The organism is Gordonia sp. G4, from assembly GCF_057770005.1.
The window spans coordinates 2,411,115-2,639,816 of the sequence record NZ_CM173442.1 but is presented as its reverse complement, the minus strand read 5'-3'; the positions used below and the strand labels follow the sequence as shown (position 1 = coordinate 2,639,816).

Annotated in this window: 207 protein-coding genes and 3 pseudogenes (2 of these 210 running past the window's edge); 97 read left to right on the top strand and 113 right to left on the bottom strand. The window is 68.3% G+C overall.

Going from position 1 to position 228,702, the window contains the following annotated elements; translation table 11 throughout:
• From ccsB to AC3B5T_RS11790, 7 genes are all read right to left on the bottom strand, one after another.
• Positions 1–350, bottom strand: partial view of a c-type cytochrome biogenesis protein CcsB gene (ccsB, locus tag AC3B5T_RS11820; RefSeq protein WP_055475184.1) — the start only. It extends 670 nt beyond the left edge of the window; only the first 350 of its 1,020 coding nucleotides appear in the window; the start codon lies at positions 348–350; its stop codon lies beyond the left edge, outside the window.
• Between the two features lie 20 nt (positions 351–370).
• Positions 371–2,113 carry a cytochrome c biogenesis protein ResB gene (gene resB / locus AC3B5T_RS11815; RefSeq protein ID WP_055475185.1) on the bottom strand — a complete coding sequence of 581 codons (1,743 nt, stop codon included), beginning with the start codon at positions 2,111–2,113 and terminating at the stop codon, positions 371–373.
• Positions 2,114–2,124: 11 nt separating this feature from the next.
• Positions 2,125–2,937: a cytochrome c biogenesis CcdA family protein gene (locus AC3B5T_RS11810; protein ID WP_055475262.1), complete on the bottom strand. Its 813-nt coding sequence runs from the start codon at positions 2,935–2,937 to the stop codon at positions 2,125–2,127.
• Positions 2,937–3,530 carry a TlpA family protein disulfide reductase gene (locus AC3B5T_RS11805; RefSeq protein WP_055475186.1) on the bottom strand — a complete coding sequence of 198 codons (594 nt, stop codon included), beginning with the start codon at positions 3,528–3,530 and terminating at the stop codon, positions 2,937–2,939. Before AC3B5T_RS11805 ends, AC3B5T_RS11810 begins: the two co-directional genes overlap by 1 nt.
• An 18-nt stretch (positions 3,531–3,548) precedes the next feature.
• Complete coding sequence (locus AC3B5T_RS11800) at positions 3,549–4,175, bottom strand: histidine phosphatase family protein (RefSeq protein WP_010842019.1); 627 nt, start codon at positions 4,173–4,175, stop codon at positions 3,549–3,551.
• Complete coding sequence (gene hemL / locus AC3B5T_RS11795) at positions 4,175–5,524, bottom strand: glutamate-1-semialdehyde 2,1-aminomutase (protein WP_055475187.1); 1,350 nt, start codon at positions 5,522–5,524, stop codon at positions 4,175–4,177. The genes AC3B5T_RS11800 and hemL overlap by 1 nt, the downstream gene beginning before the upstream one ends.
• A gap of 83 nt (positions 5,525–5,607) precedes the next feature.
• On the bottom strand, positions 5,608–6,546 hold the full coding sequence (locus AC3B5T_RS11790; protein WP_084817225.1) for an SGNH/GDSL hydrolase family protein: 939 nt from the start codon (positions 6,544–6,546) through the stop codon (positions 5,608–5,610).
• 116 nt (positions 6,547–6,662) lie between these two features.
• On the opposite strand from AC3B5T_RS11790, the gene AC3B5T_RS11785 reads away from it, so the two are divergent.
• Together AC3B5T_RS11785 and AC3B5T_RS11780 are read left to right on the top strand one after the other, a co-directional pair.
• On the top strand, positions 6,663–8,135 hold the full coding sequence (locus AC3B5T_RS11785; RefSeq protein WP_055475189.1) for an NAD-dependent succinate-semialdehyde dehydrogenase: 1,473 nt from the start codon (positions 6,663–6,665) through the stop codon (positions 8,133–8,135).
• 82 nt (positions 8,136–8,217) lie between these two features.
• Complete coding sequence (locus AC3B5T_RS11780) at positions 8,218–8,820, top strand: YdcF family protein (RefSeq protein ID WP_010842023.1); 603 nt, start codon at positions 8,218–8,220, stop codon at positions 8,818–8,820.
• 151 nt (positions 8,821–8,971) lie between these two features.
• On the opposite strand, the gene AC3B5T_RS11775 is transcribed toward AC3B5T_RS11780, so the two are convergent.
• Together AC3B5T_RS11775 and AC3B5T_RS11770 are read right to left on the bottom strand one after the other, a co-directional pair.
• On the bottom strand, positions 8,972–10,135 hold the full coding sequence (locus AC3B5T_RS11775) for an acyl-CoA dehydrogenase (RefSeq protein ID WP_010842024.1): 1,164 nt from the start codon (positions 10,133–10,135) through the stop codon (positions 8,972–8,974).
• Positions 10,136–10,304: 169 nt separating this feature from the next.
• On the bottom strand, positions 10,305–11,000 hold the full coding sequence (locus AC3B5T_RS11770) for a TetR family transcriptional regulator (RefSeq protein ID WP_055475190.1): 696 nt from the start codon (positions 10,998–11,000) through the stop codon (positions 10,305–10,307).
• Positions 11,001–11,158: 158 nt separating this feature from the next.
• Here AC3B5T_RS11770 and AC3B5T_RS11765 point away from each other — a divergent pair, with 158 nt between their 5' ends.
• Both AC3B5T_RS11765 and AC3B5T_RS11760 read left to right on the top strand, forming a co-directional pair.
• Positions 11,159–13,243, top strand: coding sequence for an acyl-CoA dehydrogenase family protein (locus tag AC3B5T_RS11765; RefSeq protein ID WP_055475191.1), 2,085 nt, complete (start codon positions 11,159–11,161; stop codon positions 13,241–13,243).
• 162 nt (positions 13,244–13,405) lie between these two features.
• Positions 13,406–14,110 carry a hypothetical protein gene (locus tag AC3B5T_RS11760; protein ID WP_055475192.1) on the top strand — a complete coding sequence of 235 codons (705 nt, stop codon included), beginning with the start codon at positions 13,406–13,408 and terminating at the stop codon, positions 14,108–14,110.
• Here AC3B5T_RS11760 and AC3B5T_RS11755 read toward each other — a convergent pair.
• The 9 genes from AC3B5T_RS11755 to AC3B5T_RS11715 all read right to left on the bottom strand — a co-directional run bounded on the left by AC3B5T_RS11755 (position 14,092) and on the right by AC3B5T_RS11715 (position 22,387).
• Positions 14,092–14,697 (bottom strand): hypothetical protein, encoded by a 606-nt coding sequence (locus tag AC3B5T_RS11755; protein ID WP_010842028.1) that lies wholly within the window; start codon positions 14,695–14,697, stop codon positions 14,092–14,094. The genes AC3B5T_RS11760 and AC3B5T_RS11755 overlap by 19 nt on opposite strands.
• Positions 14,694–15,128 carry a hypothetical protein gene (locus AC3B5T_RS11750; RefSeq protein ID WP_010842029.1) on the bottom strand — a complete coding sequence of 145 codons (435 nt, stop codon included), beginning with the start codon at positions 15,126–15,128 and terminating at the stop codon, positions 14,694–14,696. Before AC3B5T_RS11750 ends, AC3B5T_RS11755 begins: the two co-directional genes overlap by 4 nt.
• A complete protein-coding gene (locus AC3B5T_RS11745) occupies positions 15,125–15,979 on the bottom strand; it encodes a hypothetical protein (RefSeq protein WP_055475193.1) in 855 nt (284 codons plus the stop codon). Before AC3B5T_RS11745 ends, AC3B5T_RS11750 begins: the two co-directional genes overlap by 4 nt.
• Positions 15,980–16,027: 48 nt before the next feature.
• The gene (gene hemB, locus AC3B5T_RS11740; RefSeq protein ID WP_055475194.1) at positions 16,028–17,005 is read right to left on the bottom strand and encodes a porphobilinogen synthase; all 978 of its coding nucleotides are present in this window, start codon (positions 17,003–17,005) and stop codon (positions 16,028–16,030) included.
• A gap of 112 nt (positions 17,006–17,117) precedes the next feature.
• Entirely contained in the window at positions 17,118–18,809 is a 1,692-nt protein-coding gene (locus AC3B5T_RS11735) for a bifunctional uroporphyrinogen-III C-methyltransferase/uroporphyrinogen-III synthase (RefSeq protein ID WP_068972462.1), read from the bottom strand.
• Between the two features lie 49 nt (positions 18,810–18,858).
• Positions 18,859–19,803: a hydroxymethylbilane synthase gene (gene hemC / locus AC3B5T_RS11730; protein WP_068972463.1), complete on the bottom strand. Its 945-nt coding sequence runs from the start codon at positions 19,801–19,803 to the stop codon at positions 18,859–18,861.
• A complete protein-coding gene (locus tag AC3B5T_RS11725; protein WP_055475197.1) occupies positions 19,800–21,179 on the bottom strand; it encodes a glutamyl-tRNA reductase in 1,380 nt (459 codons plus the stop codon). The genes hemC and AC3B5T_RS11725 overlap by 4 nt, the downstream gene beginning before the upstream one ends.
• A complete protein-coding gene (locus tag AC3B5T_RS11720) occupies positions 21,176–21,982 on the bottom strand; it encodes a redox-sensing transcriptional repressor Rex (protein WP_055475198.1) in 807 nt (268 codons plus the stop codon). Before AC3B5T_RS11720 ends, AC3B5T_RS11725 begins: the two co-directional genes overlap by 4 nt.
• 150 nt (positions 21,983–22,132) lie before the next feature.
• On the bottom strand, positions 22,133–22,387 hold the full coding sequence (locus AC3B5T_RS11715; RefSeq protein ID WP_055475263.1) for a glutaredoxin family protein: 255 nt from the start codon (positions 22,385–22,387) through the stop codon (positions 22,133–22,135).
• Positions 22,388–22,567: 180 nt separating this feature from the next.
• On the opposite strand from AC3B5T_RS11715, the gene AC3B5T_RS11710 reads away from it, so the two are divergent.
• A complete protein-coding gene (locus AC3B5T_RS11710) occupies positions 22,568–23,695 on the top strand; it encodes an HAD family hydrolase (RefSeq protein ID WP_055475199.1) in 1,128 nt (375 codons plus the stop codon).
• 35 nt (positions 23,696–23,730) lie between these two features.
• Here the strand turns inward: AC3B5T_RS11710 and AC3B5T_RS11705 are convergent, their stop codons facing one another.
• The 11 genes from AC3B5T_RS11705 to AC3B5T_RS11655 all read right to left on the bottom strand — a co-directional run bounded on the left by AC3B5T_RS11705 (position 23,731) and on the right by AC3B5T_RS11655 (position 35,926).
• Positions 23,731–25,392 carry an HNH endonuclease signature motif containing protein gene (locus AC3B5T_RS11705; RefSeq protein ID WP_055475200.1) on the bottom strand — a complete coding sequence of 554 codons (1,662 nt, stop codon included), beginning with the start codon at positions 25,390–25,392 and terminating at the stop codon, positions 23,731–23,733.
• A gap of 378 nt (positions 25,393–25,770) precedes the next feature.
• Entirely contained in the window at positions 25,771–26,934 is a 1,164-nt protein-coding gene (locus tag AC3B5T_RS11700; protein WP_488358702.1) for a zinc-binding dehydrogenase, read from the bottom strand.
• Between the two features lie 75 nt (positions 26,935–27,009).
• Positions 27,010–28,182, bottom strand: a complete 1,173-nt coding sequence (locus tag AC3B5T_RS11695) for a lysophospholipid acyltransferase family protein (protein WP_193748571.1) — start codon at positions 28,180–28,182, stop codon at positions 27,010–27,012.
• A 198-nt stretch (positions 28,183–28,380) separates the two neighbouring features.
• Positions 28,381–29,433 (bottom strand): NAD-dependent epimerase/dehydratase family protein, encoded by a 1,053-nt coding sequence (locus AC3B5T_RS11690; protein WP_010842041.1) that lies wholly within the window; start codon positions 29,431–29,433, stop codon positions 28,381–28,383.
• Positions 29,434–29,531: 98 nt separating this feature from the next.
• Complete coding sequence (locus AC3B5T_RS11685; RefSeq protein ID WP_003402602.1) at positions 29,532–29,633, bottom strand: 30S ribosomal protein bS22; 102 nt, start codon at positions 29,631–29,633, stop codon at positions 29,532–29,534.
• A gap of 323 nt (positions 29,634–29,956) precedes the next feature.
• Positions 29,957–30,190: a helix-turn-helix domain-containing protein gene (locus tag AC3B5T_RS11680; RefSeq protein ID WP_004019963.1), complete on the bottom strand. Its 234-nt coding sequence runs from the start codon at positions 30,188–30,190 to the stop codon at positions 29,957–29,959.
• 188 nt (positions 30,191–30,378) lie between these two features.
• Positions 30,379–31,239, bottom strand: a complete 861-nt coding sequence (gene proC / locus AC3B5T_RS11675; RefSeq protein ID WP_010842043.1) for a pyrroline-5-carboxylate reductase — start codon at positions 31,237–31,239, stop codon at positions 30,379–30,381.
• Between the two features lie 6 nt (positions 31,240–31,245).
• Complete coding sequence (locus tag AC3B5T_RS11670; protein WP_010842044.1) at positions 31,246–32,103, bottom strand: thioesterase family protein; 858 nt, start codon at positions 32,101–32,103, stop codon at positions 31,246–31,248.
• Positions 32,104–32,141: 38 nt separating this feature from the next.
• On the bottom strand, positions 32,142–33,059 hold the full coding sequence (locus AC3B5T_RS11665; RefSeq protein ID WP_488358764.1) for a sugar phosphate isomerase/epimerase family protein: 918 nt from the start codon (positions 33,057–33,059) through the stop codon (positions 32,142–32,144).
• Positions 33,060–33,073: 14 nt separating this feature from the next.
• Positions 33,074–34,897 carry a GtrA domain-containing protein gene (locus AC3B5T_RS11660; RefSeq protein ID WP_488358701.1) on the bottom strand — a complete coding sequence of 608 codons (1,824 nt, stop codon included), beginning with the start codon at positions 34,895–34,897 and terminating at the stop codon, positions 33,074–33,076.
• A 51-nt stretch (positions 34,898–34,948) separates the two neighbouring features.
• The gene (locus AC3B5T_RS11655; protein ID WP_488358700.1) at positions 34,949–35,926 is read right to left on the bottom strand and encodes a Ppx/GppA family phosphatase; all 978 of its coding nucleotides are present in this window, start codon (positions 35,924–35,926) and stop codon (positions 34,949–34,951) included.
• A gap of 54 nt (positions 35,927–35,980) precedes the next feature.
• On the opposite strand from AC3B5T_RS11655, the gene AC3B5T_RS11650 reads away from it, so the two are divergent.
• Positions 35,981–36,841 (top strand): DUF3109 family protein, encoded by an 861-nt coding sequence (locus tag AC3B5T_RS11650; RefSeq protein ID WP_010842048.1) that lies wholly within the window; start codon positions 35,981–35,983, stop codon positions 36,839–36,841.
• A gap of 30 nt (positions 36,842–36,871) precedes the next feature.
• Here AC3B5T_RS11650 and AC3B5T_RS11645 read toward each other — a convergent pair whose 3' ends face one another.
• The 4 genes from AC3B5T_RS11645 to AC3B5T_RS11630 all read right to left on the bottom strand — a co-directional run bounded on the left by AC3B5T_RS11645 (position 36,872) and on the right by AC3B5T_RS11630 (position 40,275).
• Positions 36,872–37,558, bottom strand: a complete 687-nt coding sequence (locus AC3B5T_RS11645) for a response regulator transcription factor (RefSeq protein ID WP_010842049.1) — start codon at positions 37,556–37,558, stop codon at positions 36,872–36,874.
• On the bottom strand, positions 37,555–39,009 hold the full coding sequence (locus AC3B5T_RS11640) for a sensor histidine kinase (protein WP_488358699.1): 1,455 nt from the start codon (positions 39,007–39,009) through the stop codon (positions 37,555–37,557). The genes AC3B5T_RS11645 and AC3B5T_RS11640 overlap by 4 nt, the downstream gene beginning before the upstream one ends.
• A gap of 118 nt (positions 39,010–39,127) precedes the next feature.
• Positions 39,128–39,448 (bottom strand): GNAT family N-acetyltransferase, encoded by a 321-nt coding sequence (locus AC3B5T_RS11635; RefSeq protein ID WP_010842051.1) that lies wholly within the window; start codon positions 39,446–39,448, stop codon positions 39,128–39,130.
• 80 nt (positions 39,449–39,528) lie between these two features.
• On the bottom strand, positions 39,529–40,275 hold the full coding sequence (locus AC3B5T_RS11630; RefSeq protein ID WP_010842052.1) for a phosphoglyceromutase: 747 nt from the start codon (positions 40,273–40,275) through the stop codon (positions 39,529–39,531).
• 150 nt (positions 40,276–40,425) lie between these two features.
• On the opposite strand from AC3B5T_RS11630, the gene AC3B5T_RS11625 reads away from it, so the two are divergent.
• Complete coding sequence (locus AC3B5T_RS11625) at positions 40,426–41,874, top strand: APC family permease (protein ID WP_055475208.1); 1,449 nt, start codon at positions 40,426–40,428, stop codon at positions 41,872–41,874.
• A 76-nt stretch (positions 41,875–41,950) separates the two neighbouring features.
• Here AC3B5T_RS11625 and AC3B5T_RS11620 read toward each other — a convergent pair whose 3' ends face one another.
• From AC3B5T_RS11620 to mshA, 3 genes are all read right to left on the bottom strand, one after another.
• Positions 41,951–43,558 (bottom strand): AMP-binding protein, encoded by a 1,608-nt coding sequence (locus AC3B5T_RS11620; RefSeq protein ID WP_488358698.1) that lies wholly within the window; start codon positions 43,556–43,558, stop codon positions 41,951–41,953.
• Positions 43,559–43,639: 81 nt separating this feature from the next.
• Positions 43,640–44,254, bottom strand: coding sequence for a type III secretion system chaperone family protein (locus AC3B5T_RS11615; RefSeq protein WP_010842055.1), 615 nt, complete (start codon positions 44,252–44,254; stop codon positions 43,640–43,642).
• Between the two features lie 66 nt (positions 44,255–44,320).
• On the bottom strand, positions 44,321–45,676 hold the full coding sequence (mshA, locus tag AC3B5T_RS11610) for a D-inositol-3-phosphate glycosyltransferase (RefSeq protein WP_055475264.1): 1,356 nt from the start codon (positions 45,674–45,676) through the stop codon (positions 44,321–44,323).
• 127 nt (positions 45,677–45,803) lie between these two features.
• Here mshA and AC3B5T_RS11605 point away from each other — a divergent pair, with 127 nt between their 5' ends.
• The 3 genes from AC3B5T_RS11605 to AC3B5T_RS11595 are packed head-to-tail and all read left to right on the top strand — an operon-like array spanning position 45,804 to position 48,480.
• On the top strand, positions 45,804–46,775 hold the full coding sequence (locus AC3B5T_RS11605; protein WP_488358697.1) for a metal ABC transporter solute-binding protein, Zn/Mn family: 972 nt from the start codon (positions 45,804–45,806) through the stop codon (positions 46,773–46,775).
• Positions 46,772–47,614 carry a metal ABC transporter ATP-binding protein gene (locus AC3B5T_RS11600; RefSeq protein WP_488358696.1) on the top strand — a complete coding sequence of 281 codons (843 nt, stop codon included), beginning with the start codon at positions 46,772–46,774 and terminating at the stop codon, positions 47,612–47,614. The genes AC3B5T_RS11605 and AC3B5T_RS11600 overlap by 4 nt, the downstream gene beginning before the upstream one ends.
• Positions 47,611–48,480, top strand: coding sequence for a metal ABC transporter permease (locus tag AC3B5T_RS11595; RefSeq protein ID WP_014925527.1), 870 nt, complete (start codon positions 47,611–47,613; stop codon positions 48,478–48,480). The genes AC3B5T_RS11600 and AC3B5T_RS11595 overlap by 4 nt, the downstream gene beginning before the upstream one ends.
• 30 nt (positions 48,481–48,510) lie before the next feature.
• On the opposite strand, the gene AC3B5T_RS11590 is transcribed toward AC3B5T_RS11595, so the two are convergent.
• Positions 48,511–49,041 carry a DUF2599 domain-containing protein gene (locus tag AC3B5T_RS11590; RefSeq protein ID WP_488358695.1) on the bottom strand — a complete coding sequence of 177 codons (531 nt, stop codon included), beginning with the start codon at positions 49,039–49,041 and terminating at the stop codon, positions 48,511–48,513.
• A 33-nt stretch (positions 49,042–49,074) separates the two neighbouring features.
• Between AC3B5T_RS11590 and AC3B5T_RS11585 the strand changes: the two genes are divergently transcribed.
• The gene (locus AC3B5T_RS11585; RefSeq protein WP_488358694.1) at positions 49,075–50,202 is read left to right on the top strand and encodes a beta-mannosidase; all 1,128 of its coding nucleotides are present in this window, start codon (positions 49,075–49,077) and stop codon (positions 50,200–50,202) included.
• Positions 50,203–50,230: 28 nt separating this feature from the next.
• Here the strand turns inward: AC3B5T_RS11585 and AC3B5T_RS11580 are convergent, their stop codons facing one another.
• From AC3B5T_RS11580 to AC3B5T_RS11565, 4 genes are read right to left on the bottom strand one after another with little or no spacing between them, the layout of a single operon-like run.
• Positions 50,231–51,883, bottom strand: coding sequence for a glycosyltransferase family 39 protein (locus AC3B5T_RS11580; protein WP_488358763.1), 1,653 nt, complete (start codon positions 51,881–51,883; stop codon positions 50,231–50,233).
• Positions 51,883–53,487 carry a glycosyltransferase gene (locus AC3B5T_RS11575; RefSeq protein ID WP_488358693.1) on the bottom strand — a complete coding sequence of 535 codons (1,605 nt, stop codon included), beginning with the start codon at positions 53,485–53,487 and terminating at the stop codon, positions 51,883–51,885. Before AC3B5T_RS11575 ends, AC3B5T_RS11580 begins: the two co-directional genes overlap by 1 nt.
• Positions 53,487–55,040 (bottom strand): hypothetical protein, encoded by a 1,554-nt coding sequence (locus AC3B5T_RS11570; RefSeq protein ID WP_055475213.1) that lies wholly within the window; start codon positions 55,038–55,040, stop codon positions 53,487–53,489. Before AC3B5T_RS11570 ends, AC3B5T_RS11575 begins: the two co-directional genes overlap by 1 nt.
• 6 nt (positions 55,041–55,046) lie before the next feature.
• Complete coding sequence (locus AC3B5T_RS11565; protein WP_055475214.1) at positions 55,047–57,002, bottom strand: hypothetical protein; 1,956 nt, start codon at positions 57,000–57,002, stop codon at positions 55,047–55,049.
• 218 nt (positions 57,003–57,220) lie between these two features.
• On the opposite strand from AC3B5T_RS11565, the gene AC3B5T_RS11560 reads away from it, so the two are divergent.
• Positions 57,221–58,024, top strand: a complete 804-nt coding sequence (locus tag AC3B5T_RS11560; protein ID WP_055475215.1) for an alpha/beta fold hydrolase — start codon at positions 57,221–57,223, stop codon at positions 58,022–58,024.
• Positions 58,025–58,028: 4 nt separating this feature from the next.
• On the opposite strand, the gene AC3B5T_RS11555 is transcribed toward AC3B5T_RS11560, so the two are convergent.
• Positions 58,029–59,594: a carboxylesterase/lipase family protein gene (locus tag AC3B5T_RS11555; RefSeq protein ID WP_488358692.1), complete on the bottom strand. Its 1,566-nt coding sequence runs from the start codon at positions 59,592–59,594 to the stop codon at positions 58,029–58,031.
• Positions 59,595–59,693: 99 nt separating this feature from the next.
• On the opposite strand from AC3B5T_RS11555, the gene AC3B5T_RS11550 reads away from it, so the two are divergent.
• Entirely contained in the window at positions 59,694–60,452 is a 759-nt protein-coding gene (locus AC3B5T_RS11550; protein WP_055475217.1) for a LamB/YcsF family protein, read from the top strand.
• Positions 60,453–60,472: 20 nt separating this feature from the next.
• On the opposite strand, the gene rlmB is transcribed toward AC3B5T_RS11550, so the two are convergent.
• The 5 genes from rlmB to AC3B5T_RS11525 form a co-directional block, all read right to left on the bottom strand.
• Positions 60,473–61,423, bottom strand: a complete 951-nt coding sequence (gene rlmB, locus AC3B5T_RS11545) for a 23S rRNA (guanosine(2251)-2'-O)-methyltransferase RlmB (protein ID WP_055475218.1) — start codon at positions 61,421–61,423, stop codon at positions 60,473–60,475.
• Positions 61,423–62,814, bottom strand: a complete 1,392-nt coding sequence (cysS, locus tag AC3B5T_RS11540) for a cysteine--tRNA ligase (protein WP_055475219.1) — start codon at positions 62,812–62,814, stop codon at positions 61,423–61,425. Before cysS ends, rlmB begins: the two co-directional genes overlap by 1 nt.
• Before the next feature lie 63 nt (positions 62,815–62,877).
• Positions 62,878–64,224: a condensation domain-containing protein gene (locus AC3B5T_RS11535; protein ID WP_055475220.1), complete on the bottom strand. Its 1,347-nt coding sequence runs from the start codon at positions 64,222–64,224 to the stop codon at positions 62,878–62,880.
• The gene (locus AC3B5T_RS11530; RefSeq protein ID WP_259936034.1) at positions 64,221–65,672 is read right to left on the bottom strand and encodes an acyltransferase; all 1,452 of its coding nucleotides are present in this window, start codon (positions 65,670–65,672) and stop codon (positions 64,221–64,223) included. Before AC3B5T_RS11530 ends, AC3B5T_RS11535 begins: the two co-directional genes overlap by 4 nt.
• The gene (locus tag AC3B5T_RS11525) at positions 65,672–67,180 is read right to left on the bottom strand and encodes a condensation domain-containing protein (protein WP_055475266.1); all 1,509 of its coding nucleotides are present in this window, start codon (positions 67,178–67,180) and stop codon (positions 65,672–65,674) included. Before AC3B5T_RS11525 ends, AC3B5T_RS11530 begins: the two co-directional genes overlap by 1 nt.
• A 497-nt stretch (positions 67,181–67,677) precedes the next feature.
• Here AC3B5T_RS11525 and AC3B5T_RS11520 point away from each other — a divergent pair, with 497 nt between their 5' ends.
• Positions 67,678–69,036, top strand: coding sequence for a non-ribosomal peptide synthetase (locus AC3B5T_RS11520; protein ID WP_055475223.1), 1,359 nt, complete (start codon positions 67,678–67,680; stop codon positions 69,034–69,036).
• A pseudogene (locus AC3B5T_RS11515) lies at positions 69,033–70,255 on the top strand (nucleotide disphospho-sugar-binding domain-containing protein); the annotation flags it as partial. The gene AC3B5T_RS11520 and the pseudogene AC3B5T_RS11515, both read left to right, overlap by 4 nt.
• 4 nt (positions 70,256–70,259) lie before the next feature.
• On the opposite strand, the gene ispF reads toward AC3B5T_RS11515, so the two are convergent.
• The 3 genes from ispF to AC3B5T_RS11500 are packed head-to-tail and all read right to left on the bottom strand — an operon-like array spanning position 70,260 to position 71,935.
• Positions 70,260–70,727 (bottom strand): 2-C-methyl-D-erythritol 2,4-cyclodiphosphate synthase, encoded by a 468-nt coding sequence (gene ispF / locus AC3B5T_RS11510; RefSeq protein ID WP_055475225.1) that lies wholly within the window; start codon positions 70,725–70,727, stop codon positions 70,260–70,262.
• Positions 70,724–71,416 (bottom strand): 2-C-methyl-D-erythritol 4-phosphate cytidylyltransferase, encoded by a 693-nt coding sequence (gene ispD / locus AC3B5T_RS11505; protein ID WP_055475226.1) that lies wholly within the window; start codon positions 71,414–71,416, stop codon positions 70,724–70,726. Before ispD ends, ispF begins: the two co-directional genes overlap by 4 nt.
• Before the next feature lie 30 nt (positions 71,417–71,446).
• Positions 71,447–71,935 (bottom strand): CarD family transcriptional regulator, encoded by a 489-nt coding sequence (locus tag AC3B5T_RS11500; protein ID WP_004020903.1) that lies wholly within the window; start codon positions 71,933–71,935, stop codon positions 71,447–71,449.
• Positions 71,936–72,381: 446 nt separating this feature from the next.
• On the opposite strand from AC3B5T_RS11500, the pseudogene AC3B5T_RS11495 reads away from it, so the two are divergent.
• Positions 72,382–73,065 (top strand): annotated as a pseudogene (locus AC3B5T_RS11495) (hypothetical protein).
• An 86-nt stretch (positions 73,066–73,151) separates the two neighbouring features.
• Positions 73,152–74,531, top strand: a complete 1,380-nt coding sequence (gene radA, locus AC3B5T_RS11490) for a DNA repair protein RadA (protein ID WP_055475228.1) — start codon at positions 73,152–73,154, stop codon at positions 74,529–74,531.
• A gap of 22 nt (positions 74,532–74,553) precedes the next feature.
• On the opposite strand, the gene AC3B5T_RS11485 is transcribed toward radA, so the two are convergent.
• On the bottom strand, positions 74,554–75,102 hold the full coding sequence (locus AC3B5T_RS11485; RefSeq protein ID WP_055475229.1) for a PaaI family thioesterase: 549 nt from the start codon (positions 75,100–75,102) through the stop codon (positions 74,554–74,556).
• A 106-nt stretch (positions 75,103–75,208) separates the two neighbouring features.
• On the opposite strand from AC3B5T_RS11485, the gene disA reads away from it, so the two are divergent.
• Positions 75,209–76,294, top strand: coding sequence for a DNA integrity scanning diadenylate cyclase DisA (gene disA, locus AC3B5T_RS11480; protein ID WP_055475230.1), 1,086 nt, complete (start codon positions 75,209–75,211; stop codon positions 76,292–76,294).
• A gap of 53 nt (positions 76,295–76,347) precedes the next feature.
• On the opposite strand, the gene AC3B5T_RS11475 is transcribed toward disA, so the two are convergent.
• From AC3B5T_RS11475 to AC3B5T_RS11465, 3 genes and pseudogenes are all read right to left on the bottom strand, one after another.
• A complete protein-coding gene (locus tag AC3B5T_RS11475) occupies positions 76,348–77,331 on the bottom strand; it encodes an alpha/beta hydrolase (protein WP_083229482.1) in 984 nt (327 codons plus the stop codon).
• 283 nt (positions 77,332–77,614) lie between these two features.
• Positions 77,615–78,384 (bottom strand): annotated as a pseudogene (locus tag AC3B5T_RS11470) (hypothetical protein).
• A gap of 133 nt (positions 78,385–78,517) precedes the next feature.
• A complete protein-coding gene (locus AC3B5T_RS11465; RefSeq protein ID WP_055475232.1) occupies positions 78,518–79,168 on the bottom strand; it encodes a carbonic anhydrase in 651 nt (216 codons plus the stop codon).
• On the opposite strand from AC3B5T_RS11465, the gene AC3B5T_RS11460 reads away from it, so the two are divergent.
• Both AC3B5T_RS11460 and AC3B5T_RS11455 read left to right on the top strand, forming a co-directional pair.
• Positions 79,167–80,063: an HhH-GPD family protein gene (locus tag AC3B5T_RS11460; protein ID WP_055475233.1), complete on the top strand. Its 897-nt coding sequence runs from the start codon at positions 79,167–79,169 to the stop codon at positions 80,061–80,063. The genes AC3B5T_RS11465 and AC3B5T_RS11460 overlap by 2 nt on opposite strands.
• Positions 80,064–80,226: 163 nt before the next feature.
• Positions 80,227–81,183, top strand: a complete 957-nt coding sequence (locus AC3B5T_RS11455) for a hypothetical protein (protein WP_055475234.1) — start codon at positions 80,227–80,229, stop codon at positions 81,181–81,183.
• Positions 81,184–81,252: 69 nt separating this feature from the next.
• On the opposite strand, the gene AC3B5T_RS11450 is transcribed toward AC3B5T_RS11455, so the two are convergent.
• Entirely contained in the window at positions 81,253–82,083 is an 831-nt protein-coding gene (locus AC3B5T_RS11450) for an alpha/beta fold hydrolase (protein WP_055475268.1), read from the bottom strand.
• Positions 82,084–82,194: 111 nt separating this feature from the next.
• Between AC3B5T_RS11450 and AC3B5T_RS11445 the strand changes: the two genes are divergently transcribed.
• From AC3B5T_RS11445 to AC3B5T_RS11435, 3 genes are all read left to right on the top strand, one after another.
• Positions 82,195–82,503 carry an antibiotic biosynthesis monooxygenase family protein gene (locus tag AC3B5T_RS11445; protein ID WP_035717146.1) on the top strand — a complete coding sequence of 103 codons (309 nt, stop codon included), beginning with the start codon at positions 82,195–82,197 and terminating at the stop codon, positions 82,501–82,503.
• A 54-nt stretch (positions 82,504–82,557) separates the two neighbouring features.
• The gene (locus AC3B5T_RS11440; protein ID WP_055475235.1) at positions 82,558–83,193 is read left to right on the top strand and encodes an LON peptidase substrate-binding domain-containing protein; all 636 of its coding nucleotides are present in this window, start codon (positions 82,558–82,560) and stop codon (positions 83,191–83,193) included.
• Positions 83,194–83,322: 129 nt separating this feature from the next.
• Entirely contained in the window at positions 83,323–84,822 is a 1,500-nt protein-coding gene (locus AC3B5T_RS11435; RefSeq protein ID WP_055475236.1) for an aldehyde dehydrogenase, read from the top strand.
• A gap of 194 nt (positions 84,823–85,016) precedes the next feature.
• Here the strand turns inward: AC3B5T_RS11435 and cydC are convergent, their stop codons facing one another.
• From cydC to AC3B5T_RS11410, 5 genes are all read right to left on the bottom strand, one after another.
• A complete protein-coding gene (gene cydC / locus AC3B5T_RS11430) occupies positions 85,017–86,729 on the bottom strand; it encodes a thiol reductant ABC exporter subunit CydC (RefSeq protein ID WP_055475237.1) in 1,713 nt (570 codons plus the stop codon).
• The gene (gene cydD, locus AC3B5T_RS11425) at positions 86,719–88,467 is read right to left on the bottom strand and encodes a thiol reductant ABC exporter subunit CydD (RefSeq protein WP_055475238.1); all 1,749 of its coding nucleotides are present in this window, start codon (positions 88,465–88,467) and stop codon (positions 86,719–86,721) included. The genes cydC and cydD overlap by 11 nt, the downstream gene beginning before the upstream one ends.
• Positions 88,464–89,546: a cytochrome d ubiquinol oxidase subunit II gene (gene cydB / locus AC3B5T_RS11420; protein WP_055475269.1), complete on the bottom strand. Its 1,083-nt coding sequence runs from the start codon at positions 89,544–89,546 to the stop codon at positions 88,464–88,466. The genes cydD and cydB overlap by 4 nt, the downstream gene beginning before the upstream one ends.
• Before the next feature lie 12 nt (positions 89,547–89,558).
• A complete protein-coding gene (locus tag AC3B5T_RS11415) occupies positions 89,559–91,142 on the bottom strand; it encodes a cytochrome ubiquinol oxidase subunit I (protein WP_014925497.1) in 1,584 nt (527 codons plus the stop codon).
• Between the two features lie 227 nt (positions 91,143–91,369).
• Positions 91,370–92,239 carry an aminodeoxychorismate lyase gene (locus AC3B5T_RS11410; RefSeq protein ID WP_055475239.1) on the bottom strand — a complete coding sequence of 290 codons (870 nt, stop codon included), beginning with the start codon at positions 92,237–92,239 and terminating at the stop codon, positions 91,370–91,372.
• A gap of 58 nt (positions 92,240–92,297) precedes the next feature.
• Here AC3B5T_RS11410 and ygfZ point away from each other — a divergent pair, with 58 nt between their 5' ends.
• From ygfZ to AC3B5T_RS11395, 3 genes are all read left to right on the top strand, one after another.
• Positions 92,298–93,509, top strand: a complete 1,212-nt coding sequence (gene ygfZ / locus AC3B5T_RS11405) for a CAF17-like 4Fe-4S cluster assembly/insertion protein YgfZ (protein WP_055475240.1) — start codon at positions 92,298–92,300, stop codon at positions 93,507–93,509.
• Positions 93,506–94,183 carry an MOSC domain-containing protein gene (locus tag AC3B5T_RS11400; protein ID WP_231632659.1) on the top strand — a complete coding sequence of 226 codons (678 nt, stop codon included), beginning with the start codon at positions 93,506–93,508 and terminating at the stop codon, positions 94,181–94,183. The genes ygfZ and AC3B5T_RS11400 overlap by 4 nt, the downstream gene beginning before the upstream one ends.
• Before the next feature lie 94 nt (positions 94,184–94,277).
• On the top strand, positions 94,278–94,457 hold the full coding sequence (locus AC3B5T_RS11395) for a DUF3073 domain-containing protein (protein ID WP_010842099.1): 180 nt from the start codon (positions 94,278–94,280) through the stop codon (positions 94,455–94,457).
• Positions 94,458–94,727: 270 nt separating this feature from the next.
• Here the strand turns inward: AC3B5T_RS11395 and purM are convergent, their stop codons facing one another.
• The 3 genes from purM to AC3B5T_RS11380 all read right to left on the bottom strand — a co-directional run bounded on the left by purM (position 94,728) and on the right by AC3B5T_RS11380 (position 98,098).
• Positions 94,728–95,834, bottom strand: coding sequence for a phosphoribosylformylglycinamidine cyclo-ligase (gene purM / locus AC3B5T_RS11390; protein WP_014925493.1), 1,107 nt, complete (start codon positions 95,832–95,834; stop codon positions 94,728–94,730).
• A 96-nt stretch (positions 95,835–95,930) separates the two neighbouring features.
• Entirely contained in the window at positions 95,931–97,538 is a 1,608-nt protein-coding gene (gene purF, locus AC3B5T_RS11385) for an amidophosphoribosyltransferase (protein WP_055475242.1), read from the bottom strand.
• A gap of 143 nt (positions 97,539–97,681) precedes the next feature.
• Complete coding sequence (locus AC3B5T_RS11380) at positions 97,682–98,098, bottom strand: sterol carrier family protein (protein WP_044505926.1); 417 nt, start codon at positions 98,096–98,098, stop codon at positions 97,682–97,684.
• A 55-nt stretch (positions 98,099–98,153) separates the two neighbouring features.
• Here AC3B5T_RS11380 and AC3B5T_RS11375 point away from each other — a divergent pair, with 55 nt between their 5' ends.
• Both AC3B5T_RS11375 and ykgO read left to right on the top strand, forming a co-directional pair.
• Positions 98,154–99,662, top strand: a complete 1,509-nt coding sequence (locus AC3B5T_RS11375) for a glutamate-cysteine ligase family protein (protein WP_488358691.1) — start codon at positions 98,154–98,156, stop codon at positions 99,660–99,662.
• A gap of 66 nt (positions 99,663–99,728) precedes the next feature.
• Positions 99,729–99,851 carry a type B 50S ribosomal protein L36 gene (gene ykgO / locus AC3B5T_RS11370; RefSeq protein ID WP_044505924.1) on the top strand — a complete coding sequence of 41 codons (123 nt, stop codon included), beginning with the start codon at positions 99,729–99,731 and terminating at the stop codon, positions 99,849–99,851.
• Positions 99,852–99,926: 75 nt separating this feature from the next.
• Here ykgO and AC3B5T_RS11365 read toward each other — a convergent pair whose 3' ends face one another.
• Positions 99,927–101,006, bottom strand: a complete 1,080-nt coding sequence (locus AC3B5T_RS11365) for an NAD(P)H-dependent amine dehydrogenase family protein (protein ID WP_488358690.1) — start codon at positions 101,004–101,006, stop codon at positions 99,927–99,929.
• 83 nt (positions 101,007–101,089) lie between these two features.
• Between AC3B5T_RS11365 and AC3B5T_RS11360 the strand changes: the two genes are divergently transcribed.
• Positions 101,090–102,016 (top strand): glycerophosphodiester phosphodiesterase, encoded by a 927-nt coding sequence (locus tag AC3B5T_RS11360; RefSeq protein ID WP_488358762.1) that lies wholly within the window; start codon positions 101,090–101,092, stop codon positions 102,014–102,016.
• Here AC3B5T_RS11360 and AC3B5T_RS11355 read toward each other — a convergent pair.
• The 3 genes from AC3B5T_RS11355 to purL form a co-directional block, all read right to left on the bottom strand.
• On the bottom strand, positions 102,002–102,358 hold the full coding sequence (locus AC3B5T_RS11355) for a DUF2752 domain-containing protein (protein ID WP_055475245.1): 357 nt from the start codon (positions 102,356–102,358) through the stop codon (positions 102,002–102,004). The genes AC3B5T_RS11360 and AC3B5T_RS11355 overlap by 15 nt on opposite strands.
• 88 nt (positions 102,359–102,446) lie before the next feature.
• Entirely contained in the window at positions 102,447–102,818 is a 372-nt protein-coding gene (locus tag AC3B5T_RS11350) for a CD225/dispanin family protein (RefSeq protein WP_010842108.1), read from the bottom strand.
• Positions 102,819–102,965: 147 nt separating this feature from the next.
• Positions 102,966–105,260: a phosphoribosylformylglycinamidine synthase subunit PurL gene (purL, locus tag AC3B5T_RS11345; RefSeq protein ID WP_197282755.1), complete on the bottom strand. Its 2,295-nt coding sequence runs from the start codon at positions 105,258–105,260 to the stop codon at positions 102,966–102,968.
• Positions 105,261–105,464: 204 nt separating this feature from the next.
• On the opposite strand from purL, the gene eccA reads away from it, so the two are divergent.
• Genes eccA through AC3B5T_RS11330 form a run of 3 tightly spaced genes read left to right on the top strand, consistent with a single transcriptional unit; the run spans position 105,465 to position 108,327 of the window.
• On the top strand, positions 105,465–107,246 hold the full coding sequence (gene eccA / locus AC3B5T_RS11340) for a type VII secretion AAA-ATPase EccA (RefSeq protein WP_055475246.1): 1,782 nt from the start codon (positions 105,465–105,467) through the stop codon (positions 107,244–107,246).
• 59 nt (positions 107,247–107,305) lie between these two features.
• Positions 107,306–107,773, top strand: coding sequence for a hypothetical protein (locus tag AC3B5T_RS11335; protein ID WP_055475247.1), 468 nt, complete (start codon positions 107,306–107,308; stop codon positions 107,771–107,773).
• Between the two features lie 14 nt (positions 107,774–107,787).
• Positions 107,788–108,327: a hypothetical protein gene (locus AC3B5T_RS11330; protein WP_010842112.1), complete on the top strand. Its 540-nt coding sequence runs from the start codon at positions 107,788–107,790 to the stop codon at positions 108,325–108,327.
• Positions 108,328–108,342: 15 nt separating this feature from the next.
• Here AC3B5T_RS11330 and AC3B5T_RS11325 read toward each other — a convergent pair whose 3' ends face one another.
• The 3 genes from AC3B5T_RS11325 to cysD are packed head-to-tail and all read right to left on the bottom strand — an operon-like array spanning position 108,343 to position 111,986.
• Positions 108,343–109,122 carry a 3'(2'),5'-bisphosphate nucleotidase CysQ gene (locus AC3B5T_RS11325; RefSeq protein WP_055475248.1) on the bottom strand — a complete coding sequence of 260 codons (780 nt, stop codon included), beginning with the start codon at positions 109,120–109,122 and terminating at the stop codon, positions 108,343–108,345.
• Positions 109,123–109,176: 54 nt separating this feature from the next.
• Entirely contained in the window at positions 109,177–111,039 is a 1,863-nt protein-coding gene (gene cysC / locus AC3B5T_RS11320) for an adenylyl-sulfate kinase (protein WP_055475249.1), read from the bottom strand.
• Positions 111,039–111,986 (bottom strand): sulfate adenylyltransferase subunit CysD, encoded by a 948-nt coding sequence (cysD, locus tag AC3B5T_RS11315; RefSeq protein ID WP_193363253.1) that lies wholly within the window; start codon positions 111,984–111,986, stop codon positions 111,039–111,041. Before cysD ends, cysC begins: the two co-directional genes overlap by 1 nt.
• Positions 111,987–112,072: 86 nt before the next feature.
• Here cysD and AC3B5T_RS11310 point away from each other — a divergent pair, with 86 nt between their 5' ends.
• The 6 genes from AC3B5T_RS11310 to AC3B5T_RS11285 all read left to right on the top strand — a co-directional run bounded on the left by AC3B5T_RS11310 (position 112,073) and on the right by AC3B5T_RS11285 (position 117,857).
• The gene (locus AC3B5T_RS11310; protein WP_055475250.1) at positions 112,073–113,002 is read left to right on the top strand and encodes an IclR family transcriptional regulator; all 930 of its coding nucleotides are present in this window, start codon (positions 112,073–112,075) and stop codon (positions 113,000–113,002) included.
• 120 nt (positions 113,003–113,122) lie between these two features.
• Positions 113,123–113,596, top strand: a complete 474-nt coding sequence (locus AC3B5T_RS11305; RefSeq protein WP_044505915.1) for a hypothetical protein — start codon at positions 113,123–113,125, stop codon at positions 113,594–113,596.
• A gap of 64 nt (positions 113,597–113,660) precedes the next feature.
• Positions 113,661–114,584 carry an enoyl-CoA hydratase gene (locus AC3B5T_RS11300; RefSeq protein WP_055475251.1) on the top strand — a complete coding sequence of 308 codons (924 nt, stop codon included), beginning with the start codon at positions 113,661–113,663 and terminating at the stop codon, positions 114,582–114,584.
• Between the two features lie 2 nt (positions 114,585–114,586).
• Entirely contained in the window at positions 114,587–115,753 is a 1,167-nt protein-coding gene (locus AC3B5T_RS11295) for an acyl-CoA dehydrogenase family protein (RefSeq protein WP_055475252.1), read from the top strand.
• A gap of 5 nt (positions 115,754–115,758) precedes the next feature.
• On the top strand, positions 115,759–116,727 hold the full coding sequence (locus AC3B5T_RS11290) for an acyl-CoA dehydrogenase family protein (RefSeq protein ID WP_014928747.1): 969 nt from the start codon (positions 115,759–115,761) through the stop codon (positions 116,725–116,727).
• Positions 116,724–117,857: an acyl-CoA dehydrogenase family protein gene (locus AC3B5T_RS11285; RefSeq protein ID WP_055475253.1), complete on the top strand. Its 1,134-nt coding sequence runs from the start codon at positions 116,724–116,726 to the stop codon at positions 117,855–117,857. Before AC3B5T_RS11290 ends, AC3B5T_RS11285 begins: the two co-directional genes overlap by 4 nt.
• Before the next feature lie 6 nt (positions 117,858–117,863).
• Here AC3B5T_RS11285 and AC3B5T_RS11280 read toward each other — a convergent pair whose 3' ends face one another.
• Positions 117,864–118,493 (bottom strand): TMEM175 family protein, encoded by a 630-nt coding sequence (locus AC3B5T_RS11280; protein ID WP_055475254.1) that lies wholly within the window; start codon positions 118,491–118,493, stop codon positions 117,864–117,866.
• Between the two features lie 128 nt (positions 118,494–118,621).
• Complete coding sequence (locus AC3B5T_RS11275; protein WP_488358761.1) at positions 118,622–120,166, bottom strand: AIPR family protein; 1,545 nt, start codon at positions 120,164–120,166, stop codon at positions 118,622–118,624.
• A gap of 267 nt (positions 120,167–120,433) precedes the next feature.
• On the opposite strand from AC3B5T_RS11275, the gene istA reads away from it, so the two are divergent.
• Positions 120,434–121,945 (top strand): IS21 family transposase, encoded by a 1,512-nt coding sequence (gene istA, locus AC3B5T_RS11270; protein WP_488357390.1) that lies wholly within the window; start codon positions 120,434–120,436, stop codon positions 121,943–121,945.
• Positions 121,942–122,730, top strand: a complete 789-nt coding sequence (gene istB, locus AC3B5T_RS11265) for an IS21-like element helper ATPase IstB (RefSeq protein WP_457138401.1) — start codon at positions 121,942–121,944, stop codon at positions 122,728–122,730. The genes istA and istB overlap by 4 nt, the downstream gene beginning before the upstream one ends.
• Positions 122,731–122,938: 208 nt before the next feature.
• On the opposite strand, the gene AC3B5T_RS11260 is transcribed toward istB, so the two are convergent.
• From AC3B5T_RS11260 to hsaA, 6 genes are read right to left on the bottom strand one after another with little or no spacing between them, the layout of a single operon-like run.
• Positions 122,939–124,081, bottom strand: a complete 1,143-nt coding sequence (locus tag AC3B5T_RS11260; protein WP_055476884.1) for a sulfotransferase family protein — start codon at positions 124,079–124,081, stop codon at positions 122,939–122,941.
• Positions 124,074–124,865 carry an SDR family oxidoreductase gene (locus tag AC3B5T_RS11255; protein WP_014925476.1) on the bottom strand — a complete coding sequence of 264 codons (792 nt, stop codon included), beginning with the start codon at positions 124,863–124,865 and terminating at the stop codon, positions 124,074–124,076. Before AC3B5T_RS11255 ends, AC3B5T_RS11260 begins: the two co-directional genes overlap by 8 nt.
• Complete coding sequence (locus tag AC3B5T_RS11250; RefSeq protein ID WP_055476883.1) at positions 124,862–126,109, bottom strand: hypothetical protein; 1,248 nt, start codon at positions 126,107–126,109, stop codon at positions 124,862–124,864. The genes AC3B5T_RS11255 and AC3B5T_RS11250 overlap by 4 nt, the downstream gene beginning before the upstream one ends.
• On the bottom strand, positions 126,106–126,708 hold the full coding sequence (gene hsaB / locus AC3B5T_RS11245) for a 3-hydroxy-9,10-secoandrosta-1,3,5(10)-triene-9,17-dione monooxygenase reductase subunit (RefSeq protein ID WP_055476882.1): 603 nt from the start codon (positions 126,706–126,708) through the stop codon (positions 126,106–126,108). Before hsaB ends, AC3B5T_RS11250 begins: the two co-directional genes overlap by 4 nt.
• 1 nt (position 126,709) lies before the next feature.
• Positions 126,710–127,621 carry an iron-dependent extradiol dioxygenase HsaC gene (gene hsaC / locus AC3B5T_RS11240; protein WP_010842127.1) on the bottom strand — a complete coding sequence of 304 codons (912 nt, stop codon included), beginning with the start codon at positions 127,619–127,621 and terminating at the stop codon, positions 126,710–126,712.
• Between the two features lie 46 nt (positions 127,622–127,667).
• Positions 127,668–128,852, bottom strand: coding sequence for a 3-hydroxy-9,10-secoandrosta-1,3,5(10)-triene-9,17-dione monooxygenase oxygenase subunit (hsaA, locus tag AC3B5T_RS11235; protein ID WP_010842128.1), 1,185 nt, complete (start codon positions 128,850–128,852; stop codon positions 127,668–127,670).
• Between the two features lie 226 nt (positions 128,853–129,078).
• Here hsaA and AC3B5T_RS11230 point away from each other — a divergent pair, with 226 nt between their 5' ends.
• The 3 genes from AC3B5T_RS11230 (at position 129,079) to AC3B5T_RS11220 (ending at position 131,429) form a co-directional block, all read left to right on the top strand.
• Positions 129,079–130,353, top strand: a complete 1,275-nt coding sequence (locus AC3B5T_RS11230; RefSeq protein WP_488358689.1) for a 3-ketosteroid-9-alpha-monooxygenase, oxygenase component — start codon at positions 129,079–129,081, stop codon at positions 130,351–130,353.
• A gap of 2 nt (positions 130,354–130,355) precedes the next feature.
• Positions 130,356–130,778, top strand: a complete 423-nt coding sequence (locus AC3B5T_RS11225) for a hypothetical protein (protein WP_425307020.1) — start codon at positions 130,356–130,358, stop codon at positions 130,776–130,778.
• 123 nt (positions 130,779–130,901) lie between these two features.
• Entirely contained in the window at positions 130,902–131,429 is a 528-nt protein-coding gene (locus AC3B5T_RS11220; RefSeq protein ID WP_055476880.1) for a C40 family peptidase, read from the top strand.
• On the opposite strand, the gene AC3B5T_RS11215 is transcribed toward AC3B5T_RS11220, so the two are convergent.
• Entirely contained in the window at positions 131,404–131,955 is a 552-nt protein-coding gene (locus AC3B5T_RS11215) for a hypothetical protein (RefSeq protein ID WP_055476879.1), read from the bottom strand. The genes AC3B5T_RS11220 and AC3B5T_RS11215 overlap by 26 nt on opposite strands.
• Positions 131,956–132,109: 154 nt before the next feature.
• On the opposite strand from AC3B5T_RS11215, the gene AC3B5T_RS11210 reads away from it, so the two are divergent.
• Together AC3B5T_RS11210 and AC3B5T_RS11205 are read left to right on the top strand one after the other, a co-directional pair.
• Positions 132,110–132,904, top strand: a complete 795-nt coding sequence (locus tag AC3B5T_RS11210; protein ID WP_010842133.1) for a VOC family protein — start codon at positions 132,110–132,112, stop codon at positions 132,902–132,904.
• A 180-nt stretch (positions 132,905–133,084) separates the two neighbouring features.
• Positions 133,085–134,632: an MFS transporter gene (locus AC3B5T_RS11205; RefSeq protein ID WP_055476878.1), complete on the top strand. Its 1,548-nt coding sequence runs from the start codon at positions 133,085–133,087 to the stop codon at positions 134,630–134,632.
• Between the two features lie 113 nt (positions 134,633–134,745).
• Here the strand turns inward: AC3B5T_RS11205 and AC3B5T_RS11200 are convergent, their stop codons facing one another.
• On the bottom strand, positions 134,746–135,891 hold the full coding sequence (locus AC3B5T_RS11200; RefSeq protein WP_488358688.1) for a TDT family transporter: 1,146 nt from the start codon (positions 135,889–135,891) through the stop codon (positions 134,746–134,748).
• A 108-nt stretch (positions 135,892–135,999) separates the two neighbouring features.
• On the opposite strand from AC3B5T_RS11200, the gene AC3B5T_RS11195 reads away from it, so the two are divergent.
• Entirely contained in the window at positions 136,000–136,917 is a 918-nt protein-coding gene (locus tag AC3B5T_RS11195) for a LysR family transcriptional regulator (protein WP_081637198.1), read from the top strand.
• A 36-nt stretch (positions 136,918–136,953) separates the two neighbouring features.
• Here the strand turns inward: AC3B5T_RS11195 and dmpG are convergent, their stop codons facing one another.
• The 3 genes from dmpG to AC3B5T_RS11180 are packed head-to-tail and all read right to left on the bottom strand — an operon-like array spanning position 136,954 to position 139,831.
• Positions 136,954–138,048 carry a 4-hydroxy-2-oxovalerate aldolase gene (gene dmpG / locus AC3B5T_RS11190; protein ID WP_488358687.1) on the bottom strand — a complete coding sequence of 365 codons (1,095 nt, stop codon included), beginning with the start codon at positions 138,046–138,048 and terminating at the stop codon, positions 136,954–136,956.
• Positions 138,049–138,100: 52 nt separating this feature from the next.
• A complete protein-coding gene (locus tag AC3B5T_RS11185; protein WP_055476876.1) occupies positions 138,101–139,006 on the bottom strand; it encodes an acetaldehyde dehydrogenase (acetylating) in 906 nt (301 codons plus the stop codon).
• A 36-nt stretch (positions 139,007–139,042) separates the two neighbouring features.
• Complete coding sequence (locus tag AC3B5T_RS11180) at positions 139,043–139,831, bottom strand: 2-keto-4-pentenoate hydratase (protein WP_055476875.1); 789 nt, start codon at positions 139,829–139,831, stop codon at positions 139,043–139,045.
• A gap of 143 nt (positions 139,832–139,974) precedes the next feature.
• Here AC3B5T_RS11180 and AC3B5T_RS11175 point away from each other — a divergent pair, with 143 nt between their 5' ends.
• The 5 genes from AC3B5T_RS11175 to AC3B5T_RS11155 all read left to right on the top strand — a co-directional run bounded on the left by AC3B5T_RS11175 (position 139,975) and on the right by AC3B5T_RS11155 (position 144,526).
• Entirely contained in the window at positions 139,975–140,790 is an 816-nt protein-coding gene (locus AC3B5T_RS11175) for an enoyl-CoA hydratase-related protein (protein ID WP_055476874.1), read from the top strand.
• Positions 140,787–140,942 carry a hypothetical protein gene (locus AC3B5T_RS11170; protein ID WP_231632804.1) on the top strand — a complete coding sequence of 52 codons (156 nt, stop codon included), beginning with the start codon at positions 140,787–140,789 and terminating at the stop codon, positions 140,940–140,942. The genes AC3B5T_RS11175 and AC3B5T_RS11170 overlap by 4 nt, the downstream gene beginning before the upstream one ends.
• A gap of 422 nt (positions 140,943–141,364) precedes the next feature.
• Positions 141,365–143,104: a 3-oxosteroid 1-dehydrogenase gene (gene kstD, locus AC3B5T_RS11165; protein WP_055476873.1), complete on the top strand. Its 1,740-nt coding sequence runs from the start codon at positions 141,365–141,367 to the stop codon at positions 143,102–143,104.
• Between the two features lie 4 nt (positions 143,105–143,108).
• A complete protein-coding gene (locus AC3B5T_RS11160; RefSeq protein WP_014928740.1) occupies positions 143,109–143,972 on the top strand; it encodes a MaoC/PaaZ C-terminal domain-containing protein in 864 nt (287 codons plus the stop codon).
• 122 nt (positions 143,973–144,094) lie between these two features.
• Entirely contained in the window at positions 144,095–144,526 is a 432-nt protein-coding gene (locus AC3B5T_RS11155; protein ID WP_010842144.1) for a DUF6918 family protein, read from the top strand.
• A 52-nt stretch (positions 144,527–144,578) separates the two neighbouring features.
• Here the strand turns inward: AC3B5T_RS11155 and AC3B5T_RS11150 are convergent, their stop codons facing one another.
• Positions 144,579–144,776 carry a hypothetical protein gene (locus AC3B5T_RS11150; RefSeq protein WP_488358686.1) on the bottom strand — a complete coding sequence of 66 codons (198 nt, stop codon included), beginning with the start codon at positions 144,774–144,776 and terminating at the stop codon, positions 144,579–144,581.
• A gap of 228 nt (positions 144,777–145,004) precedes the next feature.
• On the opposite strand from AC3B5T_RS11150, the gene AC3B5T_RS11145 reads away from it, so the two are divergent.
• The 21 genes from AC3B5T_RS11145 to AC3B5T_RS11045 all read left to right on the top strand — a co-directional run bounded on the left by AC3B5T_RS11145 (position 145,005) and on the right by AC3B5T_RS11045 (position 167,589).
• Positions 145,005–146,660, top strand: coding sequence for an MFS transporter (locus AC3B5T_RS11145; protein ID WP_488358685.1), 1,656 nt, complete (start codon positions 145,005–145,007; stop codon positions 146,658–146,660).
• Between the two features lie 88 nt (positions 146,661–146,748).
• Complete coding sequence (locus AC3B5T_RS11140; protein WP_488358684.1) at positions 146,749–147,405, top strand: TetR/AcrR family transcriptional regulator; 657 nt, start codon at positions 146,749–146,751, stop codon at positions 147,403–147,405.
• A gap of 131 nt (positions 147,406–147,536) precedes the next feature.
• Complete coding sequence (locus AC3B5T_RS11135; protein ID WP_488358683.1) at positions 147,537–148,232, top strand: 3-oxoacid CoA-transferase subunit A; 696 nt, start codon at positions 147,537–147,539, stop codon at positions 148,230–148,232.
• Positions 148,229–148,876 (top strand): 3-oxoacid CoA-transferase subunit B, encoded by a 648-nt coding sequence (locus AC3B5T_RS11130; protein WP_488358682.1) that lies wholly within the window; start codon positions 148,229–148,231, stop codon positions 148,874–148,876. Before AC3B5T_RS11135 ends, AC3B5T_RS11130 begins: the two co-directional genes overlap by 4 nt.
• 23 nt (positions 148,877–148,899) lie before the next feature.
• On the top strand, positions 148,900–149,793 hold the full coding sequence (locus AC3B5T_RS11125; protein ID WP_488358681.1) for an alpha/beta hydrolase: 894 nt from the start codon (positions 148,900–148,902) through the stop codon (positions 149,791–149,793).
• A complete protein-coding gene (locus tag AC3B5T_RS11120) occupies positions 149,793–150,563 on the top strand; it encodes an SDR family NAD(P)-dependent oxidoreductase (RefSeq protein WP_488358680.1) in 771 nt (256 codons plus the stop codon). The genes AC3B5T_RS11125 and AC3B5T_RS11120 overlap by 1 nt, the downstream gene beginning before the upstream one ends.
• Entirely contained in the window at positions 150,560–151,327 is a 768-nt protein-coding gene (locus AC3B5T_RS11115) for an SDR family NAD(P)-dependent oxidoreductase (RefSeq protein ID WP_488358679.1), read from the top strand. Before AC3B5T_RS11120 ends, AC3B5T_RS11115 begins: the two co-directional genes overlap by 4 nt.
• A 22-nt stretch (positions 151,328–151,349) precedes the next feature.
• Positions 151,350–153,341: a 3-hydroxyacyl-CoA dehydrogenase NAD-binding domain-containing protein gene (locus AC3B5T_RS11110; protein WP_488358678.1), complete on the top strand. Its 1,992-nt coding sequence runs from the start codon at positions 151,350–151,352 to the stop codon at positions 153,339–153,341.
• Complete coding sequence (locus tag AC3B5T_RS11105; RefSeq protein WP_488358677.1) at positions 153,341–154,258, top strand: cyclase family protein; 918 nt, start codon at positions 153,341–153,343, stop codon at positions 154,256–154,258. The genes AC3B5T_RS11110 and AC3B5T_RS11105 overlap by 1 nt, the downstream gene beginning before the upstream one ends.
• A gap of 31 nt (positions 154,259–154,289) precedes the next feature.
• Positions 154,290–154,826 (top strand): acetyl-CoA carboxylase biotin carboxyl carrier protein, encoded by a 537-nt coding sequence (locus tag AC3B5T_RS11100; protein ID WP_488358676.1) that lies wholly within the window; start codon positions 154,290–154,292, stop codon positions 154,824–154,826.
• A gap of 2 nt (positions 154,827–154,828) precedes the next feature.
• A complete protein-coding gene (locus AC3B5T_RS11095; protein WP_488358675.1) occupies positions 154,829–156,253 on the top strand; it encodes an acetyl-CoA carboxylase biotin carboxylase subunit in 1,425 nt (474 codons plus the stop codon).
• Positions 156,250–157,716, top strand: a complete 1,467-nt coding sequence (locus AC3B5T_RS11090) for a carboxyltransferase (RefSeq protein WP_488358674.1) — start codon at positions 156,250–156,252, stop codon at positions 157,714–157,716. The genes AC3B5T_RS11095 and AC3B5T_RS11090 overlap by 4 nt, the downstream gene beginning before the upstream one ends.
• The gene (locus AC3B5T_RS11085) at positions 157,713–158,561 is read left to right on the top strand and encodes an enoyl-CoA hydratase-related protein (RefSeq protein ID WP_488358673.1); all 849 of its coding nucleotides are present in this window, start codon (positions 157,713–157,715) and stop codon (positions 158,559–158,561) included. The genes AC3B5T_RS11090 and AC3B5T_RS11085 overlap by 4 nt, the downstream gene beginning before the upstream one ends.
• Positions 158,558–159,478 (top strand): cyclase family protein, encoded by a 921-nt coding sequence (locus tag AC3B5T_RS11080; RefSeq protein ID WP_488358672.1) that lies wholly within the window; start codon positions 158,558–158,560, stop codon positions 159,476–159,478. The genes AC3B5T_RS11085 and AC3B5T_RS11080 overlap by 4 nt, the downstream gene beginning before the upstream one ends.
• A 57-nt stretch (positions 159,479–159,535) precedes the next feature.
• On the top strand, positions 159,536–160,675 hold the full coding sequence (locus AC3B5T_RS11075) for an acyl-CoA dehydrogenase family protein (protein ID WP_488358671.1): 1,140 nt from the start codon (positions 159,536–159,538) through the stop codon (positions 160,673–160,675).
• A gap of 19 nt (positions 160,676–160,694) precedes the next feature.
• Positions 160,695–161,606 carry an acyl-CoA dehydrogenase family protein gene (locus AC3B5T_RS11070; RefSeq protein WP_488358670.1) on the top strand — a complete coding sequence of 304 codons (912 nt, stop codon included), beginning with the start codon at positions 160,695–160,697 and terminating at the stop codon, positions 161,604–161,606.
• 105 nt (positions 161,607–161,711) lie between these two features.
• Complete coding sequence (locus AC3B5T_RS11065) at positions 161,712–163,412, top strand: flavin-containing monooxygenase (RefSeq protein ID WP_488358669.1); 1,701 nt, start codon at positions 161,712–161,714, stop codon at positions 163,410–163,412.
• A 1-nt stretch (position 163,413) separates the two neighbouring features.
• Positions 163,414–164,352 carry a zinc-binding dehydrogenase gene (locus tag AC3B5T_RS11060; RefSeq protein ID WP_488358668.1) on the top strand — a complete coding sequence of 313 codons (939 nt, stop codon included), beginning with the start codon at positions 163,414–163,416 and terminating at the stop codon, positions 164,350–164,352.
• A gap of 22 nt (positions 164,353–164,374) precedes the next feature.
• Positions 164,375–165,346, top strand: coding sequence for an LLM class flavin-dependent oxidoreductase (locus AC3B5T_RS11055; protein ID WP_488358667.1), 972 nt, complete (start codon positions 164,375–164,377; stop codon positions 165,344–165,346).
• A 37-nt stretch (positions 165,347–165,383) separates the two neighbouring features.
• The gene (locus AC3B5T_RS11050; protein ID WP_488358666.1) at positions 165,384–166,223 is read left to right on the top strand and encodes a mycofactocin-coupled SDR family oxidoreductase; all 840 of its coding nucleotides are present in this window, start codon (positions 165,384–165,386) and stop codon (positions 166,221–166,223) included.
• 70 nt (positions 166,224–166,293) lie between these two features.
• Positions 166,294–167,589 (top strand): SLC13 family permease, encoded by a 1,296-nt coding sequence (locus AC3B5T_RS11045; protein WP_488358665.1) that lies wholly within the window; start codon positions 166,294–166,296, stop codon positions 167,587–167,589.
• 24 nt (positions 167,590–167,613) lie between these two features.
• Here the strand turns inward: AC3B5T_RS11045 and AC3B5T_RS11040 are convergent, their stop codons facing one another.
• Positions 167,614–168,852: an MFS transporter gene (locus AC3B5T_RS11040; RefSeq protein WP_488358664.1), complete on the bottom strand. Its 1,239-nt coding sequence runs from the start codon at positions 168,850–168,852 to the stop codon at positions 167,614–167,616.
• A gap of 361 nt (positions 168,853–169,213) precedes the next feature.
• Here AC3B5T_RS11040 and AC3B5T_RS11035 point away from each other — a divergent pair, with 361 nt between their 5' ends.
• Positions 169,214–169,858, top strand: coding sequence for a LysE family translocator (locus AC3B5T_RS11035; RefSeq protein ID WP_488358663.1), 645 nt, complete (start codon positions 169,214–169,216; stop codon positions 169,856–169,858).
• Here AC3B5T_RS11035 and AC3B5T_RS11030 read toward each other — a convergent pair whose 3' ends face one another.
• The 7 genes from AC3B5T_RS11030 to AC3B5T_RS11000 all read right to left on the bottom strand — a co-directional run bounded on the left by AC3B5T_RS11030 (position 169,859) and on the right by AC3B5T_RS11000 (position 178,875).
• Positions 169,859–171,493 carry an acyl-CoA synthetase gene (locus AC3B5T_RS11030; RefSeq protein WP_488358662.1) on the bottom strand — a complete coding sequence of 545 codons (1,635 nt, stop codon included), beginning with the start codon at positions 171,491–171,493 and terminating at the stop codon, positions 169,859–169,861.
• Between the two features lie 64 nt (positions 171,494–171,557).
• Positions 171,558–172,730 (bottom strand): lipid-transfer protein, encoded by a 1,173-nt coding sequence (locus tag AC3B5T_RS11025; RefSeq protein ID WP_014928739.1) that lies wholly within the window; start codon positions 172,728–172,730, stop codon positions 171,558–171,560.
• Positions 172,730–173,170: a MaoC family dehydratase gene (locus AC3B5T_RS11020; RefSeq protein ID WP_488358661.1), complete on the bottom strand. Its 441-nt coding sequence runs from the start codon at positions 173,168–173,170 to the stop codon at positions 172,730–172,732. The genes AC3B5T_RS11025 and AC3B5T_RS11020 overlap by 1 nt, the downstream gene beginning before the upstream one ends.
• Positions 173,167–174,231, bottom strand: coding sequence for a bifunctional MaoC family dehydratase N-terminal/OB-fold nucleic acid binding domain-containing protein (locus AC3B5T_RS11015; protein ID WP_488358660.1), 1,065 nt, complete (start codon positions 174,229–174,231; stop codon positions 173,167–173,169). The genes AC3B5T_RS11020 and AC3B5T_RS11015 overlap by 4 nt, the downstream gene beginning before the upstream one ends.
• A complete protein-coding gene (locus AC3B5T_RS11010) occupies positions 174,228–175,391 on the bottom strand; it encodes an acyl-CoA dehydrogenase family protein (protein WP_488358659.1) in 1,164 nt (387 codons plus the stop codon). The genes AC3B5T_RS11015 and AC3B5T_RS11010 overlap by 4 nt, the downstream gene beginning before the upstream one ends.
• Entirely contained in the window at positions 175,381–176,520 is a 1,140-nt protein-coding gene (locus AC3B5T_RS11005) for an acyl-CoA dehydrogenase family protein (protein ID WP_488358658.1), read from the bottom strand. The genes AC3B5T_RS11010 and AC3B5T_RS11005 overlap by 11 nt, the downstream gene beginning before the upstream one ends.
• 120 nt (positions 176,521–176,640) lie before the next feature.
• Complete coding sequence (locus AC3B5T_RS11000) at positions 176,641–178,875, bottom strand: acyl-CoA dehydrogenase family protein (RefSeq protein WP_488358657.1); 2,235 nt, start codon at positions 178,873–178,875, stop codon at positions 176,641–176,643.
• A gap of 136 nt (positions 178,876–179,011) precedes the next feature.
• Here AC3B5T_RS11000 and kstR point away from each other — a divergent pair, with 136 nt between their 5' ends.
• The 4 genes from kstR to AC3B5T_RS10980 all read left to right on the top strand — a co-directional run bounded on the left by kstR (position 179,012) and on the right by AC3B5T_RS10980 (position 182,673).
• Positions 179,012–179,662 (top strand): cholesterol catabolism transcriptional regulator KstR, encoded by a 651-nt coding sequence (gene kstR / locus AC3B5T_RS10995; protein WP_010842157.1) that lies wholly within the window; start codon positions 179,012–179,014, stop codon positions 179,660–179,662.
• Positions 179,663–179,791: 129 nt separating this feature from the next.
• Positions 179,792–180,802, top strand: a complete 1,011-nt coding sequence (locus tag AC3B5T_RS10990; RefSeq protein ID WP_488358656.1) for an alpha/beta hydrolase — start codon at positions 179,792–179,794, stop codon at positions 180,800–180,802.
• Positions 180,799–181,266 carry a MaoC/PaaZ C-terminal domain-containing protein gene (locus tag AC3B5T_RS10985; protein ID WP_488358655.1) on the top strand — a complete coding sequence of 156 codons (468 nt, stop codon included), beginning with the start codon at positions 180,799–180,801 and terminating at the stop codon, positions 181,264–181,266. Before AC3B5T_RS10990 ends, AC3B5T_RS10985 begins: the two co-directional genes overlap by 4 nt.
• A 120-nt stretch (positions 181,267–181,386) precedes the next feature.
• Positions 181,387–182,673, top strand: coding sequence for an MFS transporter (locus tag AC3B5T_RS10980; protein ID WP_488358654.1), 1,287 nt, complete (start codon positions 181,387–181,389; stop codon positions 182,671–182,673).
• On the opposite strand, the gene AC3B5T_RS10975 is transcribed toward AC3B5T_RS10980, so the two are convergent.
• Together AC3B5T_RS10975 and AC3B5T_RS10970 are read right to left on the bottom strand one after the other, a co-directional pair.
• Positions 182,670–183,536: an oxygenase MpaB family protein gene (locus tag AC3B5T_RS10975; protein ID WP_010842161.1), complete on the bottom strand. Its 867-nt coding sequence runs from the start codon at positions 183,534–183,536 to the stop codon at positions 182,670–182,672. The genes AC3B5T_RS10980 and AC3B5T_RS10975 overlap by 4 nt on opposite strands.
• A 197-nt stretch (positions 183,537–183,733) precedes the next feature.
• Positions 183,734–184,579, bottom strand: a complete 846-nt coding sequence (locus AC3B5T_RS10970) for a 3-hydroxybutyryl-CoA dehydrogenase (RefSeq protein WP_488358653.1) — start codon at positions 184,577–184,579, stop codon at positions 183,734–183,736.
• Positions 184,580–184,749: 170 nt separating this feature from the next.
• Between AC3B5T_RS10970 and AC3B5T_RS10965 the strand changes: the two genes are divergently transcribed.
• The 3 genes from AC3B5T_RS10965 to AC3B5T_RS10955 all read left to right on the top strand — a co-directional run bounded on the left by AC3B5T_RS10965 (position 184,750) and on the right by AC3B5T_RS10955 (position 187,462).
• A complete protein-coding gene (locus AC3B5T_RS10965) occupies positions 184,750–185,076 on the top strand; it encodes a hypothetical protein (protein WP_014925451.1) in 327 nt (108 codons plus the stop codon).
• 131 nt (positions 185,077–185,207) lie between these two features.
• A complete protein-coding gene (locus AC3B5T_RS10960; RefSeq protein ID WP_488358652.1) occupies positions 185,208–186,794 on the top strand; it encodes an LVIVD repeat-containing protein in 1,587 nt (528 codons plus the stop codon).
• The gene (locus AC3B5T_RS10955) at positions 186,791–187,462 is read left to right on the top strand and encodes a DUF305 domain-containing protein (protein WP_488358651.1); all 672 of its coding nucleotides are present in this window, start codon (positions 186,791–186,793) and stop codon (positions 187,460–187,462) included. The genes AC3B5T_RS10960 and AC3B5T_RS10955 overlap by 4 nt, the downstream gene beginning before the upstream one ends.
• A gap of 32 nt (positions 187,463–187,494) precedes the next feature.
• Here the strand turns inward: AC3B5T_RS10955 and AC3B5T_RS10950 are convergent, their stop codons facing one another.
• The 4 genes from AC3B5T_RS10950 to AC3B5T_RS10935 all read right to left on the bottom strand — a co-directional run bounded on the left by AC3B5T_RS10950 (position 187,495) and on the right by AC3B5T_RS10935 (position 192,993).
• Positions 187,495–187,992 (bottom strand): HNH endonuclease, encoded by a 498-nt coding sequence (locus tag AC3B5T_RS10950; RefSeq protein WP_488358650.1) that lies wholly within the window; start codon positions 187,990–187,992, stop codon positions 187,495–187,497.
• A 408-nt stretch (positions 187,993–188,400) separates the two neighbouring features.
• A complete protein-coding gene (locus tag AC3B5T_RS10945) occupies positions 188,401–189,282 on the bottom strand; it encodes an enoyl-CoA hydratase-related protein (RefSeq protein ID WP_488358649.1) in 882 nt (293 codons plus the stop codon).
• Between the two features lie 138 nt (positions 189,283–189,420).
• Complete coding sequence (locus tag AC3B5T_RS10940) at positions 189,421–191,961, bottom strand: ATP-dependent Clp protease ATP-binding subunit (RefSeq protein ID WP_488358648.1); 2,541 nt, start codon at positions 191,959–191,961, stop codon at positions 189,421–189,423.
• A 273-nt stretch (positions 191,962–192,234) separates the two neighbouring features.
• Complete coding sequence (locus AC3B5T_RS10935; protein WP_488358647.1) at positions 192,235–192,993, bottom strand: VOC family protein; 759 nt, start codon at positions 192,991–192,993, stop codon at positions 192,235–192,237.
• 102 nt (positions 192,994–193,095) lie between these two features.
• Here AC3B5T_RS10935 and betT point away from each other — a divergent pair, with 102 nt between their 5' ends.
• From betT to AC3B5T_RS10920, 3 genes are read left to right on the top strand one after another with little or no spacing between them, the layout of a single operon-like run.
• Complete coding sequence (betT, locus tag AC3B5T_RS10930; RefSeq protein WP_488358646.1) at positions 193,096–195,237, top strand: choline BCCT transporter BetT; 2,142 nt, start codon at positions 193,096–193,098, stop codon at positions 195,235–195,237.
• Positions 195,234–196,760 carry an aldehyde dehydrogenase family protein gene (locus AC3B5T_RS10925; protein WP_488358645.1) on the top strand — a complete coding sequence of 509 codons (1,527 nt, stop codon included), beginning with the start codon at positions 195,234–195,236 and terminating at the stop codon, positions 196,758–196,760. The genes betT and AC3B5T_RS10925 overlap by 4 nt, the downstream gene beginning before the upstream one ends.
• Positions 196,757–198,325: a GMC family oxidoreductase gene (locus tag AC3B5T_RS10920; protein WP_488358644.1), complete on the top strand. Its 1,569-nt coding sequence runs from the start codon at positions 196,757–196,759 to the stop codon at positions 198,323–198,325. The genes AC3B5T_RS10925 and AC3B5T_RS10920 overlap by 4 nt, the downstream gene beginning before the upstream one ends.
• Before the next feature lie 13 nt (positions 198,326–198,338).
• Here the strand turns inward: AC3B5T_RS10920 and AC3B5T_RS10915 are convergent, their stop codons facing one another.
• Entirely contained in the window at positions 198,339–198,941 is a 603-nt protein-coding gene (locus AC3B5T_RS10915; RefSeq protein WP_058251213.1) for a TetR/AcrR family transcriptional regulator, read from the bottom strand.
• 69 nt (positions 198,942–199,010) lie between these two features.
• On the opposite strand from AC3B5T_RS10915, the gene AC3B5T_RS10910 reads away from it, so the two are divergent.
• From AC3B5T_RS10910 to AC3B5T_RS10900, 3 genes are all read left to right on the top strand, one after another.
• On the top strand, positions 199,011–199,910 hold the full coding sequence (locus tag AC3B5T_RS10910; RefSeq protein WP_488358643.1) for an alpha/beta fold hydrolase: 900 nt from the start codon (positions 199,011–199,013) through the stop codon (positions 199,908–199,910).
• 115 nt (positions 199,911–200,025) lie between these two features.
• Positions 200,026–200,520, top strand: coding sequence for an RNA polymerase sigma factor (locus tag AC3B5T_RS10905; RefSeq protein WP_014925439.1), 495 nt, complete (start codon positions 200,026–200,028; stop codon positions 200,518–200,520).
• Entirely contained in the window at positions 200,517–201,848 is a 1,332-nt protein-coding gene (locus AC3B5T_RS10900) for a VOC family protein (RefSeq protein ID WP_488358642.1), read from the top strand. The genes AC3B5T_RS10905 and AC3B5T_RS10900 overlap by 4 nt, the downstream gene beginning before the upstream one ends.
• Before the next feature lie 34 nt (positions 201,849–201,882).
• On the opposite strand, the gene AC3B5T_RS10895 is transcribed toward AC3B5T_RS10900, so the two are convergent.
• On the bottom strand, positions 201,883–202,356 hold the full coding sequence (locus AC3B5T_RS10895; RefSeq protein ID WP_014925437.1) for an anthrone oxygenase family protein: 474 nt from the start codon (positions 202,354–202,356) through the stop codon (positions 201,883–201,885).
• Between the two features lie 116 nt (positions 202,357–202,472).
• Between AC3B5T_RS10895 and AC3B5T_RS10890 the strand changes: the two genes are divergently transcribed.
• Both AC3B5T_RS10890 and AC3B5T_RS10885 read left to right on the top strand, forming a co-directional pair.
• Entirely contained in the window at positions 202,473–203,783 is a 1,311-nt protein-coding gene (locus AC3B5T_RS10890; RefSeq protein WP_488358641.1) for a hypothetical protein, read from the top strand.
• Between the two features lie 218 nt (positions 203,784–204,001).
• Positions 204,002–204,775, top strand: a complete 774-nt coding sequence (locus AC3B5T_RS10885) for a lytic transglycosylase domain-containing protein (RefSeq protein ID WP_010844204.1) — start codon at positions 204,002–204,004, stop codon at positions 204,773–204,775.
• A 508-nt stretch (positions 204,776–205,283) separates the two neighbouring features.
• Here the strand turns inward: AC3B5T_RS10885 and AC3B5T_RS10880 are convergent.
• The 4 genes from AC3B5T_RS10880 to AC3B5T_RS10865 all read right to left on the bottom strand — a co-directional run bounded on the left by AC3B5T_RS10880 (position 205,284) and on the right by AC3B5T_RS10865 (position 208,100).
• Entirely contained in the window at positions 205,284–206,576 is a 1,293-nt protein-coding gene (locus tag AC3B5T_RS10880; protein WP_488358640.1) for a M18 family aminopeptidase, read from the bottom strand.
• A 14-nt stretch (positions 206,577–206,590) separates the two neighbouring features.
• On the bottom strand, positions 206,591–207,271 hold the full coding sequence (purQ, locus tag AC3B5T_RS10875) for a phosphoribosylformylglycinamidine synthase subunit PurQ (protein ID WP_488358639.1): 681 nt from the start codon (positions 207,269–207,271) through the stop codon (positions 206,591–206,593).
• A 10-nt stretch (positions 207,272–207,281) separates the two neighbouring features.
• Positions 207,282–207,521: a phosphoribosylformylglycinamidine synthase subunit PurS gene (gene purS / locus AC3B5T_RS10870; RefSeq protein ID WP_010844201.1), complete on the bottom strand. Its 240-nt coding sequence runs from the start codon at positions 207,519–207,521 to the stop codon at positions 207,282–207,284.
• A gap of 96 nt (positions 207,522–207,617) precedes the next feature.
• Positions 207,618–208,100, bottom strand: coding sequence for a glutathione peroxidase (locus tag AC3B5T_RS10865; RefSeq protein ID WP_055476783.1), 483 nt, complete (start codon positions 208,098–208,100; stop codon positions 207,618–207,620).
• A gap of 142 nt (positions 208,101–208,242) precedes the next feature.
• Here AC3B5T_RS10865 and AC3B5T_RS10860 point away from each other — a divergent pair, with 142 nt between their 5' ends.
• A complete protein-coding gene (locus AC3B5T_RS10860) occupies positions 208,243–208,737 on the top strand; it encodes a MarR family winged helix-turn-helix transcriptional regulator (RefSeq protein WP_055476784.1) in 495 nt (164 codons plus the stop codon).
• Between the two features lie 149 nt (positions 208,738–208,886).
• Positions 208,887–210,434, top strand: a complete 1,548-nt coding sequence (locus AC3B5T_RS10855) for a DHA2 family efflux MFS transporter permease subunit (RefSeq protein WP_055476785.1) — start codon at positions 208,887–208,889, stop codon at positions 210,432–210,434.
• A gap of 143 nt (positions 210,435–210,577) precedes the next feature.
• Here the strand turns inward: AC3B5T_RS10855 and AC3B5T_RS10850 are convergent, their stop codons facing one another.
• Both AC3B5T_RS10850 and AC3B5T_RS10845 read right to left on the bottom strand, forming a co-directional pair.
• Positions 210,578–212,743, bottom strand: coding sequence for a S9 family peptidase (locus AC3B5T_RS10850; protein ID WP_055476786.1), 2,166 nt, complete (start codon positions 212,741–212,743; stop codon positions 210,578–210,580).
• A complete protein-coding gene (locus AC3B5T_RS10845; RefSeq protein ID WP_055476787.1) occupies positions 212,740–213,639 on the bottom strand; it encodes a phosphoribosylaminoimidazolesuccinocarboxamide synthase in 900 nt (299 codons plus the stop codon). The genes AC3B5T_RS10850 and AC3B5T_RS10845 overlap by 4 nt, the downstream gene beginning before the upstream one ends.
• Positions 213,640–213,728: 89 nt before the next feature.
• Between AC3B5T_RS10845 and AC3B5T_RS10840 the strand changes: the two genes are divergently transcribed.
• Positions 213,729–214,016: an Rdx family protein gene (locus AC3B5T_RS10840; protein ID WP_055476788.1), complete on the top strand. Its 288-nt coding sequence runs from the start codon at positions 213,729–213,731 to the stop codon at positions 214,014–214,016.
• A 61-nt stretch (positions 214,017–214,077) separates the two neighbouring features.
• Here AC3B5T_RS10840 and purB read toward each other — a convergent pair whose 3' ends face one another.
• The 3 genes from purB to AC3B5T_RS10825 all read right to left on the bottom strand — a co-directional run bounded on the left by purB (position 214,078) and on the right by AC3B5T_RS10825 (position 216,689).
• Complete coding sequence (gene purB, locus AC3B5T_RS10835; protein ID WP_055476789.1) at positions 214,078–215,505, bottom strand: adenylosuccinate lyase; 1,428 nt, start codon at positions 215,503–215,505, stop codon at positions 214,078–214,080.
• A 98-nt stretch (positions 215,506–215,603) separates the two neighbouring features.
• Entirely contained in the window at positions 215,604–216,005 is a 402-nt protein-coding gene (locus AC3B5T_RS10830) for a hypothetical protein (RefSeq protein WP_014925426.1), read from the bottom strand.
• A 90-nt stretch (positions 216,006–216,095) separates the two neighbouring features.
• Complete coding sequence (locus AC3B5T_RS10825) at positions 216,096–216,689, bottom strand: TetR/AcrR family transcriptional regulator (RefSeq protein WP_193363251.1); 594 nt, start codon at positions 216,687–216,689, stop codon at positions 216,096–216,098.
• 252 nt (positions 216,690–216,941) lie between these two features.
• Between AC3B5T_RS10825 and AC3B5T_RS10820 the strand changes: the two genes are divergently transcribed.
• From AC3B5T_RS10820 to AC3B5T_RS10810, 3 genes are all read left to right on the top strand, one after another.
• Complete coding sequence (locus AC3B5T_RS10820; RefSeq protein WP_055476790.1) at positions 216,942–217,697, top strand: DUF6882 domain-containing protein; 756 nt, start codon at positions 216,942–216,944, stop codon at positions 217,695–217,697.
• A gap of 70 nt (positions 217,698–217,767) precedes the next feature.
• Positions 217,768–218,250 carry a nucleoside deaminase gene (locus AC3B5T_RS10815; protein WP_055476803.1) on the top strand — a complete coding sequence of 161 codons (483 nt, stop codon included), beginning with the start codon at positions 217,768–217,770 and terminating at the stop codon, positions 218,248–218,250.
• 132 nt (positions 218,251–218,382) lie between these two features.
• The gene (locus tag AC3B5T_RS10810) at positions 218,383–219,345 is read left to right on the top strand and encodes an alpha/beta hydrolase (protein WP_014925421.1); all 963 of its coding nucleotides are present in this window, start codon (positions 218,383–218,385) and stop codon (positions 219,343–219,345) included.
• A gap of 12 nt (positions 219,346–219,357) precedes the next feature.
• Here the strand turns inward: AC3B5T_RS10810 and purD are convergent, their stop codons facing one another.
• The 3 genes from purD to AC3B5T_RS10795 form a co-directional block, all read right to left on the bottom strand.
• A complete protein-coding gene (gene purD, locus AC3B5T_RS10805) occupies positions 219,358–220,611 on the bottom strand; it encodes a phosphoribosylamine--glycine ligase (protein WP_197282812.1) in 1,254 nt (417 codons plus the stop codon).
• 126 nt (positions 220,612–220,737) lie between these two features.
• Complete coding sequence (locus AC3B5T_RS10800; RefSeq protein ID WP_055476792.1) at positions 220,738–222,795, bottom strand: glycosyltransferase family 39 protein; 2,058 nt, start codon at positions 222,793–222,795, stop codon at positions 220,738–220,740.
• A complete protein-coding gene (locus AC3B5T_RS10795; RefSeq protein ID WP_055476793.1) occupies positions 222,792–224,057 on the bottom strand; it encodes a bifunctional glycosyltransferase family 2/GtrA family protein in 1,266 nt (421 codons plus the stop codon). Before AC3B5T_RS10795 ends, AC3B5T_RS10800 begins: the two co-directional genes overlap by 4 nt.
• Before the next feature lie 127 nt (positions 224,058–224,184).
• On the opposite strand from AC3B5T_RS10795, the gene AC3B5T_RS10790 reads away from it, so the two are divergent.
• Positions 224,185–226,305: a RecQ family ATP-dependent DNA helicase gene (locus AC3B5T_RS10790; protein ID WP_055476794.1), complete on the top strand. Its 2,121-nt coding sequence runs from the start codon at positions 224,185–224,187 to the stop codon at positions 226,303–226,305.
• Between the two features lie 90 nt (positions 226,306–226,395).
• Here the strand turns inward: AC3B5T_RS10790 and AC3B5T_RS10785 are convergent, their stop codons facing one another.
• On the bottom strand, positions 226,396–226,821 hold the full coding sequence (locus tag AC3B5T_RS10785) for an HIT family protein (protein ID WP_055476795.1): 426 nt from the start codon (positions 226,819–226,821) through the stop codon (positions 226,396–226,398).
• Between the two features lie 99 nt (positions 226,822–226,920).
• Between AC3B5T_RS10785 and AC3B5T_RS10780 the strand changes: the two genes are divergently transcribed.
• Positions 226,921–228,021, top strand: a complete 1,101-nt coding sequence (locus AC3B5T_RS10780) for a DNA adenine methylase (RefSeq protein WP_488358638.1) — start codon at positions 226,921–226,923, stop codon at positions 228,019–228,021.
• A 34-nt stretch (positions 228,022–228,055) separates the two neighbouring features.
• Positions 228,056–228,702, top strand: partial view of a hypothetical protein gene (locus AC3B5T_RS10775; RefSeq protein WP_010844182.1) — the 5' portion only. 193 nt of this gene lie beyond the right edge of the window; 647 of the gene's 840 nt are visible here — the first part of the coding sequence; it begins with the start codon at positions 228,056–228,058; the stop codon falls past the right edge of the window.

The following is a 228,702-nucleotide window of genomic DNA, read 5'->3' as shown; positions in this document are numbered from 1 at the left end:
TCGTACATGTTGCCCCAGGGCGCGCGTTCGGTCGCGATCCCGCGGAGCACGATCGAACCGAGGTGGGCGGCGAGTCCGACGACGACGACCGGCAGCGCCATGTTGCCGAGCTTCTCGCCGAGAGTCCGACGCGAGGACTCGTCGACACGACCGGGCACTCGCGCCTCGGTCCCGCCGGCACCGGCGTTGACCAGCTGCTTCTGCTCGAGACGGCGGCCGCGGACGGCCGCGAGCGCACCCAGGAACAGGATGACCGCGACGACATAGACCGTCATGGCGGTGCCATACAGCAGGTCCGAGTACCGCGCGAGTGTCTCGTCGATCGGCATCGCCGGTGCTTCGGTGTTCATGTGCTTCCTTTCGCCGGCTGCTAGAGCCGCCGGGTCGTCCGCCGCGAGGCGGGTGCGCCGGCGTCGTCGGCCACGAGATCGGCCGCCTGCTCGTCGAAGCCCTCACCCCATCCGGCCTGATCGGTGCGTGCCAGGCCGGCAATCTCTACTACAGTACGTCGTTGCCCGTTCTCGTGACCATCAGCGCCCCGGTCACCGCCGTCGGATTGCGCGCTCGCGACCGGCACCGGGACCAGCCGGGCCCAGATGCGCCGGCGGCGGATCAGCAGCGACACCAGCAGACCACCGAGCATCACGATCGCGCTGACCAGCACCCAGACCTGGGCGGGATCGTGCGAGACCTGCACCGACACCCACCGGTCGTAGCCGTCGAAGGTCACCGTCGTGCCGTCGGCCAGGGTGTGGCTCTGGCCGACCCCGAGGTTGACCTGCGACTGGCGCTGGAGGCGGCCCTGTTCGATGAGGTCCTGGTCGAGCGAGTACACGTTCTGCGCCTTGCCGGTGTCGAGACCGGTGTCGCCCTTGAAGATCCGGATGGCGACGAAGGGGTCGTCGGGTTCCGGCGACGCCGAGGTCAACAGCGAGCCGTGGAACGACGCGGTCGGCGCGAACAGGCCCTCCAGGGCGATCTGGTTCTTGCGACGGTCGTCGGCGTCGGGGTAGAGGCCGGCCGGGGTGTCGAAGCGCGCGGCGCCCGACGAGAGCATCGTCTGGAGCTCATCCGGCACGAACAGGGTCGTCTGCGTGCGCTTCTCCCCGTTGGGGAAGGTCACGGTGAACCTCGGCGCGAAGCCGTTGCCGAGGACGTAGACCCGATCGCCGGCGACGCGCAACGGTTCGTTGACCCGGACCGAGGCGGTCTCCCAGCCGGCGGGATCGCCGAGGTTGCCGACGCCGCCGTCGCTGCCCGCGGCGTACCGGATGGTGGCGTCGTACATGTCGGGCTGGCCGCTGGGCAGGAAGGTCGCCGAGAAGTCGTCGACGCGGAAACAGAACGGTGAGAGGTCGGTGCCGTCGACCAGGTTGCCGGCGCGGAACGAGTCGTAGATGGCGGTCGAGGTGTTGCACACGCCCTGCTCGCCGTCGGCGACGAGACTGCGGGTGCCCTCGTAGCCGTACATCTTGCCCACCGCGATCGACACCAGGAGCGCCAGCAGGGCGAAGTGGAAGACCAGGTTGCCGAACTCGCGGAGGTATCCCTTCTCCGCGGAGACCTCGACGCATCCGTCCGGGTACGCCGCACTCGGCTCGCGGACGACGACCTCGCGACGCCAGCCGCGCAACCGCCCCTCGATCCGGCGGGCGATCGTTTCCGGGTCGCCGTCGACGGTGTGCGTGACGTGCCGCGGCAGACGGGACAGGTTGCGGGGTGCGGCAACGGGTTTCGCGCGCAGGCTGTGGAAGTGTTCGACCATCCGCGGCGTCAGACAGCCGACGAGGGAGATGAACAGCAGCACGTAGATCGCGGTGAACCAGGCGCTGGAGAAGACGTCGAACAGCTGCAGCCGGTCCATCCAGACGCCGAGCTGACCGCGGTCGGCGATGTACTCCAGGGTCTTCTGCTCGTTGAGCTCGCGCTGCGGGAGCAGCGCACCGGGGATCGCGGCGAGCGCGAGCAGGAACAGCAGGATCAGCGCGGTCCGCATCGAGGTCAGCGACCGCCACAGGTTGCGGACCGGCCACAGCACCCGGCGACGCGCCCAATGGGGCTTGCGGGCCGGCTCGGGGGTGTGCACCTGCGGGCGGTCGGTGAGATCGGTCATGGGTCCAGCGCTCAGATCGGTAGTTGGGTGTCGGTGACGAAGCGGACCTGGACCCACACGATGAACTGGTCCCACCAGCCGGTCAGCAGGGCCACGCCGACCCCGATCAGCAGGACGCCACCGATCACCTGGATCGTGCGGGCGTTCCGGCGGAGCCAGCCGAGACTGCGCAGGGCCCACGCCGAGGAGAACGCCAGGATCACGAAGGGCAGGCCCAGTCCCAGGCAGTACGCGACGATGAGGGTCACACCCTTGGCCGCCGTCGACCCCTCGGTCCCGCTGACGGTGGCGATCACCGCGGCGAGGGTCGGTCCCAGGCACGGCGTCCACCCGAGCGCGAAGACCGCACCGAGCAGCGGCGCGCCGACGATGTTGGAGACCCGACGCGGTTCGAAGCGGACCTCACGCTGCAACGCGGGGATGAGACCGATGAACACCAGGCCCATCGCGATGGTGACGACCCCGCCGATGCGTTGCAGCAGTTCACGATTCAGCACGAAGGTACTGGTCACGCCGAGGACGGTCGCGGTGGCGGCGACGAAGACGACGGTGAAGCCGAGGACGAACAGGCCGGCGGCGAGCGCGACCCGCGACCGGCCGCTCTTGGCCTGTTCGCCGACCTTCACCGCGGGCGCCTCCGCCCCGACGAGACCGGCCAGATAGGACAGGTAACCCGGGACCAGCGGCACGACGCACGGCGACGCGAACGAGACGAGCCCCGCGAGCAGGCATGCCGCGAAGGCGAGCAGGATCGGTCCGCTGGACACGGTGTCGGCGAACGTGTCGCCGATCGACGAGGCGAGGATCGTGGTCGAGCCGTTCATCACACCGGGCCCGCCGGTTCGGCCGCGACGCGCTGGACGACCTCGTCGAGCTCGGCGTCCGAGACCGCCTTCAGGAACACCGCCGCCGGGCGGTGCTCCCGATCGAGCACGATCGTCGTCGGCACCACCGAGGTGGGCGTCGTCAGCGCGGCGAGCGACATCCCCGGGAAGTCGTAGATCGAGGGATACCCGACCTTGCGGTCGATCATGAAGTCCTTCGCGGACTCCCGGTCGTCGCGCAGGTTGATGCCGAGGAACTCCACGCCGTCGGCACGGTAGCGCTCGTAGACGCGCTCGAGGTCATCGGCCTCGCCACGGCAGGGCCCGCACCACGATCCCCAGACGTTGATGACGAGGGCTTTGCCGGCGAACGGAGGATCGGACAGGGACAGCTCCTGCCCGGTCATCAGATCCTCGCCGGTGACGTCGGCGATCGGCTTGCGATCCTCGGGCGCATAGGTGATGACGGTCTGCCCGCCCGGCGAGACGAACTGGAAGGTGTTCCCCTGCGCGACCGCGTCGTCGCCGGTGCTGCAGCCGGCGATCAGCATGATCAGGGCCGACAACACCGCCGGCAGGAGGAACTTGCGCACTGGGTCAGACCTTCGGTTTCACGCACCGGTGGCCAGCGGGTCGGAGGACCCGGCCGGTTCGGAGTAGATGATGTCGACGAGGGCGTCGTCGTCGTAGATGAGGCTGGTCAGCGAGGCCAGCGAGCACTGGCGACGACGCGGGTCGTGCCAGAGGCGCTGACCTTCGAGGAACCGGCGCAGCGTGTACACGGGCAGCTGATGGCTGACGCAGACGGCTTCGTGACCGCGGGCGGCGTCGCGGGCCTTGTTGGCCGCGGCCAGCATGCGGTGCGCGAGCTGGATGTAGGGCTCGCCCCAGGAGGGGGTGAACGGGTCCCGCAGTTTCGGCCAGTGCCGCGGCTTGCTCAGCGCGCCGTCGCCGACCGAGACCTTGAGGCCCTCGAAGACGTTCTCGGCCTCGATGAGGTCGTCGTTGGTCAGGATCGGGATGCCGTGCGCGGCGGCGATCGGCGTGGCCGTCTCCTGCGCGCGTTGCAGCGGCGAGGCGAACACGGCCCGGACGTCGTGGTCGGCGAGTGTGTCGGCGACCTTGCGCGCCTGCGCCTGGCCGTCGGCGGAGAGCCGGAAACCGGGCAGACGGCCGTAGAGGATGCCGTCGGGGTTGTCGACCTCTCCGTGGCGCATCATGTGGACGATCGTGTGCATCAGGCGTTGTCCCCCGGTGTGGCTGCGGTCGCGGCCGCCTGCGCTGCCGCGGGCAGCGCATCGGCGATCTGCGAGAAAGCATCCTCGTCGAGCGCCGCGGACACAAACCAGGCCTCGTAGGCGCTCGGCGGTGCGTAGACGCCGCGCTCGAGCAGAGCGTGGAAGAACGGCGCAAACCGCCAGGTCTCCGTGGCGGAGACACCGGCGTAATCGACGATCGGCGTCTCCGGATCGGTAGTGAAGAACACACTCAGCAGGCTGCCGGCCTTCTGCACGCGGTGGGCCACCCCGGCCGCGGAGAGGGCCTCGTGCAGCATCGTCGCGAGCCGGTCGGCGTTGGCGTCGAGGGTGCGGTAGACCTCGACGTCGGCGTGCCGCAGGGTCGCGAGTCCGGCGGCGACGGCGACGGGGTTCCCCGACAGCGTGCCCGCCTGGTACACCGGCCCGGTCGGTGCGAGTCGTTCCATGACATCCGCGCGCCCACCGAACGCCGCGGCGGGCAGTCCCCCGCTCATCACCTTGCCGAAGGTGTAGAGGTCGCCGGCCACACCCTCGAGCCCGTACCAACCGCTCGGGCTCACACGGAAGCCGGTCATGACCTCGTCCATGATGAGCAGCGCGCCGTGGCGCCGGGTGAGGTCACGCAGTCCGGCGTTGAAACCCTCCACCGGGGCGACCGCGCCCATGTTCCCGGCCGCCGCCTCGGTGATCACGGCGGCGATGTCGTCGCCGAACTCGGCGAAGGCGTCGGCGACTGCGGTGAGGTCGTTGTAGGGCAGCACGAGGGTGTCGTGCGCCGACGCACCGGTCACACCTGGGCTCGTCGGCAGGCCGAGCGTGGCGACCCCGGAACCGGCCGCGGCCAACAGTGCGTCGACGTGACCGTGGTAGCAGCCGGCGAACTTGATGATCTTGGCGCGACCCGTGTACCCGCGGGCGAGGCGGATCGCCGACATGGTCGCCTCGGTGCCGGAGTTCACCAGCCGGACGCGCTCGACGGGGTCGACGCGGCCGATGATCTCCTCGGCGAGTTCGATCTCGCCCTCGGTGGGCGCACCGAAGGACAGCCCGCCGGTGGCCGCCTCACGAACTGCCTCGACGACGGCCGGGTGTGCGTGCCCCAGGATCATCGGACCCCACGAGCTGACGAGGTCGACGTAGTCGTTGCCATCGGCGTCGGTGAGCCGGCATCCAACCGCGGAGGCGATGAAGCGCGGGGTCCCGCCGACCGCGGAGAACGCGCGCACCGGGGAGTTGACGCCCCCCGGAATGGCCTGCGTCGCGCGGGTGAACAGCGCGGCCGAGGCAGCCGTTCCGGGAGCAGGCGTGGCAGCAGCGGAAGGGGTCACGGCCTACAGTGTTCCAAACGGCACCGGGTGACCCAAATCCCCGCTGGTCAGCGGGGTCGGCACGGCGTCGCAGCGGTGCGGGACTAGCCCGCGAGCGCCTTGCGAACCTGTTCGGCGATCGCCGCCTGCCCCTGCTCGTTGGGGTGCACCGCGCCGGGGCCCGAGGTGGTCATCGGCTCGATCCAGCGCTCGTCGCCGGCACACGCATCGTGCCCCTCGGACACCTGCGACATGTCGACGAATTCCACCCCTTCGTCCTCGGCCGCGCGCCGGCCATAGGTGTTCAGCGCCGTCTGCAGTTCGCGGATCATCGGCACGTCACCTTCGGCGAGCCGCATCTCGGGATAGCAGCTGACGGTCGGCGGGAGCAGCCACGGATAGCCCGCGAGCAGGATGCGGGCGTTCGGCGCCCGGTTTCGCACATCGCGCAGCGCCTGACGGACAGCCGGGTAGATGTCGGCCGCGACCGGGTCGATCAGCGATCGTCCGTAGCGATCGGTGCACGGCGCACCGGCGCGGTCGACGTCGGCGAGTTCGCTGCAGAGCCGGATCGCGCGGCCGTAGGTCTGTTCGTCGTTGCCGCCGATCATCAGCGTCACCACATCGGTGTCCTCGTCGAGGGCGTCGAGCTGAGGCGGCACGCCCTGGTGCTGCGACTCGCGGAAGTCACCGGTGTCGGCGCCCGCGCAGCTGACGTCGGTCAGGTCGAAGTCCTCTTCCTCGGCGACGATGTGCGCGTAGTTCCTCGACGACCGCTGACAGTAGATGGGCGAGTCCTCCTCGAGCGGGCTCACGCCGGTTCCGGCGCTGAAACTGTCGCCGAGGTTCACGTACTCCGTCGATTGGGCGGGTTTTTCCGTCGACTGGGCGGGCATTTCCGTCGACTGGGCGCCCGTTTGCGTCGACTGGGCGGGCGCTTGCGTCGACTGTGCATCCGTTTGCGTCGACTGGGCGCATCCGGCGAGAAGGGCACCGGCCGCAACGAGTCCGGTCAGGGTCCCCAACAGCCTTCGTTTCGCCACGACGCAATAGTCGCCCCCATCCCGACCACTCGCCAACATCGCAGCTCAGCGGGTCGATCGGAGTCCGGGAGTAGGGTTCGAACCGGCAGAACCGACATGTGAGGATGTGGCTTCGGATGAGTGGCGACAAGAACGTTCTCGACCCGCGGGGAGTGCTCGAAGCGGTGCCCACCGGTCTCTGGATCGACGGCCGGTCCACACCGGCGGCCGACGGCACCACCTTCGACGTTTATGACGCGGCCACCGAGGAGTCGCTCGTCTCGGTCGCCGACGCGGGGGTCGCCGACGCCCGTGCTGCGCTGGACTCCGCCGTCGCCGCTTCCGCGGACTGGGCGGCCACCGCACCACGCGAACGCGGCGAGATCCTCCGCCGGACCTTCGAACTGCTCACCGAACGCGCGGACGACATCGCGATGCTGATGACGCTCGAACTCGGCCGGGCCCTTCCCGACAGTCGCGCCGAGACCACCTACGGACTGGAGTTCCTGCGCTGGTTCGCCGAGGAGGCCGTCCGGATCGGGGGCCGGTTCACTCCGGCGCCGGCCGGAAACGGACGCATCCTGGTGGCACATCAGCCCGTCGGACCGTGCCTGGCCATCACGCCGTGGAACTTCCCGCTCGCGATGGGAACGCGCAAGATCGGTCCCGCGCTCGCGGCAGGCAACGTCATCATCGTCAAGCCGGCTCGCGAGACACCGTTGACGATGCTCGCCCTGGCCGAGGCCTTCGCCGAAGCCGGCCTCCCCCCGGGCGTTTTGTCCGTCCTGCCCACCACGTCGAGCGGCGAGGTGTCCTCGACGTTGATCACCGACGACCGGATTCGCAAGATCAGCTTCACCGGTTCGACGCCGGTGGGCCGCAGCCTGCTCGGCCAGGCCGCCGAGCGAGTGCAGCGCACCTCGATGGAACTCGGCGGCAACGCCCCCTTCCTCGTCTTCGACGACGCCGACATCGACGCCGCGGTCGAGGGCGCGTTCGCCGCCAAGATGCGCAACGGCGGTGAGGCGTGCACCGCGGCCAACCGCTTCCTGGTGCAGGCGGGGGTCGTCGAGGAGTTCACCGAGAAGCTCGTCGCGAAGATGTCGGAGGTCCGCATGGGGCCCGGCTACTCCGACGGGGTGACCCTGGGACCGCTGGTGAACGCCGATCAGCGGGACAAGGTCGCCGAGGCGGTCGAGCAGGCCGTCGCCGACGGCGCCCGGGTTCGGCTGGGCGGTGAACGACCGGAGGGACGCGGCTTCTTCTATCCGGCAACGGTTCTCGACAATGTGGACCCGTACGCCCCAGTGACGCGCGAAGAGATCTTCGGACCCGTCGCGGTGATCAGCACCTTCGACGACGAGTCCGCGGGCATCGAGGCCGCGAACTCGACCGAATACGGCCTGGCGTCGTACTTCTACAGCCGCGATCTCGAGCGCTGCATGCGGGTCGCCGAGCGCCTGGACTCGGGCATGGTCGGGGTGAATCGAGGCGTGATCTCCGATGCCGCTGCACCGTTCGGCGGGATCAAACAGTCCGGAATCGGGCGCGAGGGCGGCAGCGAGGGCATCGACGAGTACCTCTCGGTGAAGTACATCGCGCTCACTTGAGGATGTTACGTATGTGACTAGAGATGCAGGTGTTACCACTTTGATACCTGCACGGCCGTACTGATCCCTACACTCGGTCACCATGCGTCGTAGAACCCTCACGACCGCGGCTGCCGCGGCCGCGATCGCCACGGCCGCCTCGGTGGCCGTCGCCGTCGCACCGTCCGAGCCGGTCGCGAACGTCCAGAATGCCGCGATCAGTACCGATTTCGGCAGCGTGGACCTCGGCAGCTCCGAACTCGGCACCCCGAACAGCAACTTCCTCTGGCAGAGTCCGCCGACTCGCTACATCGTCGTCCTGGGTGCCAAGTTCGGTGTTCTCGGCCAGACCCCCGATGTCCTCAAGCGCAGGCTCGACGTCGCGGCCAACCTCGGCAAGAAGCACCCGTTCAACCGCATGATCGTCTCCGGCGGCGACACCCACTGGCTCCCGGTCACCGAAGCCCAGTTCATGAACCTCGGCCTCATCCGACGCGGAATCCCGATGTGGCAGATGGTCAATGAAGGGGCGTCGACCTCCACGGTGCAGAACGCCCAGAACACGGTGCGGATGCTCAAGCACATGGGCGCGAACGGCGCGATCATCGTGACCAACGGCTTCCACATGGAACGCGCGATGAAGAATTTCCGCGACGCGGCCCGGCAGCAGGGCGCCCGCATCGAGTTCCGGTCGGCGTACGCCTAGCACCTCACGGACACCCCTCCCGCGTCGCCAATTCCGTGCCGCTGATTCGATCCCATCAGCGGGACGGAAACGGCACCGCGGGAACGCAGTTCGCCCCGCCGGCCGAAGCCGACGGGGCGAGATCGTGATTCTCAACCAGCGGTGTGGGTGATCAGCGAAGCAGCGCGCGGCTCATGACGACGCGCTGGATCTGGTTGGTGCCCTCGTAGATCTGGGTGATCTTGGCGTCGCGCATCATGCGCTCGACCGGGAAGTCGCGGGTGTAGCCGGCGCCGCCGAACAGCTGGACGGCGTCGGTGGTGACCTCCATCGCGACGTCGGAGGCGAAGCACTTCGACGCCGAGGAGATGAACCCCAGGTTCTTCTCGCCGCGCTCGGCTCGGGCGGCCGAGGTGTAGACCATCAGGCGGGCGGCCTCGACCTTCATCGCCATGTCGGCGATCATGAACTCCACACCCTGGAACGAGCTGATCGGCTTGCCGAACTGCTTGCGGTCCTTGACATATGCGATCGCCTGGTCGAGTGCGCCCTGCGCGATTCCGACGGCCTGCGCGCCGATGGTGGGGCGGGTGTGGTCGAGGGTCTGCAGGGCGGTCTTGAAGCCGGTGCCCTCGTCGCCGATGATGCGGTCGAGCGGGATCGTGCAGTCCTCGAAGTACAGTTCCGCGGTCGGCGAACCCTTGATGCCGAGCTTCTTCTCCAGCGGTCCGACGGTGAAGCCGGGATCGTCCTTGTGGACCATGAACGCGGAGATGCCGTTGGCCTTCTTCTCCGGGTCGGTCACGGCCATGACGGTGTACCAGGACGACTTGCCGCCGTTGGTGATCCAGCACTTCGTGCCGTTCAGCACCCAGTTGTTGCCGTCCTTGCGGGCGCGGGTCTTCATGCCCGCGGCGTCGGAGCCGGCCTCGCGTTCACTCAGGGCATACGACGCCATCGCCTCGCCGGACGCGATGCCGGGCAGCACCTGCTGCTTGAGGTCGTCGGAGCCGTTGAGGATCAGGCCCATGGTGCCGAGCTTGTTGACGGCGGGGATGAGCGAGGACGACGCGTCGACACGGGCGACCTCTTCGATGACGATGCACGCCGCGATCGAGTCGCCGCCCTGACCGCCGAACTCCTCGGGTACGTGGATCGCGTTGAACCCCGATGCGACGAGGGCGTCGAGGGCCTCCTGGGGGAACCGGGAGTTCTCGTCGACGTCGGCGGCGTGGGGCTCGATCTCCTTCTCCGAGAGCGCCCGGATCGCCTCACGCAGGGCGATGTGCTCTTCCGGGAGCTCGAAGACGTTGAAGTCGGGATTTCCGTAACCCATGACAACTCCTCACGGCACCTGGAGTGCCTGTTCGTTCCCGGCACGCGTGTACCGGCAGATGTTGATCCCCAGTGCAGCACGGCACTGAGTGCCATGTCAACCGCGCGGGACCTCTCCCGGCCGATTGTCCCCGAATCCGCGGCGGTTGTCCCGCGACCGTTCGCGGGACTCAGCCCTCCCCCAGCTCCTCGGCCACGCGACGTGCGACTTCCGCCGGCGAGGTCCCCGTCGGATAGGTCACGACGGTGACCTGTCTGCCCGGAGTCGCATGCCGGTTCGACGCCTCTCCGGCCGGTCCGGCACCGAGTGCCACAGCTACCCGTTCGAGCTCCACGCGCAGGCGTTCCGGCGTGGCCTCGGCATCGCCGCGGATCATCTGCCGGAGCAGGAAGTTGTGGGTACCCGTGACCGCGGCGACGTAGGCGACGACGTGAACCGGCGACTCGTCGGGCAGCCGGGTGCGCAGGAACTCCTCGAACGCCCCCTGGTAGCGGTAGGTGGTCACCAGTTCCCGGTCTCGCAGTGCCGGCACCTCCTGCACCACCTGCGCCCGGCGCACCGCGAGTTCCCGATCGCGGACGAAGTGGCCGAAGACCAGTTCCGCGGCGGCACAGACGGCCAGCCACGGGTCATCGCGGTCGGCGGCGAGCCGAGCGCCGACCTGGGCGAGCAACGACTCGTGGTCGGCGAAGATCACGTCTTCCTTGGACCCGAACTGCCGGAAGAACGTGCGGCGGGACATGCCGGCCGCCGCCGCAAGTTGCTCGACGGTCGTCGACTCGTACCCGTGCTCACTGAACAGACGGATCGACTCGGCGACGACCCGCGTGCGGAACGCGGCCGGATCGGAGTCCGCGGCTGACATGGGTCAAGTATCACCACACCGCGGGCGACGTGGCCGTCGGACCGGCCCCGAGGAGGATGTTCGGCGCCGACCCGTCCACCGGATGGTGTTCCTTACTCGTCAGTAGCGAGCGCCACAAAAGCTAGGTCCGACGCCGATCCACTACGTACGGTGGAGCCATGGCAACCCCCACTTCGGCGAGTCCCGACGAACAGGCCCCTGCTGCGAAGACCCCTTCGACGACGGGTCCGACACCCATCGCCACCGAGCCGACCGTCGACGATCCGGTGACGCCGGCGTCGGTGTCCGCCGACGACGAGCTGTCCGCGGACGAGCGGGCCCTGCTGGTCGACAATCTGCGGTTCGTCCTCGACGGCCGCTGGCGCACGACGAGGGAGACGGTGCGCGAGAACTCGAATCGCGCGGACCTGCTGCCGGACCCGTCCCGGACACTCGACGAAGCCCGTGCGCACACCCTCGAGGTGATGCGCGAGCTCGCCTCTCAGGGCTTCGCCGCCGCCGGGTTCGCCGAAGACCACGGCGGCAGCGGTGACATCGGGGCGTCGATCACCGCCATCGAGATGCTCGGCTACGCGGACCTGTCGCTCATGGTGAAGGCGGGCGTGCAGTGGGGCCTCTTCGGTGGCGCCGTCGAGAACCTCGGCACCGCAAGGCATCACGAGAAGTACGTGCCCGGGATCATCGATCTGAGCGTTCTCGGTTGCTTCGCGATGACCGAGACCGGCCACGGCTCGAACGTCCAGGCCATCGAGACCACGGCCACCTACGACCGCGATGCCCGCGAGTTCGTGATCAACTCCCCCACCCCGTCGTCCCGCAAGGACTACATCGGCGGCGCCGCCGCACACGCCCGCTACGCCGCCGTGTTCGCGCAGCTCGTCACCGGCGGACCCGACGAGGAGGCCGAAGGGCGTGGGGTGCACTGCTTCGTGGTGCCCATCCGCGACGAGGACGGCAACGACCTGCCCGGTGTCACCACCAGTGACTGCGGATACAAGGGCGGACTCGCCGGCGTCGACAACGGCCGGATCATGTTCGACAACGTCCGGGTCCCCGCGGAGAACCTGCTGAACCGCTACGCCGACGTCGCCGCGGACGGCAGCTACAGCTCCCCCATCGAGAACACCAACCGCCGGTTCTTCACGATGCTCGGCACCCTGATCCGCGGCCGCGTGAGTGTGGCCGCGACTGCCGGTGCCGCCGGCCGCAAGGCGTTGGCCCTGGCTACCCGCTACGGCCTGATCCGCAAGCAGTTCGAGGCACCCGACGCCACCGACGAGATCACGGTGATGGACTACCTGGGCCATCAACGAAAGCTGCTGCCGCTCATCGCCAAGTCGTATGCGATCGGGTTCGCGCAGAACGAGATCGTCGCCGAACTCCACGAGGTGCAGTCGGTCGCCCCCGACGATTCCGACGCCGGACGTCAGCGCCAGCTCGAGGGACAGGCCGCCGGCCTGAAGGCCTACGCCACCTGGCACGCCTCCCACGCCATCAACGTCAGCCGCGAAGCCTGCGGCGGCGCAGGCTATCTCGACGAGAACCAGCTGTCGATCATGCGTGGCGACATCGACGTCTTCACCACCTTCGAGGGCGACAACACGATCATGACGCAGCTGATCGCCAAGGAGCTGCTGTCGGCGTATTCCGAAGACGTGCAGGGACTCTCGGCCGGCGGCTGGGTGCGTTTCATCGCCGGCATGGCACGTGACGTGGTTGCCGAGAAGACCGCGGTCCGGCAGGTCGTGCAGACCCTGCTCGACGGCTCCGACGAGGACACCGAGAAGTCGGCCCTCACCGACCGCAGCACGCAGATCCGGCTGTTCCGCAATCGCGAGGATCACCTCGTCCGCACGTGTGCGCAACGTCTGCGCCGCGCACTCGACGACGACAACGACGCCTTCGAGGTGTTCAACAACGCGCAGGACCACCTGCTGAAGGTGGGACACGCACACATCGAGCGTGTCGTGCTCGAGGCCTTCGTCGAGGCGATCGAGAACTGCGATTCCCGTTCGGCGGCAGACCTTCTGGGCAAGGTGTGCGACCTGTTCGTCTATTCGGCGCTGGAGGACGACCTGTCCTGGTTCCTGATGCACCGGCACATCTCGGTGGAGCGCGCCAAGGCGATCCGCCGCGGCGTGAACGAGCTCTGCCTGGAGCTGCGCCCGCACGCACGGTCGCTGGTCGACGCGTTCGGCGTCCCCGAGGAGCTGCTGCGCGCACCCATGCTGCAGAACGGCTGACGCCTGCTCCACAGACCATCGCGGCCACCGTCGAGGAGACGGTGGCCGCGTTGCGTTCCGGGGCGGGTTTGAGCGTCAGGAGAGCGGGCATACTGCCGCCGACGCCGCTGCCGAGGCCCCGCTGCGGCGTGTGCCCGCCTCCCGATCCGGAAGGGGACTCATGTGAGTGCTCTGCCCGACCTCGTCACGACCCCGTTCCGCTGGCTCGCCGCCCTGCGGCACGCCCGGGTGTTCCACCCCGACGGTCTCCTCTGCGGGGGGCGAGCCGCACTGTCCGCCGATCACCCACTGCCCTTCCGCAGCGGTCCGGTGTCGGTACGGGTGTCGAAGGGGATCGGCACGCCCGGCGGACTGCCGGACATCGTCGGAGTGGCCATCCGGTTCCCGGCGGCCGACCCCGGCACGGTGGGCGGCGGGGGCGTCTCGTCGACGACCGATGCCACCGGTACCTGGGATCTCCTGCTCGCCGGCCCGGCCCCGCTGGCCGGCCGGGTACCGCTGCCGCTCCCGACGACGCACTGGGCCACCGCGGTGTCGAGCCTGACGCCCTACCGATACGACGGAGAGCTGTACTGGATCCGGGCCCGCATCCTCGAGCCGTCGGACTCCTCCGGGGTGTCGATCGAGGACCTGGCTGCTCGTCTGCGCCGGAACCAGCCGATCGTCATCGTCCTGGAAGCGGGTGCCCGACGGTTCGTGCCCGTGGTCCGGATCGAACTCGACCACGTCCTCACCGGACTCGACGTCGACTTCGACCCGATCCTGCACCGGCCCGAAGGCGTCGAGTTCGCGCCGTCGTGGCTGGGCGATCTACGACGCCGCGCCTACCGCGACAGCCGGGCGGGCCGTCACTCGGTCACGTCCTGATCCCCGGGGTCCCGGCCCGTGGTCGGGGTGCCCCTGGGCGGCAGACCCAGCCGGACCGCCTCGTGCGCCTGCGTGAGTTCGCTGCGCAACCGTTCGACGTCCCGGGCCCATGCCTGGGCGAGTGTCCCCGAGGTCAGCTTCACGCCGATACCCTTGCGGCGCCTGGGTACTCCGTGCAGCTCGCCGAGCGCGGACGAACTCTCCCAGTCCTCCGGGGTGTGACCGTGGTTGGGCGGGAAGATCTTCTCGATGTCGGCGAGCGGGGTCGTGACGGCGCCCTGCCGGAGGGTGGTCTCGGTGAGTTCGACACTGACATGGCGACGCGCCGCGGACACCTGCACGACCGAGAACCCGAGGAGGAGCACGAAGAAGATCGCCAGCACCGGCCAGTGCACCTGACCGGGTCCGGCGATCTCCAGGGCCAGGACAGCACCGACCAGGATCGGACCGATGACGACGACCCACCAACTGCCCCCGGATTCGGCGAACAAGATCTCCCCCGCCGGTTCCACGGGGTCCGCCACATCGGGTTCCGGGGCGTCGGGTTCCGGGGGTTCGGGCTCGGAGGCGGGCGGATCGGAGGTCACGTGTTCTTCTTGCGGGACCGGCGGGCCGGAGCGTCCGGCTCCTTGCCGGTGTACCAGGTCTCGGCGGGCGGCCGGTAGGCGAGCAACGACCCGAACAGACCGACGATCGCAGCGAGCAGGGGAAATGCGAAGAACTGGATTCCCAGGCTCAGGAACAGCAGCATCGCCACGACGACCAGGGTCAGCGCCGCCAGCGACGAGCGCCACCGCACATCGCCGGTGTAGGCCTTGCTGCCCAGCAGGATGTACGCGACACCCACCACGACGACCATCGCACCCAGCACTCCGGAGGTGACGGTCCCGGTGTCGGCGACCGCGGACACGACGATCACCAGCGCGCCGAGCGCTATCAGCAGCGCGCCCGAGGCCAGCCAGCACCGGTAGGCCCAGACGACGAGTTTCGGACGCAGCGCCGGATCGGGACTTGTCACTGGTTCTTCGGTCCTTCGTTCTGGTTCTCGGACCCCGAGTTCTCGGGGCGCAGGTTCTCGGGGCGCGGCTTCTCGAGATGGACGGGCTCCGAGTGGGGCTTCTCGGGATGAGGGCCGACGCGCTCATCCCGATGTTCGCTGTCACCATACGGCGTGTTCTCGCCGTATGGGTTCGGGTCATACGGACTGCGGCCGGACGGGTTCTGGCCATACGGATTCTGTCCGTAGGGGTTCTGTCCGTACGGGTTCTGGCTGTACGGGTTCTGTCCGTACGGGTTCTGGCCATACGGATTCTGGCCGTACGGATACGGCGGCGTCGGGGGGTGGATCGGTTGTGGCTTGCGCGCCTGCGCCATGGCCCGGCAATACGTCTCGGAGTCGCCGCGCATCAGCAGCACTGTCGCGCCGAGCGCCGCGACGCCGCTGATCACCTGCGGGACCATCGCCCACGCCGGCGACGTGTCGCCACCGAACAGCGAGAAGAGCAAGCTGACCACGACGTAGACACCCATCGCCGACAGCACGATGCGCGCCCAGTTGTAGCCCTTGCGGGTGAACCAGACGACCAAGGCCGTGATCGCGGTGAGGAACAGCGACGTCACGACCAGCACACCGACCACGAACCCCGACGAGGTCATGAAGTCGATCTGCTCGGGCGGGACCCCTTCCTGCGGAGCGGAACTCACCTGATCGCGGATCATGTCGACGAAGGTGCCGGTCTGCGCGAACATCGCCACGATCTGCCCGACGATCACCACCACCCACAGCTCGACGGCGATGGAGACGGAGTCGGGGATCTTCGGTCGCGACGGCGCGCCGGGGTCGGACGCGGGGTCGTACGGTGCGGACATGGGACCAGCCTAGTGAACGGGCAGCACGACGAGCCCTACACGCTCAGGTCAGGACAGGCGCTGCGCCACCTCGGCCGCCCAGTAGGTCAGGACGATCGACGCACCGGCCCGTCGGATGGCGGTCAGCGATTCCAGGATCGCGGCATCGCGATCGATCCACCCGCGTTCGGCGGCGGCGGAGATCATCGAGTACTCGCCGCTGATCTGGTAGGCCGCGACCGGCACGTCACTCATGTCGGCGACGTCGCGCACGATGTCGAGGTAACTCATCGCCGGCTTCACCATCACGATGTCGGCGCCCTCCTCGAGGTCGAGCCGGACCTCGCGCAGCGCCTCGACCCGGTTGGCCGCGTCCTGCTGGTACGTGCGCCGGTCGCCCTGCAGCGACGAGCCGACCGCCTCGCGGAACGGGCCGTAGAACGCCGAGGCGTACTTCGCGGCGTAGGCCAGGATCCCGGTGTCGGTGAAGCCCTCGGCGTCGAGGGCGGCCCGGATCGAGGCGACCTGGCCGTCCATCATCCCGCTCGGCCCGAGGAGATGCGCACCCGCCCGCGCCTGCGCCAGGGACATCGACACGTAGCGCTCGAGGGTCTCGTCGTTGTCGACGCGACCCCGACCGTCGACGACGCCACAGTGCCCGTGATCGGTGAACTCGTCGAGGCACGTGTCGGCCATCAGGACCGTGGCATCCCCGAGATCGTCACCGAGGGTGCGCAGAGCCCGGTTGAGGATTCCGTCGTCGGCATCCGCGCCCGACCCGGTGGCGTCCTTGTCCTCGGCGCGCGGCACCCCGAACAGCATGAGCCCGCCGACACCGGCGTCGACGGCCTCGGCCGCGGCGGTCCGCAGCGAATCCATCGTGTGCTGCACGACGCCCGGCATCGACGAGATCGGTACCGGGTCGTCGATGCCGTCGGCGACGAACATCGGCAGCACCAGATGTCGCGGCTCCAGCGAGGTCTCGGCGACCAGCCGGCGCATGGCCGGGGTGGTCCGCAGTCGTCGGGGCCGGATCACGGGTGGCATGGGTCTCCTTCGTCTCACGGGCCCTTCGAGGCTCGTCGACCTCGACGCGCTCCTTCGTCGCTTGCTCGGCCCGGCGGCTATCGCTCCTCGCACCTCAGGGAGCAGGAGCAGCTCAGGAACGCGAGCGGCGAGACTTCTTGCGCGGGGGCGGAAGTGCGCCCTCGGCCCGAAGTCGGGCGGCGTGCTCGGCGAGCGCGTCGACGAGTTCGAGCACCGATGCGTTCTCCGGCTGCACATCCACCCGGAGGCCGAATTCCGTTGCGGTCTCGGCGGTCTTGGGCCCGATGCACGCGACGATGGTGCGCGCGTGCGGCTTTCCGGCGATGCCCACGAGATTGCGCACGGTCGAGCTGGAGGTGAAGCAGACCGCGTCGAAACCACCGGTCTTGATCATCTCGCGGGTCTCGGCGGGCGGCGGTGCGGCGCGCACGGTGCGGTAAGCGGTGACGTCGTCGATCTCCCAGCCGCGGTCGCGCAGTCCCTCGGACAGTGTCTCGGTCGCGATGTCGGCGCGCGGCAACAGGACTCGGTTCACCGGGTCGAAGACGTCGTCGTAGGGCGGGAAGTCCTCGAGGAGACCGAGCGAGCTCTGCTCACCCGACGGCACGAGTTCGGGGTTGATGCCGAAGGAGCGCACCTTCTCGGCGGTGGCCTCACCGACGCAGGCGATCTTGACGCCGGAGAACGCCCGGGCGTCCAGCCCGAACTCGGCGAACTTCTCCCACACCGCGCGCACCGCGTTGGTGGAGGTGAACACCACCCACTGGTACCGCCCGTCGACAAGACCCTTGACGGCGCGTTCCATCTGCGCGGGGCTCCGCGGCGGCTCGACCGCGATGGTCGGCACCTCCTTGGGCATCGCACCGTGGCTGACGAGGCGTTCGCTCATGTCGCCGGCCTGGTCCTTCGTCCGCGGCACCAGGACGGTCCAGCCGTACAGGGCGCGCGACTCCCACCACGACAGCTTGCCGCGCGCACCCACGACCTTGCCGACCGTGACGATCAGCGGACCGGTGAGCGCGTTGCCCTGCTCGTTGAGCGTCGCGAGCGTGGCCTCGATGGTGCGCTGCGCACAGGTGGTGCCGTTGATGGTGATGGCGGCCGGGGTCTGGGGGGCCATGCCGTGCTCGGTGAGCGCGCTGGCGGTCTCGGCCAGGTGGCCCGATGTCGCGTGCAGCACCAGCGGGCCGGGGGCGGCGGCCAGCGCGGCCCAGTCGACCTCGCCGCGCACGTCGGCCTCGGTGTGGGTGGAACCGAGCGGCATGCCGGCGTAGCTCGGGACCACGGATGCGGCGGGCAGGCCCGGCAGCACCTCGAAGGTGACGGTCGTACGGGCGACGGCGTTGACCTCGGCGAGGACCGAATCGGTGGTCAGCGGATCGCCGGCGACCACGCGCACGACGTCGTCGCCGTTGCGGGCCGCGGCCACGAGGGTCTTGGCGACCTCGGCCGGGTCGCCGAGCGCCGGTCGGACCACCGACTCCTCGTCGGCCTGCCCGGCATCGGCCGCGCCGGCCTCGTCACCGACGGCCTGCGAGTCGTCGGCCGATCCGGCGGGCGTCGACGCGGCGTCGTCAGCGGGTTTCTCGGCCTTCTTGGTGGATCGGCGAGTGTCGGCGGCGGGTTCGTCGCGATGCGCACTGCCGATCAGCGACACCACCGGCGCGGGTACATCGGGGTCGATGTAGGCGGTGGTCGCGTTGGTGATCACGGTGCGTGCCCGCACGGTGAGCAGGTCTGGGTCCCCTGGACCCGACCCCACGAACAGGATCCGTCCGGGATTTGCCTTCTTCGTACGGCTCATGGGTTCGCACTCTCCTGCCCTCTCGGCGAGGGCTGCAGTTCGTTCTCTGCTAGGGAGAGTTGACGAGGTCGCCCGCTCCCAGCTCCAGCAGTTCGGCGGCGAGGTCTTTGCCCAGCTGAACGGCACGATCGACCGGACCCACCGCCGAAGCGCGGATCACGTCCGACCCGTCCTCGGCCGCCACCGCCGCACGCAACGACAGTTCGGCGAAGATGCGCCCGTCCTCGTCGATCGACTCGACCACCTCGGCGATCGCACCGACCGGTGCGGTACATCCGGCTTCGAGAGCCGCGAGTACCGCCCGTTCGGCCTCGATGGCCGCGCGGGTGGACTGGTCGTCCAACTCGGCGAGAATTCTCACCAGTTCGGCATCGTCTGAGCGGCACTCCACAGCGAGTGCACCCTGCGCCGGCGCCGGCAGCATGACCACCGGTTCGAGCGCCTCGGAGACCACGTCGGTCCGTCCGATCCGCACGAGTCCGGCGCGGGCGACCACGACTGCGTCGAGTTCGCCGCTGGCGACTTTGCCCAACCGAGAGTCTAGGTTGCCTCGTAGGGGGCGGATTTCCAAACCGAGACCCAGTGCTCTAAGCTGCGCGGCTCGCCGGGGGGCCGAGGTACCGATCACCGAGCCGGGCGGCAGTTCGCCGAGCACCATTCCGTCGCGTGCGACCAGCGCATCCCGGGGATCGACCCGCGGCGGGACGGCCGCGATCGTGAGGTCACTTTCGGGGGCGGTCGGGAGGTCCTTGTACGAGTGCACCGCGACGTCGACCTCGTTGTTCCGCAGCGCGACGCGGATCGCCGTGGTGAACACCCCGACGCCGATCTCGGCGACGGGGGCCGCCGAGGCGTCACCGGCGGTCTTGATGATGACCAGTTCGGCGGGATGTCCGGCGGCGGTCAGGGCGTCGGCGATGGTCTGCGACTGGGTCCGGGCCAGCAGCGAGCCCCGCGTACCGATCCGGATCGGCGCGGTGGAGGGTTCGCTCATCGGTCACCCAGATCGCCGGCCGCGTCGCCCGAAGGCAGGCCACCGAGATGGTCGGGAGCCGAAACCGCCTCGGCAGCACCGGGTTTGAGTTCGAACAGCTCGCGCAGCGCCTCGGCGTAGTGATCCCCGTTGGGGGTCGAGGCGAGCTGCTTGACGCGCACGGTCGGTGCGTGCAGCAGCTTGTCGACGACGCGGCGGACGGTCTTGGCGACCTCGTCGCGCTGCGCGCCCTCAAGGTCGGGCAGGCGGGTCTCGAGGCGCAGGATCTCGGCCTCGACGACGTCGGCCGCGCGCTGGCGCAGGGCCGCGACGGTCGGGGTGACCTCCGCCTGACGCTGGTGCGTGAGGTAGTCGGCGAGCTCGGCGGCGACGATCGATCTGGCGGCGAGGGTGTCGTTCTCGGCGGCCTGGGTCTCGGAGTCGCCGCGCAGTCCCTCGATGTCGACGATGTGCACGCCGGGCAGGCGGGCCGCGGCGGGGTCGACGTTACGCGGGAGCCCGAGGTCGCAGATGACGAGCGGAGCTGCGTCCCCGGTACGGGCCGCGAGTGCCGAGTGCACCGACCCGACGCCGACGACCGCGCCGATCGCGCCCGTGCACGTGACGACGACGTCGGCGGTGGCCATCGCGGCCGGCAGGTCGTCGAGCCCGACGCCGCGGACGCTGATGCCGTGGTTGGCGGCGATGTTGCCCGCGAGGTGGTCGGCCTTGTCGACGGTCCGGTTGACGACGACCATCTCGGTCACGCCCTCACGGGCCAGCTGAGCGGTCGCCAGACCGCCCATGGCGCCGGCACCGACGACCACCGCGCGGCGCAGGCGGTGCGCGCCCGTCGCGGGATCGGTGAGCAGCGACTTGGCACGGTGCAGCGCGACGGAGACCACGGAGGCACCCGCGCGGTCGATCCCGGTCTCGGTGTGCACGCGCTTGCCGACCCGCAGCGCCTGCTGCGCCAGCTCGTGCAGCACTCGTCCGGCGGAGTCGTTGGCGTCGGCGCTGAGGTAGGCGTTGCGGATCTGACCGAGGATCTGCTGCTCGCCGACGACGAGCGAGTCGAGGCCCGCCGCGACGGTGAACAGATGCTCGACGGCGGCCTCGGAGTAACGAACGTAGGCGTGGCGGGTCATCTCGTTGACGGTCATGCCGGAGTGGTCGCCGAGGACCGAGCCGACGGCCTCGAGTGCCGGGTGGAAGGCGTCGACGACGGCATAGATCTCCACGCGGTTGCACGTGGACACGAGCATGGCTTCGGAGATCGCCCGCGAGGAGAGCAGTTCGTCGATCAGTTTGGGGCGGTCGTGGTCGGAGACCGCCAACCGCTCGAGCACCTCGACGGGAGCACTGCGGTGCGATACCCCGAACAACAGAACACTCACGCTGTCACCGTTTCTTCACCCATCACATTTCCCTGGTGTCCGGCACTTCCCCGGTGCCCCCGCGTCGGCTTCGCCTCGCGCGCCTCCTTGACGTCGTCGCGCGGCCCGCGAGAGGCCTGGAAAGCCAACACCTGTAGTTCCAAGGCTAGATCAACTTGTCTGACGACAACATCCGACTCCGCCGGAAGCGACACGGGCGTGACGTTGAGCACCTGCCGGACACCCGCGGCCACGAAGGCGTCGAAGACGCGTCGGGCGTCGTCGTCGGCGGTGGCGATCACCGCGATCTCGACGGCCGGGACCACCTGTGCGCAGACGGCGGCGATGTCGGTCAGCGGGGCGACCCGCGGGCCGCCCGGCTCGAGAACCGCGCCGGTCAGGGCCGGATCGGCGTCGAACATCGCGGCGACCCGGAAGCCGCGTCCGAAGCCGGCGTGCGACAGCAGCGCACGGCCGAGCGAGCCGGCGCCCGCGAGCGCGACGGTGTGGATGCTGTCGGTGTGCAGCGTCATCGAGATCCGGGCGGTCAGCCTGCCCACGTCGTATCCGACGCCGCGCACGCCGTTGGCGCCGACGTAGGAGAGGTCCTTGCGCAGGATGGCCGGGTTGACCCCGGCTGCCGTCGCGAGCTCGCCGCTCGACGCCAGCAGGATGCCCCGACGACTGAACGAGCGCAGTACGTGCAGGTAGGTGGCCAACCGGGCGACCGTGGGACCGGGGATGTCGGTGGCGGGGCCGTCGACCGGAGGGACGGCGGACGCAGGAGGGTCGGCGTCGGCCGACTTCGCACTCTCCGCGCCCACTCGCACTCCCACACATCTGCCGGCGTCACCAGACACCGGGACCCGACTCTTCCCGACCAAGGGAGGATATAACTTCCCTGTGAATCTGTTCACACGGCCCCTCGGGGTCGGCCGAGCTGTGTTAGGCGTCTCGTCGAACGTGGGCGCCGATCACCGCCGCGCCGCGAGATCGTCCCGCAGACGCGGTTCGTCGACTTCCCAGTAGCTGTGCTCGTCACCGTCGAGGAGGACCACCGGGAGCCGGTCGCCGAACTCGGCGCGCACGTCCGGCCGACCCCCTTCGGCCGCCTCGTCGACGTCGACCTCGGTGAACTCCACGCCCATGTCGGCGCAGATCCGGGTCAGTTCGGAGCGGGCCGCCGCGCACGCCGCGCACCCCGCACGGGTCAACAGTTCCACCGTCATGCCGACCATCCTCCCAGCGCAGCGCCCGCGGGATCAGCCGGGTGACCCTCCCCCGCCGACGGTGTGCGGTCCGTCACCGGGCGTGGGGATCGAACGCCGGAGACCAGTCGCCCGGTTCCCAGGCGCACCACTAGGCTGTACCCGGCAAGCAGTGCTGGCGCTACGCGTGGGAGGTGGGCAGTGGGCGAGACCCCGGGCCCGGAAGACCGGCAGGACGACGAGACGCCTGACGACGCCGCACTTCTCCCGCCGAATCCGATGCAGGGCGACGGCCCGACGGGCGACGACTGGGAGGCCCACGCCGCGAGCGTGGAGTTCACCGACGACTTCGACGAGGACGCCGAACTCCACGAACTCGTCGACGACGAGACCAACCGGGTCACCACCTGGATCTCCCAGCGAGCGACCGCCGCGACCGGCCGCTTCCGGCAGACCGCGCACGAACTCCGCCAGACGCTGGCCGGTGAGGCGAGCGCGAAGGCCGCCGTCGACTCGCTGCGTTCGCGCCCGACGGCCGAGATCCCGGGCGAACCCCGCCGCGACCTCACCGCCGCCGCCTTCTTCGACGTCGACAACACCCTGGTCCAGGGCGCGTCGATCGTGCACTTCGCTCGCGGTCTCGCCGCGCGGAAGTACTTCACCTACGGCGACATCATGGATTTCGCGTGGACGCAGGCGAAGTTCCGGATCACCGGCAAGGAGAATGCGCGCGACGTCGCGGAGGGCCGGGAGAAGGCGTTGTCGTTCATCGCGGGCAAGCCGACCGCCGAACTCGTCGAACTCGGCGAGGAGATCTTCGACGACTACATCGCCGACAAGATCTGGCCGGGCACCCGGGCCCTGGCCCAGCGTCACCTCGACGCCGGGCAGCAGGTGTGGCTCGTGACCGCGACACCGGTCGAACTCGCACAGACGATCGCCGACCGACTGGGCCTCACCGGCGCGCTGGGCACCGTCGCCGAGAGCGTCGACGGGGTCTTCACCGGACGGCTCGTCGGTGACATCCTGCACGGGCCCGGTAAGGCCCATGCCGTGCGCGCACTCGCGATCCGGGAGGGGCTCAACCTCAAACGGTGTACGGCGTACTCGGACTCGCACAACGACGTGCCGATGCTGTCACTGGTCGGCCGCGCGGTGGCGATCAACCCCGACACCGACCTGCGCGACGTCGCCAAGGTCCGCGGGTGGGAGATGTACGACTTCCGCACGGCGCGAAAGGCCGCCAAGTACGGGGCCGGGACCGCGATCGTGCTCGGTGCCGCGGGCGGAGGCGCCGCGGCGGCCGCCCGGTTCCTCCGGCAGCGCTGACCTTTCCTCCACGCTGCCGGCCCCGGCTCCCCGGATCAGAAGGGCGGTGGGTCGAGGCGGTCGAGTTCTTCGCGGGCTCGTTTGTTGCGGGCGCGTTCGTGTCGCCGGCGGGCCAGTTTGGCGTCCAGTCGGCTGGGGGCGCGCTCCCGGTTGTCGGCGGAGGCGATGACGTGTGGTGTGGGTGGGGCTTGGGCGGCCTGTTCGAACCGGATTCGCCGAAGGTTGGGGAAGGTGTCCTCGAGGGTTTCGGCATCCCCGGGCAGGGTGACCCCTTCGGGGGTCTCGTACTCGGTGACCAGGCGGTCGTCTTCGTCGCGGTATTGCACGTCGACCCAGTCACCGTGGGTTTTGAGGAGGTGACTGGGGCGGCATTTGGCGTTGAGGTTCTCACTCGACGTCGCCCCACCCCGGGCGGGGTCGGTGTGGTCGTATTCGGTGACGTGGTCGAGATCGCATGCGAATGCCGAACGGGTGCAGCCGGGTTCGGTGCAATACCCGTCCCGGACCCGCACGAAATCAGCGCACGACGCGGTCGGCCGGTACCCGTTGCCAGGATGGGTTGCCGGGTAAACCACTGCTACCGATGCGGTGGTGTCGCCGGGCTCACCGTCCGATCGAGTTGTGGCGCCACCGTTGTCGTCGTCGGCTCGTGTGTCTTCGGCTGGTGTCGGGTGTTGGGCGGTCCGCCGGTGATCGTCGTCGTTGGTGGCGACGTAGGTGGGTTGGGTGCGGGCCGGGGTGACCGGGGACAGCGTGGCGTCCGGGCGGGCGGCGAGGTCACGCACATGCTCGTCGCTGATGATGCCGTGCTCGTCGAGGAACCCCACCCCCGGCGCCCCCGCGAGGGTGGCGGCGTCGGTGACCACATGGATCACTATCTCGGCGCGCACCGCCTCGAGGACACTCTGCGGGTCGGGAATGTCGGCAGTGCAGGGCTCGTCGTCGGCGCACTGGCACTCGAATGCCGTGCGGGTCAACAGCGCGAACATCGCATCGGACTGGCGGTGCCCGCGCTTGCGCCCGTCTCGTTTGCATACCGCATCAGCGAGGACGCTGACAGCTTTGGCTGAGATCCGCACGTTCTCTGCCGACATGACGGCGGTGAGTTCGGCGGTGCCGTCGGGCAGTTCGTGGGTCCACACCCCACGTTGGTCCATCGCGTCTTTGCGGCGTTGGCGTACCGCATCCGGATCGTGGCGGAACACGAGGCGGTCGACCATGTCCCGCAACCGCGCCCGATCCCACACACCGCTGCGGCGGCGCAGAGTATCGGCGATCTCGGCGTCGAGGGCGGGGATGACGGGGTCGTCGGCGGGGATCAGCTCGGTGCGGGAGAGGATCAGCCGGATCTGCCACTGCGACAGGACCCCGTCACGCAAGGTGTCGGCGGTGTCGGGGAGCCGGTCACGCAGGGCGATTGCCTCGTCGATCAAGATTTCGGCCTGCCGTCGTGACACCGCGGCTTGGCGGGCGATCCGGGCGGCGCAGTCGGCGTGGCCGTCCATCACGAAGCCTGAGGCGCTGGTGGTGACGAGCCGGTCGGTCATCGCCGCGATCGTCTGATATCGATGCCAGGCGAGATAGGACTCTCCGCGTCGGGTGGCGTCGAGGCCGGCCATCAACATGACCATGTCGGTCTCGGCCGCGCGGGCAGGATCGACCCCGGCGACGAACTCGCCCGGTAGATCGGTCCACACCCTCACAACGCCCCCGACGCCTGTTTCGCCACCCGCCCCGAGTTGGGTGATGTGTTTCGACCAATGTAAACCCGACCACCGACAAACCCTGATCGGTCTCAGCTGATGACATCGTCGTAGACGAAACGGGTTCTGGGCGTTGCGGTATCCCAGCCGTGTTCGACGATGGCTGAGTTCCTCGGGTCATCAGGTGGTTTCGACACGGCGCCTCGCTCCGCTCGGGGCCGGCTCAACCAGCGGAGGGGGTGCTGGCTCAACCAGCGGAGGGGGTGCTGGCTCAACCAGCGGTCAGGGGCCGCCCAGTCGACGGGATTCGACGCACGGTCAACAATCTATTGCGACAACCGGATTCGGCCACCGCACCGTGTCGCCCCGGTCCTACAGCGTCGCCACCTCGCTCATGGGATCGATGAGGACCTTCGCGTGGTGTTCGGCGCCACCGAGGGCGTCGAACGCCGCCCCGACACCGTCGAGACCGACCGTCGCGGTGATCAGCGGTGCGACGTCGACCTTGCCGTCCGCGATCATGTGCAGGGTGTCGTGGAACTCGGCGGGATCGTAGGCGAACACGAAGCGCAGTTCGTGCTCCTTGTTCAGCGCCATGGCCGGCCGGAACGTGTCGGGTTCCATGCACACCCCGACCACGACGACGCGTGACCGGAAGGGCGCCTCGGTCACCACGTACTCGATCATCCCCGGGGTGCCCACGCACTCGAAGACGACCGGACCCTTCGGCGTCGCCCCCAGACGGTCGGCAATCCGGAACAGAGATGACCACGGCGCCAACGGAATCCGGCGAAGGGTTCGCATCGCGTCGAAGGCCGCGCCGAGCAGGTCCTGGGCCCGGGTGATGTACTGACCGGCCTCGGCGCACCGCTCGAAGGGTGAGGTCACCGCCGGGTCGACGACGATGTCGGCACCCACCCGGTGCGCGAGCGCGCGACGGCCGGCCGACGGGTCGCTCGCGATGACCGTCCGGACCCCGTCCGCCTTCAGCATGGCGACCACCGCGAGCCCGATCGGCCCACATCCGATCACGACCGCGACGTCGCGACGCCCGACCTCCCCTCGCCGGACCGCGTGGTGGGCGACAGCCATCGGTTCGGTGAGGGCGGCATGCTCGGCCGACAGACCGTCCGGGACCTCGAAGGTCATGTCCTCCGACACCAGCACGAACTGGGCGTACCCGCCGGGTGCGGACTCCGACAGACCGGTCAGATGCGCCTGGGAGCCATGTCGGATCATCGGCACGGCCACCACGGGCGTGCCGGGCACCCACCGCTTACGGCATCCGGGCCCATAGGAGACCACCTCGCCGGCGAACTCGTGTCCCATGACCACCGACTGCCCGGACCGCATGAACGCGTCGTAGCCGACCTCCGCGGACACCTCCGCCGAGGCGTCACAGTGGACGCGGGCATGCAGATCCGATCCGCAGATCCCGGCGCGCAGCACCCGCAACAACACCTGCCCGTCACCGGGCTCGGGGGTGGGGATCTCCTGGACCGTCAGCTCGCCGTTCCGGCACACCACTGCACGCATGCATCATGGGTATCAGCTGACGGGCCGGTGCGGGCGCCGAACGCGTGCCGTCCGGTGCCCCGAGGGCGACCGGCGTCAGCCGAAGTAGACACTCCCGCGCCGGCTGAGCATCCGGAACAGGGTCTGCTGGATCTCTTCACGCACGTGGTCGGTGAGGTCGAAGACCACCATCGGGTCGTCGGCGGACGCCTCGTCGTAGGACCCGGTCTCGATGGGCCGGCCGAAGTGGATGTGCCACTTCGACGGCAACGGCACCATGCCCAACGGGCCGAGCCATGGGAACAGCGGTGTGACCGGGAAGTACGGCAGGCCGAGGATCTTGGCGAGCGGCTTGAGGTCGGCGAGCATCGGGTAGATCTCCTCGGAACCGACGATCGACACCGGGATGATCGGCGCGGCGTTGCGCAGCGCGGTGGTCACGAACCCGCCGCGGCCGAACCGCTGGAGCTTGTAGCGGTCCTTGTACAGCTTGCCGATGCCCTTGTAGCCCTCGGGCCAGACCGCGGTCAGCTCGCCGGCACGCAGAAGCCGGTCGGCGTCGGAGTTGCACGCCAGCGTCGCCCCGATCCGCCGGGCCACCTCGCTGATGCCCGGCGTGTCGAAGGCCATGTCGGCGGCCAGCACGCGCAGATACCGGCCCTCGGGGTGGTTGTCGCGCACGGCCAGCGAGGTGATGACCGCGTCGACGGGGATGGTGCCCGCGTGGTTGGCGACCAGGAGTGCCCCGCCCTCGCGCGGCAGGTTCTCGATACCGGTGACCTCGACGCGGAACCACTTCTCGTAGACCTGCCGGATGGCCGGGAACCACACCGACTCGGTGAAGTGGGGGTCGAAGCCGAACTCGTCGACCTCGTACTCCCCCGCCATCCGTTCGCGGATGAACCCGGCGGTCGAGGTGAGGGTGTCGGCGACCGCGCCACGCAGTCCGCCCAGGCTGAACAGCGGACTCGACCTCGTCGGGCCGCGGTGTTCGACACCCAGTGCCTCGTCGGGCAGCGTGATCTCGTCGCTGATCGGGGTGACCTGCGCCGGCGCTCGTCCGAACCCATCGGTGTTGGGATGACCGAGCATCGACTCACGTTGCGCTGCTGCGGTTTTCGACAGTTCGTGACCGACCTGCTGACTCGGGTGGCGTCGGCGACCGGAATCCCGGACACCACGGGCGTCGGGGCCCGACGGCGACGTGTAGAGCTGAATGACTTTCGCGGTACGTGCATCTGTCGCTCCGCCACGTGCCAAAATGCTCACCCCTAGTTGTTTCCTGGGTACGGGATCCGGGCCGGGCCGGGGCCCGGATCTACGTCGATGTCGGCGCTCGAGCCGCCGCGGAGAACGATTCGCCGCACGCGTGCGCCGGATGCGATGTGGGTCTGACGTCCAAGTCTAGAGGTTGCACTCACGTTGCGCATGCTCACGTCGACTTCGTCACGATCGTGACCCGAAATTTCACTGCAGCTGGTGGGCCGCCGCGACGACCCGCTGTTCGAACAGTTTCCACGAATCGGACCCGATCACCGGCGTCACACCGCTGCGCTCGATGAAGTCGTCCAGCGTCTCGAGCGTCGTGTACCGCGGGACGAAGCCGAGTTCGGTCCGCATCCGCGTCGTGTCGAGCACCCGGCCATAGGTGAGGAACTCCGTCTGCGACGACCTCAGCTTCGCCGACCGCAAGTCCTGGAACACGCCCGCGATCGGAGCCAGGAGACTGCTCGGAACTGGCAGTTCGACGTGTCCGACGCGTCGGATCGCCTGCGTCAGGGTGACCACGCCCTCGCCGGAGATGTTGAACGTGCCGACCTTCCCGGCGAGGGTGACATGCTCCATCGCCGCCAGGGCGTCCTCTTCGTGCAGGAACTGCAGCCGCGGCTGGAATCCGATCACCGTCGGCACGACAGGCAGCGAGAGGTAGGAACTCATCCGGGTGGTGATCCGCGGACCCAGCATCGCCTGCGGGCGGAGGATGGTGATGTCGATGTCCTGACGCCGGCGGCCCAACCCCCGCACATAACCCTCGACGTCGAGTAGATCTCGACCGTATCCGCGCTTCGGCTCGCGGGGAGCGCGCGTCTCCTCGGAGAAGTGCGACGGGTCGCGGCTGCTGGCTCCGTAGACCATCGCGGTGGAACGCAGGACGAGTCGCTTGACCGACGGCGTGCGCTGACAGGCCGCGCACACCTGCATCGCCCCGACGAGGTTGAACTCCTTGATCGCCGCCGAGTGCGGGGCGGTGTCGGCGATCGAGGTCGCCGCGTGGACGACCGTGTCCACGTTGTAGGCGGCGAGCGCCTTGGCGATGGTGGGGCGCCGGATGTCGAGACGCAGGAACTCCGCACGTCCCATCCGACGCAGGAGGTCCTTGCGCGGCACCCGCGAATCGACCGCGAGGACCTTCTCGATGTCGGGGTTGGCCGCGAGGCGCGCCACGAGGTAGCCCCCGAGGAATGTCGATGCCCCGGTGACCAGGACCACCCTGGGCGGGGCGGAGGTGGGTTCGGCCATGTCCCGAGGCTATCGCCAGCCGGACGATTCGGCCCGACGAGCCGCCCTCGGAACGACAAAAGGACCCGCCGAAGCGGGTCCCGATGCCGAAGAAAGGCCTATTTGCCGAGTTTGCGACGCTGCACCCGGGTCCTGCGCAGCAGCTTGCGGTGCTTCTTCTTCGACATGCGCTTGCGGCGCTTCTTGATCACTGAACCCATCGGGGCGCTTCCTCACGATTGACACTGATGTACTTGTTCGGCCCTGGTCTGCACTTCAGCCGGGAACGGCGCCGGGAGCGAAGCGACGAGCGGCGGTGACAAAGGGCTCACCGGCGCATCCAGGTACGCGACCACCGAGCCTACCGGGCGGCACACCAGATCGGGAAATCGCGGTCGTCGACGATGCCGTTCGGGGCCGCGGCGACACCCGTTCGCACGCCCGGGACAGCCACCGTCGAAGCAGAAGACCTCCGTGGCCGGCACGGGCCGGTCACGGAGGTCTGTCGGTGAAACTGCTGTTCAGGCGTCCAGTGTGCGCCGGATCAGCCGGCGTCGAAGTACGACGTCTCCAGATAGTCGTGGACCGCTTTCGCGTGCACACGGAACGAGCGTCCGACCCGAACCGCGGGCAGTTCGCCGTTGTGGACGAGACGGTAGACGGTCATCTTCGAAACGCGCATCAACGATGCAACCTCGGCGACGGTGAGAAACTGCGACGCCGAAGCCGCATTGCTCACTGCGCCTGTCCTGTCACCAGGAGTGTCTGCAGGTGCCATGAATCACTCATACCTCCGGTGCACGCGTCGCGGCCGCAGGCTTCCCCTCCTGCGGACATCAGACACGCACGTGCTTAAAGAAGCTTAGCGTGGCAGATGTGAAAAAAGCGACGTGAGAGACCGGTATTTCTGAGATTCCTGTGACTCGACCCCAACATGCTGGGGTTTGTCGGCCCGTCGACCACAATTCATGGGGTGTCGGTGACGGCGTGTCCCTGTGCCAAACCCTCGACTTCCACTCGACGTCCACCGCGGGCGCTCGCCGCCGCGCAGGCACGAGTCGCCTGGTACACGGCGTGCCGCAGGCCGTTGGCCTCGAACTCACGGATGGCCTCGGCGGTGGTGCCGCCCGGCGAGGTGACGGCCGCGCGCAGATCGACCGGGGACAACCCCGAATCGCTGAGCAGGATGCCCGCACCGCGGATGGTCTGCACCGCCATCTCCGAGGCCTGGGGGCGGGTGAGCCCGAGCCCGACGCCGGCATCGATCATCGCCTCGGCGAGCAGGAAGACATAGGCCGGTCCCGAACCGGAGACCGCGGTGACCGCGTCCATCTGCTTCTCCGGAACGACCGTGACGCGGCCGACCGTCTGCAGGATCTTGACCACGGCCTGCAGCTGCTCGTCGCCGACGTACCGACCGGCCGAGACCGCCGACATCGCCTCGTTCACGAGCATCGGCGTGTTGGGCATGACCCGGATGACCGGCGAACCGGCCTGCAGGGCGCTCTCGTATCGCGACAGGGGCAGACCGGCCACGAGCGTGACGGTCACCCGCTCGGATTCCGCGTTGTCCTCCGCCGAGGCCAGAATCCGCAGGATCGAATCGACGTCGTCGGGCTTGATCGCCAGGAACACGTACTGCGCCGACTCGGCCGCGCTCTTGACGTCGGTGACCAGCACGCCGTACTCATCGGCGATCTCGGCGGCGCGGCTCTCCTGCCGCTCGGCGACGACGAGGTCCTTGGTCGGGGTGCCTGCACCGATCAAACCGGCGAGCAGTGCCTCACCGATCTTGCCTCCGCCGATGATGGCGATGCGTTCGGACACGGATGTCTACCTTCCTGAGGGGATGAGGGCGAGCTGGCGGGACTGTGCGACGACTGTCCCGGTCGAGTCCACCACGAGATGGTCCTCCTCGAACATGCCGGGGCCGACCTCCGAACTCGTCGCGGCGAAGCGCAGCCAGCCGGGCGCGGGGTGCCGGCGGACATAGGTCGTCAGCTGCACGGTGGGTGCCCACCCGAACAGCGCCAGATTCATCACGACGGGCGGCGAGATGTCGCCGACCAGGACCGTGAAGTACTCGTCGGGCTCGACGCCCTTCGGCCGGATCCACCCACGGACCAGCGGCTCGCCGGTCTCGCCGCGGACGACGGGGAACGTCTCCGAGTCGAGGACCAGATCGATGGCGGGGCCCAGGTGATTGACCTCGGCGATCGGCGAACCATCGAGTGGGATACCCGTCGGCGACGGCTCCACGGGCAGTGTGTCGAGGACCGTGGGGCCGGAGTGGTGCGGCCGGCCGCTGTCGGGCCGGGCCATCGTCACCGACGAGGACACGACGGTGCGGCCCAGCTGGACAGCGTCGACCGACAGGACCGTGACCGTGCGCCCGCGTTTGCGCACGCCGACCACCAGATCGATGTCCGCGGCGTCGGGGGCGGTGAGGTAGTCACTGGAGATCGCCACCGGGATCATCGCGGCAGCCGACTCGGCGAGCCGATCGCCGTCCGGGGTCAGCGCGCTCAGCGCGGTCCGGGCCGCCTTCGCGACGACCATCTGAAGCGTGCCGCCGTGCACCTTGGGACCGATGGTGAACGTCGCGTCGATGTGCGCCCGCAGGGTGAGCGAGTCCGGACCGCTCCGGTCCACCTCGGTCAGCTCCTGCACCTCGGTGATCTTGCTGGTCATCGTCCCGCCTTCGTCGACCCGGCTCGTCCCCCGAGGAGTCAGCTGCTGAACTGGCCGAGGGGCTCGGGGTGCAGCTCCCGTTTGAGGTGCCGCCGCGCAAAATCTAGCGAACGGGCCAGCAGCGCGCTGCGTTCGGGTTTGGTGCGCGCGCTACCCGTCGTGACCTCGAGCACAACCGCCCCGGCGAAGTCGCTCGCCGCGATCCGTCGGCACACCTCCGCGCAGGGCTGGGCCCCGTCGCCGGGGATGAGGTGCTCGTCGGTGGCCGCCCCGTGCCCGTCGGCCAGATGCAGGTGGTTGAGCCGCGACCCCATCCGGTCGAGAAGCGCGAGGGCGTCGACGCCGGCGGTCGCGGTGTGCGAAAGATCGAGGGTGTAGTTCGCGTAGCCGTCGTCGGTCGGGTCGATGGACTTGCCGAACGCCGACGCCGCCAGACCGGGCCCGCCGCCGCGCTTGGCGAGACGCCGGACCGAGGGCTCGCCCGCCCCGAACAAGCGGTCGGCGCGCATCGGGAACATGTTCTCCACCGCGACCGCGATGCCGCTGTCGGCTTCGAGCTCGTCGACCAGGTCGTCGAAGGCCGCGACGTAGCCCCGCTGCCAACGGAACGGCGGATGCACGACGACGGTCGACGCACCCAGGTCCTCGGCCGCCTCCACCGCACGGGCGAGCTTCACGACCGGGTCACGTCCCCAGACGCGCTGGGTGATGAGCAGACACGGCGCGTGGATGGACAGCACCGGCACCTGGTAGTGCTCCGAGAGATGTTCGACGCGCCGGATGTCCTGGCTGAGGGGGTCCCCCCACACCATGAGTTCCACGCCGTCGAAACCCAGTTCGGCGGCGTAGGCGAAGGCCGCCTCGGTGTTCTGCGGATACACCGAGGCCGTCGAGAGTCCGATCGGGATCTCGGCCGCTGGTGAGGTTCGGCCCGTCTCCGACTCTGACGGGTTCATCGGTTCGGGCCGGCTCACGCGGCCAACAACACCAGCGGCCCGATGGTGACCAGGAGACCCACACCGAGCGCGAGCAGCGTCGTCGGCAGATCCTTGGTGCGTCGGACCACGTGGGAGAGCGTCACGATCCCGAAGATGACGAGGACGGCGAGTACCAGCGCGAAGTACGGATTCCACCGCCAGAGTTCGGTGAAGCCCCAGAACAGGCCGACGCCGACCGCGAGACCCGCGAGCGCCTGCCCGAACAGCACCAGCCATGCCTTCACCGGCGACTGCTCGGCGTCATCCTCTGCCGTATCGGCGGCGTCGGCCTCGCCGGCGGTCGCCGGGCCGGCGGCGGACTGGATGTCCTCGCGTCCGGCCTCGACGCCCGCACCGGTCGGATGGCCGGCTTCGGCGTCGGGCGTCTCGTCGATGTCCGTCGTGTCGTGCAGGGCATCGAGCTCGCCCGGCTCCCCCGGTTCGGCGGCATCCTCGGGTCCGTCGTCCTTCGTGAGGTCGACCCGGTCGGCGTCGTCGGGGTGGGACTCGACCGGCTCGATGGCCTCGGTCGGGTGATCGTCGCTCCGGGAGACGTCGGTCCGGTCGTCGTCCGTCTGGCGGTCGTGGGTCTGGCGATCGTGGGTCCGGTGGGCGTCGGTCAGGTCGTCAGACGTCTGGTGGTCGTCGTCAGCCGGGCGGTCCTCGGTCGGGTGGATCTCGGGGTGCGCGGCGGCGATCGCGGCCGTCGTCCCGCCCGCCGTCGCGGCGGCTGCCGCGGTCGCGGCCCAGCCGGACGTCGTCTCGTCGTCGGCGTGGCCGTCGTGGTCCCGCCCGTCGAACCCGGGCTCGTCGACCGGTCGCTCGTCCTGGGCCCGATCGCGCTTCTTGCCGCCGAAGAGTTTCCGGGCCAGTCCGGCAACGCCCGCTGCCTTGGGCTTCTTCGCCGAACCGGCGGGACGGGCCGCGGTCCCGGACCGGCCTCTGCCGGCTCCGTGTTCCGCGCCTTCCACGTCGGCGAAGTTGCGATAGGCGTCGAAGTCCATGACCTCCGAGAACCCGCCGTCGCCCCGCTCGCGGGGACCGCCGGGGCCCGCATCGACCTCGGTCAGGTCGTAGGTGACCACGTCGTCGGAGTCGACGACGGACAGATCCTGGCCGTTCTCGCCGACGACCGGGATGATGCCGGTGACCGCGTTCGCCGACTCCTGGTCGACGGGGGCGGTGTCGCGCGGCGGGGTCTGGCCGAGGCGACGGGCCACCGCCTCCGAGCTGAAGTCGCGGGTCGACATCGGCGGGACGGACCCCTGGCCGTAGCCGGGCATCCCGCTGGCGGTGCGGCCGCCGGGCCACCCCTGTTGCCGGTCGGCACGCGGGCGGTCGACGACGGGCTGGTCCTCGGCCGGGCGCCGCGGAATCGGGTTCCCCGACCTCGGGAACGGTCCGGCGGTCGTGTCCGGGCGTCCCCGGGAAGCCGTATCCCGCTCCGGAGGCGTCGACTGCTCCGGACGCGCGGTCTCTGCGGACGGCGCCGCCGATTCGGGCCGGGCGGGGGTCTCGGACCGGGCCGGGGTCTCGGACCGGGCCGGGGTCTCGGACCGGGCCGGGGTTTCGGACCGGGCCGGGGTCTCAGCCGGTGCCGGGGTCTCGGCCGGTGCCGCCGAGTCGCCCTCGGCGTCGGAGACCTTCGGGATCTCGCCGGTCAGCTCCGACACCGAGAACGAACCGCTACGTCCGGCGCGCCTACGTCCCCGTCCGTCTCGCGATCGTGCCGGTGCGTCGCCCTCCGAACCCTGTGACCGGGCAAGTAGTTCCGACACCGAGATGGGTCGAGATTCGGGCTCCGAATCCTTCGGCATGAAGTGGTTCTCCGTCCTCGTTCTCGAACGTCATTGGTCCGGGGCTCCGGGTCAGCCGACGCCTTCGTGAACGCCGCGCGCAGGAGTCGGTTCCAGCGAGTCGGCCTGCTCGGCGTCGAGTCGGCGCAGGATCACACCCTCACGAAGAGCCCACGGACAGATTTCCAGTGTATCGACTTGCAACGCGCGCATCGCCGCCTCGGCGACCAGCGCTCCGGCGACGAGCTGCCCGGCCCGGTCGGAACTGACACCCTCGAGTTCCGCGCGATCCGCCTTGGTCATGCGGGAGATGAAGGAGATGAGCTGGCGCAGCCCGCTCGTCGTCAGTTCCCGGCGGACCCGCGGTCCGGCACTCGACGGCGCCGCCCCGGTCAGCCGGGCGAGGCTGCGGAAGGTCTTCGACGTACCGACGCACAGATCGGGCGCACCCGGTGCGAGCAGTTTCGCCGCCGGCGCCCGCAGTTCGGCGTCGAGCCAGTCACGCAGCACCCCGACCCGCCGACGGTCCGGCGGATCGTCGGGCAACCATTCGCGGGTGAGCCGGCCGGCACCCAGCGGCAGCGACAGGGCCACGTCGGGTTCCTCGTCGACGCCGTTGGACATCTCCAGCGAACCCCCGCCGATGTCGAGCGCGAGGATGCGCCCGGCGCTCCAGCCACGCCAGCGGCGCACCGCCAGCGAGGTGAGGCGGGCCTCGTCGCGACCCGACAGCACCAGCACGCGCACCCCGGTCCGGCGCTCGATCTCGTCGAGGAGATCGTCGGAGTTCGTCGCGTCACGCACGGCCGACGTCGCGAAGGCCATCATCTGTTCGCAACCCGACGTCCGGGCGATATGGGTGAATTCGTCGATCGACTCGATGAGCTTGGCGAGGGCACGGTCACTCATCCGCCCGTCGGCGTCGATCTGTTCGGCCAGGCGCAGAACCGCCTTGGTCGAACTCATCGGGGTGGGATGGCCGCCGCGGTGGGCATCGACCACCAGGAGGTGGACTGTGTTGCTGCCCACGTCGAGGACTCCTAAGCGCACGGCTCAACGGTAGTGCAGCCGCCTCGCCCGCCCGATCCCGGCTACCGTATAGAGGTGACCGCCATTTCGCCGTCCGCGCCCCGCATCGACCCCGCGCCGGAGGTCGAACTCGACTTTCCGCGCGAATGGTACGAATTCGCCGATCCCGCCGATCCCGAGCACGTCATCAAGGCCGACCTGACCTGGCTGCTCTCCCATTGGACGTGCGTGTTCGGCACCCCGGCTTGCCAGGGCATCCTCCCCGGCCGGGAGACCGACGGTTGCTGCAGCCACGGCGCCTATCTCTCCGACGACGACGATCGTGAGACCCTGGCCCGCGGAGTCGCCATGCTGACGCCCGCGGACTGGCAGTTCTACAAGAAGGGCTCGGGCAAGGATCCGGTCGGCCCCAAGGGTTATCTCGAGGAGAGCGACCTCGACGACGAGCCCGCACTCAAGACCCGACTTCACAAGGGCGCGTGCATCTTCCTCAATCGCCCCGGGTTCGCCGGTGGCGTCGGCTGCGCACTGCACTCGATGGCGCTGCGCAAGGGACTCGAGCCGCTCACGGTCAAACCGGACGTGTGCTGGCAGCTCCCGGTGCGCCGCGAGCAGGACTGGGTGGAACGTCCCGACGGCACCGAGGTGCTCCAGACGACGATCACCGAGTTCGACCGGCGCGGCTGGGGCGAGGGCGGCCACGATCTGAAGTGGTACTGCTCGGGCTCCCCCGACGCCCACGTCGGCGCCAAGCAGGTGTGGGAATCGTATGCCCCCGAGCTGACCGCGCTGATCGGCGAACCCGCCTACGCGGCGCTCGCGGCCGCCTGCAAACGCCGAAACGGCCTGGGGCTCATCGCCATCCACCCGGCGACGCAGGCCGCAACGCAGCGCCGCGAGACCGACGTCAAGTACGAGCTGCAACCCCCGGAGTAGTCCCGCCGGGGGCTGCCGGCCCGGTGTGGCTCAGGCCTCGAGCTTGTACCCGAGACCGCGAACGGTGATGAGGTGCTTGGGATTCGCCGGATCCGGTTCGATCTTCGAACGCAGCCGCTTGACGTGCACGTCGAGCGTCTTGGTGTCGCCGACGTAGTCGACGCCCCACACCCGGTCGATCAGCTGACCGCGCGTCAGCACCCGGCCGGCGTTGCGCAGCAGGTACTCGAGGAGATCGAACTCCTTGAGCGGCAACGTGATCGGAGTTCCGTTGACCGACACGGTGTGCCGTTCGACGTCCATCCGGACCGGCCCGGCCTCCAGGATCCCGATCTCGAGACCGTCGTCGGGCACGTCGCCACCGCGGCGCAGCACCGCGCGGATACGGGCGATCAGTTCGCGAGCCGAATACGGCTTGGTCACATAGTCGTCCGCGCCGAGTTCGAGACCGACGACCTTGTCGATCTCGCTGTCGCGCGCGGTCACCATGATCACCGGGACATTAGACCGCGTGCGCAGGGCCTTGCAGATCTCGGTTCCGGACATCCCGGGCAGCATGAGATCGAGGAGCACGATGTCGGGACTCACCCGATCGAAGGTCGACAGGGCCTGTGCGCCATCGGTGATGACGCTGGCCTCGAAGCCCTCCTTGCGCAACAGGAATGCCAGCGGATCCGCCAACGATTCCTCGTCCTCGACGATCAGAACGTGGGTCAACTCTTGTTTCCTTCGTTGTCGTGACCGGAAATCGGGTCGTTCGATGATGCTGCGTCAACCCGGGCCGGCGGGGCGTGATGGCCGGCGCCGAGTCCGCGGGGAGGTGAATCCGGATTCGACAGCGCCTGTTCGGCCGCCTCCGGCCAGCCGGTGTCCGACAGGTCCTCCGGGATGCACAGCGTGAACGTGGAGCCGGTACCGGGCTTGCTCCACAGGTTGATGGTGCCGCCGTGGTTGGCGGCCACGTGCTTGACGATGGCCAGTCCGAGTCCGGTGCCGCCGGTCATCCGCGAGCGGGCCTTGTCGACCCGGAAGAAGCGTTCGAAGACGCGCTGCTGATCCTCCGGCTCGATCCCGATCCCGCGGTCGGTGACCGCGATGGCGACCATCGGCCGCCCGTCGATCTTGATGACCCGACGACTGATGGAGACCACGGTGTCCGACGGCGAATACGAGACGGCATTGGAGATCAGGTTGTTCAGCGCGGTGAGCAGCAGTGGCCGGTCGCCGCGGATGGTCACCCCGATCGGATCGTCCGCGCGCAGCTCGATCGCCGCCGCCTCCGCGGCGAGGGTTGCCGAGGCCAGCGCGTCGTCGATGAGCGAGTCGACGTCGATGCAGGTGAACTCCGGGGTGACGCCGTCCTGCAGCCGGGACAGCGCCAGCAGTTCGCTCACCATGTTGCCCATGCGCTTGGTCTCGCCGACCACGCGGCGACTGAAGTGTTGCACCGAGTCGGTGTCGTCGGCCGACTCCAGGAGCGCCTCGGCGAGCAGGCCGATCGCGCCGACCGGTGTCTTGAGTTCGTGCGAGACGTTGGCGACGAAGTCGCGCCGGGTCGCCTCCACACGCTTGTGTTCGGTGTCGTCGAGGCCGTATGCGACGACGTAGCGTTCGTCGCCCTGCGCGACGATCTTGGCGTGACAGCGCACGTGCTCGACGCTGGGCCTCGGAGTACGGCCGGTCGAGACGAAGCCGAGGCTCGACATCGGCGGGCTGAACTCGAAGCGGCGTTCCACCCCGGTGTCGAGCACCTCTTTCACCGCATCCCACACGGGGTCGGCCAGCAGCATCTCGCGCACGAGTCCGAGTTCGACGGCCCGCTGATTGTACAGGACGACGTCGCGGAACTCGTCGACGACGGCGATGGCGGTCTCGGTGTTGCGCACGACCATGCTCAGCAGACCGGCCTTGGTCATCCGCCCGTCGTCGGTGGTCGACTGCACATCCGAGTCGCGGACCTCCGCCCAGGACGGCACCGCACGGGGACCGAGGGTCACCGGGAACACCGGCGCCGCGGTGGCGTCGGCGGGTGCGGAACCACGCGAGAAGCGATCGAAGAACGCGAATCCGCGAGACCGGTCACGGTCCCGGGTGCGTCGACCGATCACGACACCGAGGCAGAGCGCGAGTACGAACGCGATCGTCGCGGCGGAGATAGCGGCGGTCACAGGGGCAGCTTACGACTCGACCAACTCCGAACGCACATCTGACGAAGGTGTTCGGCAGTTGTTCACGCGGAGTTGGCCGGAGGCCCTGCGAGGGCCGAGAGCTCGGCGACGGGGGCGGTCATTGCGGAACCGGCACCGCCATGTCGGCGAACTCGGGGTGGCGTTCGATGAAACGCTGGACATAGGAACAGACCGGCACCACCTGCTTGCCGCTGCTGCGGATGTCCTCGAGGACGAACCGGACCAGGTGCCCCGCATAGCCGTGACCGCTGAACTGCTCCCGGATCACGGTGTGCGTCACGACGACCTGGTACGGCTCGGAGACATAGTCCAGATAGCCCACGACCTCGTCCTCGCCCGTGGACTCGGCGACGAGGATCGCCTCGTACCGCTCCCGAGCAGGTGAATGGTCGATCCGCAGGGCATCCACATCCGCCATGCCGTCTAATGTAGCGCGCGCCACACCGTCGACGCCATGGCGAAACGTGTCACGTCTCGTTGTCCGAACGGACCCTCTGCCTACTTCTGCCCCTGGGCGGCCACCGCAGCGGCACCGGCGGCGGCCGCCTCAGGGTCCAGGTACGTACCACCGGGGTTCAGCGGCTTCAGATCGTCGTCGAGGTCGTAGCGGAGCGGGTTGCCGGTGGGGATGTTCAGGCCCGCGATGTCCTCGTCGGAGATGCCGTCGAGATGCTTGACGAGCGCGCGCAGCGAGTTCCCGTGCGCGGCCAGCAGCACCGTCTTGCCCGCCTTGACGTCGGCGACGATGGTCTCGAGGTAGTACGGGATGAACCGCTCGACGACGTCCTTGAGGCACTCGGTCAGCGGCACCTCGGCGAGGTCGGCGTAGCGCGCGTCGCCGACCTGGCTGTACTCCGCGTCGGGCTCGATCGCCGGCGGCGGGGTGTCATAGCTCCGGCGCCACAGCATGAACTGCTCGTCGCCGAACTTCTCCTTGGTCTCGGCCTTGTTGAGGCCCTGCAGCGCGCCGTAGTGACGCTCGTTGAGTCGCCAGTCGCGGATCACCGGAATCCACAGCCGGTCGGCCCGGTCCAGTGCGATGTGCGCGGTCGTGATGGCGCGGCGCAACAGTGAGGTGTAGACGACGTCGGGCAGCAGGTCGTGTTCGACGAGGAGCTCGCCGCCGCGCTCGGCCTCGGCCTTGCCCTTGTCGGTCAGCGCCACATCGACCCAGCCGGTGAACTGGTTGGACGCATTCCATTCGCTCTCGCCGTGACGCATCAGGATCAAGGTGCCGTTGCTCATGGCGGATAGTTTTCCACAGTCGGTGCGCGCCTTCTCTGCACCGCCGCCGGAATCCCGCGCCGACCCCTGCGCAGGACGCGGGAGGACGAAATGGTAATGAACCCATCGATTCGCCGCGCGAAAGGACCGGGGCAGGTCTAGCGTGATCGCATGACAGCCAGTACAGATGCCGGTTCCACCGGCCAGAATGCGGAAAAGCAGCCCGAGCTCAAACGCGTACTGGGCTGGAAGCTGTTGCTGTTGTTCATCATCGGCGACATCCTCGGCACCGGCGTCTACGCGCTGACCGGGCAGGTCGCCGGCGAGGTCGGCGGCGCGGCATGGCTGCCGTTCCTCATCGCGTTCACGGTCGCGACCCTCACCGCCTTCTCGTATCTCGAGCTGGTGACGAAATACCCGCAGGCCGCCGGCGCAGCGCTCTACGTGCACAAGGCCTTCGGCGTCCACTTCATCACGTTCATCGTGCTGTTCACGGTGATGTGTTCGGGCATCACCTCGGCGACCACCGCGTCGCGGGCCTTCGCGGTCAACATGCTGACCGCGTTCAGCGGCGACTCACCCGACGCCACGAATCCAGCACTGTTCGCCATCGCCATCGGCTTCCTGCTGCTGGTCATGTTCATCAACTTCCGCGGCGTCGCGGAGGGCGTCGGCACCAATGTGGTGCTGACCCTGGTGGAGTTGACGGGTCTGTTGCTCGTCCTGTTCATCGGCTACTGGTTCATCATCGGCGGCAACGCCGAACACTGGGACGCGGTGGTGGCCTTCGAGAGTCCCGACGACAAGAACGTCTTCATCGCGGTGACCGCCGCGACGTCACTGGCCTTCTTCGCCCTCGTCGGCTTCGAGGACTCGGTCAACATGGCCGAAGAGTGCAAGGACCCGGTGCGGATCTTCCCGAAGGTGATGTTGAGCGGCCTCGGGATCACCGCCGTCGTGTACGTCCTGATCGCGATCTGCGCGGTCGCCATCGTGCCCGTCGGCGTGCTGTCGGAGAGCGAGACGCCGCTCGTCGACGTCGTTCAGGCCGCCGCGCCCGATTTCCCGATGTCCGATCTGCTGCCGTGGATCTCGATGTTCGCCGTCGCCAACACCGCGCTCATCAACATGATGATGGCCAGCCGGTTGCTGTACGGCATGGCCAAGCAGGGCGTCCTGCCGAAGTTCCTCGCCTACGTCCACCCCGGGCGTCGCACACCGTTCTCGGCGATCATCTTCACCACGGTCGTCGCGCTGTGCCTGCTGACCTACGTCAGCGCCGACCCCAAGGGTTCCATCGTCGGCCTGCTCGGCGGCACCACCGCGCTGCTGCTGCTCGCGGTGTTCACCGTCGTCAACATCTCGGTCCTGGTGCTGCGCAAGGACAAGGTGGGCCACAAGCACTTCCGCACGTACACGCCGATCGCGGTCATCGGCGCCGTCACCTGCGGATACCTGACACTGCCGTTCACCGGACGTGATCCGGAACAGTATGTCGTCGCCGGCTGGCTGCTGCTCCTGGGCGTGATCCTCTGGGCCCTCACCTACTGGTGGAACAAGCGCACCGGGACCGCACCCACCTCGGCCTACGACGACATCCCGCCGCACGAGATCCCCTGAGTCCGACTCGAATCCGTATGACGTCGTGCCCGGATTCCGGGCACGACGTCATACGGATGTCGATGAGATGCCGAAGTTACTTGCGAAGGTCCTTGCGCAGGATCTTGCCCGAGGCCGACTTGGGGATCGTCTCGATGAACTCGACCGCACGAACCTTCTTGTGCGGGGCCACCTTCGAGGCCACGAACTCGATGACCTCGTCCGCGGTGATCTCCGAACCCGGCTGACGTACCACGAAGGCCTTCGGGATCTCCTCCCCCGACTCCGCCTCGATGACCCCGATGACCGCCGCATCGGCGATCTTGTCGTTGGTCAGCAGCAACGCCTCGAGCTCGGCGGGCGGTACCTGGTAGCCCTTGTACTTGATGAGTTCCTTGAGCCGGTCGACGATGTAGACGCACCCCGTCGGATCGACCTGCGCCATGTCGCCGGTGTGCAGGTAACCGTCGGCGTCGATGGTGTCCGCGGTCGCCTGGTCGTTGTTGAGGTAGCCCAGCATCACGTTGGGGCCCTTCACCCACAACTCACCGGGCTCGGACAGGCCCTCGCTCGGCAGCTCGATCTCCGCACCCGAAGCCGGGTCGACGATCTTGTTCTCCGAGTTGGCCACCGCCCAGCCGGTCGAGGACAGCGGCGGATCCTGCTGACCCAGCAGACCGGCCGTGTCGGCCGGGATCATGTGACTCACCGGCGACAGCTCACTCATCCCGTAGCCCTGCAGCATGTGCAGGTCCAGACGCTTGGCCACCGCCTGACCCAGCTCGTCGTCGAGCGGCGCGGCACCGGACATCATCGTGTGCAGCGACGACAGGTCGTAGTTGTCGATGATCGGGTGCTTGGCCAGCGCCACGGCCACCGGCGGCGCGATGTAGGCCATCGTCACCTTGTGGTTCTGGATGTTCTCCAGGAACTCCACGAGATCGAAACGAGGCATGACGACGAGCGACGCGCGGTTGTAGAGCGCGGCGTTGAGCAGCACGGTCATGCCGTAGATGTGGAAGAAGGGCAGCACCGCGATGACCACGTCGTCGGCACCCATGCCCTGGAGCGGGCGGATCTGGGCGACGTTCGCGACCAGGTTGCGGTGCGAGAGCGCCACTCCCTTCGGATTACCGGTCGTCCCCGACGAATACGGCAGCACCGCGACATGCGTCGACGGATCGAAGGACACCTCCGGCGCCGCCAGTCCCGCGCCCAGCAGATCCGCGGCGTTGGGGTGACCCGAGCTGTCCTGGCCCTCCCCGTCGAGGACGATCAGATCCGCATCCGCCAGCCCGACCTCGTCGGCCGCCGCCTTGGCCTGCTCCAGCATCGGGGAGATCGTCACCAGCATCTTGGCGCCCGAATCCCGCAGCTGCTTGGCGATCTCCGGCCCGGTGAACAACGCGTTGATCGTGGTGGCGGTACCGCCGGCGCGCAGGATGCCGTGGAACACCGTCGCGAACGCCGGGATGTTGGGCGACAGGATGCCGACCACGTCGCCCACACCGATTCCCCGCGCCGCCAGCGCTCCCGCCGCCGCGTCGATCTGCGAGATCAGCTGGGCGTACGTCGTCGTCGCGCCCGACTTCGGGTCCACGAGCGCGGTGCGTGCCTTGTCCTCGTCGGACACCGCGCCGAACAGGAACTCGTACACGCTCACATCGGGGATCTCGACGTCGGGGAACGGACTCTTGAAGCTCATGGCACCTCCATTGGGGAATTTCTCGCCCGCATCGTATCAACGCATGTTGACATGATGTGATGTGGACCTCTCGCGAAGAGTCTACGATTCGTCCGATTCGGCGGTGACGTCACTCGCCTTATCGGCACCGTCGACCACCGATTCACCCGGCACATAGCGGCCTTCGAGCGGCGCACCGGCCTCGGGCAGGGACTCCTTGTCGATGAGGTGCTCGAACGCGAGGAGGTTGCGCAGGGACTCGCCGCGCGAGACCCGCCACGCCCACTCGCGCCGGATCGAGGTGAGGAAGCCGAGCTCGAGCAAGGTGTTGAAGTCGCCGTCCGCTGCCTCGAGAACCTGTCCGAGGATGCGATCGACCTCGCCGGAGCTCAGCGCATCGGCGGATATGCGGCCCACCAGGTAGATGTCACCGGTGTTGTCGATGGTGTAGGCGACCCCGTACAGCCGGCGATTGCGTTTCAGCAGGTGCTTGTACACCCCGGCGTGGTTCTCGTCGGGGCGGCGGCACACGAAGGCCTCCACCCGCACACCGTGCTCACTCGCCGTCAGCAGCACCGTGGTCTTGAGTTTGCGTTCGCCGGGCAACTCGACGACCACGTGGTCGACGTCGGCGCCGCCGCCGCTCTTGCGTGTGAAGGCGATCTCGTTCTCGCCCAGCGTCTTCTCGAGCAGGTCGACGACCTCGGTGCGACTCACGGCGTCCTCTCTTCGATGGAATCGGAATCCCTTGCGCAGCGGGCGGTGTCCGGCTGCGTCAGACCGTCAGACCGTCACCCGGTTGCGCCGGCGACGCCAGCGGCGCCGGAGGCGAGCCGAGGCCGCGGCCGTCACCGTCGCGTCGGGCGATTCCGGGCCCTGGCGCGCGGCGAACGACCGCATGGCTCGGCTGTAGCTCTCCAGGAGCTGATCGACCGTGTGATCCCAGGAGAACTGCTCGGCATGTGCACGGGCGTTGTGGCCGAGTTCGACGAGACGATCGGGTTGCGCCAGGAGTTTCTCGAGCGCGTTGGTCCAGTCGCCGACCGCGTGGCCGTTGACCAGGACACCGGTCCGCCCGTCGTCGACCGCGACCCCGAGACCGCCGACATTCGCGGCGATGACGGGCGTCCCGCACGCCTGGGCCTCGATCGCGACGAGGCCGAAACTCTCCGAATGACTGGGCACCGCAACCAGATCCGACGCCCGGTACACCTGCGCCAGGCGTTGCGCCGGCTGAGGCGGGAGGAAGGTCACCGAGTCCGAGATCCCCAGCTCGGCAACCTGATCCATCAGTGCGGTCGGTCGCTGGAGGCCGGAACCCGACGGTCCGCCGACCACGAGCAGACGCAGTCTGCGTCCGGTCGAGGCGGCTTCGGAGATCAGCGGCGCGGCCGCGGCCACGAGGAGGTCCGGCGCCTTGAGCGGTTGGATTCGGCCGACGAACGTCACGATCGTCTCGTCGGGGTCGAGGCCCAGTGCCGCCCGGGCCTGCGCGGCCGAACCCGGGGTGTAGCAGTCGAGGTCGGCACCCGGGGTCACCACGTCGATGCGGGCAGGATCGGCGTCGTACATCGAGAGCAGCTCTGCCGCCTCGGTTTCGGTGTTCGCGACGAGCCGGTCGGCCTCACCGACGACCTGTTGTTCGCCGATCACCCTCAGTTGCGGTTCGGCGGTGTCGCCCTCGGCGAGTGAGGCGTTCTTGACCGCGGCGAGGGTGTGCGCGGTGTGCACCAGCGGGACACCCCACCGGTCGCGGGCGAGCCAGCCCACCTGGCCGGAGAGCCAGTAGTGGGAATGGATCACGTCGTAGTAACCGGGCGCCTGGGCCGCCTCGGCACGCAACACCCCGGCCGTGAACGCGCACAGCTGGGCGGGCAGGTCGCGCTTGTCGAGGCCCTCGAACGGGCCGGCGACCACATTGCGCACCGTGACCCCCGGCGCGGCGGCGACCGACGGCGCATCGGCCGACGACGTCGCACGGGTGAAGATCTCGACCTCGACTCCTCGGCGGGCCAGCCGGGTCGCCGTCTGCCAGACGTAGACGTTCATCCCGCCGGCGTCGCCGGTGCCCGGTTGCGCCAGCGGCGAGGTGTGCACGGAGATCAGCGCGACACGCCGCGGGGACGGGCTGGAGGTCATGGTCTCCACCATAGAGAAACGCCGCACCGGCCGACGCGTCCCCCGGCGTGCGGACACCCTGCACGCCCGCCGCCGCGATCGCCTAGACTGCTTTCGGTAACGATTGTCATTTGCGTAAAGGTTGTCGATGAGGAAATCCCTGTTGGCCGCGGCCGGCGTGCTGTCCGCCGCCGCCCTGGTGCTGTCCGCCTGCTCGAACGACTCCGGCGGGAGCGACGGACCCCCGACCGTGGTGACCTCCACGAACGTGTGGGGTTCGGTGGCGGCCGCCGTCGCCGGGGACAAGGCCCAGGTCACCGCGCTGTACACCAACGCCGACGGTGACCCGCACGAGTTCGAACCGTCCGCCGCCGACACCGCGACCATCGCCGACGCCGACGTCCTGGTCTTCAACGGCGGCCACTACGACTCCTACATGGAGGAGGCCGCGGCGAACTCCGACGCGACGGCCGTCGACGCCTACTCCCTGCTGGGCGGTGACGAGCATTCCGCCGAGGCGCACGGAGACGACCACGCATCCGGCGGGGACCATTCCGACGGGGCCCACGACCACTCGCAGGGCGATCAGAACGAGCACGTCTTCTACGACCTCCCGGTCGTCGCCCAGGTCGCCGACAAGGTCGCCGACGCGCTGGCCGAGCAGGACCCGGACAACGCGGAGACCTACCGCGCCAACGCCGAGACCTTCACCACCGGCATCGACGGCCTGCGGGCGAAGCTCACCACCATCCGGCAGCAGCACGAGGGCACCGAGGTCGCCCAGACCGAACCGCTCGCGGGCTACCTGCTGACCGAGGCCGGACTCGTCGACATCGCGCCCGCCGGGTTCACCCAGGCCGTCGAAGAAGGCCAGTCACCGGCCGCTGCCGACCGCGCCGCGCTGCAGGACATCCTCGCCGACCGTCGTGCCGCGGTGCTGATCTACAACACCCAGGCCGTGGACCCGGTGACACAGGCGATGCTCGATGTCGCGGGTTCGGCCGGCGTTCCGGTCGTGAAGTTCACCGAGACGCTGCCCGACGGCGTCACCGACTACCTCGTGTGGCAGGGCGCCCAGATCGACGCGCTGTCCGCGGCGCTGGGTTCCGGTTCCAATTGACCGGGACAGGCAGCGACGGGGCAGAAACGGATGCGCGTCCGGTCGTCGCGTTCTCCGGTGCCCGACTCGCGTTCGGCGACCGGATTCTCTGGGACGACCTGAACCTGACCATCGAGCCCGGCGAGTTCATCGCGGTCCTGGGGCCGAACGGTTCGGGCAAGACGTCGTTCCTGCGGGTCCTGCTGCGCCAGTACGCGCTCGACCGCGGCAGCGTCGCCACCATCGACGCGGTCGGTTACATCCCGCAGCAGCACGCCGAGGACGACGCCGACCCGATGGCCATCCGCGGGCGCGACCTCGTCGGTTTCGGTGTCGACGGCGGCCGCTGGGGCGTCGGTCTGCGCGGGCGGGCGCGGCGACGCGAACTGGTCGACCGCGCCCTGAGCGCGGTGGACGCGCTGCCGTACGCCGACGCCCCGCTCGGCGTCCTCTCCGGCGGTGAGCAGCAACGTCTGCGGGTCGCGCAGGCGGTGGTCAGCGATCCCGGCCTGCTGCTCTGCGACGAACCACTCGCCAGCCTCGACCCGACCAACCAGCAGGTGGTCGTCGAACTCATCGACCGCCGCCGACGCGAGGCGGGGACCGCGGTCGTCTTCGTGACCCACGAGATCAACCCGATCCTCCCCTACGTCGACCGCGTGCTCTATCTCGTCGACGGCAGGTTCCGCATCGGTGCGCCGCACGAGGTGATGACGACGGAGACGCTGAGCGAGCTCTACGGAAGTGACGTCGAGGTGCTGCGCGTCAACGGCCGTCTCGTCGTGATCGGCGGCGAGGACGCCCACCACTGTGCCGCGGAGACGGATTCGGGAATCGCACGCTCGGGCGGGCCGGCGTGAGCACCACCTACTCCGCCGTCGACCGCTCGCTGAGCGATCTCTGGGATTTCTCCACGACCATCGACCTGCTCGGTTACGACTTCATGCAGCAGGCGCTCCTCGCGATGGTGCTGCTCGGCCTCCTCGGCGGCCTGTTGGGTCCGCTGATCGTCGCCCGGCAGATGTCGTTCGCGGTACACGGTGCCAGCGAGCTGTCGGTGACCGGCGCCGCGGCGGCCCTGCTGATCGGGTTCAGCGTGAACCTCGGCGGTGTCATCGGTGCGGTCATCGCCGCGGCGGTGTTCGGTTTCCTCGGCAACAAGGCACGGGAACGCGATTCGGTGATCGGCGTCGTGATGGCGTTCGGCCTCGGTATCGGCGTGCTCTTCCTGGCCCTGTACGGCCGGATCGGCACCGGTTTCGCACTGCTGACCGGCCAGGTCGTCAGCGTCGGCATCAACGGGCTCGTCGCGATCGCCATCACCACCGGGATCGTCGTCGTCGTGCTGGCCGTGATCTACCGGCCGCTGCTGTTCGCCTCGACCGACCCCCGCGTGGCGCAGGCACAGGGCGTACCCATCCGGACGCTGTCCGTGGTGTTCGCGATCATCATGGGCCTGGCGGCCGCGCAGGGCGTGCAGATCATCGGCGCGCTGCTGGTGATGTCGCTGATGATCACTCCCGGCGCCGCGGCCGCGCGCGTCACGTCGAATCCGACGCGCACTCTGGTGCTGTCGGTCGTGTTCGCCGAAGTCGCGGCGGTCGGCGGGCTGCTGATGTCCCTCGCGCCGAAACTGCCCGTGTCGGTCTTCGTCACGATCATCTCGTTCGCGATCTACGTCGTGTGCCGGATCATCGGGAACCGCCGCGTGCATCGCACTCGCTGAGTCACGGCGTGCACCGCACGCGCTGACGGGTCATTCCTCGGCGAAGCCGGGGTTGCAGCCGGCGCCGACCATGTCCTCCTCGGCGACGACGGGACGTCCGGGTTCCAGGTTCCAGCTGGGCTTCTCGGGCTCGACCAGACGGGCGAACCGCCAGTGGCAGTCGAACTGGGCCTGCATGCCGGGTGTGTCGGCGGTGGGATCGAGCGCGACGACCTCGGCCCACGCGGACGCCATCGCGCCGGGTTCGGTGGTGTAGCGCCCGGAGCGCGTGGGGAACACCGAGAGACTCGGACCGACGGCGGTGTCGGTCCATTCGGTTCGCTCGATGTAGGGCGGGCGGTAGACGACCGGCGCGGGCGCCGACGACGTCGCCGGGTACGGCATGGCGGTGGTGACCGGCGGGGTCGTCGGTTCGGGTGAGGTGGCACTGCCCGCCGCCGGGGAGTTCGGCGTCGGCTGCCCGCAGGCGGACAGGAGCGCGATCAGCGCGACGACGGCGGCGACGAGCACCACCGCCCGCGGGCTCCCCGCGCACCCCGGCTCGTCCGGCCCCGACGTCATACCGCCACCTTAGGTGACGAGTAACCTGCACCTGTGGTCCCCCGACGCAGCAGGACGCGGACGCTCGCCGTGGTGCTCACCGCGATCGCCGGAGTTCTCCTGTGCCTCACCGGGTGCGCCCGCACGCCGGACCCCGGCCCCCTCCAGCCGACGCCGACGCAGCGGGTCCAGGCCACCCCGGGCGGGCTCGTCCTCGACGGAAAGCCGTGGTGGCCCGCCGGTTTCAACGCCTACCAACTGGGCACCGACTGGGCGGTGAACAGCGGGTGCGGTGCCGAGGTCGACCTCGACGCCTACTTCGCGAAACTGCCCCCGCGGGCACTGACCCGGTTCAATGTGTTCTCGTCCTTCGCCGTTCACAAGCGCAGCGGGCTCCTCGACTTCGCGCCGCTCGACCGGGTCTTCGCCGCCGCGGCCCGGCATCGCCAGCTGGTGCTGCCGGTACTCGCCGGCGGGTCCGGGGACTGCGAGGACGGCCGGTTCAAGGACCGTGAGTTCTACGCCCGGGGCTGGCGCACACCGCCGTCGGTCAACCAGCCGTCCTTCGCGCAGTGGGTCGAGACCGCGGTGACACGGTGGCACGACGAACCGTCGGTCGTCGGCTGGGAGCTCGTCGGCGAGCCGGAGGCGAGCCGGTGCGGTCCGGACTCGTGCGAGTTGGACGCGCGCACCTGTCCCGCCGACGCCACCGCTGTCCTGCGGTCGTTCTTCGACTCGGCGGGCGCGCTGCTGCGCTCCTATGACGCCGACCGGCCGATCTTCGCGGGTCTCGTCGGCGGCGACCAGTGCGGCCTGGCCGGTCCCGGTTATCTCGACGTCGCCCGGTCTCCCGGCATCGACGTACTCGACTTCCACGACTACCGCACCGGACGCGGCCAGACCTCCGGTCCGCTCGGCAGCGACCTGGCGACTCGCGTCCGTCAGGCCCGGAGCGCCGGAAAGCCGTTAATGGTCAACGAGATCGGCATCGACGCCGGCTCCTGCCTGCCCGCGACGACGCGCGCCCGAGCGTTCGAGGACATCATCGCGAACCACCGCGCGCTCGGTGTCGCCGGCGCGCTGCTGTGGGCTTTCGTCCCGGATCCCCGGGAGTCGTCGTGCACCTACGACATCGGACCGTTCGACCCGGCCTGGAGTGTGGTCCGCGCCAACATCCTATGACCCGGCGGTCTACGAAAACCCTCGGGGATCACAGGATTCGGTACATCCGCCAATCCGGTAGATCGGCGCCGTCGTTACGGGCCTCGAGCGCGAGCACCCCGAGCTGGGCCCCGTTCTCGTACATGGTCGGATACCGCTGATTGATCGCGTCGGACAGACCCCGGCCGGCCGAGGGAACGGTGAGGAAGTACTGGACCCCGCCGTTGCGCGGATCGTTGAGCAGTTCGGTGAAGTCACGGTCGGAGGGGATGACGAACTGTCGGGGCCGGGTGGACTGCGCCACCACCGCGAACCCGTAGACGGTGTCGCACAACACCGATCCGTCGGGCAGCCGCAGGTCGTCGAGGTACTCCGCGAGCGCGCGTTCGGTGGAGAACGAGCGCACGATGCGTTCCTCGCCGAGGTACTTGGGAGACACCGAATCCGGTTGCGGACGAACCACCGATCCGAGAGCGAACTCCTGCGGCGCGTACTTGGGTGACGTCATGCCGTAGGTCGTGACCGGGAGCGCCGCCGCGACGACGACGAGCGCCACCGTGACCGCGATCTTGTACCCCCACCGGGAGGCGTACGGACGCACCGGGGCGAGATAGGCGTGTGCGCCCATGCGCCGCACGGGAACCTGATGCCGCAGCGGCACCGACATCAGGGCCACGATCGCGGCCAGCAGGATGACGGTCATGTAGAACCGCAGGAAGCCGAACGTCGATCCGCGTGAGTAACCGAAGATCTGGAACGCGAGTACCGCGACGATCAGCAGTACGGGCAGCAACGGCATCAGGCGGCGCCGGCGCGCGCGCACCGCGATCAGTCCGAGGATCAGGATGGGCAGGAGCGGCGCGAGGATGGTGATCTCGGTGAGCGAGAACCTCACCGCGTCTCCGGTGGTGGCCGAGCCGCTGCCGCCGGACTGGGCGATGATCGCGGCATTGCCGTATTCCGAGGTGAACTGGGCGAAGGCGTCACCGGTGATGAGCCACCCGGCCGCCGCCCAGGCGAGAAAGGCCAACGCGCTGGGCGCGAGGGTGAGCGTCACGTCGAGCAGGACACGAGGCACCCGCTTCGCGGGGTCGTGCCGGGAGTAGGTCACCCAGGCGACCACGAACGCGGCCGCGATCGCCGCGGCACCGCCGTCGTAGCGGGTGAGGTAGGACAGCGCCAGCGCGATCCCCGCGACGACGAGTTCGTGGACGTCGTCGGTGGACACCCATCGGATGAGTCGCCGGGACGCCCAGGCGAGGAAGAAGAGGTAGGGCGCCTCACTCATCCCGTTGGCCGCGTACAGGACGATCATCGGGTTGATCGCGTAGAGGACCGTGAACGTGCCCGCCACGCGCGGGCTGAGTCCCTGATCGCGTGCGATGCCGGAGATCTGCACGATCGATCCGGCCATGAAGGCCGACGACATGATCACCGCCGACACCGCGTGCGTCGTCATCTCCGGGAACCACGGACTCAACGCGACGAGGGGCAGCTGGACGACCGCTGTCAGCGGGGTGAAGACGAAGCCGATCGCCGCCAGGTGCGGGGAGCGGCTGAACAGCACGCTCTGCGCCGACTGCACCCGCGACAGCGCGTCGCCGAACAACAGATGGACCTCGGTGGCAAGGTAGATCCCGATGACGAGGTAGGGGATCCACGCGGCCAGGAAGATGATCACCCCGGCCGGGACGCGGCGCATCACGTCCGGGCTCCCGCTGGTTCCGCGGTGTCGTCCTCGTCGCCGTCCTTCTGGCCGGCCTGATCGCTCTCCGCACTCTGGCTGCTCGTCGACAGACCGTGAAAGGTCTTCTCCCAGTACGACGGATTGACCAGGATCTGCCACATGCCCTTGATGGCGGCGACACTCATCATCAGCCAGTACAGCGGGATCAGCAGCGCCGACAGCAGCAACTCGCTGCGGTCGTCCTCGCGGATCGCGATCAGGTTCATGTAGATCGCGGCGCCATTGCCCAGCAGCATCGAGAGCAGCGCCAGATAGTAGATGGGCCCGGGGAACAACTCCGCGACGAACGCGGGCTGCCCGCCGATCCACATGGCCAGGATGAGCCAGAAGACCATGTTGAGGCAGGCGATCACCGGCGTCCCGGCGATGAGCAGCGTGAACCGCACGAATGCGACCGGCCCGAGGATGTGCCACAACTTGACCGGGTGACGCATGTGGACGAGCCACGTCTGCATGTAGCCCTTGTACCAACGGGAGCGCTGGCGGACCCAGTTGATGGCGTCGACGTTGGCCTCTTCCATCGTGACCGAGTCGAGCACGAGGGTGCGGTATCCGTGGTCGGCGATGCGCACACCGAGGTCGGCGTCCTCGGTCACGTTGAACGGATCCCACGCCCCGATCGTGTCGAGGACGTCGCGCTTGAAGTGATTCGACGTGCCGCCCAACGGGATCGGCGCCCGGCTGACCATCATGCCCGGCAGCAGGAACCCGAACCAGATCCCGTAGTCGGCGGTGAACCACTCGGTCAGCAGGTTGTCGCGCACGTTGTGGAAGCTGAGCTTGCCCTGGACGCACACCACCGACTCGTCGTCGGAGTTGTTCAGCACATGGACGGCGCGGCGCAACTGCAGCGGATCGGGTTTGTCCTCGGCATCGAAGATCGTGACGATGTCGCCGGTGGCGAAGTGCATTCCGTAGTTGCACGCCTTCGGTTTGGTGCGGGGTTGCGCCGGCGGTGTCAGGACAACGGTGACGATGCCGTTCTCCTCGACCCCGCGCGCCGCCTCGATCGTCGGCTCATCGTCCTCTTCGAGGAGCAACAGCACCTGCAGCTTCTCGCGCGGATACTCGATGGTCTCCATCGCCGCCACGAGCTGCCCGACCACCTCGGGCTCACCGTAGGCCGGGACGAAGACGGTGTAGTAGGGCAGCTCGTCGTCGGGGATCGACCGGGCCTGCTCGTCGGACACCCGGATCGCCCCGTTGACCAGTCCGCGGCGGAAGATCACCACCCGGTCGACGAGGGTGACCACATACCCGATGGTGGCGATCGACACGAGCGTCGCGCAGGTTCCGACTGGATAGAAGACCATCGCGACGGCGACGAGGCCGAGGACCGTGAATCCGATGATCTTCTGGATCCGGCTGAACGCCACCGACGCCGACATGTCCGCGTCGGCATCGCGGAGGCGGTTCACCGCGTCGTCGAGTGCCTGCGCCCGGTACGCCGGGTCGGCGAGCAGTTCGGCGACCGGACGCCGGGGCCGGGTGCTCCGCGCGACGCCGGGTGCGTCCGCGTCCCGCATCTCGTGGTCGTCGCTTCCGTCGGCTGCGTTCATCACCGCTCCTCCACCGCCTCGGCGCCGAGCTGTGCGCCGATCAACGCGCCGGCCAGCTGGATGAGCAGGGTGCGGTCCTTGTACTGCGGGTCGCTGTCGCTCAGCACCGAGTTGCCGCGCAGCAAGATGATCATCAGCGAGTTGAGGTTCGCCAGGATGGTGATCCGGGGTTCGGGGAAGTACGCGTCGGGTTCGTGGTTGTCGACCGCCCACAGCATGACCTGCTGCGTGCGGTTCCCGTTGGTCCACCACCACGACAGCACGGTGTAGGTCAGGTATCGCTCGTCGTCGACGACACTCCACAACTTTCCCTCGACCCCGAACGGCAGCGCCAGGTCGAACGGCTCGCTCGACCGATCCCGGGAGAGGTCGTACCGGAAGATGTCCGGATACACCTCGAGCGCCAGGGACCGCCGGCTGTCGACGCTGTCCACGACGACCCGGCGCGGTCGCGCGAACTTGTCGAACGCCCGCGTTCCGCGGCTCTGCACGAGAACCTGCCGGTTGAGCGTCGCACCGGGTCCGTACAGGCGGCTGACCCAGCCGTAGACGCCGACCGATTCCTGTCGCCACCCGACCGGCACCACCAGCGCCGGACCGATGTCGAGCTGGGGGAACCGCGCGCTCTGCCACGTGCTGCCGACGGGCGGGGTGGGGATCATCGCGAGGATGACCGCGGCCAGGAGTACCACCAGGCCCGGCCGTCCCACGAATGCCACCTTCGGCGCCGCGAAGTGTCCGGCGTCCGGTGGCGCCCAGTGCATTCCGCCGCGCCTCCGGTAGTCGAACAGCATGTACGACGACGTGGCGAGCGCGGCGATGAGCGCCGGGTACGGGACGAGGACGTTGCGGGGTGCGTCGAGCAGATAGAAGATCACCAGCGCACCGGTCCCGATGCCCCCGGCGAGCAACGCCGCGAGCGCCTTGCGCCGCCACGTCCGGCCCACCGCGATCGCGGTCGCAGCCACCGCCATCAGCACCAGCGTGAAACCCGCGGCCAGGGATGTGCCTCCGAGCGGCAGCACGACTCCGCGCACCGGCAACGGGAAGATCAGGGCGAACAGCAGCCACGCCCACCGGTATCGCGCGACGGGACGCAGCCCGAACAACAGGATCGATGCCCCGAGCACGAACAGCCACAGCGCGAGCAGGTCCATGTGGGTCGTGAGATACGCACGGGCGTAGCGCGGGTTGACCAGGTACTTCATCGCCAGCGACAGGATGAGCACGACGATCCCGACGATGACGTCGGTCTGCCGGTCGTAGATCGGCAGTTCGTCGAAGCGGCGCCACGAGACACCGACGACCGCGACGAGGCTCAGGACGACGAGTACCGGCACGTACAGGATCAGCGTCTGCGCCATGAGCTCGTCGGCGACGGCCCGGATGGTGTTCCAGAAGCCGAGTGCGGTGCAGGCGAGCAGGAACAGCCATCGCAGGGCGATGGCCCGGTCGGGGTGCTCGACGAACATCCGGACCGGCTGCGCCGGTTTCCGGCGCGTCGCCACCCCGACGACTCTCGAGTCGACGACCCTGGAGACGGTCGATGGCACCGGAGATCAGTCCCCGTCGGTGTGCCGGCGCCGGCGCCGGAGCACCAGTGTCGCCGCGACGGCGGCGATGAGGACGGCGACGGTCGTGACCGCCACCGCGGGCCACAGCGAACCGTCCGACGACTCCGTCTCCGGCCGGCCCTCGTCGGCCAGCACCTCCACCGGTTCCTCCCCGGCCACTTGCAGCAGGGCGTCACCGTTGAGCGACGGCCACCGGTCGGGATCGGCCTCCAGCCAGGTGAGCACGGCGTCGAGGTCCGCGGAATCGTCGGTCGAGCTGGCCACGAGCACGGTCCGGCCGGCATCGCGCGCCACCTGCAGCGAGCCGAATTGCAGTGTCGGGGTGACGACCACCTCCGAGCGCCGGCCGTCGTCGTCGCGGACCGAGATCGTGCCGCCGTCCGCGGTGACAGGCAGGTCCACGTCCGGGACGCCGCGACCGTCGGCGGCGATGATCACGGCCGGACCGTCGGTGGCCATCGCGTCGTCGACGGGCATCACCTCCACCCCGAGGCGCACCGCGGACAGGCGCTGCAGACCCGACATGAGCGACACCGCACGCCGGACGTCGGCGACGTCGCCCGCCGTCCATGCGACCGCGGTGCTCGGCATCAGCGACTGCGGCAGTGACACGAAGCCGGCCGGGGCGGGCGGGTCGGCGGGCTCGGAGCGGACCTCACCGGACGAGTCGAGGCTCAACGAGCTGCGCACCCCCTCCCCGCACTGTTCGCGGACGTCGCCGTGGTTGTAGGTGACCGTCAGCTCGGTGTATCGCGTCAACAGGTCCTGCGGGATGTCCACCCAGTGGTCGTAGCTGCCGGACCCGTCGGCCGGCCAGGACGCGATGACCCGCGGTCCGATCGCCACCGCGATCTGCCCGCCCATCGGCGTATAGGCACCCTTCACCTGGACCCGGACGTTCTTCGACGGCCGCCCCAGGCGCGTCTGGTCGACGCCGAAGGAGATCGACGGCCAGCCGGTGGCGGTCACCTGTTGATCGCCGACACCCAGGTCGGCCAGCGTGTTGACGACCGGGGCGAGCTGGGGCGCGTCGAACGGCGCGCCGGCCACGGCCGCGGAACTGATCGCGATCGACGACAGGTTCGAGGTCAGGAAGCCGACCTGCGACGGCAGCTGGTCGGCGCCACCGCCGATCCGCAGCACGGGCCACCCCGCGGCGCCGGGAGCGAGACTCAGTCCCTGGAGCAGATCGGAGTTGATGACCACCTGCCGTTCGAGCGGCTCGACGGCCTCGGTGGGGGCCGCGGCGCGCCGGGACAGCGAATCGGTCTCGATCTCGACGGCGGCCGAGCCGTAGTTCGCCACGACGGCGGTCGCCAGCGAGACGGCCGCGGCTCCCTCGGCGGGCCGCACGTCGTCCGGGACGTAGATGGTGAGCTTGCGCAGAACCGGAGGGAGGAACTCGGCGACGCTGTTCGGGGCCGCTTCCCGTCCGCCGTAGGACGCGGTCGCGTTCTCGATCCGGAACCCCGAATCCGGATCGAAGAGGCAGGTGCCCGCGGTACGCAGGTAGGTCCGCAGGACGAGGTCGGCGGCGTTGCGATCAACCCGGACACCGCGCAGGGGCAGGACGATGGGCGAGTTGACCGACGGGCTGATGGGCGTGCGCGAGATCAGCCTGCCCTCCTGCAGGACGTCGACGTTGCCACCGGTGACGAACGCCGGATACTGTGCGACGCCGCGGAGTTCGGTCGGCGTGAGATTCGGCGGTACCGCCAGGGCCAGACTGACCTCGCCCTGTTGCCCGGGGAACGAGATGGTCGTCGACGAGCCGAGGTCGCGCAGACTCAGTGGCGGCGGCGGGTCACCGGGGGCCGCGCCGGCGACGGGGACCGTGCCCATCGAACCGGTCGCCGCGAGCAGGAGACCGGCGAGCAGCACGGACGATGTGCGGAGTAGTCGAGAGCGCGATCGACCGCGAGATCCCCAGGACACGTGCATTTCTCACCCTTCGAGTGCTCCCCGTTCCCGACCTGTGCACCGCCCCGCAGAAGAACTTATCGGATGTGAACGATTGGGACACCTTTTCGGGTCCCTGTCGTGTCGCCTGCCTCCGCCGGCATTGCGGGCGTTTCGATTCGCACACGTTCGCCCGAACAGGGGCCGAACTCTGCGACCATGGCGGGGGTCGAGAAGTCCGGCGAACTCGAGGGAGCGCGATGCGACAGGTTCACGCCGGTGAACACGTCGACGGCGGCGTCTACGTCGACATCGCCGACGCGACGATCTGGCACTTCACCGCCGGGGAGGCGCACGGCCCGCCGGTGGTGCTGCTCCACGGGCTGTTCGCCTCGGCGTCCGCGTGGGGAACGCAGATCCCCGCATTTCTCGACGCCGGCCTGCAACTGTTCGTACCCGAACGGTCCGGTCACGGACACAGCCCCGATCTCCCGGGCGACTTCAGCCTCGAACGCATCGTCGCACGCACGATCGTCTATCTCGAGACCGTCGTATGCCGACCGGCCCATCTGGTGGGCTGGGCCGACGGCGCCCCGGTCGCGCTGCTCGTCGCCCGCGAACGTCCGGACCTCGTCCGCCGGCTGGTGTTCGTCGGCGGATACCTCAACAGTGCCGGCCGAACCGCCGACGAGTTCATCGACCAGGTGACGCGGCGCGACCCGGCCACGGTGGACTACCTGCGCATCTACTACGACACCACCTCACCCGACGGACCCGAGCACTTCGACACCGTCTACGACAAGGCGGTCCGGATGCTGACCACCGAACCGGACTGCGAGGTCGCCGCGTTCGCACGAGTCGAGGCGCCGACGCTCGTGGTGGTCGCCGACCGGGGGCTCGTCCGCCTCGAACACGCGCTGGAACTCGCGCGGACCTTGCCGCGCGGACGGCTGGCCGTCATCCCGGGCACCCACATCCTGCCGGTGGAGTCGCCCGAGCTGTTCAATCCGCTCGTCCTGTCGTTCCTCGCCGCCGACCCGCCGTCGGTGTGGGAGTTCGGCTGAGTCCTCAGGCCGGCGAGTGCACCCGGTACCACGCCTGACGACGCAGGGCGTCCGGATCGGCCTCGACGTGGTCGGGGTCGTCGAGGACGAGGACCTTGCGGTCGGCGGTGGTGTAGGCGGGCCAGCCGAAACCGGGGTCGCCGGTGCGGGCGAACCCGCCCCAGCGGGTCTGGACGTTCTTGGTGACCCGGCCGGTGGCGGGCCAGTCGGCGAGGGCGAGACCGGCACCCATCGGGGCCCGGTAGGCACCGAACACGCTGAACAGCTCGGTGGCGTGCGTGGCCCCGAAGCCCGTGGCCTCGAGCACCTTCGTCTGGTAGTCGTAGCGGTACACGTAGGTCGGGGCGACGGCGCTGTGCCCGTCGGCGAAGGCGCTCATCGGTGCCCAGAAGATCGAGTCGCCGGCCAGCCGGATGCGATCCCGGTCCCCGTCCTCGTAGTGCGAGGCGATCTCGCGCCGGACCTCTTCGTCCTCGACGCGCATCAGGGCGCGTTCGGCGTCGGGCAGGACGTTCCAGTCGGGCAGGACGTTCCAGAGTTTGGCGAACAGCTTGCCCTCGTCGCGGTTGCTGCCGATCACGAGCGGCACCGGCTGCGTGAGCCCACCCGCGGCGGCGGCGAGCGGCGACCGCGGCAGCAGATCGCCGTCGACGACGGGCGCGAACGGGATCGCACCGCTGGCGGTCTTGGTGGCGAATCGCATCAGCCGGTTCGCCGCCGCCAGCAGCAACGCCGGGTTGGGCGAGGTGAGCAGACGCTGGGCGTGGACCGTGTCGACGGGCGGCTCGTCCCGTTCGAAGGAGGTCGCCCGACGCTGCGGGTCGCGCAACAGCCGGACGAACTCGTCCGCGTAGATCTTCGCCGCGTCCTGCTCGACGATCAGTTCCGGGGCGGGACTCTGCGCGATGGCCTGGTGATAGAGACCGGTCGTCGACGGGGCGGACAGCAGCGAGAGCACCGACGACCCGCCGGCGCTCTCGCCGAAGATCGTGACGTTCTCCGCGTCCCCGCCGAACGCCTCGATGTTGTCCTGGACCCACTGCAGGGCCGCGATCTGGTCACGCAGGCCGACGTTGGAGTCGAACGGACGGTCCTCGGTGGCGAACTGACCGAGGTCGAGGAAGCCGAACGGACCGAACCGGTACTGGATGGTGACGACGACGACGTCCTGGGCACGCGCGAGGAAGGCGCCGTCGTAGAGCGGGGTGGCGGCCGTGCCGAGGATGAACGCACCGCCGTGGATGAACACCATCACCGGTCGCGGAGTCGACGACGCGACGTCGGGCGAGTAGACGTTCAGCGTGAGGCAGTCCTCGGCCATCGGCGCGAACTTGCCCGGGGCGATGGCCGTGAACCGCTTCTCCTGGATGGCCGCTTTGGCCACCTTGGTGCAGTCGCGGACGCCGGGCCAGTCGTGGGCGGGCTCCGGTGCACGGAACCGGCGATGGGCCACCGGCGGTGCCGCGAACGGGATGCCTCGCCAGCTGATGGTCCCCTTGCGCAGCCGCTTCCCCCGGGCGCCCTCGACCACGCCGTTACGGGTGGTCACCTTACTGTCGAGAAATGCCATACCCACCACCGTAGACGAAAACGACGACTTCGTCTACCCGCCGCCGCGCACACACCGATCGGGCGGTCCCCGCTGGTCGGCCACCACTACGATGCGCTCATGGGTTCCGGCGCGGCACGCATCGACCTCAACGCCGACCTCGGTGAGGGCATCGGTGACGACGCGGCGATGCTGGGGATCGTCACCAGCGCCAACGTGGCGTGCGGCTTTCACGCCGGCACCCCCGCGCAGTTGCTCGCCACCTGCCGGGCCGCGGTCGACGCCGGGGTCCGGATCGGCGCCCAGGTGTCCTACCCCGATCGCAGCGGCTTCGGGCGCCGGTTCATGGAGATGACGACTCCGGACCTCGTCGCCGACCTGGTGTACCAGATCGGCGCGCTCGACGCCCTCGCCCGATCGGTCGGCGGGGCCGTCACCTACGTCAAACCGCATGGCGCGCTGTACAACACCATCGTCCATCACGAGCAGCAGGCCGAGGCCGTGGTCACCGCGGTCCGCGATGTCGACGCCGGATTGGCGGTCATGGGGCTACCGGGATCGGAGGTGCTGTCACGCGCCCGACGGGCGGGACTCGACACCATCTCCGAGGCGTTCGCCGACCGCGCCTACACCCCGGAGGGCACCCTCGTGCCGCGCGGAACCGACGGCGCGGTGTTGTCGGACAGCGCCGAGATCGCGCGACGGGTGGTCGAACTCGTCACGACGGGCCGGATCGGCGCGATCGACGGAACCCTGATCGACGTCGACGCCGGATCGGTCTGCCTCCATGGCGACACCCCGGGCGCGGTCGGACACGCGCAGGCCGTGCGCGACGCACTCACCGCCGCCGGAATCGTCATCGGCGCGCCACCGGCCTGACCGGCCGGGAGGGATGCTGCCTAGCCGCGTCGCTGGCGGGCGAACTCGGCGAGGACCACACCCGCGGCGACCGAGGCGTTGAGGCTCTCGACGTCGCCGGCCATCGGAATGGACAGGATCGAGTCGCAGCTCTCGCGGACGAGGCGGGAGAGCCCCTTGCCCTCCGAACCGACCACGATCACGGTGGGGCCGCTGCCGTCGTAGTCGTCGAGGGTGACGTCACCGTCTGCATCTAGACCGACCAGTTGCGCCCCGGCGTCGGCCCAATCCTTCAATGTGCGAGTCAGATTGGTCGCGCGGGCGACCGGCAGGCGCGCCGCGGCACCGGCGCTGGTCCGCCAGGCGACGGCCGTCACGCTCGCGCTGCGTCGTGCGGGGATGACCACGCCGTGCCCGCCGAAGGCCGCGACCGAGCGGATCACCGCGCCCAGGTTGCGCGGATCGGTGATGTTGTCGAGGGCGACGAGCAGCGGCGGGGTGCCGCTGGCCTTGGCCTCCGCCATCAGGTCGTCCGGGTGGGTGTACTCGAACTCCGGCACCTGCAGCGCGATGCCCTGGTGCATTCCGTTGGTGGACAGGCGATCGAGTTCGGGTTTGCCGACCTCGAGGATGGAGATCGCCGAGTCGCCGGCGATCTTCACCGCCTCGGCGACCCGCTCGTCGGGCTCGGAGTTGGTGGCGATGTACAGCGCGGTGGCCGGCACGCCGGCGCGCAGGCATTCCACAACCGGATTGCGGCCGAGGACATACTCGGGACCTTCGTCCCGGGCCCGCGCCCCGCTGCGACCGGCCGCCGACTTCGACGCCGCCTTGGCTCGCTTGTGAGCCGGATGATACGGCCGGTCAACTGCTTTCGGTGTCGCGCCACGGGCCTCGAGGCCGCGGCGACGCTGACCACCCGAGCCGACGGTCTGCCCCTTCTTGGTGCCGTCCTTGCGAATCGCGCCTCTGCGCTTGGAGTTCCCTGCCATCACGCCTCACCCTTCAATGCCCATTGCGCACCGTCGGGGGTGTCGGTGACCTCGATACCGGCCTGCGCCAGCCGATCCCGCACCGCGTCCGCGGTCGCCCAGTCCTTGGCGACGCGCGCGTCGGCGCGTCGCTGCAATTCCGCCTGCACCAGCACGTCGAGTGCGGAGGTGGCGGCCGACTCGTCGGCGGCACCCGCCCACCGGTCGTCCAGCGGGTCGACGCCCAGAATCCCCATCATCGCGCGGACCGTGGACGCAGCGGCCAGCGCGGCGGCTCCGTCACCGGACTCCAACGCGGTATTGCCCTGCCGAACCACGTTGTGCACGACCGCGAGTGCGGCCGGGACGCCGAGGTCGTCGTCGAGCGCGGCGGCGAACTCGGGGTCGACATCCCCGACGACCACCTCGCCCACGCGCGCGCCGACCCGGGCCACGAACGACTCGACGCGCCGATAGCCGGCGGCGGCCTCAGTGAGCGCGCCAGACGAGTACTCCAGCATCGACCGGTAGTGCGCGCTGCCGAGGTAGTAGCGGAGCTCGACCGCCCGGACCCGTTGCAGCATCGCGGGGATCGACACCACGTTGCCCAGCGACTTGCTCATCTTCTCGCCACCCATGGTGACCCAGCCGTTGTGTAACCAGTAGCGCGCGAACGCATCTCCCGCACCGTGTGCCTGCGCGATCTCGTTCTCGTGGTGCGGGAAGATGAGATCCATCCCGCCGCAGTGGATGTCGAACTCAGCGCCGAGCAGCGAGGTGGCCATCGCCGAGCACTCGAGGTGCCAGCCGGGACGGCCGGGGCCCCAGGGCGTCGGCCAGGACGGCTCGTCGGGCTTGGCCGCCTTCCACAGGGTGAAGTCGCGGGGATCGCGTTTGCCGGTCCCCGCGCTCTCACCCTGGTGCACGTCGTCGAGCCGGTGTCCGGACAGCGACCCGTACTCCGGCAGGCTCAGGACGTCGAAGTACACGTTGCCGTCGGCGACGTAGGCGTGCCCGCGGCTGATCAGTCGCTCCATGTATTCGACCATCTGGGTGACGAACCCCGTGGCCCGCGGCTCGGCCGACGGCGGCAGGACCCCCAGCGCACGGTAGGCGTCGTCGAACGCACGCTCGTGGGTGGCTGCCCATTCCCACCACGGCCGTCCCGCGTCCGCGGCCTTTCGCAGGATCTTGTCGTCGATGTCGGTGACGTTGCGCACGAACAGCACGTCGAGACCCTGGTGGGTCAGCCAGCGCCGCAGGATGTCGAAGGCGATGCCGCTGCGGACGTGCCCGATGTGCGGTACTCCCTGGACGGTCGCGCCGCACAGGTACACCGACGCCTGGCCTGGGTGCAGCGGCACGAAGTCGCGCACCTCTCGGGAGTCGGTGTCATACAGGCGCAGGGTCACGACCGGCAATCCTACCGGACCCTGACCTGGCCACCGACGGCCCGAGCCGCAGGTGCGCGCACCTCACGCACGCTCACCGGGGACGCCGACCGGGCCGGCCGGCTCCGCGGCGACGGCGGCGGCGGTCGCCCTCATCTCCGCGATGGTCGCGGACAGGACCGCGACCGCCCGCTCGGTGGCGGGATGTCGCACGCGGACGTGGATCCCGTCCGCATCGCGCCAGAACCACCATTGCGCGGTGTCGGTCGGTTTGGCACTGGAGACCTGTTCGGCCCGTACCCCCCGATGCGGACTCGGCAGTCGCGTGTAGTCGACGTAGGACATCATGAAGACGTCCGACCGGCGCTGACGGAGCCGGCTGCCGAAGGCGAGGTAGACCGGGGTCAGCCCGATCTCGGCCAGCGGCAGGGCGGCGGCGAGCCGGGCCGTGTTGATCTCTGCCGCCCCGAACAGATCGTCGCCGCCGGTGATCCGCAGGGGCGCGTTGCCCACCGACCAGCCCACACAGCCGGGGCCCGCGCCGGTGCCGGTGGGCACCACGGTGGCGAGCTCGTCGGGCCCGCCGAGCGACTTGACGGCCATCGCCGCGCAGGTGAGCACCGCGGGGTACGTCCGCCCGCCGTGTCGGTGGACCGCCGAACTGAACGCCCGCGCCGTATCGCCCGGCAGCAGGGTCTCGACGATCGTGCGCATCTCCACGGATTCGCCCGCCGGGACACCGAGGTCGACGGGGAACTCCGGGACCTGCCAGTCGGTCGCGGCCAGGAATCGTCCCCACTCGCCCAGTCGGGGGTCGTCGGGGGGCACCGCCGCCTCGTCGCCCGCGACCCGACGCAGCGCGTCCAGCCCGGACTCCGCGGGAGCGAGGGCCGCGCCGGCGAGCAGATCGCAGATCTCGGAGGACAGCAGCGCCATCGAGCGCGCGTCGACGTAGCAGTGGTCGAACCCGCAGACGAGGGTCGTGCTCGACGCTCTGCGGACGGCGGCCAGGAAGTGCGGCACCGGCTCGAACGGGTTGCACGTGGCGGTGATCCGTCCGGCCAGTTCGGCCGCGAACTCCGCGGGCCCGAGCCCGGCGTCGGGTTCGTGCGAGTCCTCCTTGACGTCGACGCCGCCGTGCAGCACTCGCTGGTATCCGGTGTCGGTCGCCACGTAGTGGCTGCGCAGGACGTCGTGCCGCGCGATGACGGTGGACACCACCTCGCCAAGGCGCGCGAGCTCGAGCCGCTCGGGGAAGTCGAGCGTGAGCGCGATCCAGCCGGGTTGCCCCTGCGCGATCGAGTCCAGGTGGAATCGCTCGTTCTCCGACACCGGCGCGCTCGACGACGCCGCGCAGCCGCCGGGTAGCGGAAGCCATCGGATCAGTTCCCCCGGCTCGACCTCCCAGGTCTCCGAACTCGAGAGCTTCACCGCTCGGGCCTCCCGCTCGCATAGTCGTCGAGGATGCCGCCGACACGTGCGAGGTGGTCGGCGACCGATGTGCGTGCCACGTCGTTGTCGGGGAGATGACACCGGACGACGAGGCCCGCGGGGGTCCGCGTGAACCACAGGTTGGCGTTGCGCGTGGGGCCGACGCCACTCGAGGTCTGCATCGTCGTCAGGGCCGGGTCGTCGCCGATCGGTAGTCGCGCCAGATCGGTGTAGGACACCATGTACGGGCTGCCGTCCAGGCCCCGGAAGACGCCTTCGGCGGCCAGCAACGCCAGGACCCCGTGTGCGGGCGCCGAACTCGCGCGGCGCGCGGCGCGCACGCTACGTCCGGCCGCGCGCACCACGTCGTCGAAGGGCGTCGGCTCGGCGGGGAGCTCCACTGCGATCGGGGCGAAGTTGCACAGCCAGCCCTGGGTCCACGCGGTCCCGGCGTCGCGGGTGGCGAGCACCGTGGAGACGAAGAACCGCGACTCCCCGGTGATCTCGCGGTGACGCACCGCCAGGGTGGCGTACAGGAGACCGGCGAATCCCTCGCCGGTCCGGTCCAGTCGGGCGTCGCAGCGCGCGAGCGCATCCGGATCGAGCAACCACTGCTCCACCGCGACCGCCGGGGCCGGGGCGTCGTCGGTGAGGCCCAGGTCGAGCGGGCACCGCGGTGCGCGACCGTCGTTGGCCAGCAACACCTCTCGCCACATCGCCACCCGCTCGTCGTCGGGCGGGAGCGCGGCCGCCGCGGACCGTTCGGCGAGCACGGCTTCGCCGAACGCGCCCGGCGCCGGCGGTGTGGGTGTCCTCCCCGCGCAGTGTGCACGGTAGAGCGCGGTGATCTCGGTCAGTGCGAGCACCGACGAATATCCGTCGCCGTGCGCGTGATCCGTGGCCACGAAGAAGGTGAAACCGCCGTCGTCGACGGTCGCCGCCCACCAGGACCCCGGAACCAGTTCCGCGCGAGCCTTTTCCGACGCCTGACGCCCGACCCAGGTGCCGAGATCGGCCCCGGCCACGATGACGGATTCGGTGTCGGCGACCTCGATCACGTACTCCTCGGGCGGCGCCACCCACCGCTGGGGACCGTCCGGTCCGGGGCGGTAGTGCGCGCGCAGTTCTTCGTGCCGACGCACGAAGTCGGTGAGCGCCGCGGCCATCGCACCCTCGTCGAGGACGGTGTCGAAACGCATGGCGGCGAGCAGGAATCCCGTGTGCACCTCGCCGCGACGCCGCTTGTCGCCCATCGTCGCCAGGTGGTCGGACTGCAGGAACGAGACCCCGCTCCCCCACTGCTGCGCGGCACGGCCCACTCGATCGGCTTCGCGCAGTTCCCATTCGACGGTCCGACCGCCGATCAGGTGGTCGCGCAGCGGGACCACCACCGAGCCCGGCGCACCGAACCGGGGCGTGGCGAAGACGGTCCGCACGGCGCCGGTCATCAGCTGCCGAGTGCGGCCGTCGACCCTCCGGTGTGCGCTCCGGCCGGCACGGATTCGACCGCACGGTAGGTGTACTCGCAGTCACCGTCGGCGACGATCGTCGTCAGGATCTCGCGGAACGTGGAGAGGAAGACCTCGACGGCGGCGGCGTTCTCGTCGGCGGGGAATCGCGCGGACACGTTGAGCCCGGTCGGAATCCGGTTGATCCAGAAGTAGACCTCGTCGGCGTCGCGCGTCGCGCTGCGCAGCACGCGCGCCTGGCGAGGTGTCCAGTCGGCCGCACCCTCAGCATGACGGAGGTCGATGTAGGACACCACGAAGCCGGGCGGCGTCACGTCGCCGCCGATGAGTTCGGCCACCGGCGCGAACGGGGCCGCACCCACGCTCTTGTACTGCGCGGAGGTCGCCGCCACGGCCGTCAGCGCGTCGGTGAACTTCGCCGGCTGGCCGGGCCGGATCGCGACGGGGATGATGCCGACGAACCAGCCGACGGCTTCGCCCCACTCGATGGCGTTACGGGTGTGCACCGGGCCGATGAATCGCAGATCCGCACTGCCCGACAGCGCGGCCGAGGTCATGGACAGCGCGGTGTAGATCCCCGCCGTCATCGACGATCCGGCACCCTTGCACACCGCGTCGAAGCGCTTGGTGTCCGCGGCGTCGAGCAGCCAGTGCGACAAGGTCGCCTGGAACCCGTTGTCCGGCAAGCGTTCCGACACGATGGTGCGCGGCGACCCGGCCGGCACCTCGAACCGCGGGAAACGCGGGACGGGTTCGGGCTGCACGGCGGTCGGGGTGTCGTCGAAGAAGTCCCGCCACTGACTGACCGCGACGTTGTTCGCGTCGATCTGCTCACCGAGTCGACGCTCGGCGTCGCTGAAGTCGAGGTAGCTGCCGAACTGGTGCAGCGCGTGGGGTTCACCGGTCACCTCGGCGGCGTAGAGCGCGGTGAGCTCGCGGATGGCGAACACCTGGGTGTAGGCGTCCATCACGGTGTGGTCGGCCGCGAACACGAGCAGGAACCCGGTGTCGTCACCGGTCGGCTCCACGGTCACGGCGATGCAGTGCGGCCAGCTCAGCGGCGTGACCGTGCGATTGAAGTAGTCGGTGACCAGGCCGGAGACCTCGTCGGCGGCCAGGTCCGACCCGAAGTCGCGCTCGCGGACGGTGATCGAATCGGCCGAGATGGTGATCCGGGTCAGGTCGCCCTGCGGATGCTCCGGTTCGTGGACGCGTACCGAGGTCCGGAATGCCTCGTGCCGGCGATACCACGCGATGATGGTGCGGGAGAGGGCTTCCCGGTCGAGCGGATGCTCGATCCGGAAGGCGGTGCCGATCCACTGGCTGTACCACTCCGAGCCCTCGCGGACCGCCCGGCGGGCGTGTTCGAGGTGCATGTAGGACAGCTGTCGGGAGTCCGTCTGCCACTCGGTGGCGTCGACCTGCGGCTCCCAGGCGGTGACGGTGCCGCCGGGCATCGAATAGTCGGTCAGCTCGGTGTATTCCACAACTTCCTCCGTGTTCGCCACGCGTTCGAGCACCTCGGTAGACGTCCTCAACGACACCACCGCAGACCCAGACACCACAGCCGATCGCACCAACGCGGTTAGGACGCCCTTATCAACGGTCAAGACAGTAACCCGGATCCGCCTTGATTGATAGTTTGGCGAGCAAAATGAATGGAAGGCTATGCGGTGGCAAGAGTCGGCCGACAACCCGAACTCGAACGTCCGTAGGTCCGACTAACGTGCTCGTATGGCTCTGACCCTTAGTTTTGAGGTCGCCGGAGCGCTTTTCTGCCGTAGCAATGACCGCTGGGCGCGCGGGAGTCGCCCGTTGGTCCCTGACTCGGTGTGAAAGATCTCATCGTCAGAACCCCTACCGAACCTCGGTTTCCCTCTCGTGTTTCCCGGAGAGGCGTCCGGTAGTGTGCGCGTCTTGCGGTGAAGAGTGCGGAGTCCGTACCGGCAATCACCTGACCCGATCAACCAACGGCAAGGCAAGCATGAATTTTGCATCCCTGGTCCGCCCCGACCGCACGTCGGCACCGGAGGCCGTCGACCGCCTGACCGCCGACGACGACCTGTTCGTCCGGATGGACGTCGTCCTCGGCCTCCCCGTCGTGAACCAGACACTCTGGCGGTTCCCCGGCACGGTCGACGTCGACACCATCACCGCACTCGGCCAGAAGTTGCGTTATGGGCGCCTGAGCAGGCTCGTCACCCGACACCGTGGACCGGGCCGCGCGTACTGGCGGTACACCCCGGAGGCAGGCGCGGTCTCGGTGCAGACCGAACCGGTACCGGCCGGCGACGAGGAGGCCTGGGGGCGGGCACAGGCGGACGCCCCGCTCGACTTCGAGAACGGGCCGGCGTGGCGGCTCGTCGTCGCCCGCGCGGCCGCCGACGACTCGGTGCTGGTCTCGCTGATCATCTCCCATGTCATCGCCGACGGCGGCACCGGAGCGGTCGCGGTCATCGAGGCCATCCACGGCCTCGACTACGTGCCCGGCGCCGAACCCGGCCTCGTCTCCGACGTCCGCGATGCGGCGGACCTGCTGTGGACCGCGGGCACGACCGCCGCGCGCATCTGGCGCGCGAGCCGGTCCACCCCGCCGCCCTCCCCCGTGCGGGTGACCGGCCGGCCCACACCCGACACCGACACCGACGTCGCGGGCGCCGAGACCGCGCCGAATGTCACGGTCCTGATCCCGCAGGCGGACTACACCGGGGCGGCGAAGTCCCGCGGGGGCACCGACAACAGTCTCTTCGCCGCCCTGATGGTCGGCATCCTCGAGCGCAGCGGCCGCGTGTCGGAGGGGGACGTCGTCCCGGTCTCGCTGCCGGTCTCCTCCCGCACGCTCGACGACCGGCGGGCCAACGCCAGCTCGGGCGCAACGGCTTTCGTGGAGGTCGTCCCCGGGCGCTACGACGACCTCACCGCGGTGCGCACCGCATGCAAGGACGCCTACGGCAGACTCGCCGCGAACTCGGGCGCCGTCGCGCAACGAGCCGTCGTGTTGCAGGCGCTGAGCCCGTCGATCACGCGGCGCCTGGCGTCCAAGGTGACCACACCGCTGTGCCTGGCGTCGAACGTCGGCCAGGCCCCCGACGAGTTCGCGACGCTCGGCACCGGAACCGCTGGTGCACTGTCGATCCGGGCCATCACCGCCACCGGCGACCCGGTGCGGTTGCGCGACCGCAAAGGCGGTGTCAGCGGCTGGCTCGCGATCAACGACGGCCACGTGATGTTCAGCGTCAGTTCCCTCGACCCGGTCCGCATCCCCGACGCCGCGTCCCTGCGGTCCCTCGTCGACGACGAGCTCGCCGCCTGGGGGATCTCGGGAAAGCCCTGGGGCGCATGAGGTTCGCATTCGCGGTCCACGGCAGCCGGGGTGACATCCAGCCGGCGATCGCGCTCGGCGCCGAGCTCACCCGGCGCGGACACGGGGTACGTCTGGCCGTACCGGAGGATCTGGTCGACATGACCGCCGCGACGGGTCTGCCGACCGAGGTGCTGGCACCGTCGACCGCCGAGCTCCTCGCGAGCCCACTGGTGAAAGAACGCCTCAAATCGAAGAACCCGCGCGTACGTCTGCGTGCACTCGGCGAGGTCGCCGAACACGGGCGCGCGACCTCCGAGCGCGTGATGCGCGAGCTCGCCGACTCCTCGGATCTGCTCGTGACCGGTCCGCTCGCCCAGGACCGCGGCGAGGCGATCGCACAGAGTCGTGGAATCCCGTTCGTGCCGTTGCACTTCTGTCCGCTGCGGCCCAACGCGAGCCTCGACGTCCGCTACCGCCGCTACCCCCGGCCCGTCTCGCGAGCGATGTGGCTGCTCGCCGACCGCACCTATTGGCTGACGGTGCGCGGGGCGGACCGTCGACTCCGCCACGAACTCGACCTACCGGTCGCGAAAGGCCCACTCGGAAGCCGACTCCGCGCGCGGGGCGTGCCGGAGATCCAGGCCTACGACGCCGCGCTCTTCCCCGGTCTCGACGAGGAGTGGGGCGCGCAGCGTCCGCTGGTCGGATTCCTGTTGCCCGACAAAGCGTCCCGGAGTGCGATGGCGGCCGGGAACGACGCGACGGCCGCCGCGCTGGACTGGATCGGCGGAGGCGAACCACCCGTCTATGTCGGTTTCGGCAGCATGAAGATCAGCAGCGAGCAGATCACCGCCATCGTGTCCACTCTGCTCGCCCGCGGCCTGCGCGTCATCGGGCACACCGAACACCCGCTGCCACACCACGACCGGCTGCTGCACATCGATGGGCCCGTCGACCACGAGCTCCTGTTGCCGCAGTGCGGGGGTGCCGTTCACCACGGTGGCGCCGGCACCACGGCGGCCGTGGCGCGCGCCGGGATCCCGTCGGTGGTCGCGTGGTTGAGCGCCGATCAGCCGATGTGGGCGGCCGCCCTGCGCGGAGCCGGCGCCGGAGCGGGCAATCGTCTCGCCCGGTTCGGCCCGGACGATCTGGCCCCCTCACCGATCCCGCGGTGGCGGCGGGCGCGGCCGGTCTCGCCGCGCGTCTCACCCCGCCGGCCGAGGCCACCGGCCGGGCCTGCGACATCCTGCTGAGCTCGGGGGTTAGCCCGCGGCGTCCAGCAGCGCGGTGGCCACCGCGGCGATCCCCTCGCCGCGGCCGGTCATGCCCAGGCCGTCGGTCGTTGTCGCCGACACCGACACCGGGCCGCCCAGCACGTCGGACAGCACCTGCTGCGCCTCCGCACGGCGCGGTCCGATCTTGGGCCGATTGCCCACCACCTGTACGGCCGCGTTCACCACGCGGAGCCCGTCGGCCTCGATGAGAGTCCGTACGTGCGAGAGCATCTGGACTCCCGAGACACCCTCCCACTCCGGGCGACCGGTGCCGAACACGGAACCCACGTCACCCAGACCCGCCGCCGACAGCACCGCATCGCACAGCGCGTGGGCGCCGACGTCGCCGTCGGAGTGGCCTTCACACCCCGGTTCGTCGGGAAAATACAGACCGACCATCCAGCACTCGGCGGACGCGTCGACGCGATGGGCATCGGTACCGATGCCGACCCTCATCGCCCACCGACCATGTCGCGCACGATACGCAGGTCCCAGGGCGTGGTGATCTTCATGGCAAGCGGGTCTCCGGGGACGAGGTGGACATCGATTCCGCATGTCTCGACGAGGCCGGCGTCGTCGGTCGCGATACCGGCGTCATCGGCGTGCGCGCGGAGGAGGGCGTCACGGGTGAAACCCTGGGGGGTCTGTACGGCGCGCAACTCCTCGCGGTCGACGGTCCGCGTCACGCGTTCGAGACCGGCCGGGCCGGGCTCGACCTGTTTGAGGGTGTCGACGACGGGAACGGCGGGGACGACCGCCTGATGCCCGGCGCGGATCGCGGCGACGACGTCGGTGAACACCCGCGCGGGGGTGAGTGGTCGCGCGGCGTCGTGCACGAGCAGGATGCCGGCGTGGCCGGCGGCGGCGATGCCGGCGCGCACCGAATCCGACCGGTGAGCGCCACCGGCGACGACGCGCACGCCGGTCAGCAACGCCGATGCCCGCTCGACGAGGTCGGCGGGCACCACGACGACCACGGTCGCCCCCAGCGAGGCGGGGATGTTGTCGACGCATCGCTCGAGGATCGTCCGTCCACCCACGTCCACGAAGGCCTTGGGCACCGGCTCACCGAGCCGGGTTCCCGACCCGGCGGCCGGGATGATGACACAGACTTCTGCGCCGGAAAGCTCCGGCGTAGGGGTCACGAAGAGTCCTGAACCAGGTGCGACCGGCGGTCAGGAAGCGGCGGCGAGAACCTCGTCCAGCATGCTGGTGGCCTTCTCGTCGTCGGTGTTCTGGGCGAGTGACAACTCGTCGACCAGAACGCGACGGGCTCGGGTCAGCATCCGCTTCTCACCGGCCGACAACCCACGATCCTGTTCGCGACGCCAGAGGTCGCGGACGATCTCGGCGACCTTGATGATGTCGCCCGAGATCAGCTTCTCCTGGTTCGCCTTGAACCGGCGCGCCCAGTTGGTCGGCTCCTCGGTGTGCGGGGCCCGCAGAACCTGGAAGACCTGATCGAGACCTTCCTGCCCGACGACGTCGCGAACGCCCACGTACTCGAGCTTCGTCGAGGGAATCTGAACGGTCATGTCACCGTCGGCAACCTTGAGAACAAGGTATTCGATCTGCTCACCCTTGATGGTCCGGGTCACGATGTCTTCGACCCGGGCAGCACCGTGATGGGGGTAAACGACGGTGTCGCCAACTTTGAAATTCAATGTTCCTTGCCCCTTTCGAGTGAAGCCAGTCTAGCACGGGCGTTCCGAGGCACCCACCCAACGGTGCAGGTCAACGCGGTGAACAGGTTTCATGACAGGCTCTTGCGAGGTCGCGAGGGGTGCGCGGTGAGGGTGCGCTACCCCACCGGAGCTCCCCGTCGGCCTGGCGCGGGGTACGCCCCACCACGGTGTCGACCGGGCTCCCCGGCACCGCCCGCCGACCCCTGGGACGACGTGGGCACGACCACCCGGCGACCGCTGCGGGGCCGTGGCGCCGGCGACGGCGACAGACCAATCGGGTACCCGGCCGGACTTTTCCGCACCGCGCCCACTACGCTGCGTAGTGCAGGGTTTCGCGCGCTGCATGTCGGCTTCGTTTGACCTGGGAGGATCGGGTGTCAGTGCTATCACTTTCCGCGCGGCGGTCGGCGGTTCGGCCATCTCGCATGGTGACCGCGGTTGCCGCGATCGGCATCGCCGTCGCCCTCGGCACCACCGGCTGCGGTGCGGGTCAGATCTCGCAGACCGCCAATCAGCTGCCCGCGATCAACGGCGCGAACGTCAACTACGACGAACTCGAGCTCCGCGACGTGCAGATCCTCTACCCCGAGAACGACGCATCGACGGTCTTCGGCGACGGCGGACCGTTCGAGCTGGCGTTCGTCATCGCCAACTCCGATCCGCTTGTCTACTACCGCCTCAAGGGGATCAACCCCGAGGAGGGGCAGGTCACCTTCATCGAGGGCGCTGAGGCCGATGACCGCGTCATCCCGCCCAACGGGGCGCTGCGCGGCGGCACCCCGGTCGGCGCCAACGCCGAGTTCGAGAAGCGCCTCAGCGTCGAGCTCGACAACACCGGTGACACGGTCGCGGCGGGTCTGACGACCGAGCTGACGTTCGTGTTCGAGAAGCGCGAGGCCGACGGCCGCTGGGTCGATGCCGGCCAGACCACCGTCGACGCCCCGGTCGACGGCGGCGCCGAGCTCGAGCGCCAGGACGTGGCACGTAACGCCGAGCCGACCTTCTACAACTAGCATCACGGCGACGAGGGCCACGGCGAAGAGGGCTCCGGGGCCGGCACCGGCGAACACGGCGCCGACGGCGAGGGTCACGGCGAAGGCGGCCACTGACCACCGGTCGAACCACTTCCACGAGCGAGGCCCGGCACCCGCCGGGCCTCGCTCGTTCTGTCGGCCCCGCCACCTAGGCTGACCGGGTGGCCAGAACCAAGACGTCCTTCCGCTGCACCGCGTGTGGCCATCAGGTGCCCAAGTGGGTGGGCCGCTGCCCCGAGTGCGGCGAATGGGGCACCATCGGCGAGGTGGCCGGGCCGGCACCGTCGGCGCGCTCGACCGCGGCGGTCGCACCGTCGAGCCCCGCTCTGCGCATCACCGAGGTCGACGCCGAATCGTCCGCCGCGATCCCCACGGGCATCGGCGAGCTCGACCGGGTGCTGGGCCGCGGCGTCGTCCCGGGCTCGGTCATCCTGCTGGCCGGTGAGCCCGGCGTCGGCAAGTCGACGCTGCTGCTCGAAGCCGTCAAACACTGGGCGGCACAGGACCGCACGGCGCTCTACATCACCGGCGAGGAATCTGCCGGGCAGGTCCGCATGCGGGCCGAGCGCACCGGCGCGGTGCACCCGAACGTCTACCTGGCCGCCGAGACCGACCTCGCGACGATCCTCGGCCACGTCGACTCCGTCGCGCCGTCACTCATGATCGTCGACTCGGTACAGACCCTCGTCGCCTCCGGGGCCGACGGCGTCACCGGCGGCGTGACCCAGATCCGGGCGGTCACGACCGCACTGGTCTCGCTCGCCAAGAACCGCGGGGTCGCGGTCATCCTCGTCGGCCACGTCACCAAGGAGGGCGCGGTCGCCGGGCCGCGGTCGCTGGAGCACCTCGTCGACGTCGTACTCGCGTTCGAGGGTGACCGGCACTCGACGCTACGCATGGTCCGCGGTGTCAAGAACCGGTTCGGTGCGGCCGACGAGGTGGGGTGTTTCGAACAGCGCGACGACGGCATCCATCAGGTCCCGGATCCCTCCGGAATCTTTCTGCATCAACGTGATTCGGATGTGAGCGGCAGCGCGACCCTGGTGACCATGGACGGCAAACGCGCACTGGTGGGCGAGGTCCAGGCGCTGGCGAACGGCACCGAGATGAACATTCCGCGCCGGGCGGTCTCCGGCCTGGACATGAACCGCGTCTCGATGGTGCTCGCGGTCCTGCAGGCACGCGGGGGTCTGAAACAGATCGCGAAGAGCGAGGTGTATCTATCCACGGTGGGCGGCATGCGCGTGACCGAGCCGGCCGCCGATCTCGCGATCGCGCTCGCTGTGTACTCCACGGTGAAGAACCAGCCGATCCCGCAGTCGACGGTGGTCGTCGGCGAGGTCGGGCTCGGCGGTGAGGTCCGTCGTGTCTCGGCCGTCGCGCGCCGACTCGCCGAGGCGAAGCGACTCGGCTTCCGGGAGGCGATCATCCCCGCGGCCACCGACGAGGAACTGCCGACGGGCATCCGGATCCTGCGTGTGGCGAACCTCGGCGACGCCGTCGGTCTCCGCGACGCCGATCCGGTGGACGCGCCCTTCTGACCCGTCCCCCTGGCCGCTACGCCTAGGGGTACATCCGGCGTTTGTACTCCTCCGCCCGGGCGCTCTTCTCGACATGGGCGGCGAAGTGCTTCCGCACATCGATCGTCACGAAGATCGCGTGTGCGCTGGCCACCGGCTCGTCCGGATTACCGATGTGGGCGACCGCCTCGGTGAAGATTTTGCGGCGCTGTCGGCCCAGCAAGGTGCCGGTGAACTGCAGCGTCGAGCCCACCGGGATGGGCCGGATGTAATCCACCTCGAGATGCACCGTCACCCCGGAGGGCCCGATCAGGAGCGGGATCGTGCCCATCACCTCGTCGAACGCGGTGCTCAGGATGCCGCCGTGGATGACGCCGGGGCCGCCCTCCATCCGGGTCTCGACCTCCATCGACGCGTCGACGGTGAACCCCTCACCCGCATGCACCACCAGATGCAGGCCCTGCGGGGAGTCCGGTCCGCAGCCGTAGCAGGTCGGGTTGTGCATGCGGACGGGTTCGCCCGGCTTCGCCGCCTTCGGGTGGCGTTCCACCTCGTCCAGGTCGTCGGGCACCACGAAACTGCTGCTCTTCACACCCCGGTACCCTAGTCACCATCAGAACGGCCGATGTCGCTGGCATCCGGCCCGGCGCGGGTGGGCGCCGTCCCCGCGGGGACGGACGGGTCACTGGAGGGAAGTCATGGTTGCCGAGGTGGTCAGATCCGAGCTGACGCGCGACACGGTGGCGCGCGTCGCGCCCGGCACGCCGCTTCGTGACGGCCTCGAACGCATCCTGCGAGGCGGCACCGGCGCCCTCATCGTGCTGGGGCACGACTCCGACGTCGAGAAGATCTGCGACGGCGGTTTCCACCTCGACGTGGAGTTCGCGCCGACGCGACTGCGCGAGCTCGCCAAGATGGACGGCGCAGTCGTGCTCTCCACCGACGGCAAGCGCATCGTGCGGGCCAACGTCCAGCTGGTCCCCGATCCCTCCATCCCGACCGAGGAGTCGGGCACCCGTCACCGCGCGGCGGAGCGGACCGCCATCCAGACCGGGCATCCGGTGATCTCGGTGAGCGCGTCGATGTCGATCGTGAGCGTCTACGTCGACGGCGCCCGCCGGGTCGTCGAGAGCCCGGACCCGATCCTGTCCCGCGCCAACGTCGCGCTGGCCACCCTCGAGCGGTACAAGGCCCGGCTCGACGAGGTGATCTCGGCGCTGTCGCGCGCGGAGATCGAGGACTACGTGCTGCTGCGCGACGCGATGTCGACCGCCCAGCGCATGGAGATGGTCCGTCGTGTGTCGGCCGAGATCGAGGAGTACGTCCTCGAACTCGGTGTGAACGGCCGGCAGGTCAGCCTGCAGCTCGAGGAGCTGATCAGCGACAACGACACCATGCGCGAACTGCTCGTCCGCGACTACTACGCCAGCCCCGAGCCGGCGACCGCCGAGGATGTCCGCCAGGCGCTCGAGGTCGTCGAGAACCTCAGCGACGCAGACCTTCTCGACCTCACCCTGCTCGCCGGGGCCTTCGGGTACCCGACGACGATCGAGGCCCAGGACACGGCGATGAGTCCCCGCGGTTACCGTCTGCTCGCCCGGATCTCGCGGCTGCAGTTCGCCCACGTGGACCGGCTCGTGCGCAGCTTCGGGACCCTACAGGCGCTGCTCGCGAGCTCGTCGGCCGATCTGCAGGCGGTCGAGGGTATCGGCAGCATCTGGGCCCGCCACATCCGTGAGGGACTGTCCCGCCTGGCCGAGACCAGCATCGAGCGCTACGACTGATCGCGCGTATTCGGGCGACTGGTACCTCGATCACGGCAACGGCCGCGAGGCCGCTAGTTGGACAGCAGTGCTCGTTCGATCATCTGCGCGTCATCGTTCGCGTCCGCCGACCACGCATACCAGTTGTGTCCGCCGTTCCGATAGTTGAACGAGATCGGCAGTCCGAGACGTGTCGATACGGCCTGGAGGGCCACCGTCGAGAACATAGCGCCAGACTCCAGCGCAACTCCCAGAGCTAGCGCGGTTGCCGCCTGCTGCACGAGCTTCGGACCCGATCCGGGATCAGCAGCCAATCGTTCCTGAAGGACCTGGTTGGCTTCGCGGAGTTCATTGCTGGTCGGAATTCCGTTCCCGGAGGAAACAATCACGGTCTGGCGAGTTCGCGCGACTTCGCCGATACGGGACAGGACGTCGTTCTGTGCCCAGCGGTTACCCGGCGCCTCAGGGTCTCCCCACATCGCGGTGCGTCCGTTCTCGATGTCGGCACGCTCACGCTGGATGGCAGGTATTCCCAACCACCCGAGCGGGTTGTCAGTCGGATAGTAGCCGGAGTAGGAACGGGCCACTTTGAACACCGTTGGATGGTCCAGCGCAAGGACGATCGCCGGACCCGCGGACATCGATACCCCGACGATGCCGTTGCCCGATCTCGGCACATCGAAGTTCCGCTGCAGATACTTCGGCAGTTCGACCCCGATGAACGAGCTCCATTGCGGCGGAATCGACTGACCGGTGGGCGCTTTCTCCCAGTCTGTCATCCACTCACCTGCACCACCGGCCGGAAAGACGAGAGTGTTGACGGAATCGTAGGCAGCGACGGTTTCAGGCTCCGCTGTCCACGTACTGAACTCCGGATTCGACCCCAATCCGTCCAGGAAGTAGATTCCGCGCCCTGCCTGGCGCTCTCGTGTGTCTGCGGCTCGGATCTGGACCGTGGCCTCTCGCCCGAGCGCAGTCGAGTCGAAGGTACAAGTCTGTAGGTTCTGAGCGCGCTCGGCCGGCGTTCTCCAGACGCAACCCGCGTCAGCCCTGAGCATCTCCGGGTCGGATGCCACTGCGGGCCCGCTGCCCCACACCAGCGCTGATGATGCGCACGTCACCGCAACGCCCGCGGCAACCACACAGCGACGCATGAACGCCTTGAATCCGACTCGGATGAGAGACCTCCCCGCCAGACGAGACCGAGGTAGGAGATCTCATCATTGATACTCAACGAGTCGGTACTTTACCTAGCGAACGAATAGTTCGCGGTACCCGCCTGGCCGAGACCAGCATCGAGCGCTACGACTAGTCGCCTGGCCCGGCGAACGTGACCGTCGCTCAGGGCTGTTGGGCCGGGGCGACCATGTTGAACGTGATCGGGAACGATTCGCGTTCGCCGATCTTGCCGATGGCGGAGTAGGAGCCGGCGGGCACCTGGGTCCGCGGGCGCTCGCAACCGGGGCTGCTGGTGGTGCCCGACCAGGTGATCGTGTCCTTGACCTGCTGCGCAGGCTTGAGCACCACGTTGTTGACGGTGTTCAGCGGCGAGCAGTCGCGCGCCGACCACAGCGTCCGGGTGCCGTCCAGGGTGCGGACGATGACGTTCTGCACGGCCTTGCCGACGTCGCGGGTGCACTCGGACAGTCCCGCGTTGGTGGTCACGATGGTGAACACCGGGTTCTGTCCGATCGTGTAGGTGGGCTTGTCGGTGTAGAGGACCACCGAGATCGCCTGATCCGGGCACAGGGCCGGCCCGCCGGCCGCTCCGGGAACGCCTGCTGGACTTGTCGATTCGACCGGGGTCGCGGACCCCGCGGGCGGCCCCGCCGGAGCACCCGCCCCGCCGCCGGCGCCGCCCCCGCATCCGGTTCACCGGAGGCGCCACCCGCCTGCGGTTCCGACGCGGGCGGCGCGGATGTCGTCGACGACGCCGATGAGCTCGACGACACGCTCGCGGTGGCTGCGGTGTTCTGCGGATCCCCGCTTCCCGACGTCATCCACACGATCAGTGCTACGACCAGACCGACCACGACCAGCGCACCACCCGCGGCGACGACGCGGCGTCGCCAGTAGATCTCGGGTGGCAGCGGGCCCTGGGGTTCGATCACGACCACAACGCTAACGGCCGGGTCTTGACTTCTGGTTCATCACGTGCGGCGTGTCGCAGCGGGAAAGCGGTCCCGAGCAGGCAAAGTCTAGAGTTCGCCTTCAGGTCCACCGCATGCGGAGACGAATACGACGTCAGGCAGACTCGGCCACCGCGGTGGGCGCCGGGCGTTCACCGATGTCCCCGTACACGCCCTGGACGTTCACCTGCCCCTCGCTGAGCTGGTAGGTCAGGCCGACGATCGCCAGGCGGCCGGTACTGATCCGATCGGCGATGATCCGGCTGCGCTGCATGAGCAGCTGCCCGGTCTCCACCACATGGCGGGCCTCGAACTCGTCGACTCGTGTCAGGCCCTCGCTACGGCCGGCGAGGATGCTGGGGGTGACCCGTTCCACGACGTCCCGGATGTAACCGCCGGGGATCTGGTTGTCGTCGAGCGCGTCGAGGGTGGCCTTCACCGCGCCGCAGCTGTCGTGCCCGAGGATCACGATGAGCGGCACCTGCAACACCTCGACGGCGTACTCGAGCGAACCGAGGACTGCCGAGTCGATGACCTGACCGGCCGTGCGGACGACGAACATGTCGCCGAGGCCCTGGTCGAAGATGATCTCGGCCGCCAGCCGCGAGTCGGCGCAACCGAAGAGCGCGACGTGCGGATGCTGGCCCCCGGCGAGTCGCGCCCGGTCCTCGATACCCTGGCTGGGATGCTGAGATTCACCTGTCACAAATCGGTTGTTGCCGTCGCGCAGGATGCGCCAGGCCTGCCGTGGTGTCGTTGCGGTCATGCCCAATAGTGTGCCATCGGGCCATCTGCTCGGTTGGTTCGATATGCATGAACGGGATCTTCCGTGGCGTGACCCGTCGTGTAGCGGCTGGCAGATCCTCATCAGCGAGATCATGTTGCAGCAGACGCCGGTGTCCCGGGTGGTCGAACCCTGGCGGGAGTGGGTCCGGCGGTGGCCGGCCCCCTCGGCGATGGCGGTCGAACCGGCCGGGGAGGTCCTGCGGGCGTGGGGCAAGCTCGGCTACCCCCGACGCGCGCTCCGCCTTCACGAGTGCGCCAAGGTGCTTGCCGCCGACCACGGCGATCGGGTTCCCGAGGATGTCGAGACCATGCTGGGACTGCCCGGTATCGGGGACTACACCGCACGGGCGGTCGCGTGCTTCGCCTATGGACAGGCCGTGCCGGTGGTCGACACCAACGTCCGGCGGGTCATCGTCCGCGCGGTTCACGGGCGCGAACAACCGGCGAATCCGTCGCGGCGGGATCTCGCCGACGCGCAGGCGCTGCTCCCCCGGTCCGTCGACGGCACCTACGCCGCGTCGGCACCACGCTTCTCGGCGGCGCTGATGGAACTCGGCGCGCTCGTCTGCACGGCTCGAAACCCCAAGTGCGACATGTGCCCTCTCGTCGACGGTTGCACCTGGGTCGGCCTCGGCCGGCCGACGCACTCCGGACCGCCGCGCCGGGTGCAGAAGTTCGCCGGCACCGACCGTCAGGTGCGCGGGCTGCTCCTCGATGTCCTGCGCAACACGAGCGGCGCCGTCGACCGCGCCGCACTCGACGTCGTGTGGACCTCCGACACCGCCCAGCGCGACCGGGCCCTGGATTCGCTGCTCGTCGACGGGCTCGTGGAGATCACCGCAAGCGGACGCTACTGCCTCGCCGGCGAGGCATAGCTCCGCCGGGACTCCGCCGAACGGCTCCGAGACGGCTGTACCGGAACTCCGCTCGAGCCGGTGCCGACAGACCTCATAATCCGTGCCGGGTTCATTGACCAGTCGTTTGATCGTTCGGAGATAGTCTCCCACCACGCCCGGATCGTTGCTAATGTCCCGATCCATGAGTCAGCCGCCGTATCCCCCTGTCCCGCCGCCGGACCCGCAGCAACCGGGCGGCTTCCCCGGGCAGCAGCCGCCCCAATACGGGCAGCAGCCGCCGCAGTACGGGCAGCAGCCTCCCCAGCAACCGCCGTACGGCCAGCAGCCGCCGCCGCAGCCGCAGTACGGCCAGGCCCCGCCTCCGCCGCCTCCGGGCGGGCCGCAGTACGGTGACGCCGGGGCCTATCCCGGAGCCCCGGATCCCTACGGCGCGCCGGGAGATTCGGGCAAGATCGACGTGGGCACCGCGTTCTCGTGGGCCTTCGGCAAATTCAAGAACAACGTCGGCGCGATGATCCTGCCGGGCCTCGCGATGTTCCTGCTTTACGCGGTGTTCCTCGGGGTCTTCTACACCGTTTTATTCGCCAGCAGTGACGACCTCGTTATAGACGAGAACGGGTATATCCAGTCCGGCGGGCCTGGAATCGGTACTTACATCCTAATGGCGCTTATCGCCGTGGTCTTCTACATCGGCATTCTGTACTTGCAGGCGAGCATCATCTCCGGAGCGGTCCGTGTCGCTAACGGCGAACCTGTATCCGCGGCATCTTTCCTGACCCCGATTCGATTCGGACCAGTGATCGGCACCGCGATTCTGGTCGGGATCATCACAGCCATCGGTACGTTCCTGTGCGTGCTCCCCGGCATCATCGCCGCGTTCTTCTTGATCTTCTCGATCGTTGCCACAATCGACAAGGGGCTATCGCCTGTCGAGGCACTGAAGGCATCGTTCGAGTTGGTGAAGTCCAGATTCGGCGACTCTCTACTCACGTGGTTGGTGACTTACGCAATCACCCTGGTCGGCGCCCTACTGTGCGGAATCGGCCTGATCGTTGCAGCTCCCGTCGCCCAGCTGTTTTTCGTGCACTGCTGGCGTCGGCTCAACGGCGCGCCCATCGCGCCGGCCGACCCCGCCTGACGCCACCCGTTCCTCCTCGGGGCGTACACGATTCGTCGTGTACGCCCCGAATTACGTTGCGCGGCGGTCTCAGCGGTCGAGGCCGGACAGGAATGCCTCCACCGCACCGCGATACACATGTGGCGCGTCGTCGTGGATCAGATGTCCGGCATCCGGCACGCGGAGATGCCGGGCGTGGTCGTTGACCGCGCACATCGTCCGCATCTGCCCCGGCGGGGTGACCCCGTGCTCGGCCTCGATCAGCAGCGCCGGCACGCCGACCGAACGCCATTGCGTCCAGAAATCGCGTCGGCCCCATTCCTCGGCGATCGCGGCCCACAACGGAATCCGACCGTGTAACCGGCCGTCGTCGAAGGCCTCGAAGAAGTAGCGGCCGGCCACCGGCCCGAACATCTCGACGGCTTCGGCCTCGGAGGCGAATCGGTCCGGCCAGGACTCGAACCACGGGGTCCAGCTCGTGGTGGTCCGGCCGCGGAAGTCGGGGGCCATGTCCTCGACGACCAGCGCTGCGACGAGTTCGGGGTACTCCGCCGCCGCGCACCAGGCGTGTAGGGCTCCCATCGAATGCCCGATGAGGACCGCAGGCCCGCGGTCGATCCAGGTGAGGACCTCGGCGAGGTCGGCGACGAACCGCTCCGTCGCGAGTTCGCCGTCGTCGCAGGGTTGTTCGGCGTCGGCGCCGGTGTGGAACGCGGCGTCGTAGGTGAACACCCGGCCGTACCGGCGCAGCCACGGGACCTGGCGGCGCCATGTCCGTCCGCGGCCCATCAGGCCGTGCAGCAACACGATGGGCGGCGCCGCGCGCTCGACTGTGGCCGACGATCCGTTCGCTTCGTCCGCGACTTCGGGACCACCGTGGTCGCGAAGTCCGGTCTCCTGCGGAACCTCACCGTCGAACATGCCAGAACTGTAGTCGCAGAACCGCAGTGCCACCGACGACCGGCACGGGGCCCGACCACCGTGTCGTCGTTCCCCAGACGACCGCCCCCGCACAGCGCCTATGGTGGACGCATGTCTGTTGTGAAGATCAATGCCATCTCCGTCCCCGAGGGCGCGGGCCCCGAACTGGAGAAGCGGTTCGCCAATCGCGCCCACTCGGTCGACGGGTCCAAGGGGTTCCTCGGATTCCAGCTGCTGCGTCCGGTCAAGGGCGACGACCGCTACTTCGTCGTCACCGAGTGGGAGTCCGAAGAGGACTTCCAGGCCTGGTCGGCGGGTCCGGCCCGCGAGGCGCACTCCGGTGAGCGCGCCAAGCCGGTCGCCTCGGGTGCCGATCTGCTCGAGTTCGAGGTCGTGCTCGACGCGCGGCCCAAGTCCTGAGACGAGCACGCCCTGACCCCTGAACCGGCGGCGGGCGCGTCGCTCGTCGCGCCGATGTTCCCGCTCGGCACCGCCCTGGTGCCGAGCGCGGAACTACCGCTGCGCATCTTCGAACCGCGCTATCGGCAGATGCTCGACGACCATGTCGACACCTCGACCGATCCACCCACGGTCCGATTCGGCGTGGTGCTGATCGAGCGCGGTTCGGAGGTCGGCGGCGGCGAGTCACGCTGCCGCGTCGGCACGCTGGCGCACGCCGAGATCACCGCCCGGCTACCGGACGGCCGCGCGACGCTGACCGCGATCGGCCGACGCCGGTTCCGGGTCGAGGAATGGCTGCCCGACGATCCATATCCGCGCGCCCGCATCACGGTGTTGCCCGAGCGGACCCCGAGCCGCTCCGATCTGGCCCGTCTGCGCGACCTCGCCGAACGACACCGCGAGCTCATCCGGCGGAAGTTCCGCGCCGCCGGCGAGGATCCCGAGCCGATCATCGCCGCCTTCGCCCTCATCGACTCCGATCCCCGGGCCGCGGACCTCTCGCCCATCCACCGGTGGGCGGCGCAGACGGCGGGACAACCGCATGACCAGCAACGACTCCTCGAGGCCGAGGACCCGACCGATCAGATCGAGATCCTCCACGACGTGATGCAGGGGATGGAGGCCCGGGTGGCCTTCGGGAGTTCCTGACGACCACCCCTGGCATCAGAGTTAGAACGTGTTCTAGTATTGCGTGTGCCGTAGTTCACACCTGTCCGTCGGCGGCTGTCGACCGCCCACGCCCGGGCAGGGCCCCGTCCTCTGAGGAGCACACGCGTAATGACCGAGACCGTGGAGTCCCAACCCGCCACCCTCATCGGCGGGGGCGATCAACCCCAGTTGCTCATCGGCGGCCGATGGGCCGATCCCCATTCCACCGAGACCCTCGAGGTCCACTCCCCCGCCACCGGTGAGCGCGTCGGTTCGGTACCGCTCGCCGATGCCACCGACGTCGACGCCGCGGTCCGCGCGGCGCGCGCGGCCTTCGACTCCGGGGTCTGGAGTTCGACGCCGCCCGCACAGCGCGCCGACATCATCGCGAAGGTCGCTGATCTGATCGACGAGCGGGGCGACGAGATCACCGCGCTCGTATCCGCCGAGATGGGCGCGCCGCCGAGCGCGATCAGCACCCTCCAACAGCTCCCCGGCACCGGTGTCCTGCGCGCCTACGCCAACGCGGCCCGTGACTACCAGTGGGAGGAATACCGCACCGGCCTGTTCGGCACCACCAGGATCACCCGCGAACCGGTGGGCGTCGTCGGCGCGATCTGTGCCTGGAACGTCCCGCTGTTCATCACCTGCAACAAGATGGGTGCCGCGCTGGCCGCAGGCTGCTCGGTGGTGCTCAAACCCGCACCCGAGACCCCCATGACCGGCAACTACGTCGCGCAGCTGTTCATCGAGGCGGGCGTTCCCGCCGAGGCGATCTCGGTGGTCACCGGTGGCACCGAGACCGGGCAGGCGCTCGTCGCGCATCCCGACGTCGACAAGATCACCTTCACCGGTTCGACCGCGGCCGGCAAGGCGATCGGCGCCGCCTGCGCCCAGACCCTCAAGCGGTGTTCGCTCGAGCTGGGCGGCAAGTCGGCCGCCATCGTCCTCGACGACGTCGACCTCGCCGCGAACGCTTTCATGCTGACGTTCCTCGGCCTGTTCAACACGGGCCAGGCATGCGTCGCGCAGACGCGAATTCTGGTGCCGCGCAGCCGACAGGACGAGATCGTGGCCGCGATGGTCGAGGCCGCGAAGGCGATGAAGGTCGGGCTGCCCTCCGATCCGGAGGCCCAGCTCGGACCGCTGATCACCGAGAACCAGCGGAACAAGGTCGAGGAGTACGTCGAACTCGGCAAGAAGGCCGGTGCCACCGCGGTTCTCGAAAGCGAGCGTCCCGAGGGACTCGACTCCGGCTACTTCCTCACCCCCACGATCTTCACCGGCGTCACCAACGACATGGCCATCGCGCAGGAGGAGATCTTCGGTCCCGTGCTGTCGGTCATCGCCTACGACGACGTCGACGAGGCCATCGCCATCGCCAACGACTCGAGCTACGGACTCGCCGGCACGGTGTGGACGAACGACGTCGAGCGCGGCATCGAGATCTCCACCAAGATCCGCACCGGCACCTTCGGGATCAATTGGTACGCCATCGATCCCGAGTCACCGTTCGGCGGTTACAAGAACTCGGGCATCGGCCGTGAGAACGGCCGAGAAGGTCTCGAGTCCTTCCTCGAGCACAAGTCGACGATGCTGCCGATGGGATACGAGGTGTCCACGGGTTAGCCCTCCCGCCTCTCACAGGGGGGAACCGGGGCCGGACGACGTGTACGTCCGGCCCCGGTTCTTGTTTCGTGCCCGCCCACAGGCAGAGAGCCGCTGACTATTGCTCCCTGAGGTGCGAGGAGCGATAGCGACGAGCCACGAAGGGCCTGGTGAGGCACGCTGCGGAGCCCTTCGTGGCTCGCTTCGCTCGCACCTCAGGGAGCAGAAAGGGGCCGGCCCGCCAATTCGAGGACCTCCACCGCACCGGTATCGGCCGGTGGCTGGTGCGTCACCACGACGACGATGCGGTCGGGCCCGAACAGGTCCCGCTCGATCCCCAGGAGGCGCCGCAACAGCTCGTCGGAGTCCGCCTCGTCGAGATGCTCGGTCGGTTCGTCGAGCAGGACGACCGGCGCGGGATGCAGCAGTGCGCGGGCGAGCAGCAGTCGCCGCCGCTGCCCGCCGCTCATCGCATCGGCCCCACCGGTGAGGACGGTGTCCAGACCGTCGGGAAGTGCTGCGGCCCAGCGCTGCAGCCCGGCGGCCGCCAGCGCGGTGTCGATCTCCTCGTCGGTGATGTCACCGCGGGCGACGCGCAGGTTCTCGCGGACCGACGTCGAGAAGATGTGCGCCTCCTCGGCGAAATAGCATCCCGCCGAACGTAACCCGACGATCGAACCGTCGCCGACGTCGACCGCCTCGACGTCCCCGGCCATCGGCGGCAACAACCCGGCGAGGGTGAGGAGCAGCGTCGACTTCCCCGCCCCGCTCGGGCCGGTGACCACCAGACGCGAACCAGGTCGCAGGTCGAGATCCACGCCCGCCGCGGGACCGAGGACCTCCCGATCCCGGTGTCCCCAGCGCAAGCCCGTGGTCCTCAGGCGCACCGGAGACCGATACACCTCGGCGTCGGTTACATCGACTGTTCCGTCGGCGTGCGCCCCGTCCACCAGCGCCATGAGCCGGGCCGCACTCTGTCGGCTCCGCTCGATCTGCAGCCCGGCCTCGGTGAGCGGCGCGGTGGATTCGAAGGCCGACAGCGGCAGCAGGACGAGCACACCGAGGATCATCGGCGTCAGTCCAGCCCCCGAACTCACCCCGGCGAGCGAACCCGAGGTCGCCGAGGCCAATTCGACGGCGATGACGCATGCCGCGATCAGCGACGCACCCAATGCCAGCGGAGTCGCCGCCGCGGCGGATGCCTGCCACCGGATACCCCGGTCCGTGGCGTCGAGATGGCGGCGATCCGCCGCTGCGGCCGCTGCCAGCGCGTGATGGCGTCTGCGTGCGACGACGAGTTCAGGCGCGTGCCACAGCGCCGTCGTGGCGGCCTCCGTGGCCTCGGACGCGGCCTGCGCGCCGTCGCGGATCGACCGGGCACCACCGCGTGCGGCCAGCCACGGCGCCACACCGCCGCTGACGGCCAGCGCGAGTGCGAGCACCACGGCCGCGGGCACCGAGACCAGCGCCATCACCACCACTGCCGCAAGCGATGTCGTGGCACCGATGCCGATCGGGATGAGGCCGCGGATGAGGGCGTTCCCGATCTCGTCGACGTCGTCACCGGTCCGGTTCAGCAGTTCACTCCGCCGCAGCGTGACCGAATAACCCGGTGCGCCCGACGCCAACGCCGTGTACACCCGTTGCCGCGCGGTGGCCATGGCCTGCAGAGCGAGATCGTGGGTCGCCAGCCGTTCCAGATAGCGGAACACACCGCGCGAGATACCCAGCGCCCGGACCGCGGTGATCGCGACCGACAGGTACAGCACCGGCGGCATCTGCCAGGCGCGGGTGATCAGCCAGGCAGACAGCGCGGCGAGGAAGAGCGCCGACAGCGAACCGCCGACGCCGAGGGCGAGCGCGGCGATGGTCGGACGCCCCCGAAGACCCAGGAACCCCAGGGCCCGAAAGAGCGGATCACCGCGCATGATCCACCTCCGCGACCGTGCCAGTGCCTGTGCCCGCCGTGCCCGAGACCGCCGTGCCCGAGACCGCCGGGAACTCGATCGCCCGGTCCGCGTACTCGCGGGCGACACCCCGATGCGCGACCACGACGACCGTGTCCCCGGCGCGGGCGCGATCGCGGAGGGTCGCGAACACCTCGCGTTCGGATGCCTCGTCGAGATGGGCGGTCGGCTCGTCGAGGAGCAGCAGCGGCGCCGGTGAGGCGAGGACGCGGGTCAGCGCGAGGCGCTGCCGCTGTCCGGCGGAGAGCCCGACCCCGCCCGTTCCCAGCACCGTGTCGAGCCGTTCGGGCAACTCGACCACCACATCCGCGAAGCCGGTTGCCGCGGAGGCTGATTCGAAGGCGCCGCGGTCCAGGGCGCCGTAGAGCGCCAGGTTCTCGGCGACCGTGCCCGGCACGATCACCGGCTGCTGGGGCAGCCAGGCGATCTGTTCGTGCAGCGCCGCGGGATCGGCCTGGGCGACCGGGGTGGACCCGATCAGCACCGACCCCTCGTCAGGAGCGAGCAGGCCCATGATCGTCGAAAGCACCGTCGACTTTCCCGACCCGTTGGGCCCGGTGAACACCGTCAGCGAACCCGGTTCGACCGTCGCGCGAAGGGATTCCGGCGCCCACCCGTCGCGGCCGTGGACCCCGACGTCGAGCAGCGTGATCGGCGCTCCGGCGACCGTGACGCCCCGGCTCCCCGCGGCGGGCACCGCCGGACCCGACCCGGCGGACGCCGGCGCGATGAGCCCGAAGACCTGCTCGGCAGCGGTGAGGCCGTCCGTCGAATTGTGGAACTGCATCCCGACCCGACGCAGCGGCAAGTACGCCTCCGGCGCGAGGATCAGTGCGAAAACACCGGCGTACAACGACATCTCGCCGTAGACCAGGCGCAGACCGATACTCACTGCCACCAGCGCCACGCAGAGCGTCGCGAGCAGTTCCAGGACGGCACCCGACAGGAACGCGACACGCAGCGAACTCATCGTGCTACGGCGGTACGCCTCGCCGAGCTCACCGACGCGCGCCGCCGGGCCACCGGCCCGGTTCAGCGCCCGCAGGGTCGGCAATCCCGCGATGAGGTCGAGGAGCTGGGCGCTCAGCCGGCTCATCGTCGCCAGCTTGCGCGTGGTGCGGTCGCGTGTCATCAGTCCGACCAGAACCATGAACAGCGGGATGAGCGGCAGCGTGACGAGGATGATGAGCGCCGAGGGCCAGTCGGCGAGGGCGATGACCACCGTGACGACCGGCGTCAGGACCACCGCGGCGACGAGGGCCGGCAGGTAGCCCGACAGATACGGCCCCAGTGCGTCCAGACCGCGCAGGAGAACCGTGCTCGCATGTTCGCGGATCGCGGTCAGCGACCGTGGCGAGGTGCGGGCCGGATCGGTGAGGACGTCGAGCGCCTCGGCGCGCAACTCGGCGATCGCCCGCTCGGCGGCCCGGTGTGCGTACCGATCGTGCCCGTAGGCCATCGCCGCCCGCACCACGAGGGCGGCGGTCAGAATCGCCAGATGCGCTCCCTGCGCGGCGAAGGACCGCGCGCCCGGCGACACGATCAACTCGGAGACGATCGAGGCCACCATCGCCGCCACCACGATGATCGCGATCACCTCGGCCACCGCGAACACCGCGGTGACCCCGACGTAGCGGCGGGTCGTCGGCGAATACCGCAGCAGCCGCGGATCGAGCGGGGGCCGGGCGGTGCGACTCACTTGCTCGGGATTCGCAGCGACGGAAGTCCGGCCGGGTCCGGGATGTGCGCGACCGACAGCCGCTTGCGGAACACCCAGTAGGTCCAGGCCTGGTAGGCCATCACCACCGGGGTGATGAGCACCGCCGCCCACGTCATGATCGTGAGTGTGTAGTCGCTCGACGCCGTGTTCTCGATGGTGAGGTTCCACTCCGGATTCAGGGTCGACGGAATCGCATTCGGGAACAGCACGGCGAACAGCGTGGCGACCGTGCCCGCGATCGCGATGCAGGTGAACATGAATGCGTAACCCTCGCGGCGGATCTGCGTCGCCACCACCATGCCGACCGCGGCGACGGCGGCGATGAGCACCGGGATCCACGTCCACGAGTTGCCGTACGCGAACTGGGTCCACAACAGGAACACGGCGGCCACGATCAGTGTCGGCCAGGCCAGCCGGGCGGCGTAGCGAGCCGAATCCTCCTGCAGCACACCGGAGGTCTTCAGCGAGATGAACACCGCGCCGTGGGTGAGGAAGGCGAGCAGGGTGGTCGCACCGCCGAGAAGGGCGTACGGGTTGAGGAGGTTGAAGAACCCACCGGTGTACTGGGCGTCGGCGTCGATCGGAAGCCCGCGCACGATGTTGGCGAACGCCACACCCCACAGGATCGCCGGAATCCACGACCCCAGCCCGATTCCGATGTCGCACCACATGCGCCAGCGGGGATTGTTGATCTTGCCCCGCCACTCGATCGCGCAGACCCGCACGATGAGACCGATGAGGATGAGGAACAGCGGTAGGTAGAACGCGCTGAACATGGTGGCGTACCACCCGCCGAACGCCGCGAACAGCGCCGCACCCGCGGTGATGAGCCAGACCTCGTTGCCGTCCCAGACCGGGCCGATGGTGTTGAGGAGCGCGCGGCGCCGTTTGTCGGGATCGGCCTCCGGATCGTCGGCGGCGACCTTGTCGTCGCCACCGGTGTGGCTCGATCCGAGGATCGGCATCAGCATGCCCACGCCGAAATCGAAGCCCTCCAGGACGAAATACCCGACGAACAGGAACGCGATGACCAGGAACCAGACTTCTTCGAGACTCATGATCACGCTCCTCTAGTACGCGAACGAGAGCTGTTTGGGCTCATCGGATTCGGATTCGTCGTCGTCGGTGTGGCCTGGTGGCCGCGAGTCGTGCGCGGCCGGACCCTCGATGACGTAGCGCCGCTGCAACATGAACCACACGACACCCAGGGCGCCGTAGAGCAGGGTGAATCCGATCAGCGTGACCAGCACGGTGCTCGCCGAGTGGTTGGAGACACCGTTCTGCACCAGCATGCTGATCCGCAGTGGATCGAGATCGTCCTCCCAGTTGGGTGCGACGACCCATGGCTGGCGCCCCATCTCGGTGAAGATCCAGCCGGAACTGTTGGCCAGGAACGGGGTCGGGATCATCAGCAGGGCGATGAAACCGAAACGTCTGGATTCGACCACCCGCTTGCGTCGCGTGAACCACAGGCCGCCCAGGGCCACGACCACCGAACCGAGCGCCCAGGTGATCATCGCCCGGAAGCCCCAGTAGGTCACGAAGAGGTTGGGTGCGAAGTTCTGATTCGCCGGCACGTTCGGCTGTCCGGCGAAGGCCTCGGTGTACTGCTCCTGCAGCTCTTCGACGCCCTGCAGGGTCGAGTCGAAATCGTGGTTCGCGAGGAACGACAACATCTTCGGGATCTCGATGATGTGGTCGATGTTCTCGCAGTTGTTCTGACGGCCGATCGACAGGACCGAGAAACCCGGGCCCGTCTCGGTCTCGCACAGCGACTCGGCGGACGCCATCTTCATCGGCTGCTGTTTGAACATGATCTGCGCCTGGATGTCCCCGGTGATGAACAGTGCGACACCGGAGACGATGGTCACCCACAACGCGAGCCTCGTGACCGGCCGCCAGAGGACGCGGGCGTCCTTCTCGAGGTCCTCGGGTGTCGCGTCGAGGTGACTCGGCGACGTGCTGTCCGGGATCTCACCCACGTCACCGGTTTCGGCGGCCTCGCGGATCTTCTTCGCCCGCCACGAGTTCCGGGCCATCCACCAGATCCCGATGGCCGCGACGAAGGTGCCGGCGGTGAGGAAGGCACCGGCGATCACGTGCGGGAAGGCCGCGAGAGTCGTGTTGTTGGTCAGCACGGCGACGAAGTCGTTCATCGCGGGCCGCCCGCGTTCGGGGTCCCACACGACGCCGACGGGGTGCTGCATCCAGGAGTTCGCGGCGATGATGAAGTACGCCGAGGCGTTGACGCCGATCGCCGCCAACCAGATACACGCGAGATGCACGCGGCGCGGCAACCGGTCCCAACCGAAGATCCAGAGTCCGATGAACGTGGATTCGAGGAAGAAGGCGACGAGGCCCTCCAGGGCCAGCGGCGCACCGAAGACATCGGCGACGAACCGGCTGTACTCGCTCCAGTTCATGCCGAACTGGAACTCCTGGACGATTCCGGTCGCGACGCCGAGCGCGAAGTTGATCAGGAAGAGCTTTCCGAAGAACTTGGTGGCGCGCAGCCACTGCTCGTTGCCGGTGACATGCCACACCGTCTGCATCACCGCGATCATCGGCGCGAGGCCGATGGTCAACGGGACCAGGATGAAGTGGTAGACGGTCGTGATCCCGAATTGCCATCTGGAGACGTCCAGAGCGTCCATATCGCCTCGAATCGAGTTGCCGGCCCCCGGGCTGCGGGGGCAGGTCGAAACCTGCCGGGAACTTACTACTACCAGCGGTAGTAGTAGGTCGTAGGCGCGACGTTACGCCTGGTCACCGGGCCCGGACAAGCGCCAAAGGTCCCGCCGACCAGCTCGAGGCGGTGTCTTCCCTCTCATTGCCCGGGGTGTGTGTTCCGGGCGGGGTGATCAGGTGCGAGTGACCGGGGTCAATTGTCGTCCACCGAGATGGCCCGATCGACCAGATCGGTGAATTTCGCGGCATCGGACGGTACCGGCATCACGTACCGGTTGAGATGGGTCACCCGGGCCGCGAGGGTCACGCTGCTGACCAGCCAGACCGAATCGGCCGCCACCAGGTCCTCAGGCCGCAGCACGTCGGTCTTCGTCGTCCAACCCTCCCGCGACGCGACATCGAAAACCGCACGCACGGTGGTCGATTCGAGAATCCCGATCTCGGTGGGCGGCGTCACCAGGGTGTCGGCGTAGACGGCCACGACCGTGGCCCGGGGCCCCTCGAGGACGACGCCCTCGCTGCTGAGGAAGATCACGTCGTCGTAACCCTCGTCGGCGGCGTGACGCAGGGCCGCCATGTTCGTCGCGTAGCTGAGGGTCTTGGCGCCGAGCAGTTGCCAGGGCGCCGAGGCGGCGAGGTCGATCGAGAAGCCGCGGGCGAGGGTGACCACCCGCACCCCCTCCGCGCGCGCCGCCGCCACCCGGTCGGGCACCGCGTCGACGGTGACGTAGGCGGTCGGCGCCGATCCGTGCTCACGCCCGCGGCTGTAGACCAGCCGGAGGAGAGCCTCGCCGGCCGATCCGTGCTTCTCCGTCCACGCCTGCGCCGCGGTCTCGATCGCCCCGCGCCACTCGTCGAGATCGGGTGCGCCGAGATCCATCGCCGCGGCACTGTGCGTCAGGCGCTCGAGATGCAGCTCGACGCACCGGGGCCGTCCGGCGCGTACGAGAAGGGTCTCGAAGATGCCGTCGCCGCGGACCGCGGCCAGATCGTCGGCATGGAGGAAGGGAGCGTCGGCATCGTGCTGTGTGCCGTCGAGCGAGACAAGGATCGAATCCGCCATGGATAGAAGGCTGCCATGCGTCCCGGCCGTATGCCGAATCGACCCGTAGAATCGACACGTGAGCCGTTCACCCATCCTGACCAGGCATTCCGAGGGCGGGGCGGTGCCCGGTCCCGGAGACCTCCAATCCGCCGACACCGCGTGGCACTACGGTGATCCGCTCGGTGAACAACGAGCCGCCTACGGCGGCGGGGAGGAACGAGCCGGCCGGAGCGGCGTGATCATCGTCGACCGGTCTGACCGAGCCGTGATCGAGATCGCCGGCGCCGAACGCCTGACCTGGCTGCACACGATCACCAGCCAGCACATCGCCGCCCTGCCCGACCGGTCGAGCGCCGAGAACCTCTCCCTCGACGCCAACGGCCGTGTCGAGGAGCATTTCGTCCTCACCGACATCGACGGTGTCACCTGGATCGACACCGAGGGTTCCCGCGGTGACCCGCTGCTCGGCTTCCTCACCAAGATGGTCTTCTGGGCCAAGGCCGAGCCGGCGGCGCGACCCGACATGAAGGTCGTGACGCTCATCGGCCCGGGGGCGCTCGACGGACCGGTCGCCGACCTCCTGGAGATCGGCGCGGACACCGACGTCTACCAGGCCGGCGGGCTGCCCGAGACCCACCACGAGGACGAACCGCTCGGTTTCTGGCGGCGCATGCCCTCGTTCGGCGAGGATCGGGACCTGCCCGTCGTGGATCTGATCGTGCCCGAGTACCTGCTGACCCGATGGTGGGACGCCCTGACCGAGGCCGGCGCACGGATGGCCGGCAGCTGGGCGTACGAGGCGCTCCGCGTGGCCGCCCGCCGCCCGCGGCTGGGCGCCGACACCGACGAGCGCACGATCCCGCACGAGGTCGACTGGATCGGCGGTCCCGACGAGCTCGGCGCGGTCCACCTCGACAAGGGTTGCTACCGCGGCCAGGAGACGGTCGCCCGGGTCCACAACCTCGGCAAGTCGCCGCGACGGCTGGTCCTGCTGCACCTGGACGGCAGCAGCGACGAGCGCCCGGTGCCCGGCGATCCGGTGACGGCCGGCGGCCGGACCGTCGGCCGCCTGGGCACGATCGTCGACCACCACGAGTGGGGTCCGATCGCTCTCGCGCTCGTCAAACGCAACGTGGGCACAGATGTCGAGCTGACCGTGGGCGCAGAGACCGCCGTGAGCGCCCGGATCGACCCGGACTCGATCCTCGAGGACGACCGGATCCAGGCGGGACGCGCCGCCGTGGAACGCCTCCGCGGCGGTTCGGCGGTTCCGGGACACCAGAGTTGAGCGAGGGCGTGGTGCTGGCCGTGTGCGCGGCCGGCGACGACGTGATCCTCGAGGGCATCGGCCGCTCCGCCATCGACAAGCGCCCCCGTCACGGACGCCTCGTCGTCGACGAGCTCGGCCTCGTCGACGACCACGTGGGCAACAAGCGGCACCACGGCGGCGTCGATCAGGCCGTGTACGCCTACGCAGACGCCGAGGCGCGCCGGTGGGCAGAGGAGCTCGGACGTGAGCTTCCTTACGGATGGTTCGGCGAGAACCTCCGCATCGACGGCATGGCGGTCACCGACGCGGTGGTCGGCGAACGGTGGGAGGTGGGAACCGACGGTCTGGTCCTCGAGGTGACCATCCCCCGCGTCCCCTGCAAGACCTTCGCGGTCTGGGCGGGTGAGCCGCGATGGATGAAGCGCTTTCTCGACCAAGCCGATTTCGGCACCTACCTGCGGGTTGTCCGGAACGGCAGCGTGGCGCAGGGCGATCGGATCAGCGTCGTCCACCGCCCCGAGCACGGCGTGCGATCACGCGATCTGCTCGCCGGCGGCGACCTCGAGGCGATCCGGTCCCTGCTCGCGCGAGACGATCTGCCGGCCAAGGTCCGGCGTGAGGCGACCAAGATGGTGAACAAGTCGGAAAGACGCGTCGGCGCGGCAACCCAGGGTGGACAACACAAATCCTAGAGGCGCGCTAGACTGGTCCGCACGACAGAATTACTTCAAGAGAACGGGGCCGCCAATCGTTTGGCCGCCCCGTCATTGTGCGAGGGGGTCCCATATGGGCCGCGGCCGGGCAAAGGCAAAGCAGACGAAGGTTGCACGTCAGCTGAAGTACTCCACTCCGAACACCGATTTGGAAAGCTTGCAGCGTGAGCTCTCCGGGCAGGGCGATCCGGTTGTAGAACGACCGGATCCGGTGGACGACTGGGTGGACGAAGAGGAGTGGCGACGCGCTTGACGCGCACACTCTTCGGGCGTTGATCTCTCGACGCCTGGGATCACCCCACACACTCTCCGCATGAGCGGACCCGCGGCGACGCGGGCCCATAATTTTGTACGCACCACCCGTTTTCGGATGGGTGGTGCGTGCTCATGCGTTGGTCCAGGGTGATCGAACATCGTCAGACACCGACGCTCGCCGAGGGATACCCCTCCGGCGAGCGTCGGTGTTCTGTATGTGCCCGCGCCTCGAACGATTGTCGTTGCGAGAGTGCGGTTTCGGCCGATCCTAGAAGCGCGGGTGCTCCCCGAGCAGACTGACACGCGCGTCTGTGTCGGATTTGTCGCTCGCACGCTTGACCGTGCCCAGGACCCAGTTGTCGACATGCCGGGCGGTCAGCACGGCCTGCGCCCGGTCGGTGTCCTCCGGCGCCACGACCGCGACCATGCCGACGCCCATGTTGAAGGTGCGCTCCATCTCGAGCTGTTCGACCCGGCCACGCTGCCCGATCAACGCGAAGATCGGCGCGGGCGTCCAGGTGTTGCGCTCGAGCTCGGCGACGAGGCCGTGCGGGATCACGCGGGCGAGGTTCTCGGCGAGGCCGCCGCCGGTGATGTGCGCGAACGTACGGACATCGGCCTCGGCGATCAGCGCCAGGCAGTCCCGGGCGTAGATCCGGGTCGGCTCGAGCAACTCCTCGCCCAGGGTGCGCCCGAACTCCTCGACGTGGCCGAACAGGTCCATGTGACCCCAGTCGAGCAACACCTTGCGGGCGAGCGAGTAGCCGTTGGAGTGCAACCCCGACGACCCCATGCCGATGACGACGTCGCCGGCGCGCACGCGATCCGGGGTGAGGACGTTGTCGGCCTCGACGACGCCCACGGCGGTGGCGGACATGTCGTAGTGGTTGTCCTGCATCAGACCGGGGTGCTCGGCGGTCTCACCGCCCAGCAGCGCGCAGCCGGCTTCGACGCACCCGTCGGCGATGCCGGCGACGATCTGGGCCACCGTCTCGGGGACGACCTTGCCCACCGCGATGTAGTCCTGCAGGAAAAGGGGTTCCGCGCCGCAGACGACCAGGTCGTCGACGCACATGGCGACGAGATCGCGACCGACGGTGTCGTGTTTGTCGATGGCCTGCGCCACGGCCAGTTTGGTGCCGACGCCGTCGCTCGCCGCGGCGAGGACCGGCTCCCGGTAGTTGCCCTTGAGCGCGAACAGGCCGGAGAAGCCGCCGATTCCGCCGAGAACCTCCGGTCGCGACGCACGCTTGGCATGGGGTGCGATGAGTTCCACAGCCCGCTCACCGGCGTCGATGTCGACCCCGGCCGCCGCATACGAGGCCGGTGTCGCGCTCCCGGCCGTCTCGTCGGCAGCAGCATCCCGCTCCGTCATCTCCGCAGCACTCCCGTTCCAGAATTCTCGGTCGAACGTTGTTTCCGGCGTGTTCGCCGACGGGTCATACGGTACCGGAGGGTCGTTGACGCAAAATCAGGGCCGCATGACCGCGCTGACGTTGTCGTTCGGCTTGGTCAGGGGGTCCACCGCCCGGTCGCCGGCGGCACTGGCCAGCATCTGTTCCAGGACGGCCTTGCCCATCGAGGTCTCCTTGGGCAGCTCGATCGGGTACTTGCCGTCGAAGCATGCCGCGCACAGGGACGAGGCGCTCTGACCGGTCGAATTGATCATCTCGTCGATGCTGATGTAGCCGAGCGAGTCGGCACCGATGGCCTGGCGCACGCCCTCGACCATGCCTTCCTCGGATTCCATGCCGTTGGCGATGAGCTCCGCGGGTGAGGCGAAGTCGATGCCGTAGAAGCAGGGCCATCGGACCGGGCTCGACGCGATCCGGACGTGCACCTCGGCCGCCCCGGCCTCACGCAGCATCCGGATGAGCGCGCGCTGCGTGTTGCCGCGCACGATCGAGTCGTCGACGACCACGAGTCGCTTGCCGCGGATGACCTCGCGTAGCGGATTGAGTTTGAGACGGATACCGAGCTGACGGATCGTCTGCGACGGCTGGATGAAGGTGCGGCCGACGTAGGCGTTCTTCATCAGGCCCTGGCCGTACGGGATGCCCGATTCCTGGGCGAAACCGACGGCCGCCGGCACGCCGGACTCCGGCACCGGGATCACCAGGTCCCCCTCGGCAGGATGCTCCTTGGCGAGGCGCCGACCGATCTCGACGCGGGTCGAGTGGACCGAACGGCCGTGGATCACCGAGTCCGGACGGGCGAGATAGACGTATTCGAAGACGCACCCGCTCGGGGTCGGCTCGGCGAACCGTGAGCTGCGCACGCCGTCGGCGTCGATGGCCAGCAGCTCACCCGGCTCGATGTCGCGGACGAACGACGCGCCGACGATGTCGAGCGCGGCGGTCTCCGACGCGACCACCCAGCCGCGATCGAGGCGGCCGAGCGACAGCGGGCGCACGCCGTGCGGGTCGCGCGCGGCGTAGAGCGTGTGCTCGTCCATGAAGGTCAGGCAGAAGGCGCCCTTGAGGGTCGGCAGCAGTTCCATGGCGGCCTGCTCGATGGAGCTGTCGGCGGCGCCGTGCGCGAGCAGTGCTCCCACCACATCGGAGTCCGAGGTGGCCGCCGAGCTCTTGATCCCCTGCTCACGGGCACGAGCGGCGAGGTCGGCGGTGTTGACCAGGTTGCCGTTGTGACCCAGGGCGACGCCGGTGCCGGCGTCGGTGGTGCGGAAGATCGGCTGCGAGTTCTCCCAGGTGGTCGAGCCGGTGGTGGAGTACCGGCAGTGGCCGATCGCCACGTGACCGCTCATCGCTCCCAGCGTCTGCTCGTCGAAGACCTGGCTGACCAGCCCGAGGTCCTTGAACACGACGACTTGGCTGCCGTCACCGACCGCGATACCCGCGGCCTCCTGGCCGCGGTGCTGCAGGGCGTAGAGCCCGTAGTAGCTCAGCTTGGCGACGTCCTCACCGGGCGCCCAGACGCCGAAGACACCGCATTCCTCACGCGGTTCGTTCTCGGGTTCGTCCAGCGGGGCGGGGTTGATCGCGCCCGCACCGCGTGCAGAACATCCGCCCGCCGTCGTGGGAGCGAGCAGGTTCATGTTGGCGATCGAATGATCAGGCATCGACTAGCTCCCTGGGGCTGCGAATCGGTCAGTCGAGTGGGCTGGGAGACATCACGGAGTTTACGGGTCGGTCGGCTCCCGATGCGAATCTTCCAGCAGTGTCGGCCTGCGGGTAATTCCGCGACACCCCGGCGAGTGATGAATCACACTCCGGCTCCGCGGTCACCCGAGGACGCGATCGGGACGAGCGGGAGCAGATCGGCGATCAGCCCGGCCCGGTGTCCGGAGGCGTCGACGTCGCCGGCGGCGAGGGCGTCGTCGTAGGTGAGGACACCGGCCACGAGGAGCAGCCAGGTCCGCGGCGACATCTCGACCACGTTCGGCGGCGTCCCACGGGTGTGGCGGGGTCCTTCGATGCACTGCACCGCGACGAACGGGGGTACCCGGACCTCGACCGAGTTGCCGGGCGCGAGCTGTTCGAGCGTCCGGGCCGACTGCCGGACTGCGTCGGCGAGGGCGGCGCGTCCCGGCGGCGGCGCGGTGGGGTCGACGAGCCAGTCCGAGACGGCCAGCACTGCGGCTCGGACCTCTGCTGGGTCCACTCTCCTGCGTGGTGGCACCCGGCCATTCTCCCAAGAGGGTTCGGGGCGGTTCGGATCGGGCAGTATTGACCGCATGGGAGCCGAGGTGTCCAAGCAGCAGTTCACCGGCGAGGACCGGGTCCGTTTCCGGCGCCAGGTGGGTCGCGGGACGGAAGCGATCGCCAGGATGCTCGCCGACGGATTGTTCACCGATCAGGGTCGTCCGCCGAAGCCGCTGCTCGGCATGGAGGTCGAACTGAACCTCGTCGACGAGCAGATGCGGCCGGCGATGGCCAACGCCGCCGTCCTCGAGGCGATCGCCGATCCCGACTATCAGACCGAACTCGGGCAGTTCAACATCGAGATCAACGTCTCGCCGCGACCGTTCACCACCGACGACACGATCTCGCTCGAACAGGCGCTGCGCACGTCGCTCAACCGGGCCGAACAGCGCGCCGCCCAGACCTCGAGCCACCTGGTGATGATCGGCATGCTGCCGACGCTGAAGTCCGAACACTTTGCACATCACTGGATCTCGGCGAACCCCCGGTACGACCTGCTCAACGAGCAGATCTTCGCGGCCCGGGGTGAGGACCTCGAGATCGACATCACCGGTGTCCCACTGACCGACACCCACCACACCGAGCACCTGCGCACCGCGACCGACTCGATCCTGCCCGAGGCCGCCTGCACCTCGCTGCAACTACATCTCCGGGTGGCACCGGAAGACTTTGCCTCCCACTGGAATGCCGCCCAGGCCATCGCCGGGGTGCAGGTGGCCCTGGCCGGCAACTCGCCGTTCCTCGCCGGGACCGCGTTGTGGCACGAGAGCCGCATCCCCGTCTTCGAGCAGGCCACCGACACCCGTCCGCTGGAGCTGAAGAATCAGGGCGTGCGGCCCCGAGTGTGGTTCGGGGAGCGGTGGATCAACACCATCTTCGACCTCTTCGAGGAGAACACCCGCTACTTCCCCGCCCTTCTCCCGGTCTCCACCGACACCGACCCGCTCGCCGAGCTCGACTCCGGACGCATCCCGACCCTCGACGAACTGCGCCTTCACAACGGGACCGTCTACCGCTGGAACCGTCCGGTCTACGACATCCACGAGGGACAGGCACACCTGCGCGTCGAGAACCGCGTGCTGCCCGCCGGCCCGACGGTTGTCGACACGATGGCCAACGCCGCGTTCTACTACGGCGTCGTCCGCGGTCTCGTCGAATCCGACCGGCCGCTGTGGTCGCGGATGTCGTTCAACGCCGCCGCCGAGAACCTGCAGTCCGGCGCCCGCACCGGAATGGAGTCCCAGCTGTACTGGCCCGACGTCGGCTGGGTGCGGCCCGACGAGCTCGTCCTGCGCCGGCTCCTCGTGCTCGCCGAGGACGGACTGCGCCGGTTCGGTGTCTCCGACAAGGCCCTGAAGCGCTACCTGTCGGTGATCGAGGGACGCTGCATCTCGCGCCAGACCGGGTCGGTCTGGCAGCGCCAGGCGGTCGCGGCCCGCGAGCGCGCGGGCGAGAGCCGGGAGCAGGCGTTACAGGGCATGCTGCGCGACTACGTCACCCAGATGCACGAGGGCGAGCCGGTACACACCTGGCAGGTCTGACACCCAGCCGTCGATCAGGGCGACGAGCCTGCTTTAATGGAAACAATTTCCATTAAGGAGGCTCCGTTGAAGGTTCGTGCATCCATCCGTTCACTGAAGAACCAGCCCGGCTCGCAGGTGGTCAAGCGCAAGGGTCGCATCTTCGTCATCAACAAGGGCAACCCGAGATTCAAGGCGCGCCAGGGCTGATCGCAGCGATCCGGTTGCGTTTTGTCCCGGTTACCGGGACAAAACGCAACGGGATCTGTCAAGCCGGGGTTGCGGCTACTTCTGCGCGAAGAGCCCCCGGCCGGTCACGAGCGGGAGATCGAGTGCGGTGACCAGACCGGGCTTCGCATCGACCACCGCCGCAACGGAATTGACCAGTCGCATCGCGGTGACGATCATTCCGGACACGTTGTGGTCGCCGTTCTCGCCGTGATGCCCGAACTCGACGGCCATCTCGGGCTCGCCGGAGATGGCGATGCGGTAGCAGCCGTCACCCTCGTGCGGGGACGGCCACTCCGGGCACTGATCGGGATGGGTGCGGGTATAGTGCTCCAGCACAACACGATCCACGCCGTCGACCTGACCGGCCACCTCGAAGCGGACCGCGGCCATCGTCCCCTTCGGGATCTCGACGGAGACCGTCGAATAGTCGCGATCGGCCGCCACCCGCTCGACGCGTTCGACGAGTGGCTCGTCGAGCACCAAGTCGAGTCCGGCGGCGATCTGTCGCACGACACTCCCCCACCCCATCGACAGGATGCCGGGCGCGAAGATCAGCGGCGTGGTGTCCAGCGGCTGTCCGAAGCCGAACAGGTCACGCATGACCACCGGCTGATAATAGGTCGAGTAGTCGGCGATCTCCTGACAGCGGACCTCGTCGATGCGCTGGGACAGGCTGGTCATCGCCAGCGCCAGCACGTCGTTGGCGAAGCCCGGGTCGATGCCGTTGACGTGGAGGCTCGCGTTGCCGGCCTTCCCGGCGTCGGAGATCCGTTGCAGCAGTGAGTCGGGCAGGATGCCCTGCGGGAACTGCAGGACCACCGGCCCACTCGAGACCACGTTGATCCCGTTCTCCAGGAAGAAGATCAGGTCCTCGATCGACTCCATGACGCGATCGTCGGTCATGGCGGTGTGCACGACGCAGTCCGGCCGCAAGGCGATCAACGCATCGCGGTCGCCGGTGGCGACGACACCCAGCTCGCGATCGAGACCGGCCAGCTCACCGGCATCCTTGCCAACCTTCGCGGGGTCGGACACCCACACCCCCACGAGTTCCAGGTCTCCCCGGGCGTCGATCCCGGCGATGGCATGTCGTCCGACGGTTCCGGTCGACCACTCGACCACTCGCAATGTCATGCGAATCAAACTAGAACACGTTCCAACTTCGGCGTGCCGATTCGGTGAGATGCGCTCCACTAAGGTCGGGTGCTGTGACTGCCATGTCGCCCACGGGCCCCGCCGACGCCCCGATCCACATCGACCACGACGGTCATCGGACGATGCTCAAGTGGCATCGCGGCCGGCGCCGCGTCGACGACCCGGCGTTCACCGCGACCCGGATCGTCGAGGGCATGCGGCTCGGCGCGAGCATCGAAGTCGATCTGGTGATCCACGCCGACCGGGGTTTCGCCGTCCTGCACGACCGCACCGTCGATCACGCCACCACCGGTACCGGCGCGGTGTCGGCACTCCCGGCGTCGTATCTGCGGGACCTGCACCTGCGGGACAATTCCGGCCGCCCCATCGACGACCGCGTCCTCCTGCTCGAGGACCTGACCGACCTCTTCGACGGGGTGGACATCGCGCCCACCGCGTCGCTCCAGCTCGACTTCAAGGAGGACGACGCCGCGCTCGACGCCGCGGCCGTGGAGGTGTTCGCCCGCAGCGTCGCACCCCACGCAGGGCATTACATCCTGTCGTGCGGCGACGCTGCGGCGGTGGAGACGCTGACCTCGGCCGCGCCGGGCATCCGGATCGGTTATGACCCTTGCCATCACGGCGCCGCCGAGGCAGCACTACGGTCCGGGGACTTCGACGGGTTCGTCGACCGGGCGGTGGCGGCGTCACCGGAAGCCGAGATGGTGTACCTGGAGAATCGGCTGATCCTGGCCGCCGACCGCCGCGGCCACGACCTGATCGGCGCATTTCACGAGCGCGGTCGTCTCGTCGACGGGTACACGGTGACCCGGGTCGGGCCACGCGTCGCCCCGGAGATCAGGCGGCTGCTCGAGTTGCGGGTCGATCAGATCACGACCGACGACCCCGAGGCGCTGGCGACTCTCGATGTCGACGGCCCCGTGCGCGATCCCGGTTCGCGGCTGATCCGCTGGATTCGCGGTGCCGCCGGGCGTTCAGACGTGGAGTGACCAGAGCGGTTCGACCGGGATGTTCCGGATCACGGACCAGGCCAGGACGATCACGAGCACGACGACGCCGGAGTATCTGAGGTGCTGCCAGCTGCGAACCCGGCGACCGGTCCACAGACGCACGCAGTAGGCGACGAAGGCGACGAGCAGCAGCCCCATCGCCAGCACCCCGACGGCGTTGTAGTGCAGGGCGGCCGGGACGTCGCCGTGTAGCAGCGAGTAGATGGCCCGCAACGATCCACAACCCGGGCACGTCACGCCGAAGATCAGTTTGGTCGGACACACCGGAAGGGCACCGCCCGGCGTCGTGGGATCGGCGAACCACACTGCCGCACAGACCATCCCGGTACCGGCGACAACGGTCGCCGGCCCGAGGTACCGATGCTTCGAGAGGGCCGAGACCCGTCCGAGGACGGCCCTCTCGAAGCGCTCAGTACGTGGACGTGGACGCGGAGGCGCCGAGGAGGATGACGAAGAAGATGACATAGACGATGACGATCAGGACCCAGATGACGACCGACGAGATCGCACTCCACATCGCCCACTTCTTGGCCTCGTCGGCAGCCTTCTGCGCGCCGGCGTAGTCACCGGCCGCCCACAGCTTGCTGACCGAGGTCGACTTCACGATCGACACGATCCCGAGCGGCAGGCAACACAGCACCGTGGCCAGGATCGCCCAGACGAGGTTGTTGTCCGGTTCCGGACCGGCCGGGTTGCCGCCCGGGAACCCGCCGTACGGCTGCTGTCCGTAACCACCCGCGCCGTAGTTCGGCGGCTGGTTCGGATCATTGGGGTAGCTCATCTGCGCCCTTTCGACTCGGTCAGAGAACTCAAGGAGCGTAACCGACCGTGACCGGGCACGACACGTCCACAAAAGATATTGATTCCATTGACGTACAACGGAATCGTCACCGATCCGAACGTTGCGGGGCGCAACTAGGGCATGCGACTAGACGGCGTCGCCGAACAACCTCGGGAGGGTGCCCTCGTGCACCTCGCGCAGTTCGGCGAGCGGCACCGAGAAGTAGTCCTGGACGTCGACGGCGTCGCTGCCCTGATCGACCACACCTATGCGCGTCCACGGCATCGTGCGCGCGTCGAGCATCGCGGTGAACCGTGATTCCTCGGTGCGCGGGACCGCCACGAGCACCCGGCCGGCGGATTCGGAGAACAGCCAGACGAACGGGTCGGCGTCCTCGGGCAGCAGGATCCGGCACCCGGTCTCACCGGCCAGGGCCGCCTCGACGACGGTCTGGATGAGACCGCCCTCGCTGAGATCGTGTGCCGCGGAGATCAATCCGTCCCGGGACGACGCGGCGAGGATCTCGGCGAGCAGCCGCTCGCGCTCGAGATCGACCTGCGGGGGCACGCCACCGAGGTGGTCGTGGCTGACCTGCGCCCAGATCGATCCGTCGAACTCGTCACGGGTCTCACCGAGCAGGATCAGGGTCTCTCCCGGCTCGGTTCCGAGGCCGGTCGGGATGCGGCGGTGCACGTCGTCGATGACGCCGAGGACGCCGATCACCGGGGTCGGGAGGATCGCCGTCGCCCCCGTCTGGTTGTAGAAGCTCACGTTGCCGCCGGTGACCGGGATGCCCAGCTGCGCACAGCCGTCGGCGAGTCCCCGGACCGCCTGCTGGAACTGCCACATCACCGCCGGATCCTCCGGCGAGCCGAAGTTGAGGCAGTTGGTGACGGCCTTCGGCGTCGCACCGGAGACGGCGACGTTGCGGTAGGCCTCGGCCAGCGCGAGCTGCGCGCCGCGGTAGGGATCGAGGAAGGTGTACCGGCCCGAGGCGTCGGTCGCCAGCGCGATGCCGCGCCCGGACTCCTCGTCGATGCGGATCATCCCCGAGTCCGCGTGCTCGGCGAGGACGGTGTTGCCGCGCACGTACCGGTCGTACTGATCGGTGATGAACTTGCGGCTGCACAGCGCGGGCGAGGCGAGCATGGCCAGCAGCGTCTCGCGCAGCTGGTCGGGCGTGCCCGGGCGCTGCAGGGGCTCGGTGGTCGACGCGATGACGGTGTCCTGCCAGTCGGGTCGGGCGACCGGGCGCTCATAGACCGGGCCGTCGTGGGCGACGGTGCGCGGCGGCACGTCGACGACGGTCTCGCCGTGCCAGGTGATGACCAGCTGATCGCCGTCGGTGACCTCACCGATGACGGTCGCGAGGACGTCCCACTTGCGGCACACCTCGAGGAAGCGGTCCACGTTCTCCGGCGTCACGACCGCGCACATGCGTTCCTGCGACTCACTGGAGAGGACCTCCGCCGGAGTCATGCCCTCGGCGCGCATCGGCACCTTCTCCAGGTCGATGTGCATGCCACCATCGCCGGCCGCGGCGAGTTCGCTCGTCGCACAGGACAATCCGGCGCCACCGAGATCCTGGATGCCCACCACCAACCCGGCGTGGTAGAGCTCGAGACAGCACTCGATGAGCACCTTCTCGGTGAACGGATCGCCGACCTGCACACTCGGCAGCTTCTTCCGGTTGGGGCCGGAACCGTCGGAATCGTCGAAGGTCTCCGACGCCAGTACCGACACTCCGCCGATGCCGTCGAGACCGGTTCGCGCACCGAACAGGATGATCTTGTTGCCCGCGCCCGAGGCGAAGGCCAGGTGCAGGTCCTCGGTGCGCAGCACGCCCGCGCACAGCGCGTTGACGAGCGGGTTGCCCGCGTAGCTGGCGTCGAAGACGGTCTCGCCGCCGACGTTCGGCAGGCCGAGGGAGTTGCCGTAGCCGCCCACGCCGCGCACCACACCGTCGACCACGCGCCGGGTGTCCGGGGCGTCGGCCGGACCGAAGCGCAACTGATCCATCACCGCGATCGGACGGGCGCCCATCGCCATGATGTCGCGGACGATGCCGCCGACGCCGGTCGCGGCACCCTGGTACGGCTCGACATAGCTCGGGTGGTTGTGCGACTCGACCTTGAAGGTCACCGCCCAGCCGTCACCGATGTCGACGACACCGGCGTTCTCGCCGATACCGGCGAGCATGCTCGCGCGCATCTCGTCGGTGGTGGTCTCGCCGAAGTAGCGCAGGTGCACCTTCGACGACTTGTAGCTGCAGTGCTCGGACCACATCACCGAGTACATGGCGAGTTCCGCGTCGGTGGGCCGGCGACCCAGTATCTCGCGGATCCGCGCGTACTCGTCGTCCTTGAGACCGAGTTCGCGGAACGGTTGCGGATGATCCGGGGTCTGGGCAGCGGCTGAGACGGTATCCACCTGGGCACTCACGCAGACAAGTCTAGGCGGGCGCGGCCGGTTCCGGCCGCCGGGGCGGTCCGGCCGCCGGTCGGGCCCTGGGAGATCTGCGCCCGGTGCCGGCGCGGTCTAGCGATACTCTGTCTCCGGCGACCGCCCTCGCGGTGTGTCGCCGTTGCACCCGGGGAGATCGATACAGGGGACTCCGTACGGGATGGGACGACACAGGGGGAAGCGATGGCCGATGTCCGCAAGGCGAGGGCGCTCTTCGAACTCGGTGTCCTGTCGCTGAACATCCCCGTCGAAGGTCAGGAACCCGTCGACAATCCCGCGCAGGCGGCCAAGGCCTTCACCCGCGCGACCGAATGGGACCCGTCCCTGGGCGACGCCTGGATCGGCCGCCTCGCCTGCGGCGACAACAGCAACGAGGTCCTCTTGGGCCTCTACCGCGCACGCGGATCGATCGGCGCCGAGCAGCGCCGGCTCGGACTTCCCCCCGGCACCATCGCGGGGCGCTGGTACACGGGCATGATGATCGACTTCCCGGCGTCGAGCGCCGTCGAGGCGACGGCCGCCTACGCCGCCAGCCTGGTCCGCGGCGCAGATTTCGCCGGTGCCGAGGAGGTTCTCGACGAGGTGCCCCCGGCCCATCGCGTGCCGATCGTGGACTTCGTTCGTGCCTTCCTCCATTTCGCCACCCAGCGCTGGCCCGACGTCCTGACGTCGCTCACCAGGTCCGATCGGTGGAACGACCCGTACATGCAGGCCGTCGCCGACTTCATGGCCGGCACGTCGTGTGTCCATCTCGGCATGCTCGGCGAGGGCATGCGACGGTTGCAGAACGCGGTCGACGGCCCGATCGCGGCGTGTTCGACCCAGGCGATGTTCGTCTACGGCCTCGCGCTGCGCGAGCAGGGCCACGAGGAGAAGGCCAAGTCGATGTTCGAGCAGGCCTATGCTCGTGACCCGTCGCTGGCGGCCGCGGCCGAGGCGATCCGGTCGCCCTCCCTGCGCGTGACCGCCACGACACCGGAGCAGATCGCGCAACGCACCGACCGGTGGGACCCGAAGTCGGTCCCCGATCGCGCCGAGACGCTGGTGTCGGGATCCGCAGACTCCGACACCCAGAGCTCGCTGGTGACCGAGGCGCAGCGCGAGCTGGCCGAACAGATCGGCCTCGACTCGGTGAAGCAGCAGGTGGCCAAGCTCCAGTCCACCGCGACACTGGCAAAGGTCCGCGCCGACCGCGGGTTGTCGACATCGGCGCGCAGCCTGCACCTCGCCTTCACCGGTCCGCCCGGCACCGGCAAGACGACGGTCGCGCGCATCGTCGCCAAGATCTATTGCGGTCTCGGATTCATCAAGTCCGACAAGGTCGTGGAGGCGACCCGCCGCGACATGGTCGGCGAGCACCTCGGCAGTACCGCGATCAAGACCTCGGCACTCATCGACTCCGCGATGGACGGTGTCCTGTTCATCGACGAGGCGTACACGCTGATCCAGCAGGGCTTGTCCGGTGGCGACGCGTTCGGCCGCGAAGCCGTCGACACGCTGCTCGCCCGGATGGAGGACGACCGTGACCGGCTCGTCGTCATCATCGCCGGCTACGACGCCGAGATCGACCGGTTCCTCGCGTCCAACGACGGCCTGGCATCGCGCTTCGCCCGCCGCGTGCGCTTCGACTCCTACACCCCCGACGAGCTCGCTCGTATCGCCGAGTTCATTGCGCGCAAGCGGGATTCGTCGTTGACCCACGAGGCGATGTTCGAGATCGAGCAGGCCTGTTCGCCCCTGTACCACGATGTCCGCGAGCATCAGGGCACCACGCGCCGTTCCACCGACCTCGCGGGTAACGGCCGGTTCATCCGCAACATCATCGAAGCGGCCGAGGAGGAGCGCGAGTTCCGCCTCAGCAGTGCCGGCGATCTCGACGCCCTCAGCCAGGACGACCTCATGCGCATCGAGACCGCGGACGTCCGGGCCGCGATCTCCGGCGTCCTCTCCGGCCTCATGCGCTGACCGCCCCGCCATCACCAGCCGGGTCCCGACCCGGATCACCTTCTCCGAGGAGTCCCGTCATGTCCGTCCCCGCCCGCCGCAACCGTCCGGCGCAGCTGGCCGCGACCATCACCCTGACCGCGCTGGTGACCCTCGCGCTCGGGGCGTGCTCGTCCGACGAACCCGCGCCCGCCCCCGGGACCGCCGCGTCGACGACGAGCAGCGTCGCGTCCAGCAGCACCGAGACCAGCAGCACCGAGCCCAGCTCCGGCGGGACCACCAGCGCCGAGTCGAGAACCCGCGGGACCACCACCGGAACGCCGACCCGCACCACCGCGTCGCCGTCGCGCGGGTCGGGTTCCGGGGCCGCGTCGACCATGACGTGCGCGGAGTTCCGCGGACTCGACGACGCGGCGCGGACGGCGGTGCTGCGCGAGCTGGACGTGACCTCGAACGCGCAACAGGTGGCCACCGTGGCGGCGACGGTCTGCCTCACCCGGCCCGACGACACCATCGCCGCTGTCGTCGCCGAACTCGTCCCGCGCTGATAGCTTTCTCAACCATGAGCGATCGTCCGTGGACCCTGCTGCACGGACCACTGTTCAGCCGCGACAGCCCCCTCGAGCGCAAGCACGCCGCGCCGCGGATCAGCGCCTACATCTACGGCAACATCCTGATCCTCGCGGTACTCATCCCGCTGCACGTCGAGGACGACTTCGTCGGTATCGCGATCCTCGCCGGCACCGCCGCGTCGACCTTCATCGCACACATCTTCGCCGAGGCGGTCGCCCGCCGGGTGTCCGACGGCCCGATCGAGCCGACGAGATCGGAGGTGCTGGGCCATCTCCGCGACTCGGTGCCGATCCTGACCTCGGCGCTCCTGCCCTGCGCGATCCTGCTGCTCGGCCTGATCGGCTGGATCGAACCCCGTACCGCCCAGCTCGTCGCGGAGATCGTGATCCTGCTGCGCATCGGCGGCACGGTCTTCGTCATCGACCGACTCAACCACGAGCAGCTCAGCCGCGGAACGGTGTTCAGTGCCGGCGCGGTCACGCTGGTGGCGACCGTGATCGTCGTGATCAAGGTCGTCGTCACGCACTGAGGCGCGACGGGTTCGTCAGCCGCCCGCGCCCTCGGTGGTGACCGTGAGGATCGCCTCGGTGAACTCCGGCCGGCAGATGACGAGGTCGGGCAGGTAGGTGTCCTCGTTGTTGTAGACCAGCGGCGAACCATCGATCCGACCGCACCACAGGCCCTTTGCCTTCGCGACGGCGACGGGCGCGGCCGAATCCCACTCGTACTGGCCGCCGGCGTGGACGTACGCGTCGGCCTCACCGCGCACGACCGCCATCGCCTTCGCCCCGGCGGACCCCATCGGCAGCACCTCGCCCGCCATGGCCGCGGCCACCTCGTCGGCGAAGGCCGGTGGGCGTGAACTGCTCACGACGACGCGCGGGACACCGGTCCGGGGGCGTGACGCAAGGCCCTCCACGGGCTCGACGGCCGAACCGTCGTCGAGATAGGTCACCCCGAGGGCCGGCAGCGCGACCGCACCCGCGATCAGTCCCTCGTCCGCCGACCAGAGCGCGACGTGCACGGCCCAATCCGTCCGACCGCCGCCGGGTTCGTACGTGCCGTACTCGCGGGTGCCGTCGACCGGATCGATGATCCACACGCGCGACGCCGACAGCCGCGACTTGTCGTCGGCCGACTCCTCGGACAGCACCGCGTCGTCCGGGCGCTCCTGCGCGAGACGCCCGAGGATGAACTCGTCGGACCGCCGGTCACCCTCCTGACCGAGCTCTTTGCCCGTCAATCCGCTGGAGCGCCGGATGTCGAGCAGGAGTTCACCTGCGGCGGTGGCCAGTTCACCGGCCAGGGCACGATCGTCGGTCACGGGGATTCCTCTCGGTCGGGTACCGGGACGGCATGGAGACAGCGCTCCACGCACTCACAGACCCAGGTTACGCAGCACCAGGTCGGCGACCTCGGACGGCGGACCGTCGTCGGGGGTGATGACCAGATCCGGGCTCGACGGCCGCTCGTACGGCGAGTCGATACCGGTGAACTGGCTGATCTCCCCCCGCCGCGCGCGGTCGTAGAGCCCCTTCGGGTCTCGTCGCTCGCACTCCGCGAGCGGGGTGTCGACGAAGATCTCGTAGAACGGCAACCCGCGCTCGGCGTGGATCTCGCGGGCCCGCTGCCGCTCTTCGGCGAAGGGGCTGATGAGCGAGACGATCGCCACCGATCCCGAGTCGGCGAACAGCGCCGCGACCTCACTGGTCCGGCGGATGTTCTCGCGCCGGTCGTCGTCGGAGAAGCCCAGATCCGAGTTCAGCCCGTGCCGCAGGTTGTCGCCGTCCATCAGGTAGGCCGGACGCCCCTCGGCGACGAAGCGCCGCTCGAGCTCGACCGCCAGCGACGACTTGCCCGATCCGGACAGACCCGTCAGCCAGATCGTGGCGCCGTGGTGCGGACGGTGCTCGCGGGTGACCTTCGTCGCCTGCCACACGACGTGACTGTCGTGACTCACCGGCGCGGTGATCATCCCCGCCCCGACGGTCCGGTTGGTGGCCTCGTCGATCAGGATGAAGCTGCCGGTGTCCCGGTTGCGCCGGTAGGAGTCGAAGGTCACCGGCTCCTGGGTGTGCAGGGCGACACGCCCGATCTCGTTGAGCGACAGCCCCTCCGCCTTCTCGTCGCGGTGCAGCGAGTTGACGTCGAGGCGGTAGTTGAGTCCGTTCACCTGCGCCCGGGTCAGCCGGGTGCCGCAGAGCAGCTGATATCTGTTCCCCGGTCGCAGCTCGGCGTCCTCGGCGAACCAGCACACCATCGCGTCCAGGTCGCGGCCGACGTACGGACGGTTGTTGGGCCGCGCCAGCATGTCGCCGCGCACGATGTCGATCTCGTCGGCGAGTTCGACGGACACGGCCATCGACGCGAAGGCCTCGTCGACCGGCTGCCCTCCCGGCGCCCAGATCTCGGTGATGGTGGTGCTGAAACCGCTTGGCAAGACCACGATCTCGTCACCCCTGGCGAGCACTCCGCCCGCGACCGTACCCGCGTAGGCGCGGTGGTCGGCACCATCGCTGCGTTGCGGCCGGATCACGTACTGCACGGGCAGACGGGTGTCGATCAGGTTGCGGTCGGACGCGATGTAGACGTGCTCGAGATGATTCAGGAGCGGCCGCCCCTCGTACCAGGGCATCGCCGCGGACTGGTCGACGACGTTGTCGCCCCGCAGGGCCGACATCGGGATGAAGGTCAGGTCCACGACGTTGAGCTTGGTCGCGAAATCGACGAAGTCCGCGCAGATCTCGTCGAACCGCTCCTGCGACCAGTCGACGAGATCCATCTTGTTCACGCAGACCGTCAGATGCGGGATGCCGAGCAGCGACGACAGGAAGGCGTGCCGCCGCGTCTGTTCCAGCACGCCCTTGCGCGCGTCGATGAGGATCATCGCCAGATCGGCGGTCGACGCACCGGTCACCATGTTGCGCGTGTACTGCACATGGCCCGGCGTGTCGGCGATGATGAACTTCCGCCTGGGCGTGGCGAAGTAGCGATAGGCGACGTCGATGGTGATGCCCTGCTCGCGTTCGGCACGCAACCCGTCGGTCAGCAGGGCGAGGTTGGCGTACTCGTCACCGCGCTCGGCGCTGGTGCGCTCGATCGACTCGAGCTGGTCGGTGAAGATCGCCTTCGAGTCGTAGAGCAGTCGCCCGATGAGCGTCGACTTGCCGTCGTCCACCGAACCGGCGGTCGCCAGCCGCAGCATCTCCGTCGCGCCGCCGACGGCGTTGAGGTCGCCCATCAGAAGTAGCCTTCCTTCTTGCGGTCTTCCATCCCCGACTCGGAGATCCGGTCGTCGGCGCGCGTGGCGCCACGCTCGGTCAGCCGGGTCACCTCGATCTCCTCGATCACCTTCAGCACGTCGTCGGCGCCGGACAGGACACAGCCGGTACACGTGGCGTCCCCGACCGTCCGGAACCGCACGGTCTCGGTCCGCACCTCCTCGCCCGGGAACTCCTGCAGGAAGCGGGTTTTCGCGAGGAGCATGCCGTCGCGGGGAATGACCTCGCGCTGGTGCGCGTAGTAGATCTCCGGCAGATCGATGTCCTCGGCCGCGATGTACTGCCAGATGTCGAGTTCGGTCCAGTTCGACAACGGGAACACCCTGATGTGCTCGCCCTTGGCGTGACGTCCGTTGTAGAGCCGCCACAGCTCGGGTCGCTGCTCGCGCGGATTCCACGCGCCGAATTCGTCGCGGAAGCTGAACACACGCTCCTTCGCCCGCGCCTTCTCCTCGTCCCGACGCGCCCCGCCGAACACGGCGTCGAAACGGTTCTCGGTGATACCGCGCAACAGCGCCGTCGTCTGCAGCCGGTTGCGGCTGGCGCCCGGCCCGGTCTGCTCGACGACCCGCCCGGCGTCGATGTCGTCCTGCACGGAGCTGACGATCAGGCGGACCCCGGTGTCGGCGACCACCCGATCGCGGTACTCGATCACCTCGTCGAAGTTGTGTCCGGTGTCGACGTGCATGAGCGGGAACGGGATCGGCGCCGGCCAGAAGGCCTTGCGTGCCAGGTGGAACATCACCACCGAGTCCTTGCCGCCGGAGAACAGCAGAACCGGCCGTTCGAAGGTGGCGGCGACCTCTCGGAAGATGTGGACCGATTCGGCCTCGAGCGCGGCGAGGTGCGAGAGCTCGTAGCCGCGGTGGAACGGACGTCCATCGGTTGTGGACTCGGTGCGATCCAGACGACGTTCGCCGTCGGCATCGATGGTGATGGCCACCGGAGCAACCCCCTTGACATGTCGAATATTCGACACTAAGTGTTGACAATGTGACACAAACCGTAGGTGACTTCTCCGCCGCGCGTCAACCGGCACGCGCCGCGTCGCCGCCGACCGCCCGGGTCGTCCGCATCGTCGAACTCCTCGCGGGTGCGGAGCAGCCGTCGATGACCCTGGCCGAGATCGTCCGCCAGACCTCGATGTCGCGCGCCACCGCCCATGCCGTCGTCTCCGAACTCGTCGAGTGCGGGTGGCTGATCCGGGATCCGTCGGCAGGCACCTTCGCCGTCGGACCGGCCTTCGTCGGCCTCGTCCGCAGCGCCGAGAGCGCCGACCACCTCGTCCGCTGGGCCGCATCGGCGGCGCGCGAACTCTGCGACCGATTCGACATCCCGTGTTTCGTCGCGCGGCGGACCTCGACGGATGCGGTCACCCTCGCCTCGCATGCGTTCCCGGCCCACCTCACCCCGGAGTCCGCGCCACATCCGTGGCTGCGCAACGGCAGCCGGATTCGACTCCGTCCGCCGATCTGCCGCGAGTTCATCGCCTTCGACCCGGACGACGCGCGGTCGGACTGGGTCGGCCAGGCCGCGGAGTCCACCCGCACACGACTCCGCATGGTGCTCGACGTCGTCGCCGACCGCGGTTATTCGATCGAGCGCATGACCGACGACCACGTGGCGATGATCGAGGCCCTCAGCTCCCTCGACACCATGTCGGACACCCTGCGCGCGAGGGTCGGGGACCTGCTCACCGAGCTGTCCGTCATCGACTACCTGCCCGAGGAGATCGACGCGTGCGCAGCCGACGACACCGGGGTGCCGGTGGTCACCATCGGCGCACCCGTCTTCGATGCCGGGCAGCGGGTGGTGGCGGCGATCGTCGTCTGCCCGAACCGGGAGCTCCGCGTCGACGAGCTCCACCGGCTGGGCGAGGCCACCCGGGCTGCCGCCGACGGGATCTCACGCCACCTCAGGTGAGAACCCATCCACCGATCGAATGAACACGCTGCGCCGAAACGACACAAAACGGGCTTCCCACGGGGAAACTGACCGGTGATCACGCCATCCGATCACCGCCACCAGCAAGGGAGTCGAGACATGCCCGGCACGAAGACGATCACCCGGTTGGCCGCGGCCGCCATCGCACTGACCTCGGCCGCCGGCCTCGGCGCCGCTGCCACCGGCGAGGCGAACGCGGTGACGCGCGAGTATCCGCTGTCGAACTGCATCGGCCTGAGCCCCAACGTCGTCGACGTCCCATTCCTGGCGCGGCGCACCATCGTCAGCACGTACGCCGGCAATGCCTACATCGCCACCGACTTCACCAGCTACTTCCCCGGCGGATACCAGTCCTCCGCACGCCTGGACTGGCACAACCTCGCCACCGGCAAGCGCGGCTCGAAGGTGAGCAACGTCCGCGTGAACCCGCCCTACCAGGGCGTCCACTACTTCGTGATCCCCGTCAGCCAGATCGGCAGGGGTCGCGTCAACGTCACCTTCGGCGCGGTCAACCGCAACGCGCTCTGGAGCATCCCGTCCACGAGTTGCAGCGGGAGCGTCGTCATCCCCTGAGCCAGTTCCGCCGATCACCCACACCGACTACCAACCAAGCACTTGCTAGGTTAGTCTCGGGGGCATGAGTGACGTCGTCATCCCACCTCCGCTCGGACCCGACGATCTGGGCCCGGACACCTCACCGGTCGCCTACGAGACCGGCGGACCCGAGGGCGCGGTTGCCTATGTGACGCTGAACCGCCCGGAGTACCGCAACGCGCAGAACTCGGTGATGACCTATTCGCTCGACGCGGCCTTCCGCAAGGCGGTCGACGACGCCGCGGTGAAGGTGATCGTGCTGCGCGCGAACGGCAAGCACTTCTCCGCCGGCCACGACATCGGCACCCCGGAACGCGACTTCGACACCTACTACGAGAACGCGGCCGTCCTGCACTGGGACCACACCGACAAGACCGGGGCCGACCAGCGTCTCGCGCGCGAGATGGAGGTCTACATGGGGATGTGCCGCCGGTGGCGCGACATCCCCAAACCCCTCATCGCACAGGTCCACGGCGCCTGTATCGCGGGCGGTCTCATGCTCGCCTGGATCTGCGACTTCATCGTGGCCTCCGACGACGCGTTCTTCTCCGATCCCGTCGCACGGATGGGCATTCCCGGCGTCGAGTACTTCGCGCACGCCTTCGTGCTCGGCCCGCGCCGGGCGAAGGAGATCCTGTTCACCGGCGAACGTTTCACCGCGACGCAGGCCGCTGATTGGGGCATGGTCAACCACGTCGTCCCCCGCGACGCGCTCGAGACCAAGGTGAAAGAGATCGCCGAGAAGGCCGTCGCCATGCCGATGCAGGGTCTGTTCCTCAGTAAGAAGGCCGTCAACATCTGCGAGGACCAGATGGGGCTGCGCACCGCCATGGACTCGGTGTTCGGGTGGCACCACTTCGCGCATGCCGCCAACTCCGAGGCGGGTGGCGATTCGCTCGGCGGCATGGACGCGAAGTCGATGAAGGCGTCGGCGTCCACCGGAACCGCAGCGGCATCGGGGAGCTGATCATGGACCTGCTCTTCGACGACGCCGCCGACGCCTTTCGGGCCGAGGTCCGCGCCTGGCTGGCCGACAACGTTCCGCGCGAACCACTTCCGTCGATGGACACCGCCGAGGGATTCGAGGCACACCGCGAGTGGGAGCGGACGATGGCCGCCGACCGGATGTCGGTCGTCAGCTGGCCCGAGGAGTACGGCGGCCGCGACGCCCCGCTGCTGCACTGGGTCATCTTCGAGGAGGAGTACTACCGCTCCGGTGCGCCCGGGCGAGTGAGTCAGAACGGCATCTTCCTGCTCGCACCCACCCTGTTCGAGCACGCGAGTCCCGCTCAGCTGGAACGCATCCTGCCGCGGATGGCCAACGCCGACGACATCTGGGGTCAGGCGTGGAGCGAACCCGAGGCCGGCAGCGACCTCGCATCGCTGCGATCGACCGCCGTGCGCACCGACGGCGGCTGGCTGCTCAACGGCCAGAAGACCTGGAGCTCGCGGTCGAGTTTCGCCGATCGGGCCTTCGGCCTGTTCCGCACCGACAAACAGGCACAGCGTCACAAGGGTCTCACCTACTTCATGTTCGACCTGCGCGGTGAGGGCGTGACCGTCCGTCCGATCGCGCAGCTCGACGGCGAGGCCGGGTTCGCCGAGCTGTTCCTGGAGAACGTCTTCGTCCCCGACGACCCGTCGAATCCGGGCGAGTCGGGTGTCATCGGCGAGGTGGACAACGGGTGGCGGGTCGCGATGAGCACCGCGGCCAACGAACGCGGACTGTCGCTGCGCGCACCCGGCCGGTTCCTGGCCACCACCGACCGCCTGGTCGAGCTCTGGCGGTCGAACCGCGACGCCGTCCCACCGACGGCGAACACCGATGCGCGCGTGGCGGATGCGTGGATCGGGTCGCGTGCCTACGAACTGTCGACCTATCAGACCGTGAGTCGCCTCGCGGCCGGCGGCTCCCTCGGCATGGAGTCGTCGATCAACAAGGTCTTCTGGTCCCAGTGGGACATCGCCGCCCACGAGACCGCGCTCGACCTGCAGGGTCCCGCAGCCGAACTCGACGACCAGTGGACCGACGGCTACCTGTTCTCACTGTCCGGGCCGATCTATGCGGGCACCAACGAGATCCAGCGCAATGTCATCGCCGAACGCCTGCTCGGCCTTCCCCGCGGAGATCGGTGAAACACATGGACTTCCGACTCTCCGACATTCACACAGACCTCGCCTCGACGGTGGATGCGATGCTGGGCAAGGCCGACATGCCGACCGCCACACGTGCCTGGGCGGCCGGTGACCGCGCGGCCGTCGCCAAAGTCTACTCACAGCTCGCCGATGCCGGCATCAGCGGACTCCTGATCGACGAATCACACGGCGGCAGCAGTGCCGGGGCAGTGGAGATGGTCGTCGCCGTCGAACAGCTCGGACGCCATTGCGCCCCGGGCCCGATCGTCGAGAGCGTCGCCGTGCTGCCGATCCTGCTGCACGACGCCGACGTGTCGGGTCCGCTCAGCGACCTCGCCGAAGGGCGACTGGCGACGTGTGCGATCGGACCGCTCCAGCCACTGGCCGCCGATACCGCCTCCGCCGACGTCTATCTCGTCGTGGACGGGGTGCTCTCACGCGCGACCGTGCTGAGCACCGAGGCCTCGGTGGACGGCACGCGCACCCTGTCCCGGGTCACCGCCGGGGAGGTGCTCGCGACCGGCGTCGACGCCGCCGACGCCGCCGACGCGGGTGCGCTGGCCACAGCCGCGCAGCTGCTCGGTCTGGGTCAGGCCATGCTGTCCATCGCGTCGGAATACGCCCAGTCGCGCAAGCAGTTCGGCCGCCCGATCGGGTCCTTCCAGGCCGTCAAGCATCACCTCGCCGACGTGGCGATCGCCATCGAGATGGCGCGTCCCCTCGTCCACGCGGCCGCCCTGGGCATCGACGGTCAGGTCCCGGAGGGCACCGACGTCTCCCGCGACGTGTCCGCGGCCAAGGTCGCGGCCGCCGAGGCCGCCGACCTGTCGGCCCGGCGCTCGCTGCAGGTGATGGGCGCGATCGGTTACACCGCCGAACACGACATCTCGCTGTACATCACCAAGACCCGGGCACTGCTCAACGCCTGGGGCTCGCCCGCCGTACACCGCCAACGCATCCTGGAGACGCTGTGACCGTCAGTACCGGCACCGAAAGCCGCGGCACCGAGACCCTGCCTCCGTCCCCGGCGATCGGCGCCGAGGAACGGGAGGCACTCGTCGACGCTGTGCGGGATCTGCTGCGTCGCCGCGGGGACTCGACAGCGGTCCGCGCCGCCATGTCCGCTCCCGGGCGGATCGACTCAGGTCTGTGGCAGACGCTGTGCACCGAGATCGGTGTGGCCGCGCTGGCGATACCCGAACGGTTCGGCGGTGCCGGGGCGTCGTGGGTGGAGTCGGCCGCGGTACTCGAGGAACTCGGCGCCGCACTGAGTCCCGTCCCGGCGTTCGGCTCCGCACTGGCCACCGGCACGATCCTCATCGCGGCCGACGACGACGCGTCGTCGCGACTGCTGCCCGCCCTGGCCGCGGGCGAACGGACCGCCGCGCTGTGCTGGGCCGATGAGCGCGGCTGGCAGACCCCCGGAGTGCGCGCCGACGCCGGGCTGCTGTCCGGGACCGCACATTTCGTCGTCGACGGCGAGTCGGCCGACCTGTTCCTCGTGCTCGCGGCCGGCCCCGGCACGCACGTCACCCTGCACGAGGTGCCCGCCGATGCGGAGGGCGTCTCGGTGTCGCCGATGCCCGTGCTCGACCCCACCCGGGCGCTGTCGTCGGTGCGGTTCGACGAGGTGGCGTCCTCGGCGATCCCGGCACCGGACGACCTCGCGCCCCGCCTCCGTGCGCTGGCGTGGGCACTGCTCTCCGCCGAGCAGGTCGGGGGCGCCCAGCGAGCCCTCGACCTCACGGTCGACTACACCAAGTCGCGCAAGCAATTCGGTCGCACCATCGGATCGTTCCAGGCGCTCAAACACCGGATGGCCGACATGTACGTGTCGGTCGAGACGGCCCGGTCCATCGCCCGGGCCGCGGTCGCCGCGATCGCCGCCGGCGATCCCGACGCCGCGGAACTGGCACTGGCCGCCCACGTCTACTGCTCCGACGTCTGTCGTCGTGTCGCGGGCGAGGCGATCCAGTTGCACGGCGGGATCGGCATCACCTGGGAACACGACATCCAGCTGTATTTCAAGCGCGCCCAGGGCACCTCGCAGATGTTCGGTGCACCCCACACCGCGGTGGCCGAGCTCGCCCGCTCCCTGCACTGACGACGGTCAGCCCTGTCTGCCGCGTCGTCGCGCGATCAGGCGCTCCATCGGGTCGGTGAGCACCAGCAGTACCAGTGGGAGATTTCCGCTGCGCGGGAACACGATCGCGACGACCAGTGCGAACGCGAGGATCAGAAGCGTTCCCAGTCCGCTCGCCGAGGCGGCCCAGCGATCGGTCGCGGCGTCGTCGGCGAGCAATCCCCGGTGCCGGCGGCCCCACTCGGCGATCGCGATGAGCGAGGCCACGGAGACAGCCAGCACGCCGATGTAGAGGATGTTGGCCTGCTCGACGTGTGCGCCGTCGACGAGGGCGGTCGCGAATGGCAACGCGACTATCGTCAGCAGCCAGATGAAGTGGAGGTTCATCAACGTCCGGTCGTAGGCGCGGAAGTACTCCATCGTCTGATGGTGCTGGCGCCACAGGATCCAGATGACGGCGAAGCTGACGAAGAAGCTGACCAGTTCGATCGACCTGTCCGACACCACCTCCCCGACCGACGAGTCCTCGCGCAGATCGTTGGCGATGTCGACGAGCGGGAGCACGAGCAGGGTCAATGCGATCGCGACCACCGCGTCGGCAAACGCGATGAGTCGGCTCAACCCCTCCGGCGACTGTCGGTTCTCCGGTTCTGCCATGCGATGCACTGTAGAGCCCGCCGCCCGCCACGGAAGCAAAGTAAGAGGATGTCTGCACTTTCCTCGCTCGACCTTGACCGGGACACTCCCCCAACAACCGATACCGTATATCTCTACCAAGGCACCGGTCACGTACAGCGCGCTTTGATGACCTCAGCGAGATCAGGGCCGAGATCGCGGCATTTCGTCTGGTTTTTGAACAGTGGCTGAGGGTAGGCATCAGGGAACTTGCGATTCACAACGTCACTCACCACATCGAGCGCAATTTTCGCTGCCTCGTCGATCGCGTCTTCAGCGAACGGAATGTTGAAGTCACTCCGCGGTTTCACCGATCGAACTGAGAAGTGATCCATAACTGACCATAGAATAAATCTGTTTCCATGTACGAGAATGCTTCGGTCACGCCCATCCACGATACGCTTCCGCTGTTCAATTCTTCTGTCCACACGTCTCATGACTTCAACCGCGGTCCAGACGTGAGTTGCAGTAATAGATGAATTGAATAGTTTCGTGTACGGGCGCTTACCGGTGTCCTCCCAGAGTCGACTCAACTCCCTCTTCACCAGGACAGCTTCGTCGATGCCGGCAGCGCAGGCCATTGCGATCGTTGCTTCTGTCAGGTCGCATCCCTTGCTTGTGTCCGAAACAGTCTCACCTGACCGGTAAGCGTAACGCAAGCCGGAAGCCGCGAACTCCATTCGAATTCGTTCCTGCTCCGGGTCCAGAGCAACAAACTCACGTCCGCCCACCCTGTTCTGCGTGTTGGTGCGCCGAGTGACGAGCCGAGCAAAATCTCCGTCAGGGTCGTCCAACGTTACAAATCGTACAAAGATATCTGCCGATTCAATCAGTTCGGGTTTGACACTCGATGCCACCGTCAGCGAACTCACCGTCTGCGCACCGTTGACCACACTTGCCCGGGAAAAGGTAAAGTTCCCCGACTTTTGATTCACGTAAGGTGCTTGTTCGAACGACTCAGCTATGACTGTAATCCCATTATTGAAAAACCAGAACCGCGCCGGGTCTGAACCAGCCGTCTGTGCGATCGATGAGTTAACCTCAGTGCCTGCGAGCGCACCTCTAATATTGCGAGAAAACAGCAGATCCCCAAATGAACGATGCCATCCAACGACTTCCTGAGCCGAAGCCGTGCCGTAGTAGGCGACGCACCCCGCCTCACGATAGCTACCCCAGTTTCGAAGGTTCACACTTAAGTCAATCTGCGAACCGGCCCGAGACACTACGCTTTGATGTAGACGTCCTTGGTTCAGGTAAAGGTAGCTAGCCAAATCAGACGAATCATTCATCTTGCCGCAGAACTTCTCGAGTATCTCAACTTGTTCAACAGCAAGGTCGGCGGTTGAGGTGGTGGCCAGTACCAGTTCAACCCGAGTGCCAGGCTGAAAAAGGATGTCTTCGATCTCCGACTTGCGCGCAACGATTGGTCCACCGAACCCAGACCAGTCGATGTTCATCAACTGCTCGACGCCATGGACAAACTTCAGAACATCGCCCGAACTTAGCCCTTTGTCTGTTTCGGACCACTTACTTTGCACGAAAACCATAGTGGCTCGGTCAGCCGCGTAGATGACGCCGTCGATTCCGTTGTCTCCGGCGTTGTCTGTAACCGACTTAGAGACCGTCTCTGCCGGTAGGCCCGACCGGTCAGCCATAGCCACCGCGGCCACAGCACGAGACAGTTTGTGGTGCGATTGGTCCGCTCCAGCGAAGTCAAGATGTGGAAAGTAGGTAGTCTCCAGTGCCTGCTTAATCTGTTGTCCATGGCCATGAGAAAGTCCCCATTGGTGGCCAGGTCGAGGTCCCCGCTGGTGGCCAGATAAAAGTCCCCACCCTGTGTTCGTCGTGTCGACCCGGAACTGAGGGCCCAGGCGATGACGGTGAAGGTGCCAACCGATCACCATCACCGCCTGGGAGTTCCATTGAAGTCTGCGAAGGACCGTATGGACATCATTTCTGCTTACCGAGAACTCGGAAGCTATCGCGCCGCAGCCGAGGTGTGCGGCACCACCCACAAGACCGTCAAGCGTGTGGTCGACCGGTTCGAGGCCGACGATCAACCACCCGACCGCAAGGAACGGGCCCGCAACTACGATGCGGTCGCCGAGTTGGTCGCTGAGCGAGTCGAGCGGTCACACGGCCGGATCACCGCCAAGCGACTGCTGCCGGTAGCACGTGCCGCGGGCTATGAGGGCTCGGCCCGCAACTTCCGTCGTCTCGTCGCCCAGGAGAAAACACAGTGGCGCCGTGATCATCATCGTGGCCGCCGCCCGGCGGTGTGGGCTCCGGGTGACTACCTGGTCATCGATTGGGCCGTAATCGGCGGGCTGCACATGTTCTGCGCGGTGTTGGCGTTCTCGCGGTGGCGGTTCGTTCGGTTCGCCACCAACGAAACATCCATCACCACACTCGGATTCATCGCCGAAGCGTTAGAAGAGATCGGTGGAGTGCCCAACAAGGTACTCGCTGATCGGATGGGTTGCCTCAAAGGTGGAGTCGTCGCCAACGTCGTCGTACCCACCCCCACGTATGTGCGGTTTGCCACCCACTACGGGTTTTCCCCGGACTTCTGTCACGGCGCCGATCCGGAATCGAAAGGGATCGTGGAGAACCTCTGCGGGTACGCGCAGTCGGATCTGGCGCAGCCGTTGTGGACCGAAGCCAAGATCGCTGCTGGTCGTGACGACGTGCAGCTGGATGTGCACGCAGCGAACCGGGCCGCGCGGGACTGGTGTGTCGAGGTCAACACCCGCCGTCACAGCGACACACTGTGCGTGCCTGCTGACCAACTCACGATCGAACGAGACACATTGAGCCCGTTGCCGTCTCTGCGGGCCCAGGTCGGTCCACCGCCGGTCACCCGTAAGGTCGATCGCCTCTCCTGTATCCGGTACGCCTCGGCCCGCTACTCGGTACCCAACCGGCTCATCGGCACCACCGTGACCCTCATCCAGGACGGTGAACGGCTCCTGATCGCCGAACCTGCCTCCGGTGAGGTGGTCGCCGATCATCTGTTGGCCGCACCCGGAGAGGTCGTCCTCAACGATGCCCACTACGGGGGGCCACGCACCCCGCCCAGTCGTGCACCACGACCCAAAACCGCAGCAGAGAAGCAGTTCTGCGATCTCGGTGAGGTTGCTGAGCAGTTCCTGGTCGGTGCCGCGGCCATCGGGAACACCCGCCTGGGCGGTGAACTCGACGACATCCTCGGGCTCGTCACCTCCCACGGCCACGAACAGGTGCTCACCGCCCTGACCAGGGCGGTGGCATTCCGACGGTTCAAGGCCGCCGATGTGCGCTCGATCCTCGATGCCGGAGCCGGCACCCCCAACCCGCGACCGGCCGGCACAGCACTGCTCGGGCACCTGCCTACCGCGCCCACCCGCTCGCTGGATGCCTACAAGCTCGGCGCCGGCGACAAGGAGGTGTCATGACCACCACAACATCGACACCCGTTGCACCTCAGACAGTGCCGCCACTACCGGCCGACCTCGACCAAGCGCTACGCCGATTGAAGCTCGCCTCGATCCGCCGCACCGCACCCGAGGTCCTGCTCACCGCGAAAACCCAGCGATGGACACCCGAAGAAGTACTGCGAACCCTGGTCGAAGCCGAGATCGCCGCTCGTGATGCCTCCAACATCCGCAACCGACTAAAAGCTGCCGGGTTCCCGGTCACCAAAACCTTGGAATCGTTCGACGTGGCCGCATCCTCCATCCCGGCCAATACCTTCGAATACCTATCCTCACTGGAATGGGTTCGAGCCCAACACAATCTGGCCTTGATCGGCCCAGCCGGGACGGGTAAGAGTCACACCCTGATCGGGCTGGGGATCGCCGCAGTACACGCCGGACACAAAGTGCGGTACTTCACCGCCGCCGACCTCGTGGAGACCCTGTATCGCGGACTGGCCGACAACACCGTCGGCAGAACCATCGACACCCTGCTACGCCAAGATCTGCTCATCCTCGACGAGATCGGATTCGCACCACTCGACGACACCGGCACCCAACTACTGTTCCGGCTCGTCGCCGGCGCCTACGAACGCCGATCTCTCGCGATCGCCAGCCACTGGCCCTTCGAACAATGGGGACGATTCCTGCCCGAACACACCACCGCCGCCAGCATCCTCGACCGGCTCCTACACCACGCCACCATCGTCATCACCGACGGCGACTCCTACCGCATGACACACCGAACGGAGGTGCCACCCACCTAGAACATCCCGCACAGGGTGGGGACTTTTACCTGGCCACCAGCGGGGACATCAAACTGGCCGTTGACATCTGTCCACGATGAAGTACACCCATGTCAGACAGACTAGATGGATGGTCCGACAAAGCCGGTCTCGGTTCGACACCTACCCACCAGCTCCTGGGGTCGAGTCGATCCACCAGTGCGACGGGCATGCGGTTCGCCCGTAGTCCTCAGCTAGCGAAGGCCGCCTCGACCGTTGCCTCGTCGAGCCCGTAATCGGAGAGCTGATAACGATGCTGGGGTTTGCGGGCGCCCGACTGGCTCTCCTCGTCGAGGGCGGTGACCGCGGCCCGCGCCGCATCCGTCATCGGGGTGTCCAGCGCGGCGTAGACGCGTTCGACGGTGCCCATGGGGTCCGACCGCAGATCGGTGAACTCGATGTCGAGGAACTGGGCCGGGTCGTATCGCTTTCGCGCCGTCGAGAACTCCCGCAGCCCACGCGACCATAACTCGAGCTGGTCCCGGCCGACCTGCGCGCCGGTGAACGTCGTCGACCAGCCCGGTGTGGCGTGCTCGGCCAGGCTGCACATCGACGCGATGAGCGTGCTGGGCGGCCGGTGTGTCTGGATCACCAGGGCATCCGGGTATGCGGCCATGAGCGCGTCGAGGGCGAACAGATGGCTGGGGTTCTTCAGCACCCACCGCTTGCCGGGATCGTTCAGACCGATCAGCTGTAGGTTCTTGCGATGCCGAAGATACGCCGGTGTCCAGTCCTGTCGGCTCAGCCACTGCGAATAGGTCGGGACATGCGCCAGCGATTCGTACGAGATCGACATGACGCTCTGCCGGAGCAGCTGCCAGCATTCCTCGACCTCGGCGGCGTCCATGTAGTGCAGCCCCATGAACTCGGGGTTCTCGACGTGGTGCTGCTCGAAACCGGCCTGGATCTGCTGGTAGACCGGATTGTCCGACCAGGTGCCGCGCGGCGGCCGGGGTTGCGGGAACTCCGCGAGCCACATCTCGACGCCCTGGTGCGCGGGATCGGCGGCCAACAACCGGTGCAGCGCAGTCGTTCCCGTGCGCGGCAGGCCGGTCACGAAGATCGGCCGGGTCACCTCGACGTCGGCGTACCCGGGGTTCGCCTTCCACGACGCCTCGCTGAGCAGACGGGCGACCAGCGCACCCTTGAGGAAGAAGCGGAACATCTTGCTGCCCAACTCGGTCAGCCCCGCCTCGGAGCGGTATGACTCGAGCAGGATGCCCAGGGGCTCCAGGTAGTCGGTGTCCCCGAAGTCGTCGAGGCCGGTGGCGCGAGTGGCCGAGGAATGCAGGTCCTCGATCGTGCCGACGTCGGTGCGTGCCGCACTAGTCATGGTATTCACCGCAATTCACGTCCAAGGTGTGCCCGGTGATGGCGCGCGCCATCGGCGAGGCGAGGAACACGACGGCGTCGGCGATCTCGTCCGGCTCCGGCAATCGCTTGAGGTCGGATTTCGACGCCGTCTGTTGATAGACGTCGTCGGGTGAGATCCCGTACTTCTTGGCGACCTCGCCGAAGTACCACTTCAGCTGGTCGTCCCAGATGTATCCCGGCGCAACCGAGTTGATGCGGATTCCCTTGTCGCCGAGTTCGGAGGCCAACGACTGCGACATCGCCAGCAGCGCCGACTTGGCGATCTTGTAACTGCCGTACCGGGGTTCGGAATGCCGGATGACCATCGAGTTGATGTTGACGATCGAACCGTCGGCCGTGGCCAGCGCATCGGTGAACGATCGGATGACCCGCAACGTACCCAGCACGGTGACGTCGATGCTGCTCGCGATCTGATCGAAGTCGGTGCGAGACAACGGTTTCATCGACGGCAGCGCGAAGGCGTTGTTGACCAGCACGTCGGCTCGGCCGAACTCGGCGACGGTGGTGGCGACCAGGTTGTCGACGGCGGCGTCATCGGTGATGTCGGCCGGGACGACGAGGCTGGTCCCGCCGGCGGCGTCGATCTCGGCGGCGACCTCCTTCAGACGTGACTCGGTGCGGGCGGCGAGGACCACCCGCGCACCCTCCGCGGCCGCGCGCAGACAGATGGAGCGCCCGAGTCCCGGGCCGACGCCCGAGACCACGACGACCTTGTCGGCGAGCAGACCCCTGTTCACACTCATCCGAGCATCCTCTCGGCGAAGGCACGCTGGCGTGCCGCGATGCGCGCCGCCCAGCCGTCGGCGTCGATCCTGTTGTGGTCGAGGTGCGGCAGGTGGGCGGGCACGTCGTCGAACGCGACGACCTGCGCGGTCGGCCCCAGGTCCGGGCCGATCGGGGAATCGCTGCGTTGCCAGCGGAATTGCAGGATGCCCTTCGACCGGCCCGTCGTCTCGATCCAGTTCGCGACGCCCGGATCGCGATGTGACACCACCATCCGGATCATGCCGTCCGGATCCACCTGCGCCTGAGCGGAGTTCAGGCTGGTCTGATGGTTGACGTAGTCCAGCGAGATGTACCACATGCTGCCGAGCTGGAATCCCTGGTACGGGGCGTCGGACCGCGGGATGGTGATGACCATCGCCTCGTCGGGACCCAGCCGGAAGTGACCCACCGAGGAGAACTGCGTACTGAGCCCGCCGGGGGTCTGACGCGGTGCGGTGAACGTGTTGACCGGCTCGTCGAGGTAGAACCACTTCGGGAAGTTGAACCACGTGTTGATGCGCGCGGTCAGCATCTTGCCCGCGGTCGCATACCGGCGGGACACCCGTGCCAGGTCGGGCTCCGCCGGGGCGGTCCCGACCGTGTCGACCCGCTCGATGGTGATCGACCCCTTGCGTTCGGACCAGTCCGAGTACACCTCTCGTACCGCGAGCATCGACGCGCCCTCGCCGAGCGGAAAGTAGTCGTCCGGCGCGTCCGGGATGGGCGGGCCGAAAGTCAGCTCGTAAGAGCCGTCCTCGGCGATCGTCAGTCGACGATCGTCGAAGGCGTCCTCGCCACCCGGCACCGACGACGCCGTGTAGTCCCCGCGCAGCACCTGAAAGCTCAGATCTGCTGTGGTACCGCGCCGTCCGCGCACCCGATACGTCCCGGTGGGCTCGACGTCGGCGTGGTAGTAGAGCGTGTCCGGGTTGTCCAGGCCCATCTTCGTCGACGGCCCGGTCGAGGTCACGAAGTTCGGGTGCGAGATCGACCGGGCGCGTACCAGCTGGACGATCGCGGCGATGCTCCCGGCGAGGTAGTCATAACCCTCGGCGAGATCCTGTTCGGTCTCGGCGAAATCGGCTGACGCGACCAGCTTCTCGGCCTCCGCGATCGCATCGATGAGAGGCTGGGTGACCAGCTGCGGTGTGGCGCTCGGATTGTCGATTCCGGTGGTGTCGGTGGTGTCGGTGTCGGTACTCGTCGTGTCGTCGACGGTCATAGCCAGGTGTCCCCGCCCGTCCAAGTCAGGAAATTCTCGAGTTCTGCCTGTGCGGGGGTGACCCGCGGGTGTTCGGTCGACAGGTAGCCGCCACGGTAGAACAGCAACGGCTTGTCCTGCAGCACTTCTCCGAGAGTCAGCGCACGCCCGATGACGATGTGGTGGTCGCCGCCGTCGGTGACGCTGTCCACGTCGCACTCGACCCAGGTGAGTGCGTGGCGGATGACCGGAAGGCCGGCCGGCGACGGGTCCCAGGTGATGTTCGCGAACTTGTCGTCACCCGGGGCGCCGAATGCCGCGCTGACGTCCTGCTGTCGGTTCGAGAGCACGTTCACGCAGAACTTGCGCGTCTTCTCGATCACCTTCCAGCTTCGAGAGGTCTTCATCGGGCAGAACAGGACCAGCGGCGGGTCGAGGGACAGCGCCGCGAACGACTGGCATGCGAAGCCGACCGGGTTACCCGCGTCGTCGAGCGTCGTGATGACCGTGACGCCCGTGCAGAACTGGCCCATCGCGGTCCGGAACTGGCGGGAATCGAAGTCGGCGGACCCGTAGGGTGACCGCGCGTGGGACTGCTGGGTCGTGGCGTCGGGGGGCATCTCAGCCCTTGAACCCGACGCTGAAGTCATGCCCCCACAGACTCACGGCCGTGCTCTCGCGGGCGATCCACTCGTCGTCGGAGACCGTTCTTCCCTCACAGCCGAACTCGACGTCGAAGCCACCGGGTGTCTTCATGTAGAAGGAGAGCATCAGGTCGTTCACGTGGCGGCCGAGTGTCGCCGACATCGGCACCTTCTTGCGCAGCGCGCGATCCAGGCACAACCCCACGTCGTCGGCGTTCTCCACCTCGACCATCAGGTGGACGATGCCGGTGCTGTTCGGGATCGGCAGGAAGGCCAGCGAGTGGTGCCGCGGGTTGCATCCGAGAAAGCGCAGCCACGGGACCTCGTCACCCTCTTCGCGCCCGACCACCTGCGGAGGCAGGCGCATGGAGTCGCGGAGCCGGAATCCCAGTACGTCCCGGTAGAACTCGAGGGCCGCCTTGTCGTCGGAGCAGGTCAGTACGACGTGCCCGAGGCCCTGCTCCTCGGTGACGAAACGGTGCCCGTACGGGCTGACGACGCGCCGGTGTTCGAGCGCGGCCCCGTGGAAGACCTCGAGCGTGTTGTCCGCCGGGTCGTCGAAGACGATCATCTCGGCAACTCGACGGTCGGCGATCTCCTCGTCCTTGCCCTCACGGAAGACCACTCCCGCGCGTGCCAGGCGATCCCGAACGTTCTGTAGCTCGGCGGCGTTCGCGACCTCCCAGCCCGCACTCGCGAGCCGGTCGTGCTCGGACGGCACGATGACCAGCCGGGCCGGGAAATCGTCCATCCGGAGGTACAAGGCGCCGTCGGTGAGACCGGAACCCTCGATCATCCCGAGGACCTTGAGGCCGTAGGTACGCCACGCCTCGATGTCGGTGGCCTCGATCCTCATGTACCCCAGCGAGCGGATCGGACTGTCGCTCATCTCCAAGACTCCTTGTGGCTCTGTGTTGGTCGGCAGCGGCGAGGTCTCACACCATCGTGTCGCCGATGGGAATCCCGAACTCGCCGTTGCCGAATGCGACGTAGGCGCGCTCCGGGTCGTTCGCGGCGTGCACGCGCCCGGCGTGGGCGTCGCGCCAGAAGCGCTGGATGGGCGTCCCGTTCTCCAGGGCGTGTGCGCCCGAGTTCTCGAAGAGCCGGTCGATCGCGGCGATCGCCCGTCCGGTCGCGCGCACCTGGTCGCGCCGGGCGGACAGGCGCAACTCCATCGGGATCTCCTCGCCGGCGAGGATGAGGTCGTACTCGGCCTGCAGGTTGCCCGACAGCTGACGCCAGGCGGCGTCGATGTCGCTGGCGGCCTCGGCGATCCGGACCTTGGCGAACGGATCCTCCTTGGCCTTCTCGCCCGCGTAGGCGGCCCGGACCCGCTTGCCCTGATGCTCGACGTGGGCGCGGTAGGCGCCATAGGCCATCCCGACGATCGGTGTCGCGATGGTGCTGGGATGAATTGTGCCCCAGGGCATCTTGTACACCGGCGCGGTGTTGCGCTCCAGGCCCGGACTCTGCCCCATCGACATCGTGCGCATGCTCAGCATGCGGTGCCGGGGCACGAACACGTCCTTGACCTCGATGGTGTTGGACCCGGTGCCGCGCAGGCCGACGACGTTCCACACGTCCCTGATCGTGTAGTCCTCGCGGGGGATCAGGAAGCTGACGAAGTCGACGGGCTTGCCGTTCTTGATGACCGGACCCCCGACAAAGACCCAGTCAGCAGTCTCGCAACCCGACGACCACGCCCACGAACCGTTGACCTTGTAACCGCCGTCGACGACCTCGCCCATGCCCATCGGGGCGTACGACGACGAGATGCGGACGTTGGTGTCCGAACCCCACACGTCTTCCTGTGCCTGCTGATCGAACAGCGCGAGGTGCCAGTTGTGCACGCCGATGATGCCCGACACCCACCCCGTGGACCCGCACGCCGACGCGATGCGGCGTACCGCTTCGTAGAAGGTGACCGGGTCGGCCTCGTAACCACCCCACTGCTCGGGCTGCAACAGCCTGAAGAAGCCGGCGGTCTCGAGGCTCGACACGGTCTCGTCGGGGATGCGGCGCAGATCCTCGGTCGATTGCGCACGCTGCTCGAGTTCCGGGAGCAGGACGTTGATCTTCTCCAGGACCTGCTCGGCGGCTTCGCTCCGTTGTGCTGGCATCTCGCCTGCTCCTACTCGTCTCTCCCTCGACCGGGCACGCCGGCCGCTGTAACCATCGAGTTCGAGATTAGAACACGTTCTCATTTCTGTCGAGCACGCCGACTTTATGCCCATGTACAGGCCCTATTGCCCTCCGCGGCGTCGATCGTGCTGACAAATCTGAAACGTGTTCTAGTATTGGGTACAGTTCTTCGACGCGACACGAGTCACAGACAGGAGAGGGCACATGTCTTCAGGACCCGAGACGATGACCCCGAGCAGCCCCGGCACGCCGAGCGCAGCCGCCGCCTCCGACGGAGCGGACGTGGGCATCCGGGAGATCGACACGGGTGCGCCACCCACGCGTTTCGCGCGGGGCTGGCACTGCCTCGGACTGCTCGAGGAGTTCTCCGACGGCAAGCCCCACTCAGTCACGATCTTCGGCACCAAGCTGGTGGCGTGGGTCGACACCAAGGGCGAGGTCAACGTCCTCGACGCCTTCTGTCGGCACATGGGCGGCGACCTCTCCCAGGGCAAGGTGTCCGGGGACAACGTCGCGTGCCCGTTCCACGGCTGGCTGTGGAAGGGCAACGGACGTTGCGCCGGGGTGCCGTACGCCAAGCGCAACCCCAAGCTCGCCAAGACGCGCTCATGGCCGTCGATGGTCCGCAACGGCCAGGTCTTCGTCTACAACGATCCCGAGGGCAACCCGCCGCCGGACGAGTGCATCATCCCCGAACTCGACGAATTCGGATCCGAGGAGTGGACGCCCTGGACCTGGAACCGCATCGTCATCGAGGGCGCCAACTGCCGCGAGATCATTGACAACGTCGTCGACATGGCGCACTTCTACTACGTGCACTTCGCACTCCCCGACTACTTCAAAAACGTCTTCGAGGGTGAGATCGCCGCGCAGTACATGAATTCGCATGGCCGGCCCGACGTCACCCTCGGCACCAACTACGGCGACAGCCGTCTCGAATCGATCGCGGCGTATTACGGGCCGTCGTACATGCTGAACCCGATGATCCAGTACTACGGCGGGTACGCCGTGGAGACCATCCTCACCAACTGCCACTACCCGATCGACGAGAACTCCTTCGTCCTCATGTACGGCGTGATGGCCAAGGTCCCCGACGGACTGACCGCCGAACAGGCGTCGAAGATGGCCACCAAGATCAGCGCAGGCGTCGAGGTGGGCTTCCTGCAGGACGTCGAGATCTGGAAGAACAAGACCCGCATCGACAATCCCCTGCTCGTCGAGGAGGACGGTCCGGTCTATCAGCTCCGCCGCTGGTACGACCAGTTCTACGTCGACAAGGCGGCAGTCACCGACGAGATGACCGGCCGATTCGAGTACGAGATCGACACCTCCAAGGCCCTCGAGAGCTGGAACGAGGAGATCCAGGAGAACCTGCGTCGCCAGGAAGCCGAGAAGGCCGACTCCGCCGCCGGCTCGGAGTCCACCGAGAAGGCCGACTCCGCCGCCGGCTCGGAGTCCACCGAGAAGGCCGAGGTCTGACGGTGACCCGGGCAGCAGGGGTTCGCGTGGGTTCCGACCGCTGGGCCAAGGCGCCCGACTTCCACGACGATCCCGACCGGCTCGCCCGGGTCCACGAGGCCACCCGCCGCGACCGTGAGCACTATCTGCAGGGCGGCATGCGCGAGATCGAGTGCCGCGCGTGCCACGCCTGCGTTCTCGTGAAGAAGACGAGTTCGTTCCACACCAGCGTGCAATGGAATGCCGACGCCCGGGAGCGCTGCCTCGGCCTCGAGCAGATGCGCGCGGGCGGCGACGGTGGGAACGACGACACGGGGAACGGCCCCCTGCTTCCCGGCGCGATGATGCCGACGTGCGCCCGGTTGTCGGCGAGTATCGACCACGGGGTTTCCGAGGGCATCATCCCCGCCCAGTCACCCGTCTCGGATCCCGACGGATACTGGTGATCGATTAACTACCACACCAGCAACATTCGGTAACACAAGCCTCAAGCATCACAGCGGTCACACCTTCGTCACACCTGGAGAACGACCGACGACACGCCGGCCCGGCTCCGCCAAGCTGTCGTCATGTCCGTATCGCCACCGCGCTTCAGGCGCGTGACCTGCACCATCGCACTCACCGCCGCATTGTCGGTCGGCGTACCGCTCATCGGCTCTCCGGTTTTCGACACCGGCCGCGCCGCGGCCGCGGGATCGTCGGACTCCTCCGGTTCGGTTCCCATCTATCTGCCGGTGCCGACCACCGTCGGCCTCAACGCACTCGGGGCGGCGATCACCCAGATCGGCAAGCCGTACAAGTGGGCAGGCGTCGGCCCGCATTCCTGGGACTGCTCCGGGCTGGTGCGGTGGGCGTTCTACACGACCGGCGTCCACCTCCCCCGGACCAGCCAGCAACAGGCGAAGGTCGGACACGCGATCCCGTTCCGCGCGCTCGCACCGGGCGACATCATCATCTTCGGTCGCGACGCGGGACACGTCGGTATCTACGCGGGCGCCGGCCGGGTGTTCAACGCCTACGGCCCCAACGGTGTCCCGATCGGGTTCACAAAGCTGAAGGACATGGGATACATCAAGACGATTCGTCGGTTCGGCTGAGCGTCGGGCGCGGCCACCACGTCGTGAGCACCCATCCCACGACGACCACCAGCAACAGGGCCGCGACCACGACGGTCCCGATCAGTCCGTAACCGGCCCGCATCGCGGGCAGGTCTGCACCCAGCGCCTCCGACACCGAGTCGGCGAACAATTGCGCGGCAGGGTCACTCAGCACCCTGACGCCGACGACCAATGCGACGAGGGACGCGAGACCGATCACTCCGATGGCGGACGGCCGGAGTCGGGCACGCCACCAGCCCAGGGCCGCGACGACGGCGATCACCGCCCCCGCCACGACCACGCTCAGACCCGGCCGGTCGGTCTTGTCCTCGAAGAAGAACGCGACGTCGTCGTCGCTGGCCCCCAGGATCTTGACGTGTCCCAACCCGGTGATCGACGGTTCCACACCTTCGTCGGTCCAACCCCACTGGACCTGCGCGAGCAGGACCAGTAGCAGTCCGCCGGCCAGCATCACCGGCCACGCCGTGGTGCGAAGTCGTTCGACGGTGGCCGAGTGCGTCGTCATCCGACCAGCGTGCCATGACCCATCCCGGTGGATATGAGTCGACTCTCCCCCAACGCGGTCCGCGACCGATGAGTTTGCGCGACCCTGTCGGTCAGAAGTGTGTCGATGAGCAGTTGCCCAGCAGATTGTGCGGAACAAGGAAGAGGACACAGAAATGGCAGAGTATGCGGCCCCCTCGGGGGCACCGATCTGGTTCGACCTGATGAGCAGTGACACCGCGAAGGCCGAGGAGTTCTACGGGGCGATCTTCGGCTGGGAGGCCGAGGCTCCCGACGAGGAGTTCGGCGGCTACCGCAACCTCCTCAAGAACGGCAAACGTGTCGCGGGGCTGAGCCCGGTGATGGAAGGCGCCGGACCTCCCGACATCTGGACGGTGTACCTCCACACCGAGGACGCCGACGCGACGGTGAAGGCAGTCGAGGCGGCGGGTGGCTCGATCATGGTGCCCCCGATGGCCATCGGCGAGGAGGGCACGATGCTGATGGCTCTCGACACAGCGGGCGCGGCGATCGGGTTCTGGCAGCCGGACAAGCACAAGGGTTACTCCGAGTTCGGCGACCACGGCACGCCCTACTGGTTCGAATGCCAGAGCATGGACTACGCCAAGTCTGTCGACTTCTACCGGACCGTGCTCGGCGCGCGCATCGAGGAGATCGGTACCGGTGGCGACCCGGATGCCGTCGGGCCCGACAACTACGCCCAGATCTTCTACGGCGAGACGTCGTACGCGGGCATCATGGACTCGGTCAAGCTCTTCCCCGCCGGGGTGCCGTCGTTCTGGCAGATCTACATCACCGTCGACGACGTGGCCGCCACCGTGAAACAGGCCGAGTCACTCGGCGCCGAGATCCTCATGGCCGGCGAGGACACCCCGTACGGCACGCTCGCGGCGATCAAGGACCCGATGGGCGCCCTCATCTGTCTGGGGCACCCGCCCGCCGGCATGTGAGGTCCGGCCTCGGTAGGACTCACGCGGCTCGCGCATGAGTCCTACCGAGCAGCTCAGCGGCGGCCACAAACGTTCATCACGCCGCAACGAGACGGCCAGCGACAACCTGTAGCGTCCGACTTCCACAGCACGATTCACCGTCGTATCGAATGGAAGTCGTCGGCGCAGAACAGGAATCGCATGTCCGCCACCGAGTCCGGAGCTCTTCCCGACACCGTCCAGAGCTACCTGGACGAGGTCCCTGCCTGGCGGGACGGCACGCCCGCGACCGCCGGCTCGATGACCTCGATGCAAAGACGGATCTGGTTGCTCGCGTCCGCGGGGAAGTTCCTCGAGGGCATGATCGTCTTCATGGTGGGCGTGGCCCTACCACTGATCATCGACGACTTCGGGCTCGGCTCAGCCCAATCCGGCGTCGTGACGGCCGCGCCCCTGTTGGGCATCATGATCGGCGCATCGGCCCTCGGCGGGCTGTCCGATCGGTGGGGTCGCCGTCAGTTGTTCCTGGCCGAGATGGTTCTGTTCACGGCCTTCCTGGTGGGCGTCACGTTCAGCACCGGCTTCCCGATGCTGGTGGTGTGTCTCGTCGGCATGGGAATGGCGCTGGGTTGCGACTACCCGACCGCACACACCATGATCTCCGAGACCATGCCCACCAGCATCCGGGGTCGAGGGGTGCTCGCGGCGTTCGGCTTCCAGGCCGTCGGCGCCCTGGCCGGCACACTCGTCGGCGTCATCATCCTGGGCAATCGCGACGAACTGTCGGACTGGCGCTGGATGTTCGGCGTGGTTGTCGTCCCATCCGTCCTGGTGATCGTCGGCCGGCTTTTCATCGTGCAGAGTCCGCATTGGCTCCTCGGCACAGGCAGAGTCGACGAGGCGGAGCGAGAGCTGAAGCGTTTGTTGACTCGCCGACCGCAGTACCCGTCCACCGTCTCCCTCGCACTCCGCGACGAGTCTGCCTCCGGCCCCGACTCCGCCGACGGGTCACCATCCAACATCGGGTCGCTGTTCCGGCGACCCTGGCGCCGCTCGACGATCCTGGCTTCGATCCCCTGGTTTCTGCAGGACCTCGGAACGTACGGGATCGGCATCTTCACCCCGACGATCATCGCCGCGACGATCGGAACCGCCGCCGCAGACGACGCGACCGTCAGCAGCGTGGTCGCCGACGACCTGCACGGCGCCGAAGGCGCAGTCCTCATCGATGCCTTCCTCCTCATCGGCATCGCGTTGGCCATCCTCCTCGTCAACAGATTCGGCCGAATCCGACTACAGGTCTTCGGTTTCCTCGGTTGCGCTGTCGGGTTGGTGACAGCCGCCGCCTCCACCCTCCTCGACGGAACCCTGCAAGTCGTCCTCGTGTTCGTCGGCTTCATGTTGTTCAACCTCATGACCAACCTGGGTCCGAACTCCATGACCTATCTGCTGGCCGGCGAGGTCTTCCCCACCTCGCTGCGTGGGACGGGCGCGGGCCTCGCCGCCTCGGTCGCCAAGGTCGGGGCAGTCCTCACCGCCTTCCTGTTCCCCGTCCTCCTCGATGCCTGGGGAACGGCGATCATCGTGCTTCTTCTCGCCGGAACGTCGGCGCTGGGCGCATTCGTCACATGGACCTTCCGAGTCGAGACCACCGGACTGAGTCTCGAAGACGTGGACCGGATGCACGATGCGCCGTCGCCGACCGGAGGCATGAGCACTCCCCGGCCCACTCCTGCCGGGATCTCGTAACGCAAAACGTTGCTGTAAACCAACTTTCGACAAACCCGCCCCTTTTCCGTAAACCCACCCGGTCCGAAGGCGTTGGGTTTACGGAAAAGGGGTGGGTTTGCGGGTGGGGGTACTCACCGCACCGGCAGCAACGGCACCCGCAGGAGCTCACCGGTGACGACGCCGCGCACCGTCCGAACCGCCACCACACCCCATGCCAGGACGAGGACCGCGAACCCGGCGACGGCCGTGACCTGGAAGATCGCGCCGCCGAACGTGAGTGCCAGCGCACTCGAACCCGTGACGTAGGTGCCGAGCGGGAAGGTGAACGACCACCAGGTCATCGCGAACGGCATCCCCGACCTCAGCGTTCGCACGGTGAGCTGCGCAGCGACGACGATCCAGAGAGTGGCCACCACCCAGACGGTGAGGCCGTAGCCCATCGCGAACGACTGCAGCGTTCCGACGATCGGGGCGCCCACGACGTGCGGTGCGACATGGGCGAGCAAGCATGCGGCGGTGATCGACTGGCCGAGCGGACCGAGAACGATCCACCAGGTGGGGACCATGTGGGCGGCACCGACATCACCGCTGCGCAGCCGCGCCGCCAGCACCGCCAGGATCGGCAGCGAGGCGAGTGCGGCCAGTACGAACATCGCGCAGCCGATCACCATCACGACCTCCGCCCAGCCCGCGGGCAGCTGCGGGGTGAGCACCGCGGCCGCCGACGCCGACACCATCGGGGGGACGACCGGCATCAGCCAGCCGCCGAAAGCCTCACCTACAGCCGGGCGGCCGACGATCAGGTGCCGGTACGGGATGACCACGGCGGTGAACACCCCGCCGATCGTGCCGATGATCCAGCACACGACGTCGATCCCCAGTGCCAGATCGCGGCCGATGACCGTCGTGCCGACCAGCATCGTGCTGGTCCCGACCGTCATGACGGCCATCGGCACCGCGCCGTAGAAGTGGGCGACCACCCGGTGGGCGTGGTGACCGCGGGCGATCTCCGGGTCGCGGACCCAGTGGCGGACGGTGGCGGCCACCACACCCGCGAACACCGCGCAGGCCAACAGCCAGAAGACCGTCGCCACCACTGCCAGGCCCGGAGGTTGCCAGGGCAGGCTGTGCGCGGCGATCGCGACGATCCCGGTGCCCATCACCGCGGCGAACCAGTTGGGCGGAACGTAGGAGACGTGGCGACGCTTTGTCCCGGTGTCGGTTGCGGGCGCGCGGTCTTTCTCGGCGAGTCCGGCGGTGGGGGTCGTCGTGGTCATGTTCACCACGTTCGCGCGAATGTCACGACGCCGGTAGGACCCAAAGCGTTGACAGGATACAAATCGGGTTTGTACCGGGGGTATCAGCGATGCTTGTACCCTCGAACGATGGTGCTGAGTCCGCGGATGCCCGACCTCGCGTCGCTGGAGACCCTGCACGCGGTCGTCGGGACAGGCAGTCTCAATGCCGCCGCGACCCAGCTCGGCGTCACCCAGCAGGCGGTCTCGGCGCGGATCCGCGCGATGGAGACCCAGCTCGGCGTCACCCTGCTGACCCGCACACCGCGAGGTTCGGTACCCACCCAGTCCGGACGACTCGTCGCCGAATGGGCCGACCGGTTGCTGACCCTGGCCGGGGAGTTCGACGCCGGGCTGGCCGCATTGCGCCTCGAACGCCGTGATCAGCTACGCCTTGCGGCCAGCCTGACCGTCGCCGAACATCTCCTGCCCCGCTGGCTCGTGTCGTTCGGCGCCCAGCACGATCACGCGCCGAAGGTGTCGTTCACCGCCACCAACTCCGACCACGTGTACGACCTCGTCCGTGCCGGCGACGTCGAACTCGGTTTCGTCGAAGGGTCACGCGTTCCGACCGGTCTGCGCAGCCGGAGCGTCGCGCGTGACGAGCTGGTCCTCGTCGTGCCGCCGGGTCATCCGTGGACGCGGCTGCGGCGTCCGGTCGCGGCCGCCGACCTCGCCCGCACCCCGTTGGTCACCCGCGAGGAGGGTTCGGGGACGCGGGAGTTCTTCGAACGCGCCCTGACGCGGGCCCTCGGGCCGGGACGGGAGACCGCGCCACCTGTGCTGGAACTGTCCACGACGGCGTCGGTGCGGGCGGCGGTCATCGCAGGAGCCGGGCCGGCTGTGCTCAGTGACCTCTCGGTCGCCGACGATCTCGGACACCGGCTGGCCCACATCGACATCGCCGACCTCGACCTCGCCCGGCCCCTGCGCGCGGTGTGGCTGTCCGGCGCCCAACCGGGGGCCGGCGCGGCACGAGACTTCCTCGCGCACATCAGCCGCAGCTGAGCGACACCCGGCCGCTGGGCACGCGACGGATCGCCCTCACACCCCGGCGTTCGCGTCCTGCTTCTTCTTGAGTTCGAGCGCGATGTCGATCAGCTGGTCTTCCTGACCTCCGACGAGTTTGCGGCTGCCCGCCTCGAGGAGGATCTCCGCGGCCGAGACGCCATAGCGTTCGGCGTGACCCTCGGCATGCTTGAGGAACGAGCTGTAGCAACCGGCGTAGCCCATCATCATCGCCGAGCGGTCGACGAGGCACTCCGACGGCATGGCCGGACGGACGACATCCTGTGCGGCGTCGGCGATCTTCATGAAATCGACGCCGGTGGTGATGCCGAGCTTGTCGCACACACCCACGAAGGCCTCGGTGGGTGTGTTGCCCGCGCCCGCACCGAAGCGCCGGATCGAGCCGTCGATCTGCTGCGCACCCGCACGAATCGCGTTGACCGAGTTGGCAACCGCGATGTCGAGGTTCTCATGCCCGTGGAACCCGACCTGCGCGTCGTTGCCGAGTTCGGCCACCAGGGCCTCCACCCGCACGGTCACGTCTTCGAGGACGAGGGCACCCGCGGAGTCGACGACGTAGACACACTGGCACCCGGCGTCGGCCATGATGCGGGCCTGCTCGGCGATGACCTCCGGCGGCTGGCTGTGGCTCATCATCAGGAACCCGACGGTTTCCAGGCCGAGGTCGCGGGCGAGTCCGAAGTGCTGGATGGAGACATCGGCCTCGGTGCAGTGCGTGGCGATGCGGCAGATCTGGCCGCCGTTGTCCTGCGCGGCGCGGATGTCGTCCTTGGTGCCCAGCCCGGGCAGCATCAGGAACGCGATCTTCGCGCGCTTCGCCGTTTCGGCGGCGGCTTTGATCAGCTGCTGCTCAGGGGTTTTGGAGAATCCGTAGTTGAACGACGACCCGCCCAGACCGTCACCGTGGGTCACCTCGATCACCGGCACACCGGCCTCGTCGAGTGCGCCGACGATCGCGCGCACCTCGTCCTCGGTGAACTGGTGACGTTTGTGGTGGCTGCCGTCGCGTAGCGACGAGTCCGTGATGCGGATGTCGAGGACGTCGGAGTACTTGCGCGCGTTCGCCATCAGCTTCGGGTCGCGCGGTGTCAGAACCACATTGGTGCTCATGCGGGGACTCCCAACTTGGTTTTTGCTGTTTCGTGGGCACTCACGCAGGCGGTCACGCCGGGACTCCCAACTTGGTTTTCGCGATCTCTTCGCCGACCTTCGTGGCGGCGGCGGTCATGATGTCCAGGTTCCCGGCGTAGGGCGGCAGGAAGTCGCCCGCACCTTCGACCTCGACGAAGATCGACACCCGGGCGAAGCCGCCGTTGACGACGCTCGGCGGGTCGAACTGGGGGTCCTGCAACAGTCGATAGCCCGGCACGTACGCCTGGATCTCTTTCTCCCGGCGGTGGATCGACTCGGCGATCGCATCGGTGTCGGCGTCTTCGGGGATGGCGCAGAAGATGGTGTCGCGCATGATCATCGGCGGGTCGGCCGGGTTGAGGATGATGATCGCCTTGCCGCGCTGCGCGCCGCCGATCGTCTCCACCCCCGCCGAGGTCGTCGCGGTGAACTCGTCGATGTTCGCGCGGGTTCCCGGTCCGGCCGACACCGAGGCGACCGACGCCACGATCTCGGCATACGGAACCGCCACAACCGAACTCACCGCATGCACCATCGGGATGGTCGCCTGCCCTCCGCACGTGATCATGTTGGTGTTCGGCGCGTCGAGATGCTCGCGGAGATTGGCCGGCGGTACCACCGCGGGACCGACGGCAGCCGGGGTGAGGTCGACGGCGATGATGCCCGCCTCTTCGTACTTCGGCGCGTACTCGCGGTGCACATAGGCCGAGGTCGCCTCGAAGATCAGATCCGGACGCTCCGACGACGCCAGCAGCTCGTCGGCGCCGCCGCTCATCGTGATCAGGCCATGATCGGCCGCGCGCTTCATGCCCTCGGAGGCGGCATCGATGCCGACCATCCAGCGCGGCTCGATCACATCGGAGCGCTCCAGCTTGTACATCAGGTCGGTGCCGATGTTGCCCGACCCGATGATCGCTGCGGTCAGCTTGGCTACCACGGGTTCCTCCTCATACTCGGTGAAAGTCGTTCGTGTCTAGTTGAAGTCGAGGGTGACGCGGCCCAGGCCGGCGAAGTCGGCCACGAAGTGATCGCCGGACGAGATGTCGATCGCCCGCGTCGCGGTGCCCGGTAGGATCACATCGCCCTTGCGCAGGCGCACCCCGAAGCCCTCGACCTTGCGCGCGAGCCAACTCACAGCGTTCAGCGGATGACCCAGTACCGCAGACGAATTGCCCTTGGCGACGATCTCGCCGTTGCGCGTCAGCGTCGCCTCGATGTCGCCGGTGTCGATCTCGGAGATCGGGACGCGTTGCTGACCGAGGATCCACCCACAGGACGACGCGTTGTCGGCGATCGTGTCGCAGAGCGTGATCTTCCAGTCCTTGATCCGGGAGTCGATCAACTCGATCGAGGGCACCACCCAGGCCACCGCGTCGATCACATCCTCGTTGGTGCAGCCCTCGCCCGGCAGGTCCTCGCCCAGGATGAAGCCGACCTCGACCTCGACGCGCGGGAAGCACAGCTTCTTCGCGTCGATCGGGGTGTGTTCGAAGTACTGCATGTCGTCGAGCAGATGACCGTAATCCGGCTCGTCGACGCCCATCATCTTCTGCATGGCCTCCGAGGCCAGGCCGACCTTGTGCCCGGCGACCTTCGCCCCGGCGTCGAGGCGCTTGCGGATGTTGATCAGCTGGATCTCGTAGGCGTCGACCACATCGAGGCCGGGGTGGGCGTCGGTGGGCCGGTCGATGGCGGTCGCCGACGCCTCCGCCCGCGCCAGATCGGCAGCGATCTGCTCGCGAATCCCCTGCTCAACCGCCATCGCCCTCGCCTTCCGAATGTGAACGTGTTCTAGTTTAGAACACGTTGCAGTGTCGGGGCACTCCTCGGTGCGATCGGTGAACTTTTTCGCGGCGACGCCGGGATCGACGATCACACCAGCGGCGGGGGACTACGGTCGTCGTCATGAGTTCCGAGTCCCCGAATCCCGTCTCGCCGGACGACGACGACACCGGCGAGGCCATCCTCACCTCCGTCAACGACGGAGTGGGAAGGCTGACGCTCAACAACCCCCGCCGCAAGAACGCCATCACCCTCGAGATGGCCGCGGCCATCGAGCGATTCTGTGATCGGGTCATCGACGACGACAACGTCGGCGCCGTCGTCGTGGACGCCGTCGGCTCCTACTTCTGCAGCGGCGCCGACACGAGAATCCTGGCCGCGGCGTCCGCCGATCCGGCCGCGCCGTCGTCGGTCGCGCAGCTGTCGGCCGTCTACCGCGCGTTCGTGCGGGTCGGCTCGTTGCCGGTACCGACAGTGGGGGTCGTCGTCGGCGGGGCTGTCGGCGCAGGCCTCAATCTCGCACTCGCCGTCGACCTGCTCGTCACCACGCCCGACGCCGTCCTCGACAGCGGATTCCTCGCTCGCGGGATACACCCCGGGGGCGGTCACCTCACGCTGTTGAATCGGGCGGTGGGCAGGGCGAACACCATCGCCCTCGCGGCGTGCGGCCAGTCGCTGTCCGGCGAGCAGGCCGTCGAGCGCGGCCTGGCGTACGCGGCTGCACCCCTTCCGGACATTCCGGCGATCGTCGACGGTCTGACCGGGCCCGCCGCGCGCGACCCCGAGTTGACGCGGCGTGTGATGGCCAGTGTCCGAATGGAACTCGGACCCCCGGCGGCGACGTGGGATTCGGCGATCGAGATCGAGCGCGGCACCCAGATGTGGTCGATGGCGCGCAAGGGGCAGAACTGGTCGTCCCGCGGTCCCGGCCGGTCATGAGCCGGGGCGCCGTCTCGGACGACGTCCTGCACTCCCTCCGCGACGAGGTGCGCGCCTTCCTGCGCACCGAACTCGCCGGCAGAGCCGATCCCGTCGACTGGGCGTCAGATCCCGTCGACCGTGCATCCAATCCCGTTGACCGTGCGCCCTAGTCCATACCGACACGCAGGCGGGACCGGAACTGTTGAGCCTGTTGAGGCCGTTGAATTCCTTACTCGGTGTGTCGGAAAGCCTGGCGTCGTCGCCTGAACACCCACCTTGACGAAGACGACCTGCGGCGGCCGATAGGAACCGGTGCGTTGATCAGGTCGTCCACGCCTGCCGCAGGCATCGACCTCTGGTCGCTTCGCCCCGTCGCCACCGGTCGACGTAGCGCCGACGGGATCGGACGCACAGTCAACGCGTAAAGCCGCCCAGTCGACGAAAACAGACGCCCAGTCGACGAAATCGGGCGCACAGTCGACGAGAACAGACGCCCAGTCGACGGGATCGGAAGCACCCCTGGCGTCCCATTTCTGAAACGTGTTCTAATTCAGGTAGAACACGTTCCAGCTGCGCGCACGAAGGGGACCCAATGGCCGGCTCGACCGAACCAGAACAGACCAGCACCCGATCCGAGACCCCGGCACCCGAGACGTTCGACGTCGTCGTCGTGGGAGCCGGCGGTGCGGGCCTGAGCGCGGCGATCACCGCAGCTCAGAAGGGCCTGTCGACGGTCCTGATCGAGAAGTCGCCGTACTGGGGCGGCTCGACGTCGCGGTCGGGCGGCGGGGTCTGGATCCCGAACAACTCGGTGCTGCGCCGCGACGGTGTCATCGACACACCGGACAAGGCCCGCGAGTACGTCCACGCGATCATCGGCGACCATGCCCCGGCCGATCGGATCGACGCCTACATCGACCGCGGGCCCGAGGCCCTCGACTTCCTGATGGCACACGCCCCCCTCGACCTCGAGTGGGTGAAGAACTACTCGGACTACTACCCGGAGGCACCCGGCGGCCGGCTCGCCGGACGGTCGATCGAGCCGCGCCCGTTCGACGCGCGCCGCCTCGGGGACGACCTGAAGACCCTGCACCCGCAGTACACCAAGGCACCACTGAACATGGTGGTGCTGCAGTCGGACTACCGCTGGCTCAACACCGGCCTGCGTCATTGGCGCGGTCCGCTGCGGATGGCGAAGGTCGGCAGCCGGTTCTTCTGGGCGCGCAGCCGGGGCAAGAAGCTGATCGCCATGGGCGCCGCGCTGGCCGCCGAACTCCTCATCGGCGTACGCCAGGCCGGCGTCCCGGTCCGGCTGAACACCGGCCTGGCCGACCTCATCACCGAAGACGGCCGCGTCGTCGGGGTGATCGCCGAGTCCGACGGCAAGCGCGTCGAGATCCGCGCACGCCACGGCGTGATCCTCGCCTGCGGCGGGTTCGAGCACAACGACGAGATGCGCAAGAAGTACCAGCGCGACCCGATCGGTTCCGAATGGACGACCGGCGCGCCGAGCAACACCGGCGACGGCATCAACGCCGGACTCAAGATCGGCGCCGCGGTGTCCCTGATGGACGACGCCTGGTGGGGCCCGACGATCCCGCTGCCGCGCGGTCCGTGGTTCGCGCTGTCGGAGCGGGCGGTACCCGGAACGTTCATGGTGAACACCCGCGGACAGCGCTACATGAACGAGTCCCTGCCGTATGTCGAAGCGGTGCACCAGATGTACGGCGGCCGGTTCGGTCAGGGCGAGGGTCCCGGCGAGAACGTGCCGTCGTGGCTCATCTTCGACCAGCGCTGTCGCAACCGCTACCTCTTCGCCGGCATCAACGCACGACAGCCGCTGCCCAAGAAGTGGTTCGAGTCGGGTGTCGTCGTCAAGGCCGACAGCATCGCGGCACTGGCCGAGAAGATCGGTGTGCCGGTCGACGCACTGACCGCCACCACCGAGCGGTTCAACAGTTTCGCCCGCAAGGGCGTCGACGAGGACTTCGGGCGTGGCACAAGCGGTTACGACCACTATTACGGCGACATCACCAACAAGCCCAACCCGAGCCTCGGCGAGGTCAGCAAGGGCCCGTTCTACGCGGTCAAGATGGTCCCGGGCGATCTCGGCACCAAGGGCGGGATCAATGCGGATGCGTCCGGTCGCGCTCTGCGGGCCGACGGCTCGGTCATCGAAGGTCTGTACGCGGCGGGCAACACCAGCGCCCCGGTCATGGGACACACCTACGCCGGTCCGGGCGCGACGATCGGTCCGGCCATGGTGTTCGGCTACCTCGCCGCCGCCGACATCGCCGCCAAGGCCGCCGCCCCCGCATCCACAGGAGCCTGACACGATGCCCATCGACCTCTCCGTCGCCCTCGGCGCCGAGCTGCCCGAGGTGAGCTTCGAATGGTCGGCGTCGGACGCCGCCCTCTACAACCTCGCGGTGGGTGCCGCATCGGACCCGATGGACACCACCGGACTCGAGTACGTCCACGACTCGACACCGAAGGTGCTGCCCACCTTCGCCACCGTGGCCGCCGGCTTCCACACCACCGAACCCCCGAAGGTGTCGTTCCCCGGCATCGACATCGACCTCGCGAAGGTCGTCCACGGCAGCCAGCAGGTGACGGCCTACCGGCCACTGCCGGCCGGCGGCAAGGCGACCACCCGCACCCGGATCGCCGAGATCCAGGACAAGGGTTCGGCCGCGGTGATCGTGCAGGAGTCGGTGACCGCCGACGACGACGGCCAGACACTCTGGACCTCCCGCTCGTCGATCTTCGCCAAGGGCGAGGGCGGCTTCGGCGGCGAACGCGGTTCGTCGGCGAGGGTCGACTATCCCGACCGCGCGCCGGATCATCGCCTGACCGTCGCGACGCTCCCCCAGCAGGCCCTGCTCTACCGGCTGTGCGGAGACCGCAACCCACTGCACTCCGACCCCGACTTCGCCTCTCGCGCCGGGTTTCCCCGGCCGATCCTGCACGGCCTGTGCACCTACGGCACGGTCTGCCGCGCGATCGTCGACGAGGTCCTCGGTGGCGACGTGACCGCGGTCGCCGACTATTCGGCATCGTTCGCGGGCGTGGTGTTCCCGGGCGAGACCCTCGCGGTCGAGGTCTGGGAGGACGGCTCCCGGTTGCTGGCCACCGCGACCGTCGCCGAACGCGACGGCGCGAAGGCCCTCGGCAATGTGGTCTGCGAACGTCGTCGATAGCCCCCGGGCCGCGACGGCTCGGACGCAGCCCGGCGACGCTGTCGCGTGGGGCCAGTACGCTACACACGCGGACCGTGAGGCGGCCCGCAGGTTCCATGTCGCATATCCCCGAGGAGACGCCCATGAGCGATTCGCTGACGCCCCTACTCGCCGACAACCGCAGCGCACTGGTGACCGACCTCGTCGGTGTCATCGACGCCGAGGTGGCCGACCAGTCGGGTCTGAGCGGCGCTGCTGTGAAGACCGCCTACTCCGCGGTCCAGAAGGTGAAGCCCGGTGTCGTGCGCAGCGCCACCGATCAGATGGCCGAGGACTTCCTGAAGGCGCTGGCGCCGTTCTGGGATTCGAAGCCGGCCGGTGTCGCCTTCGGCGATCACCTGACGGCCCACAGCGATGCGGCGGCCGAGGCCCTGCTGTCGGTCACCGACGAGCAGGCCGAGACGGCCAAGCCCGCACTCGCCAAGGCGTACAACTCCCTGCGCGGCAAGGGGAAGAAGTACGTGATCGCGGCACTGCCGCGTCTGGGTGCCGCCATCGAGCGGCACGCCGCCTAGAAGTCGGCGCGCGCGTCGTCGGCGGTCACACCGACATCTCGACGGAGTCGGGTCAGACCGCCGACGACGCGATGGCCACGAGAGCCACGACGACGCCGATGAGCGCGGCCAGCATCGACAGCACACGCCACACGTGGACGCGAGCGGGCGAGATCTCGGTCCCGTTCGGGGCGACGTCGGGCGATGCGGCCGGGGTCGCGACAGTGGGGGTAGCAGCGGCGGGGGTTCGTGCGATTCGGGGTGAGGCCATGACCTGTCACCACTTTCGGTTGTCCGGGGCCAACGGGGACCGGCACGGTCTCGCGTTCGCCCGGTATCGATACTGCAGTGATAAATGTGTCACAAGTTACTCGAGTAGCGTTGGCGCCCACATAGCGTGTCGCGATAACGAAATCGCAACACAGGCTCGGCGACGGCGATCGTGCCTCCGATCGAACATGTGTCGCCGCATGCAGACCCCGAAAGCGCAGGACGCCGAATGAGATTACCGTCCGCCATCCGCCTCGACGCGAAGTCTGCGTGGCTCGTCCTCGTCGCCTGTCTGTCGGTCAGCATGGTCGTGGCCGCGATGGCGGCCCTCAACACCGCCCTGCCCGACATCGCGATCGACACCGGCGCCGACGCCGGACAGATGACGTGGATCGTCGACGGGTACACCCTGGCGCTCGCGGCGCTGCTGCTCCCGGCGGGCGCGATCGGCGATCGGCTGGGTCGCCGCGAGGTCCTGATCGCCGGCCTCGTGTTGTTCGGCGTCGCCTCGCTGGTGGCGATCTGGGTCGACGGCCCGACCCAGTTGATCCTGGCCCGGTGTTTCGCCGGAGCCGCCGCGGCGCTGATCATGCCGACTACGCTGTCCCTCATCACCTCCGGGATGCCGGAAGGTCAACGAGCGGTCGGGATCAGCATCTGGTCGGCGATCGCCGGCGGCGGAGCGATCGCCGGCTTCCTGGTCACCGGCCTCCTTCTCGAGTTCTTCTCCTGGCACTCGATCTTCATCACCTTCGCCGCGGCATCGGCCGTGGCTGCCGCCCTCTGTCTGACCATCGGCACGTCGAAGGACAGCGACCCCGGTCGCTTCGACATCTTGGGAACGGTGTGTTCGGTCCTCGCCATCACCGGAGTCGTCCTCGGTCTCCTGGAGGCTCCGCATCGGGGCTGGGCGGATCCCGTCGTCCTGGTCTGCATCATCGGGGGCGTGTTGCTCGCCGCGGCTTTCGTCGTCGTGGAGCTGCGGTCGACGTCACCGCTGTTCGACGTCCGGCTACTCGGCAACCGCGCGTTCGGATCCGGGTCCCTGTCGGTCGCGGTCCAGTTCCTCGCCTCGTTCGGCATGTTCTACCTGCTGTTGCAACTGTTGCAGCTGGTGTTCGGCTACACGCCGCTGCAGTCCGCCCTCGCGCTGATGCCGTTCGTGGCCGGCGTCGGCCTCACCACGCTGTTCGCGAACTGGCTTGCCGTGCGGCTCGATTCGCTCAAGTTCGTGATCGCCGGCGGTGCGCTGCTGTCCGGTGTCGGCCTGATCCTCCTCGGTTCATTCCGGTACGAGACCTACTGGACGCTGGCCGGGGTGGTCGCGGTGATCGCCGTGGGTATCGGCCTGGCCTCGGCGCCGGCGACGACGGCCATCATGTCCAACACCCCGCTCGACAACCAGGGTGTCGGCTCGGCGGTGAACGACACGGCCCGCGAGATCGGCGCGGCGATCGGCATCGCGATCGCCGGCAGCATCGTCGCCGCGGGGTATCAGTCGAGGATCGGTGACACCGCACAATTGGCGCGTGATCAGCTGGCCGCAGCCGGTCAGCAGCGGATCGCCGCCGGTGACACCGCGGGCGGTCAGGCGATGATCGACCAGGCCGGACAGGCCGGTACCCTGATCGAGCGGTCCCTGGCGGAGGCCACCGTCGTCGTCGACCGGTTGTCGGGTCAGGCCGCCGAACTCGCCGACAAGATCGCCGAGGGCAGCCGAGAGGCCTTCTACGCCCCCTTCGAGCAGGCGTCGCTCGTGCTCGGCGGGATCATGCTCGTGAGTTCGGTGGCGCTGCTGTGGCTGACGCCGCGGCGCGTCGTCGAAGTGCCGTCGACCCTGAACGAGCCTGATCAGAACCGAGACGACACCTACGCCCGCGACTGACCCCGCCGAACCACCGCCGATCATCCGATGGCGGTGGAGGCCGGCAAGTCAGGTACTTTCGACCAAACGGTTGACTTCTGGAGGCAGCGTGTCATCATCAGCATCCCCCACGGAGCGGCCCCGGCGCGGCCGACCTCCGTCGAGCGACAAAGCAAAGAAGAAGGACCTCGACGGCAGGCGATCACGGGACCGCGAAGTGGTCGCGGCGGCGGTTCGCCTGTTCTACGAAAAGGGTTATGCGGCGACGTCGATGCAGGATGTCGCCGACGAACTGGGCCTGCTCAAAGGCAGCTTGTACTACTACATCGATACCAAGGAATCGCTTCTCCGGAAGATCTTCGAGACGTCGCACGACCAGGTGCGCACCATCGCCGAGAAGTATCGCGACTCCGATGCGCCCGCCTTCGACCGCTTCTGCGGTTTTCTCCGGGAGTGCGCGCTCTGGTACATGAACAACATCCCCCGCGCCAGTCTGTACGCGCGCGAGTGGCGCCATGCGAGTAGTGAACTGCGTTCGCTGATGGTCGATCAGCGGCGGTACTACGACCATGCGCTCCAGGATCTGATCGTCGCGGTCAGCGAGGACAGAGGACACGACGGGGTCCCCGACGCGGCGCTGATCGGCAACTTCATCAACTCGGCTGTCTCGTCGCTGCCGGACTGGTTCCATCCCGGCGGCGCGCGTACCGCCGAGGAGGTGGCCGACCTCTACGTCGAGTACGCAGCGCGATTGTTGCCCGACTGAGACGGCTGCGCCAGCGGAGACCATCGTGGGAGGTGTCTGCGGTCGGTCTGTGTCACGCCAGTGCACGAACTAGACGGGCGTCACCATGGTGCGATATTCTACCGACCGGTTGATGGAAATTAGGAGGCAGCGTGAGTGTGAACAAGGTCGTCACCTCGAGCAGTGCCGCGATCGCGGGTCTCTCCGACGGTGCAACGCTGATGGTGAGCGGCTTCGGCCCACCCGGCCAGCCGACGGAACTGATCGATGCGGTGCTCGCCAGTGGCGTCGGGGACTTGACGATCATCAACAACAACGCCGGTGCCGGCGGGCGCGCCATCTCGGATCTGTTCGAGGCCAAGCGCGTGAAGAAGGTGATCTGTTCGTTTCCCAAGGCGATCGGCTCGACCGTGTTCGACGAGATCTATCGCGCCGGCGAGATCGAACTCGAGCTCGTGCCGCAGGGCACCCTCGCGGAACGGATCCGCGCGGGCGGCGCCGGGATCAGGGGATTCTTCACGCCCACCGCCGTCGGTACCCAGCTCGCCGAGGGCAAGGAGACGAGGATCATCGACGGTGTGGAGTGCGTGCTCGAGCTACCCCTGCGTGCCGACTTCGCGCTGGTCCGAGCCGACACCGGTGATCGATACGGCAACCTCACCTACCGGAAGACGGGTCGCAATTTCGGTCCGGCGATGGCAACCGCCGCGGACGTCACCATCGCCGAGGTGAGCCGACTCGTCTCACCGGCCGACACGGATCCGGAAACCGTCGTCACGCCGGGCATATTCGTCGACAGACTCGTGGTGCTCGACCCGGAAGTCCAGTCGGATAGGAGCGATCGATGATCACCTGGACACGCGACCAGGTTGCTGCCCGGATCGCCTCGGACATCCCCGACGGCGCGTATGTGAACCTCGGGATCGGCATGCCGACGACGGTGGCCGATCACGTGCCCGCGGGTCGTGAACTGATCTTCCACACCGAGAACGGCATGCTCGGCATGGGGAGAGCGGCGAAGCCCGAGGAGGTGGACGAAGACCTGATCAACGCGGGCAAGCTCTACGTCACCGAGACCGAGGGATGCGTGTACTTCGATCACGCCGAGTCGTTCGCGATGATCCGGGGTGGCCACATCGACTATTGCGTGATCGGCGCCTATCAGGTCGGTTCGCGCGGGGACCTGGCCAACTGGCGTACCACCTCGGCCGATGTCATTCCCGGCGTCGGCGGGGCGATGGACCTCGCGGCCGGCGCACGGACGGTCTACGTGGGCATGGACCTCTTCACCCGCTCCGGCGAATGCAAACTCGTCGGCGACTGCACGTACCCCCGGACCGGTTCGGCCTGCGTCGACCGGATCTACACCGACCACGGGATCTTCGAACCGAACGGCACGGGCTTCACCGTGATCGAACTCAGCGACAGCGCCCCGTCAACGCTCGCCGAACTTCGATCTCGTTGTTCGGTACCACTTTCCGAAGCCGCCTGAACATTCGCACCCAGGAGACAAGAATGACTGACACACCAGCAGACCTCAATCGCGTCGTCGAGATGTTCGTCGCGGCCACACCGCCTGTGGGGGCACCGATCTCGGACTGGCGAGCGGGCTTCGAGTCGATGGCAGCCCAGTTCGACCTCGCCGAGGACGCGGTGGTCGAGGACGTCACCGCGAACGGCGTCCCGGGCAAGCTGATCAAGGCCCCAGGCTCTGCCGAGGACAAGCTCGTCGTGCACTTCCACAGCGGTGGATACGTGCAGGGATCGGCGCACGCCTACCGCGACTTCGCCTATCGCCTGTCCGCGGCATCGGGAGCTGTCGTCCTGGTCCCGGACTACCGGCTGGCGCCGGAGCACCTCTATCCGGCGGCGGTGGACGATGCACGTGCAGTTTATGACTGGGCGCTCGAACAGTACGGCCCGGAGAAGATCGTCATCAGCGGCGACTCCGCCGGCGGCGGCCTCGCGATGGCGCTGCTGTTGTCGATCCGCGATGCCGGACTCGCGACACCGGCTGCAGGCGTGGGTATCTCGCCGCTCCTCGACCTCGCCGGCGAGAGCCCGTCGATGCAGGACAACGCCGGCACCGATCCGCTGATCGACCAGAACATGGTCGTCGAGATGGGCAAGGTGTACATCGGCGACATCGATCCCCATGAGCACCCGTACTGTTCGCCGATCTACGGCGACAAGAAGGGTCTGCCGCCGCTGTTCCTGACGGCGAGCAACTCCGAGGTGATGCGCGACGACGCCGCGCGATTCGCCGAAGACGTGCGCAATGCGGGCGGAACGGCGCACACCGAGTTCCCGGACAACATGACCCACATCTGGACGTTCTTCCCCTTCCTGGAGCAGGCCCGGTCGAGTGTCGCGGCGGTCGGCGAGTTCATCCGAACCCATCACCGCTGATGTCGGCATCCGCTGCGCTCTCGTTCGATTCGTCGGCCGGTCTGATCACCGGCGCGGCCGGTCAGCTGGGGAGTTCCGTCGCGCGTGCGCTCGTCGACGCGGGGGCGCGCCTGACCCTGGCGGACCTCCCCGGTGAGGCCCTCGACCGCCTCCGGAAGGAGTTCGGGGACCGGGCCCACGTCGTCGAACTCGACGTCCTCGACGAGGAACGGGTCGCCGAGACCATGAAAGAAGCACAACAATTCGGGGGCGGGCGAATGGATTTCGTCTTCAGCAACGCCGGGGTCGAAGGCCCCGTGGGGCCGCTCACGGATCTCGACGTTGGTTCGCTCACCCGAACGCTCGCCGTCAACGTCGTCGGGCCGGCGATCGTGCTGAAGTACGCACTCCGGCTACTGGAACCGGGCGGGCGAGTCGTGCAGACCGGGAGCACCGCGTCGACGACGGGGGCCCCGAACCTCGCACCCTACGTCGCCTCGAAGCACGCACTCCTCGGCCTCACCCGCGTCGCGTCACGCGAGGTCGCCGATCGCGGTATCCGGGTGACGTGCCTGATGCCCGGCCCGATCGACGGACCGATGATGACCCGAATCGAGGCCGGGCGCGCCGCTGCCGAGACACCGACCGGGCCAGCGGCCTCGACGGTGCTGGACGGCGGTCGTCGTGCCCAGGTCGACGAGATCGTCCAGGCGGCGTTGTTCCTTCTCGGCGAGGAGTCGAGTTTCGTTGCGGGAGTGGGTCTCATGGTGGATGGGGGACGAAGCGCATGACGGACTCCGAATCATTGGCCGGTGAGGTCGCGTTCGTGACCGGCGCGGGCGCCGGGATCGGCGCCCAGTGTGCAGCCACCCTCGTGCGCCGTGGCGCTCGCGTCATGGTGACCGACATCGATGGCGAGGCCGCGCGGTCGGTCGCGACCGAGTTGGGTCCGGCAGCGCGTCACCGACAGGTCGACGTCGCCGATGCGGCCTCCGTCGATTCCGCTGTCGACGAGGTACTCGACACCTGGGGCGCGTTGACGGTGGCGGTCAACAATGCCGGCGTCGGAGTGCCCGTTCCACGCCGCCTCCATGAGCTCGACGAGCGCGAGTGGCGTCGCGTGCTCGATGTCAATCTCGACGGCGCTTTCCTCTGCGCCCGAGCCGAATTGCGCGCGATGCTGGGCTCGCCCGTGCGCGCGGACGGCCGACGCGGGTCCATCGTGATGATGGGTTCGGTCGGGTCCGTGGTCGGATTGCCGGGAGCCGGGAACTACGTCACCGCCAAACACGGACTGCTCGGGATGACGAAGTCCATCGCGGTCGACTACGCCCGCGACGGCATCCGCGCGAATCTGGTCGCGCCGGGTTACGTCGACACCGGGATCTCGCACCGATCCGACGACGCCAAGGCCGCACTGGCGGCCAAGCACCCGATGAACCGACTCGCCGCTGCGTCCGAGATCAGTGGCGTGGTCTGTTTCCTGGCCTCGCCGGCGGCGAGCTTCATCACCGGCGGCCTGTTCACCGCCGACGGCGGATACACCACGCAGTGATGCTGCGTCGCAAGGAGTTCACATGAGTCTTGTCACGACCGAGCACCGCGGCGATGTCGCGGTGCTGACCATCGACAATCCGCCGGTCAACGCCGGTAACAACGCGCAGCGATCCGCACTGCTCGAGGCGATCGACACCGTGGCGCGACGCCCCGTCCTCACCGGGATCGTCCTGACCACCGCTGGCCGGCACTTCTACGCGGGGTCGGACCTACGCGAGTTCGACGGCCCGCTCGGCACGCCGCACCTCCCGGCTGTCCTCGAGGCGCTGGACCGACTCGACGTCCCGATCGTCGCCGCCATCCGTGGCCTGGCGCTGGGCGGAGGCCTTGAGGTCGCCCTGGCGTGTGACGTGCGCCTCGGCGATCCCACGGCTGTGGTCGGTTTCCCCGAGGTCGGCTTCGGGCTCGTCCCCGGCGCGGGAGGCACTGTCCGATCGGCACGGTTGCTCGGCGCCGACGCCGCGGTCGATCTGGTCACGAGTGCTCGCCGCGTGGCGGCGCCGGAAGCGGTCCGGCTGGGGCTGCTCGACGAACTCGTCGAGGCGGACGAACTCGTCGACCGCGCCGTGGCGATGCTGGCAAGCGGCGTGACCAAGCGGCGCCTCGTCGACATCGCGCCGGTCGCCGCGGGTGTCGACTCGCTGGTGGACCGATTGCCGCGCCGGCATCGTCCGCATGTGGCCGTCGCTGCGCGCCTTGTCACCGACGGGATGACCCGGCCGGCGGCCGAAGCCCTGGTCGTCGAACGCGCCGCGTTCGACGAACTGCGGGTGTCGACCGAATCGAAGAGCCTCCGCTATCTGTTCTTCGCGCGGCAGGCGGCGAGTCGTGATCTGCGCCCCGTGGTCCGGGTCGGCGGCTCGGTACGCAGAGTGGGCGTGATCGGTGCGGGGACGATGGGGGCGGGTCTGGCCCGGATGTTCGCCGCGAACGGCTTCGACACCGTCGTGGTTGATCCGGACCAGACGGCGCTCGATCGGCTGGACGTACCAGCACTGACGGTCTCGCAGTCGGTGGATGCGTGCGCTGATCGTGACCTCGTCATCGAAGCCGTCTACGAGGACATGGCGGTCAAACGAGAGCTCCTCGCGAAACTCGAGGCCGTCGTCGCCGACGACGCCGTCCTGGTCACCAACACCTCCTACCTCGACCTCGACGAGATGGCCCGGTCGCTGTCGCGGCCGCAGCGGTTCGGCGGCCTGCACTTCTTCAACCCGCCGGAGAAGAACACACTGGTCGAGGTGATCCCCGGCGCTGCGACCGACGACCGGACCCGGTCGGTCCTCGGTGACATCACGGCCCGTCTGGGCAAGGTCGGCGTGCTCAGCGGCGTCGGTGACGGCTTCGTCGGCAACCGGGTGTACGCGAACTACCGGTCACAGGCCGAGTTCCTCGTCGAGGACGGCGCCGGCCCGGCCGAGGTCGACCGCGCGATGCAGGACTTCGGCATGGCCATCGGTCCGTTCGCGGTCGCCGACATGTCCGGCCTCGACATCGCTTGGGCGCGTCGTCGCCGACTGGCGGCCGACCGGGACCCCGAGGCCCGTTACGTCACGATCGCCGACCGCCTGTGCGAGCAGGGCCGCTTCGGGAAGAAGGCCGGGGCGGGGTGGTATGCCTACCCGGACGGCGGCGGCGTCGAGGACCCGTCGGTGCTCGAACTCATCGACCGGTGCCGAACGGAGGCGGGCATCACGCCGCGAACCGTGGATGCCGACGAGATCACCTCTCGAATCCTGGCGGCGATGGTCGCGGGCGCCGCGACGGTGGTCGCCGCCGGAGTCGCGCAACGTGCGTCCGACGTCGATGTCGCCCTGACCGAAGGGTTCGCGTTCCCCCGCCATCTCGGCGGGCCGGTGAAAGCCTTCAGTCGCCTGCCGGCAGATGTGCAATTGAGTTCTCTCGCAGCGGTGTACGCGTCCGACCCGGCCGGCTTCGCCGAGCTCGCCGCGGCCGCACGAGGAACCATGCCCGCCGACATCCAGAAGATCCTTACCGAGGTGGTTCAGTGATGCCGGACAACAACCATGCCGACGGCATCAGCTCGGGCGAGTCCGCCGGGAACTGGAGTGGCGGCGCGCTCGACGTCCGACACGCGTGGCCGGCCGTCACCGAGCGTGTGTACGACCTCGCGGTCCGGCTCGAACACGGGATGACCCACCACGTCGCACATCCGCCGTACTCGTACACCCTGGTCAAGAAGCACGGGCAGCACAACTACCCCGGCGGGATCTCGTCGGCCATGGAGCTGCTCAGCATCCCCGGTCACGGTGGCACCCACGTCGACGCACCGGCGCACATCTCCAAGGACGGTCTCGTCTTCGGCGGCGTCGACGTCAGCGACCATCAGAGTTGGACCGACGGCGTGTCGGCCGGCTCGGTCGAGGAGATCCCGCCTCTGGTCGGACCGGGGTTCCTCGTGGACGGCGAGGAGTTGTTCGGTCGCGAGGTGACGCACCGGGACGGATTCGGGGCCGCCGAACTGGACCGTTGGTTCGGAGATCGCGAGACGCCCGGCCCCGGTTCGGTCGTGCTCTTCCGCACCGGCCTGATGAAGTACTGGGACGACTCCGAGCGCTACCTCGGTACCGGCGTGGGAGTCCCGGGCGTCAGCCTGTCGGGTGCACGCTGGCTGACCGACCGCGGGGTCCTCGCCGTGGGATCGGATACCGCCAGCTTCGAGCACAAGCCGGAATGGACAGTCCCCGCACTCGATGTCCACGTGCATCTCTTGGTCGAGCGCGGGGTCCCGATCATGGAGTCGGTCCAGCTGGAGGAGCTGGCGGCGGACCGCGTCCACTCGGGCTTCCACTTCGTCGCCGCTCCGCTGCGGATCAAGGGCGGCACCGGTTCGCCGATCCGACCGCTCGCCTTCGTCGAACCAGGGCGGCTTGCCGCCGGCCGCAGCACCACCCAATTCAGTTCTTAGCCAAAAACGACCGTGTGAAAGAGGTCAGGAGATGGACATCTCATCCGCCGACATCAAGTTGATCCTGTCGACGTTGCAGGAATCGGGTTTCGACACCGCCGAGGTCGTGATCGGCGACGTGAAGATCGCCGTCGCACGAAACGGGCACCAGTTGCCCACCCACTCGCCGGCCCCCGGCCGACAGCTGCCGTCTGTGCAGGCTTCGCCGGCTGATGTCGCCACCGCCGCGATCGCCACGCCCGCGCCGGCCGCGGCGGCCGCGGCGCCGGCCCCCGCGGCCGCTGCGCCGACGGTCGACAGCTCGGCGACCGCATCGTCGGAGAATGCCCATGTCGTCGAATCGCCGAGTGTCGGCGTCTTCTGGCGTGCACCCTCGCCCGGCGCGGCTCCCTTCGTGGAGATCGGCCAGGAGGTCTCGGCCGGCGACACCATCGGGATCGTCGAGGTCATGAAGTTGATGAACAACGTCGCGGCCGGTGTCGACGGCGTCGTCACCGCTGTGCATGCCGACAACGCCGGGGCCGTGGAGTTCGGCACGCCCTTGGTGAGCATCGAACCGAAGGCCTGACCATGGAACCACAACCCCTCACACGCGTCCTGGTCGCGAACCGGGGCGAGATAGCTGCGCGGATCATCCGGGCGTGTTTCGACGAGGGCCTGGAGACCGTCCTGGCCTGCTCGGCCGCCGACACCGAGACGCTGGCGGCTCGACTCGCCGACCACGTCGTCGTGATCGGTCCGGCCGCCGCGGCCGAGAGCTACCTCGACATCCCCCGGGTCGTGCAGGCAGCCCTGTCCACGAATTGCGATGCGCTGCATCCCGGATACGGGTTCCTCTCCGAACGGCCCGAGCTCGTCGACGCCTGCGAGGACAACGGGATCGTCTATGTCGGACCGCCGGCGGAGATCATGCGGCGCGCCGGTTCCAAACTCGGAGCACGAGCGGTTGCCGAGAAGGTCGGCATTCCGACGGGTGCCGGCTCCAGCGGGCTCGCCGACGCCGAGGAAGCCGTCGCTGTCGCCCGCTCGCTGGACTTCCCGTTGCTGATGAAGGCTTCCGCGGGTGGCGGTGGACGAGGGATGACCATCCTGCGCTCCGCCGACGAGGTGGTGTCGGCGTTCAACCGATCGAGCATCGAAGCCGAACGCGCCTTCGGCGACGGCACGCTCTATCTCGAGCCGTACGTCGAGAAGGCCCGGCACGTCGAGGTCCAGATCCTCGCCGACACCCACGGCAACGTGTGTCATCTGGGCGAGCGGGACTGCTCGACGCAGCGGCGCTACCAGAAGATCATCGAAGAGGCACCGGCGGTGGGACTGCCCGCCGCACTGGTCGAAGACATCCGCTCGGCGGCGGTCGACCTCTGTCGCGGACTGGATTACGTCGGTGCCGGCACCGTTGAGTTCCTGGTGGACGCCGAGAAGAACCGTTTCATCTTCCTCGAGGTGAACGCGCGCGTGCAGGTCGAACACCCGATCTCGGAGGAGATCACGGGCATCGACATCGTGCGCGAGCAGTTGCGGATCGCCCGCGGACTCCCGTTGTCGTTCACCCAGGACGAGGTCGTCGTGACCGGCCATGCGATCGAATGCCGGCTCAACGCCGAGGACGCCGCGCGGGACTTCGCCCCCACCCCCGGGTCGGTCACCGAGTGGACGGTGCCGAGCGGCGAGGGTGTGCGGATCGACACCTTCATGCATGCGGGTGCGGTGGTGGCGCCGTGGTACGACTCGTTGCTGGCCAAGGTGATCGTGCACGCCGACACCCGGGAGGAAGCCATCGACCGGATGCGACGTGTGCTCGCGAAGATCCGCATCGGCGGTGTCAGCACCACGGCAAACATCCACCAGGCCATCCTCGCCCACCCCGAGTTCGCCGCAGCCCCCGTGACCACCAAGTGGCTCGAAGATGCGTTCCTGTCCGGGTGGGAGGCGTCAGCCACGCCTTCGCCGGCCCCGGCCACATCGTCGGGCGCGTCCAAAGGAGAGAAATGACAATCGAATTCGTCGATCAGACCCTTCGTGACGGCCAGCAGAGCCTGTGGGGCATGCGCCTTCGTGCCTACGAAGCAGCCGGCGCGCTCCCCCATCTCCAGAAAGCCGGATACCGGACCATCGACCTCACCGGTGCCGGGATGTTCACGGTTTTACTCCGTGAGTACGCTGATGATCCCTGGGCGACACTGGACTTCCTCGTCGCCGGCCTGCCGGGCAACGAATTGCGTTCCGGCCTGCGCACGCTGAGCTGCGTCGGCTTCGCACCCACGCCGCAGGCGATCATGGATCTGTGGATCCAGACCCTGATCAAGCACGGCGCCACCAGTTTCTGGCTGTATGACTGCCTGTACGACATGCCACTGATGAAACACATGGTCGATGTCGTCCGCGACGCCGGCGGACAACCGGTCCCCGCGATCATGTACGGCCTCACCGCCGTGCATGACGACGCCTACTTCGCCGACCGTGCGCGCGAGATGGCGTCGTGGGAAGGCGTCGAGTCGATCTACCTCGAGGACGCCGCGGGCGTCCTGAAGCCGGAGCGGGCGCGGACGCTCCTCCCGGCGATCCGCGAGGCCACCGGGACCATCCCGCTCGAATTGCATTGCCACAACACGACGAATCTCGCGCAGCACAACTACATCGTCGGCGTGGAAAGCGGTTTCAGCCGTCTACACACCGCCTCGCGGCCGATGGCCAACGGCCCGTCGTTGCCGTCCACCGAGTCGATGGCGACGATCGTGGAACACATGGGGCGTACGCACGGCCTCGACACGTCCACCTTCGCGCCTGTTGCCGCCCATTTCGAGCAGGTCGCACGCGACGCGGGCCGGGCCACCGGCACCCCCGCCGAGTACGACCCGCGGATGTACGACCATCAGCTGCCCGGCGGCATGACCGGTACGCTGATCAACCAGCTCGCGAAGCACGGTATGGGACATCGGTTCCCCGAGGTGCTCGAGGCGATCCCCCAGGTGCGCGTCGAGCTCGGCTCGCCGATCATGGCGACCCCGTTCTCGCAGTTCGTCGGGGTCCAAGCGGTTCTCAACATCATCACTGGTTCGCCCTACTCGATGGTCTCCGACGAGGTGATCCACTACGTTCTCGGTCATTACGGGCCCGTTCCCGCGCCCGTTGCCCCGGACGTGCTCGACAAGATCCTGTCGAATCCCCGTGCGGCGCAACTGCAGAAGTGGGAGCGGCCGGACCCGAGCCTCAAGGAGATCCGGTCGAAGTTCGCTACCGGCATCTCGGACGAGGAACTGCTCATCCGGTTCATGATGTCCGACGAAGAGGTCGACGCGATGCTGGCGCGCGGCCCGCTGCGCGTCGACCGTCGGCGCAGCTCTGACCGGATCGTCGAGTCGGTCGTCGAGCTGCTCGGCGAATCCGATGGCGGTACCTCGTTTTCGGTGAGTACGCCAGAGTTCAGCGTCAGTGCGGGACGGGGTGCTCGATGACGGAGCCGAATTCCACTGTCACAGTCGAACGAGACGGGCCGGTCACGTGGCTGACCCTCAATCGGCCCGAGCGTTTGAACGCATTGTCCGACGACATGCTGCACCGACTCGGCGACGAACTCACTGCGACCCTGGACACCGACGCCAGCGTCGTCGTGATCAACGGTGCCGGGCGTGCGTTCTGCGCGGGCTACGATGTTGCGCCGGACTCGGCGGAGGTCGGTTACGCCGCGACGCGGACGCCGGTCGAGGATCGTGATCGCCTCCTCGGCAACATCGAACTCTTCACCCGCATCTGGCGACATCGGCAACCGGTCATCGCCGCGGTGCACGGACACTGTGTCGCCGGTGGCGCGCAGCTCGCCTCCATGTGCGACATCACGATCGTCGCGGACGACGCGAACATCATGACCTCACCCGCCCTCCCCCTCGGCGGTGGCTACCTGTCGCCGCTGTGGGTACACCGCGTCGGAGGTCAGCGGGCCAAGATGATGTCGATGGACGCGGGCCGCCGGATCTCCGGGGTCACCGCAGCCGAGTGGGGCTGGGCGGCCGAAGCCGTTCCGGCGGCCGATCTCCACGAGTTCGTCCGTCGCACCGCCCATTCGATCGCCCGCACTCCAGGACCCCTTCTGCGACTGAAGAAGGAAGCGGTCAACCGGGCGATGGAACTCGAGGGCATCCTCACCTACGCACGGATGGGCGCCGAGACCGACGCCTTGCTCCACCTCACACCCGAGGTACAGCACGTTCAGGGGCGAATTCGCGAGGTCGGCCTCAAAGCCGCCATCGCAGAGTTCAATTCCGACTTCGAGTCCCGGTTCGGGCAGGGGCGCGCACGATGACCAGCCCGGCGCTTCCCGCATACGACGACCTGCCCGCGCTCGGCGACCTGGGGGTCCGACATTCGTGGGGGTTGCTGCCCGAGAATCTCGGCACTCTCGCGCTGATCGGACCCGAGCAGGTGCAACGCGCCGTTCGCACCGTCGTAGACGGTGAAAGCTACGCACTCAGTGAGCCGATGAGCACCTTCCCCACCCCGATGTTCGGTCGCGACGGTCTGCGGCACGAGATCGTCGAAGTAGGTCGAAACGAGCTCGAGGACGTGTTCGATCGTTGGAATCCGCAGGCGTACTCGCAGATCGACGGATTGGCGCATGTCCGTGCTCGTGAACACGGGTTCTACGGCGGCCACACCGACACCGGCGTTGCCCGGGACCGACTCGGGATGCATCACTGGGCCACCCGGGGGATCGTGGGTCGAGGAGTGCTGATCGATGTGGAGCGGACGCGTCGAGGATGCGGGACGGACGAAGGGCCGGGTTCGGGATCGGCCATCACCCACGAGGAACTCCGCCATGTCGCTGCCGAGCAGGGGGTGACCATCGAGCCCGGCGACATCGTACTCGTTCGAACCGGTTGGCTGGAGTGCTACCGCCAGGCCCCGGACTCGTTCCCCACCACCGCGTGGAACGGGCTGCACGCCGGTGAGCAGACCGCGCGGTTCCTCTGGGACAGCGGAATTGCCATGGTGGGCGCCGACAACCCGGCCGTCGAATGCGCGCCGGGCTCCCGGGAGGCGGGCTCCCTGCACCGCCGGTTGCTCCCCTCGCTGGGGATGTCACTTCTGGAACTCCTTCGCCTCGACGAGCTCGCCGCTGCATGCGCCGCCCGGGGGCGGTGGGAATTCCTGTTCACGGCGGCACCGGTGCCGGTGGAGGGCGCGGTGAGCTCACCGGCCAACGCACTCGCGGTGCTCTGACCCCCGGCGGACCCTGATTCAGCACGACTATCAAAATCAAACGTTTGGTGGAATACAATGACAACGGACACCCTCGACGTAGGTCGGGACATCGAAGCCTTCGCCGTCCGTGCGGAACGATGGCTCGCCGACGCGGTACCGGCGCGGTGGAAGAACGACCGCGGCTCGCTCACGAGCCACGAGATGGACGAGATCCGGCGCGAGTGGGATTTCATCCTGTGGAAAGGCGGCTATTCCGGCCTATCGATCCCCGTGGAATACGGCGGCCAGGGACTCGGACTCGCCGAAGAGATCCTCTTCCACGTCCTCGCGGGCACCGCGGCCGCACCCGACGGATTGGCCCGGGTGGGCAAGTCCCTGGTGACCCCCATGCTGATCAACAGCGGTACGGAAGCCCAACGCGCCGCTTATATTCCGTCGATAATGAACGGCACCGACGTCTGGTGCCAGGGATTCTCCGAACCACAAGCCGGTTCCGACATGGCCAATATCCAAACCCGGGCGCGGGCGGTCGACAGCGGGTATCTGCTGAACGGCACGAAGACCTGGACCTCCTTCGCGCAGCACGCCCGGCGGTGCTTCGTGCTGGCGCAGACGAAGCCGGACGCAGGCCGCTACCGGAACCTGTCGATGTTCCTGGTCGATATGGAGCAGGCCGGCGTGTCGATCAGCGACATCAAGCAGATGTCCGGCGCAGTCCACTTCGCCGAGACCCGTTTCGAGGACGTCTTCGTCTCCGAGGCTGACCGGGTCGGTGCCGACGGTGACGGCTGGCAGGTCGCGATGCGCGTGCTGGGCAACGAGCGCGGCGGCATCGAGACGGCTGCTCGCTACGTCGAGATCCGGTCGGATGTCGATGCGCTGCAATCGGTTCTCGGCGACGATCCGCGCTTCGCGGATCAGCTGCAGAAGCTCGACATCCGCACCGAACTGGTGCGGTGGCAGCTGGCCAAGATCGCTGACCTCGAGGAGGCAGGTGACGAGCACCGGCTCAACCGGGCAGGCGCCGTGCTCAAGCTGATGTGGAGCGAACTCTGGCAGGACGTCACCCGACTCGGCGTCACCAACGGCCCGCTTCGGCAGCATCAGCACTGGACCTATCAGTATTTCGAGGCCCGCGCGGTGACGATCTACGGCGGCTCGAGTGAGATCCAACGAAACATTCTGTCCGAGCGCGTACTCGGACTTCCGCGATGAGCAAGGTCAGGGACCAGAGATGACATACACGATGATGACGGCACCTTCGGAGATCGGTGAACTGGGTGCGCAAGGCATCCGGGACATGGTCCGGAAAGCGACCGCCCAGACACCCGTGGCGGTCTACGTCGAAGCCGCTGAACCGCCGGTCTCCTGGTCGGCCATCAGCGACGCCGGATGGGACGGCGTGGGCATCGTCGAAGACCAGGACGGCGCCACGGTGCGAGACCTGATCGAAATCGCGCGCGAGTGGGGTTTCGGGTGCATCCCCCAGCCCCTGGTCCCGAGCATCCTGGCCAAACGCCTGTCGCCGCTGGCGCGGACGGTCGCCGGTCCGGTCACGTTCGCGGTGCCACGGGGTGGAGAGTCCTTCATCCCGGGTGGAACGGTGCCCGGGGTCCTGATAGCGACGTCGCTCGATGGCGACGAGGCCGGCGACCTGGTCGCCGTCCCGACCGGCGAACCCGACGGTCTCGACCTGGTCGGTCGCGGTGTCCGAACCGCCGATGCGACAACACACTTCGGCCTCGACGCTACCCGCGAGATATCGCTGGTACTCACTGCGGAAGCACTCGGATGCGCCGAACGCCTGCTCGCGGAATCCATCTCCTACGTCCAACAACGCGAGCAGTTCGGCAGACCGGTCGGCTCGTTCCAGGCCGTCAAGCACAAACTCGCCGACGCGGCCATAGCCGTGGAAAGCGCGGAGACGGCACTCATCTGGGGGTCACAGCGCCCGGCGGACGCCCTGCGTACCGCAGCCTTCGCGGCAGACCGTTGCATCGACGTCGCCGAAATCGCGGTGCAGACACATGGCGGACTAGGGTTCACCTGGGAAGCGGGACTCCATTTCCCCTATCGCAGGATTCTCTCCGCCCAGCTCACCGCAACCTCCCTCACGACAGCGCAGGCGCCCGACCTCACCGCCTGACGACGACAACCTCCTGGTCGAAATCGTTGCGATACAACCGAATCAACACATTCCTGGCGCCGCCCTGCCGGCGCACGCCGGCGATGTGACAGCGAGCCACGGAGGTTGACGATATGGCTCGCGTCACATACCTTATTCAAACCACCGTTTGATGGAAAAGGAACGACCACGATGAACCCAACGAACAGCCCGAACGAGTACGACGTCGTCGTGGTCGGTGCGGGTTTCTCCGGCCTGTACGCAGCGCATCGACTGACGACGGCGGGGTACGAGGTGCACGGATTCGAATCGGGCGAGCACGTCGGCGGCGTTTGGAACTGGAACCGGTACCCAGGCGCCCGCACCGACTCGCTGCACGAGACCTACCAGTATTCGTTCGACAAGGACTTTGCGCTCCGCGCGCACTACACCGACATCCACCCGCTCCAGCCGGAGGTCCTGACCTACCTCAACACGTTCGCCGACGAGTACGGGGTACGGTCGCTCTTCTCCTTCGGCACCCGGGTCGAGTCCGCCGTCTACGACGCCGAGGCGAACCGCTGGCACTTCACGACCAGCACCGGAGAAGAAGCCACCGCAACGTATTTCGTCACCGGCCTCGGCCTCGTGTCGGCACCGTTGATCCCGAACACGCCGGGCTTCGACCAGTTCACCGGCCAGGTCGTGCACACCTCCCGGTGGCCCGAGGAGGGCGTCGATTTCGCCGGCAAGAAGGTCGCGGTCATCGGCACCGGCTCCAGCGGCGTCCAGGTCGCGCCGGCGATCGTCGATGAGGTCGCCGAACTGACCGTGTTCCAGCGCACCCCGAACTGGTGTCCCCCGACCGGGCACCGCGCGGTGACCGACGCCGACCGCGCCGCACTGAAAGACGACTTCGACGGCGTGTGGTCGAAGGTCCGCCAGCACGCGGCCGCGTGGCCCTGGGAACCCACCGGGCGCAGCCTGTTCGATGTGAGCGTCGAGGACCGCGAGGCGATTTTCGAGAAGTGCTGGCAGCGCGGCGGTTTCTCACTGTTGTTCGAGACGTTCGACGACGTCCTCGTGTCGAAGGAGGCCAACGACATCCTCTGCGACTTCGCGGCCCGCAAGGTGAGGCAGATCGTCGAAGACCCCGCGATCGCGGAGAAACTCGTCCCCGATCATCCCTATGGCGCCAAGCGGCCGCCGGCCTCAGATGGTTACCTCGAGATGTTCAATCGCGACAACGTCCGTCTGGTGGACGTCCGGGAGACACCCATCGAAAGCTACACAGAGAACGGAATCCGTACCAGCGCGGAGACCTTCGACTTCGACATCGTCGTGCTCGCGACCGGCTTCGACGCCGTGTCGGGCGCCTTCACCCGGATGGACATCCGTGGTCTCGGCGGCGAGAGCCTCGCCGACCGATGGAACACGGAGGGACCGAAGACGTTCATCGGACTCGCGGTTCACGGATTCCCGAACCTGTTGATGGTCGCCGGGCCGCAGAGCCCCTTCTCCAACCTCCCGCCGGGCGCTCAGGCTGCCGGGGACTGGATCGCCGATGCGATCGCCCACTTCCGGCGCGAGGGAATCGACGCTTTCCACCCGACGCTCGAGGCGCAGGAATCCTGGAACGACCACGTGCAGGAGGTCGCTCTCGCGGGTCTGACCGCATACGGTCGGGACGCGAACTCTTGGGCGGTGGGCGCGAACATCGAGGGCAAGCCGCGGGTTTACAGCGTCTACTACGCGGGCTTCAAGGAGTACGCGGACCGGTGCGATGCAGAGGCCGCGCAAAAATATCCCAATTTCGTGGCCCTGCGCGTCTCCGAAGCGGTGAGCTGACGTGAAGGGTTGGCAGCTGGTCCGCCCGGGCGCGCCACTGGAACTCGTCGAGAAGGCGGAGCCCCAACCACGGTCAGGGCAGGTCCTCGTCGAGGTCCGCGCCGCCGGAATCTGCCACAGCGACATCGGATTCCTCGACGGCTCGATCGCGTCAATGCTCGACCACATGCCGATCATCCTGGGTCACGAGGTCGCCGGAGTGATCAGCGCGGTGGGTCCCGGGGTGACCGACTTCGCGGTCGGCGACCGCGTGGGGATCGCCGGCCTGGGTCTCGACGCACCCGGCATCGTCGCCGATGGAGGATTCGGCGAGCGGGTCATCGGCAAGGTCGATCAGCTGGTGCGAATTCCCGACGGAGTCGATTTCGCGCAGGCGGCCGCGGGAACCGACGCCGGTCAGACAACCCGCCACGCCCTGCGCAAGGGCAAGGTCGAAGGTGGCTCCCGGGTGGGCATCGTCGGACTCGGCGGTCTGGGCATGACCGCTGCCCGGATCGCGGTGCTCCTGGGCGCCGAGGTCTACGCCGCCGAGCCCAATCGCGCGGTCTGGGACCGTGCCCGCCAGTCCGGCGTTCTCGACGTCGTCGACGACGTCCTCGAGCTGGCGCGGTTCGAGCTGGACACGATCATCGACCTGGCCGGATTCGGAAGCACGACTGCAGGAGCCATCGAGGTCGTCAACCCCGGAGGCACGGTCGTCCAGGTGGGTCTCGGTGTCACCGAGGCGACCATCAACACGTCGTCGCTGATCAGCAAGCAAGTCACCCTCATCGGCTCGCTGGGCGGGTCCTACGCGGACACCGAGGATGTCTACCGGCTCCTCGGCGAGGGCCATCTGGAGATGGCCGTCGACCGAATCGGGTTCGACGACATCCCGAGCGGACTCGATCGCCTCCATCGCGGCGAGGTGGTCGGTCGCCTGATCGCCGAGTACAGCTGACCGCGCGGCGGAAGGGATCACCATGACACTCGAAATGTCCTGTGCGCTGGCGACATCGATGTCGTCGCCGGAACACATCCGGGTCGCCGAGCATCTCGGCTACAAACGCGCGTATCTCTACGACTCACCGCCGCTGTACCCGGATGTCTGGATGCAGCTCGCGCGAGCGGCCGACGTGACCGAACAGATCATCATCGGCCCCTCGGGACTCATCCCGAGCAACCGCGGACTGATGACCAACGCATCGGCGATCTCGACGCTGGTCGGCCTGGTCGGACAGGATCGCGTGTCCGTGGCGGTCGGTACCGGAATGTCGGCGCGACTGGCCATGGGGAAGCGACCGATGAAGTGGTCGGATGTCGCAGCCTATGTCGTCGCGTTGCGGGCCCTGCTGCGGGGTGAGGTCACCACGTGGGAGGACCGGCCGGTCCGCATGCTCCACGATGACGGATTCGCCACCCTGCCCATCGAAGTCGAGATCCTGCTCGCCGTCTCGGGTCCGAAGGGCATCGCAGCGGCCCGAGAGGTCGGCGACGGGGTCTTTGGTGGGATGGAACCGGTGTCGGCACAGTTCGATCGGCAACCCTGTCTCGCCTTCGGCACCGTCCTCGACCCCGACGAGGAGCCGGGATCGCCGCGCGCCCTGGACGCGGCCGGTCATTTCGCCGCCGTCACCGCCCACTGGGGGATCGAGTTCGGCGGCTTGGACGAGAACTTCCGGGACGCGGAGGCCTGGCAAGCCGCGTACGCCGATGTGCCCGAAGGACAGTTGCATCTGGCCGTCCACAAGTCGCACCTGGTGTCGATCAACGACCGAGACCGGCCGTTCATCGACGGGCGGCGGCTGACCGAACTCCAGCTCGCGCTCGGTCCCGAGGGATGGTCCAACAAGCTACGCAGTCTCGAAGCGGCCGGTGCCACCGAGGTCGCCTACCAACCAGCAGGCGACATCGTCACCGAGCTGGAACGTTTCGCAAAGGCCTGGCCATGGTGAGACCGGATCCCACCACAGAGGCAGATAGGGAGCAGCAATGACCTCTTTCGACGACGCCGTCGTCCTCATCACCGGTGCCGCGCGCGGCCAGGGGCGCAATCACGCGGTCGAGTTCGCCCGCCGCGGAGCGCGCATCATCGCGATCGACGCATGCGCGCAGCTCGACACCGTGACCTATCCGATGTCGACTCCCGACGACCTCGACGAGACCGTGCGCCTCGTCGAGCAGGAAGGCGGGAAGATCGAGCCCTTCGTCGCCGATGTCCGTGATTACGAGCAGTTGGACGCTGCCATCACCACCGGGGTGCAGCGGCTGGGAGGCCTCGACATCGTCGTCGCCAATGCGGGCGTCGTCTCCGTCGCACCGACATTGCAGTTGGAGCCCCAGGCGTGGCGGGACGTCATCGACACAAATCTCAGCGGAGTCTGGTACACGGTCAAGGTGGCGGCTCCCCACATCATCGAGAGCCGGGACAACGGCGCGATCGTCGTCATCGGCTCGACCTCGAGTGTGAAAGCGGTCAACGGCCTCGCGCACTACACCGCCGCCAAGCACGGCCTCGTCGGCCTGACCGAGACCTTCGCCATCGAGTTCGCCGAGCACGGCATCCGCTCGAACCTGGTGCTGCCGACCAACACCGATACGCCGATGCTGGTCAACGACACCGTGTTGAAGCTCTTTCTGCCTCACATCGACAAGCCCACCCGCCAGGACGCCACGGCGGAGGGCTCGGGATTCCGCGCCGCCACCCAGCTCGGGGTCCCGTGGGTCGATCCGGCGGACATCACCGAAGCGGTGCTGTTCCTCGCCTCGTCGGCCGCTCGACACATCACAGGCATCACGCTTCCGGTGGATGCGGGTTACCTGCTCAAGTAGCCGGCGCGCCGACGCCGACCGGGTCCGCGACGACACCCACGCTCGCAGCCAGGTGACGTAGCCTGTCCCGGTGCTCCTCACCGCGGACAGCGTCGCCGGCACCGTGGTCGGTGTCGCCGCCCTGCTCGTCGTGATCGTCGCGACCGTTGTCGCCCAGCGTATTCCGGCCGTGGTGGTGGCCGCACCGGTCGCCGCGTTACTCATCGCGCTCGGTCTCGCCGACCTCCAGGACGCCGCCGACGAGATCACCACGATGGCGCCGACCATCGGCTTCCTGGCCGCGATGCTGGTGGTCGCCGACGCCTGTGCCCGCGCCGGCGTCTTCACCTGGATCGGATCGCTCCTGGCCCGATGGAGCAGGGCCTCGCCACATCGACTGCTGCGCATCGTCTTCCTCGCGGCCGCGGCGACCACCGCGGTCCTCAGCCTCGACACCACGATCGTCCTGCTGACCCCGGTGGCCGTCGCCACCGCACGGCGGATCGGCGCGCGGGTGACACCGGTGGCGTTCGCCAACGCCCACCTGGCCAACACCGCATCGACCCTCATGCCGGTGTCCAACCTGACCAACCTCCTGGCGTTCTCCGCGACCGGGCTGAGCTTCCTCGGTTTCACCGGCGTGATGCTGGCACCCTGGGTCGCCGCGATCGTCGTCGAATACCTGATCTTCCGCCTGTACTTCGCCGATTCGCTCGCGCGCACGGCGCCCGCCTCCGGTTCGGACTCCGGCGAGAACACCGCGGTCGAGGATCCACCCCGCCCCACCCTGATGCTCGCGATGCTCGGGCTGCTCCTGGTCGCCTTCGTCGTGACCGAACCGCTGGGCGTCCCCCTGGCCGCGGTGGCCGGCGTGGGCGCGGTCGCGTTCACCGTGCCGCGGCTGCTCGACGCCCCGCTACCCACCCTGCGGGACACGCTGATCGCGTTGAACATCCCCTTCCTCGGGTTCGTCGCCGTGCTCGGTGTCGTCATCCTCCCGGTCCGAACCGGCCCGATCGGCGACTGGATCGGCGGGTTGATCCCCGGCGAGTCCACACTCCTCGCGCTGCTGGCGGTCGCCGCGCTGGCCGCGGTCCTGGCCAACCTGGTCAACAACCTGCCGGCGACCCTGCTCCTCATCCCGCTCGTCGCGCACGACCCGGGCTTGGTTCTCGCGATGCTCCTCGGGGTCAACCTCGGCCCCAACCTCGCCTACTTCGGGTCGCTGGCCAACCTGCTGTGGCGCGACATCATGCATCGCGACGGTTCCGGTGGGTGCACGGGCGCCCCGACCTCCCGCGAGTACCTCCGCCTCGGCGCACTCACCGTCCCGGCGACGCTCGTCGTCGCGGTGGTCGCCCTCTGGGCGGTGCTGCGGTTCACCTGACGACGGCCCGTGGAGTCACCCGTTCTACGCGCCGGTCGTGACTCGCAGGCGTGGGTGGGTGAAGGCGAAGACGGCGATGAGCAGGGTCGTGACCGTCGCGGCTACCAGCGGCGCTTGTTGGGAAGTCTCGTACAGAGCGGTCGCCGCCGCCGGCGCCACGATGAAGGTGAGGGCGTTCGTGGCGGCGACGAGTCCGGCGACACTGCCCTGCTCGTCGGCGGTGACAGCGAGCGACGCCCCGGCGGTGTACCCCGGCGCAGCCATGCCGAGGCCGACGCCGATGAGGAAGATCGCGACCAGCAGGCCGAGAGCTCCCCAGTCCGGGACCAGCAGACAGAAGCCGCCGAGCGCGATGAGCGCACCGACACGGATGTATCGCACCGGGGACCAGTGCAGTCGCGGTACCGCGATCCCCTGACTGATCACGAGGCCGACGCCGGCGATCAGCAGGGCGATCCCGGTGATGAGGGTGGCCTGCTCGGTGTCGAGCGCGAGGCGGTCCTGGACCAGGAAGCCGACGAGGATCTGGATGAACCCCAGCGCCGTGAACAGCCCGAAGGAAATCAAGAGGAAAGGCCACACCCGCTGATCGGTGAACGACACCCGGCGCGGAGCAACCGTCTCCTCGGCCGGTTCGGCTGGACGCAGCGCGATGACGATCACGAGCAGGGTTGCGGCGAGCATCACGGGCACGGCCCACAGCGGCACCAGGGTCGACACACCTCCCAACAGCCCGCCCGCCGCAGCGCCGACGATCATGGAGGTGCCGGTGGCGGCGCCGATCGCGGCCACGCCTCGTACGCGCTCGTCGACGGTGGGCGTGACCGAGGCGATGTAGGCCTGAGCGGTGGGGATCACCGCCGCCTCGGACAGGCCGAACCACACGCCCCGGACCAGCAGCATCACCACGAAAACGGCACCGGCCGACAGGGCGCCCTCGACGCCTGCCTGTGCGGCCGCGGCGAACACGACCATCGCGCACGTCCCGCTGGCGACCGTGGCCGTCAGGATGCGTTTGGGGCCGACCCGCTGAGACAGCCGACCCCAGATGGGACCGGCCACCGCGATACATGCCGCCGCAGTGGACACCACGAGCCCGACCTGCCACTCCGCGATTCCGATCTCACGTGACAGTGGCGCGATCAACGGGGTCATGACCATCATGGCGGTGTATGTCAGGAACACCGTCGCGACCACCAGACGAACCTGCCGCCGCCTCGCCGCCTGGGATGTTCCGTGCACTGCTGACGGGGCGGTGGTCACGCGTCGCCTTTCGCTGGGGAGGCGGTCCGGCGGTGGTGGGCGGGGCCCGCATCCTCGACGTGAGGGGGGTACGGATGGGTTGCGTTCATACTCGTGTCCTCCGTATGTCGTTCTGCCACAGCGCATGTCGACGCCACGGTTGGCTTGCCTGCTGGTATCCGCGGTAGCGGGTGCGGCCGTGGTGTCCGCTGCTCAGCCCCGCGGGCGCTCCACGTCGACGACCACCTCTTCCCGCGGGCGCGCCACCCAATGTAACTTAGGCTTACCTAATTATCGACAGCGGGCTGATGCCGATGCGCGCGCGGGGCGACCGGGACGCACACGGATGGCAGGTCCTCGATCCGGTTCCTACCATGACCACATGCTCACCGCGCTCGTGTCCTTCGTCGTCACCGCGACGCTGATCGTGCTGCTGCCGGGTCCGGACACGCTGGTGGTTCTGCGCGGAGTGGTACGCGGAGGACGCGGAGAGGCGATGCGCACCGCCGCCGGGGTCGTGTGCGGGCTGATGGTCTGGGTCACCGCGGCCGTGCTCGGCCTGTCGGCGCTGCTGCAGGCCAGCCAGACCGGCTACGAGATCCTCAAGATCATCGGAGCCTGCTACCTCGTGTGGATGGGTATCAGCTCGGTCCGCGCGTTGCTGCGGGCCGCACCCGACCTCGCGGCCGCTCAGGAGGCCGCCGCGCCACCGGCCGACCGAAGGGACGGGCTGCTGTTCTCGGGCTTCACCGCCGGATTGCTCACCAACATGCTCAACCCGAAGATCGGCATCCTGTTCATCAGTCTCCTGCCCGGCTTCGTGCCGGACGGGTACTCGACGGGATGGACGACCCTCGGGCTGGGGGCCACCTACATCGCCCTCACCGCGGCGTACTTCACCGGGCTGGTGGGCGCGGCCGGCCGCATCGCGGGATGGCTCCAGAGCGCACGAATCCGCCGTCGCGTCGAAGCGATCGGCGGAGTCGCGTTGATCGGGCTCGGAGTGCGCCTCGCACTCGAGAGCTGATCAGACCGCGGCGGTCTCGTGTGCCGCCGCCGCGGCCTTGGCCCAGCGATAGTCGGCCTTGCCTGCCGGGGTCCGCTTGACCTCGTCGACGAAGACGACGGTGCGCGGAACCTTGTAGCGGGCCAGGCTCTCCCGGCAGTGGTCCTGGATCTCCTCGAGCGACGGCTCGTCGGACCCCTCGGCGACGGCGATGACCGCGGCGACGCGCTGCCCGTACTTCTCGTCGGGAACCGGGACCACCAGCGCGTCGGCGATCGCGGGGTGCCCGTGCAGCGCGGCCTCGACCTCCTCGGCGTAGACCTTCTCACCACCGGTGTTGATGCACTGGGAGCCACGTCCGAGAAAGACGATCGACCCGTCGGCCTCCACCGTGCCCATGTCGCCCAGGATCGAGATCCGGGTTCCGTCGGCCAGCGTCGGGAACGTCTTCGCCGTCTTCTCCTCGTCCTTGTAATAGCCGAGCGGGACGTTGCCGATGCGCGCGATGTAGCCGACCTCCCCCGACCCGGGCTCGATCTTGTTGTGCCGCTCGTCCACCACCATCATCCGGTCGGTCGGCGGGACCTTCAGGTTCCCGTTCTCGTCCATCATGATCTCGCCGTCGTTCCCCGACTCCGACGCCCCGAAGTTGTCGCGCAGCACCAGATCCGGCTTCACCGCGAGCATGCGGTCACGCACGTGCTGGGACCAGATCGCACCGCCGGAGGTGATCGAGAACATCGACGACAGGTCGACGGCGTCCTTGCGCTTCTCGAGCTCCTCGACGAGGGGCATGCCCATGGCGTCCCCGACGATGAGGACGATGTTCACCTTCTCCTTCTCGATCTCGGTGACGATGGCCTCGGGATCGAAATCCCGCTGGATGACCAGGCGTCCGCCGAGGGTGAAGAACGTGAAGAGCGAGTACGACGCCGCGCCGTGCATGAGCGGGGCCGCGAGCAGGAACGCGATGGGCGGGAAATCCTTGACCGCCGTGCCGATCTCCTCCAGATCCCGGCGGGCCTCTCCGTACGGGTTCCCGCCGGAGAGCGGCTTGCGGAAGAAGTCGTCGTGCTGCCACATGACGCCCTTCGGGTACCCCGTGGTGCCGCCGGTGTAGAGCAGGTACAGCTCCTCGCCGTTGCGCGGCTCGAAGTCCCGGCCGTCCGGTGTGGATTCCGCATCGGCGAAGGACACGATCTCGACGACGCGACCTTCGGGCAGGTCGGCAGCTGCCGCACGCAGTTCCTCGACGACGTCACCGATGACGAAGACCGTACGCACGGTGGGCGTCTCGGCGAGAAGTGCCGCCACACTGCGCTGATGCTCGGGCAGTTCGACGATGATCGCGCGGGAGTCGGAGTTGTCGAAGATGTACTGCAGTTCGGCGTTGGTGTAGCGGTAGTTCACGTTGACCGGAACGGCACGGACCTTCAGCAGCCCCAGCAGGCTCGTCACGTGCTCGACGCTGTTCTTCAGGAACAGGGCGACGTTGTCGAACGCGCCGATCCCCGCGCCGGCGAACAGATGTGCCACCTGGTTGGAGAGGGTGTCGAGTTCGGCGTAGCTGATCTGGCGACCCTGGTAGCTGAGCGCGATCCGCTCGGGCACCGAGTCGGCCACGGTCTCGAAGACATCGGCGAGGTTGAACTTCATCGTGCGCGCTCCTTGGTCATACGGAGTGGGTGGATCGAGTGGAAGAGCATCGGATGTCGCGGCGTCATGCGGTCAGCACCAATCCGCTTGTGGGAACACCGGTCCCCGCGGTCACGACGACCTTCTCGGCGCCGCCGACCTGGTTGACCGAGGTCCCGCGGATCTGTCGGACCCCTTCGGCGATCCCGTTCATCCCGTGGATGTAGGCCTCGCCCAGCTGGCCACCGTGCGTGTTCAGCGGCAGCCGGCCACCGACCTCGAGGGCTCCCGGTTCCCGGACGAAGTCCTTGGCCTCGCCCCGCCCGCAGAATCCGAGTTCCTCGAGCTGCAGGAGTGTGTACGGCGTGAAGTGGTCGTAGAGGATCGCCATGTCCATGTCGTCGGGACGCAGGCCCGACTGCGACCAGAGCTGACGGCCGACGAGACCCATCTCCGGCAGACCCGCCAGCTCCTGCCGGTAATAGCTGGTCATGATGTATTGGTCGGCGGCACTACCGGCCGCGGCGGCCGCGATCACGGCGGGCTTGTGCGGAAGGTCCTTTGCACGTTCGGCCGACACGATGACCAGTGCGACACCGCCGTCGGATTCCTGGCAGCAGTCGAGCAGATGCAACGGCTCGGCGATGTAGCGCGAGTTCTGGTGATCTTCCAGGGTGATCGGCTTGTCATAGAAGAACGCGTCCGGGTTCACCGCCGCGTGCTTGCGGTCCACGACGGCGATACGACCGAAATCCTCACTGGTGGCCCCGAAGTCGTGCATGTAGCGCTGGGCGATCATCGCGACGAACGCGGCGGGGGTGGACAGTCCGTGCGGATAGGTGAAGGCGTTCTCGGTACCTGAGGAGTTCTCCTGGTTCGCCACCGCCGAATTCACCTGTCCGAAGCGCAATCCGGACCGCTCATTGAAGGCACGGTAGGCCACCACGACATCGGCGACGCCCGTGGCAACCGCCATCGCGGCCTGCTGGACCGTGGCACACGCCGCACCTCCGCCGTAGTGGATCCGCGAGAAGTACGTCAGGTCTCCGATACCCACGGCCCGGGCGACCGAGATCTCGCTGTTGGTGTCCATCGTGAACGTGACGAGACCGTCGACGTCGGCGGGTGTGAGGCCGGCGTCGGCGATCGCCGCCGACACCGCCTCCGCGGCGAGCCGCAGCTCGCTGCGTCCGGAATCCTTGGAGAACTCGGTGGCACCGATCCCGGCGATCGCGGCCTGCCCGGACAGCGACCCCATCAGACGTCCTCCCCTCGGCTCGTGGAGGCAGCCGCATCGTCGACGCTCAGCGTGACCGTCGAGATCACGTGCTTGCCGAGCGAATTGGTCCCGGTCACGGCGACCGTGATCACTCCGGCATCGACCTCGGTGACCTCGCCGGTGAAGGTGACGGTGTCATAGGCATACCAGGGGACGCCGAGTTTCAGTGCGATGGAACGGATTCTGGCAGACGGACCGGCCCAGTCGGTGACGAACCGCTCCACCAGCCCGGTGTCGGTGAGGATGTTGACGAAGATGTCCTTGGACCCCTTCGCCTGCGCGAGGTCGCGATCGTGGTGCACGTCCTGGAAATCGCGCGTGGCCAGCGCGGTCGCCACCACGAACGTGGGTGTTGCCTCGATCGTCAACGGCGGCAGCGTCGTTCCGACGGCCGCGGGGTGTGCGGCAACGCTCGTCATGCGGATTCCCCTTCCGTGGTCGTGGCCGGTTCCCACGCGTGCAGGGTCCACGCAGCGGTCCCGGCCGCCTCGTCGGCCGGGAAGGCCAGATAGGTTGCGCGCACGCGCATGCCGATCGACACGTCGTCCGGCTCCACGCCCCGGAGTTCGCCGAGCATCCGAACCCCCTCGTCGAGTTCGACGAGCGCCACCACGAACGGCAACCGGCGGCCGGGCACCTGCGGCGCGCGGTGGACGACGTAGCTGTAGACGACGCCGGTACCGGCCGCGACCACATAATCCGTCGGCGGCACGGTTCCGTCGGCCTCGCGCGGTTTCCATGTCGCCGGCACCGGCGGGTGCCGCAGTGCGCCGTCGCCGTCCCGTTGGATGCGCAGTTCGTGCGCGGCCACCCCCTCCCAGAAGAAGGCGGTGTCCCGGGACGCGCTGGGTCTGAGCAGCCGCGCCGGGTCCAGGTCGTCGGGTGTCGCGGCCGCCGGCACCTGCTCGGGCGTGGCCTTCTGTGCAGCGGGTCGGAACTTCAGGATGCGGAAACGCATCTCGGCGACGACCTCGCGCTCCCCGGTCTCACCTCCGACCGACCAGACGTTCCGGGTGGTGAAGAACCAGCCCTCGCCGAGGGCGGTGTTCTTCGGCCCCACCACCTCGACGAGTTCGGCCGACAGCGCGACCTCTTCGCCCGGCCGGGTGTAGCGGTGGTAGACGGTGTCGCAGTTGGTCGCCACCACCGAGGTGAAGCCGGCCTCATCGAAGAGTTCGCTCGCGCGACCCAGCGGGTCGTCGGCCGTCCGCACCCCGTGCAGGCCCCGCATCGTCCACACCTGTGCCATCGCGGGCGGCGCAACGATGCCGGGGTGCCCGGCGTCCCGGGCGACGTCGGCATCGGTGTAGACGGGGTTCGTGTCCCCCATCGCCTCGACCCAGTTGTTGATCATGGGCTGGTTGATCGGGTCCCGGCCGGCGACCGGCGAGCTCGGTCCGGCGTCGATGATCTCCTGCGCGGCGGCTCGGATCGCCTCGTCTCCGACGACGCCGTCGCGGGCGAGTTCGGGCGCGCTCACCGCTTGGCCCGCGGTAGTCCGAGACCGGCGGTCGCGATCATGTCGCGCATGACCTCGTTGACCCCGCCGCCGAACGTGATGACCACGTGCCGCTTCTGCTGCACGTCGAGCCAGTTCACCAGCGCCGCGGTCTCGGGATCGGTGAAATCGCCGTAGCGACCCACGATCTCGTCGACCATCCGGCAGACGGTCTGGATGCGCTCGGTCGAGAACACCTTGGTCGCAGCCGCGTCGGCCATCGAGATGGCCTCACCGGTCGCGGCCACCTGCCAGTTGAGCAACTCGTTGATTCGTCCGTAGGCGTCGATGGTGGCGAGCGCGCGGCGGACGTCCGGATGCTTGGCGATGACCGTTCCGTCGGGACCCGGTCGCTGCGCCCAGGCACGCACCCGCGCCGCGAGGCCGTCGATGCGGCCGGCGGGACCGAGCATGACGCGCTCGTGATTGAGCTGCGTCGTGATCAGTTTCCAGCCGCCGCCCTCCTCACCGACGCGCATCGACACCGGCACCCGAACATCTTGGTAGTAGGTGGCATTCACGTGGTGGGCGCCGTCGGCGGTGATGATCGGCGTCCAGGTGAAACCGGGGTCGGTGGTGTCTACGATGAGGATCGAGATGCCCTTGTGCTTGGGTGCATCCCGGTCGGTCCGCACGGCGAGCCAGATGTAGTCGGCGTCGTGACCGCCCGTGGTGAAGATCTTCTGCCCGTTGACCACGTAGTGGTCGCCGTCGCGGACCGCGGTGGTGGTCAGCGAGGCCAGATCGGTGCCGGCCTCGGGCTCGGTGTAACCGATCGCGAAATGCACGTCGCCGGCAAGGATCGCGGGCAGGAACTTCTGCTTCTGCTCCTCGGTGCCGTGGACCTGAAGCGTCGGCCCGACGGTCTGCAGCGTCACCGACGGCAGTGGGACGTCGGCGCGCACGGCCTCGTTGGTGAAGATCTGCTGTTCGATCTCACCGAAGCCCTTGCCGCCGAACTCCTTCGGCCAACCGACTCCCAGCCAGCCGTCGTCACCCATCCGCTTGATGACCTTGCGATAGGTCGGTCCGTGGCGTTCGGTGAGCATCACCGCCGCCTCGTCGGGGGTGACCAGGTCGGCGAAGTACTCGCGCAGTTCGGCGCGCAGCGCGCGCTGTTCCGGGGTGAGATCAATGAACATCGGGCACCTCTGCGATACGGGTGTCGTCGGCGGGGACGTCGGTGATGTCGGCGAGTTCGTCGAGCCGCACGTGTGCACCGCCCACCAGCCGCGCCAGATCCTTGGTGAGCGAGAAGTAACGATGGAGCGGATAGGTGATGTCGACGCCGATCCCGCCGTGCAGGTGGGTCATCGTCCGGGTGGTCGGCGGGATCTCCTCGGCCAGCCAGTAGGCGGCGATCGCGAGATCGGTCGACGCGTCGAGTCCTTCGGAGAGTCGCCAGGCCGCGGCGGTGGTCGCCAGTTCCATCGACCGCCCGACGACGTAGATGTCGGCCAGTTGCTGGCCCACCGCCTGGAACAGGGCGATCGGCTTGCCGAACTGTTCGCGGGTGGAGACGTGATCGGCGGTCAGGCGGGTGGCGCCGGCGACCAGGCCGTCCGCGTAGGCGCACAGCGCGAGGCGATACCGGTCGCGGAGGATCGCGAGATCGCGAACCACGATGTCGGCGTCGTCGACGGCTACGTCGTCGAAGGTCACCGTGTACTCGCCCCAGCCGCTCGAGGTCGGCGTACGCGTGACGGCGACCCCGTCGGCGTCCGGCGACACGGCCACGACGCCCACGTCGGCGGCCACGAGGAACAGCGAGGCACCGTCGGCGTGCAGCACGCCGACCTTCGTCCCGGTGAGCCGCCCGTCGCGGACGGAGGTCCGCGGGGTGGCGGTCAGGGCGTCGCCGTGCTCGCCGATCGCGACCGAGACCCAGCTTCCACCGGTGAGCGAGCCCCCGAACCGCGACCACACCGATCCCTCGCCCGTCTGGGCGTCGGCCTTCGCGAACACGAGCGCCGCGGTCAGCGAACCGAGAGCGGGCGTCACGGCCGCAGCGCGTCCCATCCGGCGGAACAACGGGAGCAGACCCGATTCGTCGACGTCGTCACCGTCGAGTGCGGCCGGCAGCGGCAGCGCGAGCAGTCCGGCGTCGACGAGCGCCTGCCAGCCGTCGGCCTCGAACCCGCCTCGGGTCGTACCCGTGCCGTCGGAATCGCGACCACCGAACGTCGACTCCCAGTCGGGCTGTCGTCGTGCGAACACGTCCTCGGCGACGTCGCGAACCGCGATCGCCGTGCCGTCCAGGGCAAAGTCCACCCTGTGCCTCCCTCACCATGAACCCGTCAAGAACTAGAACCTGTTCTAGTTGTATCAGAGTCCGCGCGCGAGGGTGTCGGAATCGGCGCTTATCTGCGGTTTCGGGACTTTCGGGGGCAGTCAGGCCCGGGGCAAACCGAGAATGCGTTCCGCCGCTGCCGTGCGCAGGATCTGAGTCGTCCCACCCGCGATGGACAGGCAGCGGTTCTGCAGGACCGCGTCGGACGCCTCGGACGCCGCCAGACCGGCCGCCCCCAGGAGCCGCAACGCCAGATCGGGCACCGACTGCCGGTGTTCGACGCCGATCAGTTTGCGCACACTCGACAGCGCGCCGGGGTCGAGCCCGGCCAGCTGCCTCGTCGCCGCACGAGCGTCGAGAACCCGGCCGACATGCGCGTCGGCGAGCTGGGCGCCGAGCGCACCGAGCTCCTCGGCGGTCAGCTCCCGCTCCATCGATCGCACCTGCGACAGCAGCGACTCCATCTCCTTGCCGAGACCGGTCCCGCCCATCGCCACCCGCTCGTTCGCGAGCGTGGTCCGGGCCAGCCGCCAGCCGCCATTCACCTCGCCGACGACACAGTCATCGGGTACGACGACGCCGTCGAGGAAGACCTCGTTGAAGTTGGCTCGCCCGGAGAGCTCACGCAGCGGACGGATGTCGATGCCGGGCGAACCCATGTCGACGAGGAAGTACGTGATGCCCTTGTTCTTCGGCGCCTCGGGATCGGTGCGCGCGAGACAGATCGCCCTCTGCGCGTTGTGGGCCTGCGAAGTCCAGATCTTCTGGCCGTCCAGCCGCCAGCCGCCGTCCACCCGCACCGCTCGCGTCCGCAACGCGGCCAGGTCCGAGCCCGCCTCGGGCTCGGAGAACAGCTGGCACCACACCAGGTCGCCGGCGAGCGTCGGCGCGACGAACCGTTCGCGCTGCGCATCCGTACCGTGCTCCAGGATCGTCGGGATCGCCCACGCGCCGATCACCAGATCGGGTCGCTCGATCCCGGCCGACTCGAGTTCGGTGTCGATCAGCAACTGCAGCGCCGCATCCGCACCCAGGCCGTGCGGTGCCGGCCAGTGCGGGGTCAGGTACCCGGTCTCGGCGAGGAGCCGGCGGCGATCACCCGGATCGGCATCGGCGATCGCCGCGACGGTCGCCCGGACCTCGTCGCGGCGGTCCTCGACCTGCGAGAGGTCGAGGCGGAAACGTCGTCGCGTCCCCGCGAGTCCGAGTCCGGCGAGGGCCGCGGCGTGCGCCGAGGCGTTCGCCAACGCCGCCTGTGCGGCGAGCGCCGCCCGGAGATAGAGGTGTGCGTCGTGCTCGAAGGTGAAGCCGATGCCGCCGAGGACCTGCACGCAGTCCTTGGTGTTGGCGACCGGGTCGCGGGCCACCACGACGTCGGCGGCCAGCCTGCTGATCTCGAGTTGCTCACGCGCGGTGTCGAGTTCGTCTGCGGACCCGCCCGTCTCCGCCCCTCCCGAGGCGGCCGCGAGTACGTCGTCGACCGCCCGGGCGACGTCCCACGCGACCGCGGTGACCCGTTCGCTGCGGCACAACATCTCTGCACAGATGTGCTTGATCGCCTGGAAGGAACCGATCGGCACACCGAACTGGGTGCGGACCTTCGCGTAGTCGACGGCGGTGTCGAGCGCCCAGCGGGTGACACCGCTCTGATACGCGGCGAGTGTCGCCGACAGCAGTCCGGCGACGAACGTCCCGTCCCGGAGTTCGATCAGGTCGTCGACCACGATCTCGGACACGCGGACGCGGCTGACCGACGCGGTGCCGTCGAGCGGGGTCTGCGGCGCGACGTCGGCGACACCGGCACCCGGTGGGACGATCCACCAGGACCGCTCCCGATCCGCAGTGCCGAACTCGACCAGAACGGCGCACCCGTCGACGTAACCGCCGACGAGTCCGAGGTCGATCTCGCCGTCGGACAGTTCGAGGGCCACCCCGGCATAGCCGGCAGCGGGCGTCACCACCGGCACCGATCCGGTCAGCAGGTCCGGCAACAGCGCGGCGCCACGGTCGGCGTCCCTCTCGTGCGAACCGCCGCGGAGAACCGCCAGCGCGATCGCCGCCGTCACCGTCGGACCGAGCGGGCCGGGGACGAGGTCGACCCCGCACTGTTCGAGCATGGCGGCCACGTCCAGGAAGCTCGCACCGAGGCCGTCGGACGCCTCCGGAACCGCGGCGGCGAACACGCCCAGATCGGCGATCTGGGAAAGTAGTTGCGTCCACTGGTCGCGGGGCTTGTCGATGTCGGAACGGACGATGTCGGTCACACTGGTGGAGCGCGCCCAGGACGCGATGCTGTCACGCACCGCGATCTGCTCGGAAGACGTGGCGATTGTCACTGGCAATCCCTGTATGTCGAGTTGTGACGAATAATTAGAACCTGTTCTAATATGCCATGGGTGTACTCGGATCGGGTAGCCACCCGCGATCCACCCGCCAGAGACGTTTTTGACACGTGAGGATGTTCGAGAGCACATGGCCCGTTCTGCACCCGGCAACGCCGCGGTCGACGCTCCCAACGGGGCTGCGGCGTCCGCCGCTTCGCCCGAAGCCGGCTCCACCGCGCAGCGCGAACGCCGCCGCCGCATCCTCGACGCCACCCTCGCGCTGGCGTCCAAGGGCGGGTACGACGCCGTGCAGATGCGCACTGTCGCCGACAAGGCCGATGTGGCCGTCGGCACGCTGTATCGCTACTTCCCGTCGAAGGTCCACCTGCTCGTCACCGCCCTGGCCCGGGAGTTCGAGCGCGTCGAGTCCAAGGTCGATCGTTCGCAGTTGCGGGGCGACACCGCGATCGACCGCCTCCGCCACGTCCTGGACATGATCACGTTCGCCATGCAGCGCGATCCCCTCCTGACCGAGGCCATGACGCGCGCGTTCATGTTCGCCGACGCGTCCGCGACCGCCGAGGTCGACCAGGTGGCCGGGATCATCGACCGGCTCCTCGCCGGCGCCATCGTCGACGACGGCGAACCCACCGAAGAAGACCTGGCGATCGCTCGCGTCCTCTCCGATGTGTGGATGTCGAACCTGGTGCAGTGGCTCACCCGTCGCGCATCGGCGACCGATGTCACCAACCGACTCGAGCTGACCGTCCGGCTCCTGCTCAAAGACCGCGCCAAGTAGCAACCCGGAGTTCCCCACGGCCCGACGACGTCACAACTGGGTGACGACGGATCGCCTCGGTTGGGACCACCCACTCAACTCGGCTACCTTTGTTACGTCTGAGAATTTTGTTAACAGAAGGGGCTAGAGGTGCGATCCTCCTGGTTGCGACGACTGTGCGTCGCCGGCTGTGCCGTGGCGGTCGCGACCGCCGGATGGGCCCCGGCCGCGCTGGCCGAACCCACCCCCGACCCCGATCGCGCCCGCATCGACACCGTGGTCCACGACTCGGCCCAGCAGTCGACTCTCATCGTGTACTCGGCGGCGATGCGCAAGCTCATCCCCGTCAACGTCCTGCGCCCCAAGGACACCACCAAGTCGCGCCCCACGCTCTACCTGCTCAACGGCGCCGGTGGCGGCGAGGACTCGGCGACCTGGGCGGCCAAGACCCAGTACGCGAAGTTCTTCTCCGACAAGGACGTCAACGTCGTGACGCCGATCGGCGGCGCATTCTCGTATTACACCGACTGGCAGCAGGACGATCCGGTGCTCGGCCGCAACAAGTGGTCGACGTTCCTCACCAAGGAGCTCCCGCCGTTGGTGGACAAGGAATTCGACACCACCAAGGTCAACGCGATCGCCGGGATCTCGATGGCCGGCACGTCGGTGCTCAACCTCGCGATCGCCGCACCCAAGCTCTATCGGTCGGCCGCCGCCTACAGCGGATGCGCCCGCACCAGTGATCCGGTGGGACAGGCCTACATCCGGATGGTCGTCGCCGACCGCGGGCAGGGCAATCTGACCAACATGTGGGGACCGGTCAACTCGGCCGGCTGGCGGGACAACGACCCGTACATCCACGCGGACAAGCTGCGCGGCACCAAGGTCTACATGACCAGCGGGACCGGGATGCCCGGCCAGTTCGACCGGCTCGAGGCACCGCTGGTCGCGGGCGATCCGCTGACGCTGGCCAACCAGATGGTCATCGGCGGCATCATCGAGGCCGCGGTCAACGAGTGCACCAAGCAGATGGTCTCGCGCATGCGGGCGCTCAAGGTGCCGCACGAGGTCACCTTCCGGCCGAGCGGCACCCATTCCTGGGGTTACTGGGAACGCGACCTCGAGACCACCTGGCCGAAGATCGCGGCAGACCTGAGGTGAGCGACGCATCGGACCGCTTGTGGGCCGATGACCTGTCCGTGGGCCAGATCTTCGAATTCGGCACGCATTTCGTCAGCGAGGACGAACTCCTCGACTTCGCTCGCGCGTGGGATCCGCAGGATTTCCACACCGACCCCGATGTCGCCGGACGGGGCCCCTACGGAGGACTGATCGCCAGTGGGCTGCACACGATGTCGATCTACCAGAAGCTCAATGTCACCGGCGTGCTGAACAACTGGCGGGTGATCGCCGGCAAGCGACTCGGCGACGTGGAATTCCTGCGTCCGGTGCGTCCCGGCGACACCCTCACCGGCTCGACCGTCATCGACGCGATCGAGTTCGACGACCGCGACCGCGCTCTGGTCACCTCGTCGGCGGAGCTGCGCAACGACGAGGGCAAACCGGTGATGCGCACCGTCGTCGAGGCCTATGTGCACGCCCGGCCGGGTCGCGCGCACACCTGACGTCTGCTCGGTTCACCACCGCGGTCACCGGTGCGAGGCGAACCGCCCCGGTCGTCCCGCCGGCCCCGCCCGGAGGTGCCCCGCCGGGCGGATCTCGCGGCGCGCCTACGATGGTCGTCGATGACCGACGACCGTGTTCCCGAGATCGCAGACCTATCGCGGGACCGTGAACCGGGCGGTCGTCGCCCCGACGAGCCCGACCGGACCAGCATGTTCGCGTCGTTGCGCATCCCCAACTATCGCCTCTTCTACGCGGGGATGGCCGTCTCGATGACGGGTTCGTGGATGCAGGCCACAGCGCAGGCGTGGCTCGTCCTGACGCTGAGCGGATCGGCGTCCGTCCTGGGTCTCATCGTCGCCCTCCAGGCGCTACCCGTCCTGCTCATCGGTCCGTACGCCGGGGTCATCGCCGACCGGGTCGACCGGCGCCGGTTGCTCATCGTCCTGCAGTCGATGATGGGGTTGCTGGCCGCGGTGCTCGCTGCCATCACCCTCACCGGGGCGGTGCAGGTCTGGCACGTGGGCGTACTGGCGGTGATGCTCGGGCTCGGGCACGCCTTCGAACAGCCGGCGCGACAGGCGTTCATCCACCAGATCGTCGGCAAGGACCTGATCCGCAACGCGGTCACACTCAACTCGGTGATGGTGAACGCCGCCCGCGCGGTGGGTCCGGCGGTCGCCGGTGTGGTCCTCGGCCTCGTCGGATCCGGTGCGTGCTTCGCGGTCAACGCCGTCAGCTTCGTCGCCGTGGTCGCCTCACTCCTCGCGCTCGACTCGTCGAAGATCACCACGGAGACACCGATTCCGCGTGCCAAAGGCCAGTTGCGCGAAGGTCTCCGCTACGTCCGGGGCAGCCCGGCGCTATGGATCCCGCTGGCCACGATGGCGCTCGTCGGCACCCTGACCTATAACTTCCCGGTCACCCTGCCGGCCGCCGCGGACTTCGTGTTCGACGGCGGGCCGGAAGCCCTCGGTTTCATGACGTCGGCGATGGGGGTGGGCGCAGTCGTCGGCGGACTCGTGGTCGCGGCCCGCGGGAGCACCGGCCTGCGCCCACTCACGCTGGCCGCCTTCGGCTTCGGGGTCACCGTCGCGGCGACCGCCCTCGCGCCGAATCTGCCGACCGCGATCTGCGCACTCTTCGGGGTCGGCTGGCTCAGCGTCACGTTCATGTCGACCGGCAACGCCACCTTGCAGCTCAATTCCGAACCGCGGATGCGGGGTCGGGTGATGGCACTGTGGTCGGTGGCCTTCATGGGTTCCACGCCGATCGGGGGGCCGATCGTCGGCGCGATCATCGAGACGTTCGACGCCCGTGTCGGTCTCGCCGTCGGAGCCGTCGCCTGCCTGCTCGCCGGAACACTCGCTCTCCTCGCCACCCGCCGGAGCGGGGCAGCCCTCACCTAGACCAGTGGCCGTCCCGTCCGGACCCGAAGCCGGACGTCGGCCAGCAGCAGCCGGAAACCCAACTGCGACAGCCACAACGGCGTGCGACGTTCCTTGGCGACGAGCCGGCCGACGTAAGCGTCGAACCACGCCTGGTCCTCGTCGGTCCACTCGACCCGGAGGGCGTCCCGGAACGGCTGCGGCAGATACCCGATGGTCCGGCGGAGCTTGACCGGACCGTACTTCTCCTGGATGCGGGTGGGCGCGTAGCCGAAGTTGGCGATGTCGAGCAGGAAGTCGCGGATCTCGTCACTGATCTCGATCCGCGAGACCTGCTCGTCCCAGTAGGTCGTGAACTCATCGCGCGACGCAGGCCAGGCCTCCGCGGGCATCTGCAGGGTCGTGCCACAGACCTTGCCCTGCTGGTAGAACTTCTCGCGCTCCTCGCCCTGCAGCGGTCCGTGGACACGCTCGTAGATGTCTTCCCACCCGTAGTAGAGGCAGGCCGCGACCCAGAGCTGCAGGTCGGTGTTCATCGCGTTGTACTCCACCGGACTGTCCGCATCCGAACGCACCTGCGCGTGCTGCCGGTTGACGGCATGCCGGTAACGGCGCCGGTCGTCGGCGTTGCCCAGCATCGCGACCGCCAGATACGAGGCGGTGGTCCGCGCGCGTTTGACCGGATGCCGATCGAGCCGCCCGTTCTCGACCTTGCTGTGTGCGACTCCGTATCCGACCGCCGGGTTCGCCAGCTGCATGATCACGTTCGTCGTGCTCATCGTCTGCCCCATCGTCAGCAGCGAACGCGCGAAGAAACTGCTGTCGATATTGTCCATCTCCGCCCGCGACATGCGCTGATCACCCTGCGTCATGGCCCCACCCATTCTGATAACACGTGTTGTCTGATTGTCTTGCTGTCAGCTTAGCGCCTGTTTGCGCACCGGTCGACAGCACTGGGTGACAGCACTGGCCGAGCGACCCCGAACGCGGCGAACCCCGGCTCACTCCGAGGTGAGCCGGGGTTCGGCGGCGATCTGCAGGGGGCGATCGGTGGGGGCGGATCGGATCGGCCCGGGGCAGATCAGTAGGTGTAGAAGCCGCGGCCCGTCTTTCGTCCGAGCCGCCCGGCGTCGACCATGCGGCGCAACAACGCCGGCGGCGCGTAGTGGGGTTCGGCGAACTCCTCGTACAGCGACTCCGCGGCCGACAGCGTGATGTCCAGGCCGATGGTGTCGACCAGGGTGAGCGGGCCCATCGGGTATCCGCAGCCACCCTTCATAGCGAGGTCGATGTCCTCGGCCGAGGCGTACCCCGAATCGAACATCCGGATGGCCTGGCACAGGTACGGGATGAGCAGGGCGTTGACGATGAACCCGGACCGGTCGCCCGCACGGACCGCGGTCTTGCCGAGCGTGTCGGTGACGTACGCACTCACGGCGTCGGCCGTCTCGGGTGCGGTGGTGAGCGTGGAGATGATCTCGACCAGTGGCATCACCGGCACCGGGTTGAAGAAGTGCACGCCGACGACCCGCTCGGGAGTCTTCGTCGCCGTCGCCACCTTGATGATCGGGATCGACGACGTGTTGGTGGCGAGAATGGTGTTCGCGCCGGTCGCAGCGTCGAGGTTCGCGAAGATCTCGCGTTTGAGCTCCTCGATCTCGGGGGCCGCCTCGATCACGAGCTCGCGATCGGCGAGGTCGGCGTAGTCGGTCGTCACCCGCAGCCGAGCCAGCGCGGCGTCGGCGTCTTCCTGGGCGAGCTTGTTCCTGCTGACCGCCTTGGCCAGCGATTTCTCCACCCGCCCACGCGCGGCGTCGGCGAACTCCTGCTTGACCTCCACGATCACGACATCGCTGCCCGCCTTGGCGCACACCTCCGCGATGCCCGCACCCATGGTGCCTCCGCCGATGACGCCGATCTGCTGCACAGTGAACCTCCGAAGTCGAGTGATACGACAAACGGTAGTCGGTCGTCGGATCGGCCATCCGAACGACTCCCGACCTCCCGGGAACATTCCGGCCCGAGGTCGCCTCCAAGTACATGAACCGCCCAGAAGCACTGCACACCAGCGCTCCACCACTTGGAAGGACACACCCCATGAGCACCGAGATCCCCGCCGACGCCGTTCTCGTCGACACCGACGGCGACGGAGCCGTCGACGCCGCCCTCACCGACGTCGACGGTGACGGCACCACCGACGCCATCCTCGACACCGACGGCGACGGCCAGGCCGACTCCATCGCCTACGACACCAACGCCGACGGCGAGATCGACGTCATCGAAGCCGACACCGACGCCGACGGATACACCGACATCGCCGTCGCCGACACCGACGCCGACGGCACCTTCGACACCGCCGTCGACGACGAAGGCAACGTCGAGGTCGGCGACTTCGGCAGCATCGACGGCGGCGACGCCGTCTGATCGCGACTCCCTCGTGCAGCGGCCGGCCCGGCGACCCCGGGCCGGCCACTGCCGTGGGGTGGATTCGACGATTTCGCCGTGTCATCCGATCCCGGCCGCTAGCGTGACTCAGATCACGATCGGGGGATGCGATGATGCCGGCTCGAATCGACGTGCGACGTGCGGACCATGCGGGACGCCGGTGGCGGCGACGAGTCCGCGCCGTCACCTGCCTCGCCGCCGGCGCCACGCTCGTCTCCACTCTGCTCGTGGCCGCGCCCGCGGACGCGGCCACTCACCTCTTTCCCGACATCTCCGAGGTCTCGGTTCCCCAGGCCGCATGCGGCCCCGGCTCACTCCCCGAGCCGGGCCTGCAGGGTGACGTCAGCGCGGAGGATCGCCTCTCCGGCCGCAGCATGCGCGGCTACCGCTGCAACGTCACTCGGATCGGCGGTGTCCGCGGCGCCGGCGGCGGCATCGTCTCGGCGAACTTCGAGCACTGCAGCTACACCGGCAGCCTGTTCCCCGGGAACAACTGGGTGAACCCGCCGGGCGTTCAGGTCATCGACGCCTCGGACCCGAGCTCGCCGCGTGTCGTCGGGTCGCTGACGGATCCGGCCATGCGCGGTGGCACCTGGGAGACCCTGAAGGTCAACAAGGAGCGCAAGCTCCTCGCCGCGACATCGGTGCCGCTGCTGTGGGGCGGCGGGTTCTTCGCCGTCTACGACATCTCCGACTGCACCCGGCCCAGACTCCTCAACAAGGGCCCGGGCACGTCGACGCCGCTGCCGTTCACCTCCCACGAGGGCGGTTTCTCACCCGACGGCCGCACCTACTGGGCCTCCGGGGTGTTCCCCGGGCACCTCAGCGCCATCGACATCTCCGATCCCCGGTCGCCCCGCGTGATCTGGCAGGGTCTCCACTCGTTCCTCGGACACGGCTTCGGCATCTCCCCGGACGGGAATCGGATGTTCCTGTCGAACATGGCGGGGGTGACCGTGCTCGACATCAGCGACGTCCAGCGCAGACGCCCGCACCCCCAGGTCCCCCACCTCGCCGCGTACCTGTGGCCCGACGGCCAGCTCAACCAGCACTCGATCCCGATCACCTACCGCGGTCGGCCCCACATCGTCACCGCCGACGAGGCCGGTTCCGGCGGGGTCAAGATCTTCGACGTGACGAAGGTGAACGCACCCCGGTACACCGCGCAGATCAAGCTCGAGATCAACCTCCCCGAGCACCTCGACACCAATCTGCGGTCGTCGACCGGCGGTTCGCTGTTCAGCAGCAACCCGCACTACTGCGCGGTCGACCGGCCGAACGATCCCACCGCGCTGGCCTGCGGATGGGAGTCGTCGGGCATCCGGGTCTTCGACATCCGCGACCTCGACCGTATCCGCGAGATCGGTTACTACAACCCGCCGGCCCGCACGGGCACCACCCTGCTGCAGACACCCAACTCACCACATGTCGTCGGTTCGCTGCTCGGCGTGCCCGCCGTCGAATTCCTCAGTCTCGGAATGTCGATCGCGAACGGCAAGGTCAGGCTGAACGAGATGGTCGGTCCCCGTAGCGGAATGGTCGTCGGCGGTGACATGTCGACCGACTGGTGCATGTCCCCGCCCGAGTTCCGGGGAAACGAGCTGCGCGTCACCTGTTCCGACGGCGGTTTCCAGGTGTTGCGGCTGAGTCCCGCCGTGTACACCCCACCCCCGGACCAGAACAGCACGATCGGATGAGCTTCTCTCGCCCCGACGTTCCGCTGGTGCGCGCCGTCGTGGTCGCCGCGACCGCGGCACTCCTGCTCACGATGGGCGTCGTCGTGGGGGCCGTGTGGGCGGGCCGCGACCACGACTCGTCCGCGATGAGTGTGTCCGACATCGGATTCGCTCAGGACATGTCGGCGCACCACGACCAGGCCATCCTCATGTCGAGGACGATCGGCGCGGTACCCGGGGTCGCGCCGCAGATCCGCGGTGTCGCCGACCGGATCGTCCACACGCAGACCGCCGAGAGCGCGACGATGCGAGGCTGGCTGCAGTGGTTCGACCACCCGATCACCGCGGCGGAGCCGATGTCCTGGATGGCCGGTGGGGACGCCCGTCACGGGGACACCCAGCACGGCGACGGACTCGGCTCCCACCCGCCGATGCCGGGGATGGCGAGCATCGACGAGGTCGGCCGCCTGAGCGCCCTGCCACCCACCGATGCCGAGATCTTGTTCCTGCAGTTGATGATCCGGCACCACCGTGGCGGGATGTCGATGGCCCAGGCGGCGTACAACGACGCGCGAACCGGTTCCGCGACGAAGGATCTGGCGCTCATGATGATCGGTGATCAGGGCGACGAGATCGGCCTGATGACCATGCTGCTCAAGGAGCGCGGCGCCGATCCGTTGCCGACGTGATCACACGGTCGGCAACGGATCGGAGTCGAGCCTCAATCGGTCTTCGGATGCAGGGTGAACATCTCCCACACCTCTTTCTGGTCCGCTGCCCAGGGGTCGTAGACGAACGGCGCGTGCCGCAGGGCCATCCCCGCCTTGCGCGGCGTCCGGTTGGCCTTGAACCCGTTGCAGGACTTGCACGCCGCGACCTGATTGCCGAACGTGCTCGGGCCGCCCTGGGACACCGGGACGATGTGGTCGACGGTGTCGGCCGGGCTGTCGCAGTAGGCGCAGATCCATTGATCGCGCCGCAGGATGGTCGCGTTCGACGCGTAGGAGTCCATCGTCTTACCCGCAAACGGGCGGTAGGCGTCTCGTCTGATCGCCACCACCTTGTGGATGGGCAGGGACAGCGTCGGGGAATGGACGACGCGAACCAGCGGGGTGCCCTCGACGTTCCGCGCGACCTCGGTGGTCAACAGGACCGCGGCGCGGCGCCAGGTGACGCGCGCCAGTATCTGTAGTCCGGCATTGGTGACGAAGATGGTCATGACAGCTCCTCGATGCGTGGGCGAGTGAGTGCGCCGACCACCGAGGTCCATGACCTCAGGAACTGGTGACGCGTGATGTGATCGGTCCCGGCCTGCCGTCGGATTCCAGTCCGCACGGACGGTCGGATGGGGCGGTTCGCCACTCGCCGGCGAAAGCCTTGTCACCCATCGACATCTGCGTCACCTCCTCTCGTTGGTCTGGCATGCTCTGTCGCCACGATAACCGCGCTCCGGGTGCACTGCCACCGTTTATGTCCGGCGTGTTCGGATGTTCACCCAGTTCACACGGGCTGTTTGCAGGCATTTTTCACCGTAGGGCACGTTGAGCCAGCTCGTGATGATCTTCGTGGTGCTCGAGATCGGACGCCAGGCCGGGACCCTCGACTGAGCAGGGAGCAGGCGCGCGGATCAGAAGATCTCGGGCAGATCCGCCGAGACCGTGTTGGGGTAGGTCGCCGGCCGCTTCTCCAGGAAGGACATGACGCCTTCATAGACGTCCCCGGACTGCCCCCGGTAGAAGATCGCCTTCGAGTCGGCACGATGAGCGTCGAGCGGGCTGGGTGCGCCGGCCATCCGCCAGAGCAGTTGCCGGGTCAGTGCCACCGAGACGGGCGCACTGTTCGCGGTCATCTCGCGCGCGACGGCGATGGCGGTCTCGAGCACCTGGTCCTTGGGGACGATCTGCTGGATCAGCCCGCGGTCGAGTGCCTCGTCGGCCTGCACCATCTTGGCACCGATCGTCCACTGCAACGCCGTCGGCAACCCGACCAACCGGGGCAGGAACCAACTCGACGCGGCTTCGGGAACGAGACCGCGTGCGGCGAAGACGAACCCGAACTTCGCGTCCTCCGAGGCGATCCGGACGTCGGCGGGCAGGGTCATCGTCACCCCGACCCCGGCCGACGGGCCGTTGACGGCCACCACGATCGGTTTGAGCGAGGCGAACATCCGCAGGGTGAGTTTGCCGCCCTCGTCCGCGGGAATCTCGGGCTCCCGGCTCGCATCGGACTCCACCACCGACGAAGCATCGAACGTCGCACCACCCGCCTCGAGATCGGCGCCGGCACAGAACGCGCGGCCGTTACCCGTCAGCACCACCGCACGCACGGTGTCGTCGGCATCGGTCTCGTCGAACGCGGCGCAGAGCTCCTCCCTCATCTGCACGGTGAACGCGTTGAGCCGGTCGGGCCGGTTGAGCCGGAAGATCGCGATCTCCCCGTCGCGCTCGACGGTGATGGTGGGCTGGTCTTGTCGGGATTTGCGCCCGACGTCTGATGTATCGCTCGTCACAGAGGTGATGCTATCGGGCGCTGGGACACTCCGCGTCGGCTGTGTCAAAGGTATCCGGTTCAGACACAACACAACGGCGGCGCCACCCTCCCCGGGTGACGCCGCCGTTGTGTCAGATCTGCTCAGACGGGCACGATGTCAGCTCGCGTCGGACTCGCCGGCCTTGGTGAGCTCGACCGGTGCGTCGGGAACCATGCGCGGCTTCTCCGAACCGGTGAAGACGAATCGGGCGTCGTCGCCTTCGCCTTCGCCGTCCCAGTTCTCCACGTCGACGAGGACGATCTGTCCGGGGGCGATGTCGCCGAACAGGATCTTCTCCGACAGCTGGTCCTCGATCTCGCGCTGGATGGTGCGACGCAGCGGGCGCGCACCCAGCACCGGATCGAACCCGCGCTTGGCCAGCAGCGACTTCGCGCGGTCGGTGACCTCGAGGGCCATGTCCTTGTTCTTCAGCGCACCTTCCACGCGCGTCAGCATGAGATCGACCATCTGGATGATCTCCTCACGCGTGAGCTGGTGGAACACGACGATGTCGTCGATACGGTTGAGGAACTCGGGGCGGAAGTGCTTCTTGAGCTCGTCGTTGACCTTCTGCTTCATCCGGTCGTAGTTCGACTTGGTGCCGTCGCTCGACGAGAAGCCCATGCCCACGGCCTTGGAGATGTCCGAGGTACCGAGGTTGGACGTGAAGATCAGCACGGTGTTCTTGAAGTCGACCGTGCGACCCTGACCGTCGGTCAGGCGACCGTCCTCGAGGACCTGCAACAGCGTGTTGTAGATCTCCGAGTGGGCCTTTTCGATCTCGTCGAAGAGCACCACCGAGAACGGCTTGCGGCGCACCTTCTCGGTGAGCTGACCGCCCTCTTCGTAGCCGACGTACCCGGGAGGGGCACCGAACAGCCGCGAAGCGGTGAAGCGGTCGTGGAACTCGCCCATGTCGATCTGGATGAGCGCGTCGTCCTCGCCGAACAGGAAGTTCGCGAGCGCCTTGGAGAGCTCGGTCTTACCGACACCGGACGGGCCGGCGAAGATGAACGAGCCCGACGGACGCTTCGGATCCTTCAGACCGGCGCGCGTGCGACGGATGGCCTTGGACACCGCCTTGACGGCGTCCTCCTGGCCGATGATCCGCTTGTGCAGCTCGTCCTCCATGCGGAGCAGACGGGTGGTCTCCTCCTCAGTGAGCTTGAACACCGGGATACCGGTCCAGTTTCCGAGGACCTCGGCGATCTGCTCGTCGTCGACCTCGGCCACCACGTCCATGTCACCGCTGCGCCACTGCTTCTCGCGCTCGGCGCGTTCGGCGACCAGCTGCTTCTCCTTGTCGCGGAGGCTGGCGGCCTTCTCGAAGTCCTGCGCGTCGATCGCGCTCTCCTTCTCCTTGCGCGCGTCGGCGATGCGGTCGTCGAACTCGCGCAGATCTGGCGGCGCGGTCATCCGGCGGATGCGCATTCGCGCACCGGCCTCGTCGATGAGGTCGATCGCCTTGTCCGGCAGGAACCGGTCGTTGATGTAGCGGTCGGCCAGCGTCGCGGCGGCGACCAGCGCACCGTCGGTGATGGAGACGCGATGGTGCGACTCGTACCGGTCACGCAGACCCTTGAGGATCTCGATGGTGTGCTCGACGGACGGCTCGCCAACCTGCACGGGCTGGAACCGGCGCTCGAGGGCGGCGTCCTTCTCGATGTACTTGCGGTACTCGTCGAGGGTCGTCGCACCGATGGTCTGCAGCTCGCCACGCGCCAGCTTCGGCTTGAGGATGCTGGCGGCGTCGATCGCGCCCTCGGCGGCACCCGCGCCGACGAGCGTGTGCAGCTCGTCGATGAACAAGATGATGTCGCCGCGAGTGTTGATCTCCTTGAGCACCTTCTTGAGGCGTTCCTCGAAGTCACCGCGGTAGCGGCTGCCCGCGACCAGCGAACCGAGGTCGAGGGTGTAGAGCTGCTTGTCCTTGAGGGTCTCGGGGACCTGGCCGTTGACGATGGCCTGCGCAAGACCTTCGACGACGGCGGTCTTGCCGACACCGGGCTCACCGATGAGCACCGGATTGTTCTTGGTGCGGCGGCTCAGGACCTGCATGACCCGCTCGATTTCCTTCTCCCGGCCGATGACCGGGTCGAGTTTGCCCTCGCCGGCGGCTGCGGTCAGGTTGCGGCCGAACTGGTCGAGGACCAGCGAGGTGGACGGCGTGCCGGATTCGCTGCTGCGACCCCCGGTACCCGCCTCCTGTGGCTCCTTGCCCTGGTATCCGCTGAGGAGCTGGATGACCTGCTGGCGGACGCGGTTGAGGTCGGCGCCCAGCTTCACCAGGACCTGGGCGGCGACGCCCTCGCCCTCGCGGATCAGGCCGAGCAGGATGTGCTCGGTACCGATGTAGTTGTGGCCGAGCTGCAGGGCCTCGCGCAGCGAGAGCTCCAGCACCTTCTTGGCACGCGGGGTGAACGGGATGTGCCCCGACGGCGCCTGCTGCCCCTGGCCGATGATTTCCTCGACCTGGCTGCGGACCCCTTCCAGGGAGATCCCGAGCGACTCGAGCGCCTTGGCGGCCACGCCCTCGCCCTCGTGGATGAGGCCGAGGAGGATGTGCTCGGTACCGATGTAGTTGTGGTTGAGCATGCGCGCTTCTTCTTGGGCCAGAACCACAACCCGACGCGCGCGGTCGGTGAACCGTTCGAACATTGTTCTCCCTCACATTGCTAGCGCCCCGGCCGCCGCGGAGCCGCTTCGGAGGTCCCGGAGGACAACCGGTGCGGATAGACGACGACCAGCCTGCTTCCACTCTAGAGGTCGTCTCGGGTGCACCTGCAGTTAACGCCTGCGCAGAGTGCGTGGATCCACCGATGCGGCGGGGATGTGCACAGTACAACTGCGCTGGCCGGGGCTGTGTTCCCCCGCCGCTACGCCGAGAGCGAACGGCGCCGCCGAGTGCCCCCGATGCCGCCCACCTCGAGCTCACACCTGCAGCGCGGACAGGATGTTGCCCGACGGATCGGCGAACCACGCGATGTCGGGCCCGTTGTCCCCGCCGCGGACGATCCCCCGCTCATCGTGGGCGAAACCCTCGTACCGCAGCATCTCGACGCCCTTGCCGACCAGTTGGTCCACCGTGGCCTCGAGATCGGGCACGGCGATGTTGAGGACGGTGAAATCCGCGGGGACGTGATCGTCCTTCGGATACGCCAGGACGGTCACTTGCCGCCGGATCCGGATTCCCAGGATGCCCATCGGGTACCGCAGCACCCGCATACCGAGGACGTCGCGGTAGAACTGCTCGGTGGAGCCGAGGTCGCGGACCGCGAAGCCGCTGCACGTCGACGCCGGTGGACCCACCCCGATCTCTTCCTCGTCGGACAGCCGGATGATCTGGACCCAGTTGCCGTCGGGGTCGGCGACGGTCCCCAGGAAGCTGCCGCCCCGGTTCTCGAGGGGACTGATCCATTCGGCACCCAGGTCGTCCAGACGCGCCGCCGTCGCCTGAGGGTCGTCGACGTCGACGTTGAGGATCCGGCGAGGGCCGTCGGTGGCCGGCCCTGACACGTCGGCGCGTTTGTCGAACAGGAGGAAGAAGCCGTCGAGTTCCACATAGTCGTATCCGGGTCCCCCGGACCCGGTCGATTCGACCTGCGCCTGGAAGGCGGTCGAATACCACCGGGCAAGGCGTCCCGGGTCGTCGCTGGAGAAGAGTAGCGAACTGCTGCTTGCGGTGGCCATGGTGATACAGACCGCTCGCCGGACCCGAACTCATCGGTGAGCCGGCCCGGTGTTTCGCTCAAACCGCACGATTCGCCGGTGATCGGATTAGCGTCGTAGCCCATGACCCACGACGCCCGGCCCCGGTCGCACCGGGTCAACCTGACGGTCTTCATCGCCTCGGGCGTCATCGTGGTCGCCTTCGCCGTCTGGGCGCTGGCGGCACCGGCAGCGGCCGAGTCGACGATCAACGACGTACGCGACTTCATCACCCGCTGGTTCGGCTGGTGGTACTTCATCCTCGCCACCGCCATCGTCGGTCTCGTGGTGTTCCTCGGCCTCAGCAAGTACGGGCGCTACCGGCTCGGACCGGAGGAATCGCGCCCCGAGTACAGCCTGTTCACCTGGACGGCGATGCTGTTCGCCGCGGGGATCGGCATAGATCTGATGTTCTTCTCGGTCGCCGAACCGGTGACCCATTTCCTCAACCCGCCGACCGGGCCCGCGGAGACCAACGAGGCTGCGCGCGAGGCGGTCACGTGGACGGTCTTCCACTACGGGGTCACCGGGTGGGCGATGTACGCGCTCATGGGCGGCGCGCTCGCGTATTTCGCCTTCCGGCACAATCTGCCGCTGACGATCCGGGCAGCGCTGTACCCGATCTTCGGCAAGCGTGTCGAAGGTCGCTGGGGCGACGCGATAGACGTCGCGGCCGTCCTCGGCACCATCTTCGGGATCGCGACCTCGTTGGGGATCGGCGTCGTTCAGCTCAACTTCGGGCTGAACGAGATCTTCGGGATCGAACAGGGCAAGGCGGCTCAGATCGGCCTGATCGTCCTGGCTGTGGTGATCGCGACCGCGTCTGCGACCTCTGGTGTCGACAGGGGCATTCGACGCCTCTCCGAGATCAACGTCATCCTGGCCATCTGCCTGCTCGTATACATCACGGTCGCCAAAGACGCGGACTTCCTGCTCAACGGCCTCGTCCAGAACGCGGGCGATTACGTCTCCACCTTCGCCGACCGGACGCTCGACACCTTCGCGTGGGACCAGGTGAACCCGCCGCCCGGCAACGACGCCCGCGCCTTCGTCGATGGCTGGACCCTGTTCTTCTGGGCCTGGTGGGTGGCCTGGGCGCCGTTCGTGGGGCTCTTCCTCGCCCGCATCTCGCGCGGACGCACGTTGCGGCAGTTCATCTTCGGCGTGCTGGTGGTCCCGTTCAGCTTCATCCTGGTGTGGATCTCGATCTTCGGGAACAGTGCCCTGCAGGTGGCCCGCGGCGATGCGGATTTCGCCGAGACGACGGCCTCCACACCCGAGGCCGGGTTCTATTCGCTGCTCGATCAGTACCCAGGTTCGACGCTGCTCATCGGGATCGCAACCATCACCGGCCTGCTGTTCTACGTGACCAGCGCCGACTCCGGCTCGCTCGTGATGGGCAATTTCACCAGCCGCCTCGACGACCCGATGGCCGATTGCACACGGTCGCTTCGTATCTTCTGGTCGGTGGCGATCGGTCTGCTGACCCTGTCGATGCTGTTCGCCGGCGGCGGCGACGGGTCCATCCTCACCCTGCAGGCCGCGACGGTGATCATGGGCCTGCCGTTCTCCTTCGTCCTCGGGCTCATCGGCATCTCACTGCTTCGTGCCGTCCGCAACGAGTCGGTGAAACTCGACAGCTTCCGGACGACGCTGCCCAAGGTGATCGCCGTCGGGCGCGGCCCGACGGAACACGGCAGCTGGCGACAGCGACTCATCGGCACCCTGCGCTTCCCCGGCCGGGTTGCGACCCGGAAGTTCATCGAAGCCAACGTCGTACCGGCCATGACCGAGGTCGCCGAACAATTCGGCCGGGAGGGGATCACCGCGACGGTCGACGAGTCGGCCGAGAACGAAGGGCTGCCGTCACCGCGCCTGGTCGTCGAACTCGCCGAAGTTCCCCGGTTCGAGTACTGCGTGTGGCCGGTCTCGGCGCCGACCCCGACGTACGCGGTCCGGACCCAGCGGTCCGACGATCGCTACTTCCGGTGCGAGGTGTATCTCACCGAGGGGTCCCAGGGCTACTCGCTCACCGGCTACACCCGCGACCAGATCATCGGCGACATCCTCGACCAGTACGAACGTCATCTCGGTTATCTGCATCTGCGAGATGCCGCTGGTGATCACCACGACCCCGAACCCGATCCGGCCGCCGGCGACGGTACCGTGCCCGACAGCGACACGGACATCCCCGACAGCAGTTCCGAAGGAGCATCGGCTCGATGAGCGAGACCCTCTACATCGGCGGCCGCTGGCGGCCCGCCGCCTCCGGCGAGACCCGTGAGATCCGTTGTCCCGCAGACAACTCGCTCGTCGGTGTGGTGGCCGAGGGCGGTGTGGCCGACACCGAGCAGGCCATCGCGGCGGCCCGCCGGGCGTTCGACTCCGGCGAGTGGAGCGCCACACCCGCCGCCGACCGCGGGGACCTCCTTCTCCGCGTCACCGCCCAGATCGACGAGCGCCGAGACGAGTTCGTCCGCGCCGAGACCCTCGACACCGGCAAGCGGCCCTACGAGTCGGACATCGACATGACCGACATCGCGAACTGCTTCCGGTACTTCGGCAAGCTCGCGGCGGCCGACGCCGGGCGCGTGGTCGACACCGGGTCACCCGACGCCGATTCGCGCATCGTGTACGAACCGGTCGGCGTCTGCGGATTGATCACACCGTGGAACTACCCGCTGCTGCAGGCGGCGTGGAAGGTCGCGCCGGCACTGGCGGCGGGCAACACCTTCGTGCTCAAGCCCGCCGAACTCACCCCGCACACGTCCATCCTGCTCATGCAGGTCCTGGAGCAGGTCGGTCTCCCGGCGGGCGTGGGCAACCTCGTCCTGGGCGCGGGCGCCGAGGCCGGCGCTCCGCTGTCGTCTCATCCTGACGTCGACCTGGTCTCGTTCACCGGTGGGCTCGTGACCGGCCGGGTCATCGCCCGCGAGGCGGCGGCGACGGTGAAGAAGGTCGCGCTCGAACTCGGGGGCAAGAACCCGAACGTGGTCTTCGCCGACGCCTGCGCCACCGACGAACTCCTCGCGGCAGCGGTCGACAACGCACTCAACGCGGCGTTCCTGCATTCGGGGCAGGTCTGTTCGGCCGGAGCCCGGCTCATCATCGAGGAGTCCGCACACGATCGCTTCGTCGATGAGCTGGTCCGCCGCGCGGAGCAGATCCGGCTGGGCCTGCCCTACTCCGAGGGCACCGAGACCGGACCGCTCATCTCGGCGGCGCACCGAGACAAGGTGCACGCCTACGTCGAACAGGCTCGTGCGGATGGCGCGATCATCCGCACCGGTGGCGCGTTCGCCACGGGCGATGCGGGTTCGGGGCGCCTGGACGACGGATGGTTCTATCTGCCCACCGTGATCGATCGCGCCGACCGTTCGATGGCCTGCGTGCACGACGAGGCGTTCGGACCGACCGTCACCGTGGAGACCTTTGCCACCGAGGACGAGGCCGTGACCCTGGCCAACGACACCGTCTACGGTCTCGCGGGGGCCGTCTGGTCGGCCGACGCGGCACGCGCCCGCCGCATCGCCGGACGAATCCGGGCCGGAACGGTGTGGGTCAACGACTTCGGGCCGTACCTGCCGGAAGCCGAGTGGGGCGGTTACGGCCAGTCGGGCTTCGGGCGGGAGCTCGGACCGTCCGGTCTGGCGGAGTACCGCGAAGCCAAACATGTCTACGAGAATCTCCGACCGGGCGTGACCGGCTGGTTCGCGGACCGGTCCGGAGACGGCGAGGAGCGACGATGAGCGAGACCTACGACTACGTGGTCGTCGGCGGCGGCTCCGGGGGTGCCGTGGTGGCGTCGCGGCTGTCCGAGGACCCCTCGGTCACGGTGTGCCTGCTGGAGGCGGGTCCGTCCGATGTCGGCGACGACGCGATCCTGCGGCTCGACCGGTGGATGGAACTCCTCGAATCCGGTTACGACTGGGACTATCCCATCGAACCGCAGGAGAACGGCAACGATTTCATGCGCCACGCCCGGGCGAAGGTCCTCGGCGGGTGCAGTTCGCACAACAGCTGCATCGCCTTCTGGGCTCCGCGCGAGGACCTCGACTCGTGGGAGCGCGACTTCGGATGCGCCGGATGGGGTTCGGCGGAGTTGTACCGCCTCTACCCGCAGATCGAGACCAACGACGCGCCGGGCGCGCACCACGGTCGCAGCGGTCCGGTCCACCTCATGACGGTGCCGCCGAACGACCCGTGCGGGGTCGCCCTGCTCGACGCCTGCGAGTCGGTCGGCATCCCCCGCGTCGAGTTCAACAGCGGCAGCACGGTTGTCAACGGCGCCAACTTCTTCCAGATCAACCGACGACCCGACGGTGTGCGCGCCTCGTCGTCGGTCAGTTATCTGCACCCGCACCTCGAGCGGCCGAACCTCACCATCCGCACCGGATCGTGGGCAAAACGGGTGGTCATTGAGCGGGTCGACGGCGAGTTGCGTGCCGTGGGCGTCGACATCACCGACAACGCGTTCGGTCGCACGACACGGATCGAGGCCCGGGGCGAGGTGATCGTGTCGGCGGGGGCGATCGACTCCCCGAAGTTGCTGATGCTCTCGGGAATCGGGCCGGCCGACGATCTGCGCGAGCACGAGATCGAGGCCCTCGTCGACGCGCCGGGGGTCGGAGAACACCTGCAGGACCACCCCGAAGGGGTGATCGGGTTCGAGACCGCGAAGCCGATGGTCCGCGAGTCGACCCAGTGGTGGGAGGCGGGCATCTTCACCACCGTCGATGCGGGTCTGACCCGGCCGGACCTGATGATGCACTACGGCAGTGTGCCGTTCGACATGCACACTCTTCGCCAGGGCTACCCGACCAGTGACAACACCTTCTGCCTGACACCGAACGTGACCCACGCGCGGTCACGGGGCACTGTTGCGTTGCGTTCCCGCGACTTCCGTGACAAGCCGCGCGTCGATCCCCGGTACTTCACCGACTTCGAGGGCTACGACATGCGGATCATGATCGCCGGCCTACGGAAGGCCCGCGAGATCGCCGCCGCCGAACCGCTGTCGACGTGGATTGCGCGAGAACTGTATCCGGGCCCCGATACCACGAGCGACGCCGAACTGGCGGACTACATCGCCCGCACCCACAACACCGTCTACCACCCGGTCGGCACCGTGCGGATGGGTGCGCCCGACGACGAGCTGTCGCCGCTCGATCCCGAACTCCGCGTCAAAGGTGTTGCAGGACTTCGGGTGGCCGACGCGTCGGTGTTCCCGGAACACACGACGGTGAACCCCAACCTCACCGTGATGCTCGTCGGCGAACGCTGCGCCGAGCTGGTGCGCGCCGGCGGCAACTGACCGCCAGGAGCGACTAGGTCGCGAACGAGTCGACGATCCGTTCCAGGACCGCAGCTACCTGTTCGGTGGCGGCCTCGCGATCGTCGGCGGCGGCGACGTAGAGCGCCGCCTCGTCGAGCGCGCCGATCGCGACGTGGGCCAGCGGGCGGGTGGGCTGCTCGACCGCCTGGCCCGTGGCGATCGCGGCCGCGATCAGGCCTTCGACGAGTGCGAATCCGAATTCTTCTCCGCGAGCACGCCATTCACTCCATCCGAGCACCGATGGCGCCTCGACAAGGGTGATGCGGTGCACCTCCGGCTCGGTGCACAGCCGCAGGAACAGACGCATACCCGCCTTCAGCGCGGCGAGCGGGTCCTCGGCGGCGCGCTCCCCCACGGCCGCCGCGATCTGCGCGACGATCGACTGTTCCACGTCGTCGTAGACGGCGACGAACAGCCCTTTCTTGTCGTCGAACTGGTGGTAGAGCGCACCGCGCGTCACGCCGGCCTCGGCGACGATCTCCTGGGTGCCGACGTCGGCGAAGCCGCGTTCGCCGAACAGCTTCCGGCCGGCGTCGATCAATGACGCGCGGGTCGCCGCGGTCCGCTCGGCCTGGGTACGACGATTGACTTTCATACAGTTTGCACGTAACTTTCATACTCAGTGTTCGTAAGTTATCCGAGTCTACGAGAAGCGGGTCTCGCCATGGCAACTGCACCGCAGGCGGCTACACCCCCACCCACCACACTTCCGAGCGTCGAGCTGCCCTCCGGCGTCTTCGAGTACGCCACATACGGGCCCGCGGAGTCCGCGCATCCGCCGATCGTCTTCGTCCACGGCGCCGTCGTCGATCATCGCCTGTGGGAACCGACCGCGCTCCTGCTCGCCGAGCGCGGGTTCAGGTGCCTGGTCCCCCTCATGCCCCTGGGCTCCCATCGCATTCCGCTCGGGCCCCGGGCGGACCGCTCGCCGCGCGGGATGGGCCGGCTCCTGCGTGAGTTCGTCGACCGGTTCGGCCTGTCCGCCGCGACACTCGTGGCCAACGACTCAGGCGGCGCCATCACCCAGTTCGCGCTCGACGACGACCCGCGATTCGTCAGCCGGTTGGTGTTCACCAACTGCGATGCGTTCGATCTGTTCCCACCCCAGCCGTTCCGGCTGTACTTCACACTGATGAAGCACCGTTGGCTGCTGAAGCCCCTGGCCGAGGCGATGCGACTGCGCGCACTGCGCCATTCCGCACTCGGGGTCGGCCTGCTGCTCAACGACCCGGACCCCGAACTCACCGGCTCGGTCTTCGAGCCACTGCAGACCGATGCGCGCATCCGCGACGACTTCATAGCTTTCCTCCGAGGCATCAGTCCGGCCGAACTGGCGACGATCACCCCACGGATGTCCGGTGTCGACCTTCCGGTCCGCCTGGTCTGGGGACGCGACGACCGATGCTTCACCCCGGCGCACGGACGCCGGCTGGCCGCTGCCTTCCCAGGCGGCGCGCCGTTCGTCGAGGTTCCCGACGCACGGACCTTCGTGTCGCTCGACCAGCCGCGGGCCGTGGCCGACCAGATCGTCGAGCTCACCGTCGGGGACCTCACGTCGCCCTGACTGTCCGTCCCGCGGAGGAAATTTCCTCCACACCCGTCGGATTGTCGCGTCCAGCCACGACGATGAAGGTGTGAGCAGCGACCAACCGGTTTCTTCGACCCGGGGACCAGAGGGATTGCTGGCAGTCTATGACCAGGCACTGCCAGAGGTGTACGGCTTCGTCGTGCGCCGCTGCCCGGATCGTCGCACCGCCGAGGACGTCACCTCGGAGACCTTCCTGGCCGCGATGGACTCCGTCCGACGACGACGCGACACCGAACCGACCACCGGGTGGCTGATCGGGATCGCCCGGCACAAGCTCGCCGATCACTGGCGACGCGCCCAGCGCACCCCGGAGCCCGTCGAGAATCCACCCGACCGCGGCAACGATCCGTGGGACACCGAACTCGACCGGATGGTCGCCCATCACACCCTGGGCCAGCTGTCGCCGGTCCATCGTTCGGTGCTGACGCTGCGCTACGTCGACGATCTCCCCGTCGGCGAGTGCGCGGAGATCCTGGGCCGCACGGTCGGCGCGACCGAGGCACTTCTCACCAGGGCCAAGCGCGCGTTCCGTGCCGCCTACCCCGAAACACAACCCCAGCCCAGCGGGAGAGGAGGTCACGCATGAGTACCCGGAACAGCTCGCGCTTCGACGCGACGCGAGATCCGCTGCACGTCCTGAACGCGGCGCGCACGCCGGGCTTCGACGATCCCGTTCGTCCCGACCGCGATTTCGCCGCCGCGCTGCGTGATCGCCTCGAGCGCGGCGCGAACCTACCCGAAGGAGTCGTCATGGCCACCGCAACACAACTCGATGCATCGGAGACCGCCCCGTCCGCTGCGCCCTCCCGAGGAGAACCGGTGGTGGAACGCCCCGGCGCCCTCCCGTATCTCGTCGTGGCCGAACCGCAGGCCGCGATCGACTGGTATGTCGACGCGTTCGGCGCACGGTTGCGCGGCGAACCGATCGTCATGGCCGACGGCGTGATCGGCCACGCCGAACTCGAATTGGGCGGCGGCGCGGTCTATCTCGCCGCCGAGTTCCCCGATCTCGGACTCCGCGCGCCCGCCCCCGGGCAGGTCTCGGTCAGCCTGATGGTCGCCGTCGACGACACCGACGATGCGGTCTCGAGCGCCGCCCGCGCCGGAGCCGCGGTGACCCGCGAGCCGTACGAAGCCCACGGCACCCGCACTGCGGTCGTCGTCGACCCGTTCGGGCACCGCTGGATGCTGAGCGGGCCGTCGAAGACCACGACCCCCGCGGTGATCCGCCAGGGCGACGTGGGCTTCATGTCCCTGAACACGCCCGACGCCGCCCGTGCCCGACGCTTCTACGGCGACGTCCTCGGCTGGGAGTTCGACTCACAGGGACGGCGTGTCATCAACGTCGGTCATCGCCTCGGCATCTTCGAGACCCCGGGCGCCCCGACGATGTTCTGCGCGTACGCCGTCGACGACCTCGAGGCCGCCCACGAGCGCATCGTCGCGGCCGGCGGACAGGGGACGTTCGGTTCCAGTCCCGACGGACACCGCGTCGTCGACGCCGTCGATGATCAGGGCGTCCGATTCGCGGTCTTCGCCTCCGACCCGGAGGACACCCGGCCGGAGGCGCACCCGCGCGCACCCGGAGCCATGACCTACCTGACGGTGCTGACGCCCGACAGCGGACGGTTCCGCGAGTTCTACGGTTCGGTGCTCGGCTGGACGTTCCACGGCGGTCGCGTCGACGACGGCTGGGAGGTCGACGACTCCCGACCGCAGATCGGTCTCGCGGGCGGCGCGGACCGCCCGGTCGCCGTGCCGATGTGGACGACCGACGACGTCGTCGCCGCAGTCGAGCGCGTCCGCGCCGCGGGCGGGACGGTACTGGAGGAACCGAGCACCGCCCCGTACGGCGTTTCCGCGCGATGCGCCGACGACCAGGGCGGGCAGTTCTACCTCGGTCAGTTGTTCTGAGCACCCACCCGCACGCGCAGGAAGCAACACGGCATCAGCCCACCAACAACCCGACGATCAGCACCACCATCGCTGCGGCGGTCAGCAGGGAACGCACGACGTTCCACGGCACCCAGACGGCGGTGAACCGCGACCAGACCCTCTCCGCCTCGTCTCCGCGGACGTCACCCGCGGCGTCGAGACGGTCGTTGGCGGGGACGTTGACGACCATCGTGATCACGATGCCGAGCGCGGTGAGGACCGTTGCGGCGAAGGCCCACCAGCGGAGACCCGAACCCCAACCGAGCCAGACGGTCAGCGCGCCGAACAGCAGACCGCCGCCGAAGATCACCGCGAAGAGCGGGTTGAGGATGGCGCTGTTCATCCGCTGCATGGCCGCGACCGCGACGTCGGCACCGGCCCGGGTCAGACCCGGAATCACGGCGTAGCCGAATCCCGCCAGCACACCGGCGCTGAGCCCGGTGGTCACGATCGTCAGGGTCACCAACACCTCGCGCAGCAGATCCATGGGAACAGTTCAGCATCTCGCGAGGCGAAAACCGTGACCCGACCGGCGGATTTCCTGCTCCGCCGTCCGGATCCCGACTCCGGAGCGGCCACCGCCGTCATGGTTGACTCTTACCCATGTCCTCTCGCCCTCGCGTCCGGGCCCTGTCCGCGCGTCTGCCGTTCGGCATCGGGACCATCGTCTTCGTCCTGTGCGCCGCGCTGGTCGTGACCGGTGGCGTGGTGCTCGCGAGCGGTGACGCCCGGACCGACGACGGTGAGTACGTTTACGGCGAGCTGCGCGGATACGAACGTGAGCCGGGGACCGCCTGGACGATCGTCGGCCAGGAGGACCTGCCCGACTACGTCGGTGAGGTCACCATCGAGGTCGCCGACACCTCCGACGAGGGTTGGCTCATCACGTATCCGTCCGGATTGGGACGCTCGTTCGTGATGGTGGACCGGCGTACCGGAAAACTGCTGTGGGACAGCCCCATCAACGCGGGGCAGGGCGACTGCGCGGTCAACGAGGCGGGCCAGGTCGGTTGCGCGGTACAGCTGGGCACCCCGCTCGACGACGGTTTCTACCTCGTCGACGACGACGGGGTCCCGACCCGCACCGCGGAGTATCTGGACACCAAGGCGGTCGAGGGTCTCGGCACCGACTTCCTGCGCGTCAACCGGGTCGGGCACCAGGTCACGCTGAACACCCCGGCCGGCAACAACATCTGGGCACGGACCTTCGCGGCACCGGTCGTCGGCATCGAGGTATCCGGCGACATCGTCGTCATCAAGACCGCCGATGCCAGCCAGCATCTGGTCAACCCGGCGACCGGGGAGGACCGCATCGGTTGCGACCAGTGCGCGATCAAGCTCCACCCGACCGGAGTGACCGTCGACCACCAGGCCTACGGCGAGGAGAAGGTGGTCACCTACGCCACCGTCAACGGGCGGGTCGACGCCGATCCGGTCGCGGAGGCCGACGGCCTGCGCGTGCTGCCGGGACCGTCGACCCTGCCCGTCCTGAACGCGGCGAACCGGGTGTTCGCCGCCGAGGGACAGTACGAGGTCCGCGATCCCGCGCAAGCGGGGGCGCTGTGGCAGATCCGCGACGGCGAACTGTCCAAGGCCAATGCCGTCGCCTGTGGCTCCCTCGTCAACTTCGGCCGCCTCGACGGTTCACGGACGACGTACGCGCTCGCCAACGGCGCACACGTCGGCAGCGGGCCCCCGCCCGGTCCGCAGCAACCGATCCTCGCCAATCCGCGGTGCGTCGGGTCCAGCGGCACCACCATGGTCCTCGTCAATCAGGGGCTGCTGACCGGACTCACCCCGGGCAACACCGCGGCGTGGGAACGCGGTCTGTCCTCCCCCGGTCTCGTCCGGGTGGTCGACGGATACATCGTCGTCAGCGAGGGCAGCACCCTGTCGATGCTGCGCCCGAACTGACCCCGGCCGCTGCCCCGATCGTCCCGCCATCAACCATCGTGTGGGCCGTTTCACAGGCGCACTCGAGCTTCCGGCCTCACCTGCACAAACACGAAAACGTCGTCCCGTACAGACCTGATTCGGTTACGACAAGATAACGCTTTGCTCACGGCCGCGTGTACGGTCGGCTCGGTTCCGCAAGCACGAACCACGAGATGTACACGCGAGGTCGATCAGTTTTGGGTAAGCACTCCAAGCCACGGAAGAGGTCCCGCACACCGCTGTGGGCCACCGCCCTCCTGCCGGTCGGCGTACTGGCCGGCGCGGCCACCGCCGGAGCCGAGCTCTCCGGTCAGACACTGGCCCCGACGCCTGTGTCGGCGCCCCAGTCGCCCCAGTCCGCGACCGAGGCCACCACCACACCACCCGCCGTGACGCCTGCCGTCCGGGCCCACCCGATCGCGCCGACGCCCCCACCGCCCCCGGTCCGCCCGGCGAGCGTCACGACCGGCGCGGTCCCGGTGACCAACTACGACGCGTACTCCTCGGCCGCCAAGGCCGTCACGAGCACCCACCCGCGCTGCGGCATCGACTGGAAGGTCATCGCCGGGATCGGTCGCGTCGAGTCCCATCACGCCGATCAGGGCAACGTGAACCCCGACGGCGTGCTGCGCAGTGCGATCTTCGGTCCGCGCCTCGACGGGTCCCTCGCCGGCAACCAGGTCATCGGTGACACCGACGGCGGCCAACTCGACGGCGACCCGGTCTACGACCGCGCGGTCGGCCCGATGCAGTTCCTGCCGTCGACGTGGAAGATGTACGCCGCCGACGGCAATCGCGACGGAAAGTCCGACCCGCAGAACATCTTCGACGCCGCGCTGACCACCGCGAACTACCTGTGCGACGAAGACCTCGACCTGCGGGACTCGTCCTCGCTGGTGACCGCGGTGCTGCGGTACAACAACTCGATGGACTACGTGGACAAAGTCCTCGGTTTCGCCCGCGAGTACTGATCGCGCTCTCCTCGCACCTGGTCCGGAAGAACTGGAAGATCGGCCGTTCCGGAGTTGGGACAGAGCGGCCCGCGGAGTCACGCACAGCAACGACACAGGGGCGACGAGCAGGGCTCGGCGCTCGTGCTCGTGACCGACAGACGTCAACTCGACCGATGGACTTCGATCGAAGTCTGGGAGTCGAGTTGAAGTCTGTCGGTTACGAAACGCAGCTATGTGCCGCCTCACCATCTGCGGTGCGAGAAGCGATAGCGACAACCTCCCACCTCTGCCCCCTGAGGTGCGAGGAGCGCAAGCGACGACCTCCCACCTCTGCCCCCTGAGGTGCGAGGAGCGCAAGCGACGAGCCACGAAGGGTCGGCGACCGAGGCTGCGAAACCCTTCGTGGCGCTCGCAAGCTCGCTCCTCAGGGAGCAGGCACCAGCTCGCAAGCTCGCTCCTCAGGGAGCAGGCACCAGCTCGCAAGCTCGCTCCTCAGGGAACAGGCACGAGCTTGGGCGCCAGGACCTCAGCCTTGCGTCAGGAACGCCTGCAGCGCAGCCGAATACATCGGCACGTCGTCGGCACCCATGAGCTCGCGTGCGGAGTGCATTGCCAGCTGTGGCGCGCCGACGTCGATCGTCGTGAGACCCGTGCGTGATGCCGTGATCGGTCCGATCGTCGACCCGCACGGCAGGTCCGCCCGGTGGACGTACCGCTGCATCGGGACGCCCGCGGCGTCGCATGCGAGCGCGAAGACGGCCTCTCCCACCGCATCCGACGCGTAGCGCAGGTTCTGGTTCACCTTGAGCACCGGGCCGCCGCCGATCGAGATGCGGTGGCCGGGTTCGTGCCGTTCGGGATAGTTCGGGTGGGTCGCATGGGCCATGTCGCCCGACAGGCACACACTCGCGGCCATCGCCCGCAGGAAGTCTGCGCGTGATCCGCCCCGCGCCAACACGATTCGTTCGCAGACCGAGCCCAGGAAGTCCGAGGCGGCACCGCGTTCGGAACCGCTGCCGACCTCCTCGTGGTCGAACAGGACCAGCATCTTCGTGTGATTCGACGACCCGGCGTCGAGCAATGCGCGCAAACCCGTGTAACAGGTGCCCTGGTTGTCCAAACGGGGTGCGCTGAGCAGATTTCCGTCGGCGCCGATGACCGCCGACGGTGCGACGTCGTGGGTCATGAGCTCCCAGCCGAGGACCGCGTCCGGATCGATCCCCGCATACTCCGACACCCAGCCCAGGACAGCGGGAACCTCGTCACCGATCCCCCACACGGCGTTGACGTGCCGTTGCGGATCGAGCGAGACGCCCTTCCGGTCCTCGGACAGATGGATCGCGAGCTGGGGCACCCGCACCACCGGCTCGGTGACATGGACCAGCGTGTGCGCCACCGAATTTCCCGACCGGTACGCGAGACGGCCGGAGAGGCCGAGGTCGCGATCGAGCCAGGAGTTGAGCCACGCACCGCCGTAGGGTTCGAGCGCGACCATCGCGACTCCGGCCGACGAGCGGTCCGGATGCTGCTTGAGCCGCAGGTTGGGACTGTCGGTGTGCCCGCCGACGATTCGGAAGGCACCCGACGGCCCTGTCTCCCAGGCGATGATCGAGCCGCCGCGGATCACGTAGTGCCGCGCCGACGGCGCGTCGAGGTCACCTCCAGGCCACTCCTGGTCCTCGAAAAGTCGCGTGTACCCGGCATTTTCGAGTTCGCGTGCCACCGTCGCACAGACGTGGAACGGCGACGGCGACGCGTCGATGAACTCGCCGAGCCCGCTCGCGGTCGCACTGGTCGGGATTCTGGCGGACGCACTCATCGGCGTGCCTGCTCTCACGCGGAGGCGAGAACCGAGTCGATCGCCGAGTAGAACAGTCCGAGGCCGTCGTCACTGGGGCCGGTGAGCGGCTCCGTGGCGTGCTCGGGGTGCGGCATCAGGCCGACGATCCGCCCGTCGGGGCTGGAGATCCCGGCGATGTCGAGCGACGAACCGTTGGGGTTCCGCTCGGGGAACCGGAACACCACGAGCCCCTCACCCTCGAGTTCCTCGAGCTTGCGCTCCGACGCCACGTAACGCCCTTCACCGGACTTGAGGGGGATCAGGATCTCCGCGCCCTGCTCGAACCGGGTCGTCCACGCCGTGGTGTTCGACTCGACGCGCAGCCACTCGTCCCGGCAGATGAAGTGCAGGCCCTCGTTGCGGGTCAGTGCGCCCGGGAGCAGTCCGGCCTCACAGAGGACCTGAAAACCGTTGCAGATGCCGAGGATCGGCATCCCCTTGCCCGCGGCCTCGACGACCGATCCCATGACCGGCGCGAAACGGGCGATGGCACCGGCCCGCAGGTAGTCGCCATAGGAGAACCCGCCGGGCACGATGATGGCGTCGACACCCCTGAGGTCGGCGTCGCCGTGCCACAGAGCGACCGGCTCGGCGCCCGCGAGCCGGACCGCGCGGGCGGCGTCGACGTCGTCGAGGGTGCCGGGGAAGGTGATGACCCCGATACGTGCTGTCATGTGCTGCTCTCTACTCCGCGACGCGCGAGACGTTGAAGTTCTCGATGACGGTGTTGGTCAGGAGTTCTTCGGCGATGCGCTCGAGGGTCGTGTCGTCGACCGTGTCGTCGACCTCGAGCTCGAAACGCTTGCCCTGCCGGACGTCGCCGATTCCGCTGAACCCGAGCCGACCCAGGGCGCCGACGATGGCCTGGCCCTGGGGGTCGAGAATCTCGGCTTTGGGCATCACGTCGACCACCACTCGCGCCATGGACCGCTCCTCAATGTCTGCTGGTCGGTTGTCGCCTGATCGGTGTGTGTCCCGATCAGTTCACGCCGGTCAGCTTACCGGGTGCGCCAAATCGCCTCAGAGCACGGATTCGATGGCGGCGATGACCGTCGGGTCGGTCGGCTCGGTGCGCGGACGGAAGCGGTTGACGACTTCGCCGTCGGCGTTGACGAGAAACTTCTCGAAGTTCCACTGGATGTCGCCCGCTTCGCCGTCGGCGTCGGCGTGTTGGGTGAGTTCGGCGTACAGCGGGTGGCGAAAGTCGCCATTGACGTCGGTCTTCTCGAGCAGCGGGAAGGTCACACCGTAGGTCGCCGAACAGAAGGTCGCGATCTCCTCGGCGGTACCCGGCTCCTGCCCCATGAACTGGTTGCACGGCACTCCGACGACGGTGAGCCCTTTGTCCCCGTATGTCTTGGCGAGCTCCTCCAGGCCGGCGTACTGGGGCGTGAGACCGCACTTGCTGGCGACGTTCACCACGAGAAGCGGTCCGCCGAAGTCGTTCAGCGAGACGTCGGAACCGTCGAGGGCAGAAACCGGGATGTCCTTGATGTTGGCCATGGACGCCAGGTTAGACGTCGCCGGCCGCGGAGCTTTCGAGACGTAGGTCACAGCACCGTGGCGCGTATGCACAAGGTCACCGTTGTTTGCGTTTCTGCAATAGTTGCATTTGCGTTAGCATCTTCCGGTGGCCGAAGAATGCATGGGTTTCCGCGGTGCCGATGAGTCGGTGTCTGCCGCATCGTCGGCGCTCAATGCATTCCTGGACCGACTCACCAGCCTGAGCCGGCCGGAAGCACTGGAAAGTCTGGCCTCCACCGACATCACGTTCTCCCAGCTGCGCATCCTCTCGGCACTCGGATGCCAGGCAGGTCCGATGTCGGTGAACGCGATCGCCGATCAGGTACAGCTGTCACTCGCGGCCGCCGGCCGGACAGTGGACAAACTGGTCGGCGGGGGCCTCGTCGATCGTCGCGAGGATCCGTCCGACCGGCGGGTCAAGCGCATCTCCCTCACCGACGCGGGAATGCGCTTCCTGGAGACCCACCTGGCTATGAAGCACGGAACCATCCAGGACTTCGTGGCCCGTCTGCCCGCCGAACTCCGGGACAACCTGTGTACGGCGCTACGTCCCATCGTCGACGACGAGGTCGACCACTTCCGGCTGCCGGCCGAGACCCGACACCGGGCCTCATGACCTCAGAAGTCGACCCGCCGGCCCTCGGCACCACCCTCTGAACCCGAACACCCTCCGATACCGGGGTTCGCACCAGACTCCCGCCCGCCACCTCGAGCGCGAGTCGGTGCGGCCTGCACAGATCTCGTCCGACCGATAGGAACACCCGAATGACTTCATCCACAGGTGGTCACCTGCACGAAGGCCCACCGGACACCAAGCTGGACCGACACGTCCTGTTGGTCGCCGGCGTGGTCGTGCTCGGCGCGATCATGTCGATCCTCGACGTCACCGTGGTCGCCGTCGCGCAGAACACCTTCCAGCAGGAGTTCGGCACCGACGCGGCCGGTGCCGCCTGGACGGCGACCGGTTACACCCTGGCGCTGGCCGCGGTGATCCCGCTGTCGAGTTGGGCGGCTTCACGTTTCGGCACCAAGCGCGTCTACCTCGTCTCGCTGGTCCTCTTCACGCTGGGCTCGGTGCTCTGCGCGCTGGCGCCGAACATCGGGATGCTCGTCGCGTTCCGCGTGATCCAGGGACTGGGCGGCGGCATGCTGATGCCCATCGGCATGATGATGCTGACCAAGGCCGCCGGACCCGAGCGTGTCGGCTCGGTCATGGCCGTTCTCGGTATCCCGATGCTCCTCGGCCCGATCTCGGGTCCGATCCTGGGCGGCGTCCTCATCGAGCAGCTCAGCTGGCACTGGATCTTCCTGATCAACGTGCCGATCGGCATCGGCGCACTGGTCTTCTCGTGGATCGTCCTGCGTGACGATGCCGAGACCAAGCGCTCCTCGATCGACGTCGTCGGCCTGCTCCTGCTGTCGCCGGGCCTCGCGCTCTTCCTCTTCGGCATATCCTCGAGCGCCGAGCACCGGACCTTTGTGTCCGCGTCGGTCCTGGTGCCGACCATCATCGGTGCCATCCTGATCGTCGCCTTCATCTTCCACGCCCTGCGCAAGAAGAACCCGTTGCTCGACCTGCGTCTGTTCGCCAATCGCACGCTGAGCATCTCGGTCATCACGATGGTGCTGTTCATGGTCGCGTTCTTCGGTGCGGCCCTGCTGTTCCCGCAGTACTTCATCGGCGTGCGCGGCGAGTCCACGCTGACCGCCGGCCTACTGCTCGCCCCGCAGGGCATCGGTGCCATGCTCACCATGCCGATCGCCGGTCGCCTCACCGACAAGATGGGTCCGGGCAAGTTCGTGCTCGGCGGCATCGTCCTCATCGTGATCGGCCTGAGCACGTTCATGTTCCTGGGCGCGGAGACCTCCTACTGGTTGATCTGCGGCTCGTTGTTCGTCCAGGGCCTCGGCATGGGTATGACGATGATGCCGATCATGTCCGCGGCGCTCGCGACGCTGAGCAACCCGCAAGTCCCCGACGGCTCGACGCTGCTCAACGTGATCCAGCAGTCGGCGACCTCGATCGGCACCGCGGTGATCTCGGTGATCCTGGCGAGCAGTCTCGCAAGCAAGCCGGAGGCAGGATTGGCGATCATGGCCAACACCTCCGACGCGCCGTTGCCCCCGGGAGTGCCGGATCCGCTGCCGGAGTCGTTCTTCGAGACCGCGGCGGACGTGTTCTCCAACACGTTCACCATCTCGGTGGTCCTGATCGTGCTCACGCTGATCCCGGCGTTCTTCCTGCCGCGCAAGAAGATCGCCTCGTCGCTCACCGAAGAGGACATGGACCGCGGTCCGATCATGATGCACTGACGGCCCTGCTGGTCGAGCTCTCCCTTGCTGGTTGAGCTTGTCGAGACCACACGACGAAGCCCCGTTCGACTCGGTCGAACGGGGCTTCGTGGTTTCGACGAGCTCAACCAGCGGGAGGGGGACTCAACCAGCGGGAGGGAGACTCAACCAGCGGCGCGGTCGAGTGCGCCGGACTGCTGGAGGATCCACGCCAGCTCGAACGCCACTTCTTCCCACTGCTTGTAGCGCCCACTGACGCCGCCGTGACCGGCCGACATCTCGGTCTTGAGCAGGACCGGGTTGTCGGATGTGGACTTCTCCTGAAGCCGCGCAACCCATTTCGCCGCCTCGGTGAACAGCACCCGGGTGTCGTTCAGCGACGTCTGCGCGAGAATGGGCGGGTACGGCTTCGCCTCGACGTTCTCATAGGGCGTGTAGGTCTTCATGTACTCGTAGACCTTCGGGTCGTGCAACGGGTCACCCCACTCGTCCCACTCGATCACCGTGAGGGGCAGGGACGGATCGAGGATCGAGTTCAGGGCGTCGACGAACGGCACCGACGCCAGAATCCCGTTGAACAACTCGGGCGCCAGGTTCGCGACCGCACCCATCAGCAGTCCACCCGCGGACCCGCCTTCGGCGACCATCTGCTGCGGTGTCGTCCAACCTGTGTCGACGAGATGACGGGCCGCCGCGACGAAGTCGGTGAAGGTGTTGCGCTTGCTGAGTTCCTTGCCGTTCTCGTACCAGTGGCGACCCATCTCGCCACCGCCGCGGATGTGGGCCAGGACGAACACCATGCCGCGGTCGAGCATCGACAGTCGCGCCACCGAGAAGTACGGATCGATGCTCGCCTCGTAGGAGCCGTAACCGTACAGCAGTAGCGGCGCGGGCTTGGCGGCGTCGGTCTCCTTGCGGCGCACCACCGACAGCGGGATGCGGGTGCCGTCCTCGGCGACGGCCCACTCGCGGGACTGCACGTAGTCGGCCGGGTCGTAGCCGCCCAGGACCGGCTGCCGCTTGAGCAGGGTCCGCTCGCCGGAGGCGACGTCGAGCTCGAACAGTTCGGCCGGCTCGATGAAGCTGCCGTACCCGATGCGGAGCTTGGGGGCACTCCATTCCGGGTTGGCCCCGAGGCCCGCCGAACTGAGCTCCTGATCGAAGGTGACCTCGGCGAAGTCCGACTCGGACGGGATGCCGTCGATCTGGCGGAGATCGGCGATCGCGAGCCGCGGCAGTGCATCCCGGCGGTAGGACAGGACCAGGTAGTCGGCGAAGGCGTCGAGATCCTCGATACGGCGCTGCGGGTCGTGCGCGATGAGTTCCCGGCGTGCCGACGGATCGTCGACAGGTGCGAGGTCGATGGCGAAGTTCTCCGCCTTCTGCCCGTCCCGGACATCGTTGTGCACGATGACGAGGTAGTCCTCGCCGTCGATGACCGCATGTTCGACGCTGTACTCGACTCCGTCGACTCGCGGTGCGACACTGCGGAACTCACCCGTCGGGTCGTCGGCGGCGAGCAGATAGCTCTCCGAGGTGATCTTGGAACCGACACCGATGACCAGGTACTTGTCACTTCGCGTGGTGCCCATCCCGACCCAGAACCGCTCGTCGGGCTCGTGGAAGACCTTCACATCGGCCGAGCCGGCGCCGATGTCGTGGCGCCACACCGTGTCCGGACGCCACGCGGCATCGACCGTCGAGTAGAAGACGTGCCGGGCGTCCGCCGACCAGACCGCACCCCCCGACGTGTCGCGCACCTCGTCGGGGAGCAGCTCGCCACTGCGAAGGTCCTTGACGCGCAGGGTGTATCGCTCGTCCCCGACGACGTCGATGCTGTAGGCCAGCCAGTTCCCGTCGTCGCTGACGGTCAGCGCCCCGAGGCTGAAGAAGTCATGGCCCTCGGCCTCGACATTGGCGTCGAGCAGGATCTCCTCGCCGGGCAGCGGGTCGTCGCCGACCTCCGGCGGGGTCCAGTCGTCGTCGGACCGGATCGGACAGCGGCAGGACGTCGAATACTGCTTGCCCTCATGGGTGCGCCCGTAGTACCAGTACCGGCCGCGCCGGTTGGGCACCGACATGTCGGTTTCCTTGGTACGACTCTTGATCTCGTCGAAGATCTGCGCGCGCAGGTCCGCCAGCTGGGCCGTGTGCGATTCGGTGAAGGCGTTCTGCGCCTCGAGGTAGGCGATCACCTCTGGATCGTCCTTGTCGCGCAACCATTCGTAATCGTCGACGAAGGTGTCGCCGTGGTGGGTGCGCTCGGTCGGCACCTTCTTGGCGACCGGCGGGGTCGCGTCGTGGACGGCCACGGTCTTCTCCTCGGTCACGAGACCACCTCCGCGTCGGGCCAATCGGCAAAGGACTTCTGCGAGATCCACTCGTAGGCATCGATGTAACGCTGGCGCGTGCGGTCGACGACGTCGTCGGGCAGCTCCGGCGGCGCCTCGTCGGACGCTCTGTCCCAGCCGGATTCCGCACTCGTGAGCCAATTCCGCACGATCTGCTTGTCGAAGCTCGGCTGCACCTTGCCCGGCTCGTAGGTGGCGGCCTCCCAGTACCGCGACGAGTCGGGGGTGAGCACCTCGTCGGCCAGGACGAGTTCCCCGTCGGCCCCGCGGCCGAACTCGAACTTGGTGTCGGCGAGGATGATTCCGCGCTCGGCGGCGACCGCCGCGCCGCGTGCGTAGATGTCGAGTGTGGCCGACCGCAACGCCTGCGCCAGCTCCTGCCCCTCCTGCTCGACGACCCGCTCGAAACTGATGTTCTCGTCGTGCTCACCCTGCTCCGCCTTCGTGGCCGGGGTGAAGATCGGTTCGGGGAGCTTGGTCGCCTCCGCCAGACCTGCCGGCAGTTCGACGCCGCACACCGCTCCGGTCGCCTGGTAGTCGAGCAGGCCCGAGCCGGTCAGGTAGCCGCGGGCGACGCATTCGACCTGCACCATGGGCAGTCGGCGGACCACCATCGACCGACCCAGCACTCGCGCCGGGATTCGGTCGTCGGTCGGCCCGCCGGCCAGGTGGTTGGGCACCCCGAGCTCGTCGAACCAGTAGAAGCTCATCGCCGTCAATATGCGTCCCTTGTCGGGGATCGCGGGACTGAGGACGTGGTCGTAGGCCGAGATCCGGTCGGACGCCACCAGCAGCAGGGTGTCGGCGTCGATCTCGTAGATCTCGCGGACCTTCCCCGACGCCAGATGCCGGTAGGACTGCAGTTCAGGACGCATGGACTCGACCCTAGAGGGTGAGGTGTCCACGCGGGGCGGCAGGGACCTCCCGTCCGGCCCCGGGCCGCGGGGTCTGCGATCCTGGACCGATGAGCGAGCCGCATATCACCATCACCTACTGCACGCAGTGCAACTGGCTGCTGCGAGCGTCGTGGATGGCCTCGGAACTGCTCAACACCTTCGGCACCGAGATCGGCTCGGTGACACTCGTCCCCGGCACCGGTGGCGTGTTCGTCATCGACGTCGACGGCACCCAGATCTGGGAACGCAAGAGTGACGGCGGCTTCCCCGGCGCTCCCGAACTCAAGCGGCGGGTCCGCGACACCGCCCTGCCGGACTGGCAGCTCGGGCACGGCGACGCCACCGCGCCGGAATGACCCCGATCCCTGAGGAGCCCCGGAGCTTGCGGAGGGGCGTCACGAAGGGTCTACAGACGTACTAGAGAATCGGCGCCGGCGTGTAACCCGCGGCGTCCGGGTACTGCCCGATGATCTTCTCCGCGGCCGCGATCACATCGGCGACCTGCTGCTCGGCGGCACCCACGAAGGCGGTCTTGTCGGCCAGCAGCTCGTCGAGCTGGGCCCGGTCGAGCGGAAGACGATCGTCGGCGGCGAGCCGGTCGAGCAGGTCGGGTTCCCGCCCTTCCTCTCGCATGGCCAGTGCGACGGCGACGGCGTTCTCCTTGATCGCCTCGTGCGCGGTCTCCCGGCCGACACCGGCGCGGACCGCGGCCATCAGGACCTTCGTGGTCGCCAGGAACGGCAGGTACCGGTCGAGTTCGTTGGCGATCACCGCCGGGTAGGCGCCGAACTCGGCGAGAACGGTCAGGAAGGTCTCCATCAGTCCGTCGATCGCGAAGAAGGCGTCGGGCAGGGCCACGCGGCGCACCACCGAGCAGAAGACGTCGCCCTCGTTCCATTGCGCGCCGGCCAGTTCCGCGGCCATCGAGCCGTAACCCCGGAGCACGACGGCGAGCCCGTTGACGCGCTCACAGCTGCGGGTGTTCATCTTGTGCGGCATCGCCGAGCTGCCGACCTGGCCGGGCTGGAAGCCCTCGGTCACGAGCTCGTGGCCGGCCATCAGTCGGATGGTGTGGGCCAGCGACGACGGCGCCGCGGCCATCTGCACGAGAGCCGAGACCACATCGTGGTCGAGCGAACGAGGGTAGATCTGGCCGACCGAGGTGAACGAGCGCGCGAACCCGAGATGGGCGGCGACGCGGTCCTCGAGGTCGGCGAGTTTGGTGGCGTCGCCGCCGAGCAGGTCGAGCATGTCCTGCGAGGTGCCCATCGGACCCTTGATACCGCGCAGTGGATAGCGATCGATGAGCTCACGCAGCCGGGTCAGCGCGATCATGAGTTCGTCGGCCGCCGAGGCGAACCGCTTGCCGAGGGTGGTCGCCTGGGCGGCGACGTTGTGACTGCGCCCGGCCATGACCGTCGAGGAGTAGTCGGCCGCCAGTGCGACGATGCGGGCCAGCACCGCGACCCCGTGCGCGTGGACGTGCTCGAGTGACCGCAGGATCTGCAGCTGCTCGACGTTCTCGGTGAGATCCCGGCTGGTCATGCCCTTGTGGATCTGCTCGTGACCGGCCAGGGCGTTGAACTCCTCGATCCGGGCCTTCACGTCGTGGCGGGTGACGCGTTCACGGTCGGCGATCGACGCGAGGTCGACCTGGTCGACGACGCGCTCGTAATCCGCGATGGCATCCGCCGGTACGTCGATGCCGAGGTCGCGCTGAGCCTTGAGCACCGCGATCCACAGTCGCCGTTCGAGTTCGATCTTGGTGGTCGCCGACCACAGCTCGGCGAGGTCGGCGGAGGCATAGCGGCTGGCCAGGACGTTGGCGATGGCGGGCTTCGACACCCGCCCAGTGTAGGTTGCCGCCGGAGACAAACCGAAACCCCTGTTCGGTCCACCTGCCATCTACTTGCGGTCCACCTGCGGTGGGACCACCGTCGGCCTCAGAAGGCGAAGCACGCTCCGTTGGAGCCGTAGCCCTGCCGCACGCGGACGAACGTCGGCTGCGAGACCTTCCCGTTCTGCACGGCATACAGGTACTTGTCGCCGATGCGGTGCGGGACCCAGGTGGTCGAGGCGAGCGCGCCCTGGGGCAGGTCGCGTCCCACGAAGCGCGGCGGCAGGCCCGCCTTGACCTCGAAGAACTCGACCCAGCCGGACGAGTTGACCGCCACCGTCAGCGGATACGTGCAGCCGGTGCCGTACACCGCCGAGGAGAGCGGGACCGACGCATCGACCCGGCCGGCCGGCGCCGCCTGCGCCGACGGGGCCAGAAGTGCGGTCGTGCTCATCACCGCCGCGCCGAGCGCGGCTCCGATCCCCAGAATCCACCGTCGTCCCGACACACGATCCCCTTCCCCGTTTGGTGACCTGACGCTCCATCGTGTCATCGTCACGCGGAGCACGCGGCCGATTCACTAGGTTCGCCTGGCGGGTCACTCCCGGGGGGCGAGGACGTCGACGATGTCGAGCAGTGCGTCGCGCACGGCGTCGACGGGCCGCACCGCGGTCTGGCTGAGCGCGCCGACGATGGCACCGTCTTCGATGCCGATCAGTTGCGCGATGTGCACGGGGTCGGCGACACGGTGGGATTTGACCAGCACCTCGCAGTGATGGAGGGCCAGCGACTGTCCCCGCGCGGCGACGACGTCGCGCAGGAGGGGGTGGCGCGCCGCGAGCGCGATCATCTCGTATCGCGCGGACAGTTGCTGGAGGGTGGTGTCGGAGCCGACGAAGACGTCGGCGAGCACGCCCGCCGTCGCCGCGCTCCCCCGGTGCCGTCGCGGAAGAGCGTTGCAGCGCGCGGAGACTGCGGCCTCGTCGTGCGCGCACAGGTTGGCGGCGGCCTCGGCCATCAGGTCGTCGAGCGAGCCGAAGTAGTAGGTCGTCGACGCCAACGGGAGCTGCGCGCGCTCGGCCACCGCACGATGACGCACGGCGTCGAAGCCGCCTTCGAGCAACAGCTCACCGGCAGCCTCGATCAATCGAGACCGCCGCCGCGCACCCTTCGGTGTCGCTGCCGAGGTCATCATGGATGTTCATGCTGCCAAAGGGTCGGTACCGTCGTATCGCTTTCACGAAAGCGGCGCACGCGCAGGAGGATTCCCGTATAAGTCCGCTGACCTCCAGGAACGTCCGTTTGGATGTCGCCCGCTCGCTGTGCTCCCGGCTGCGGGCCGATGTCGCCCGCTCGCTACGCTCCCGGCTGCGGCCCGGCGGCCTCGTCAGTCGGACATCGGACACCGGGGTACGACGCCCATGCCCGCGGTTACCGTGAGCGCATGCAGTTCGACGGCCTCCACGCTGTCGCCGATTACGCGGCGCTCTACACCTGTCTGCGACAGGTCGCGTTCGCCGGTTTCCTCCGCGAGCGGCTGGGGAACTTCGAGGCGCGCTGCGACCCGGCGGAGCGGGCCGTCGTCTTCACCTCGACATCCCCTCCCGGCCAGGATGGGCAGCACGACCCGTTCCGTTCGCGGGCCATCCTGATCGCGGTGATCGAAACGGACGCGATCGTGTGGGGCTGGGCTCATCCCCGCGGCGAACCGTCCGGTCCCGCATCCGCGCTACGGGACGTCGGTGCCCGATTCGGCGTCGACGACTTCGCCGTTCCCCGGGTGCCGTTGCCGCCCAACCTGTCCCGCGATCAGATCACCGGCTACCGGACGCAGGCGATCGACATCGTGGCCGCGGCCGCGGTCGAGAGCACCGGGATCAGTCCGTACTGGACGGCACGACTCGACGACGGGGAACTCGCGGTGTACCTCCTCGACGACGTCGCACTCCCCGAACCGAGCTTCGCCGACTTCGCCACGACGATGCCGACGGTGATGAGATCTCTTGCGGTCAACGATCATCGGGTGGCGATCCACGGGATGGCCGCGCGGCGCGGCTGGCACATCAGCTGGCGGACCGGTTCCGACGGCGGGCGGTCGCCGATCTGCGACGTCACCGATGGCGAGTCGGTGGCACACGTCGAGTTCGACCGACGCGCGCGGCCCGTCGACTTCAGCTGTGAACTCGTCGGGCAGGCCTGACCCCCGCGGCTTTCTCCGCCCCTGTCCTCCGACCGCGTCGCCGGTGGCGAACCGTGCGACCATCGGGGACATGTCCCCCGACGACCGTGACGACATCCATCTCCGGCGTGCGATCGAGCTCGCCGCCCAGGCCCGCGCCCGTGGCGATCATCCGTTCGGCTCTCTTCTGGTGGCGCCGGACGGCGGCGTCGTGGCCGAAGGTATGAACTCCGTCGATACCGCGGGTGACCCGACCGGGCACGCCGAGACCAACGTCGTGCGCGCGGTGGGGCACCTCGACCTCGCGACCCGGGCCGAGCTGACGCTGTACACCAGCACCGAACCGTGCGCCATGTGCTCGGGAGCGATCTACTGGGCCGGGATCGGCACCGTCGTCTATGCACTCGGCGAGGACGACCTGCGGGAGATGGCCGGCGACGACCCCGCGAATCCGACGCTGGCGATGCCGTGCCGCCGGATCTTCGACGCAGGCAGCCGACCGATCGTCGTCCGTGGTCCGGTCGCCCTCGACGCGGCACGCGAGGTCCATGCCGGATTCTGGCAACACGGTTGAGATCTGCGGCGATCGCTGTCCTGCGAACGACCGTCGTACGCGCCGCGGATGAGCCAGATTCCTCACATCGGCGCGCGGCGGGCGCCGATCCGTTGCCGCGAGACGGGGGTCGGCCATTACCCTGTTGACTCGATGACCCGAGTGCCGCCACCCACCAGCGATCCCGACGACCGCAGCAGTCCCGACGAGACCCGCCGCGCCGTCGTCGGTCGTCGTGCTGTCCTGGCGGCCGGACTCGGCGCCGCCGCGCTCGGGGTCGCCGCGTGCTCGAGCTCGACCCCGCCGACGTCCGTGCAGCCACGCAACCTGGAGGGCCGGGCCGACGACGAACTGCCGGTCGAGGCCTCGCCGCCGCCGGTCACCGGGGGTCCGCCGCTGATCACGGGCAGCTTCCGGTCCGCTCGGATGGGCGGCCGCGACACGCGGTGGGCCGTCGCCCGGCCGAACGGGGTCACGGGCAGGCTCCCCGTCGTCGTCGTCCTGCACGCGCTGAACACCAACGAGAAATCGATCTTCGGACCGAAGCTCGAGATGCAGACGGTGATGCAGCAGTACGTCGACGCCGGAAACGCTCCGTTCGCTCTGGCGGCCGCCGACGTCGGGCGCAATTACTACCACCGGCGCACCGACGGCACCGACGGCGGCGCCATGATCCTCGACGAATTCCTGCCGATGCTGGCCGGCAACCCCGACCTGGATCTGTCGACCGAGCGGATCGGGCTCTTCGGCTGGTCGATGGGCGGCTACGGCGCGCTGCGCCTGGCCGCGATGCTGGGGTCGCCGCGCGTCGCCGCGGTGGCGGTCAGCTCGCCCGCGATGTGGGCCGACCCGCGCAACTTCCCGCCTCGCGCCTTCGACGGCATCGCCGACTATCAGGCCAATTCGCTGTTCGGCGCCCAGCCGAAGTTCGCGAAGATCCCGCTGCTGATCAACATCGGCTCGAGCGACCAGTTCTACACCTACACGCGCCAGTGGGCCGCCGGTCTCCGCCCTCCCGCCGCCTTCGGGACCGCGGCCGGGGGTCACACCAACCGCTACTGGCGCAGCGTCCTGCCCGAGCAGGTCGAGTTCCTCGGGCGCAACCTGGCTGTCTGACCCGGGTTTCGCTCAGATGCTGATCCGGCCCTCGAGGGCGTTGCGGCCGATGTCGCTGCGGAAGTGGGAACCGGGGAGCTTGATGTTCGCGATGCGCGCGTAGGCCTGCTCGCGGGCCTCGGCGAGGTCGGCGCCGGTGCCCACCACGGCGAGAACCCGTCCGCCGGAGGAGACGACGGCGCCATCGTCGTTGAGCGCGGTGCCGGCGTGCAGCACCCCGTCGGCGTCGGCACCGGTGATGATGTCCCCGGTCCGCGGCTTGCCGGGGTAGTTCTCCGCCGCGACCACCACGGTGACCGCGGCGCCGTCGCGCCACTGCAGGGGCGGCAGATCGGCGAGGGTACCGGTCGCGGTCGCGTGCAACGCCTGCCCGAGTGGGGATTCGAGCAGAGCCAGCACGGCCTGGGTCTCCGGATCGCCGAAGCGGCAGTTGAATTCGACGACGGCGGGTCCGTCCGACCCGATCGCCAGACCCGCGTACAGCAGACCGGAGAACGGGATACCGCGTCGAACCATCTCCGCGGCAACGGGTTTCACGACCTCGTCGACGATGCGCGCAGTCACCTCGGCGGGCAACCAGGGCAGCGGCGTGTAGGCGCCCATGCCGCCGGTGTTCGGTCCGGCGTCGTTGTCGCCGACCCGCTTGTGGTCCTGCGCGGGGAGCAACGGCACCACGGTCTCGCCGTCGACGAGGCAGAACAGCGACACCTCCGGCCCGTCGAGGAAGCTCTCCAGGAGGACCGGGTGCCCGCTCTCGAGGCACTCGGCGGCGTGGTCGCGGGCGATGACGCGGTCCTGGGTGACGACGACGCCCTTGCCGGCCGCGAGGCCGTCGTCCTTGACGACCCAGGTGGGTCCGAAACGATCGAGAGCGGCGTCGAGCCGAGCGGGGTTGTCGACGATCTCCGCGTGGGCGGTTTTGACCCCCGCAGCCGCCATCACGTCTTTGGCGAACGCCTTGGACCCCTCGATCTGTGCGGCCTGCGCACTCGGGCCGAAGGTGGCGATCCCGTCGGCCCTTAGTGCGTCGGCGACGCCGAGGACCAGGGGCACCTCGGGACCGATGACCACGAGGTCGGCGTCGATCTCACGCGCCAGGGCGACGACGGCGTCGCCGGAGACGGCGTCGACGGGATGGTTCGTGGCGATCGACGAGGTGCCGGCGTTACCGGGGGCGACGTGCAGGTCGGTGACCGCCGGATCGTTCCGGAGACCGATGAGGAGGGCATGTTCGCGGCCGCCCGAGCCGATCACGAGTACGCGCACGTCCACGACTCTAACGGTCGCTCCCCGGGGCCGGCCGAACGGTCGTCGACGTCGAACAGCGGGACGCCGACGGGCAGCAGGCGTCGGGGCACGACGCCTGCTGCCGTTCGCCGGTGAGCGAGCCGGTCAGCTCGTGGGCATGGTGAGGTCGTACATGGTCACGCCGTCGACGGTGACGGCGGTGAAGTTCTCCTGCACCCAGGTGCTGATCTGCGACGACGGTTGGGTCGAGTTCCCTCCCATGCCACCACCCATGCCGGGACCCGAGCCGCCGACGAAGTAGTGGATCTCCTTCGCGGCGACGAGCTCTTGGAATTCCGCCAGCGTCGGCGACGGGTCACTTCCGTTGAACCCGCCGATCGGCATCACCGAGTGGCCGGTCTCGAGCTGGTACCCGGAGGCCGACATCGATCCGACGGCAGCGGCGACCCAGGTGTAGTCGCCGGCGTCGGCACTCAGTGTGTCGACGACGGCCGCCGAGGGGGTCGACCCGCGCAGCAGTCCCCCACCGCCACGACCGTCCGCGCCCTGCTGGGTCATGCCGGGCATCCCCTGGCCGCCGGGACCACCCATGCCCTGCGGAGGCATCGCGGGCATGCCCCGACCTGCAGGTCCACCCGGGCCTCCCTGTCCACCGGGGCCGAACTCGCTGTCGACCCGGGGTCCGGCGGTGATGATGGATCCGCTCTTCTCGGTCGCGATGGTGTCCACGGTGTAGGCCACCGGGCCGGCCAGACCGGCAATGACGGCCCCGACGAGGGCTGCGGCCGCGATGCTCCGACGCCGGACGAAGACCATGGCCACCGCCGCGGCGAGCCCGACGACGAGGACGGCGAACCGGAGCCACGGCACGAAGTCGGGAGTGCGGCCCAGCAGGACATGGCCCCAGATCGCGGCGATCGCAACTGAAATCCCCAGCGCGATCCGCACCCACAACCGGTCCCGGCGCGACCAGCACGCCGCGGCGCCACCGGCGACGACCGCGGCGACCGCGGGAGCCAGTGCCGCGGTGTAGTACTGGTGGAATATCCCGGCCATGAAGCTGAAAACACCCATCGTGACAAGCAGCCAGAGCGCCCAGACGACCAGATACGCACGCCGCGGGTCGGTACGTCGGGCCCTCCCGATGAGCACGAGCGCCACGACGGCGAGAAGCAGTCCCGTCGGGATGAGCCAGGCGATCTGACCGCCCTGCGCGGGTTCGAACATCCGCAGCCAGCCGGTCTCACCCCATGCGCCACCGCCACCGCCACCGCCGGGACCACCCATGCCACCGCCCATGCCCTCCATCGCGTTTCCGCCACCACCGGGGACGACGGCACCGGTCTCGTTGCCGTTGAGCCGGCCGAGCCCGTTGTAGCCGAGGGTCAGTTCGAGGATCGAGTTGTTCTGCGAGCCACCGATGTACGGGCGCGACGACGCGGGCCACAGCTCTACCGCCAGAATCCACCAGCCCGCACTGACGATCATCGCGCCCAGCGCGGCGAACAGCTGCCCGACCCGGCGCAACCACCCGCGTGGGCCGAAGGCGAGGTAGGTGACCGCCAGCGGCGGCACGATCAGCATGACCTGGAGCTGTTTGGTGAGGAAGCCGAATCCGACGAACACCCCGGTCAGGATCAGCCACCGCCAGCGACCGTCCTCGAGCCCCTTCATCATCGACCAGACGGCCGCGATCATCAGCAGGATGAGCAGCGCCTCGGGATTGTCGAAGCGGAACATCATCGCCGCGACCGGTGTCACCGCGAGGATCGCTCCCGCGAGGATGCCGGCCCAGTGGCCGAGGTACTTCCGGGTGATCAGGTAGAGCAGCGCCACCGAGGCGACGCCCATCAGCGCCTCGGGCACCAGGATGGACCACGAGTTCACCCCGAAGATCCGCGCGCTGAGACCCGGAATCCACAGCGAGGCAGGTGGTTTGTCGACCGTGATGGAGTTCGCCATGTCCGAGGAACCGAACAACCAGGCCTTCCACGACTTCGAGCCGGCTTGAATGGCCGCCGAGTAGAAGGAGTTGGCCCACCCGTTGATCGACAGGTTCCACAGGTAGCCGACCGTGGTGCCGATCAGCAGCAGCGCCAGCGAGAGACGTTCCCAGCGAGTGTTTTCGGAGGCCGGACCTGTGACTCCAGAGGGATTCTCGGGTGCAACGGAATTCGACGGCGGAACGAGGGTGGTGCTCATGCGACGACCTCCGTGTGGTGAGTGACCGCCTTGCGGAACACCCAGCGGAGACCGATGAACCGGGTGAGTGTGGCCACCAGGTTCGCGGTCACCAGGATCATGAGTTCGATGTGTTTGGTCGCGTCGGGAGCGACGGTGTGGAGCACGAGCAGTGCACCCGAGGTGACCAGCCAGCCGAAGAGGAAGACGCCCAGACCGAAGAGCTGATGGCGCAATGCGTTGTCACGGCCGCGGATGCCGAAGCTGAACCGCCGGTTGGCGGCGGTGTTGAGGACGGCGGTGATCGCGAGGGCCACCACATTCGAGATCTGGGCGCCGAGGAAGGAGTGGAGGGCCAGGAACAGTACCGCGTAGGCCAGCGTCGAGGCGACGCCCACCACGCAGAAACGCGCCAGCTGCCCGACCAAGCCCGTCGGCACTCCGTCGAGCTGCGGTCCCGCGGCCCGGTCCCGGCCGATGGACTCGCGCAGTTCAGCGATCGGCAACCGACCCATCGCCAGCGCGAGACCCACGCGCGCACAACCTTTGAGGTCGGCGATCGCCGTCGGCACGATGTCGACGGTGCTGTCGGGGTCGTCGACCCAGTCCACCGGCACCTCCGCGATACGCAGACCGATCTGCTCGGCGAGGACCAGGAGTTCGGTGTCGAAGAACCAGCCGGTGTCGGCGACGAACGGCAGCAGCTCGCGCGCGATGTCGGTCCGCATGGCCTTGAACCCGCACTGGGCGTCGGAGAACCTGGCCCCCATCGCTGTTCGCAGCATCAGGTTGTACGAGCGGGAGATGAACTCGCGCTTGGGCCCCCGGACGACGCGCGCGGAACGGCTGAGGCGCGTGCCGATCGCGATGTCGGAATGCCGCGAGACGAGAGGGGCGATGAGCGGCATGAGGGCGTTGAGATCGGTCGACAGGTCGACGTCGCAGTAGGCGACGATCTCGGCGTCGCTGTGCTGCCACACCGCGCTCAGCGCGCGACCGCGTCCCTTCTGCTCCAGATGGACGACGCGCATGCCGTCGAGCTCACCCGCCAGTGCGACGGCGATGGCGAGGGTGTCGTCGGTGCTGGCGTTGTCGGCGATGGTGATGCGCGAGGCGTAGGGCACGTGCAGACGCAGGTGATCGGCGAGGCGACGCACCGACGACGCGATGTCGGCCTGTTCATTGTGAACGGGTACGACGATGTCGAGTACCGGATTCGGCGTGGAGGTGTCGGTGAGTGTGTACATCTGCGCGGTGGTGCCCGGCGGTGCTTCTGGGATCATGCGGACCACAGTGGGCTCCCAGCCTCGCGTCACCCTGCGTGCGAGCTGCCGGGTTCCTGTGAACGCCTGACCGGGGCGTGTGGACGGACACCGGGGGCGTGTCCGAGGCCGCAACTACATTGGGCACATGCCCGCAACCCTCGCCCCGGATCAGCTGACCGCCGCCAACCGCGTCATCACCAGCCTGGCCGGTGAGGGCGCCGCGCTGCGTGAGGATCAGCTCCGGGCCGTGACCGCGCTGGCCGGCCGCCCCGTCGACCCCGCCGAGCGCGGCGCGCGGGTCCTGGTGGTCCAGGCGACGGGATGGGGCAAGTCGGCGGTCTACTGGTCGGCGACCGCGATCATCCGGGCCGGTGGCGGTGGACCGACCCTCATCGTGTCGCCGCTGCTGTCCCTCATGCGCGACCAGGTCTCGGCAGCCGCCCGCGGCGGGTTGTCGGCGGCCACGCTCAACTCGTCGAACGTCGACGAGTGGTCGACGATCGAGGCGCAGCTGCGGGCCGGCGACCTCGACGTCCTGCTCGTGTCACCCGAACGGCTCGCCAACCCGGGCTTCGGCCGCCGAGTCCTCGACGCCCTCGCCGGCAACCTGGGTCTGCTCGTCATCGACGAGGCGCACGCGGTCTCCGACTGGGGTCACGATTTCCGTCCGGACTACCGCCGCGTGGCGGACGTGCTGCGCACCGTCAACCCGACCACGCCGGTGCTGGCCACCACCGCCACCGCCAACGCGCGTGTCACCGCCGACGTCGCCGCCCAGCTCGATGCCGGCACCGCCGGCGAGCCGACCCTGGTCCTCCGCGGGCCGCTCGCACGGAAGTCGCTGCACCTCAACGTCATCGACGGACTCTCGCCGGTCCAGCGGTACGGCTGGGTGGCGCAGTCGCTGCCCGCCCTCCCGGGCTCGGGCATCGTGTACGTGCTGACCGTCGCCGACGCCGACCGTCTGGTCGAGGCCATCCGAGCCGTCCACGGCGACGCGGTCGCGGTGGCCGCCTACACCGGCCAGCTCGACGCCGACCGTCGCCACGAACTAGAGGACGCACTGCTGCGCAACGAGGTCAAGGCGCTGGTCGCGACGTCGGCACTCGGAATGGGTTATGACAAACCCGATCTCGGTTTCGTCGTGCATGTCGGGTCACCACCGTCGCCGGTCTCCTACTACCAGCAGGTCGGTCGTGCCGGGCGCGCCCTCGACGATGCCGTCGTCATGCTCCTGGCGTCGCAGACCGACGACCGGATCTGGGATCACTTCGCGACCGCGACGATCCCCGACCCGGACAAGATGCGTGACCTCCTCAGCGCCCTGGACGCCGCGGACGAGCCGCAGTCGGTGGTGCAGCTCGAGGCCGCAACCCGGTTCCGTCGTACCCGGATCGAATTGATGCTCAAGCAACTGGCCGTGGACGGCGTCACCGACCGGACCCCCGACGGCTGGGTCGTCACCGGCAAGCCCTGGACCTACGACGCCGCGCACTACGACGGCATTCTCGCCGTACGCCGCCGGGAGGCCGACATCATGCGCGCCTACATCGCGGGGCGCACCTGCTTGATGCGGCTCCTGACCGAATCGCTCGACGATCCCCAGGCCGCGGACTGCGGGCGATGCTCGGTCTGCCGCGGCGCGCTCAGCGACGGACTCACCGACACCGTCGACGACGAGACCGTCCGCACCGTCACGTCGACGCTCCGCCGCAAGGCGCAGACCCTGGATCCGCGCAAGATGTGGCCGGGCGGCGAATTCGGCCGTCGCGGACGGATTCCCGCGGACCTGCTCGCCGCGCCGGGGCGCGTCCTGGCCCACGCCGACGCCCCGGAATGGGTCGAGGTGCTCGCCGCCGCCCGCAACGGTAACGAGCGAGCGGTGGCCGAGTTGGGCGACGCCGCGGTCGCGACACTGTCCGCGTGGGTGCGCGACACCGGCATCCGCGCCGACGTCATCGTGTCACTACGCCTGACCGGCACCGCACTCGCCGAGACCCTGGCCGAACACCTGCGGAAGGTCGGAAAACGCGATGGCGGCAGTTTCCCCGTGCGCATGGGTGACCCACCCGCCGACGCGACCGGCGCCGTCGAAGCCGCCTACTGGCGGGACCATCTCGGCGACCCGCCCGACGTCGCGGGCCGCAACGTGATGCTCGTGGTCGACGCCAACAGCTCGGGCTGGCCGATCACCCTGGCCGCCGCCGCCCTCCGCGAAGCGGGCGCGACCGCGGTGTTACCCCTGCTGATCCACCGGACGGTGTGAGCTCTCCGCAAACCCACCCTTTTTCGGCAAACCCACCCCCTCGCAGGGGTGTGGGTTTGCCGAAAAGTGGTGGGTTTGCAGACGGTGGGGTCAGTCGGCGACGTACTCGCCGTAGCCGAGGGAACGCAGGCTCGCGCGGATCTTCTCGGCCGCGGCGTCGAGGTCCTCGGGACGGGGGTTCTTGTTCGCGTTGGCGAGGTCGAAGGTCTCGAGCGACACCCCGGGGAACACGTGGACGTGCACGTGCGGCACTTCGAGGCCGGCGATCAGCAGACCCATCCGGGGAGCGTCGAAGGCGTCCTTGACCGCGCGTCCCACGTTCTGCGCGACCGCACTGAGATGGGCGAACGCGGCGGTGTCCATCTGCTCCCAGTGATCGACCTCGGCACGGGGAACCACCAGGACGTGACCGGGCGTGACCGGTTCGATGGTGAGGAACGCGACCGCCTCGCCGTCCTTCCAGACGAACCGGCCGGGGAGATCGCCGTTGATGATCATGCTGAAGACCGATGCCATGGGCGCGAGTCTAGTGGTGTGCCTCGGAGACAGATGACCCCCACGGCCACGGCGGGTGTCGTCGGCGAAAGTGTCGGGGTTCCATGACATCCTTTCGGTGTGAGTGGGCCAGAGTCATCCGGGGCGGGACGAACCCCCCGATCCGTCGTCGGATCCAGCGACGTCCTGGCCCGCGCCCAACGGTTCCCGCGTCTTCGGTACATGGGGTCGAAGTACCGTCTGCTGCCCCATCTCGAACGCACCTTCGCCGAGATCGGCGGGTCCACCGCGGTCGATGCGTTCTCCGGTTCCGGAGTCGTGTCCTACCTGCTGAAGGCGCAGGGCTTCGAGGTCGTCAGCAACGACTTCCTCAACTTCGCGCACGTCATCACCCGCGCGTCGGTGGCCAATTCGAGTGTCCGGCTCGAACCGGAGCTGATCGAGGCGATCTGCGGTCCCGCCGCCGACGACCGCGACTACATCTCACGGACCTTCGACGGGCTGTACTTCACCCCCGAGGACCGGGCCTTCCTCGACTCGGCGTGGTCGCACGTCGACGCCTTGCGCGGGTACCGCCGCGACCTCGCGATCGCCGCCCTGGTGCTCTCGGCCGCACGCAAGCAACCGCGGGGCGTGTTCACCTTCACCGACTCGACGCGGTACGCCGACGGCCGGCGCGATCTGACCATGTCCTTGCGCGACCACTTCCGTCTCCGGGCCGCCGGGGACTACAACGCCACGGTGTTCAGCAACGCACGCAGCAGCCGCAGCGTCCAGGGCGACATCTTCGACCTCGAACTGCCGTGGTCCGAACCGCCGGATCTGGTCTACCTCGACCCTCCGTACGCGCCCCCGACCGACGACAACGACTACATCAAGCGCTATCACTTCCTCGAGGGATTGTCGGCCTACTGGCGCGGCATGAGCATCATGGAGAACACCAAGACCAAGAAGCTGCCGAAACGCTTCACCCCGTTCGCCTACAAGCGGACCATCGAGGACGCCCTCTTGCGCACCTTCGAGCATTTCGAGGGCGCCGGCGCGATCGTGCTGTCGTACTCGTCGAATGCGTTGCCCGGCAAGGATCGGATCGTCGACCTGCTCGGGAAGGTCAAGCCGTCGGTGGAGGTCATCGCGATCGACCACAAGTACAGTTTCGGCACCCACGCGGCCGCGACGCGCCGCGACGTCAGCGAGTACCTATTCATCGGCCGGGACTGACCGGCGGATACCCACTGACGACACGGCGACACACATGAGCACCGCGGGCGACTTCGACGACTACCTGACATCGTTGGGACGGTTGACGTCTCACGTGGACCCGACCGCGTCGACGCCGGAGGCAGAGCGGATCACCCAGGCCACCGCGCGCCTCGGCGAACTCCTCGACACCGACATCGCGGGTCTCGCGGCCTGGGTGAGGGACAACCCCACAGACGTCCCCGTCCTCGGCCTCGCGGTCGGGCTGTCCCAGGAGAAGCTGAAGAACGCGCTGCGCGACCGGTTCGACACCAGCGGCTGGCACGCGCTGGCACGGGCACAGCCGGTCGAGCTGGTGACCTGGCTCGACACCGAGTTCGACCTCGTCCGCATGCTGCGCACCCAGTTGTCGCGCACGTTCACCTTCGCCGACATCCTCGTGGCGCGCGCCGGCACCCGCGCCACCGCCACGCGCGCGGGAGCGTCGGGTCGGCGTATCGAGGACGAGATCGAGGACATCGCCCGCGACATCGGACTCGACTACGTCACCCGGTCGCGGTTCGCGGGACGCAACGGGCGGACCGCGCCCGCCGACCTGATCGTCGGCGACCCGTCGTCGGCCGACATCGTGGTGGCGGCCAAGGGTTTCGACTCGACCGGCTCCAAACTCACCGACGCGGTTCGCGAGATCGAGGAGATGGC

Excerpts from the sequence above, each read along its gene's own strand:
- resB (WP_055475185.1), bottom strand. The coding sequence starts at position 2,113 with ATGACCGATCTCACCGACCGCCCGCAGGTGCACACCCCCGAGCCGGCC.
- AC3B5T_RS11810 (WP_055475262.1), bottom strand. The coding sequence starts at position 2,937 with ATGAACGGCTCGACCACGATCCTCGCCTCGTCGATCGGCGACACGTTC.
- AC3B5T_RS11800 (WP_010842019.1), bottom strand. The coding sequence starts at position 4,175 with ATGCACACGATCGTCCACATGATGCGCCACGGAGAGGTCGACAACCCC.
- AC3B5T_RS11785 (WP_055475189.1), top strand. The coding sequence starts at position 6,663 with ATGAGTGGCGACAAGAACGTTCTCGACCCGCGGGGAGTGCTCGAAGCG.
- AC3B5T_RS11780 (WP_010842023.1), top strand. The coding sequence starts at position 8,218 with ATGCGTCGTAGAACCCTCACGACCGCGGCTGCCGCGGCCGCGATCGCC.
- AC3B5T_RS11775 (WP_010842024.1), bottom strand. The coding sequence starts at position 10,135 with ATGGGTTACGGAAATCCCGACTTCAACGTCTTCGAGCTCCCGGAAGAG.
- AC3B5T_RS11770 (WP_055475190.1), bottom strand. The coding sequence starts at position 11,000 with ATGTCAGCCGCGGACTCCGATCCGGCCGCGTTCCGCACGCGGGTCGTC.
- AC3B5T_RS11765 (WP_055475191.1), top strand. The coding sequence starts at position 11,159 with ATGGCAACCCCCACTTCGGCGAGTCCCGACGAACAGGCCCCTGCTGCG.
- AC3B5T_RS11745 (WP_055475193.1), bottom strand. The coding sequence starts at position 15,979 with ATGTCCGCACCGTACGACCCCGCGTCCGACCCCGGCGCGCCGTCGCGA.
- hemB (WP_055475194.1), bottom strand. The coding sequence starts at position 17,005 with ATGCCACCCGTGATCCGGCCCCGACGACTGCGGACCACCCCGGCCATG.
- AC3B5T_RS11735 (WP_068972462.1), bottom strand. The coding sequence starts at position 18,809 with ATGAGCCGTACGAAGAAGGCAAATCCCGGACGGATCCTGTTCGTGGGG.
- hemC (WP_068972463.1), bottom strand. The coding sequence starts at position 19,803 with ATGAGCGAACCCTCCACCGCGCCGATCCGGATCGGTACGCGGGGCTCG.
- AC3B5T_RS11715 (WP_055475263.1), bottom strand. The coding sequence starts at position 22,387 with ATGACGGTGGAACTGTTGACCCGTGCGGGGTGCGCGGCGTGCGCGGCG.
- AC3B5T_RS11700 (WP_488358702.1), bottom strand. The coding sequence starts at position 26,934 with ATGCGTGCAGTGGTGTGCCGGAACGGCGAGCTGACGGTCCAGGAGATC.
- AC3B5T_RS11690 (WP_010842041.1), bottom strand. The coding sequence starts at position 29,433 with ATGGCCGAACCCACCTCCGCCCCGCCCAGGGTGGTCCTGGTCACCGGG.
- AC3B5T_RS11685 (WP_003402602.1), bottom strand. The coding sequence starts at position 29,633 with ATGGGTTCAGTGATCAAGAAGCGCCGCAAGCGCATGTCGAAGAAGAAG.
- AC3B5T_RS11680 (WP_004019963.1), bottom strand. The coding sequence starts at position 30,190 with ATGGCACCTGCAGACACTCCTGGTGACAGGACAGGCGCAGTGAGCAAT.
- AC3B5T_RS11670 (WP_010842044.1), bottom strand. The coding sequence starts at position 32,103 with ATGACCAGCAAGATCACCGAGGTGCAGGAGCTGACCGAGGTGGACCGG.
- AC3B5T_RS11665 (WP_488358764.1), bottom strand. The coding sequence starts at position 33,059 with ATGAACCCGTCAGAGTCGGAGACGGGCCGAACCTCACCAGCGGCCGAG.
- AC3B5T_RS11660 (WP_488358701.1), bottom strand. The coding sequence starts at position 34,897 with ATGCCGAAGGATTCGGAGCCCGAATCTCGACCCATCTCGGTGTCGGAA.
- AC3B5T_RS11635 (WP_010842051.1), bottom strand. The coding sequence starts at position 39,448 with ATGGCGGATGTGGATGCCCTGCGGATCGACCATTCACCTGCTCGGGAG.
- AC3B5T_RS11630 (WP_010842052.1), bottom strand. The coding sequence starts at position 40,275 with ATGAGCAACGGCACCTTGATCCTGATGCGTCACGGCGAGAGCGAATGG.
- AC3B5T_RS11625 (WP_055475208.1), top strand. The coding sequence starts at position 40,426 with ATGACAGCCAGTACAGATGCCGGTTCCACCGGCCAGAATGCGGAAAAG.
- AC3B5T_RS11620 (WP_488358698.1), bottom strand. The coding sequence starts at position 43,558 with ATGAGCTTCAAGAGTCCGTTCCCCGACGTCGAGATCCCCGATGTGAGC.
- mshA (WP_055475264.1), bottom strand. The coding sequence starts at position 45,676 with ATGACCTCCAGCCCGTCCCCGCGGCGTGTCGCGCTGATCTCCGTGCAC.
- AC3B5T_RS11605 (WP_488358697.1), top strand. The coding sequence starts at position 45,804 with ATGAGGAAATCCCTGTTGGCCGCGGCCGGCGTGCTGTCCGCCGCCGCC.
- AC3B5T_RS11590 (WP_488358695.1), bottom strand. The coding sequence starts at position 49,041 with ATGACGTCGGGGCCGGACGAGCCGGGGTGCGCGGGGAGCCCGCGGGCG.
- AC3B5T_RS11580 (WP_488358763.1), bottom strand. The coding sequence starts at position 51,883 with ATGCGCCGCGTCCCGGCCGGGGTGATCATCTTCCTGGCCGCGTGGATC.
- AC3B5T_RS11575 (WP_488358693.1), bottom strand. The coding sequence starts at position 53,487 with ATGAACGCAGCCGACGGAAGCGACGACCACGAGATGCGGGACGCGGAC.
- AC3B5T_RS11565 (WP_055475214.1), bottom strand. The coding sequence starts at position 57,002 with ATGCACGTGTCCTGGGGATCTCGCGGTCGATCGCGCTCTCGACTACTC.
- AC3B5T_RS11560 (WP_055475215.1), top strand. The coding sequence starts at position 57,221 with ATGCGACAGGTTCACGCCGGTGAACACGTCGACGGCGGCGTCTACGTC.
- AC3B5T_RS11555 (WP_488358692.1), bottom strand. The coding sequence starts at position 59,594 with ATGGCATTTCTCGACAGTAAGGTGACCACCCGTAACGGCGTGGTCGAG.
- AC3B5T_RS11550 (WP_055475217.1), top strand. The coding sequence starts at position 59,694 with ATGGGTTCCGGCGCGGCACGCATCGACCTCAACGCCGACCTCGGTGAG.
- rlmB (WP_055475218.1), bottom strand. The coding sequence starts at position 61,423 with ATGGCAGGGAACTCCAAGCGCAGAGGCGCGATTCGCAAGGACGGCACC.
- AC3B5T_RS11530 (WP_259936034.1), bottom strand. The coding sequence starts at position 65,672 with ATGACCGGCGCCGTGCGGACCGTCTTCGCCACGCCCCGGTTCGGTGCG.
- AC3B5T_RS11520 (WP_055475223.1), top strand. The coding sequence starts at position 67,678 with ATGAATTTTGCATCCCTGGTCCGCCCCGACCGCACGTCGGCACCGGAG.
- ispF (WP_055475225.1), bottom strand. The coding sequence starts at position 70,727 with ATGAGGGTCGGCATCGGTACCGATGCCCATCGCGTCGACGCGTCCGCC.
- disA (WP_055475230.1), top strand. The coding sequence starts at position 75,209 with ATGGTTGCCGAGGTGGTCAGATCCGAGCTGACGCGCGACACGGTGGCG.
- AC3B5T_RS11475 (WP_083229482.1), bottom strand. The coding sequence starts at position 77,331 with ATGCTCAGGGCTGACGCGGGTTGCGTCTGGAGAACGCCGGCCGAGCGC.
- AC3B5T_RS11460 (WP_055475233.1), top strand. The coding sequence starts at position 79,167 with ATGCCCAATAGTGTGCCATCGGGCCATCTGCTCGGTTGGTTCGATATG.
- AC3B5T_RS11465 (WP_055475232.1), bottom strand. The coding sequence starts at position 79,168 with ATGACCGCAACGACACCACGGCAGGCCTGGCGCATCCTGCGCGACGGC.
- AC3B5T_RS11455 (WP_055475234.1), top strand. The coding sequence starts at position 80,227 with ATGAGTCAGCCGCCGTATCCCCCTGTCCCGCCGCCGGACCCGCAGCAA.
- AC3B5T_RS11450 (WP_055475268.1), bottom strand. The coding sequence starts at position 82,083 with ATGTTCGACGGTGAGGTTCCGCAGGAGACCGGACTTCGCGACCACGGT.
- AC3B5T_RS11445 (WP_035717146.1), top strand. The coding sequence starts at position 82,195 with ATGTCTGTTGTGAAGATCAATGCCATCTCCGTCCCCGAGGGCGCGGGC.
- AC3B5T_RS11440 (WP_055475235.1), top strand. The coding sequence starts at position 82,558 with ATGTTCCCGCTCGGCACCGCCCTGGTGCCGAGCGCGGAACTACCGCTG.
- AC3B5T_RS11435 (WP_055475236.1), top strand. The coding sequence starts at position 83,323 with ATGACCGAGACCGTGGAGTCCCAACCCGCCACCCTCATCGGCGGGGGC.
- cydC (WP_055475237.1), bottom strand. The coding sequence starts at position 86,729 with ATGCGCGGTGATCCGCTCTTTCGGGCCCTGGGGTTCCTGGGTCTTCGG.
- cydB (WP_055475269.1), bottom strand. The coding sequence starts at position 89,546 with ATGAGTCTCGAAGAAGTCTGGTTCCTGGTCATCGCGTTCCTGTTCGTC.
- AC3B5T_RS11415 (WP_014925497.1), bottom strand. The coding sequence starts at position 91,142 with ATGGACGCTCTGGACGTCTCCAGATGGCAATTCGGGATCACGACCGTC.
- AC3B5T_RS11410 (WP_055475239.1), bottom strand. The coding sequence starts at position 92,239 with ATGGCGGATTCGATCCTTGTCTCGCTCGACGGCACACAGCACGATGCC.
- AC3B5T_RS11395 (WP_010842099.1), top strand. The coding sequence starts at position 94,278 with ATGGGCCGCGGCCGGGCAAAGGCAAAGCAGACGAAGGTTGCACGTCAG.
- purM (WP_014925493.1), bottom strand. The coding sequence starts at position 95,834 with ATGACGGAGCGGGATGCTGCTGCCGACGAGACGGCCGGGAGCGCGACA.
- purF (WP_055475242.1), bottom strand. The coding sequence starts at position 97,538 with ATGCCTGATCATTCGATCGCCAACATGAACCTGCTCGCTCCCACGACG.
- AC3B5T_RS11375 (WP_488358691.1), top strand. The coding sequence starts at position 98,154 with ATGGGAGCCGAGGTGTCCAAGCAGCAGTTCACCGGCGAGGACCGGGTC.
- AC3B5T_RS11365 (WP_488358690.1), bottom strand. The coding sequence starts at position 101,006 with ATGACATTGCGAGTGGTCGAGTGGTCGACCGGAACCGTCGGACGACAT.
- AC3B5T_RS11360 (WP_488358762.1), top strand. The coding sequence starts at position 101,090 with ATGTCGCCCACGGGCCCCGCCGACGCCCCGATCCACATCGACCACGAC.
- AC3B5T_RS11355 (WP_055475245.1), bottom strand. The coding sequence starts at position 102,358 with ATGGTCTGTGCGGCAGTGTGGTTCGCCGATCCCACGACGCCGGGCGGT.
- AC3B5T_RS11350 (WP_010842108.1), bottom strand. The coding sequence starts at position 102,818 with ATGAGCTACCCCAATGATCCGAACCAGCCGCCGAACTACGGCGCGGGT.
- eccA (WP_055475246.1), top strand. The coding sequence starts at position 105,465 with ATGGCCGATGTCCGCAAGGCGAGGGCGCTCTTCGAACTCGGTGTCCTG.
- AC3B5T_RS11335 (WP_055475247.1), top strand. The coding sequence starts at position 107,306 with ATGTCCGTCCCCGCCCGCCGCAACCGTCCGGCGCAGCTGGCCGCGACC.
- AC3B5T_RS11330 (WP_010842112.1), top strand. The coding sequence starts at position 107,788 with ATGAGCGATCGTCCGTGGACCCTGCTGCACGGACCACTGTTCAGCCGC.
- cysC (WP_055475249.1), bottom strand. The coding sequence starts at position 111,039 with ATGGGCGACCTCAACGCCGTCGGCGGCGCGACGGAGATGCTGCGGCTG.
- AC3B5T_RS11305 (WP_044505915.1), top strand. The coding sequence starts at position 113,123 with ATGCCCGGCACGAAGACGATCACCCGGTTGGCCGCGGCCGCCATCGCA.
- AC3B5T_RS11300 (WP_055475251.1), top strand. The coding sequence starts at position 113,661 with ATGAGTGACGTCGTCATCCCACCTCCGCTCGGACCCGACGATCTGGGC.
- AC3B5T_RS11295 (WP_055475252.1), top strand. The coding sequence starts at position 114,587 with ATGGACCTGCTCTTCGACGACGCCGCCGACGCCTTTCGGGCCGAGGTC.
- AC3B5T_RS11290 (WP_014928747.1), top strand. The coding sequence starts at position 115,759 with ATGGACTTCCGACTCTCCGACATTCACACAGACCTCGCCTCGACGGTG.
- AC3B5T_RS11280 (WP_055475254.1), bottom strand. The coding sequence starts at position 118,493 with ATGGCAGAACCGGAGAACCGACAGTCGCCGGAGGGGTTGAGCCGACTC.
- AC3B5T_RS11275 (WP_488358761.1), bottom strand. The coding sequence starts at position 120,166 with ATGGCTGACCGGTCGGGCCTACCGGCAGAGACGGTCTCTAAGTCGGTT.
- istB (WP_457138401.1), top strand. The coding sequence starts at position 121,942 with ATGACCACCACAACATCGACACCCGTTGCACCTCAGACAGTGCCGCCA.
- AC3B5T_RS11260 (WP_055476884.1), bottom strand. The coding sequence starts at position 124,081 with ATGACTAGTGCGGCACGCACCGACGTCGGCACGATCGAGGACCTGCAT.
- AC3B5T_RS11255 (WP_014925476.1), bottom strand. The coding sequence starts at position 124,865 with ATGAGTGTGAACAGGGGTCTGCTCGCCGACAAGGTCGTCGTGGTCTCG.
- AC3B5T_RS11250 (WP_055476883.1), bottom strand. The coding sequence starts at position 126,109 with ATGACCGTCGACGACACGACGAGTACCGACACCGACACCACCGACACC.
- hsaB (WP_055476882.1), bottom strand. The coding sequence starts at position 126,708 with ATGCCCCCCGACGCCACGACCCAGCAGTCCCACGCGCGGTCACCCTAC.
- hsaC (WP_010842127.1), bottom strand. The coding sequence starts at position 127,621 with ATGAGCGACAGTCCGATCCGCTCGCTGGGGTACATGAGGATCGAGGCC.
- hsaA (WP_010842128.1), bottom strand. The coding sequence starts at position 128,852 with ATGCCAGCACAACGGAGCGAAGCCGCCGAGCAGGTCCTGGAGAAGATC.
- AC3B5T_RS11230 (WP_488358689.1), top strand. The coding sequence starts at position 129,079 with ATGTCTTCAGGACCCGAGACGATGACCCCGAGCAGCCCCGGCACGCCG.
- AC3B5T_RS11220 (WP_055476880.1), top strand. The coding sequence starts at position 130,902 with ATGTCCGTATCGCCACCGCGCTTCAGGCGCGTGACCTGCACCATCGCA.
- AC3B5T_RS11215 (WP_055476879.1), bottom strand. The coding sequence starts at position 131,955 with ATGACGACGCACTCGGCCACCGTCGAACGACTTCGCACCACGGCGTGG.
- AC3B5T_RS11210 (WP_010842133.1), top strand. The coding sequence starts at position 132,110 with ATGGCAGAGTATGCGGCCCCCTCGGGGGCACCGATCTGGTTCGACCTG.
- AC3B5T_RS11205 (WP_055476878.1), top strand. The coding sequence starts at position 133,085 with ATGTCCGCCACCGAGTCCGGAGCTCTTCCCGACACCGTCCAGAGCTAC.
- AC3B5T_RS11200 (WP_488358688.1), bottom strand. The coding sequence starts at position 135,891 with ATGACCACGACGACCCCCACCGCCGGACTCGCCGAGAAAGACCGCGCG.
- AC3B5T_RS11195 (WP_081637198.1), top strand. The coding sequence starts at position 136,000 with ATGGTGCTGAGTCCGCGGATGCCCGACCTCGCGTCGCTGGAGACCCTG.
- dmpG (WP_488358687.1), bottom strand. The coding sequence starts at position 138,048 with ATGAGCACCAATGTGGTTCTGACACCGCGCGACCCGAAGCTGATGGCG.
- AC3B5T_RS11180 (WP_055476875.1), bottom strand. The coding sequence starts at position 139,831 with ATGGCGGTTGAGCAGGGGATTCGCGAGCAGATCGCTGCCGATCTGGCG.
- AC3B5T_RS11175 (WP_055476874.1), top strand. The coding sequence starts at position 139,975 with ATGAGTTCCGAGTCCCCGAATCCCGTCTCGCCGGACGACGACGACACC.
- AC3B5T_RS11170 (WP_231632804.1), top strand. The coding sequence starts at position 140,787 with ATGAGCCGGGGCGCCGTCTCGGACGACGTCCTGCACTCCCTCCGCGAC.
- kstD (WP_055476873.1), top strand. The coding sequence starts at position 141,365 with ATGGCCGGCTCGACCGAACCAGAACAGACCAGCACCCGATCCGAGACC.
- AC3B5T_RS11160 (WP_014928740.1), top strand. The coding sequence starts at position 143,109 with ATGCCCATCGACCTCTCCGTCGCCCTCGGCGCCGAGCTGCCCGAGGTG.
- AC3B5T_RS11155 (WP_010842144.1), top strand. The coding sequence starts at position 144,095 with ATGAGCGATTCGCTGACGCCCCTACTCGCCGACAACCGCAGCGCACTG.
- AC3B5T_RS11150 (WP_488358686.1), bottom strand. The coding sequence starts at position 144,776 with ATGGCCTCACCCCGAATCGCACGAACCCCCGCCGCTGCTACCCCCACT.
- AC3B5T_RS11145 (WP_488358685.1), top strand. The coding sequence starts at position 145,005 with ATGAGATTACCGTCCGCCATCCGCCTCGACGCGAAGTCTGCGTGGCTC.
- AC3B5T_RS11130 (WP_488358682.1), top strand. The coding sequence starts at position 148,229 with ATGATCACCTGGACACGCGACCAGGTTGCTGCCCGGATCGCCTCGGAC.
- AC3B5T_RS11125 (WP_488358681.1), top strand. The coding sequence starts at position 148,900 with ATGACTGACACACCAGCAGACCTCAATCGCGTCGTCGAGATGTTCGTC.
- AC3B5T_RS11120 (WP_488358680.1), top strand. The coding sequence starts at position 149,793 with ATGTCGGCATCCGCTGCGCTCTCGTTCGATTCGTCGGCCGGTCTGATC.
- AC3B5T_RS11115 (WP_488358679.1), top strand. The coding sequence starts at position 150,560 with ATGACGGACTCCGAATCATTGGCCGGTGAGGTCGCGTTCGTGACCGGC.
- AC3B5T_RS11110 (WP_488358678.1), top strand. The coding sequence starts at position 151,350 with ATGAGTCTTGTCACGACCGAGCACCGCGGCGATGTCGCGGTGCTGACC.
- AC3B5T_RS11105 (WP_488358677.1), top strand. The coding sequence starts at position 153,341 with ATGCCGGACAACAACCATGCCGACGGCATCAGCTCGGGCGAGTCCGCC.
- AC3B5T_RS11100 (WP_488358676.1), top strand. The coding sequence starts at position 154,290 with ATGGACATCTCATCCGCCGACATCAAGTTGATCCTGTCGACGTTGCAG.
- AC3B5T_RS11095 (WP_488358675.1), top strand. The coding sequence starts at position 154,829 with ATGGAACCACAACCCCTCACACGCGTCCTGGTCGCGAACCGGGGCGAG.
- AC3B5T_RS11090 (WP_488358674.1), top strand. The coding sequence starts at position 156,250 with ATGACAATCGAATTCGTCGATCAGACCCTTCGTGACGGCCAGCAGAGC.
- AC3B5T_RS11085 (WP_488358673.1), top strand. The coding sequence starts at position 157,713 with ATGACGGAGCCGAATTCCACTGTCACAGTCGAACGAGACGGGCCGGTC.
- AC3B5T_RS11080 (WP_488358672.1), top strand. The coding sequence starts at position 158,558 with ATGACCAGCCCGGCGCTTCCCGCATACGACGACCTGCCCGCGCTCGGC.
- AC3B5T_RS11075 (WP_488358671.1), top strand. The coding sequence starts at position 159,536 with ATGACAACGGACACCCTCGACGTAGGTCGGGACATCGAAGCCTTCGCC.
- AC3B5T_RS11070 (WP_488358670.1), top strand. The coding sequence starts at position 160,695 with ATGACATACACGATGATGACGGCACCTTCGGAGATCGGTGAACTGGGT.
- AC3B5T_RS11055 (WP_488358667.1), top strand. The coding sequence starts at position 164,375 with ATGACACTCGAAATGTCCTGTGCGCTGGCGACATCGATGTCGTCGCCG.
- AC3B5T_RS11050 (WP_488358666.1), top strand. The coding sequence starts at position 165,384 with ATGACCTCTTTCGACGACGCCGTCGTCCTCATCACCGGTGCCGCGCGC.
- AC3B5T_RS11035 (WP_488358663.1), top strand. The coding sequence starts at position 169,214 with ATGCTCACCGCGCTCGTGTCCTTCGTCGTCACCGCGACGCTGATCGTG.
- AC3B5T_RS11030 (WP_488358662.1), bottom strand. The coding sequence starts at position 171,493 with ATGAAGTTCAACCTCGCCGATGTCTTCGAGACCGTGGCCGACTCGGTG.
- AC3B5T_RS11025 (WP_014928739.1), bottom strand. The coding sequence starts at position 172,730 with ATGGGGTCGCTGTCCGGGCAGGCCGCGATCGCCGGGATCGGTGCCACC.
- AC3B5T_RS11020 (WP_488358661.1), bottom strand. The coding sequence starts at position 173,170 with ATGACGAGCGTTGCCGCACACCCCGCGGCCGTCGGAACGACGCTGCCG.
- AC3B5T_RS11010 (WP_488358659.1), bottom strand. The coding sequence starts at position 175,391 with ATGTTCATTGATCTCACCCCGGAACAGCGCGCGCTGCGCGCCGAACTG.
- kstR (WP_010842157.1), top strand. The coding sequence starts at position 179,012 with ATGGCCCGTTCTGCACCCGGCAACGCCGCGGTCGACGCTCCCAACGGG.
- AC3B5T_RS10980 (WP_488358654.1), top strand. The coding sequence starts at position 181,387 with ATGACCGACGACCGTGTTCCCGAGATCGCAGACCTATCGCGGGACCGT.
- AC3B5T_RS10975 (WP_010842161.1), bottom strand. The coding sequence starts at position 183,536 with ATGGGTGGGGCCATGACGCAGGGTGATCAGCGCATGTCGCGGGCGGAG.
- AC3B5T_RS10965 (WP_014925451.1), top strand. The coding sequence starts at position 184,750 with ATGAGCACCGAGATCCCCGCCGACGCCGTTCTCGTCGACACCGACGGC.
- AC3B5T_RS10960 (WP_488358652.1), top strand. The coding sequence starts at position 185,208 with ATGATGCCGGCTCGAATCGACGTGCGACGTGCGGACCATGCGGGACGC.
- AC3B5T_RS10955 (WP_488358651.1), top strand. The coding sequence starts at position 186,791 with ATGAGCTTCTCTCGCCCCGACGTTCCGCTGGTGCGCGCCGTCGTGGTC.
- AC3B5T_RS10950 (WP_488358650.1), bottom strand. The coding sequence starts at position 187,992 with ATGACCATCTTCGTCACCAATGCCGGACTACAGATACTGGCGCGCGTC.
- AC3B5T_RS10940 (WP_488358648.1), bottom strand. The coding sequence starts at position 191,961 with ATGTTCGAACGGTTCACCGACCGCGCGCGTCGGGTTGTGGTTCTGGCC.
- AC3B5T_RS10935 (WP_488358647.1), bottom strand. The coding sequence starts at position 192,993 with ATGGCCACCGCAAGCAGCAGTTCGCTACTCTTCTCCAGCGACGACCCG.
- betT (WP_488358646.1), top strand. The coding sequence starts at position 193,096 with ATGACCCACGACGCCCGGCCCCGGTCGCACCGGGTCAACCTGACGGTC.
- AC3B5T_RS10925 (WP_488358645.1), top strand. The coding sequence starts at position 195,234 with ATGAGCGAGACCCTCTACATCGGCGGCCGCTGGCGGCCCGCCGCCTCC.
- AC3B5T_RS10920 (WP_488358644.1), top strand. The coding sequence starts at position 196,757 with ATGAGCGAGACCTACGACTACGTGGTCGTCGGCGGCGGCTCCGGGGGT.
- AC3B5T_RS10915 (WP_058251213.1), bottom strand. The coding sequence starts at position 198,941 with ATGAAAGTCAATCGTCGTACCCAGGCCGAGCGGACCGCGGCGACCCGC.
- AC3B5T_RS10910 (WP_488358643.1), top strand. The coding sequence starts at position 199,011 with ATGGCAACTGCACCGCAGGCGGCTACACCCCCACCCACCACACTTCCG.
- AC3B5T_RS10900 (WP_488358642.1), top strand. The coding sequence starts at position 200,517 with ATGAGTACCCGGAACAGCTCGCGCTTCGACGCGACGCGAGATCCGCTG.
- AC3B5T_RS10895 (WP_014925437.1), bottom strand. The coding sequence starts at position 202,356 with ATGGATCTGCTGCGCGAGGTGTTGGTGACCCTGACGATCGTGACCACC.
- AC3B5T_RS10890 (WP_488358641.1), top strand. The coding sequence starts at position 202,473 with ATGTCCTCTCGCCCTCGCGTCCGGGCCCTGTCCGCGCGTCTGCCGTTC.
- AC3B5T_RS10880 (WP_488358640.1), bottom strand. The coding sequence starts at position 206,576 with ATGAGTGCGTCCGCCAGAATCCCGACCAGTGCGACCGCGAGCGGGCTC.
- purQ (WP_488358639.1), bottom strand. The coding sequence starts at position 207,271 with ATGACAGCACGTATCGGGGTCATCACCTTCCCCGGCACCCTCGACGAC.
- purS (WP_010844201.1), bottom strand. The coding sequence starts at position 207,521 with ATGGCGCGAGTGGTGGTCGACGTGATGCCCAAAGCCGAGATTCTCGAC.
- AC3B5T_RS10865 (WP_055476783.1), bottom strand. The coding sequence starts at position 208,100 with ATGGCCAACATCAAGGACATCCCGGTTTCTGCCCTCGACGGTTCCGAC.
- AC3B5T_RS10860 (WP_055476784.1), top strand. The coding sequence starts at position 208,243 with ATGGGTTTCCGCGGTGCCGATGAGTCGGTGTCTGCCGCATCGTCGGCG.
- AC3B5T_RS10855 (WP_055476785.1), top strand. The coding sequence starts at position 208,887 with ATGACTTCATCCACAGGTGGTCACCTGCACGAAGGCCCACCGGACACC.
- AC3B5T_RS10845 (WP_055476787.1), bottom strand. The coding sequence starts at position 213,639 with ATGCGTCCTGAACTGCAGTCCTACCGGCATCTGGCGTCGGGGAAGGTC.
- AC3B5T_RS10840 (WP_055476788.1), top strand. The coding sequence starts at position 213,729 with ATGAGCGAGCCGCATATCACCATCACCTACTGCACGCAGTGCAACTGG.
- AC3B5T_RS10825 (WP_193363251.1), bottom strand. The coding sequence starts at position 216,689 with ATGACCTCGGCAGCGACACCGAAGGGTGCGCGGCGGCGGTCTCGATTG.
- AC3B5T_RS10820 (WP_055476790.1), top strand. The coding sequence starts at position 216,942 with ATGCAGTTCGACGGCCTCCACGCTGTCGCCGATTACGCGGCGCTCTAC.
- AC3B5T_RS10815 (WP_055476803.1), top strand. The coding sequence starts at position 217,768 with ATGTCCCCCGACGACCGTGACGACATCCATCTCCGGCGTGCGATCGAG.
- AC3B5T_RS10810 (WP_014925421.1), top strand. The coding sequence starts at position 218,383 with ATGACCCGAGTGCCGCCACCCACCAGCGATCCCGACGACCGCAGCAGT.
- AC3B5T_RS10800 (WP_055476792.1), bottom strand. The coding sequence starts at position 222,795 with ATGAGCACCACCCTCGTTCCGCCGTCGAATTCCGTTGCACCCGAGAAT.
- AC3B5T_RS10795 (WP_055476793.1), bottom strand. The coding sequence starts at position 224,057 with ATGATCCCAGAAGCACCGCCGGGCACCACCGCGCAGATGTACACACTC.
- AC3B5T_RS10790 (WP_055476794.1), top strand. The coding sequence starts at position 224,185 with ATGCCCGCAACCCTCGCCCCGGATCAGCTGACCGCCGCCAACCGCGTC.
- AC3B5T_RS10785 (WP_055476795.1), bottom strand. The coding sequence starts at position 226,821 with ATGGCATCGGTCTTCAGCATGATCATCAACGGCGATCTCCCCGGCCGG.